Raw genomic sequence first — 222,998 nt, 5'->3', positions numbered from 1 at the left:
AGATGCCCCAGCGCCACGCGGCCCCCGGCTGCGCCGAAGACGCGCAAGACCTGCCGACGCGCGCGCTCTACGGCCAATGGCAGGCGCGCATCGACGGCCAGATCGAACCCGCGCGCGTCGAACTCAGGCGTCACCCGGAATACGACGGCGTGCGCGGCACCATCACGCGACCTGGCAAGGCACCCGCACTGCTGGCCGGCGACGTCGACCCGGCCGACGGCAAGCTGACGCTGGATGAATCGCAGGATGGCCGCAGCATCAGCGCCAGCTGGATCGGCGCACTGCAGGCCGAATCGTGCGGCAGGAAATTCACAGGCACCTGGCACGACAACACCGCCGACAAGGACCACGCGTTCACCCTCGAACGGGCGAGCCCGAACCCACCAAAATGAGCAAATCCAACCCCGAACCGACAAGCCGCGCGATCGACATGCCGCGCTTTGCAACCCTGTCCACGCTGGCGCGCGTGGTCCTCCCTTCCCTCGGAGCGCTCGCTGGCGCCGGCGCCTGGGCGCAGAGCGCCGCGCCCGCCGCGCTGCCCCAGGCCGATTCGCAGCTCACATGGCAGCAATGCCAGGCCATTGCCGGCAACGACAAGGCGCGCCTGGCCTGCTTCGATCGCTGGTCGCAGCAGCAAAGCCTGCCCGCCGCGGCCGTCCCGCCCGCGCCTGCGGCGCTGACAGGCGCGCCGGCCAGCGCCGACGCCGCCCCCACCGAGCCGCCCGTCGACTCCAGCGTGCCCGTCACGCGCGTGGTCGAAGCTCCGAGCGGGCGCGGCTGCCGCAACCGCGAGTACTCCACGCTGTCGCGCTTCTGGGAGCTGGAGCCGGACAGCAGCTGCGGCATCTTCGGTCTGCGCGGCTACAAGCCGACCGATCTGACGGTGGCCCTCTCGCCGGAGAAGCCCCAGGCGCCCACTTCGCCGGCGCCCAATCACAACGGCACGCAGCAGGACTACCAGAACGCCGAGATGCAGATCAACCTGTCCTTGCGCAGCAAGTTGGCTCAGGGACTGCTCACCCGCAACGATCCGGCCCGCCAGGACTCGCTGTGGTTCGGCTACACCCAGCAGTCCAACTGGCAGTTGTTCAACAACGATCTCTCGCGGCCCTTCCGCAACACCGACTACCAGCCCGAGATGATGTACGTCTATCCCACCGACGTGCACCTGCCCGGCGGCTGGCGCTGGCGCTATGCGGGCGTGGGTCTGGTGCACCAGTCCAACGGCCAGAGCGAGCCGCTGTCGCGCAGCTGGAACCGCTACTACCTCATGGGCGGCATCGAGCTTGGCAACAGCTTCGCCGTGACGGCGCGGGTGTGGAAGCGCATCTCCGAAAGCGCGACGGACGACGACAACCCCGACATCACCGACTATCTGGGCCACGGCGAGATCTCCGGCTGGTGGTATCCGGACAGCCGCAATGCCTTCGGCCTGACGCTCGGCGGTTTCGGCACGGCTTCGCAGAAGCTCGAATACACCCGCGTGATCGGCGATCCGGGCAGCAGCGATCTGCGATTCCTGGTTCAGCTGTTCAACGGCTACGGCAACACGCTGCTGGACTACAACCGCAACCGCACCGTGCTCAACATCGGCCTGCGGCTGGTGGACTTCTAGGCCCGGTCAGCCGCCGGCGCCGCGCAGCGGCATCGGCGAGGTCGAGCCGCCGATCACTTCAGAGCCCGCGCCATTGGATGCCCGCGCCGACTCCAGCGCTCCCCGCGCCGCCAAGTCTGCGCCGACCCCACTGGTCAGCGGCAGCGACGTAGAACTGCCGATGGACTCCGTGCCCGCGCCATTGGATGTGCGCGCAGCGTCGCGCGCGCCTTGGGCCACCTCCGGCCGCTCGGACATGCTGACTGCCATCGGTCGATAGTCGCCGCCGTCGCTGACCATGGGTTGCTGCTGGGCCAGTGCGGCCCCGGTGGCAAGGGTGGCCGCCGCGCAGACCAGGCCGGCTGAGATAAACAAGTTGCGCATCATGTTCTCCTCGGATGAATGCTCGGTCGGGGCACTCCGCGGGATGCGGCGACGTCCCCGAGGCCACTCTAGGCAGGCTGAATGAGCGCTTGCTGAGCAAAGACTTAGCGCAGCATGAGCAAGGGCTCAGCGCTGCCCTGACGCCAGCACGTCGACGCGGGCGATCAAGCCGGGCGCATCCTCGCGGTTGCGCAGGCCGATGCGCAGGCCGCAGCGCCGCGCGGCGGCCTGCGCGATCGACAGCCCCAGGCCGCTGCCGCCAGCCGGCGCCCCCGGTACGCGGAAGAACCGGTCGAAGGCCCGTCCGATCGATTCGGGCGCGATGCCCGGGCCGCTGTCGATCACCTCCACCACCGGAGACCCCTTGTCCAGCCACAGGCGCACGTCGACAACGCCGCCCTCGGGCGTGTAGCGCACCGCGTTGTCGATCAGGTTGTCGAAGACCGTACGCAACTGCCCCTCCGGCGCGCCCACGCGCCGCAGCGCCGCGTCCTGGATCCGGCCTTCGAAGCCCACGTCGATCCGCCGGCGATCGGCCAGCGGCATCAGCTGACCCACGCTGTCGCGAAGCACCACCGCCAGATCGGCCTGGGGGACATCGTCTGGCGTCGCGTCCGACATGTCCTGGCGCGACGAGCGCAGCAGCTGCTCGACCATGTGCCGGGTTCGCACCACGCCAGCCTCCAGTTGCGCAAGGCGGTCCGCCGCTTCCGTGTCCGGCGGAATCGATGCGCGCAGGTTGTCGACCTGGATGCCGATCGCCGCGATCGGTGTGCGCAGCTCGTGCGCGGCGTCCTGGATGAACCGCCGTTGGCTTCCGAGCGCGTCGCGCAAGCGCGCCAGCAGCGTGTTGAAAGCGGCGACCAGCGGCCCGAATTCCTCGGGAACGCGATCGAGCGGGAGTTCGGTGGGCCTTTGAACGTCCTGCGCCGCCATCTCGCGCGCGGCGACGCGCAGCGTGCGCGACGCGGAGGAGACGATCAGCCAGAGCACGCCCAGCGACAGCGGAAGCAGCAGCACCAGCGGAAGACTTTCGATCCAGGCCCGATGCCTGGCGCGCTGCTGGCGGAACGCCACGCTTTGCAGGACCTGGACGCGCGAATGCGCCGGGTGGGCGTCGCCCGGGGCGGTGTAGACGCGCCAGCTTTCCTCCTCGCCCTGAGGACCGGCCTGCAGCACGGTGCGAAAGCCCGCGTCGCCGGACTGCAGCGGCACGACCGGCATCGGCCACGAACTCGCAAGCAAGACCGTGCCATCCGAATTCCACAACTGGACCAGGAAGGCGCCACTGTCCAGTGCTCGCACCGAAGGCAGCGGCGCGATGGCGCGCGGCTTGGCACCGGCATAGGAGTCGGCCACCACGCGCATCTGCTCATCCATGAAGGTGCCAATCAATCGCGTATAGGCCCGATAGGAATAGAAGGCCGTCAACGCCGATGCCGCGAGATGCAATGCCACCAGCGACCACCACAGCCGTCGGCCCAGGGCTTTCGGCCGGCGCACGATGCTCACGGATTCGCCGGGGCCTGAGCCGCCGGTACCCGCCATCCCAATCCGCGCACGTTGCGAATCACATCCGTTCCCAGCTTGCGGCGCATGCCATGGATCAGCACGTCGATGGCATTGCTGGTCACCTCCTCGCCCCAGCCGTAGATGCGGTTTTCGAGCTGTTCGCGCGAGAGGATGGCGCCGGGGCGTTCCAGCAGCGCATGCAGCAGCGCGAATTCGCGCGCCGTGAGCACCAGCGCCTCGTCGCGTCCGGCCAAAAAGGCTTCGCGCGTGCTCAGGTCCAGCCGCAGCGCATCACCGCCGATCAGCGAATGGGCGCTGCCGTCTCGCCGCCGCACCACCGCGCGCATGCGCGCCGCCAGTTCACGAAAGGCAAAGGGCTTGAGCAGGTAGTCGTCGGCACCCAGGTCGAGGCCCAGAACGCGGTCGTCGAGCCCGTCGCGCGCGGTCAGCACGATCACCGGCGTCTTGTCGCCACGCTGGCGGGCACGGCGCAGGACCTCGGTGCCGTCTTGTCCCGGCAGGCCCAGATCGAGCAGCATGCAGGTGTAGCCCCCGTCGGCCAGCGCGCTGCTGGCCAAGGCGCCGTCGCGTACCCAGTCCACCGACCAGCCGGCGCCCGCCAGCGCCTGGGCAAGGCCCCTGCCGAGCATCTCATCGTCTTCAGCCAAAAGTACCCGCACGGATCGCCCTTCTGCGCCGTATGACGCGGCACGGCGCGGCCGCGCGACAGCATAGAGGGGAATTCTTAGTGCTGCATGAGCGATGCAGCCGACGCTTCGCCTAGCGGGCGGGCCAGGTCGCGCCGCGCGTGTTCAGGTAGATCGCGTAGAGCGAGGTCGTGGCGCAGATGAACAGGCGGTTGCGCTTGGCGCCGCCGAAGCAGACGTTGGCCACCACCTCGGGCACCAACACCTTGCCCAGCAGCGTGCCGTCCGGTGCGATGCAGTGCACGCCATCGCCGGCGCTGCACCACAGGTGGCCCTTCGCATCGACGCGAAAGCCATCGAAGAGACCGGCCTCGCAGCGGGCCAGCACCTCGCCGCCGGACAGGCTGGCGCCATCGCTGCTCAGATCGAAGTGCCGGATGTGGCGCGGCCCGTCGGCCTGGTGCGTGGCGCCCGTGTCGGCGACGTAGAGGAGGCTTTCGTCGGGCGAGAAGGCCAGGCCGTTGGGCTGCACGAACCCGTCGGCCACGCAGCGCACGTCCGTGCCGTCCGGCGAGATCCGGTAGACGCGCGACGCACCGATCTCGCTGGGCGCGGCATCGCCTTCGTAGTCGCTGTCGATGCCGTAGGTCGGGTCGGTGAACCAGATGCTGCCGTCGGACTTCACCACCACGTCGTTCGGAGAGTTCAGGCGCCTGCCTTCGACGTGCGAGACCAGCACGCGGCGCGAACCGTCATGCTCGGTTCGCGAGATGCAGCGCCCGCGGTGCTCGCACGAAACCAGTCGACCTTCGCGGTCCACGGCATGCCCGTTGGTATTGAGCGCGGGCTGGCGGAACACCGAGACCGAGCCATCGGTTTCGTCCCAGCGCAGCATGCGGTCGTTCGGAATGTCCGACCACACCATGTAGCGGCCCGCCGCAAACCAGGCCGGCCCTTCGGACCAGCGGCAACCGGTGTGCAGTTTCTCGAGGTGCACGTTGCCCAGCGTCAACGCCATGAAACGCGGGTCGCGAATGTCGAACAAGGGGCCGCGATCGAGTGCCAAGACAAGGTCCTTTCGAGTGGTCTAGAAACGCTCTTGCGGCCCGAGATAGCGCCACTGCCCCTGCGGCAGGTTGCCCAGCATGACCCGACCGATGCGGATGCGCTTGAGGCCCACCACCTTCAGGCCCACCAGTTCGCACATGCGGCGGATCTGCCGCTTCTTGCCCTCGGTCAGGACGAAGCGCAGCTGTTCGGGGTTCTGCCAATCCACCACCGCGGGCTTGAGCGGCTGGCCGTCCAGGCTGAGGCCGTGGCGCAGGCGAGCCAGTTGCTCGCGCGGAAAGGACGCCTGCGGGTTGCTGGTGATCGGCCCGTAGGCCACCCGCACCAGGTATTCCTTCTCGACCTCGGAATCCTCGCCGATCAGTTGGCGCGCCACCCGGCCATCCTGCGTGAGCACCAGCAGGCCCACCGAATCGATGTCCAGCCGGCCGGCCGGGGCCAGACCGCGCAGTTGGGCCGGCGCGAAGCGGTGATGGCTCGTGTCGCCCTTCCAGTGGTTGCGCGGCTGCACCAGCGTTGCGGCCGGCTGGTGGCCGTCTTCCGCCTGGCCGCTGACGTAGCCGATGGGCTTGTGCAGCAGGATGGTGACCCGCGTCGCCTGCTCGCCGCGCGCGGCGCGGTCGACCTCGATCCGGTCCTGCGGCCCGACTTTCACGCCCATGGCCGCCGGAGCGCCGTTGACGCGCACCCAGCCGCGCTCGATCCAGTCGTCGGCCTCGCGGCGGGAGCAAAGGCCCAGCTCGGCCATGCGTTTGTTCAGGCGCACCAGGGAGGCATCTTCGGTCATCGGGCGATTGTCCATCAGCACGGGCGGCGGGCCCGGCGGGTCGAGGTCGGCACGGAACCTGCACAAAACGCAAACAATAGGCGTAACAATCGCGAGTTCCTGAAATCGGGTCCCTCATGAAAAGACGATGGCTGCGCGTCCTGCTGCTCGGCTCGGCGCTGCTTGCGCTGCTGCTGGGTGCGTGCGGCTGGCTGTTGATGCGCGGCATCGACGGCAATGCGGTGCTGGCCCGGGTCGAGCGCGAAGTCATGGCCGCGACCGGTCGCACTTTCGCCGTGGATGGGCCGCTGCGCCTGAAACTGCTACCGCGCATTGCGCTCGAGGCCACCGGTGTGCGGCTGGGCAATGCGCCGTGGGGCTCGCAGCCGGACATGGCCCGCATCGGCAGCCTGCGCATGGATGTGGCGCTCATGCCGCTCTTGCAGCGAAACGTAGAGATCGGCCGCATCGAGCTGTCCGACGCCGATCTGCTTCTGGAAACCGACGCTCAAGGACTGGGCAACTGGAACTTCGCCTCGGCCCAGTCGACCGGCGACGACCGTGCCCTTGCCCGCCCTGGCGAGCGAACGGCCGGCGCGATCCGACTCGGGCTGGCGGAGCTGACGATTCGCGACAGCCGCATCCGCCTGCGCAATGGCCGCTCAGCGCAAGCCGGGCCCGGCACCGTCATCGACATCGAAACGCTGGCCCTGTCGCAGACCGAAGCCTCCAGGCGCTGGCAGGTGACCACCAAGGGCAAGTGGCGCGAACAGGCGGTCGAGGCCACCGGGCAGGTCGGCATGGAGCGCGACGCCGTCACCCAGGCGCGCAGCATCCCGATCGACCTGGCCCTGGTGCTGGACGGCGCCAACATCGATGTGGAGGGCGCGCTCGACCTCGGCGACCGGGCTGGCCAGGGCCGGCTGAAGATCGATGCCGACTTGCGTCGCACCAACGCCCTGGAAGCCATCCTGGGTATGCGCCTGGCCGTGCCGATGCCCGCGCAGCTGAACGCGGAAGTCGACTGGCAAGGCCACCACCTGGTGGCCAAGCCGTTCGAACTGACGAGCCAGGGCCAGACGGTTGCCGGCCAGGTCGAGTGGAACCGCAACAACAAGCCAGCCACGCTGCAACTGAACCTGCATGCCGATGGGCTGGACCTCGCGCGGCTCTATCCATCGGCGCGCACCAACCCGGTCGTGCGGCAGCCGGTCGATGGCCGCTTGCTCTCCGATGCGCCGCTGCCCAGGCTTCATATTCCCGCGCTGGCCATCCAGGCCGACCTGCGCGCCGAGCGGCTCGTGCTGCCCAACGGACTGGAGTTGATCTCGGTGCATGCGTCCGGCAGCAGCCTGGCCGATCGCATCGACGTGGACCAACTGGCGTTCGGCCTGGCGCGCGGCAACTTCAAGCTGTCGGGTCGGTGGCAGCAGCCTGCCGGCAGCGTGGCGGTCGCCCCTCAGGCCACCATGAACCTGCAGGCGCGCGGCGTCGCGATGGATGCGCTGCTGGCCGTGCTGCGGCGCGAGGCACCGATCTCGGGCGGGCGCACCGACATCGATGCCCGCCTCACCGGCACCGGCCATTCGCTGCGTTCGCTGGCGGCGTCGCTCAATGGCGAAGTCCGCCTCAAGATGGGTTCGGCCAGCACGGCCGGCACGACCCTCGCCCACGGCCCGGGCGACCTCGTGGCGGCATTGCTTCACCTGCTCACGCCATTGCGCGATTCATCCGAGCGCGTGCAGATCCGCTGCGCGGCCGCGCGCCTGCCGGTGCGCCAGGGGCAGATCGTGGTCGACCGATCGATCGCGGTGGAAAGCGAGCGCGTGGACGTCGTCATGTCCGGCGTGATCGACCTGGGCACCGAGCAGCTCGAACTGGCGATGCGCCCCACCGTCCGCAAGGGCACCGGCCTCGACCCATCGGCCCTGGCCGGCGTGGCCAAGATCGGCGGCACCTTCGCCGCGCCCAAGGTCCAGGTGAACCTGGCGGGCACCGCGCGCGAGGCGCTGAGCATCGGCGCCGCGGTTGCCACCAGTGGCCTGTCGCTGCTCGGCGAGCGGCTGCTCGGTCGCGCGACCGATCCCAACCCCTGCGAGACCGCCTACGAAGGCGGTGCCGGTGCAGCCAACGCCCGGCCGCCGAGCAAGGCAGAAAACCCCGACGGGCCCTTGCGGCGGCTGTTCGGGCACTGAGCATGCCCCTCGGCCAAACGCGCGGTCGTCTCCGCGAAGCGGCGCATCGCCGCGTTATGCTGACGTGGCTGCCGCCCAGTCAGCGCGCCACACTTTTTTGCAGAACGCATTGCACATGGAACCATCGACCGCAGAAACCACCACCGCCAGCATCCAGACACAAGCCCCGATCGAAGCCTGCGATGTGCTCGTGATCGGCGGAGGCCCCGCCGGATCGACGATCGCCGCCCTGCTCGCGCAGCAAGGCCGCGAAGTGGTGCTGATCGAGAAGGACCATCACCCACGCTTTCACATCGGCGAATCGCTGCTGCCGGCCAACGTCGAACTGTTCCGCCGCCTTGGCGTGCATGACCAGATCGATGCCATCGGCATGAAGAAGTGGGGCATCGAGTTCGTCTCGCTGGAGCATGAGCATCGCAGCTACGTCGAGTTCGCCGATGCCTGGAACAAGAGCATGCCTTCGTCCTGGCAGGTTCGCCGCTCCGACATGGACGAGATCCTGTTTCGCAACGCCGCCGCGCGCGGTGCAACGACGCTCGAAGGCTGCCGCGTGCACGACGTGAAGTTCGACGCCGAGGGCGCCAATGTCGAGGCGCGTTCGGACGACGGCACGGTGCGCCGCTGGCGCGCCCGCTTCGTGGTCGATGCCAGCGGGCGCGACACCTACCTGGCCAACAAGCTGCGCAGCAAGAAGAAGAATCCCGACCACAACAGCACCGCCCTGTTCGGCCACTTCCGCAACGCGCGGCGGCTCGAAGGCAAGCGCGAGGGCAACATCAGCATCTGCTGGTTCCCGCATGGCTGGTTCTGGTTCATTCCGCTGGCCGACGGCACCACCAGCGTCGGCGCGGTCTGCTGGCCCTACTACCTGAAGGCGCGCGACAAGCCGCTCAAGGACTACTTCTTCGACACCCTGGCCATGTGCCCGGAGCTGTTCGACCGGCTCAAGGACGCCGAACTGGTCGAAGACAAGATCCACGCCACCGGCAACTTCTCGTACACGGGCACGCACGCCACCGGCGACCGGTACCTGATGCTGGGCGACGCGTTCACCTTCATCGATCCGATGTTCTCCTCGGGCGTGTACCTGGCCATGCACAGCGCCTTCGACGGCGCCGAGGTGGTGGCCACCGCGCTCGATCGGCCTGCTGCGCTGGCGCGCGCCCGGGCCGACTTCGAGACCACCATGCGCAAGGGGCCGCGCGAGTATTCGTGGTTCATCTACCGCGCCACCAGCCCGACCATCCGCGACATGTTCATGCACCCCAACAACGTGGGCCGCGTGAAGGAGGCATTGATGTCGCTGCTGGCCGGCGACATCTACGGCAACACCCCGATGTGGTGGGGGCTGCGCCGCTTCAAGATCCTGTATTACGTGATCGCCGTGTTCAACCCCAAGCGCACCTGGCGCGGCTGGCGCAAGCACCGCAACAACATCCGCGACGAGGGCAAGCTGCAGGGCGAGACGGTGATGGTGGAAGGGTCCTAGGCGGACCCGTCCTCTCTCTCTCCGCCGCGCCGCAGCGCGGCCAGGTCCAGCACACGCACACCGCCGTACTCCACTTCGATCGCGCCGCGCGCCTGCAAGGTGCGCAGCGCCTCGTTCACGCGCTGGCGCGACAGGCCCACCAGATAAGCCAATTCCTGCTGCGTGATGCGCAGCAGCTCACCGACGCCCGGAAACAGCACCGGGTTGAACAACTGGGCCAGGTTGCGGGCCACGCGCGCATCCGGGTTGTTCAGCCGGTCCGCTTCGCGCGCCGCGATGAACTGGCCCAGGCGCTCGTTGAGCTGGTTCATGACGAAGCGATTGAAGCCGATCGAGTGATCGAGCAGCCAATGAAAGTCGTCGATCGGCAAGCCGGCGACCACGCTGCGCCGCAGGGCCTGGATGTCGTAGCGGTAGGCCTCGCGCTTGAGCGCCGTGCCTTCGCCGAACCAGCCGCCCGACGACAGGCCGCTGTAGGTCATCGAGCTGCCGTCGGCGCTGTCCTTGCTCATCTTGAGCAGGCCCTCGACCACGCCGAACCAGTAGGTCGGCGGGCGGCCCACGCGGCACACCAGGTCGCCGGGCTCCGCGTCGCCCACGACGATCGCCGCCTGCGCACGTTCGCGCTCCGCTGGCGCCAGCGCGCGCAGCCAGGGCACGCCTTCGAGTTCTGACGGCTTGGCCGCACGCACACGCTCACGAAGCGACGCGCCGCCCGGCCCATGCGCGTTGCTCGCACGAGGGAAGGCGGGGATCGGATCGGCGACTGACTGCATCGGGAAACTCCGGGGAGTAGCTTCCCTAGGATTGTCGTTGGAACGACAACATGGCGTCAAAGCGCGGTTTTACATTCCGCCACGAACCTATGCCGTACATGGACCACGCCACCACCTTTCCACGCCTGCTGGCCGACCACGCGGCCCACCAGCCCGACGCGCCCGCCATGCGCGAAAAAGACCTTGGCATCTGGCAGACGTGGACCTGGAAACAGGCCGCCCTCGAAGTTCGGGAGATGGCCTGCGGCCTGGCCAGCCTGGGCTTCGAGGCCCACCACAACCTGGCGATCGTCGGCGCCAATCGCCCGCAGCTCTACCTGGCGATGATCGCTGCGCAAAGCCTGCGTGGCGTGCCGGTGCCGCTCTACCAGGACGCGGTGGCCGGCGAGATGGTGTTCATGCTGCAGGACGCGTCCGTCGAGTTCGTCATTGCCGAGGACCAGGAGCAGGTCGACAAGCTGCTGGAGTGCCGCGAACAGTGGCCCGGGCTGGCGCACATCATCTACGACGACCCGCGCGGCCTGCGCCACTATGACCAGCCCGGCCTGATGAGCCTGGAGCAGTTGCGCGAGCGCGGCCGCGCCTTCGACGCCCAGCACCCGGACCACTTCGAGCGGTGCGTGGCCAGCGTGCAGTCCGACGACGTGGGCGTGATCCTCTACACCTCGGGCACCACCGGCAGGCCCAAGGGCGTGTGCCAGACGCATGCCAGCTTCATCGCCGCCGGCCGCGGCGGCGTGCAGTCCGACCGCCTGGGCCCGGGCGACAACATCATGAGCTACCTGCCGATGGCCTGGGTAGGCGATCACCTGTTCTCGGTCGCGCAATGGCTGGCGGGCGGCTTCACGCTCAACTGCCCCGAGTCGGCGGAAACGGTGATGGGCGACATGCGCGAGATCGGCCCGAGCTACTACTTCGGCCCGCCGCGCACCTTCGAAGGCCTGCTCACCTCGGTGTCGATCCGCATGGAGGACGCCGCCGCGCCCAAGCGCTGGCTCTATGCCAAGTGCATGGCGCTGGCGCGCCGCGTTGGCGCCGACATCCTGGGCGGCGGCGACGTCTCGCTCAAGGACCGGCTGCTCTACAAGCTGGGCGACCTGCTCATCTACGGGCCGCTTCGCAACGTGCTGGGCATGAGCCGCATCCGCGTGGCCTACACGGCCGGCGCCGCGATCGGGCCGGACCTGTTCCGCTTCTACCGATCCATCGGCGTGAACCTCAAGCAGTTCTACGGCCAGACCGAGACCTGCGCCTACGTCTGCCTGCAGCAGGACGGCAAGGTCAAGCTCACGAGCGTCGGCACGGCGGCGCCCGGCATGGAACTGAAGATCGCGGACAACGGCGAAGTGCTGGTGCGTGGCGTGTCGGTGCTCAAGGAGTACTACAAGCGCCCCGATGCGACGGCCGAAGTGCTCGATGACCAGGGCTTCTTCCACACCGGCGACGCGGGCGTGATCGACAGCGAAGGCCACCTGCGCATCATCGACCGCGCGAAGGACGTGGGCCGCATGAACGGCGGCGCCATGTTCGCGCCCAACTACATCGAGAACAAGCTGAAGTTCTTCCCGCAGATCAAGGAAGCCGTGTGCTTCGGCCACCAGCGCGACGAGGTCTGCGCCTTCATCAACATCGACTACGAGGCCGTCGGCAACTGGGCCGAACGGCGCGGCATGCCCTATGGCGGCTACGTGGACCTGGCCGGCAAGCCCGAGGTGCTGAACCTGATTGCCGAGTGCATCGGCCAGGTCAACGCCGACCTGGCCGCCGAAGAAGGCATGGCCGACACGCAGATCGCGCGCTTCCTGGTGCTGCACAAGGAGCTGGACCCTGACGACGACGAGCTGACCCGCACGCGCAAGGTGCGGCGCGGCCACATCGCGCAGAAGTACGGCGTGCTGATCGACGCCTTGTACAGCGGCAAGAGCGAGCAGCACATCGAGACGCAGGTGAAGTTCGAGGACGGGCGCACCGGCTCGGTGAGCGCCACGCTCAAGATCGTGCCGGCGCAACGCTATCCCGCCGTGAGGGCCGCCGCATGAACGCCATGGATCTACCGCTGCAGGCCACCGCGCAGGACGAAGGTTCATCGCGCCCGGCGCGGCGCATCGGCGAACCCATCCTCGAGGTGAAGAACATCTCGCTGGGCTTCGGGGGCGTGAAGGCGCTGACCGACATCAGCTTCGACGTGCGCGAGCACGAGGTGCGCGCCATCATCGGCCCCAACGGCGCAGGCAAGAGCTCGATGCTCAACTGCATCAACGGCGTGTACTCGCCGCAGCAGGGCTCGATCACCTTCCGCGGCAAGACCTTCAAGCACATGAACTCGCGCCAGGTGGCCGAGATGGGTGTGGCACGCACATTCCAGAACCTGGCCCTGTTCAAGGGCATGAGCGTGCTCGACAACATCATGAGCGGGCGCAACCTGAAGATGAAGAGCGGCATCCTGGCGCAGGCGCTGCGCTGGGGCCCGGCCCAGCGCGAAGAACTGCGCCACCGCGAGTTCGTCGAGCACATCATCGACTTCCTGGAGATCCAGGCCTGGCGCAAGACGCCCGTCGGACGCCTGCCCTATGGCCTGCAAAAGCGCGTCGACCTCGGCCGCGCCCTGGCCATGGAGCCGCAGGTGCTGCTGCTGGACGAGCCGATGGCCGGCATGAACGTCGAAGAGAAGCAGGACATGAGCCGCTTCGTGCTCGACGTGAATGACGAGTTCGGCACCACCATCGTGCTGATCGAGCACGACATGGGCGTGGTGATGGACATCAGCGACCGCGTCGTGGTGCTCGACTACGGCAAGAAGATCGGCGACGGCACGCCGGACGAGGTCCGGAACAACCCCGAAGTGATTTCGGCATACCTGGGAGCGGAGCACTGATGGGCTTTTTCCTCGAAACCCTTTTCGGCGGCCTCATGGTGGGCATGCTGTATTCATTGATCGCACTGGGCTTCGTGCTGATCTACAAGGCGTCGGGCGTCTTCAATTTCGCGCAGGGCGCGATGGTGCTGCTGGCGGCACTGGCGATGGCGCGCTTTGCCGAGTGGTATCCCAAGTGGTTCGGCTTCGACAACCTGATCCTGGCCAACGTGCTGGCCTTCGCCACCGCGATGGTGCTGATGGTGGCGGTGGCCTGGATCATCGAGCGGCTGGTGCTGTCGCGGCTGGTCAACCAGGAAGGTATCACGCTGCTGATGGCCACGCTGGGCATCACCTACTTCCTCGACGGCGCAGGCCAGACGCTGTTCGGCAACGACATCTACACCATCAACGTCGGCATGCCGAAGGAGCCGTTGCTGGTGATGCAGGACACCTTCCAGGGCGGCCTGCTCCTGTCGCAGGAAGACTTGATTGCCGCGGTGGTGGCCGCCGCGCTGGTGCTGCTGCTGGCGCTGTTCTTCCAGAAGACGGCCACCGGCCGCGCGTTGCGCGCGGTGGCCGACGATCACCAGGCTGCGCAGTCGATCGGCATTCCGCTGTCGCGCATCTGGGTGATCGTGTGGTCGGTGGCGGGCTTCGTCGCGCTGGTGGCCGGAATCATCTGGGGATCGAAGCTCGGCGTGCAGTTCTCGCTGTCGCTGGTGGCCTTGAAGGCGCTGCCGGTGGTGATCCTGGGCGGCCTCACCTCGGTGCCGGGCGCCATCATCGGCGGCCTGCTCATCGGTGTGGGCGAGAAGCTGTCGGAGATCTACATCGGCCCGCTGCTCGGCGGCGGGATCGAGATCTGGTTCGCCTATGTCCTGGCGCTCTTGTTCCTCCTCGTGCGGCCACAGGGGCTGTTCGGCGAGAAGATCATCGATCGGGTCTGAGCATGCTGTACAGAGAAAACGGTCAGTTCAAGACGACGTACGCCGCAGACCTGCAGATCTTCCCGATCCTGCAGGACCGCATCGCCATCATCGCGCTGCTGGTGCTGGCCTTCGCCGTCGTGCCGGCGCTGTCGTCCGAATACTTCCTGCGCGCCATCCTCACGCCCTTCCTGATTCTTTCGCTGGCCGCCCTGGGCCTGAACGTGCTGGTGGGCTATTGCGGACAGATCTCGCTGGGCACCGGCGCCTTCATGGCGGTGGGCGCCTATGCGGCCTACAACTTCCATGTGCGCATCGACGGCATGCCGCTCATCCTGTCGCTGCTGCTCGGCGGCCTGATGGCCACGCTGGTGGGGGTTCTGTTCGGCATTCCGAGCCTGCGCATCAAGGGCCTGTACCTGGCGGTGGCGACGCTGGCGGCCCAGTTCTTCACCGACTGGGCTTTCCTTCGCATCAACTGGTTCACCAACAACTCCGCATCGGGCTCGGTCAGCGTGGCGGGCCTGTCCGTGCTCGGCATGCCGATCGAGACGCCGGTGCAGAAGTACCTGCTGTGCCTGAGTTTCCTCGCGGTGTTCGGCCTGCTGACCAAGAACCTGGTGCGCGGCGCGATCGGGCGCGAGTGGATGGCGATCCGGGACATGGACGTGGCCGCCGCGGTGATTGGCATCCGGCCGGTATACGCCAAGCTGTCGGCGTTCGCGGTCAGCAGCTTCATCGTCGGTGTGGCCGGCGCGCTGTGGGGCTTCATCCACCTGGGCGCATGGGAGCCGGCCGCCTTCAGCATCGACCGATCGTTCCAGCTGCTGTTCATGGTGATCATCGGCGGGCTGGGCTCGATCATGGGCAGCATCTTCGGGGCGGCCTTCATCGTGCTGCTGCCCATCTTCCTCAATCAGGTGCCGGGCTGGTTCGGCCTGTCGATCTCGACCGCGCTGGCCTCGCACCTGGAGTTCATGGTGTTCGGCGCGCTGATCGTGTTCTTCCTGATCGTGGAGCCGCACGGACTGGCGCGGCTGTGGTCGACATTCAAGGAGAAGCTGCGACTGTGGCCGTTCCCGCACTAGAGATGAACACCCCCAGGCTACCCTGCTTCGCAGGTCCGCCTACCCCCTCGAAGGGGGCACACCCTGCGGCCCGGCGAAGCCGGTTTCGCGGGTGTTCGCGAAGGGGCTTCGCTGCGCTCGCCGGGTGCAGCTGCAGTTTGGTTTCGTTGGCTGTTTGAGTGAAATCTATAAGGAGACAAACGTGAAGATGAAATCTCTCGCCATTGCTTTTGCCGCGGCCGCGGCGCTGGCCGGCACGCTGACGCCGGCGGTCGCGCAGGACACCAAGGAGCAGTTCTTCCCGCTGCTGGTCTATCGCACCGGCCCCTACGCACCGAACGGCACGCCCTGGGCCAACGGCAAGCAGGACTACATCAAGCTGGTCAACAGCCAGGGCGGCATCAACGGCGTGAAGATCGCGTTCGAGGAATGCGAGACGGGCTACGCGACGGACAAGGGCGTGGAGTGCTACGAGCGCCTCAAGAGCCGCCCCGGCGTGGCCGTCTTCGACCCCCAGTCCACCGGCATCACCTTCGCACTGACCGACAAGGCGCCGAGCGACAAGATCCCGCTGATCACGCTGGGCTACGGCCTGTCGGCCAGCCAGGACGGCAATGTGTTCAAGTGGAACTTCCCGCTCATGGGCAGCTACTGGACAGGCGCCGACATCCTCGTGCAGCACATCGCCAAGCGCGAAGGCGGCCTCGACAAGCTCAAGGGCAAGAAGATCGCGCTGGTCTATCACGATTCGCCTTTCGGCAAGGAGCCGATTCCGCTGCTGCAGGAACGCGCCAAGCTGCATGGCTTCGAGCTGTCGCTGATCCCGGTGACGGCGCCGGGCGTGGAGCAGAAGTCGGCCTGGCTGCAGGTGCGCCAGCAGCGTCCGGACTACGTGATGCTGTGGGGCTGGGGCGTGATGAACTCCACCGCCTTGAAGGAAGCCGTGGCCACGGGCTACCCGCGCGACAAGATGTATGGCGTGTGGTGGGCCGGCGCCGAGCCTGACGTGAAGGACGTGGGCGCCAACGCCAAGGGCTACCACGCACTGGCGCTCAACACCGCCGGCACGCAGCCCAAGGTGATCCAGGACATCCTGAAGAACGTGCACGACAAGGGCCAGGGCACCGGGCCGCGCGACGAGGTGGGCCAGGTGCTCTACACCCGCGGCGTCATCATCCAGATGCTGACGATCGAGGCCGTCAAGCGCGCCCAGGAGCGCTTCGGCAAGGGCAAGGTCATGACCGGCGAGCAGGTGCGCTGGGGCATGGAGAACCTCGCGCTCGACCAGAAGAAGCTCGACGCGCTGGGCTTCGCCGGCGTACTGCGCCCGATCAGCACCTCGTGCCAGGACCACATGGGCTCGACCTGGGCGCGCATCCACACCTGGGACGGCGCCAAGTGGGGCGAGATGTCCGACTGGTACCAGGCCGACGACTCGCTGCTCAAGCCGATGGTCAAGGCCGCGGCCGACAAGTACGCGGGCGAGAAGAAGATCACCCGCCGTTCGGCTGAAGACTGCGGGAGCTGAGGCACGGCCATGAGCAGCAGCCCCGACATCGTCCTGAACGTCAATGGCATCGAGGTCATCTACAACCACGTGATCCTCGTGCTCAAGGGCGTTTCGCTGCAGGTGCCCGAGGGCCGCATCGTCGCGCTCCTGGGCGGCAATGGCGCCGGCAAGACCACCACGCTGCGCGCCATTTCCAACCTGCTCAAGGGCGAGCGGGGCGAAGTCACCAAGGGCAGCATCGAGCTGCGCGGCGAGCGGATCGAGAACCTCTCGCCGGCCGATCTGGTGCGCCGCGGGGTGGTTCAGGTGATGGAGGGGCGTCACTGCTTCGCCCACCTGACCATCGAGGAAAACCTGATGACCGGTGCATACACCCGCAGCGATCGCGGCGAAGTGGCGGCCAACCTGGAGAAGGTCTACGCCTACTTCCCGCGATTGAAGACCCGGCGCACCAGCCAGGCCGCCTACACCTCGGGCGGCGAGCAGCAGATGTGCGCCATCGGCCGCGCCCTGATGGCCAATCCCAGCATGGTGCTGCTCGACGAGCCGTCGATGGGGCTGGCGCCGCAGATCGTCGACGAGGTCTTCGCCATCGTGAAGGACCTCAACGAGAAGGAGCGCGTCACCTTCCTGCTCGCCGAGCAGAACACCAGCATGGCGCTGCGCTATGCCGACTACGGCTACATCCTCGAAAACGGCCGCGTCGTGATGGACGGACCGGCCGAGGGCCTGCGCGAGAACGAGGACGTCAAGGAGTTCTACCTGGGCATGGGCGGTGGCGACCGCAAGAGCTTTCGCGACGTCAAGAGCTACAAGCGGCGCAAGCGCTGGCTGGCCTAGCGCCACTGGCCACCGTGCTTCACGCGAATGGTTGACCGGACTTTTCTTTTCTTGGGCATTTCATGAGCCTGTACTACGACGCATTGGAAACGCGGGAACCGCAGGAGCGGGAACGTGCGCAGGTGGCGCGGCTGGCGCTGCAGATCGCGCATGCGCAGCGCTCGGCGCCGGCGTTTGCCCGCATCTTCGACGGCGTGGACGCGGCGGCGATCACGTCGCGCGAGGCTCTCGCGCGACTGCCGGTCACGCGCAAGTCGGAACTGCTGGACTTGCAGAAGGCGACGCGCCCGGCCGACCCATTCGGCGGCTTCTCGGCCATCCGTTCTGGCGCGGCCATGCGGCGCGTGTTCGCAAGCCCGGGAACGATCTACGAGCCCGAAGGCATCGCGCCGGACTATTGGCGCACGGCACGCGCACTCTTCGCCGCCGGCATCCGCGCGGGCGAGATGGTGCACAACACCTTCAGCTATCACATGACGCCCGCCGGCTCGATCATGGAGACAGGCGCGCACGCATTGGGCTGCACCGTGTTCGCCGGCGGAACGGGCCAGACGGAGCAACAGCTCGACGCCATTGCCGAACTGCGGCCACAGGCCTATTCGGGCACGCCAAGCTTCCTCAAGATCCTGATCGAGAAGGCGGCCGAGAAGCAGATCGACATCTCGTGCATGAGCAAGGCGCTCGTCTCCGGCGAAGCCTTTCCGCCCAGCCTGCGAGATTGGCTCGCCGAACGCGGCGTGCAGGCGATGCAGTGCTACGCCACCGCGGACGTGGGCCTCATCGCCTACGAAACCGAGGCGCGTGAAGGCCTGGTCATCGATGAAGGCGTGCTGGTGGAAATCGTGCGCCCCGGCACCGGCGACCCGGTGCCCGAAGGCGAAGTGGGCGAAGTGGTGGTGACCACGCTCTTCAACCAGGACTATCCGCTGGTACGTTTCGGCACCGGCGACCTGTCGGCCATCCTGCCCGGCACCTGCCCCACCGGCCGCACCAATGCCCGCATCAAGGGATGGATGGGCCGCGCCGACCAGACCACCAAGGTTCGCGGCATGTTCGTGCACCCCGGCCAGGTCGCGCAGGTGGTTCGGCAGTTCCCCGACGTGCTTCGCGCACGCCTCGTGGTGGAAGGCGAGATGGCGCAGGACCGCATGACGCTCAAGCTCGAATGCGCGGGCGCGCCCGAGGGCTTGGCAGAACGTGCGGCGGACGCGATCCGCGAGGTGACCAAGCTGCGCGGCGAAGTCGTCATCGTCGAACCGGGCACGCTGCCCAACGATGGCAAGGTGATCGAGGACGCGCGCAGCTACAAGTAGCGGCGACGAACGGCCCGCCGCTAATAGCCGGTGGCTGTATCGATATGGTTGCCACTGCCATGCCGATGGTGGTGTACTGCCAATCCCGAAACCATGATGGAGGCGTCCCTTGTCACTGCGCATCAACGACATCACCCCGGACTTCAGCGCCAACACCACGCAGGGTCGCATCCAGTTCCATGACTGGATCGGCGACAAGTGGGTGGTGCTCTTCTCGCACCCCAAGGACTTCACGCCGGTCTGCACCACCGAACTCGGCTACATGGCGAAGATCGAGCCGGAGTTCACCCGCCGCAACACCAAGCTGATCGGCCTGTCGATCGACCCGGTCGACGCGCACGACCGCTGGGCCACCGACATCGAGGAGACGCAGGGCCATCGCCCCAAGTACCCCATGATCGGCGACACCGACCTGGTCGTGGCCAAGCTCTACAACATGCTGCCGGCCGATGAGCCGGGCACGTCGGATGGCCGCACCGCCGCCACCAACGCCACGGTGCGCACCGTGTTCATCATCGGGCCCGACAAGAAGATCAAGCTGATGATGACCTACCCGATGACCACCGGCCGCAACTTCGACGAGATCCTGCGGGCGCTCGATTCCATCCAGCTCACCGCATCGCACAAGGTGGCGACGCCTGCCAACTGGAAGCATGGGGACGATGTGATCATCGCCGGATCGGTGTCCGACGACGACGCAAAGGCGCTGTTCCCCGACGGCTGGAAGGCACCCAAGCCCTACCTGCGGGTGGTCAAGCAGCCCGGCTGATCGATCAGGCGCGCGCGGCCAGCACCCTCTGCAGCCAAGCGATCAGCACCGCGAAAACCTCGGCGCGGTTGGTCTCGTTGAGGGTTTCGTGCCGTGCGCCGCCGAAGACGTGGCTGGACACATCGGTCAGCCCGGCCTCGCGGTAGCGCCGCACCAGCGGCTCGAACCATTCGCCCTTGTTGCTCACCGGGTCCTGGTCGCCGATGAACAGGTACATGGGCAAGCCGGTCGGAATGCGTCCGCGCATCGCGTCGGGTGTGAGCGAAGCCAGCCCCGCGAACATCGAGCCCATGCCCTGCTCGTCGACCGTGAACCCGCACAGTGGATCGGCGATGTAGGCATCCACCTGGGCCGGATCGCGGCTGAGCCAGTCGAAGGGCGTGCGCACGTTCGGCAGCGCGGCGTTCATGTCTTCGAGCCGGAAGCCCGCCTGCAGCCCGGCGCCGAGCAGATCCAGCGCCGTGGTGCCCGACATGACCGCGCCAGACAGCAGCGATGCGTGCTCCACCAGGTAGTACTGCACCGCAAACGAGCCCATGCTGTGGCCCAGCAGGATCAGCGGAACGCCAGGCTGCTGGGCCTGCGCATGGCGGCTCAGCTGCGCCATGTCGTCCACCAGAGCGGCAAAGCCGCGAGGACCGAAGCGGCCCAGTTCTTCGCGCGCGGCGGCGCCCTCACCGTGACCCCGATGTTCGTTGGCGAAGACCACGCAGGCGCATTGGCTCACCAGCGCTTCGGCCAACTCGCGGTAGCGCAGCGAATGCTCGCCCATGCCGTGCGCGATCTGCACGATGGCGCGAGGCGGTGCCGCCGGCTCGGCCTGCCAGCGATGGGCCTCGATCTCATGGCCGTCTGGGGCGGTCAGCTTGAAGTCGGTGCGTGCGATGCCTGTCGTCATGTTCGTCCTTTGCCGGAATCTGGCCAGCCATCGTAGAGGCCGCGGCGCGCCGCTGCATCAGGGCCAGCACCATCACGCCCACGACCGCCAGGTTGACCAGCAGGATCGCTGCGCCCAACAGGGACGGATGCCGCAGCAGATGCAGCACATCGAAAGGCACATAGACGGCACCGCTCAACGCCGCCAGCCATTCGGCCCACGCCCGTTCGCGCAGCAAGCCATAGGCCTCGGTCAGCCGAACGGCGACGTAGGCGGCCGCGCCCGCAGCCAGCCAGAGCAGGTGGGCCTGCTGCTGGTAGTGCTCGGCCGCATCCAGGAAGATCTGCGGATAGTGCGACGCGGGGTTGAGGTGCATGTGGTCCACCAGCGCCGCCGCCACGTCATAGAGGTCCTGCCGGCGGATCAGCGACATGACGCCGGCGGCCGCCGCCAGCACGATCAAGCCCTTGATCGCCTCGACGAACGCGATGGTGCGGATCGCACGCCGTGAAGCGAGGGAGGGTTCGGGCTTGTTCATGCGGGGCGTGCTTGGACTCGAGATCGGGCGACAACGCATTCTGGACGCACGAAGGCCGGCGCGTCGAGCGACCGGCCATCGTGCGCGTTAAAGTTCGCCACTCGCTTGCAGCCCTCCCCCCATGAACGCCGCCACCCTTCCCCCCAGCCGACCGCCGCGCAGCGAACAACAGGTGCGCGTCGACCTGGCCGCCGCCTATCGCATGGCGGCCCAGAACGGGTGGGACGACACGATCTACACCCACCTGTCGGCCAGCGTGCCGGGGGAACCGGGTCACTACCTGATCAACCCCTTCGGCGCGACGTTCGACGAGATCACGGCATCGAGCCTGGTCAAGGTGAACGTGCAAGGCCGCGTGGTGGACGGCTCCGGCGCGCGCGTGAACCCGAGCGGCTTTGCCATCCATGGCGCCGTGCATGCCGCCCGGCCCGATGTGGAATGCGTCATCCACCTGCACACGCCGTGGGGCGTGGCGCTGTCGATGCTGCCGGGAGGCTTGCAGCCCACATCCCAATACGCGATGCGGCTGCATCGACGCCTGGGCCGCCATGCCTACGAAGGCCTGGCGCTTGGCGCCGAAGAACAGCAGCGCATGGTCGCGGCGCTGGGCCGGCTCGATGGCCTGATCCTGGAGAACCACGGCCCCCTGGTCGTCGGCCGCACCGTGGCCGAAGCCTGGATGCTCATGCACCTGCTCGAGCGCGCCGCCAAGGCGCAGCTGCGGGCCATGGCCGCCACCGGCGGAAGCGTTCACGCCGTCAGCGATGCGCTGGCCGAACGCACCTATGCCGAGTGGGTGGGCGACGGCAGCGAATGGGACGGCGACCTCGAATGGCCCGCCCTGCTGCGTCGCCTGGAGCGCACCGCGCCGGGCTTTCGCGACTGAATCGAATCAACCCAACCCAAAGGAGAAACCCACCCATGCCCACCATTCGCGTCGAGATGTTCGAAGGCCGCACCGTCGAGCAAAAGCGCGCCCTTGCGCAAGCACTGACCGAAGCCACCGTTCGCACCCTGGGCGGCTCGGCCGAAGCGGTCGACATCCTGTTCTACGACATCGCCCGGCAGGACTGGGCCACCGGCGGCAAGCTGTGGAGCGACACCGCGCCGGCCAAGCCGGCGGGATCTTGAGGCGCCCTGACTAGGGCCTGAAGCAGCCTGGGGCACGGAGTTGGGGTCGTGCCGCCGCATGCCTGACATCAGTGCGGCAGCGATCGACGTGCCAGCGATCCGTCAATACCCCATTTCGATCAGCTTGCCGCGCATCGCCTGCAGCGACTTGCGCACGCGCGCGAGGTCGCCAGGCGGGCAGACCGACATCGCTTCTTCCGTCAACTTGTCCACCGCCTGTTCGGCGCGGCGATAGACCTTTTCCCCTTTTGGGGCAATGCGCACCACGACGGCGCGCCCATCGCTGCTCGAATCCGTTCTGGCGACCCAGCCTCGCTCCTCCATACCGTGAAGCATGCGCGTGAGGCGCGTGCGCTCGTAGGCGGTCCATTGCGCCAGCTCCTGCATGGTCATGTCGCCCTTGCGCAGCAAGGTGCCCAGCGTGCGCCATTCGGTGGACAGCAGCCCCAGGGGCTTGAGCGCCTCGCCCAGCGCGCGGTCGCGCCGGTACACCACCTGTGTGCACAAAAAGAAGATGTGGTCTTCGAGCTCCATCGGATTCCGGCGCCTTCGTCGAATTTTGGATTTGCGTGCATTTTCACATACAGGCACGCTCCTTGCGTGAATCGTCAGCATGACACGTACCAACGACACGCAAGCGTTTCTCGGTCTGCTGGGCGACATCCCGGCCGACAACGACCCCGACATCGTGCGCCGCAAGAGCCGCGACATGACCGCGAATTTCAGTCCGGTCATGCGGCGCGACGCGCTCGAACGCGTGGCCGACTGCTACGTGCAGCCACGCAATCAGGACGACGTGCTGCGCATCGCCTCGGCCGCGGCGCGCACGCGCATGCCGCTCATGATGCGCGGCGGCGGCACCTGCAACTTCGGCCAGGGCATCCCGCTGGCCGGCGGCGCGGTGATCGACATGACCGCGCTGGACCAGGTGCTGTGGACGCGCGACCAGCGTGTGCGGGCGCAAGCCGGCGCGCGCCTGCTGGCCATCGACCAGGCCACGCGGCCCGAAGGCTGGGAACTGCGCATTCACTCGTCAACGCGCAAGGTGGCCACACTCGGCGGCTTTGTCGGCGGTGGCCATGCGGGCGTCGGCAGTTGCGTCTACGGCATCCTGCGCGATCGCGGCAACATCCTGGGCATGCAGGTGGTGAGCGTCGAGGATGAGCCGCGCATCGTCGAAGTGCGCGGCGACGACGTGAACCTGGTGCATCACGCGTACGGTGCCAACGGCATCATCACGGAACTGGAGATGCCATTGGCGCCGGCCTGGGCCTGGCGCGAAGTGGTGGTGGAGTTCGCCGAATTCATGACGGCGGTGAAGTTCGCCCATGCGCTGGCGACCAGCGATGGCATCGTCAAGAAGCTCGTCTCGGTCATCGGCGATCCCATCCCGCAGATGATGCGGCCGCTGCGGCCGCATGTGGCACCAGGCCGCTCGGCGGTGCTGTGCATGATCGCGCAGCCGCTGATGGAGCCCTTCGAAGCGTTGGTGCGCGACTTCAAGGGCTGCATCACCGTGGACGCGCCGGAGCTGCAGGGGCCTTATCGCATCCCCTTGTACGAGATGTCGTGGGGCCACACCCGCATGCACGTGAACCGCGAGCATCCGGAGATCGTCAGCAACGTGGGGCTGTACCTCGATCCGGACCTGGTGGGCGCCATCGAGCGCAGCCACAAGCGATTCGGCCACCTGAGCGGCATGCACTTCGAGGTCAAGCGCTTCGACGGCAAGCTCAGCTTTCAGGGTTCGCCGTTCTTCAAGTTCGAGAGCGACGCGCAGCTGGCGCAGATCATGGTCGGCATGGCCGAAGACGGCGCCATGGTGGCCAACAACCACACCTTCCTGGTCAAGGAAGGCGGCATGAAGTCGGTGGATGGTGCCGATGCGAAGTTCAAGCACACCATGGACCCGCATGACCTGATGAATCCTGGAAAGCTGCGCTTCGACACGCAGGCCCAGGAGGAAAGCGCGGGCGGCACGCTGCCCAGCGAAGGCTGGCGCTTTCGCCAGACGCGCGCCGAAGAAGACAGCGCCCTGCACGCCTGATTTCCCGTTCCTTCGACTGCCCGAGCACAAGGAGTTCTCGACCATGAATGCATCGCTCAACCGTCGCCATGTCCTGGGCGCGATCGGCGCCACCGCGCTGCTTGCCGCGCCGCCATTCCTGCGAAGCGGCCGCGCGCAATCGCTCACCAAGCTGAGCTACCAGACCGGCTGGCTGGCCCAGGCCGAGCACGGCGGGCTCTATCAGGCACAGGCCACCGGCATCTACCGCGACCACGGCATCGACCTCGACATCCGCATGGGCGGGCCGCAGTTGAACGGCGTCTCGCTGTTCGTTGCCGGCAAGTGCGACTTCACCGAGATCGACAGCTTTCGCATGCTCAGCATGGCGCAGGAGAAGCTGCCGGGCGTGGCCATCGCGTCCTTCTTCCAGAAGGATCCGCGCGTGCTGATGTCGCACCCAGGCGTGGGCAACGACACGCTGGAGGCACTCAAGGGCAAGCCCATCCTCGTGGCCACGGCGGGGCGGCAGACTTATTGGCAATGGCTCAAGGCCAAGTACGGATTCACCGACGAGCAGATCCGCCCCTACACCTTCAACATCGCGCCCTTCCTGGCCGACAAGAACGTGTCGATGCAGGGCTACATCACCAGCGAGCCTTTTGCGGCGCGCCAGTCCGGCGTGTCGCCGGTGATCCACCTGCTGGCCGACAGCGGCTTCGACAACTATTCGGGCCTGGTGGTCGCTTCGCCGAAGATGGTCCAGGAAAAGGCAGAACTGCTGCAGCGCTTCGTCGATGCGACGGCCAAGGGTTGGGCCAGCTATCTGGGCGGCGATCCTTCGCCGGCCAACAAGATGATCCGCACTCACAACCCGGACATGAGCGAAGAGAAGATCGCCTACGCCATCGGAGCCTTGAAGCAATGGGGCATCGTCGAAGGCGGCGACGCCAAGACCCTGGGCCTGGGCGCGATGACGGACGCACGCTGGAAGCGCTTCTACGACACCATGGTCGCGGCAGGCGCGCAGGCTGGCGGACTGGACGTCAAGAGCGCGTACACGCTGCAGTTCGTCGGCAAGCGCGGTTGAAGCACGCAGCGGAAGGCGTCTCCTTGCTTCGACCCGATCTTCCATCCCGCGCCGACCGGCCTGGCGGTGCGCCAGCTCCGTCGCAGCGTCCGCTGCTGCGTTGCAGCGGCGTTTCCAAGCGCTTCGCCAACGGCACGCTGGCGTTGAAGGACGTCGACCTCCAGGTGGGCCAGCATGAATTTCTCTCGCTGCTGGGCCCCTCGGGTTGCGGCAAGAGCACCCTGCTGCGGCTCATCTCCGGCCTGGGTCAGCCTTCGGCCGGCGAGATCGACTGGCCCACCAGCAACTACGACGCACGCGGACTGGCCCGGCCCGACCTGTCCTTCGTGTTTCAGGAACCCACGCTGCTGCCCTGGAAGAACGCACTGGCCAACGTGGCGCTGCCGCTCAAGCTCTCAGGCGTGGACAAGGACGAGCGCATGTCGCGCGCCGCCAAGGCGCTGGCGTCGGTGGGCCTGGCTGGCTTCGAGCGGTCGTATCCGCGCGAGTTGTCCGGCGGCATGAAGATGCGCGTCTCCATCGCCCGTGCGCTGGTGACCAAGCCGCGCATCCTGCTGATGGACGAGCCCTTCGCCGCTCTGGACGAGATTACCCGCGGACGCCTGAACCAGGACCTGCTGGCCCTTTGGGCGCGCGAGCGATTCACGGTCATCTTCGTCACGCACTCGGTGTACGAAAGCGTCTTTCTGTCGCAGCGCATCGTGGTGATGGCTGCTCGCCCTGGCCGCGTGTCGGCCGACATCACCGTCGATTCGCCCTACCCGCGCGAAGCCGGCTATCGCACCAGCCCGGCCTATGCGGCGCATTGCAACGCGGTCTCCGCAGCGTTGGAGCAGGCCATGAACGATGCGCGGAGGGCCGCATGACCGCGACACCGACACTTTCGGAAGTCGAAGACAAGGCGGCGGCCTCGACGGCGGCCCCGATGACAGCCTCACGCCCTGGCGATGCGTCGTTGGAAGCACAGACGCCCCTCTGGCGCGAGCGCCGCATCCTCGGGCTGCGCGCATCCATCTGGCCGCGCGTCCTGGCGCCGCTGGTGCTGGGCCTGGCCTTCCTGGCCTTGTGGACGGCGGTCGTGCGCATGCAGCACATTCCGCCTTACATCCTGCCCGACCCGATCCTGATCGCCCGCACGCTGGTGGCCGACTGGGCCACGCTGTCGGGTTCGCTGTGGATCACGCTGACGATCTCGATGGCCGCCTTGTCGGCGGCGGTGGCGATCGGGCTGGCGCTGGCGATCCTGTTCACGCAGTCCAAGTGGCTGGAGCTTTCGCTCTTTCCCTATGCCATCGTGCTGCAGGTGACGCCCATCGTCGCGATCGCGCCGCTCATCATCATCTGGGCCGACAACGTCAACATCTCGCTGCTCATCTGCGCCTGGCTCGTGGCGTTCTTTCCGATCCTGTCGAACACCACGCTGGGCCTGAACTCGGCCGACCACAACCTGGTCGACCTCTTCCAGCTCTACCGTGCCAGCCGCTGGCAGACGCTCACCCAGCTTCGGCTGCCCGCAGCCATGCCCTACTTTCTGGGCGGCTTGCGGATCTCCGGTGGGCTCTCGCTGATCGGTGCGGTGGTGGCGGAGTTCGTCGCCGGCACCGGCGGCACCGCCTCCGGCCTGGCCTACCGCATCCTGGAATCGGGCTATCAGTTGCAGATTCCGCGCATGTTTGCAGCGCTTGCGCTGGTGTCCTTGTGCGGCGTGGTGATCTTCGCGTGCCTGTCGCTCATCTCCCATCTCTCGCTGCGACACTGGCATGACAGTGCGCGCCGGCGCGAAAACTGACCCCGCTTTGCAGCCCTTCCAATGACCCACGCCTTCTTCCAGCCTCCCGAACAATCCCGCTATGCCCTGCGCAACCTGCGCGCTCCCGAGTGCCTGTTGGACAAGACGGGCCTGCCGCCCGGCAGCCCTGGCACCGTGGCGGTCGACCTTTTGATCGACGAAGGGCGCATCGCCGGCATCGAACCGGCAGGCAAGCTGCCGGCCGAACTCGGCCCTGACATGGATGCGTCGATGGTCCTGCCCGGCATGCTCGACCTGCACACCCACCTGGACAAGGGCCACATCTGGCCGCGCCAGCAGAACCCCACCGGCGACGGTGCCGGCGCCGGCATGGCGACCAAGCAGGACCGCGAGGCCAACTGGAACGCGCACGACGTGGCGCGACGCATGGAGTTCGGGCTGAAGACCGCGTACGCCAGGGGCGTGGTGGCCATCCGCACCCATCTCGATTCGCTGGCGCCGCAGGCGGCCATTTCGTTTCCGGTGTTTCGCGAGATGCGCGAGCGCTGGGCCGGGCGCATCGACCTCCAGGCCTCGTCCATCGCGCCGGTGGACGCCTTCATGAGCGACGAAGGCCGCCAGTTGGCCGACATCGTGGCCGAGAGCGGCGGCCGCCTGGGCTTCGTCACCAAGTCGATGGCCTATCCGCAAGAGCCGGTGCCGCCCATGATCGACGAGGCCATCGCCAACGCCATGAAGCTGGCGCGCGAGCGCGGGCTCGACCTCGACCTGCATGTGGACGAATCGACCGACCCGCGCGCACAGACCTTGATCCGCATTGCCCGCGGCGCCATCAAGCACGACTTCCCGGGCCGCATCCTGTGCGGGCATGTCACGGCGCTCGCTTTGCAAAGCGACGAGACGATCGACGAGACCCTGCGCGCCTGCGTCGAAGCGGGCATCGACATCGTCAGCCTGCCCACCGTCAACATGTACCTGCAGGACCGCAGCGGCGAGGCTCGCACGCCGCGCTGGCGGGGCGTGACCGTGCTGCACGAGATGAAGGCGCGGGGCCTGAGGGTGGCCGTGGCCGGCGACAACTGCCGCGACCCGTTCTATGCCTACGGCGACCACGACATGCTGGACACCTACACGCAGGCGGTGAAGATCGCGCACCTCGACCATCCGCTGTCGGACTGGATCCGCGCCGTCACCGAAACGCCGGCGGCCATCATGGGCCTGGATCGCGGCATGCTGCGCGCTGGCAGCGGCGCCGACCTGATCGTGCTCAAGGCACGCAGCTATTCCGAGATGCTGGCGCGCCACCAGTTCGACCGCTGCGTGATCCGCGCCGGACGTGCCATCGACACGCGAGCGCCGGACTACCGGGAACTCGACGATCTGATGGGCGTGGCGCCCTGAAGCCGAAGCCTTCGGCCGGCACCACGCTGGTGCTCACTTCATAGGGCTATCAGGGATGGGCAAACGGCGGCCTCTGGATAAGATCGCCGCTTACTTTTTCTTACCTGTACCCCCTGGAGACCTTATGAAGAAACTGTTCACCCTCGCGGTGATCGCCGCCGCCGCCTTCGGTGCACAGGCGCAGGACTACCCTGGCGACAAGGTCGTCACCATCGTGGTGCCCTTTGCCGCGGGCGGCCCCACCGACCGCGTGGCACGCGACCTGGCCGAAGCCATCCGCAAGCCCCTGGGCGCCACCAGCGTGGTGATCGACAACGCCGCCGGCGCCGGCAGCACCATCGGCAACGCCAAGGTCGCACGCGCCAAGCCCGACGGCTACACGCTGCTGCTCACCCACGTGGGCATGGCCACCACCCCGGTGCTGTACCGCAAGCTCAGCTACGACTACCAGAAGGACTTCGAGTACCTGGGCATGGTCAACGACGTGCCGATGACGCTGATCGGCAAGCCCGACCTGCCGGCCAACAACTTCAAGGAACTGCGCGAATGGATCGCCAAGTCCGGCGGCAAGGTCAACCTGGGCAACGCGGGCATCGGCTCGGCCTCGCACCTGTGCGGTCTGCTGTTCCAGAGCGAGCTCAAGGCGGAGATGACCACCGTGCCGTACAAGGGCACCGCGCCGGCCATTGCCGATCTGATCGGCGGGCAGATCGACCTGCTGTGCGACCAGACCACCAACACCACCGGCCAGATCGAGGGCAAGAAGGTCAAGGCCTATGCGGTCACGACGATGAAGCGGCTGACCACGCCGGCGCTCAAGGACCTGCCCACGCTGGACGAGTCGGGGCTGAAGAACTTCCAGGTGACGATCTGGCACGGCCTGTATGCGCCCAAGGGCACGCCCGAGGCGGTGACCAAGAAGATCAACGAGGCGCTGAAGGTGGCGCTGAAGGATCCGGACTTCGTGAAGAAGCAGGAAGGCCTGGGCGCCGTGGTGGTGAGCGACAAGCGCGTGGAGCCGGCCGAGCACAAGAAGTTCGTGGAAAGCGAAGTGGCACGCTTCGGCCCGGTGATCAAGGCCGCGGGCGTCTACGCCGACTGAGCGAGCCGCAACGATCGAGACTGCAGCCCCGCCGAGATCGCGCACGCGGGCGCTGCCAGGACGATCAAGCCGCCGGAGCCGAAGAGGCCCGGCGGTTTTTTTTCGTCTGCCGGGCCTGGCGCTCGTGGGCCGCCGGATGCAGTGGCCGCAGGTATTCATGCAACACGAAAGCCGACGCGCCGACGGCCGGCGCCAAGGCTCCGTAGCGCGCCGCCCGCACCTGGGGCATGGGCAAGCCGGCATCGCTGGCGTACTGGGCGACCGCATCGCACGCGCGGGCCAGCAGTTGCGGGTCGTTGGCGCAACTGGCGCCGCCGACGACGATGACGCGCGGGTTGAAGGTCACCCACAGGTTCTGGAGAAGAACGCCCAGGAAGCGGGCAGCCCTTTCCGGGTCGCTGCCGCTGCGAGATAGCGCGCGGGAGCCGAAGAAGGCCTCGGCGCAGCCGCGCCGCCCGCACGAGCACGCAGGGCCGTCGACTTCGAGGATGGTGTGGCCGATCTCGCCGGCCATGCCCTGCGCGCCGACGAACAGGCGGTCGTTGAGCACGATGCCCGCGCCCACGCCCACGTCGCAGTTCACGAAGATGAGCGGATCGGTGTCGCTGCCCGGGTGCGCGCCGCCCTCGCCCACGTCGAATTCGTATTCGCCCAGTGCGGCGGCATCGGCTTCGTTCTGCAGTTGCACAGGCACGTCGCCGACGCGCGCCGCCTGCAACGCGGCGCTGAGCGGGCTGAGCAGGTCGACGTCGCGCCAGCCAAGGTTGGGCGCGAAGCGCACGCGCCCGCTGTCCTGATCCACCGCACCGGGCACGCCGACACCGATGCCGGCCAGCCGCAACCCGCGCGCCGCCAACGCGCGCTGCGCCTGCGCGGCCAGCGCCGCCGATTGCCGGCTCACGCACTCGGGCGACGGATCTTCCAGAGCCTCTTCGTCGGAATGCAGCAGCGCGCCCTGCAAGGACACGCAGGCCAGCCGCATTCGCTCCACGCCCACCTCGATGCCGGCCAGCGCACGCACGCCGACGTCGATGGCCAGCGGCGTGGACGGGCGCCCCGCACCGTCGGCCACCGGCGCGCCGGACTCATGCAACCAGCCTTCTTGCAGCAGCTCGCGCACCAGCAGCGTGACAGTGGACTTGGTGAGCCCGCTTTCCTGCGCCAGCCGCGCCCTGGACAGGCCCGGCTGCGCGCGCGACAGCCGCAGCAGCACGCTGCGGTTGATGCGCTTGACCAGCTGCTGATCGCCGGTGGTTCTCATGCGGCGTCACGCACGCACTGCGGCTTTCCCTCCGGTCGCTTGCCCGCGATGATCATGCCCAGCACCTCGTCCTCGGTCACGTCGGGCGTGGCGTAGGTGCCCACCAGCCGGCCGTTCTTCATCACCGCGAGGCGGTCGCTCAGCCCGAACACATCGGGCATGTCGTGCGTGATCAGGAAGATGCCCACGCCATCGGCCTTGAGCTGGCGCACCAGGCCGCCGACCATCGCCGTTTCCTCGGGGCCGAGTGCCGCGCACGGCTCGTCCATGATCAGGATGCGGGCGTTGAAGTACAGGGCGCGCGAGATCGCCACCACCTGCCGCTGTCCGCCAGAAAGCCGCCGCACCGGCACGCGGATGTTGGTGAAGTTCTTGTTCAGCCGGGCGAAGACCTTGCGGGCCTCGACTTCCATGAAGTGATCGTCCAGCGTGCGCCAGCGGGTCAGCTTCTCGCGGCCCAGGAAGAGGTTGGCCACCGAATCGAGGTTGTCTGCCAGCGCCAGCGTCTGGTAGATGGTCTCGATGCCTTGCGATTGCGCGTCGGCCGGCGTGCGGATGCTGACCGGCTGGCCGGCGACGCGCACTTCGCCCGCGTCGATGGGATAGGCGCCCGCCAGCATCTTCATCAGCGTGGACTTGCCGGCGCCGTTGTGGCCCAGCAGCGCCACCACCTCGCCGGGATGCAGGTTGACGCTGACATCGTCGACCGCCTTGATGCCGCCGAATGATTTGTGGATGCCGCTCAGTTGAACCAGGGGTTGTGCGTTCGTCATTTCACGCCTCCCCGAACTTGCGGCGATACAGCACGTCGAACACCACCGCGACGATCAGCACCTGGCCGATGATGACCATGCGCTTGCCGATGGACACGTCGAGCAGCAGCATGCCGCTGTCGAGCGACTGCATGATCAGCGCACCCAGCACCGAGCCGAAGATGGAGCCCGCGCCGCCAGAAAGCGCAGTGCCGCCGATCACCGCAGCAGCGATCACGTACAGCTCCGCGCCGGTGCCCAGCGAGTTGGTGCCGGCATTCAGGCGCGCGATGGAAACGATGGCCGCCACCGTCACCAGCACACCCAGCAGCGCGAACAGCATCAGCGTGACGCGCCGGACCGGAATGCCGACCAGGGCCGCCGCATCCGGATTGCCGCCCATCGCGAAGACGTAGCGGCCGAAGCGGGTGCGGTGCACCAGGAACGAAAGCCCGACCGCGACCGCGGCCCAGATGAGCACCGGGATCGGCAGCCCCTGCGCGGTCTCCTTGTTGCCGATGCGATAGTCGTTCATCACTGCGGCAAAGGCGAGCACCACGAGAATGGGCGCCGCCGTGACCATCACGTCGAGCACGAGCGGTTGATTGGGCATGCCATGGCGTGCCCGCGCACTGCGCTTTTGCACCATGCGCGCCACCAGCACCACGGCGATCGCCGCGGCCACCAGCCAGGTCCAGGTCGTGCCGATGCCGCCGTCGTAGCCGCCGCCCAGCATCTGGAACACGGGGTCGTTGACCGGCTGCGTCTTGCCGTCGGCCACCAGGAAGGCGGCGCCGCGGAACGACATGAGTCCGCCCAGCGTGACGACGAAGGACGGCACGCCCAGCCCGGCCGTGAGCCAGCCTTGATAGAGCGAAACCAGCAGCGCCACCGCCAGGCCGGCCAGGCAGGCCGCGGGCCAGGGCCAGCCGGACGTGTATTGCAGATAGGCGATCAGCACACCGATGAAGCCCATGACCGAGCCGACCGACAGATCGATGTGGCGGGCAACGATGATCAGCACCATCACGGTCGACACGATGCCGACCACCGCCGTCTGCTGCGCCAGGTTGTAGAGGTTCTCCGGCGTCAGGAAGAGCCCGCCCGAAAAGATGTGGAAGCCCACGGCGAGCGCGATGAGCAGCACGCACATGAGCAAAAGGCGCAGGTCTACGCCGGTGCGCCGCCACAGCGGCAATTCTTTGGTTGTCATGTCGATCCTCCTTGGGTCTTCTTGTCGTGAAATGCCACGCTGGCTCGCTCGGGGCAGGACGCGCGCTCGCGCCCTTGCGGCTGCTCCGGGCCAAGGCAGGAACCGGCGCGGCGCCTGCCTTGGATGACGCCTACTTGCAGGCGGGCGGCGCCTTGTCGGCCGCCACGCCCTTGCAAAGGTCGGCCTTGCTGATCCAGCCCGCCTTGACGATGACGTCGAGGTTGTCGCGGGTGATCGGCACCGGGGTCAGGAAGCGCGAGTTCAGGGCCACCTTCTTTTCGCCGCCCGACCAGGTCGTCGAGTTCTCCACCGGCTTGCCGCTCGCCAGGGCGACGGCCGCGCTGGCCGCTTCCCGGCCAAGTTCGCGGGAGTCTTTCCACACTGAGACGGTCTGCGTGCCCAGTGCAATGCGGTTGAGCGCCGCATGGTCCGCGTCCTGCCCGGACACGGGGATGCCGCGGATGCCCTTGGCCGTGAGCGCGGCCACCGCGCCGCCGGCCGTGCCGTCGTTGGCCGCCACCACCGCGTCGACCTTGCCGGCGTTGCGCGTGAGGATCTGCTCCATGTTCTTCTGCGCGACCTCGGGCTTCCAGCCTTCGGTGTATTCGTCGCCCACGATCTTGATGTCGCCCTTCTTCACGGCGGCGTCGACGATCTCCTGCGCGCCGGCGCGAAGGAAGTTGGCGTTGGGATCGGTGGGCGAGCCCTTGATGAAGACATAGTTGCCCTTGGGCACCAGCTTGTAGACGGCGCGCGCCTGCATGCGGCCGACCTCGACGTTGTCGAAGGTGATGTAGAACACCCCGGGCGCCTCGATCAGCCGGTCGTAGGCCACCACCGGGATCTTGCGCTGCGTGGCCTTGTTGACCGCCGGCAGGATCGCGTCCTTGTCCATGGCCAGCACGATCAGCGCCTTCGCGCCCTTGGAGATCAGGCCCTCGACGTCCGCCAGTTGCTTCTCGGGCGATCCGCCCGCATCGGCGCTGACGTACTTGGCACCGAGCTTTTCCAGCTGCGCCTTGATGGCGGTCTCGTCGGTCTTCCAGCGCTCCTCCTGGAAATTGGACCAGCTCACGCCGACCACGGTCTGGGCAAAGGCACCGGCGGCGCACAGGCCGAGCGCAACGACGCCGAGCGCGCGCAGAGTCTTGTTGTTCATAGGTATGTCTCCGAAATGAGGGTTTTGGTCGCCCTGGCCGTTCAGCGGGTCGCGCCTTTTAGTTCGAGCAACGAACTAACTATGGCCGGCCTGCCGCGCGATGTCACCGGGGTAAGCACTGAATACTTTCGCGCGCCCAAGCGGCAGTTTGTGAGCAATCGAAACCGGCGGCGCGGTCAGGCACCGCCGGAGCGTCGCTCACTCAGGTCACTTGTCTACTTGGGTCGGATGGCATCCGCCGTGCCCTGGATGAAGGCCTTGATCTTCTCGACGTCCTCGGCGCTGAGCTTTCCGGTGAAGTCGGGCATGCCGCGGGCCATGGCCGGCCCCTTGAAGATGAACTTGTCGAGGTTCTCGATGTAGGCCGCATCCATGTAGCCCAGGTTCGGGATGTTGCCGCCGCGATCCACGCCGGGCACGCCGTGGCAGAACACGCAGTTGCTGACATAGAGCATCGTGCCCGGCGTGACCAGGGCCGGGTCGTACTTCACGCCGGCCACCAGCTTGCCCACCTTGGCGTCGACGAACGCGGGCATGGGCGCCTTGCCGCCGACGACGAAGGTGTAGACGGTGCCCGGCCCCTGGCGGTCGCTCGCGCGCTGCGCAAGGCCGTAGACGCCGCCCCAGCCGGCGGCGATCGAGACGTATTGCTTGCCGTCCATCATGAAGGTCATGGGCGCCGCAACCACACCGGTGCCGGTGGGCGTCTCCCACAGCTTTTCGCCGGTCTTGGCGTTGTAGGCCACCATGCGCCCGTCGGCCGTGCCCTGGAACACCAGGTTGCCGGCGGTGGTGAGCGTGCCGCCATTCCAGGGCGACACATGCTCCACGCCCCACGCCTCCTTCTGCGCCACCGGGTCCCAGGCCACCAGGCGGCCCATGGGCTTGCTCTTGGGCGGCTCTGCGTTGGCGAACATGGCGGTGTTCCAGCCCAGCGCGGCATGGGGACGGCCCGGCGCGTTCTCATTGAACTTCCAGGCCTTGTCGTCCATCAGGTTGAGCGGGATGTGCTGCGCCGGCAGGTAGGCCAACCCGGTTTGCGGATTGAAGGACATCGGATGCCAGTTGTGCGCGCCGAAGGGCCCAGGAACCGAATCGCCCGGCTTCTCGTTCGCGCGCGCCGCCGCCACCTCGATGGGGCGACCGTTCTTGTCGTAGCCGGTGGCCCAATTCACATCGACGAAGTTCTTGGCCGAGATGAACTTGCCGTCGGTGCGGTCGATGACGAAGAAGAAGCCGTTCTTGGGCGCATGCAGGATGGTCTTGCGCTTCTTGCCGTCGATGGTGAGGTCGGCCAGGATCATCGGCTGGGTGGAGGTGTAGTCCCAGTTGTCGCCCGGCGTTTCCTGGTAGTGCCACTTGTACTTGCCGGTGTCGGGGTCGAGCGCGACGATGGAGGCAAGGTAGAGGTTGTCGCCGCCCTTGGGGCTGCGCTTGCTGTGCGCCCAGGGCGAGCCGTTGCCGGTGCCGATGTACAGCAGGTTCAAGTCGGGGTCGAAGGCCATGGTGTCCCACACCGTGCCGCCGCCGCCCGCCTCCCAGTACTTGCCGGTCGGGTCCCAGGTCGCGGCCGCCTTCTTCATCGACTCGTCCTCGAAGGGCTTGGACGGGTCGCCCGGCACGGTGAACCAGCGCCACTTCTGCGCGCCCGTGGCGGCATCGTAGGCGGTGACGTAGCCGCGTACGCCGTATTCGGCGCCGCCATTGCCGATGATGACCTTGCCCTTGACCACGCGCGGCGCGCCGGTGATGGTGTAGGAGCGCGCGTGGTCGATCAGGGTGTCCTTCTCCCAGGCCACCTTGCCGGTGGCCGCGTCGAGGGCGATCAGCCGGCCGTCATACGCGCCGACGTACACCTTGCCCTGGTAGAGCGCCACGCCGCGGTTGACCACGTCGCAGCAACCCCTGTAGCCCTTGGACCGGTCGACCTTGGGATCGAAGCTCCACAGTCGCTTGCCGGTGCGCGCGTCGATGGCGTGCACGACGCTCCACGACGCAGTGACGTACATGATGCCGTCCACCACCAGCGGCGTGGCCTCGACGCCGCGCGTGGATTCCAGGTCGTAGCTCCATGCCAGGCCCAGTTCCTTGACGTTGCCGGTGTTGATCTGGTCGAGCCGGCTGTAGCGCGTCTCGGCATAGTCCAGCCCGTAGCTGGGCCAGTCGGGCGTCTTGGCGGCGTTGGAACGGATGAATGCGCCATCCACCTTGCCGGCCGCGGTCTTCGAAGGCTCGGCCGAACCCTTGCCCTGCGCGGCTGCGAGGCCCGCGGCTGCGAACAGCGCGAAGCCCAGCGTGAGCGCCGTCGAAAGTCTCTTCATCGTGCGTCTCCTGCTTGTTGTTTGCGGCTCGAAGAATGGTGCGATGCCCGTGCAGGCGGGCTTCGGGCTTTCCCGAAGGCCTGGTAACGCGATGCAAGCGGTGCCAAGCGGCTGGGGTTAGCCCGCTCTTGATGATTGGTCACGATCGATACGATCCAGCACGCAAATGCGCGCCGTCGTTCGCGCTGGAGTCCACATGAATTCCCCCCTTCCCGATCTGGGCGAGCGGCGCTCGCTCTATCGCACGATGCTGCGCATCCGCGCCTTCGAAGACGCGGCCGAAGCCGCCAGCCAAGGCGGCGTGAGCGCCTATGGCCAGCAGGCCGGCACGGCCGCCAAGGTGCGCGGCCCCCTGCATCTTTCCACCGGGCAAGAGGCGGTACCCGCCGGCGTCTGCGCGCACCTTCGGCGCGGCGACTACCTGACCTCGACCCATCGCGGCCATGGCCACACGCTGGCCAAGGGCGCCGACCTCACCCGCATGATGTGCGAGCTGTTCGGCAAGGCCACCGGCTTCAACGGCGGCAAGGGCGGGTCGATGCACATCGCGGACTTCTCGGTCGGCATGCTCGGCGCCAATGGCGTGGTAGCGGCCGGGCTGCCGATCGCGGTGGGCGCGGCGCACGCGCAGAAGCTGCGCAAGTCGAGCGCGGCGGGCGGCGCGGTGGACGGCGACGCCATCACCGCCTGCTTCTTCGGTGATGGCGCCATCAACCGGGGCCCGTTCCTGGAAGCGCTCAACTGGGCCAAGGTGTACCAGTTGCCCGTTCTCTTCGTGTGCGAGGACAACCGCTGGAGCGCCACCACGTCCAGCGGGCCGATGACTGCGGGGGACGGCGCCTCGGCGCGCGCTGCGTCGATGGACATCGAGTCGGTGCAGGTGGACGGCAACGACGTGTTTGCGGTGCACGGCGCCGCATCGGATCTGATCGCCCAGGTCCGCACCGGCCAGGGGCCGCGGCTGCTGCATGCGCTGACCTACCGTGTGAAGGGCCACGTGTCGGTCGACCCTGCCGCCTACCGCGATGCGGGCGAACTGGCGGCCGCCCTCGAGACCGACCCGATCGCACGGGCCCGCGCCGCGCTGCTCGCCAGCGGCGTGAGCGCCGCCGAACTCGACGCCCTGCAGGACGAAGCGCTGGCCGAAGTCCAGGACGCACTGGCTGCCGCCGACGCGGCGCCCTGGCCCGAAGCCACCGCGGCCTTCGAAGACGTGCAGGATGTGGGAGCCGGCCAATGGATCTGACACCGATGCAGGAACAGACGGCCGCAGCCGTCGAGACGCTCAGCTATGCCCAGGCGGGCGCACGCGCCCTGCAGCGCGAGATGGAGGCGGATGCGCGCGTGCTGGTGATCGGCGAAGACGTCGGTCGCGGCGGCATCTTCGGCCAGTACGCCGGGCTGCAGGGGCGCTTCGGTGCCAACCGCGTGATCGACACGCCCATCAGCGAGGCCGCGATCATGGGAGCCGGCGTCGGCATGGCACTGGCCGGCATGCGCCCGGTGGTCGAGATGCGCGTGGTCGACTTCGCGCTGTGCGGCATGGACGAGCTGGTCAACCAGGCCGCGAAGAACCGCTACATGTTCGGCGGTCAGGGCCGCGTGCCGATGGTGGCGCGCATGCCTGGCGGCATCTGGGATGCGTCGGCGGCGCAGCATTCGCAATCGCTGGAAGCCTGGTTCGCGCATTTGCCGGGCGTGGTCGTGGTGTGCCCGTCCACGCCGCAGGACAACTACAGCTTGCTGCGCGCGGCCGTGCAGTGCGACGACCCGGTGGTCTACATCGAACACAAGACGCTGTGGGGCCAGCAGGCCGCCGTGGACGAATCGCGGGTGGTGCCGCTCGGGCGTGCGCAGCGCGTGCGCGAGGGCGATGCGCTGACGCTGGTGAGCTGGAGCCGGCAGCTCCACGTCTGCCAGCAGGCTTGCGAGGCGCTGGCGGCGCAAGGCGTGGCGGTCGACCTGATCGATCTGCGCACATTGTGGCCCTGGGATCGCGAGACGGTGCTCGAGTCCTGCGCTCGCACGCGCCGGCTGCTGGTGGTGCACGAAGCGGTGCAGGCGGCAGGCTTCGGCGCCGAGATCGTCGCAACGGCCGCGCAAGAAACCGGCTGCCGCATCGGGCGCCTGGGCGCACCGCGCATTCCGGTGGGCTATTCGCCCATCCTCGAAGCGCAGTCGCGCATCGATGCCGCCCGCGTCGTTCAAGCGGCGCTGCATCTCGCCGAGGCGAGCGCCTGAACGCCTTGGATCGAGGCATCGACATGACCACCGAGCCCTCCACCGATTTCTCGTCTGGTGCCGCAGCCCACGCCGCGGCCGGTGCGAATGCCAGTTCGCAGGACGAACTGCTTCTGCTTCGCCTGGTGCGCGTCGTCAACATGGCGGCGCGCCCCTTCGCGCAGACGGTGGGTCGCGAATACCAGCTGTCCTTGCCCGAATGGCGCGTGATGGCCGTCGTCGCGCGCTATCCGGGAAGCACGGCCAGCCAGGTCTGCGACCTGTGCGGCATGGACAAGATGACGGTCAGCCGCGCCCTGGCGGGGCTGGAGCAATCGCAACGTCTCGAGCGCTGCGCCGACGAGACGGACCATCGCTGCACGCGTCTGTACCTGAGCGAAGCGGGCTCGACCCTGCATGGGATCGTTCACGAGAAGGCGCGCATGCGCGAGCTTCAACTGTTCGCGGGCACCACGCCCGCCGAACGCGAGCGCCTGTCCGCCACGCTGGACAAGGTGGTCGCGGCCATGGCGCGCCACGACGTTTGAGCGCCGCCGCATTTTTCGCAAGCCCCCAAGGAGACAAAGCATGAATCGATCGCCAAAGTTCACCTCCCGCCGCAGCGTGCTGGGCGCCTGCGCGCTGGCATGGCTGGCCGCCACGGGCGTGGCCTCGGCCCAGGACGCCTGGCCGAGCAAACCGGTGCGCATCGTCGTGCCGTTCGCGCCGGGCGGCACCACCGACATCCTGGCCCGCGCCATCGCGCCCGAGCTGTCTACGGCCTTCGGCCAGCAGTTCTTCGTCGACAACCGCCCCGGAGCCGGCGGCAACGTGGGCGCCGAGGTCGTCTCGCATGCGGCACCCGACGGCTACACGCTGCTGATGGGCACGGTGGGCACGCACGGCATCAACCGGGCGCTGTACCCCAAGCTGCCCTACGACCCCATCAAGGACTTTGCGCCCGTCACGCTGGTGGCCGCCGTGCCCAACGTGATGGAGATGAACGCACAGAAGGCGAAAGACCTGAACATCCGCAACGTGCAGGACTTCATCAAGTACGCCAAGGCGCACCCGGGCCAGTTCAACATGGCCTCCAGCGGCAGCGGCACCTCGATCCACCTGGCGGGCGAGTTGTTCAAGTCGATGACGGGCGTGTCGATGACCCACATCCCGTACAAGGGCTCCGGGCCGGCCCTGCTGGACATGGTCGGCGGCAATGCGGATGTGATGTTCGACAACCTGCCCTCGTCGATGGCGCAGATCAAGGGCGGCAAGCTGGTGGCGCTGGCGGTGACCAGTTCGAAGCGCTCGTCCGCCCTGCCCGACGTGCCCACGGTCGAAGAAGCGGGTGGGCCGGCGCTCAAGGGTTTCGAGGCCAGCTCATGGTTCGGTCTTCTCGCGCCTGCAGGCACGCCGGCGGACGTGGTCAACCGGGTCCAGCAGGCGGTGGCCAAGGCGCTCGACACACCCGCCATGAAGGAGAAGCTTCAGGCGCAGGGCGCCATCCCGAGCGGCAACACGCCCGCCGAGTTCGCCCAGCTGATCGACAGCGAGCACAAGAAGTGGGCCAAGGTCGTGAAGGACTCCGGCGCGAAGGTGGATTGAGGCGAAGAAGCGCCTTCTACCTGGGGCTCAAACGCCCCAGACGACGTCCTTGCCCGCCGCCAGCGATCGCTTGAGCATGTTCAGCAGGGGCGCAGCGCGCTGGTGAAGGCCGACATGCTGGCGCTCCGCGTCCTCGGCGTGATCCTCGGCGGCATAGGCGTCGTGGTTGTGGCGGTTGGAATCGGAATCGGAGCCGATGGCGCTTTCCAGCGCACTGATCGCCGCAGGCATCTGCTCGACGGTGATGATGCCCTTGCTGGATGACTTGCCGATGATGTCCAGCAGCGCACGGGCGTTGCTCTCCATCATGACGAAGGATTCGGTGGCTTGGGATTGGAATTTGTAGAGCATCGCTTTACCTGTACATGTAGTCGCGTGAGAAAGGATAGTCCGACTGTGCGCCACGAATGGCGCCAGTCGCCATGTCGCCGTCAGGTTTGGCGCACAGCATCTGGTGCAGCGAGATCCACCCTTGTTCGAAGGCCATGGCCGAGCCAGCGAGATATAGCCGGTAGGCCCGCATCACGCGTTCGGCCCGATCGGCATTGCCGGTTCCGCGCTCGAGCACCTGGCGTGCGGCGTCGAGTTGCGTCTCGAGCGCATCGGACCATGACCACAAGGTGCGCGCATAGTGCGGGCGCAGGTTCTCGGTATCGACCATCTCCAGTCCGGCCTCGGCGGTTTCACGCAGGATGCGCGAGACGTGCAGCAGTTCGCCGCCCGGGAAGATGTACTTCTCGATGAAGTCCCCCATGCCCGCGCCCAGTTGCTGGTAGTCCACCTGGCCTGAGGTGATGCCGTGGTTGAGCAGCAGGCCGCCCGGACGCAGCAGCCGCATGATGGTGTCGAAATACGCGCGCATGTTGGCGCTGCCCACATGCTCGAACATGCCCACCGATGAAATCTTGTCGAAAGGTTGGTCGGGCTTGAGCTGGCGGTAGTCCAGCAGTTCGACCTTGACGCGGCCGGCAAGCCCACGCTCTTCGATCAACCTGTTGACGTACGCGTACTGGTTCTTCGACAGCGTGATGCCGGTGCCGCGCACGCCGTAGTTCTCGGCGGCCCAGAGCAGCAATCCGCCCCAGCCCGAGCCGATGTCGAGGTGGCGCTCGCCCTCGCGCAGGTCAAGCTTTCGGCAGATGTGGTCGAGCTTGGCTTCCTGAGCCTGCGCGACCGTCATCGCGGCGTCCTTGAAATAGGCGCACGAATAGACGCGGCGCGGATCGAGCCAGAGTGCGTAGAAGTCGTCGGAGACGTCGTAGTGGAACTGGATCTGCTCGGCATCCTTGTGCAGCGAATGCAGACGGTGCGACTTGCGCCCGCGCAGGAAGTGCGTCCACCAGCCATGCTGGGTCTGCGCCGGGTTGTCCGGCAGCAGGCCGACGGCTGCGTCGGTCAGGTCGCGCATGGCGCCCTGGATCTGTACCTTGCCCTCCACATAAGCCTCGCCGATGGCGCCGATCTGCCGGCTGGCCAGCTTGGCCAGCGCAGACCAGTCCTTGAATGCCAGCGTGACGCGCGAATCCGGACTGGCCACACGACGCCCATCGGGCAGCTCCAGGGCGATGGGCACCCGAAGCGTTGCGAGCTGGGACTCAATCTTAGGTATCAGGCTCTGCATGGCCCGATTTTTGCCACGCACGTACACAAGCGTCAACAAATCTAATTGGCGACGGCATTGCGTCCTACAGTTGTTGAGAGATAAACTATTTATCAGTCAACCGCATTGTTCGGCTCGCCATTCGAGCGTCCGGTTCATTGGCGGTGCTTGCGGAGATTGCATGAATCCATCTTTCGACAGCTTCGTTGTGGACCGTCTGCCCCCAAGGTCGCAGTGGCCGCGCTTCAGCAACGACGCCGTGATTCCCGATGGTCAGCAGACGCTGAACCTGGTCGATGCGTTGTTCGACCGAGCCTTTGCCGCTGGCCATGCCGATCGGCCGATGCTGCGTGCGCCGGGCCGCACCCTGACTTACCGACAGGCGAGCGAAGAGGTCAATCGCATCGCCGAACTGTTGTCGGTCGACCTCGGCCTCGTGCCTGGCAACCGCGTGCTGCTTCGCGGCGGCAATTCGATCGCGATGGCCTTGGGCTGGCTGGGCGCGGTGAAGGCCGGCATGGTTGCGTTGGCCACGATGCCGCTGCTGCGCGCGCGCGAGCTCGGCGACATCCTGGAGAAGGCACAACCCTCCGCCGCCTTGTGCGATGCGCGCCTGCTCGACGAATTGAAGGCGGCCTGTGCGACACCGGCGGGTGCCTCGGTGCGTGAGATCGTGGCGTTCAATGCGCCGACGGACGCCGCCTCGATGGAGGCACGCGCCGCCGGCAAGAGCGGCCAGTTCGTGCCCGCCTATGCATCGAAGGCCGATGACATTGCGCTGATGGCCTTCACCTCCGGCACCACCGGCAAGCCCAAGGCGCCGGTGCACAGCCATCGCAACGTGCTGGCCGCCTGCACGGCGTGGCCCGATCACGTCTTGAAGCTCGGCCCCGGCGATGTGGTGATCGGCTCGCCGCCCCTGGCCTTCACCTTCGGCCTGGGCGGAGTGCTGCTGTTCCCGATGTGGGCGGGCGCATCGGTGTGGCTGCCCGACTCGGGCTACACGCCGGAATCGATGGTGCGCACCATCCGTGAACAAGGGGTCACGGTGTGCTTCACCGCCCCCACCTTCTATCGCCAGATGGCGCCGATCGCCAAGGCCGAAGGTGTGCCGACGTTGCGCAAGACAGTCAGCGCCGGCGAAGGCCTGCCGGATGCGACACGCCAGTTGTGGAAGGACGCCACGGGCATCGAGATGATCGACGGCATCGGCGCGACCGAGATGTTCCACATCTTCATCTCGTCGGCCGGTTCGGAGGTGCGACGCGGCGCCATCGGGAAGGTGGTCCCCGGCTATACGGCACGCGTGGTGGACGCCGATGGCCAGGAGGTGCCGCGCGGCACGGTCGGCAAGCTGGCGGTGCATGGCCCCACCGGCTGCCGCTACCTGGACGACGAGCGCCAGCTGAAGTACGTCAAGGACGGATGGAACTTCCCCGGCGATGCTTTCATGCAAGATGAAGATGGGTACTTCTTCTACCAGGCACGCGACGACGACATGATCATCACCGCCGGCTACAACGTCGGCGGCCCGGAGGTAGAAGACGCTTTGCTGCGGCATCCGGCCGTGGCCGAATGCGGCGTCGTCGGCGCGCCGGACGAGTTGCGCGGCATGATCGTGCAGGCTTGGTGCGTGCTCAAGCCCGGCCAGGTGGGCGATGCCGCCATGGTCAAGACGCTGCAGGAACACGTGAAGGCCAGCATCGCGCCTTACAAGTACCCGCGCTCGATCATGTTCGTCGAGGCGCTGCCGCGCACCGAGACGGGCAAGCTGCAGCGCTTCAGACTGCGGGAACTGCAGGGTCGTTGATGGCCCGCCATGCGGGCCATCTGACCGGCTAGGCGGGCTTGAGGTCGGCGTCGCGCTCGCGCTCGGCCAGGGCTTCGTCCTCTGTGCGGCCGTGTGCCAGCCGATAGAGCACGGGAAGCACCAGCAAGGTGAGCGCGGTGGAAGACAGGATGCCGCCGATCACCACGGTGGCGAGGGGCCTTTGCACCTCCGCTCCGGTCCCGGTGGCGATCGCCATCGGAACGAAGCCCAGCGACGCTACCAATGCGGTCATCAGCACCGGCCGCAGGCGCGTCAGCGCTCCTTCCCGAATCGCTGCGTCGAGGCCCATACCTTCCTCGCGCAGGTTGCGGATGAACGAGATCATGACCAGCCCGTTGAGTACCGCCACGCCCGACAGCGCGATGAAGCCGACAGCCGCCGTGATCGACAGCGGGATGTCGCGCAGCCAAAGCGCGAGGATGCCGCCGGTCAATGCAAAGGGGATGCCGGTGAAGACAATCAGTCCATCCTTGAGGTTGCCGAACATGGCGAACAACAAGGTGAAGACCAGCAGCAGCGCCACCGGAACCACGATCTGCAAGCGCTGCGTGGCCGACTGCAAGTTCTCGAACTGCCCACCCCAGGTCGTCCAGTACCCGGCTGGTATCTTCACGCGCGAGTCCAGCGCTGCGGATGCCTCCGTCACGAAGCCGCCGAGGTCGCGTCCACGGACGTTGGCGCTGATGACGATGCGGCGCTTGCCGTTCTCTCGACTGACCTGATTCGGCCCGGGCGCGAACTCCAGTGTGGCCACCTCCGCCAATGGAATGAAGTTGATCTTGCTGCCGGTGCCAGCACCCGGCAGAGCAATGGGCAGCCGACGAATGGCATCGACGTCGCCGCGCACGTCTTCAGGTAGGCGCACAACGATGGCGAAGCGCCGATCCCCTTCGAACATGGTGCCTGCTTCGCGCCCGCCGATGGCGGTGGCGAGGGTGTCCTGGACATCGGCAATGTTCAGTCCGTAGCGCGCCACCTTCTGTCGATCGATGGCCACGGTGAGCATGGGCAGGCCACTTGTCTGCTCGACCTTGACCTCCGACGCGCCCGGAATCGACTTGAGCACCGCCTCGACTTCGGCAGCGGTCTTGTTCAGGACGTCCATGTCGTCGCCGAACACCTTGACGGCCACATCGCTGCGAACCCCTGAGACCAGTTCGTTGAAACGAAGCTGGATGGGCTGCGAGAACTCGAAGCTGTTGCCGGGCACCCGGCTGGCCTCCTCCTGAACAGCGGCCAACAGTTCCTGCCGCGTGCGCTTGGGCTGCGGCCAGTCCTTCTCGGGCTTGAGCATGACGTAGCCGTCGGAGATGTTGGGCGGCATCGCATCGGAAGCAATTTCTGCCGTTCCGGTGCGGGCAAAGATGCGATCGATCTCGGGGAACTTCTCTTTGAGCCGTGTTTCCAGGCGCTGCTGCATCTGCACCGACTGGGTCAGGCTGGTGCCCGGAATGCGAAGTGCCTGGATGGCAAAGTCGCCTTCATTCAGGCTCGGCACGAATTCGCTGCCCAGGCGCGTGGCGATCAAGCCGCACAGGACCAGCGCGACCGCGACCGCCGTCAGGACCACGGCCTTGGCATTCAATGCATGCGCCAGCAGAGGCTCGTAGCCGCGACGCGCCCACTTCATCAGCGGGTTTTCCTTCTCCTGGACCTTGTTGCCGATGAACAAGGCGATCGCCGCAGGAATGAAAGTGACCGAAAGCACCATGGCCCCCAGCAATGCGATGACCACCGTCAGCGCCATGGGATGGAACATCTTGCCTTCCACACCGGTGAGCGCAAAGATCGGCAGGTACACGATCATGATGATCAGCTGGCCGAACAGGAGCGCGCGCCGCGCCTCCTTGGACGCTGCGAACACCTCGTGGAATCGTTCACTGCGCGTCAGGAGCCGCCCATGTCGCTCCTGCGCATGAGCAAGGCGCCGGATGCAGTTCTCGACGATCACCACCGCGCCATCGATGATGATCCCGAAGTCCAGGGCGCCCAGGCTCATCAGGTTCGCGCTGACCTTCTGGTTGACCATGCCGGTGAACGTGAAGAGCATGGACAGCGGAATCACCATGGCGGTGATCACTGCAGCGCGCAGGTTGCCCAGGAATGCGAACAGCACCGCGATCACCAACACGGCCCCTTCGAGCAGGTTCTTCTTGACCGTCGCGATGGCCTTGTCGACGAGCACCGTGCGGTCATAGACCGTGACCGCCTGGACACCTTCGGGGAGGTTCTTGTTGATCTCCTCCATCTTTCGGGCCACGGCCTGCGACACCGTGCGGCTGTTCTCACCGATGAGCATGAACACGGTGCCCAGCACGACCTCCCGGCCGTTGTCGGTGGCGGCGCCGGTACGCAGCTCTCGGCCCAGTTCCACCTGGGCCACGTCCCGCACGCGCACGGGCGTGCTGCCCGCACTCGAGACGATGACGTTGTTGATGTCTTCGACGCTGCGCACCTGGCCCGGTGCACGGATCAGATATTGCTCGCCACGCCGCTCGATGTAGCCGGCGCCTACGTTGGTGTTGTTGCGCTCCAGCGCCGTGACCACATTGGCCAGGGACAAGCCATAGGCTGCGAGTTTCTCGGGCAGCGGCGCGATCTGGTACTGCTTGGCATAGCCGCCGATCGTGTTGATCTCGGTCACGCCCGGCACGTTGCGCAATTGGGGCTTGATGATCCAGTCCTGGATTTCGCGCAGATCGGTGGCGGTGTAGGGTGAGCCGTCCGCCTTCTTGGCGCCCTCCTTGGCTTCCACCGTCCACAGGTAGATCTCCCCCAGGCCGGTGGAGATCGGCCCCTCGACGGGATGGACGCCGGTCGGCATCTGCCCGATGGTGGCTGCCAGCCTCTCGCCCACCATTTGTCGGGCGAAATAGACATCGGTGCCGTCACGGAAGATGACGGTGACTTGCGATAGACCATAGCGGGAGAGTGACCGCGTCTCTTGCAGCCCTGGCAGGCCCGCCATGGCCGTCTCGATAGGGAAGGTCACGCGCTGCTCGGTCTCCAGCGGCGAGTAGCCGGGTGCGGCCGTGTTGATCTGAACCTGGACATTGGTGATGTCCGGCACGGCATCGATGGGGAGCTTCTGATAGTTGTAGATGCCCAGTGCCGCCATGGCGAGCACCGCCAGCAGCACCAGCTTGTTCTGCTCTATCGCAAAGCGGATGATTCTTTCAAACATGTTGGAGCAGTCCGTGTCAGTGGGTGTGAGTTGCGGTGCCCTTGCCCTGCTCGGACTTGACGACGAAGCTGCCATCCGCTGCATATGAAGTGCCCGCCTTCATGCCTCCGACGATCTCGACACGCTGCCCATCCGAGCGCCCCACCCGCACGGGCTGCGGCAGGAACCCTCCCGGGATCTTGATGAACACGACGGACTTTCCCTCGATCGTCTGAATGGCTGACGAAGCCACCGTGACGGGCGCTGGCGCCTGCGCGGCCATCACCTCCACGTTGACGAACAAGCCCGGCCGCCAGGCCCCTTGGGGGTTGGGCAGCACCACGCGAGCCAGTGCCGTGCGGGTCTGCTCTCCGATGAGGGCGCCGACGTAGGCCACGGTCCCAGTCGCCTTGGCATCGAACGCACCGGACTTGATGGTGACCTTCTCGCCCACGCGCACGCGAGGGAGCTCGCGGGCAGGAACGCTCATTTCCGCCCACACCTCTGAGAGATCGGAAATGATGAAAGTCTGGGTGGATTCAGTCACGGCTTCGCCAAGGGCTGCGTGCTTTTCCACCACCACCCCATCGAAGGGTGCGCGCAGCTCGAATCGGCCCAATGCACGGCTGTTGGGGGTCGCGCCCATGGCCAGCAGCTTCTGGTTGGCATTGGCAACGGCGATCTCGACCTCGCGCAGGGTCTGGCGGGCTACGAGGACATCCTGTTCTGGAGAGATCCTTTCTTCGAAAAGGCGCTTCTCGCGCTCGTAGGTGGACTGGGCCAGACTGCGCCGCTGTGAAGCCGATTGGAGCTCGGCACGCGCATCTGAGACTGCAGTGCTCGAGATCACCGCCAGAACCTGCCCCTTCTTGACCTGCTGGCCAAGGTTGGCACTGACACTTTCCACAACGCCCGGGACACGGGCCACGACGTGCGCCGTCCGGTCCTCGTTGAAACGGATCTCACCCGGAAACTGCAATCCGCTTTCAATGGTGGCCGGCAAGGCTTCTTCCAGCGTGATGCCCGCCGCTTCGACCTGGGCGTCGCTCATGGACACCTTGCCTTCGTCCTTGCCGAAATTGAAGGAGTGCGCTTTCTGCGGGCCCTTCAATTCGATCGTCGCATCGAAGGCATGCGGCTCGGCCACGGTCTGCGTGCTGATGAGCGCACCGTCGGCACGCTTGAAGCGAATGACCTCTTCCTCGCCATTGGGGCGCACCAACTTCACAGCCAGCGACTCATCTGAGACGTTGAGTGGAACACTCTTGTCGAAGGCCCAAGCCTTCATGCGCAGTGCCCCGCTTTCCTCCGAGAAGAGGAGCTCGAGTGAGACGTCCCCATCGACGAACAGTGAACCGCCATTGGGGCCCTTTGCGGCCGGCACGTCACCGTGCGAAGCATCGCCGCCCTCGGGATGCCCATGGCCGTCGTCGCTCGCGGACGAGCGTTCCGGCTCCGAGCCATTGGCTGCAGGTGCCTTGGTATTGCCATTGAGGATCAGCACGCCAGCCAGGAGCCCGGCGACGAGGATTGCTGCGATCGCGACTGCGTGGCGACGACGTGGTGAATTCGATGGGTTGTTGCTCATTGAAGACTCTGCGAGGCGGGAATTGACTGGGCGGCACTGAGGCCGACGGGGCCCAGCAGGCGCTGGAGGTCGGCGGAAGATTTGTGGGCTTCGGCCAAGGCGTTGAGGTATTGGGATCGCGCTTCCAGCAGGGTTCGCTGCGCATCCAGTGCGTCGAGGTAGTTGAACTTGCCCAACTCGAAGCCCTTGGTGGCTGCGTCCAGCGCGAGCTGAGCGCCGGGGAGGATCTCGTCTTGAAGCGTGCCCACCAGCGACAGCGCAGTCTCCATGCGCTGCAGCGCCACAGACGCCTCTGTACGAACGCGCAGCTCCGTGGCCTTGGCCAGGTCCTCGGCCTTGTCCTGGCGACGCATGGCCTCTTGGATATTCCCGCGGTTGGTGTCGAAGATTGGCAACGGGATCGAGACACCCAGCACGGCTTGATTGCGGGCGATTTCGTTTGGCCGGGTGGCGCCGACCGTCACGGTCAGATCCGGAATCCTCTTAGCGCGCTCGAGGTCGGACAGGGCCTCGAGGCGTCGAACCTCAAGTCGCGCTTCGCGCACCGCCGGCGCGTCGTCGAGTCGGGCGGCCACCTCTGCCGGCGAAGGAAGGCGGGGGGTTTGCACGGCATTGCCGTCCACGCGCTCAATCGCCGGGCCAGAGCCAATTGCGGCGCGCAGTTGCGCCAGGCTGGTGCGCAAGTCTCCCTGCGCCTGAGCCAGCTCCAGACCAGCGCTGGACTGCGCCACCTTGGCCTTGGTCTCTTCGACTGGCGAAACCTTTCCCGCAGCCACTCGCTTGCCAGCGACTTCGGCACCTCGCCGGGCGATGTCCAGCGAGGCCTTCGCGAGGCTCACACGCTCCTGTGCAACGAGCGCGGCAAAGAAGGCCGCGGTCACATTGGCTTGGATGTCCAGGCGCTTGGCGTCGAGTTGAGTGCGGGCCACATCGATACCGCGTTCTGCCGACTCGATGCGGGCGGCTCTTTTCCCCCCAAGTTCGATGGGCTGGCTCAGTAGGACAGTGGTGGTGCGCGTTTTGGTGCGCTGATCCTCGAGCCCCACATCCAACGTCGGATTGGGAAAGGCGCCAGCCTGGATCCTCGCGCCTTCGGATGCAGCAATCTCGCTCCGTGCGGCAGCCAAGTCAGGGTTTCCATTCAAGGCCTGCTGCCAGGCCGACGCCAACGTCAAGGCAGTGGGCGCTTCTGCGAGGGGCAATGGCGATTCACCGAAGGTCGGCAGTCGCGCCGCGATCGGCTCAGCCCGAGCGCTGACAAAGGCAAGTGCCAGCATCGCAATCACGACGGGCACGACAGGTCTACGCATGGATGGGTCTCCGGAATATTGAGGTGATGTCGATCGGCAGGCGCCTGCTCCGCCCCGCAGGCTTACGCGGCGCGGGCACTGGCGGTCGCTGGTTCGTCGGCAATCTCAGAGACCACGTAAGTCGCGGTTAGCGCGAGCGCCATTTGCCAGGGGCTTCTGCCGCTGTTTGGGAAATGATTTGCAGACATCAGGTCAGGATTGAGCGCGTCAATCCAGACGACGCGGGGACTTGAATTGCCGCGATCACCCGAAAATCGACGCGCGTAATAGGTCGATCGGGCTGATGATATTTAGCCCGTGCGCGTACGATCTGACAGCCTCATTACATCGCTGCAATGTGCAAGATCCGGGACTTTTCCCATGGCCGATTTGGAATTGGAAATTTGCATTGTCGGCCATTGATGGCCTAACAATTTACATTGCATCTGGCCGCCAAGCTGCAGTTTCACAGGCATCAATGTGGCAACAATTAGCGAACATTTTTGTAATTTTGGCGTTCGAAAAGTGAGATTTGTGCTTCCTACACTTGCACATCGGCCTATCAAAAGTGAACAGGCCTTTTATTGGAGGATGCTCAAATGACCATTTCTATTCGCCACGTATTCGCTGCCACTGCCAGCGTCGCTGCACTCCTGATCGCACCCGCCGCTTTCGCAGCGGGCGCCTATCACCCCGAGCCCACTGAGGCTGGTGCATCGTTCAACCCAGATCACGTCGGCCAGAAGTCGCGCGACCAAGTCCGGGCAGAGCTCGCCGAAGCGAGCAAGCAGCCCGGCTGGGACCGAATCAGCCGCACCGGTGCTCCCTGGCCTGCCGGCAAGAATGGCAACGGCTTCACCCGAGGCGAGGTGAACGCAGATCTTCAAGCCGCGATGGCGAGCCCGTCGTGGGATCGCGTCAGCCGCATTGGGGCAGCATGGCCATCCGCTCGGGCAGCGGGCGCACAAGCCGCGGCCAAGTAAGCGGACTCGAGTCCATCGGCGCAGGCGAAAGCCTGCGTCTCCGGCGAATCACGCTGCAGACGCTACGCTCTCGTAAAGCGGCGCCCCCGCCTGCAGCGGTGCCAATGTGAATCGGCAGCGCCGACGTCAGGCGTCGGTAGGGGCCTCATAGGCCAGCGTCAGCCCGATGGTTGTCAACCCATGCTCGCATTCGGCAAAGGTCGTCCCGCCATGCATGCGGGCGATGGCCGCCACGATGGCGAGGCCAAGCCCATGATGAGTGGCAGATTCAGCTCGTGAGGCGTCCGCGCGGTAGAACCGTTCGAATAGTCTGGGCAAGGCCTCAGGCTGAATAGCCGTTCCGTGATTTTGAACGGCCAGGCGGATGGCGTCTCCTTGCCTTTCGATGATCACCTTGATGACACTGCCGCGCTCTGCATAGCGCTGTGCGTTGCTGATCAGATTGGAGACCGCTCGTCGCACCAGGCCGACGTCCATCGGAACACGCGCCTCGCCTTCGACGACAAGTGATATTCCCGCATCCTCGAGAACAGCTTCCTGAAACTCCGCTACTGCCAGCACCTGGTCCGCCAGACTTCTAGGGGCTGTCCTTCTCGCTTTCGCACCGCGGTCTGCCTGCGACATAAACAGCATATCGGTCACGATTCCCGTCAAACGACGCGCCTCCTCCAACTGCGACTCCAGGACCTCCTTCAGCTCGCTGCGATTTCGGTCGCGTCCCAGTTCAATTTCCGCTTGAGCGATCATGTTGGCCAGCGGTGTACGCAGTTCGTGCGCAACATCTGCATTGAAGGCCTCCAGTTGGGCGTAGGCCGCCTCAACGCGGCCGAGAAGGCCGTTGAACTGAACGATCCACGGTCGCAACTCCTTGGCATAGTGCAGGGCGTTGATCTGGAGACCAGGACGGTCGGGCCCCGCGGCACCCGTCTCCTCAGCCAAACGCTTCAACGGGCGCAGGCCCCTCTGAACGAGCAGCGCCCCCGTCAGTGACACGATGAATGATCCAAGCACGGCGGCGGCGGCCAGCGTCCATTTGAGTCGGCGCAGGATGGTCGTATCGCCCTCGACATCGAGCCACATCGTGAGTTGGATGGGCCGCCCATTCACTGCCGCACCAGCGATACTCGACGTTCTCTCTCGCCAGTTTGTTCGCTTGCTGCTGGCTTCCGATTCGTAGAGCAGTTGGTCATCGGCCTCCAAGGCAACTGCAACATTCGAATGCGACACGAAGTACTCAGCCAGCTTGTGCCTCAGCGCATCGATGTCCATCGGGTACGCGGTTTCGAGTGCCGCACGTTCAACGACAGCTTGGTGCCTGCCGAATTCTTGCTCCTGCTTGTGCTCAAAACTCCACTGAGTCGTCACATAGACGCCGGAACAGACCACGCTAAGTTGGACGAAGGCATGAAACGCAAACCAGCGTGAAAGTGTTGCCTGCAGGGACATAGTCAGCGCTCATCGACCCGCAGTTCCATGACATACCCCATGCCTCGAACTGTGTGGAGCAACTTCACATCGAACGGATCGTCGATCTTGCTGCGCAAGCGGCGCACTGCGACATCCACCACATTCGTTTCGCTGTCGAAGTTCATGCCCCAAACCTGATCGGCAAGCACGGCCCTCGAAAGGACTTGCCCCTGTCTTCTGAGCAGTAACGAGAGCAAGGCGAATTCTTTCGCGGTCAGATCCAAGCGCTTGCCGCCACGCGTCGTACGCCGTGTCGTGGTGTCCAGTTGCAAGTCACCGATCGTGAAACGGGTTGCCTCGTGCATGGGGCCGCGCCGCAGGAGCGCCCGGACGCGCGCGAGCAGTTCCATGAAGGCAAATGGCTTCGCCAGATAGTCATCTGCGCCAAGTTCAAGGCCGCGAACACGGTCCTCGACGTCGTCGCGGGCCGTGAGCACCAAGATCGGCATCTTGCTGGACCTGCGCACTTCCTGCAAAACCTCAAACCCGTTCAGCCCTGGAAGCATGACGTCCAGAATTAGGGCGTCGTAGTTGCCAGTCTGAGCAAATGCCAGCCCGGATTGCCCATCTCTGGCGACATCAACGCTGAAGCCGCTCTCCACCAAGCCTTTACGAAGGTAGTTGCCGAGCTTTTCTTCGTCTTCAACGATTAGAAGATGCATGCGCTTAACTGTACGCGCCCCCCAAGGGCAATGTGAATGAACATTGAGTTCAGATTGCGCTCACGGTCGTCTTCATGTCTCGCGACAATGGACACAACCACAGGGAGCGCGTGCAGGCGAAAAAAAACCGCCTTACTTTCGCAAGGCGGTTTTCTTGATTGGTTGCGCGAGCAAGATTTGAACTTGCGACCTTTGGGTTATGAGCCCAACGAGCTACCAGGCTGCTCCATCGCGCGGCAGATTTAAATTATAGCTTATTCTTCAGCCGCTTGCTCGTCAGCAGCTTCAGAAATTTCAGGGCGATCCACCAGTTCAACCAATGCCATAGGGGCGTTGTCGCCAACACGGAAGCCCATCTTCAAGATGCGGGTGTAGCCGCCCGGACGGGTCTGGTAGCGCGGACCGAGTTCATTGAACAGCTTGACGACGCTGTCGCGGTCGCGCAGTCGGTCGAAAGCCAGGCGCTTGTTGGCGACCGTGGGCTTCTTGGCCAACGTGATCATCGGTTCGACGACGCGGCGCAGTTCCTTGGCCTTGGGCACCGTGGTCTTGATCGCCTCATGAGCGATCAACGAGTTCATCATGTTGCGCAGCATCGCGAGGCGGTGCGAGCTGGTGCGATTGAGTTTGCGAAGGCCGTGACCGTGACGCATGATTTTTCCTTTCGAGGTTTTCTAATAAAGGCAGCCGTATCAGGTACTGCCCTTTGCGCTATCAGCGCTTGTCGAGGCCGGCCGGGGGCCAGCTTTCAAGCTTCATTCCAAGTGTGAGGCCGCGCGAAGCCAGCACTTCCTTGATTTCGTTGAGCGACTTGCGACCCAGATTCGGGGTCTTGAGCAACTCGTTTTCAGTGCGCTGGATCAGGTCACCGATGTAGTAGATGTTCTCAGCCTTGAGGCAGTTGGCAGAGCGGACCGTCAGTTCGAGTTCATCGACTGGACGCAGCAGGATCGGGTCGAACTGTTGAGCACTACGCGGCGCGGGGGCATCGAACGCAGCCAGTTCGCCGCCCTCGAGCTGCGCGAACACAGCGAGTTGCTCCACCAGGATCTTGGCGGAAGCGCGAACAGCATCTTCGGCGGTGATAGCACCATTCGTTTCAATCTCGACCAGCAGCTTGTCCAGATCGGTGCGCTGTTCGACTCGGGCGCTTTCAACCGTGTAGCTGACACGCTTTACCGGCGAAAACGATGCGTCCAGAACAATGCGGCCGATCGACTTGGTGGCCTCGTCGCCATAGCGGCGCATCGTACCGGGCACGTAGCCGCGGCCCTTCTCGACCTTGATCTGCATGTCGAGCTTGCCGCCTTGCGACAGGTGGGCGATCACGTGATCCGGATTGATGATCTCGACGTCATGCGGCGTCTGGATGTCAGAAGCTGTTACCGGGCCTTCGCCGTCCTTGCGCAGGCTAAGCGTGACCTCGTCACGGTTGTGCAGCTTGAACACCACGCCCTTCAGGTTGAGCAGGATGTTGACCACATCTTCCTGGACGCCATCGATCGAGGAGTACTCGTGGAGAACTCCAGCAATGGTGACTTCAGTCGCCGAATAACCGACCATCGAGGAGAGCAGCACGCGACGAAGCGCGTTGCCCAGAGTGTGGCCGTAGCCGCGCTCAAACGGTTCGAGCGTGACCTTGGCCTTGTTTGGCCCGAGTTGCTCAACTTGGATGGTCTTGGGTTTCAGCAGGGTTGTTTGCATTCAGACTTCCTCTCAATACCCCCGGCTCGTTACACCGGTAAGGCTGGTGAAGCGCCCGACAAGGATGCCTCCCCATCGGGTACCGAAACAAGACGAAGGAAGAGGCTGCAACGCAGCCTCGGTTCCTTGAATTAACGCGAGTAGAGTTCGACGATCAGCGATTCATTGATGTCGGCACCGAATTCATCACGATCGGGGGCCTTCTTGAAGACGCCTTCTGCCTTGTCAACGTTGACTTCGACCCAAGCCGGCATGCCAACCTGGGTAGCCAACTGAAGGGCTTCAACGACACGGTTTTGCTTCTTGGACTTTTCGCGCACGGCCACGACATCGCCCGCCTTGACCAGGTACGAAGGGATGTTCACCGATTGGCCATTGACAGTGATGGCCTTGTGCGAAACCAGCTGGCGCGCCTCGGCACGGGTCGAACCGAAGCCCATCCGGTACACGACGTTGTCCAGGCGGCACTCGAGCAGCGACAGCAGGTTCGCGCCCGTGTTGCCGCGGCGACGGTCAGCCTCAGCAAAATAGCGGCGGAATTGCTTCTCAAGAACGCCGTACATGCGCTTGACCTTCTGCTTCTCGCGCAGCTGCAAGCCGAAGTCAGAGGTGCGCTGGCCCGAGGTACGGCCATGCTGACCGGGCTTCGAATCAAACTTGGCCTTGTCCTGGATGGAGCGTCGGGCGCTCTTCAGAAAAAGGTCGGTGCCTTCACGGCGGGAGAGTTTGGCCTTGGGGCCCAGATAACGTGCCACGTGATCTTCCTTTGATGTCAACTAGCGCAAGGCGTCTCGCCTTGCGTGAGCCGTGCGGCACTTGACCGACGGCGGTGGGCTTCGATTGACTGAACAACCTAAAAACAAAACGGCGCAAGCTTGCCAAAGGCAGGCTGCGCCCAGCGTCGATCGCTTAGATGCGACGGCGCTTCTGCGGACGGCAGCCGTTGTGCGGCACCGGCGTTACGTCGGAAATCGAGTTGATGCGAATGCCCAGCGCGGCCAGAGCACGCACAGACGATTCGCGACCCGGGCCAGGACCCTTGATCTCAACGTCCAGATTCTTAATACCTTGTTCGACCGCGGCGCGGCCGGCGACTTCGGATGCGACCTGAGCAGCGAAAGGCGTCGATTTGCGCGAGCCCTTGAAGCCTTGGCCACCCGACGACGCCCACGACAGAGCGTTGCCCTGGCGGTCGGTGATCGTGATGATGGTGTTGTTGAACGAAGCGTGTACGTGCGCGATGCCGTCCGCAATGTTCTTGCGAACCTTCTTGCGCACGCGCTGTGCCGCGTTATTGGCAGGAGACTTAGCCATGCTGTTGGATCCTTACTTCTTCAGGGACTGCGCGGCCTTGCGCGGACCCTTGCGGGTGCGAGCATTGGTGCGCGTGCGCTGACCACGCATCGGCAGGCCACGGCGATGGCGGAAGCCACGGTAGCAGCCGATGTCCATCAAGCGCTTGATGTTCATCGTGGTTTCGCGGCGCAGGTCACCTTCGATGGTGAATGCGGCGATCTGGTCGCGGATCTTCTCGAGATCGCCGTCCGTCAGGTCTTTGATCTTCTTGGAGTACTCAATACCGCAGGCTTCGCAAATCTTGCGAGCCCGTGTACGACCGATGCCAAAGATGGCCGTCAGACCGATCTCAGCGTGCTTGTGCGGCGGAATGTTGATGCCAGCGATACGTGCCATGTGCGTCCTCTAACTGTCTAGCTGATCAACCCTGGCGCTGCTTGTGGCGCGGGTCGGTACAGATCACACGCACCACACCTTTGCGGCGGATGATCTTGCAATTGCGGCAGATGGTCTTGACCGAAGCCGAAACTCTCATGTTGTTACTCCTAAATCTCTTTAACGGGCTCGCGCTGGCTCAAGACGTCTTGAAATTGGCTTTCTTGAGCAGCGATTCATACTGCTGGGACATCATGTAGTTCTGCACCTGTGCCATGAAGTCCATGGTGACGACCACGATGATCAACAACGACGTCCCGCCGAAATAGAACGGCACGTTGTATTTCAGGATCAGGAACTCCGGCAGCAGGCAGACGAAGGTGATGTACACCGCGCCCGCCAGCGTGAGGCGAACCAAGATCTTGTCGATGTAGCGGGCGGTCTGATCACCGGGACGAATACCGGGGATGAACGCACCACTCTTCTTCAGGTTGTCTGCGGTCTCACGGCTGTTGAACACCAAGGCCGTGTAGAAGAAGCAGAAGAATACGATCGCCGCAGCATAGAGCAGTACGTAAATCGGCTCGCCAGGACGCAGCGCGCCCGCGATGTCCTTGACCCACGACCAACCGGTGTCGCCCGCGCCAAACCAACCCACCACCGTCGCAGGCAGCAAGATGATCGAAGAAGCGAAGATAGGTGGGATCACGCCGGCCATGTTCAGCTTCAATGGCAAGTGCGACGATTGACCGCCGTACACCTTGTTGCCAACCTGGCGCCGTGCGTAATTGACCAGAATCTTCCGCTGTCCGCGTTCAACGAACACCACGAAGTAGGTAACCAACACCACCACCGCGACGATGAACAATGCAATCAGCACATTCATTGACCCAGTGCGAACCAACTCCAGCAACCCGCCGACGGCATTAGGCAACCCAGCCGCGATACCGGCGAAGATCAGAATCGAGATGCCATTTCCCAAACCGCGCTCGGTGATTTGCTCACCCAACCACATCAGGAACATGGACCCAGCCGTCAGGCTGACCATGGCAGTGATGCGGAAACCGAATCCGGGAGAGATCACCAAGCCTGCGGACGACTCCAGTGCCACTGCAATGCTGAAGGACTGAAACAAGGCAAGCCCCAGCGCGCCGTAGCGCGTGTACTGGGTAATCTTGCGGCGTCCGCCTTCGCCCTCTTTCTTGAGCTGCTCGAACGTAGGCACGACGTAAGTCATCAACTGCATGATGATCGACGCCGAGATGTACGGCATGATGCCCAACGCGAACACAGTGAAGCGCGACAGCGCGCCCCCCGAGAACATGTTGAACAGGCTCAGAATGCCACCTTGCTGGCCCTGGAACAGCTGCGCCAACTGATCCGGATTGATCCCCGGAACAGGGATGTGCGCGCCGATGCGGTAGACCACCAGGGCGAGCAGCAGGAAGATCAAACGGCGACGCAGATCGCCGTACTTACCCGTTTTCGCCAGCGTAGCCGCGTTGGTTGCCACAAACGTCCTTTGTGCGTTCTTTATGCGACGCTGCCGCCAGCCGCTTCGATCGCGGCCTTGGCACCGGCAGTTGCTCCGACGCCCGTCAGCTTGACGGCGCGCGTCAGTTCGCCCGACTTCACAACCTTGACCACTTTAGCCAATTGGCCAACGAGACCAGCTTGCTTCAAGGCCAGTACATCGACTTCGCCGAGACCGAGCTTGTCCAGCGCGGCCAGGGTGACTTCGGCGTTGAACTTAAGCGACTGCGACTTGAAGCCACGCTTGGGCAAGCGGCGCTGCAAAGGCATTTGACCGCCTTCGAAGCCCACCTTGTGGAAGCCACCAGCGCGCGACTTCTGTCCCTTGTGACCGCGACCAGCCGTCTTGCCCAGGCCGGAGCCGATGCCACGGCCGACACGACGCTTCGCGTGCTTGGCGCCAGCGGCCGGCTTGATGCCATTGAGTTCCATATCGTCTCTCTCAGCAGCTCTGTTTAGAGCACTTTGACCAGGTAACTGATCTTGTTGATCATGCCGCGCACCGCGGGGGTGTCCTGCAACTCCGAAACGGAGTTGAGCTTGCGCAGGCCCAGGCCGCGAACGGTGTCGCGATGCGATTGCTTGGTGCCGATCGGGCTGCGAACCAGTTGCACCTTGATGGATTGTTGCGTCGTCATGTATCTACTCCGCTCACGCCGTGAACAACTGCTCAACGGTCAAGCCACGCTTGGCGGCAACTTGCGAAGCCGTCGTTGCGTTGCGCAGGCCATTCAGCGTTGCACGAACCATGTTGTAGGGGTTCGACGAGCCATGGCTCTTGGCCACGACGTCGGTGATGCCCATCACTTCGAAGACGGCACGCATCGGGCCGCCAGCGATGATGCCGGTACCCTTGGGGGCCGGGTACATCACAACGGACGAGGCGCCATGGTGACCCGTCACCTGGTGGTGCAGCGTACCGCTCTTGATCGATACCTTGAAGAGGTTGCGACGAGCTTCTTCCATTGCCTTCTGCACGGCGGCGGGCACTTCCTTGGACTTGCCCTTACCCATGCCAACGCGACCATCGCCATCACCGACCACGGTCAGCGCTGCGAAGCCCAGAATACGACCACCCTTGACCACCTTGGTCACGCGGTTGATCGAGATCATCTTCTCGCGCAGGCCGTCCTCGGGACCGTCGTTCTGCGCTCTTGCCTGAATCTTTGCCATTCTTGAATCTCGTGTTCGGTTAGAACTGCAGGCCAGCTTCGCGGGCCGCGTCAGCCAAGGCCTTCACGCGACCGTGGTAGGCAAAACCTGCACGATCGAATGCAACCTTCTCGACACCGGCAGCCTTGGCCTTTTCGGCGATGCGCTTGCCGATGATCGCGGCGGCGGCAACGTTGCCACCCTTGCCAGCAGCGCCGAGCGACGAACGCACTTCGGCTTCGGCGGTAGACGCGGTGGCCAACACACGGGCGCCGTCGTCGGAAATGACGCTGGCATAGATGTGCAGGTTCGTGCGATTTACAGTGAGACGGGCAACACCCTGGGTGGCGATGCGAATGCGGGTCTGACGCGCGCGGCGCAGACGCTGTTCCTTCTTGGTCAACATCATTTTGCTGCCCCTTACTTCTTCTTGGTCTCTTTGATCACGATCTTCTCGTCCGCATAGCGGATTCCCTTGCCCTTGTAAGGCTCGGGCGGACGAACAGCTCGGATCTCAGCGGCGATCTGACCGACGCGTTGACGATCAGCACCCTTCACCACGATCTCGGTCGGGGTCGGGGTGGCGACGGTGATGCCTTCCGGCATGACGATGTCAACAGGATGCGAGAAACCGATGGCCAGGTTGAGCTTGGCGCCTTGCGCGGCAGCCTTGAAGCCCACGCCAACCAGGTTCAGCTTCTTCTCGAAGCCCTTCGACACGCCGACAACCATGTTGTTGACGAGCTGGCGCATGGTGCCGCTCATCGCATTGGCTTCGCGCGAATCGTTGGCAGGGGCAAAGCTGAGCTTGCCGTCGCCATTGCTGACGGTGACCAGGGGATTCACTGCAAGCGACAGAGTACCGCCCGCACCTTTGACGCTGACTTGGTCTGCCTTGATCGATACATCCACGCCTTGCGGGATGGTGACTGGTGCTTTTCCTACTCGGGACATATTCCTTGCTCCTCGATCAAGCGACGTAGCAAAGGACTTCGCCGCCAACGCCGTCGGCGCGCGCCTTGCGATCCGTCATCACGCCCTTGGGCGTGGTCACGATGGCAACACCGAGTCCGTTCTGAACCTGCGGAATCGCCGCGCTACCGCGGTACACGCGCAAGCCAGGGCGGCTCACACGCTCGATGCGCTCGATCACGGGGCGACCAGCGTAGTACTTCAAGGCGATTTCAAGCTCGCTCTTGCCGGCTTCGGTCTTGACCTGGAAGCCGTCGATATAGCCCTCATCCTTCAGGACCTGGGCGATCGCGACCTTCACTTTGGAGGCCGGGACCGACACCGTGGGCTTGGCGACCATCTGCGCGTTGCGAATACGCGTCAGCAGGTCGGCAATGGGATCACTCATGCTCATGTTTCTTGCTCCTGCCTGGATTACCAGCTGGCCTTGGTGACACCGGGGATGTCGCCATTGAAAGCCAGCTCGCGGATCTTGGCGCGGCCCAGGCCAAATTGGCGGAACGTGCCACGCGGGCGGCCGGTGATCTCGCAGCGGTTGCGCTGGCGAGTCGGGTTGGCATTGCGCGGAAGCTTCTGCAGGCCCAGGCGGGCGACAGCTCGCTCCTCGTCGCTCTTCTTCGCGTCATTGGCGACAGCCTTCAGTTCAGCGTACTTGGCGGCGTACTTGGCGGCCAACTTGTCGCGCTTGAGTTCGCGCTGGATCAAAGCTACTTTAGCCACGGTTCACCTCAGTTCTTGAACGGGAAACGGAAGCCGGTCAGCAGTGCCTTGGCTTCTTCGTCGGTCTTGGCCGTCGTGGTGATGCTGATGTTCAAGCCACGCAGTGCATCCACCTTGTCGTATTCGATTTCAGGGAAGATGATCTGCTCTTTGACGCCGATGTTGTAGTTACCACGACCATCGAACGCGCGAGCCGAAATGCCCCGGAAGTCGCGAACGCGCGGCAGAGCCACGGTCACGAATCGATCAAGGAATTCATACATCTGGACGCCGCGCAGAGTGACCATGCACCCGATCGCTTGTCCTTCGCGGATCTTGAAGCCAGCAATGGCCTTGCGGGCCTTGGTGACAACGGGCTTTTGACCAGCGATCTTGGTGAGATCCGCCACAGCGTTCTCAAGCACCTTCTTGTCGGCCACAGCCTCACCCACGCCCATGTTGAGCGTGATCTTGGTCAGGCGAGGGACTTCCATCGTCGAGGTGTAGCCGAACTTGTCGGTCAATTCCTTGACGACCTTTTCGCGGTAGTGTTGTTGCAGTCGTGCCATCTCGGTACCCCTTACGCGGCCTTGATCTGTTCGCCGCTGGACTTGAAGACCCGCACGCGCTTGCCATCGACCACCTTCACACCCACGCGATCAGCCTTGCCGGTCGCGGCGTTGAAGATCGCCACATTGGATTGGTGAATCGGCATGGCCTTTTCAACGATGCCGCCCGTCGTACCCTTCATTGGGTTCGGCTTGGCGTGCTTCTTGACCATGTTGACGCCCTCGATGAGGAGGTGCGAATCGTCGGAGCGCAGCGTCACCGTGCCACGCTTGCCCTTGTCGCGACCGGCCAACACGATGACCTGGTCGCCCTTGCGAATCTTGTTCATGACTGTGTCGTCCTAATCAGAGAACTTCGGGAGCCAGCGACACGATCTTCATGAACTTCTCGGTGCGCAGTTCGCGCGTGACCGGTCCGAAGATGCGGGTGCCGATGGGCTCATGCTTGGCATTCAGAAGCACGGCGGCGTTGCCGTCGAACTTCACGAGCGACCCGTCCGTGCGGCGGATGCCCTTCGCAGTGCGCACGACGACGGCGTTGTAGATTTCGCCCTTCTTGACGCGCCCGCGCGGAGCAGCTTCCTTGACACTCACCTTGATGATGTCGCCCACGCTGGCGTAGCGACGCTTGGAGCCACCAAGAACCTTGATACACAGGACGGATTTCGCGCCCGTGTTGTCGGCCACTTCGAGCCTGGATTCAGTCTGGATCATTGTTCGTAGTTCCCAACTTGTACCGATTTGCCCAGCGCCGCGATTTGTGCACCACGGCAAACGGAAAATCAGTCAGTCTTGGGCCCGTCGATAACACCCCGAACCACTCGGGACGCCACCTTTGGGCAGATAGTCTTCGCGCAAAATCGCCTAGCGTCTTCATGGCGCACCCGAAAAGCGCGGCTTTTTTCTAGCGAAGCCGTATATTCTCGCACGTTCAATTGTTCGCGTCAACACCCCATGACCAAGCCATCAACTACCTTGACTCCCCCACTGCCGCCCATTGGCTTTGTCGGAGGGGGAAACATGGCCAGTGCGATTCTTGGAGGGCTGATCCGGCGCGGCCTGCCGGCCGAGGGGTTCGTGGTGGTCGAGCCATTCGAATCTACCCGGTCTAAATTGCTGAACGACTTGGGGGTTCAAGCCATCGCGGCAGCCACCGACGATTTGGCACGCTGCGCCGTCGTGGTCTGGGCAGTCAAGCCCCAGACTTTCGCCGAAGCGGCCGCTCCTGTGCGCGCCTTCGCAACCCACGCCCTGCACCTCAGCGTGGCGGCTGGGATCCCTTCAGACAGCATTGCCCACTGGACGGGGACGGGCCGGGTGGTCCGCGCCATGCCCAACACACCTGCCCTCGTCGGCCAGGGGATGACCGGACTATTCGCGCGGAAAGAGGTCAGTGACGCCGACCGGGCATTGATCGAGCAGATCCTGAATCCGACCGGGCAGCTGCTCTGGCTGGACGCTGAAGAGAAGCTGGACGCGGTCACGGCCGTCTCGGGGTCAGGGCCCGCATACATTTTCTACTTCATCGAAGCAATGACAGAGGCCGGCATGGAAATGGGCTTGAGCGAGGAGCAGGCGCATCGCTTGGCAGTCGGCACATTCACGGGCGCTTCCGCCCTGGCTGCCGGCTCCGATGAAAAGCCATTAGTGCTGCGAGAGCGTGTGACCTCCAAGGGCGGGACCACGCACGCGGCCATCACATCCATGGAATCGGCAGGCATGAAGGCCAGCTTCAAGGCCGCCATCCGCGCTGCGCAAGTGCGAGCCAAGGAACTGGCAGACGAATTCGCGCGCCGCTGAGAGAACGGCAGCCAGCAACAATGCCGGCACGCCGATGCTAGCGGGAGCTCAGCGCCAGGCGAACCCGGCCACAACGCCGGCGAAAACCGCGAAGCCCACCCAATGATTGAGGCGGAAGGCCCGGAAACAGCCCTCGCGGGTTCGCCCCCGGATAAGCCGCCAGTGCCAGATGGCCTGGGCCAGTGCGGCCGAGATCCCCAGATAGAACCATATGCCCAGCGAATGCTTGGCGCCAATGCTTATCCAAACGCCCAAATAGATGGCGTAGCTGAGCATCACCGCGACGACGTCGAACCTGCCAAAGGTGATGGCCGACGTCTTCATGCCAATCTTCAGGTCGTCGTCTCGATCGACCATCGCGTATTCCGTGTCGTAGGCCAGCACCCAGAACAGGTTGCCAACAAGCAGCAGCCAGGCTTGTGCCGGCACCTCACCCTGAACCGCTGCAAACGCCATCGGGATGCCGAAGCTGAAGGCCACACCAAGGACAGCTTGCGGCACGGAAACAAAGCGCTTGGCGTACGGGTAGATCAGTGTCACCGCCAAGGCCGCAAAGGACCAGAGGATCGTGGCCAAGTTCGTCGTCAGCACGAGGCCGAACGCGGCCAGCGTCAGCACTGCGCCGACGGCCAGCGCCTCGCGCACCGACACCTCTCCGCTTGTCACCGGTCGCTGGGCGGTCCGCTTGACGTGTCGGTCGAAATCGCGGTCGGCCACGTCGTTGACACAGCAACCGGCGCTGCGCATGAGGATGGTGCCCAGCACAAAGACGGCCAGCAGGTGCCAACCCGGCCAGCCATTGGATGCGAACCAAAGCGCCGAAAGCGAAGGCCACAGCAGCAACAACCAACCCGCTGGCCGGTTCCAGCGGATCAGATCCAGATAGGCGGCAAGGCGGCTGCGCGCCGGCGGCTGCGGCGCGGGAGAAGTCGATGCCCGCAGCGCAGGCGCCACCTCACTCATCTCACTCTTCCAGCAGCGAGCGCAGCATCCAAGCGGTCTGGTCGTGCACGGTGCAGCGCGCCGTCAACATGTCTGCGGTCGGATCGTCGCCGGCTTGCTCGGCCACTGGAATGAACTCGCGCGAGATCCGCGAAACAGTCTCGTGACCCTTGACCAGGATGCGCACCATCTCCATCGCCTTCGGGGGGTTCTGCGGCACGTCGGGAACGGTGGCGATCTTGCTGAATTCGGCATAGGAACCCGGCGCATAGTGGCCCAGCGCCCGGATGCGCTCAGCGATGATGTCCGTCGCGCCCCACAGCTCGGTGTACTGCTGCATGAACATGGCGTGCAGCGAATTGAAGTGAGGGCCCGTCACGTTCCAATGGAAGTTGTGGGTGGTCAGATACAAGGTGTAGGTATCGGCCAAGACCCGGCTCAGGCCCTCGGCGATGGCGGCGCGGTCGGCGCGATCGATCCCGATATTGATGCCGGGTGCGCCACTGCTGCCGGATTCACCCGCGACACGTGTTCCTCCCTTGACCGGGACTTTGCCAGCCGAGGCTGCCGGCGATGCGGCGATGGAGGACTTGGACTTCTTTGCGGCTTTGGCCATGGAGACGCTTTCCTTTTCAAGTTCAATGGAGTGACAGGCGACTTTAGGAGGCGGCGGTGTCTGCCGCAACAGTTTCAGACTATGGCATTCATTCGCCACCGGACAACGGCCTCTCAGGAAAGGCGCTTGACTCCCTGCAGCTCACACGCATAGATCGCATTTCGCAAGGCCGCGATGGCTTCGTAGCGCGTGAAGCTACGCCGCCAGGCCAGAACCACGCGCCGCGTGGGCGGCTCGCGCCCCTCGGTGTCGCGCACAGGCAGGTATCGCACCATGGGCTCGAGCTCTCGACGGGAACGCCCCTTGGGCTTGAGCGCATCCTGCGGCACGGACAGTCGAGGCACCAGCGTCACGCCCATACCAGATGCAACCATGTGTTTGATGGTCTCCAGAGAGGAGCCCTCGAAGCTCTTGCGGATGCCCTCGGCGCTGCTGGAAAAGCGCGCGAACTCCGGACACACCTCCAGCACGTGATCCCGAAAGCAATGCCCCGTGCCAAGCAGGAGCATGGTCTCGTTCTTCAACTCGTCCGACGTGACCGAGTCTCGCTGTGCCAATGCGTGACCAGCGGGAACAGCCGCAAGGAAAGGCTCGTCATAAAGCGGCGCAATGGCCAAGCCGGTATCCGGGAACGGCTCAGCCATGATGGCGCAATCGATCTCTCCGGCACGCAACATGTCCAGCAGTTTGACGGTGAAGTTTTCCTGCAGCATCAAGGGCATCTGCGGCGTGCGCGCGATGTTCTGGCGTACGAGATCGGGCAGTAGATAGGGCCCGATGGTGTAGATCACGCCAAGCCGCAACGGACCGGCCAGCGGATCCTTGCCACGCTTGGCAATCTCCTTGATGCTGGCCGCCTGGTCGAGCACGCTTTGCGCCTGCTGCACGATCTGCTCGCCCAGCGGCGTCACCGTCACCTCACCGGCACTGCGCTCGAAGAGTTTGACTTCCAGCTCATCTTCGAGCTTCTTGATCGCCACCGACAGGGTGGGCTGAGAAACGAAGCAAGCCTCGGCGGCTTTGCCAAAGTGCCGCTCCCTGGCGACCGCAACGATGTATTTCAGTTCGGTGAGAGTCATAGCCTGCGTCAATTATGCGCACGGAATCGCAACCCCAGCCATCGGCCGAGTCCGACCGCCCGATGAGGGCGCTCAGGCCCGCAAGTATTCCGAGCGTGTTCCGAGCCAGCGGTCGATGTGGCGTTGCGCCAATTCCGGATGCGCCTGCAGCATCCGCGGCGCCAGTTCCCGGGCCCAGTCGAGCAGGCGCGTGTCGGTCGCAAGATCGGCAAAGCGAAGCAACGGCGCACCGGACTGCCGCGCGCCCAGGAATTCGCCGGGACCGCGAATCTCGAGATCCCGTCGGGCGATCTCGAAACCGTCAGCGGTCTCAGCCATGGCACGCAGCCGCGCACGCGCCGCCTCGCCCACGCGACCGCTTTCGCCGGGCGCATAGAGCAGCACGCACGCGGATGCCGCCGCGCCACGACCGACGCGCCCACGCAGTTGGTGAAGCTGAGACAGGCCGAAGCGTTCGGCATGCTCGATCACCATCAACGAGGCATTGGGCACGTCCACACCCACCTCGATCACGGTGGTACTGACCAGCACATCCAGCCGGCCAGCACTGAATTGCGCCATCACGTCCTGCTTTTCCGCGGTGGGCATTCGCGAATGCAGCAGCCCCACTCCGACAGCGTCGCCCAGCGCGTCAGCCAGCTCGTCGCGCGTGGCTGTTGCGTTGCGAAGGTCGACGGCTTCGCTCTCCTCGATCAGGGGACAGACCCAGTACACCTGCCGCCCCTGGGACAACTGCGCCTGTATGCGATCGATGACCTCGTCGCGCCGGTGATCCGCCACCAGTTTCGTGACCACCGGTGTTCGCCCCGGCGGCAGTTCGTCCAGCGTGGAAACGTCCAGGTCGGCGTAGTAGCTCATCGCCAGCGTACGAGGAATCGGCGTGGCGCTCATCATCAGAAGATGCGGTTCCAGCGCGCCTTTCCCTTCCGGGTTCAGGCCACCTGCCTTGCCGCGCAATGCAAGACGCTGAGCCACGCCGAAGCGGTGCTGCTCATCGATGATGGCCAACGCCAACCGCGCGAAACGAACCTTCTCGGAGATGACGGCGTGGGTGCCGATGACGAGTGCCGCTTCGCCGCTTTCCACGGCGGCCGTCATCACCTCGCGCTCGCTCTTTTTCTGGCTGCCCGTCAGCCAGGCCACGCGCAATCCGCGCTCGGCGAGCAAGGGATCCAGCCACTGCACGAGCTTGCCGAAATGCTGAGCTGCGAGGATTTCGGTCGGCGCCATCAGCGCACACTGATGGCCTGCATCGATGGTCAGCGCCGCGGCCAGCGCAGCCACCACGGTCTTGCCGGATCCCACATCGCCCTGCAGCAGCCGGTGCATCGGCAACTCGCGGCCAAGGTCACGACCGATCTCTTCCACGGCCCGGCGCTGCGCCCCGGTCAGCGCGAACGGAAGGACCGCCAGCAACTGCTCCGAAAGCGACCCTGGCGACACATTCGGTCGCAGGGCAGGCGCGCGCTGCGAGGCACGCTCGTGGCGCGCCTGCTGCTGGGACAGCTGCTGCGCCAGAAGCTCTTCGGCCTTGACCCGCTGCCAAGCCGGATGGCTTCGATCTTCCAGCGTCGCCATCGCAACATCCGGCGTCGGATAGTGGAGGAAGTGCAGCGATTGCCGCAGGCTCCACTGCGGCTGCCAAGCGTCCAGCGGGATCGTCTCGTCCAATATCGACCGCGCCAGTCCGGCGCGCACCTCGCGCCGCAATGCCGGCTGCGCGAGGCCGGAGATGGTGGAATAGACCGGCGTCAGCGCTTCCGGCAGATCGGTGCCGGCCGCCTTGATGGTCGGATGCAGCATCTGCCGCCCAAGAAATCCACCCTTCAACTCTCCGCGGATTCGAACGCGTGAACCGGGTGCCAACTGCTTGTGCAGCGAGGGATAGAAATTGAAGAAGCGCAGCTGACAGGTGTCGCTCCCGTCATCCACGGTGGCGATGAGCTGGCGCCGTGGGCGGTAGACCACTTCGCAAGAACGCACCACCGCCTCGATCTGAGCCACGTCGCCATCATGCGCGTCAGCGAGCTTGACGATCTGGGTCTCATCTTCATAGCGCATCGGCAGATACAGCGCGAAATCGATGTCGCGCACCAGCCCCAACTTGCGCAAGGCCCGCTGCGTCGCACTCAAGCCAGAACCAGGCGCAGCCGGCGGACTGGCGCTGGAGGACTTTTGCTGGGGCGACGGCGAAGCGGCTGCGGGCATGGGACAATTCTGCCTCCCCCGCCGCTGCCACCGATGCGCGCGTCCAATGCGCGATTGCACCGGGTAGCGGCCTCCTCCCCCTTGGCATGGGTCCGTCCGGCCCTCAAGCGCGATGCAAACGTTCAGTCTTTCCGATTTCGATTTCGACCTGCCACCCGATCTGGTGGCTCAGCATCCCGCCAGCGAGCGCAGCAGCTCGCGCCTTCTCGACGGCACCGGCGCCTCGCCTGTAGACCGAATCTTTCGCGATCTGCCGAACTTGCTGCGGGCCGGGGACCTTCTTGTCTTCAACGATACGCAGGTCGTGAAGGCGCGCCTTTTCGGCAAGAAGCCGACTGGCGGCCGGCTCGAACTGCTGATCGAGCGCGTCCTTCAAGGTCAGGACGTCGTGGCTCACATGAAGGTCAGCAAGAAGCCCCCCATCGGCATGGCGCTCGAGATGGACGGCGGATTCACCGCCACCCTCCTCGGTCGCTGGCCCGATGCGCAAGGAGCGCTATTCCACCTGCGATTCGACAGTCCCGCTGGCGAAGATCCGTACGCGCTGATGGCGCGCTGTGGCCATGTGCCGCTGCCGCCCTACATCACGCATGCCGATTCCGCCGACGACGAGCGGCGCTACCAGACCGTCTTCGCTCGGGTTCCCGGCGCCGTTGCCGCGCCGACGGCGGCACTTCACTTCGACGAATCGGTCCTGGCGCAACTCGATGCCCGAGGCATCGAGCGTGCCAACGTCACCCTTCACGTGGGCGCGGGCACTTTCCAGCCGGTCAAGACCGAAAACATTGCCGAGCACACCATGCATGCCGAGCGCTATCAGGTGCCACTGACCACCCAGCAGGCCATCGCCGCCTGCAAGGCCCGCGGCGGGCGTGTGGTGGCGGTGGGAACGACCACAGTCCGCACCCTCGAATCCTGGGGGCAGACAGGCGAGGCAACGGGCGACACGAGCATCTTCATCACCCCCGGCTTCGACTTCCGCTACGTCGACCTGCTGATCACCAACTTTCACCTGCCCAAGAGCACGCTCATGATGCTGGTCAGCGCCCTGGCGGGCTATGAACGCGTCATGGCGCTGTACGCCCACGCCATCCGAGAGCGCTATCGCTTCTTCAGCTATGGCGACGCCATGCTGCTGGCCCGAGAGACATCCACATGCTGAACTTCGAACTTCTTGCCACGGATCCAGACAGCCACGCCCGGCGCGGCACCCTCACGCTCAATCATGGCGTGGTCCAGACTCCGATCTTCATGCCTGTCGGCACCTATGGCACCGTCAAGGGCGTGATGCCGCGTAGCCTGGAAGAAATGGGCGCGCAGATCATCCTGGGCAACACCTTCCACCTCTGGATGCGTCCGGGACTGGATGTGATGAGCGCATTCGGCGGCCTGCATGCATTCGAGAAGTGGGATCGTCCCATCCTGACCGACTCAGGCGGATTCCAGGTCTGGAGCCTGGGCGCGATGCGCAAGATCACGGAAGAAGGCGTCAAGTTCGCGTCGCCCGTCAACGGGGACAAGCTGTTCCTGACGCCCGAGGTGTCGATGCAGATCCAGACCATTCTCAACAGCGACATCGTCATGCAGTTCGACGAGTGCACGCCCTACGACACGGACGGGAAGATCACCTCCGAAGCGCAAGCGCGCAGTTCGATGGAACTCAGCCTACGCTGGGCGAAGCGCTGCAGGGCCGAGTTCGAGCGACTTGGCAACCCCAATGCGCTCTTCGGCATCGTCCAGGGCGGCATGTTCGAGAACCTGCGCGAAGAATCACTGTCGCAATTGGTCGACATGGACTTCCCGGGGTATGCGATCGGCGGCGTCAGCGTTGGCGAACCGAAGGAAGAGATGCTGCGAGTGATGGCCCACACGCCGCACCGCCTTCCCGCACACAAGCCGCGCTACCTGATGGGTGTGGGCACGCCCGAAGACCTGGTGCAAGGCGTCGCCGACGGGGTAGACATGTTCGACTGCGTCATGCCGACGCGCAACGCACGCAATGGCACGCTGTTCAGCCGCTACGGCGACCTGAAGATCCGCAATGCTCGCCACAAGTCGGACCCACAACCAATCGACACCAGTTGCACTTGCCACGCCTGCGCGGGCGCTTCGGGCGTGTCGTGGGAAAAGGGCGGGCGCGACGGCTTCTCGCGTGCCTACTTGCACCACCTCGAGCGTTGCGGCGAGATGCTGGCGCCCATGCTGACGACGGTGCACAACCTGCACTACTACCTGAACCTCATGCGCGAAATTCGCGAAGCGCTCGAGGGCGGGACTTTCAGTGCGTTCCGCGCATCGTTCAAGACCGATCGGGCACGCGGCGTATAGACGGCGCTAGGCCGCAGGAAAGGCACCGGCCGCGTCGGTTGCGAAGCTTGTTGCGCCGTCGCTCACCTTCCGGCCGGGCGTTCCGCACGCGTGGCAATACTTCGAGAACGCACTCTTGCGTGTCTGGCAGTGCCCGCAATGGTCGTGCAGGCCGATGCCGCAGTGCGGGCAGAAGTCAAGCGCGGTGCTTTTCAGATCCACCGGCCGCTCACAGCCTGGACAGGCCCCCTTGGCCAAGCGCGCCAGCGCGACGTCGTAGTCCAGCTCTTCGCGCCGAGCGCGTTCCGGCTGTGCTTCAGCCAACTTCTGCCGCTCCAGGTACCGGTTCAGTCCCACGATCGCGTATCGCCCAACCAACACCGTCACGATGACGCCGACCACATAGCGCACATAGCCGCCGTAGCTGGGCAGGTAGGGCACCAGCTCGAAGAAGAAGGCGAAGAGCGCAAAGAAGATGAAGCCCCAGACAAAAGGCCACCAGGTGCTTTTGCGCTTCTTGGCGAACAGCCACCCGGCCACCACGAGCAGCGGCAACGTCAGCGCCAACCGGTACCCGAAGACGCGCAGCTCCTGGCTGCGGGCCGCGACCTCCCACTTCTGCCGCGCCTCGTCGCCAAGTGCGTCGAGTTGGCGCTTGGCCGAAGCCTGGGCCTGCTGGGCATCGAGCGCAGTCTGCCGCGCCGCCTGCACCTTCTTCTGCGCGTCGTCCTCGGCGGCCTTCAGGCCGTCGAGTTGCCTCGTGCGAGCCACAAGCTCTGCATCCTGATCGGGCAGCTGGGTGGCTTGGCGCGTTGCCAGCCAGTTGGAAAAGCGTTCACGGGCATTGCGATTGGCCTGGCGGGCTGCCTCGAGTTTCAGCTGTGCTTGTTCAAGTTCGCCGCGCGCTTGTGTCTGCTGCTCTTCGTGCCGTTGCATGGCCTCGCGAAGGCCCGGCGCGGTGGGCCCCATGAAATCGTCGACCGACAGCGGCCGCTCGACCCGAGGCAAGTCGCCCACGAGCGTTCCACCCAGGCCGATGAGAAAAGAGGCAAACACCAGCGCCACCAACCACAGGCCGCGCCGATACCATTTTTCGGAAAGTCGCAATGCTTTGCTCATGGGGTCTCCCAGCTCAGATCGGAAACACCAAAAGGCCCGCAGCGACTGCGACAGCCGCCACGATCGCCAGCTGCACCACGCCAGAAGGCAGCGGGTTCACCCCGACCTTGTGCGCACGGCCCACTTGTTCGCCAGGCGCCAGATTCCTGTTCGTCTCGTTGCTGTTCACGAATGCTCCGTTTGAAGATTGAAGGGCGAGCGCATGATCGGAAGCGCTGCGCCCTTCACAGCGGATTGGCACCCAAAGCCTCGGGAATGGCCCTGTGAGGTAGCTGATAGCGATACCGATGCAGGGCCCGACCCCGCCGTGCTGTGCAAGTCGGCCCGCGTGAATGGTCGATCGATGCGCGCCAGATGCTGCGCGATCTGCTCCAGAAGTCCCTGGGTGGGCGCAGCATGCCCTGGAGGGAACAGGGCCAAGGGCATCAACAGGCTGACCAGCACCATGGGAGCGCGGGGATGCGCGTGCGGGTAGTGCCTTTGGGTGGCAAGGAATATCGCGCTGACAGCCGTCCCCAGGAGCAATCCGGCCGCCACCTCAGACGCCGAATGCGCGTACAAGGCCAGGCGCGAGACGCCGATGGTCCAGGCAAGCACCCAGCCGGCGACGGCCATGCCCACGTGCCAACGGTGTCCGGCACGCGCGCACAGCAACCACAGCGCCACCGGCCAGATGCTCGATGCCATCATGCTGTGCCCACTGATGCCGGTGAAGTTCAGGCGCGCACTTCCAACACCCCAACCCAGAAATGCCAACTTGGAGACGAGGACGAGAAGGCTGGCCGAGCCGAACAAGGTGAACCACAGCAGCGCAGTCGGCCAGGTGCGCCGCGACACCAGCAACCAGATGCCGATCAACACTGCCGCAGGCAAGAGCAGCCCACTGTCGCCCAGCCAAGTGACCCGTGCCCAGAATTCGACGGGTACCGCATGGATACCCTGCCACAGAAGGTCGCGCAAGGTCATCGTGTCGGCAGGGTCGCGAGCAATTCGCCGACGCGCAATTGCAGTCGTTCGAGGCCGGCTTCGGACGCAGACATGGCGCTGCCGACCGTCAAGCCGACCCGGCTGAACACGCCGCGCCGGAACGGGCGCACCATCGCCACGCGGTCGCCATCGCGCACTTCGATCCGGCTGAAGAACGAGCCCCACAGGTTCGAAAGCGCCATCGGCACGACCGGTACGTTCATGCCCTCGGCTTCGGCGATGTCCAGGATCTTGCGCGTGCCTGCCTTGAAGGGCTGAAGCTCGCCGTCGCGGGTGATCGCCCCCTCGGGGAAGATGGCAAGCAGGTCGCCGTCACGGAGTACCTGTACAGCCTCTTCGAAGGCCCGTTCGTATGCCGCCGCGTCTTCTTTCTGCGGCGCAATCGGAATCGCCTTGGCCAGCCTGAACAGCGTCCCCAGCACGGGCATGCGGAAGATGCGGTGGTCCATCAGGAACCGGATCGGGCGTGGACTCGCCGCCATCAACAGCACGGCGTCGACAAAGCTGACGTGGTTGCACACCAGCAGGGCTGCGCCTTCGTTCGGTATGTGCTGCGTGCCGCGAACATCGAATCGGTAGATCAGGTTCGAAAGAATCCACGCCACGAAGCGCAGCAGGTATTCGGGCACCAGCATGAAGATGCCGAACGCCACCACCGCATTGGCGATGCCCGTGATCAGGAACACCTGCGGGATCGAGCAGCCGAGATGGAGCAACAGGCCCACCAGCAAAGAACTGGCGATCATGAACAACGCGTTAAGGATGTTGTTGGCCGCGATGATCCGGGCCCGGTGCGTTGCCGGACTGCGCAACTGGATCAGCGCATACATCGGCACGCTGTAGAGCCCCGCGAACATCGCCATCAACGCCAGATCCGCCATGACGCGCCAATGCGCCGGCCGCGCAAGGAAGGCCTCCAACCCCAGCGGGGCCGACGACGGCAGGCCGCGCGAGGCAAAGTACAAGTCCACCGCAAACACGCTCATGCCGATCGCGCCGAGCGGCACCAGTCCGATTTCGACCTGCCGGCGGCTGAGCGTCTCGCACAGCAGCGATCCGATTCCGATGCCCACCGAGAACACGACGAGCAGCAGCGATGCCACCTGCGCGTCGGCGTGCAGCACCTCCTTGGCGAACGCAGGAAACTGCGCCAGGAACACGGCGCCGAAGAACCACATCCAGGAAATGCCCAGCAACGACCGGAAGACGACCGTGTTGCCATGTGCCAAGCGCAAGTTTCTCCACGTCTCGGTCAGGGGGTTCCAGTTGATGGTCAAACCCGGATCGGTGGCCGGCGCGGAGGGAATGGCCTGCGCCGTGGCCCGGCCGACCAGCGCCACCAGCAGGCAAGCTGCCGCCACGGTCGCATGTCCGATGCCAGGCAGCCCGATCAGCAGCCCCCCTGCAACCTGGCCGAGAAGAATCGCAACGAAGGTGCCCATCTCGACCATGCCGTTGCCGCCCGTCAGTTCATGCGGCTGGAGCACCTGGGGCAGGTAGGCGAACTTGACCGGCCCGAACATCGTGGAGTGCAGCCCCATCAGAAAGACGCAGGCCAGCAATATCACTGCGTCGGAGCTCGCGAAGCCCCAGGCAGCCAGCACCATGATGAGGATCTCGAGGTTCTTGACGAAGCGGATCACCCGCGTCTTGTCGTGCTTGTCGGTGATCTGGCCCGCCGTGGCGGAGAACAGCAAGAAGGGCAGGATGAAGACCGCCCCGATCACCAGGCCGGCCATGGTCGGCTTCATCCAGTCCAGCTGGAGCTGGTAGGTGACCATGACGGTGAAGGCGAACTTGAACAGGTTGTCGTTGGCAGCACCGGCAAACTGCGTCCAGAAGAACGGCGCGAAGCGGCGCTGGCGCAACAGGGCAAATTGGCCGTGTGGGGCGGCTGCCGACTCGCTGGTGTTCGGATGGCTGGGGTTGGCCACGTCCATGAAAGTTCCTCCCGGGTTGCCCGGCTTTGGTGGTTCGCAAGGGGCGATGTCGCGGACCGCCCGTTCGTGATTCAAGCGGGGACAACCGAACGGATTTGATTGTGCCCGAGGCGGCCCTGGTGCAATTCGCGCACCGCCCACAGCACTGGCAACGCGGCGAAGGCGGCGAGGACGTGCTTCAGCGAGTGGCCGGAGATGAGATGGCGCGTTGCTTCATAGACAGCCGCATCCGCCATTTCGCACGCCTTGGCCAGGGCGTACAAGGCGATCACCCACCCGAGCCGCAAACGCAAGCCCGGCGCGTGGCGGCAAGGCAGCGCAGACAGGAACGCCATCGCAAGCGTCATCGCCATGCCGCCGAACTGAATGACCGCCCAGGGCATGAGGTTGCCGCTGTCCTGCGAGATGGCGACCGACAGCAGCCCTGTTGCCAGAACCATCCAGGCCGTGGGCCAGCCGGCGCGCACGCTCACCCTGTTGCAGACCGCCAATCCCAGCAATCCCGCGAACGCCACCGCCATCGCCGCCCGGTCGCCCGCCAACCTGAGCGTGTCGTCGGGCTGCAGGTGATAGAAGGCCGAGGCGGCGGCGGTCAGAATCAACCCGCCGAAGAACAGCCACGCACAGTCCAGAGCATTGGCTGGCAGCTCCTCATGCAGTGCGAAGCCGGCAGGTCGACCGTTCGGCCGGATCTCGTGCGCTCGCTCCAGACGATGCAGCTGCTGCAGCCCCCGAACGCCAAGGATGAGAAACGGCAAGTTGCTCAGGACATCCAGCGCATTGGGCAGACTGGCCCAGGCGCGGCCGTCGGCGAAGTGGCTCGAAACTTGGTGCAGCTCACTCCAGGAAGAGGGCAGGATAAAAGCTGCGAGCAGCAAAACGGCACCACCCGCCGCCAGCGCGGCCTCTCGCCGAGTGAGGCTGCCCAGGTGGCGCGGCTTGCTGGAAGCGGGTGTCGAGGCGCTGGGATTCATGGTCAGATCCTTTGGGTTCGGCGATGGACGGCGAATCTAGGTCTGGCCTCCCTTTAAAGCATTCGATATCAATACGTTGGCACGCAGCTGGACTTTGAGTATTATTTTTCGATACCAACTTTCGAGGGAGACACATTTTGAGCACCACCGCCGATCTGATCCAAGCCCTGAAGAGCGAGCTCAAAACCGCTCACATGACCTATGCCGACCTGGCCCGCCAGCTCGGCATGGCCGAATCCAGCATCAAGCGCATGCTGGCCAAGGGTGACATGCCGCTGTCGCGAGTCGACGCGATCTGTCGCGCGCTAAAGATCGACTTCGCCGAACTGTCCCGGCGCGTGGCCGAGGCGCAGCCGCTGCTCAAGGAGCTGACACTCGAGCAGGAGCGCGCCGTGGTGCGCGACAAGAAGCTCCTGCTTTGCGCCATCTGCGTGCTCAGCCAATGGACGGTGGAGCAGATCACCGGCGCCTACCGCATCAGCGAACCCGAATGCATCGGCGCCATGGTTCAACTCGACCGCATCGGCATCATCGAATTGCGGCCGCTCAATCGATATCGACTCAAACTGGCCAAGACCTTTCGCTGGCGCCCGCATGGCCCGGTCATGGAGTTCTTCCGGGAACATGTGGTCCTGGACTACTACTCCGGCGGCTTCGACCGGCCGGCTGAAGGCCTCCTGCTGGTGCATGGCGAGATCAGCCGAGCGCTCGCGCCCTCTTTTCTGGAACGATTGCAGCGCGTCGCACAGGACTTCGCCCAACAACACCAGGCGGACCAGCGCCTCGCCCAGCGCGACCGAGAGGGCTACACCCTGCTGCTGGGCATGCGAAGCTGGGAATTCGAGGCATTCGCGCAGTTGCGCCGCGCCTGAAGGCGTCCTCCGAACGCGTGCGCGTCAATCGGACGCGAAGACCGTCAGAACACCCGTGTAGCCGTAGAGATGATGCCGGGCGATCTCGCCACCGGCGAAGAAGCCCACCAGCGGCACGTCGCCGAGCGCGTGCCGGACGATCTGAAGTTCAGCGCCAGGCGCCCCGAAATGGGCACCTCCGCGACCCGAACAACTCACATAGATGGCGCCGGCCATGCGTCGCGCGGGATGCATCCTCGCCTCGGCTTCGCCCGCGGCCATGGCAGTGGCCACTTCCAGCGACTGCTCTTCTGGCTCCAGCTCCTCGCGGATCTCGGCGCAGATGCGGGTCAGATCGGCCCGTGCAGCCTGCGGGTCGCGCCGCACGAAGGTCATGCGCATCCCGGCTTCGGGATGGTCGGCAATCGCCACCGCGCGGCGATTCGGGTCGAGGCCGATGATGTGCCGCACGCGCACGTCAGCCCCGAGGTCGCCGGTGCGTCGCAAGCCATCGGCGCCGGCACTGGCCAGGCCCACCAGGGTGGCGCGCACCGCATCGATGGCCTCCTGCGGATGGTCGAGGCTCACGCCCAGTTCGGACAGCAGCACGTCAAGGGCAGGCTCGCCATCCAGCGTGATCAGCAGGTTGTCCTCGGACTCGGTAATGGCGCGCTCCCGCGAAATGGGATGACAACCTTGAGTCACGCGCGACACCAGCCGAATGCTCTCGCCAAATGCAACGCCGGAGAGGCCTCCTGACAGCACGCCGCTAGAGCGCTCCACATCTTCGGCCGATCGGGCAGCCTGCCCGCCGATCGCGAACTGATAGGTCGCGCCGCGCCCGGAGGACAGGCCGCCAAACAGGTAGCCCGTCGTGGTCCGCGCGGCCAGGTCAGCCACGAGATCGGGCAGATCATGGGTCGACGGATCGGCGTGCACCAGCGCCGCATGCTGGTACTCGGTCGGCGCCCCCATGGCATCGACCGGCGGCAACGGAGCGAGGCCGGAAAACACGCGGTATTGGTCGGCGGGCAGGTCGCACAGCATGACGGCGATGGCGGGCTCGTCGAAGTATTCGGCGTTGTGCGCCGAGATGCCGATGCCTACCGTGCCTGACCAGTTGCTCACTGATGGCAGGGATTCGTTCAGGTAGTCGAGGATGCGGCCGCCGTCCTCGGCGAACAGATCGGTGACATACAACAAGCCCAAGCTGGGCGCAGACGCGTAATCGGGCTGCGCCATCTGCCCGCGCAATTGCGCCAGCACGAGGTCAGCCGCAGTCCGCCATTGCGGATGGGTGGCGTGGCCGGATGGAAAAAGCTTCATGTCGCAGGGCCGAAGAGGCAGCAGGCCTCAACAGCAACCCCGATTACAGCACTTGCGGCTATCTCGACGTCGAACGAGTCTTTGTCGACTTCGCCGGCTTCTTGCTCGCCGGCTTTTTGACCGACACGGTCCGCTTCTTTGCGGCCACGGCTTTTGGAGCCGCCGCTTTCGGCGCAGCAGATGTGTCCGGCATGCTGGGCATCTTGAGGTTCGAAGCCTCCTGCAATGCCGTGGCTGCGATCTGCTGGAACTGTTCGGCCAGCGCGCCCCATAGCTTCATGGGGTCGACGACGCCCGCACCCGTCGTGGGACGCTCCGCGCCCATGCCTTGGCCGTCGGTATCGGAAGCGCCCGGCGCCGACGGCCGGCGCGAGGCTTCGGCCTTCTTCTCCTGTGCCGTCTCTGCCGCGGCCGGCGAGGCCACGCCAGCGGTGAATGCCTTGGCAAGGTCGTCCATTTGCAGGTTCATTCCGCGCAGGGTGGACAACGTCATCTTCTGCACTTCCAACGCCTGGATGGTGGCCTTGAGCGCGTGAAGATTCTGTTCGAGCCAGAACTGGACCGCCTTCATCTCGTGGATGCGCTTTTCCACTTCCTCGACGCTGAGCGTGGGCGCCACCCAGCTCGACAAGCCCGGTGGCGTGGCGATGCCAGGCATGGCGGTCTTGACCCCCGGCATGCCAGCCGCCGCACCATTCGCCAGGTTCTTCAGAAAGTCGAAGCCGGGGACGAACTGGTCGAAAAAGAAGGATGGCTTCTCACTCATCATTCATCTCCCAAGTTGGATGTTGATGCCCCAGCTTATACCGGCCCCGCATCAGACCTTTCAGTGCTTGTGCGGATGCTGGTGCGCCTTGTCGTCCGCCATGCCCGACATCGCACCGGCCTGATCACCGTGCGCATGCGCCTGGCCCGCTGGCGCCAACGCCGCTGTCAGGTGCAAGCTGAGCACACTCGACTTGCCCTGAGCGTCTTCGAACTTCAATTGAAGCGGCACGCTGCTGCCGGCCGCAATCTCCTGCTTCAGGTCCATCAGCATGAGGTGATAGCCGCCCGGCTTGAGCTCCACCGACTGTCCCGCAGGAAGCTCCAGTCCCTTGTCGAGCTGGCGCATCTTCATCGTGTCGCCTTCCATCTTCATCTCATGCACCTCGGCAACGCCGGCCAGAGGCGTCGATGCGCCGACGAGCCGCAACGTGCTGTCGGACTTGAGCGTCATGAACGCGCCTGTGCCGCTTTGCCCCGGCACGGCACGGCGCACCCAGGCGCCGCTGACTTCCACCGGAGCGACGGCACCCGTCACGACATCCAGCCGGGCAGCCGGGAACTCGGGCTTGTCGGCATCGCTGGCAGGCACCATGGCCCAGTTTGCACTGCCGGCATCGCAGGTCTGCAGCACCTTGAACCACAACGTGCCGGGCTTCGCGCCGACGCGCCCGCGCAGGACGAACTGCGTCTTCTCGCTGGACGGCACGGCCTTGTCGGCACTGTCGGCCTTCCAGCTCACCTCGTTGCCGTTGGTGTTGACGCTCCAGCCGGCGCGCGGCTGGGGCGCCAGGACCGTGAACCCTTCTGGCACGCGAACGGTGACGCCTGTGGTGGCTGCGGCGCCCTTGCACGCATGGCCGACGCGAAAGGCCGCATCGAAATCCGAGCCGGCACTGGCCGTCTGACGGGCCAGGGTGACGTGTGCGCTGGCCCCGGCGGCGGCGCATACGAGCACGGTTGCGGCGCCCAGGCTTCGGGCGACGGGGACGAGGAAGGGTGAATGCTTGTTCATGTGTTGCTCCTGCAGAAGATGGGTTCAAAGGTCCACGCCCAGGCCCATGTAGGCCTCGGATTTCGATTGGGGGCGGGCGCGCTGTGCTCGAAGCCGGCATCCGCCGGCATGCACATCACGGGACTCGAAGTGAATCAGGCGAAGGCTGGGGGTCCGCGCGGCGGCAAGGGGGCAGCCGTTGCCGCCGGATGGTGCGCCGCGGGAATGGACTGCAGCACATGCCCAAGTGGCTGGGCATGTTCGACATGAACGACCGGCGCCGGGGGCGGCGGTGCGCCAGTCAGGGCACACAAGGGGCAGTCGATATGGCTGGCGCCGAGCTGGCGGGCGCCATCGTCGGTCTTGACCATGACCTTGATCGCGCCGGCGCTGGAACAGACGAGTTCCAGCGCTTGCGGATGGACCAGTGGCGACGCGACGGCCACGCCCAACGACAACGCAAACCACAGCAGCATCAGGCGGCCAAGCTGCGGGAGACGTCGAAGGGCATTCATCAAGGTCGATTATCCATCCCCAAGAAAGCGGAACGAGTACACAATATCCAGCAGACGACACGAATTCATACATGTTCAGCCGCTTCCTTCCCTCCCCTCTGCGACCCGCAGACAGGCAGGTTGCGATGGGCGGGGCGTGCCACGTGGCCGCTGGGATCATGGTCGTACTGGCCGGGTCGACAGCGCTTTTCGGGTCGACCGACGCCTCGGCGCAACCTACCTCCGCAGACCGCTGCGAACTCGAGGGAAAGCCGATCGACTCCACCTCGCCCGCGGCCATGCAAGGCACCAGTGGTCGGCTGCTGTGCCGCAACAGCGCCACCGGCAAGGTGACCCGCGACGCCAACTTCGACGGCGGCCATCAACTCGGTTTGTCGCGCCTTTTCTATCCGGACGGAGGCCTGCGCAGGGTGGCCTTCAGCACGGGTACCGGTGGCGACCGAGCCGTGGCCGAATTCACCGCTCGCGGCAGCCTTTCGATGCTGCGCTGCGCCGACAAGCCGCTGCTTCTGCCCGTCGTGGACGATGCGCGCCTTTGCGGGTTCAACAGCAGCGGCGCTGCCACGGTGGACCTGTTCGATGAACATGAAGTGCGCCGCTCGCGCATCACGCATCTCAACGGGCGGCGGCTGCGCTCGGAGAGCTTCTACGACAACGGCATCGTCGCCACGCAGGAAGACTTGATCGGCAACCAGCGCATCGAGCGCCAGTACGCCTCCGATGGCTCGCGCCGGAGCGAAACGGTCTACGTGGTCGAACGGGGTCGCTCCCAACGCATGAGCTTCCGGGAGTTCTCTTCCGGCGATCTGCTCGTGCGCGAGCAGGCTTGGAACGAGACCGGCGAACCCTTGCGCGATGACTTCTACTTTGCCGAAACCGGCGGGCCGCGCAAGACGACGCGCTATCAGCGGCAGGGAAGCGTGCGCACGGCGGAGGTGGTCGAGTACCTCCAGAGCGGCCAGGTGGCCTTTCGCGGGCACTACCTGGCGCCCCCGCAGGCACCGCTGCTGCCGACCGGTACGCACCAGCGCTTCGATGCCCAGGGCGCGGTGGTGGCCGAGTCGGTCTACAGCGTCAAGGGCAAGCTGCTGCGCGAGAGAGCCTGGGGCCCAGACGGGCAATTGCTGGTCGACGACAGCGTCGGCGACGCTGTGTCCCAGGGCGCCGCCGGCGGCGCAGCGCAAAAGCAATAGCGCGGCCGGCCGCGCGTCAGTCCAGCTTGACGCCAGCCGCCTTGATGATCGGCCCCCAGCGAGACGACTCGGCACGCGCCATCGAGAAGAATTGCTCCGGCGAGCCGGGCATGGGCTCCATCCCGAAGTCGTTGAAGCGCTTGGCCACATCCGGATTCGAGAAGGCCTTGTTGAGCTCGCGGTTGAGCCGCTGGACGATGGGCCCGGGCATGCCGGCCGGCCCGAGGACGCCCTGGAATGCGAAGACCTCCGCGTTGCTCACGCCGACCTCTGCCAGTGTCGGGACGTCCGGCAGGAGCTTCGAGCGCTGCGCCGAGCCAATGGCCAGCACACGCACCTTGCCCGATTGCATGATCGACAAGCCCGATGCCAGATCCAGGAACATGCACGGCACCTGCCCGCCCATCACGTCCGCCATGGCGGGTGCCGCGCCGCGGTAAGGCACATGCGTGAGCGAAGTGCCGGTGCGGTTCTTGAACAGCTCCATCGCCAGATGGTGCGGCGAGCCGTTGCCTGGCGAGGCGTAGTTCACGTCCCCCGGATGCGCCTTCACATACGCCAGGAACTCCTTGAAGTCCTTGGCCTGGAAGCTCGGATTGACGACCAGCGCCAGCGGGAACTTGCCGATCGCACCGATGTACGTGAAGTCCTTGGAGGGATCGAAGGGCAGCTTGCTGAACAGGTATTCGTTGAAGGCCAGCACCGCGTTGTCGGCGGACATGATGGTGTAGCCATCGGGCTTGGCGCGTGCGACCTGCTCGGCGCCGATGTTCGTGGCGGCGCCCGGCTTGTTGTCGACCACGAATTGCTGGCCCAGGCTCTGGCGCATCGCATCGGACAGGCTGCGTGCGATCACGTCGGTGCCGCCGCCGGCCGGATAGGGCACAACCCAGCGGATCGGCTGGTCGGGATAGTTGCCCTGGGCGCGCGCCCAAGGGGCGGCCATGGTGGCACCGGCTGCGGCCATGCCGGCCAGTAGTTGTCTGCGATCGATCAAGTCTTTGTCTCCTGTTGAATCTTGGGTTCTTGGCAACGGGCGCCTCGGCGCCTCAGGCGGAAAGCGATGGTACGGGCAGATCGCGCAAGGCGTCAGCCAATGCGGCGCGGCATCGGCCTTCGTCGGCCACCTGTTCGAACAGCAGCAGCGCCAGGCGTGCGAGAAGAAGCGACTCACGCTCCGGCCCCGCCTCGCTGATGGCGCGGGCGCATTCGGCGTAGATGCGGTCACGTGACTCGGGTGTGAACTGACTCATGGCTGTGCCTCCTGAACGGGGCTCGCGGGTGCCGTCGCGTGAAGCTTGCGAGCCGCGGCCCGGGCGAATGAATCGACCAGCGCCTGCGCCGTCGGCTGGCGCCAGCGCGCTGCCACATGGCCGTCCGGTCGCAGCAGGTACACCGCGCCCTCGTCGCCGGCGCCCAACGCCTCGAAGGTCGCTTGCGAACCCGGGCTGCGCGGCAGGTCGTGCATCTGCAGCGTCAATCCCTGCGCCACGGCCTGCTGTCGCGCCTGCGCGCAGATGGCGCGCTGCCGTGCGGATGATTCAGCTTCGGCGGCAGCAAGGACGATCAACGCAAAGCCGGGCTCTTGCAGCAAGTCGCTCAGATGTCCGCGTTCGAGCGGCAGGTCGGGCATGACCTGGCCGGGCATCGGGCCGCAGGGCCAGTGCTCCATGTCAGGCGTGGACAAGGGCGACGCGTCGTAGCGCACCGCCTCCGTCTGGCGTGGGTTGATGAGTCTCGCGATCTCCGGATGAGCCCCAGCGAGCGAGAGCGCCGCCTCGCGCAGCAGATCGAAGCCGCGCGAGGGTGGTGACATGAATTCGGTGCTGCGCATGGCGCTTTCGGCATTGACGTGGAAGGCCGCGATACGCTCATCGCTGTAGCTGTCGAGCAGCGACGCATCGGACAGACCCCTGGCCACCTGCGCCAGCTTCCAGGCCAGGTTGTCGGCATCGTCGAAGCCGGAATTGAGGCCACGCACGCCGAAGATCGGCATCGCGTGCGCGGCGTTGCCGGCGAAGAGGATGCGTCCACCGCGCCCATGCCGATAGCTTTCAAGGCTCATCGCGCCCGCTCGATAGATCGACGTCCACACGCACTTCCAGGGCAGATCGCCTTCGCCGATGGCCTGCAGGTGTCGCGTGACGAATTCGCGCACGGCGTCGGGCTCGAGGGCCGCCTGGCTGTCCTGACCCGGCCGCAACTGATAGTCGATGCGCCAGATGTCGTCCGGCTGGCGATGCATCAGCACCGTGGAGCCGGGGTTCCAGGGCGGATCGAACCAGGCCCGGCGCTCGGTCGGGTGCTTGCTGTGCAGTTCGATGTCGATGATGACGTAGCGGCCTTCGTAGGCCGTGCCGTCCAGGTTGAGTCCGAGCGCCTTGCGCACGAAGCTCTGGCCGCCGTCGCAGGCGACCATCCAGGCGGCCCGCAACTCGTACTCGCCCTGCGGGTTGCGCACCTGCAGGGTCAGTCCTTCATCCCCCTGCGTGAAGCCCGTCAGTTCAGTCGCCCAGCGGATGTCGATGAGGCCCGCCTGCCTCTCGTTGCGACGCACGATCTCGTCAAGCAGGTAGTGCTCGATGTAGTACTGCTCCAGGTTGATCATGGGTGGCAGCTTTTGCTGCGTGTCGTGCGGCATCTCGAAGCGAAAGACCTCCTCGGTCTTGTAGAAGCTGCGGCCTCCGGTCCACGCCAGGCCCTTTTCGATGAAAGCCGGCAGCGCCCCCAGGCGCTCGACGATCTGCAGGCTGCGGCGCGAGATGCAGGCAGCCCGGCTGCCCACGCAGACGGTGTCGTCAGCCTCCAGGATCATGCTGCGCAAGCCGTGATTGGCCAGCCCCAGCGCCAGCGACATGCCCACCGGCCCGCCGCCCACGATCACGACCGGATGCTGTCCCGGCTCGACACCCGACTCCAACGGCGGCGTCCAGGGCGCGAAGCGCGTGTAGTGAAAGTCGCCCACGGACGGCGGCAGTGCGCCGGGATCGAGCGTGGGCGGCAGCGTTGCGCCTGCCGCGCCTACGGCGCTCGCGGTCGGGTGTTCGGTAAGGGCGGCATTCATGCAACGGGATTGTCCGGATGCGTTTCGCACGCCGTTGTCCTAACTTCGTACGAAGTACTAACCCCATGAAACGCTGGCGACTTCCCAACTCCGACAACACCGAAAGTTATGCGTCGCCGGTGGTGCTCGACCTACTCGGCGGCGTCGGAACGCAGCACCTCGCGGCCAGCTTTCTGGGCGGCATGCACCGTCTGGTGCCGGTGACTTTCTGCACCGTTTTCGCAGTGGGCGCCGACGGTCGCATCGAGACGGTCTCCGCAGCCAGCAGCTACGGAACGACCGCCGAACGCACTGCAGAGCGCTACGTCGCGCAACGCTTCGACCTGCTCGACCCCAACATGGTCTGGCTGGCGGGGCGGCCCAAGCCGAAGCGCTCGCAGCTATGGCTGGGCCACCAGCATGCGCAGGAGGTGGCCGATCCCGCCTACCGCGCCGCCTGCTACGGCGATGTCGGAATCCGCGAAAGGGCGTCCGTGCTGATGGTTCTGCCGCAAGGCCAACGTGCAGCCATCAGCTTCTATCGAAGCCTGGCCCAGCCTGATTTCGGCGAAGCGGATTTCTCCTGCTTTGCCGCGCATGCGGCGCTGCTGGCCGCTGCCACCGCAGCGCACGGCCGCAGCGCTGGCGTCAACGACGCCCCTCGAACGCTCGACCTCGACGCTCAGCTCTTGGGCCTCAGCCTGCGCGAGCGAGAGGTCATCGCGCAATTGCGCAAGGGCCGCACCGCCAAGCAGGCTGCGCGCGAACTTGGCATCGAGCTGAGCACGGCGCGCACCCACCAGTACAGGGCGTTCCGGCGACTGGGCATTCGCAGCCTGAAGGAACTGCTGCGAGGTGGGTGAGCCGCGCGCCTACTCCGCGCTTTCGGAGGCATCGCCAGGCACTGCGTCCGGCGCGTCGGCTTGCGCTGCCTTGTCCGACGCCTTCGGCTGCGCCGTCGCAGGACGGGGGCTCGCGCCCAGTTGCAGCACCTCCTGGTCGATCGCGCCGAACAGCGAGCGGCCGTCCAGTCCCTTCATCTCGATGCGAATGGTGTCGCCAAAGCGCATGAACTCGGTGGTGGGCTTGCCGTCAAGGATGGTCTCGATGCAGCGCTTTTCCGCGATGCAGCTGTACCCCTTGGGCCAATCCATGCGGCCGTCCTTGCGCTCCACGCCTTTGTTGCTGACGGTGCCGCTGCCAACGATGGAGCCAGCTCGCACGTTGCGCGTCTTGGCGATGTGGGCGATGAGCTGCCCGAAGTGGAATGTCATCTCCGGTCCGGCATCGCACAACCCCACCTTGCGGCCGTTCCAGCTGCTTTGCAGGGCCAGGTGCACGCGTCCACCCTGCCAGGCATCGCCCAGCTCGTCGAGGGTCACCGCCACAGGGCTGAAGGCGGTGGCCGGCTTGCTCTGGAAGAAGCCGAAGCCCTTGGCCAGCTCGGCCGGAATCAGGTTGCGCAGGCTGACGTCGTTGGCGAGCATGACCAGGCGGATGCCCTCCAGGGCCTGCTCGGGGGTGGCCCCCATCTTGACGTCGCCGGTCACCACGGCGATCTCGGCTTCGAAATCGATGCCCATCGCTTCATTGGGCACGACGATCGGGTCGCACGGCCCGATGAAGTCATCGCTGCCACCTTGATACATCAAGGGATCGATGTAGAAGCTCTCCGGCACCTCGGCATTGCGCGCCTTGCGCACCAGCTCGACGTGATTGATGTAGGCCGATCCGTCGGCCCATTGGTAGGCACGCGGCAACGGTGCCATGCACTGTTGCGGGTCAAAGGGAAAAGTATGACGCGCGCGGCCGTGATTGAGCGCGGTGTACAGGTCTTGCAGCTGCGGGCTGAGAAAGCTCCAGTCATCCAGCACCTGCTGGAGGCGCGAAGCGATGCCGGTGGCGTAGTGGGCGGTACTCAGGTCGCGCGAGACGACGACCAACTGGCCGTCGCGCGATCCATCCCGGTAGGTGGCGAGTTTCATGGGTTTGCAGGAGGCCGCGCCACCGCGAAAGAGGGGCACGACTAAACTGGGCAATGACGGCCGGCAGTTTAGCGAGAGGCGCCTGCCGTGCCTGTTCGAACACGATGGCCTCCCACCCTTCGACTGCCAGCGGCGCGCCGATGACATCTCGGCGCCATCGACGCGAGACTGTGCCTTCCTGGCCTCGCGTGGCCGCGATCGGAGCGGTGGTGCTCCTGCTTCATGCCGCACTGTTGCTGGGCGCGCGCTGGCAGCCCGGGGGACATCTGGAAATAGCGCAGCGCCAGGTGGTCACCGAAGTCCGGCTGATCGACCCCGCCCCGCCGGCGCCTCGACCTGATCCGCCGCCGGCTCGGCCTTCGGCGGCACCACCGAAGCCGCCCGTGGCAAAGCCGGCGCCAGCGCGTACAGCGGCAGCAGCCGACGCCCCGAAGCGTGCGCGCCCCCAGCCGCGGCCGCCAGAAGCCCGGACCTCGCCCTCGCCCTCGCCTAACGCAACCACCGATGCGCCTGTGCTCGCAGCTGCGCCAGTCGCAGAGGGCTCCGGCGACGCTGCGGCAATGGTCGGCGCGGGGGCATCCGGCGCCCAGGGAATCGGCTTTGCAGCCGGCAATGCGGGCGCCAGTCACATCCATCCCTCCGCCCGGCTGAGCTTCGAAATGGTGGCCCTGCGCGGGGTGCAGCCCTGGAAAGGTGTGTTCGGACAACTGGATTGGCGCCACGACGGCGACCGATACGAAGCGCGCCTCGCGCTCAAGGTCCTGTTCAAGACGGTGCGCGCCCAGGTCAGCACGGGACGCATCTCGAACGGCGGTTTGGCGCCCGAGCGCTTTTCGGAAACCCGGCGCCAGGGCGAATCCTCCGAGCTGCGGCGGGCTGAATCCAAGGTCGTCTTCAGCAATGGTGCTCCCGAGGCGGCTCTCGAACCCGGAGCGCAGGACCGCCTGAGCGTCGTCCTGCAACTGGGCGCCATGCTGGCCGCGGACGACGAGCGCCATCCGCCTGGCAGCCGCATCCTCATGCAGGTCGTCGGCGTCAAGGACGCTGAAGACTGGACCTTCGAAGTGCTGGAGGACGCGACCGTTTCCGTGCCGGCCGGCCAATACCGCGCGCGCCACCTGATCCGCATCCCGCGACGGCCCGACGACTACCGCATGGACATCTGGCTGGCGCCAGACCTGGGCTATCTCCCCGTACAAATGCGGCAGACCCAACAGAACGGCGACGTCATCGACCTGTTGCTGCGCGACGTATCGCCGCTTTGACAAAGTCCAAAAGCCAGGCAATTGCGCACGCTGGCGCACTGGCCGTCGACGCGGAGGGGCACTTTCCTACAACGATTGCGTCTATCTTGAAACTGGCGCGCTCGTTGCTATCTAACCATCATGAATGACATCGACTTCCGGACGCTGGACAACATGCAAATGCTTTATGACTCGGAATCTTTCGTGGTCGTGCACATGCAGGCAAACGCCGATGACGCGCTGCCAAACCTGCCGACTCTGGTGCGTCACGGCTTCGAGATCGTCGACAAGCGCACCGGCAAGGAGATCTACCTCGACGGCTCCTGGGCTGAAATGTTTCACAAGCAGATTGCCGCATGGCAGCTGAACACCCCCACCGAGGAAGAAGTGGAAACCACCCTCGAGGGCTACGCCGAACTGGCGCAAAACCCTGTTCTCATGCACTGACCGCATGAAAGCCGAAAGTAAGTGGCCGCTCATGAGCGGCCATTTCTTTGTCCTGGCCACGCTGCTCGGCTTGCTGCTGTCGGCTTGCAGCACGCTGGCCCCTGCCCCGAGGGACGGACCGGCGCCGCCAAGCGAAGACATCGACGGAGTGCTGGCCAGGATGAGCCAGGTCGACTTCCTCCTGCTGGGCGAGCAACACGACGCACCCGAGCACCACCGGATCGAGCGGGCGACCGTAGAGTCGCTGGCCAGCCAGGGTCGCCTGGCGGCGCTGGCCCTGGAGATGGTGGAGCAGGGCCAAGACACACGCGGCCTTCCGCGCGATGCCGAACAGTCACAGGTTCGAGACAGTTTGAACTGGAACGACCGCGCCTGGCCCTGGACCGCCTACGGCCCAGTCGTCATGGCCGCCGTCCAGGCCGGGATCCCCGTGCTCGGTGCGAACCTGCCGCGCGCTCGCATGAAAGACGCCATGGCGGATGTCTCGCTCGACGTCCAACTGGAGCCACAGGCCCTGCAAGCCCAGCAGCAAGCGGTGCGCGATGGTCACTGCGGCCTGCTTCCGGACAGCCAGATCCAGCCCATGACCCGCATCCAGATCGCGCGCGACCGTGCCATGGCACGCACGCTGATCGAGGCGCGCGTGCCCGGCAAGACCGTCGTGCTGGTGGCCGGTGCCGGCCACGTCCCGCGCGGCATCGGCGTGCCCCAGCATTTGCCGACCGACATGAAGGTGCAGGTGCTGCGCTTGGCGGCCGGCGATGCGCCACAAGTTTCGCCGCCTGCCATTTACGACGCCACCTGGACGACGCCCGCTCTGCCCGAACGGGACTACTGCGCCGAGCTCCGCAAGCCCGCCCGTTGATCGCCCCGCTGCCAAAGGGCGACGGCACGGGCTCGGGTAACGATCAGGCGTGGCGCTTGATCGAATCAGCCAGCGTGTTGACGAGCGTGTCGATGTGCGACTTCTCGACAATGTAGGGCGGCGCAATGACCAGCACGTCGCCCGCAGGACGAACCAGCGCGCCGCGATGGAAGCAGTCCAGGAAGATGTCGTACGCACGCTTGCCCGGCAATCCTGCGATCGGCGCCAGTTCGACCGCTGCGGCCAGCCCCAGGCTGCGCACGCCGATCACATTCGGCAGGCCCTTGAACGTGCTGTGGAAAGCGTCGCCCAGCACCTTGCCCATCTCGCCCGCGCGGGAGAACAGGCCTTCCTTCTGGAACAGATCGAGCGTCGCGATGGCCGCGGCGCAAGCCACCGGATGGCCGGAATAGGTGTAGCCATGAAAGAACTCCACCACGTGCTCGGGCGCGCTGGTGTTCATCATCGCGTCGTAGAGCTTGTCGCGGCAGATCACGCCGCCCAGCGGAATGACGCCGTTGGTCACGCACTTGGCGAAGTTCAACATGTCCGGCACCACGCCGAAGTAGTCGGCGCCGAAATTGGTGCCCAGGCGGCCGAAGCCGGTGATCACCTCGTCGAAGATCAGCAGGATGCCGTGCTTGTCGCAGATCTCGCGCAGCCGCTGCAGGTAGCCCTGTGGCGGCAGGTACCACCCGGCCGAGCCCGCCACCGGTTCCACGATGATGGCCGCCACGTTGCTGGGATCATGCAGGGGCAGGATGCGCTGCTCGAGTTCGGCCAGCGCGTCTTCCTTCCACTGGGGCAGCTCGTTGTGGATGTAGGCGTGATTGACCGGGTCGTGGATGAACCGCATGTGGTCCACCCTCGGCAGCAGCGCCGCGCCAAACGCCTTGCGATTGGCCGGAATGCCGCCCACGGACATGCCGCCAAAGCCGACGCCGTGATAGCCCTTTTCGCGGCCGATGAAGATGTTGCGGTGACCCTCGCCACGGGCGCGGTGGTAGGCCAGCGCCACCTTCAGCGACGTGTCTGCCGCCTCGCTGCCCGAGTTGCAGAACAGAACCTTGTTCAGATCGCCCGGCGCCATGGCCGCGATCATCTCCGCGGCCTTGAAGGCCTTGTCGTTGCTGACCTGGAAGGCCGTCGCGTAGTCCAGCGTGTCCAGTTGCTTCTTGATCGCCTCGTTGATCGGCTTGCGGTTGTGTCCCGCTCCCACACACCACAGCGATGAAATGCCGTCGATCACCTTCTTGCCATCGTGCGTGGTGAACTCCATGCCGTCGGCCGCCACGAAGACGCGCGGGTCTTTCTGGAAATGGCGGTTGGGCGTGAATGGCAACCATTGGTTGTCCATGTTGAAGTCGTTGTAAGCCATATGAGATCTCTCCTTGGTGTATCGACGCCGCGCAATGCGAGCCAGGCATTTTGGCATCCGGCAAGCCCGCGCGCCCGCCCCGATGGCACGGGATTCGCCGCCCTGCGACAATAGCGCCCCTCTATGAATCCCGCGTACATCCTTACCCTTTCCTGTCCCGACCGCACGGGCATCGTGCATGCTGTGTCAGGCTTCCTGCTTGAGCGCGGGGCCAACATCGAAGAGGCGGCGCAGTACAACGACCACGACACCGGCCTTTTCTTCATGCGCGTGCGCTTCGCCTGTGTCGACCACGACGAAGCCGCCCTGCGCCAGCAACTCGAAGCCTTCACGCAAGGGTTCGCGATGACTTGGCAACTGCACGCGGCAGCGCAGCCGATGAAGACCGTGCTGCTGGTCAGTCGCGATGGTCACTGCCTGAACGACCTGCTATTCCGTTGGAAGAGCGGCCTGCTGGCCATCGACATCCGCGCCATCATTTCGAACCACCGCGACTTCTATCAACTGGCCGCGAGCTACAACGTCCCGTTTCACCACATCCCGGTGACGGCGGCCACCAAGGCCCAGGCCGAGGCGCGGCAGATGGAGATCATCGAGGCCGAAGGTGCCCAACTGGTGGTGCTGGCGCGCTACATGCAGATCCTGAGCAACGACCTGTGCACCAAGCTCGCCGGTCGCGCCATCAACATCCACCACTCTTTCCTGCCCAGCTTCAAGGGCGCCAAGCCCTACTACCAGGCGCATGACCGCGGTGTGAAGCTGATCGGCGCCACCGCGCACTACGTGACGGCCGACCTCGACGAAGGGCCGATCATCGAGCAGGACGTGGCCCGCGCCGACCACACCGACACCGTGGAAGACCTCACCGCCCGAGGTCGAGACACCGAGAGCCAGGTGCTCGCCCGCGCCGTGAAGTGGCACTCGGAACACCGCGTGCTGCTCAACGGGCACAAGACTGTCGTGTTTCGCTGACGGCCGGCTGCGGCCTGCTTGGTGGGCGGCCGCAGCTTGGTTACATTTTCTCGCATTTTTAAGAATGGAGAAGGTGTGAAGCGTTGGCATCTTTGGCTCGCGACGGCGTTGCTTGCCCTGCTCACCGGGTGCGCGTCAGGGCCCCGCTACTCAGACGTCTATCAAAACATTCCGCCGCCAGCCGAGGATCAGGGGCGCATCCTGTTCTATCGAAGTTCGGTTTTAGGCGCTGCAGTCCAGCCCGACCTGCGACTCGATGGGAACGTCGTCGGCAGCTTTTCACCGCGCGGCTTCTTCTATGTAGACCGTCCGTTGGGGCGCTACACAGCGCAGGCCCGCACCGAGGTGGAGGCAAGGCTCGACATCGACGTGATCCCGCAACGTACCAGCTACGTCGAGATGTCCATTGGCATCGGCTTTCTCGTTGGGCAGCCACGCCTGAAACTACGTACACCCGTCGAAGCCCTTCCTGAGCTGAACGATCTGGCGTATATCGGCAAGCAGGCACCGGTCTCGGCACCAATCTCGCCAGCTGCCTCGCCACCGGTCATGGCAGCCAGCACAAGTGCTCCTGTGTCGACTGCACAAGCAACCGTAACTTCGGCACCCGACCGAGTGCCAAATTCGGGCACCGCAGATGCAGTCCCAAGTCAAACGGCTGCGCCGGCGTCCAACTTCCCGACCGGCATTCCTCACGTCATCGAATACCGCCTCGACGACCGTATGGGCGGACCGCCCCGAAACGTCAGCTTCCGTTTTCTGGAACAGGTCGATGGACGAGTCAGCTTCAACAACGGCACTTGGATCGAGTCGCCCGACGGTGCCGTGATCGAAAGCAACTCTCAGATCGCCGGAGATTTCGACTCTGCGATGCCGCCTGGTGGCTGGGTGCCCAAAGCGAATGACCTGACCCCTGGCGCCAGTTGGTTGTCACGCTATTCGAGGAAGTCCGGAGGCGGTCGGACAGACATGGACGTGACGGCCGTTGTTGGCGGCAAAGAGACGCTGGTGATCGCAGGTCGCGCCCTGCCGGCTGTGCGCGTGGACTACCGCGGCTACACCACCCGCATCGGCAACAGCGTCGCGTCATCGCAGAACCAGACGGGCAAGTACGAGGCCACGGCTTGGTATTCGCCGGAACTGCGCCGCGTGGTTCGCTTTGCCGCCAAGACCCGAGGCGGCATTGGCGGCGGCACTTTCGTGGTTGACGAGGAATTGAACCTTGTGTCGATGCGCTGACGGCCTTGTACAATAGCCCCTCCAGCATCAGGGGCAAACGAGCCCCGGTGCACACAACAACATTCAGGAGGATTTTCATGAGCATCCAGTTCGTTTCGCGTACGGCGCCCGCCGCTTTCATTCTTTCCGCCGTGCTCAGCAGTGCCCTGTTGATGGCTACGCCCGCACTGGCGCAATACGCTGGTCCGAGCGGCGTGGCTGCCTCCACGGTATCCAGTCTGCTCAAGAGCGGCACCGACGATCAGCCCGTCATCCTGCGCGGTCGAATCACCAAGCGGCTGACAGACGACAAGTACGAATTCACCGACAGGACTGGAAGCATCCGCGTCGACATCGACAGCGACCGCTTCCCACCCGAGGTGATTGACGATAAAACGCTGGTAGAGATCCACGGGGAATTCGAGAAGGACTTCATGCAATCCCCGGAAATCGAAGTCAAATTGCTACGCCGCGTCAGCGGCTCCTGACCTACTTTCCCCTTGACCGCCTCGGACCTCGCCAACCCACCCCCCCCTGTCGGCCAAGCCGAGGTCGTACGCGCGTTGCAGGCCGTGCTGCCTGCACACGCACTGCTGTGGCAGTCCGAGGACACCACCCCCTATGAATGCGACGGCCTGACGGCCTACCGCGCGCGGCCGCTGGCCGTGGCCCTGCCGGAAAGCGAGGCGCAGGTGGCCGCCGTGCTCAAGGCCTGCCATGGCCTGGGCGTGCCGGTGGTGGCGCGCGGCGCGGGCACCGGCCTGTCGGGTGGCGCAATGCCGCACACCCAAGGGGTGACGCTCTCGCTCGCCAAGTTCAACAACATCGTCAAAGTCGACCCGGTCAGCCGCACCGCGGTCGTCCAATGCGGCGTGCGCAACCTCGCCATCAGCGAAGCCGCGGCGCCCTTCGGCCTCTACTACGCGCCCGATCCTTCGAGCCAGATCGCCTGCACCATCGGCGGCAACGTGGCCGAGAACTCGGGCGGCGTGCATTGCCTCAAGTACGGACTGACGCTTCACAACGTGCTGCGGGTACGTGGCTTCACGGCTCAAGGCGAGCCCGTCGAGTTCGGCTCCGAGGCGCTCGATGTGCCGGGGCTCGACCTGCTGCCGCTGATCGTCGGCAGCGAGGGCATGCTGGCGATCACCCTCGAAGTGACGGTCAAGCTGGTGCCCAAGCCGCAACTGGCGCGCTGCATCATGGCCAGCTTCGACGACGTTCGCAAAGCCGGTGACGCAGTGGCCGCGGTCATTGCGGCCGGCATCATCCCCGCCGGCCTCGAAATGATGGACAAGCCCATGACCGCGGCGGTCGAGGACTTCGTCCACGCCGGCTACGACCTCGAAGCTGCCGCCATCCTGCTCTGCGAATCCGACGGGACGCCGGAAGAAGTGGAAGAAGAAATCGGCCGGATGATCGACGTGCTGCGCGCCTGTGGCGCCACGGCGATTGCCGTCAGCCAGGACGAAGCCGAGCGCTTGCGCTTCTGGAGCGGCCGCAAGAACGCTTTTCCGGCATCGGGACGCATCAGCCCCGACTACATGTGCCTGGACTCCACCATCCCGCGCAAGCGGCTGGCCGACATCCTCCTCGCCATCCAGGAGATGGAAAGCAAGTACGCGCTGCGCTGCTGCAACGTCTTCCATGCCGGCGACGGCAACTTGCATCCGCTGGTGCTGTTCGACGCCAACGACCCGGACGAGCTGCATCGCTGCGAGCTGTTCGGCGCCGACATCCTCGAGACCAGCGTGGCGATGGGCGGCACCGTCTCGGGCGAACATGGCGTGGGCGTGGAAAAGCTCAACAGCATGTGCGTGCAGTTCACGGCCGAGGAACGTGCGCAGATGGAGGGGGTCAAGCGCGCCTTCGATCCCTCGGGCCTGCTCAATCCGGGCAAGGTCATTCCCACGCTTCAACGCTGCGCGGAATACGGCAAGCAAGTGATGCGCGGCGGACTGTTGCCGCACCCCGACCTTCCGCGCTTCTAGCGGCCCACGATGCAAGGTCTGCGCGGACTGGCCTGGCTGCTGGCTTTCCAAAGCATCGGCGAGGTGCTTTCGCGCGGCCTGTCGCTGCCCTTGCCAGGACCGGTGCTTGGCCTGGTCTTGCTGCTCGCCGGCCTGCGCTTTCCGCTGGTGCGCGAGCCGGTCGGCGCCTGTGCCGACTTCCTGCTCGCGCATCTGTCGCTGCTGTTCATCCCGGTGGGCGTCGGCGTGATGACGCACCTGACGCTGCTGGCCCAGTACGGCGGCCGCATGCTCTTCGTGATCGTGTTGTCGACCTGGATCGGGTTGGCCGTCACGGCGGCCGTGCTCTGGTGGCCGCGCCCCAAGCCGCGCGACTGAACTACGGATTCACCCAATGCCCCGCTTCGTCGAACTCTGGATCTACCTGTCGGCCCAGCCGCTGTTCGGCTTGACCGCGACGCTGGTGGTCTATCTGCTGGCGCAGGCGCTGTCGGCTCGGGTGGGCGGTGCGCCCTGGGCCAACCCGGTCCTGTGGTCGGTGGTGGTGCTGGCGAGCGCGCTGCTGGCGACGGGCGTTGACTACGGGATCTATTTCGCAGGTGCGCAGTTCATTCACTTCCTGCTGGGGCCTGCGGTGGTGGCGCTGGCGTGGCCACTTTGGCAGCGCCGTGCGGAACTGCGCGAGCGCTTTGGGCGCATCTTCCTGGCCGCCTTGCTTGGCGGCGCTGCGGCGGCGGGTTCGGCATTGCTGCTCGGCTGGGCGGTGGGGCTGCCACATGACGTGGTGCTGTCGCTGGCACCCAAGTCGGTCACTGCTCCGGTCGCGATGGGCATCTCGGAAAAGATCGGTGGCATCCCGGCACTGTCCGCAGTGTTCGCAGTGCTCACCGGCATGACCGGCGCGCTTTCAGGAAAGTATCTCTTCGACCTGATGCGCGTCGCCACCGACCCGCAAGGCTTTGCGGCGCGCGGCTTTGCGCTCGGTACCGCATCTCACGGCATCGGCGCCGCGCGCGCCCTTCAGGTGGATGCGCAAGCCGGCGCTTATGCGGGGCTTGCGCTGGGACTCCAGGTGGTCTTGGCGGCCCTGCTCATGCCGTTGGCATTCCGGCTGTTGGGCTTCTGAGGCTTTCGCCCTGTCACGCGTCCGCTTCAATAGCGGTAGGGATTGCCGGGGCGACGGTCATGACGATTCGGCACACCGTCGCCATCGCGATCCCAGCGGCGCGCGTTGTACTGGCGGTGATAGTGACCGCGGTCGCGGTAGTAGTACGCCGGCGGCGGGCCGTACACCGGTCGCGGCGCAACCACCATCGGGCGCGGCACGAAGACCGGGGGCGGTGGCACGACGGCCACGGGCGGCAGGGGAACGCCGATGTTGATCGAGCCATAGACCTGGGCATTGGCGCTTGCAGCGCCGAGTGCGGCGGCAGCGACGAGTCCGGCAGCAAGGACGATGCGGGCAGTGCGGATCATGAGGACTCCTTGGTAGTTCTGAGGCAACGCATGCGTTGGCATGGCGTCATCGTGCAGGGCTTGTGTAAAGGACTTGTCAAGGGCGGGCGAAGATCTTGTTCGAAGTTGCTTCAACCGCCCTCACGCCTCAACGGCGATGCGGATCGTCCGGTCGACGGTCGTAGGCATTGGCGACGCCGTCACGATCGCGGTCGTAGCGCACGCTGTCCGGTCGGTCGGGATGGCGGTCGTAGCGGTTGGGCTTTCCGTCACCGTCACGGTCGCGGTCGTGGCGGTTCGCCACGCCGTCGCCATCACGATCCCAGCGCGACTGCTGGTAGTACCAGCGGCCATTGCGTTGTTCCCAGCGCGGTGCATGGTAGGCATAGCCCGGACGCGCATTCATCCAGTGCCCCTTGTTCCACACATAGCGGCCATGCTTGTATTCGTAGTGACCGGGCTCCCAGACATGGCCCGGACGCGGCGCCGGCACGCGTTCATAGATCGGTGCGGGCGGGCCGAACTGGACCGAGACCGCGACATCGGCCAAGGCTGCAGTGGGAATGGCCAGCGCACCCAATGACAGCATGGTGGCGGCTCCGGTAGCGATGATCAGCTTCTTCATGTTGGACTCCTTGTTCAATCACTTGGAGCCTTCATGCTGCCGCGCTCAAGTCAACCGCGTGTAATCCGCAAGCGAAGTCTTGTGTAGAGGTGTTGCGCCCGTCTGCGTGAGTAGCACGTGTTTGCAGGACATCACCAGGTATCGACGTAGGCCTGCGCCGGCTCATGCATATCGGCGGCCGAAGCCAGCCCGCGCACGAGCCACTCGCGGGTGTGTGCAGGATCGATCACCGCATCGATCTCCAGGGTCTGCGCCATGTGCATGGCCTCGCCATTCGCATACTGCTGGGCCACCAGTTTCCTGAAGAGCGCGTCGCGCTCGGCACCTTCTGCCGCCGCCTCCAGTTCCTTGCGAAAGCCCAGGCGCACGGCGCCTTCGAGACCCATGGCGCCGAATTCCCCGGTCGGCCAGGACACCGTGAACACCGGCGCATCGAAGCCTCCCGCGGTCATGGCCTGCGCGCCCAGCCCGTATCCCTTGCGCAAGACCACCGCGAAGTACGGCACACGCAGGTGCGAGGCCACCATGAACATGCGGCACACATGGCGAACCTGGGCCTGGGCCTCGATGTCGGGCCCCACCATGAATCCCGGCGTGTCGCACAGCGCCACCAGCGCCAGGCCGTGCGCGTTGCACAACTGCATGAAGCGGGCGGCCTTGTCGGCAGCCTCGACGTCGATGGCGCCGCCCAGGTGATGCGGGTTGTTGGCCAGCACACCCACGGGCTTGCCTTCGATGCGCGCCAGCGCGGTGATCATGCCGGCGCCGAAGCCGCTGCGCAGTTCGAGCAGCGACCCGTTGTCGACCAGCCCGCGAATGGCCGCACGAACGTCGTACACGCGCAAGCGGTTCTCGGGCACGACGTGGCGGAGCTCGCGCTGGTCAGGGCATTGCCAGTCGGCCAGCGTCCCCTGGAAATACGACAGGTACTGGCGGGCCACCGCCACGGCCTGCACCTCGTCCTTGACGAGCACATCGATCACGCCGTTCTTGGTCTGCACGCTGCTCGGGCCGATCTGCTCCGGCGCGAAGGTGCCGAGGCCGCCGCCTTCGATCATGGCAGGGCCGCTCATGCCGATGTTGCTGCCTTCGGTGGCGATGATGACGTCGGCGCACCCCAGCAGCGCCGCGTTGCCAGCGAAGCAGCGGCCATGCGCGATGCCGACCACCGGCACCTTGCCCGACAGCGCGGCGAACTGGCTGAAGGTGTGATTGTTCAGACCCGCCACGATCGGCATGTCTGTGTCGCCGGGCCGTCCGCCGCCGCCTTCGGCGAAGAGCACGACCGGCAGCTTGAGCTGGTGGGCCACGCGCAGCATGCGATCGGTCTTCTGGTGATTGCGCATGCCCTGCGTGCCGGCCAGCACCGTGTAGTCGTAGGCCATGACGACGCAGCGAGACCGCTCGGGGCCGAACTGCCTTGCGTTCACGCTGCCTACTCCGGTGACCATGCCATCGGCCGGCGTGTTGGCGATGAGGTCTTCGAGCGAACGCCGGCGAGTCTGGGCGGCGACGGCCAGCGCGCCGTACTCGCTGAAGGCGTTCGGATCTTCCCCCAGCTCGCACAGGTCCGCGATGTTGGCGCGTGCGGTGCGGCCGCCCTGTGCATGGCGCTTGGCCACCGCCGCAGGGCGATTTGCATCGAGCGTGAATGCGTGACGATCGACCACCCGCTGCAGGTCGGCGCGGATGGCATCGGGATCGTGCATTTGCGCCGCCTGCGCCTGCACACCTGCGGCGTCCACGGGCTCCAGCCGCACCAGCGACTGCCCTTCGACCAGGTAGTCGCCAGGCTGCGCGAGCAGCGCCAGCACCCGGCCGGCAAAGGGCACGTGCAGCAGGTGCTCCATCTTCATGGCTTCGAGCACGCCGACCTGCGCGCCGGCCGGCAGCACGTCGCCGACTTCCACTTCGAACTGCACGAGCCGGGCAGCCATGGGCGCACGCAATGTCGGCGTGCCGTCGTCGTCCTGCGCTTCGGCTGCGCCGCCAGATGCTGACGCAGCCGGCCCCTGGCGCAGCGCAGCGCCGTCGGCAAGCGCGAGCCGTTGCGCCGCCGCCAGAAGATCGGCCAGGTGCGATTCGACAAAGCGGGTGTGCAGCGCTTGACGCGTGAACTCGGGACGCTCGCCAATGGCCCGCAGCAATGACAGGTTGGTGGGCACACCTTCGATGCGCACTTCTTCCAGGGCACGCGCGGATCGGCGCAGTGCGTCCGCGAAATCGGGCGAGGCGCTGTGGACGATGAGCTTGGCCAGCAGCGTGTCGTAATGCGGCGAAGGCGATAGGCCCAGGTAGCCATGCGTGTCGACGCGCACGCCTGGCCCCGATGGCATGTCGAAACGCGACAGCGTGCCGCTGGCCGGCAGCGCCAGCCCGTTGGCGTCCAGCGTTTCGGCGTTGATGCGCCACTGGATGGCAAAGCCGCGCTGCGGCGCCGTGTGTTGAGCGTCGACCCCCAACTGCGCCAACTTGCGCCCTGCCGCCACGCCGATCTGAAGCTGCACAAGGTCCAGACCAGTGACAGCCTCGGTGACGGTGTGCTCGACCTGCAGCCTCGGGTTGGCTTCGATGAAGACGAACGGCAGCGTTTGCGAGCCTTCGTCCACCAGGAACTCGAAGGTTCCCAACCCGCGATAGCCCACGTTCTGCGCCATGCGCAGCGCGGCCTGCGTAATGCGCTCGCGCAGCTCCGCGCCGAGCGTCGGGCTGGGCGCAATCTCGATCAGCTTCTGAAAGCGGCGTTGCACCGTGCATTCGCGTTCGCCCAGGCTCGCCACCTGATCGCCATCGCCCAGCACCTGGATCTCGATGTGCCTGGCGTTGAGCATCAGGCGCTCGACATACACACCTTCCACACCGAAGGCCGCCTTCGCCTCGGAGGTGCAGCGGGCATGCGCCGCGGCGAGGTCTTCGGCACGCAACACCGCGCGCATGCCTCGCCCGCCCCCGCCGCCGATCGCCTTGACCATGACGCCGGCCTGAGCGCCGTCCGCCTGCTGCCGTTCGAAGAAGGCTTGCGCCTGCGCCAGGTCCACCGCGCCGTCGCTGCCCGGCATGACGGGCACGTCGCACTGCAGAGCCAGGGCGCGGGCGCGGGCCTTATCGCCGAACAAGGCCAGTTGCTCGGGCGAGGGCCCGATGAAGACCAGCCCCGCATCCGCGCAGGCCTGGGCGAAGTCGGCCCGTTCGCTCAGGAAGCCATAGCCCGGATGCACCGCGTCGCAGCCGTGTCGGCGTGCGATGTCGATCCATAGTGCGATGTCGAGGTAGGCGGATGGGCCGGTGCGCTGCAGGTCCACTGCGGCGTCGGCCAACTGAACGTGCAGGGCGTGTGCATCGTCGCGCGCATGGCCGACCACGCTGGCGATGCCAAGGTCGCGCGCCGCGCGCACCAGGCGCACGGCGATCTCGCCGCGATTGGCAATGAGAATGCGCTTGAAGCTCATGCCGCGTCCTTGAGCAGGCGGCGCAGCACCTTGCCCGCGCCGGTGGTGGGCAATGCGTCGATGAAGCGCACCGAGCGGGGTGCCTTGTAGGGCGCCATGTTCTCGCGCGACCAGGCGATGAGCCCGGCCTCGTCCACCTCGGCACCAACCTTGCGCACGATGAATGCCTTGACCACCTCGCCCTTGTCCGCGTCGGGCTGCGCGATGACCGCCGCCTGCGCCACGGCGGGATGCTTGATGAGGATGGTCTCGACCTCTTCGGGGAACACGCTGTAGCCCGAGACCTTGATCATTTCCTTGAAGCGCCCGATGAAGGTCAGGTAGCCATCCGCATCCAGCTTGCCCATGTCGCCGGTATGCACCCAGCCGTCCCGCAAGGTGGCCGACGTGGCTTCGGGCTTGTTCCAGTAGCCCTTGAAGGTGCCGGGACTGGTAAGAATGATCTCGCCGATCTCGCCCGTGGGCATGTCTTGCAGCGTATCCGGATCGATGATGCGGATGGCGACGCCCGGCGCCGCCACGCCCTGAGTGCCCCAGCGCGGCGCATGCTGCGGTGTGTAGGTGTCGCAGGTATGGGTCTCGGACAGGCCGTAGGCGGCCTCGAACGAGGCGCAGTTGGCCGCAACGCCCTGCCACTGCCTGGCCAGCGGCTCGGTGAACGCAATGCCGAAGCTCGTGACCGGGTTGCGCTTCAGGCTCGACAGGTCGAAGTCGCGCAGGTCCGGCAACTGCATCACGGCCACGTTCATCGGCGCGATGCTGTACCACCATGTGACCCGGTGACGATCGATGGCCTGAGGCACCGCGTGCGCATCGAATCGATGCAACAGGATGCTGGTAGCGCCCGTGAGCACAGGCACGTTGACGCCCATCAGCATGCCAGCGATGTGATAGAGCGGTGCGATGGACAGCAGCACGTCGTCGGGCGTGACGCCATTGCAATCCGCCGCCGCCCGGGTCTTGAACAGCGCGTTGCCGTAGCTGAGCATGGCGCCTTTGGGCAGCCCGGTGGTGCCGGAGGTGTAGGTCATCAGCGCCACGTCGTCCATGTCGATGGCCACGGGCGAAGGCCTGGCGCCGCTGCGCATGACCTGCAGGAAGTCTTCGCAGTCCGGCGCCACGGCGCGCGGCGCCTGTCTCGCGGCTTGCAACTCGGGCGGCAGATCGATCACCGGCTCCTGCGGCAGCAGGTCCGCGTAGTGAACGGCGAAGACGTGCTTGAGCGAATCGACCTGCGCCTGCACCTTGCGCACCACCGGCAGCAGGTCGTTCGCCGCGACGATGGCGCGTGCGCGCAGGTCACCCACCTGGTAGGCCAGCTCATGCTCCTTGTTGAGCGGACCGCTGGGGCACACGATGGCCCCGACCTTCTGGATGCCGAAGTGCGCCACGAGGTATTGCGGGCAGTTGTTGAGAAAGAGCACCACCGGGTCGCCCTTGCCGATGCCGATGGCCTGGAGCCGCGCGGCGAACGCATCGCTTGCGGCGTCGAGCTCGCCGAAGCTCATCGCAGCGCCATACCAGATGCATGCGGGATGCTCGCCGCGTTCGCGCGCGTGCGTTCGAAGGTACTCGTGCAAAGGCTGCAGCGGGCGATCGGGCAGTGTTGTCACCATGGCGTCAATGTCTCAGGGTTATCGATAGCGCCGCGCTCGACGCCTTGCCTTGTCATCGAATGGATGTTGCAACAACAATCCTACCCATGGGTATAACTTCGGCGACACCGCAAAAACCCGCTCGCCGCAAGCGCGCTCCGAAACCGACCGGCAAGACGCCGCAGGCCGCAGGAACAGCGCCGCACATGCCGCCGGGCACGGGCCGCCAGCGCGTTGCCAACCAGAGTACCGACTTGCAACGCGAGCGGATCCTGCGCGCGGCAGCGCAACTGTTCGCCGACCAGGGCTATGCGAACACCACGATGGCCCAGATCGTGCGGGCGCTCGGGGCGACCAAGCCCTTCGTCTACTACTACTTCACAGACAAGCAGGAGATCTTCGAGACGCTGTCGTGGCGGCCCGCCGTCGAATGCCTGACGGCCATGGACTTCGCACCCGACGATGCGCGCTCGGCCTGCGAGAAGGTGCTGGAAGGCCTGCGCAGGCTCATCCACGCCACCATCGTCAATCAGCCTTGCGCCTTCTTCCCCTACCGCGAGCCGCAGGTGTATCGAGACGAGTACCGCGAAGCACAGCGCAAGCTGGCGCGGCATTTCTACAACCAGCTCTGCCCTCTGCTGGAGCGAGCGCGCAGCGACGGCGACCTCGATTTCGACGACGCCTCGATCACCGCCCTGGCCGCCTGCAGCCTCCCCGGCTTTCTCTACACCTGGTATCGAACCGACGGGCGCTATTCGCAGGACGAACTGACCGACAAGCTGTGCGTCCTTGCCTATCGCGTCATCGGCCTGCGCGAACGAAACATGCCTGCTCGCTGACTTTCCGCGCCGCCCTGGCGGCGGCATCCACAACCCACCGGAGACAACATGCCGAACATTCGACACCCGCGCTTTGCGCTGCGCGCAGCAGCCTTGGCAGCCATGCTGGCCGCGCCCCTGGCGCATGCCTCCGACACGTACAAGATCGCCTACATCGATCCGTTGTCCGGCCCGTTCGCCAACGTGGGCGAACTCATGCTGCTGCATGTGCGCTATGCGGTCGACGACATCAACGCGCATGGCGGGTTGCCCGGCGGCCAGAAGATGGAGGTACTCCAGTTCGACAGCAAGCTTTCGGCTCAGGAAAGCCAGAGCGCCCTGCAGGCGGCCATCGACCAGGGCGCGCGGGCCATCGTCACCGGCGGCTCGGGCTCTTCGGTGGTGGCGGCGCTGGTGCAGTCGGTCTCGCGCTGGAACCAGCGCAACCCGGGCAAGGAACTGCTGGTGCTCAACCATTCCTCCATCGACCCGGACATGACGGGCAAGAACTGCAGCTTCTGGCATTTCCAGACCGAAGCCAACACGGCGATGAAGATGAAGGCCATCGCCAACTACATCAAGAAGACGCCGCAGGTCCAGAAGGTCTATCTGCTCAACCAGGACTATGCGCACGGCCGGCAATGGGCCTCGTACGGTCGGCAACTGGTGGGCCTGGCACGCCCGGACGTCCAGTTCGTCGGCGAGACCCTGCACCCCATCGGACGCGTCAAGGACTTCGCGCCTTACGTGGCCAACATCCGTCAGTCGGGTGCCGATTCGGTCATCACCGGCAACTGGGGCCAGGACATGACCCTGCTGCTCAAGGCAGCAGGCGATGCGGGCTACGACTTGCGCTACTTCAACCACAGCGCCGGCGCCATACCGGGGACGGTGCTGGCCGTATCGCAATCGAAGGTGGGCCAGCTCACCTGGGTGGCGGAATGGCATCCGGGCGAAGAGGGCGTGCCCAAGGCCGAGGCATTGGCCCAGGCCTACAAGGCGCGCACCGGCAAGGACTTCCTGGCGCCGCGCATCGATATGACGCCCCGCCTGCTGGCCGCCGCCATCGCCAAGGCCAAGAGCACCGACACGGTGAAAGTGGCGTATGCGCTGGAGAACCTCCAATACGACTCCGTGGTCGGCCCTGTGACCATGCGCGGCGAAGACCATCAGTTGCTGCTGCCGCAAGTCGTCAACACCATCGCGCCCGTCGACGGCAAGACCGTGAAGGTCGGCTGGGAAGGTACGAACTACGGCTTTCGCACCGATGCCGTCTACACAGGCAACGAGCTGGCCCAGGGCACGCAGTGCAAGATGGAGCGGCCAGGCAACGCGTCCTGAGGAGGCGCTCTCCTCCATATCGAGGAGAGCCGCCAAAAGTGTCTCGAAAAGCGGGCCTGCAAGCGCTACACTCGCCCGCCATTGTCAAATGAATGTGTCGGCACTGATCGATACACGAGAACATGACGCTACTTGGCTGGGTTGGGGACTTGCTCCGCGCGCATCCTGAGATTGCCTTGTTCTTGGCGTTGGCCATCGGCTATGCCATCGGCCAGATCAAGTTCGGCCCCATTCAGCTCGGCGGCATCTGCGGCACGCTGATCGCCGCGCTCGTCATCGGGCAGCTTGGCGTCACGCTCGAGCCCAGCGTGAAGAACGTGTTCTTCATGCTCTTCATCTTCGCGCTGGGCTATGCGGGCGGGCCGCAGTTCTTCGCGAACCTCAATGCCAAGGGCTTGCGCATCGGGCTGCTTTGCCTGATCGAGGTCGTGGTCGTGCTCACGCTGGTGCTGCTGGCCACGCACTTCATGAAGCTCGATCCCGGCACCGCGGCCGGCATGATGGCCGGCGCGGCCACCGAGTCGGCCGTCGTCGGCACGGCCACGGACGCCATCTCAAAACTGGCGTTGCCACCCGAGCAGATCCATCAGTTGCAGGCCAACGTGGTCACGGCCTACTCGATCACGTACATCTTCGGCCTGATCACGATCGTGGTGGTCACGAGCCAGTTGTTCCCGCTGATCCTGCGGGTGAATCTTCGCGAGGAAGCCGATCGCCTCTGGAAGGCCATGGGCGGCGAGGTCGACGATGCCAATGCCACGGCGGCCGCGCCGGAACTCGTGGGACGCGTGTACGAGGTGCGCGCCGTCGGTGGCAGCGTCGCTCGACTGACCGAGCGGCTGGGCGGCTCCGGCAGCGTCCAGGGCCTGATCCGTCACGGCCGCCCATTGCCGGTGACGCAAGACACGGCGTTCGAGGTGGGTGACCGTGTGCTCGTCATCGGCCATCGTCGAACGCTGGTGGATGCCATCCAGAGCGTCGGCCCCGGCATGGCGGAGGAATCGGGCGATGTGGCCGCATTCGGCCTGGTGCTGCAGAGCGCGACGCTGGTCCTGCGCAACGAAGCGGTGCAGGGCCTGCGCCTGCGCGATCTGTCCCTGCCCGGCGCCAACGGGGCTGCGCCGCCGGTGGGCGACAGCGTGCTGGTGGGCAAGGTCTCGCGCGGCACGCAGAGCATGCCGCTGCTGCCCGATCTCAAGCTGCAGTTGGGCGACCGGCTCGAGGTCTTCGGCACGGCCGAGCAGATCGGCCCGGCGGTCAAGTCGCTGGGCGAGCCGGTGCTCAAGTCGGTCAAGAGCAACATCGCCCTCGCCTCCGCGGGCATCGTGCTGGGGGTGTTCATCGGCATGTTCAGCGTCAAGGTCGGCGGCGTGCCGCTGTCACTGGGAACGGGCGGCGGCGCGCTGCTCACCGGGCTGGTGTTCGGCTGGTTCCAGGCCCGGCACCCCAGCCGCCTGAGCCTGCCCGACGATGCATTGAACCTGCTCAAGGACATCGGGCTGGCCACCTTCATCGCATGCGTGGGCCTCGCTTCCGGGCCGCAGGCGCTCGAGCTGGTGCACAAGTACGGCGTTTCGCTGCCGCTGATGGGCGTGGTCATCGCCGTGCTGCCGGCGTTCTGCTCGCTGATGGTCGGCCACCACCTGCTCAAGATCGATGTGCCTGTGCTGTTCGGCGCCATCGCCGGCCAGCAGTGCAGCACGCCGGCGCTGAGCGCCATCCAGAGCGCGGCGGGCAACACCACGCCGCTTCTGGGCTACACGATCACCTATGCCATCTCGAACGTCATCCTGCCGCTGATGGGGCCGGTGATCGTCGCGCTGGCCGGACTGGCGAACCCGGGCTGACGCCGCCGCGCCCCGCCCATCGAAAGACCGGAAAGGAGCCCGACGCATGGATTGGCTGCACGACATCTTCAAGCGTTCTCCAGAGATCGCCCTGTTCCTCTCGCTCGCGCTGGGCTATCTGCTCGGCAAGGTGAAGTTCGGCAAGTTCCAGTTGGGCGGCGTGGCCGGCTCGCTGCTGGTGGCTTGCGTGGTCAGCCAGGTGGGCGTGGAGATCGATTCGGGCGTGAAATCGGTGCTGTTCGCCCTGTTCATCTACGCGGTGGGCTACGAAAGCGGGCCGGACTTCTTCAACTCGCTGGGGCGGCAGTCTCTGCGCGAGATCGCACTGGCCGTGATCCTGGCCATCACCGGTCTGGCGACGGTGGTGGTCATGGCCAAGCTGACGGGCCTGGACAAGGGCCTGGCCGCCGGCGTGGCGGCAGGGGGGCTCACGCAGTCGGCCATCATCGGCACCGCGGGCGACGCCATCGCCAAGCTCGGCCTCGCGCCGGACGAAACGCAACGCCTGCAAGCCAACGTGGCCATCGGCTATGCGGTGACCTATGTGTTCGGCTCCTTCGGTGCCATCATCGTGTGCGTCAACATCCTGCCCTGGCTGATGAAGCGCGGCATTCGCGACGATGCCATCAAGGCCGAGTCGCAGATGCAGTCCGGCGGCGTGCGGGTGCTCGGCGAAGGCCAGCGCGAAGCCGCGCCCGACCTGATCGGCCGCCTGTTCAAGGTGAGCGCGGGCAAGGCGCACACCGTCGCGCAGGTGGAAGCCGCCCTTGGCGAGCCGCCCATCACGATCGAACGGGTCAAGCGCGGCGACAAGTTCGTCGAAGTCACGCCCCAACTGCAGCTGGAGCAGGATGACGTGGTGCTGGTGGTGGGCCGGCGCGCGGCGGTGGTGTCCAGCGGCTCGCTGCTGGGCCGCGAGGTCTATGGCATCGACGGCATGGACCTCACCATGCTGCATCGCGACGTGGTCATCACCAGCAAGGAATTGACGGGCAAGACGGTGGACCAGATCCGTCTGGCGACCACCGGCGGCGTGCGCCACGGCGTTTATGTGGTGGGTCTGCGCCGCATGGGCAAGCCACTGGCGCTCGACCCTGACCTGGTGATCCTGCCCGGCGACACGGCCACGCTCTACGGCGCCGAGCACGACGTGCGCCGCGTGGCCAGCGTCCTGGGCGAGGTGGTGGTCACCGGCAGCAAGACCGATTTCGTCTACCTCGGTGCCGGCCTGGTGGTGGGCCTGCTGGTCGGCCTGCTGAGCGCGAAGATCGGCGGCATTCCGCTCACGCTCGGATCCGGCGGAGGCGCCCTGCTGTCGGGCCTGGTCTTTGGCTGGTACAGGGCGCGCCGCCAGACCTTCGGCGCCATGCCGCCCGGCGCGGTGCAGATCCTCAAGGACCTGGGCCTGGCCGGCTTCGTTGCCGTGGTCGGACTGCAGTCGGGCCTGCAGGCGGTCACCACCATCCGCGAGCACGGTCTGACGCTGTTCGTGGTGGGCGTCGTGGTGACGCTGGTGCCGCTGATCATCACGCTGCTCATCGGCCGCTACGTGCTGCGCTACGACAACGCCGCCATCCTGGCCGGGGCGCTCTCGGGATCGCGAAGCGCCAATCCGGCATTCGGCGAGGTGCTCGACAAGGCAGGCAATTCGATTCCCACTGTGCCCTTTGCCATCACCTACGCGCTGGCCAACGTTCTGCTCACCCTGCTCGGCCCGCTGATCGTGGCGCTCGCCTGACAACGAATCCGGCGCCGTCGCGCGACGCGGCGGCGCCTTCCCGTCTCAACCCAAGGAGAAGATGCATGGACTTCAGCGACGTCGAGAAACTGGCCAGCCTGAGCCCCTTCGAGCTCAAGGATGCGCTCATCCAGGTGGCCAAGGAGAGCGACCGGTCGATGCTCAATGCCGGTCGGGGCAACCCGAACTTCCTGGCGACGCTGCCGCGCCACGGCTTCTTCCAGTTCGGGCTGTTTGCCATGACGGAGTCCGAGCGTTCCTACCAGTACATGGAGAACGTGGGCGGCTTCCCGCAGCGCGAAGGCATCGAGGAGCGCTTTGCGATCTTCATCCACCGCAACCAGGACGTGGAAGGCGTGCGCTTCATCGCGGCTGCCGTCTCGTATGTGCGCGACCAGCTGGGCCTGTCGGCCGGCGACTTCCTTTACGAGATGTGCGAGGCCATCCTGGCGTGCAACTACCCCGTGCCGGACCGCTTCCTGCGCCTGTCCGAAATCGTCGTGGGCAAGTACATCCATCAGGAGATGATCGGCAAGCACCCGTTTGCCGGCCGGTTCGACATGTATGCGGTCGAAGGCGGAACCGCCGCCATGACCTACCTGTTCAACAGCCTGAAGGAAAACCACCTGATCAAGAAGGGTGACGCGATTGCGCTGGGCATGCCGATCTTCACGCCGTACATCGAGATCCCGCACCTCAACGACTACCAGCTGGTCGAAGTGGAGATCGACGCACCTCCGGAGAACAACTGGCAATTCACCAAGAAGGAGCTGGACAAGCTGCTCGATCCGAAGGTGAAGGCCTTCTTCCTGTGCAACCCGAGCAACCCGCCTTCGGTGAAGATGTCGGACGAAGTGCTCGAGCACCTGGCGGCCATCGTGAAGAAGCGGCCCGACCTGATCATCCTGACCGACGACGTCTACGGCACGTTCGCCGACGACTTCGTGTCGCTCTTCGCCATGTGCCCGTACAACACCATCCTGGTGTATTCGTATTCGAAGTACTTCGGCGCCACCGGCTGGCGCATGGGCGTGGTGGCCACGCACGAGCACAACGTGCTGGACGAGAAGATCGCCAAGCTGCCCGAGCCGTTGCGCAAGGAGCTGGACGAGCGCTACAGCTCCATCACCACCGAGCCGCGCAAGCTCAAGTTCATCGACCGGCTGGTGGCCGACAGCCGCACCGTCGCACTCAACCACACGGCCGGCCTGTCCACGCCGGTGCAGGTGCAGATGGTGCTGTTCTCGCTGTTCTGCCTCATGGACGAGCGCGACAACTACAAGAACGCGATGAAGCAGATCGTGCGCCGGCGCAAGGCGGCGCTCTATCGTGAGTTGGCGCTGCCCATGGCCGACGATCCGAACTCGGTCGACTACTACCACCTGATCGATGGCGAGGCCCTCGCCTCGCAGATGTACGGCCGCGACTTCGGCAAATGGATGGCATCCAGGTTCCGGCCCAACGAGCTGCTGTTCAGAATCGCCCAGAAGAGCGGCGTGGTGATGCTGCCTGGCAAGGGCTTCGGAACGCCGCACGCATCCGGGCGCGTGTCGCTGGCCAACCTCAACGAATACGACTACGCCAACATCGGCCGCGCGGTGCGCGAACTGGCCGCCGAGTACTACGACGTCTACACGCGGGAGAAAGGCGGCAAGTCCAAGCCATCCGTGGCCGCGCCGCCGGCGAAGAAGAAGGGCCGCAAGTAGTACGGCTGCAACAGACGCTCTCTGGCCGACGCGCCGATGCCCGCCGACGCGCCTACTGCGCCGATGGCGCGGCGGCGGTCGCGCCTGCCGCCTTGGCGGGCAGGGCCTGAGGCTCGCCCATCGGTTCCACGGTTCCGGAGACCGAGCGCGTGGGCGCCGCAGGCTTGGCGGGCGGTGCGGCGGGCGCCGGCGGCGTGAGCTGCAGATCCGCCTGGGCAGCAGGCGCCTGGGGCTCCAGTGGCGGCAGCGGCGCAAGCGGCGTCACCATCGCCAGTCCCGCCTGGGTGGCCGGTGGCGTGGCGCCCGGCGCGGCCTGCTCCGGAAACACGCGGGCCTGCGGCACCACCGGGAGGGACACCGGCGGCGCCGGCTCGGTCGAATCCAGGCTCAGGTAGCGATCGACGATCTTGAAGAAGCGGTCGTAGAACTTCTCGTCCGTCACGGTCTGGCTGGCCACCTTGACCAGCGAATCATCGGTCTGCGAATAAGGCAGCGAGACCGAGCCGATCACACTGACGCCGACGCTGGCGGAGTTGTTGATCTTCTTGAGGCTGTAGCGGTCCTGCAGCGCGCTCACGAAGGCAATCGTGCGGGGCTTGTCCGTATCCTGGCGCCCGCCGCTGTCCTTGGCGCACACCACGCGAAAGTCGATTTCCAGGTGCACGTCGGCATCGGGCTGGAAAGCCTTCTTGCCCGAAACAAGCGTGGGCTCGTTCGAGCCGATCAGGTAACCCTGGCTGAGCAGCGCGCGCCGCGCGGCCTCGCAGGTTTGCGCCTGCGTTGCGACAAAGGTACGCGTGTGGGTGTCGGTGGAGTTGAAGTCCTCCGTCTCGTAGTTGGCCCGGGCGGTGGATCCGGTGCTGGCGCACCCGGCAGCGAGCAGGCCCAGCGCGGCCGCTGCAATCAGCCGCGCCGAACAGGCGCCAATGCGGCCCTGGAAGCCGGAAACGAGGACGATCGGTGAATAACGCTGGAACATCGGACTCAAATGCTAACCCGGTCGGTACGACCGGCCTTGTGCTGTGAGTCCGGATCGGCGCGCGTGTTCCGCGGCAGCCGCGATTTCGCGTGCCGCTCGCGAGGCAGGAACGCTATGGGTCGTCGAACTGGCGAATTGCCGCTATGGCTTGCTTTGCGAACTCGCGCCCGCCTCCGCCGGCGCGCCACTCGCCGTTTCCTTGGCATTGGCGTCCGTGCGGGCTGCAAGCGGCTTGGGCGGCTCCGGATCGGGGCCTTCCACCGTGAGGTAGCGGTCCATCAGCGCGTAGAAACGGTCGTAGAACTGTTCGTCCGACACCGTTTCGCTGGCGAGTTTGACCATCGCGTCCTCGCTCGACGAGTACGGCAACGAGAACGATCCGAGCACGCCCACCCCCACGCTGGCCGAGTTGTTCACCTTCTTGATGCCGTAGCGGTCCTGCAGTGCGCTCACGAAGGCGGTGCTGGACTGCTTCTGATCGCTCGTGGCGGCCTTTGCGGCCTTGGCTTCGGGCGCGCAGACCACGCGCAGTTGCACCTCCATGTGCACCTCGGGATCGGGCTGGAAGCTCTTGTTGCCACTGACCTCCTCGCCGGTGGCTGCCTTGACCTGGTAGCCCTGGCTCAGCATGGCCCGCCGCGCGGCTTCGCACGTCTTTGCCTCGCTGGCGGGAAAGCTGCGCGAATGCGCATTGGTCGATGAGAACTTCTCGGGCTGATAGGCGGCAAGCCGCTCTTCCTTGCTGGTGCCGCAAGCGGCGAGCATGCCCAGCGCGGCGACGGCAGCCGCTGCTCGAAGGGCAACGGGGCTTCGGCGGGTCAGGTGTGTGGTCATCGAAGGATCTCTTTGGGGATCATCGTGCCCATTGCACCGTCAGAAGGCCGCGCGCGGCGTCGGCCTGCCGCAGCGACACGTGTCGGACAGCGGCCCGTTCGGGCCTTGGGGCGCCCAGTTGGACGGGGCTCAGCGGGCGCCGAAGATGGCCGTTCCCACCCGCACCATCGTGCTGCCGGCGGCAATGGCCGCTTCCAGGTCGGCGCTCATGCCCATCGACAGGGTATCCAGCGCCAGGCCGGCGTCTCGCAATTCGTCGTAGACGGCTCTGGCACGCAAAAAGAGTTGCTTTTGCGCATCGAAGCCTTCGGCCGGCTCGGGGATGGCCATCAGGCCTCGCAGGCGCAGGTTCGGCAGGGCAGCCACCGCGCGCGCCAGTTCCAGCGCCTCGGCCGGCGGAACGCCCGACTTGTTGGCCCCGCCATCCACGTTGATCTGCAGGCAGACTTGAAGGGGTGGCAGGCTGGGCGTGCGCTGGTCCGACAGCCGCTGGGCGATCTTGAGTCGGTCGACGCTGTGCACCCAGTCGAAATGCTCGGCCACCACGCGCGTCTTGTTGCTTTGCAGCGGGCCGATGCAATGCCATTCCAGTTGCGCGCGCAGATCGGTCAAGGCCAGGATCTTGGTTTCGGCCTCCTGCACGTAGTTCTCGCCGAAGGCGCTCTGGCCCGCAGCGTGGGCCGCACGCAACGCTTGCGCCGGAAACGTCTTGGAGACCGCCAACAGGCGCACACTCTGCGGATCGCGGCCTGCTGCCGTGCAGGCAGTCACGATCCTTTCGTGTACTTGCTGGAGATTGGACGCGATCGTCGTCATAATCGTTCAAATTCGTATCAAAACGTCACTAAGACTTTAGCCTGACGTCAATTCTTCGAGTCGAGGGGCTTCGTGGACATTACCCAACTGCTCGCTTTCAGCGTCAAGAACAAGGCATCGGACCTGCACCTTTCGGCCGGTCTTCCGCCCATGATCCGCGTGCACGGCGACGTGCGGCGCATCAACGTCGAGCCGCTCGATCACAAGGCGGTGCACGCCATGGTGTACGACATCATGAGCGACACCCACCGCAAGCACTACGAAGAGTTCCTCGAAGTCGACTTCTCCTTCGAGATCGACGGCCTGGCGCGCTTTCGCGTCAACGCGTTCAACCAGGCGCGCGGCGCTGCGGCCGTGTTCCGGACCATTCCGTCGAAGATCCTCACGCTGGAGCAGCTCAACGCCCCCAAGATCTTCGGCGATCTGGCCCTCAAGCCACGCGGCCTCGTGCTGGTGACCGGCCCGACCGGCTCGGGCAAGTCGACCACGCTGGCGGCGATGATCAACTACCTCAACGAGACCGAATACGGCCACATCCTCACGGTGGAGGATCCGATCGAGTTCGTGCATGACTCCAAGAAGTGCCTGATCAATCAGCGCGAGGTCGGGCCGATGACGCTGTCGTTCGCGAACGCGCTGCGCTCGGCGCTTCGCGAAGACCCGGACGCCATCCTGGTGGGCGAATTGCGCGACCTGGAAACCATCCGCCTGGCCATGACGGCCGCGGAAACCGGCCACTTGGTGTTCGGCACGCTGCACACGTCCAGCGCCGCCAAGACCATCGACCGGATCATCGACGTCTTCCCCGGCGAGGAGAAGGAAATGATCCGGGCCATGCTGTCGGAATCGCTGCAAGCGGTGATCTCGCAGACGCTGTGCAAGACCAAGGACGGCCAGGGCCGCGTGGCGGCGCACGAAATCATGCTGGGCACCCCTGCCATCCGCAACCTGATCCGCGAAGCGAAGGTCGCACAGATGTATTCGTCGATCCAGACCGGCAGCGGCCAGGGCATGCAGACGCTCGACCAGAACCTCACGGACCTGGTGCGTCGCAATGTGATCTCGGCGGCAGAAGCACGGTCGAAGGCCAAGATTCCGGAGAACTTCCCTGGATGACTGTTTGGTGAAGCCTTAAGTAACTAGGAGTTGTCATGGAACGCGATCAGGCCAGCCAGTTCATCAACGATTTGCTCAAGCTGATGGTCAGCCGCAAGGGCAGCGACTTGTTCATCACGGCGGACTTTCCGCCCGCCATCAAGGTCGACGGCAAGGTGACCAAGGTGTCGCAACAGCCGTTGGGCGCCCAGCACACGCTGGCCCTCACACGCTCGGTGATGAACGATCGCCAGATGGCGGAGTTCGAGCGCACCAAGGAGTGCAACTTCGCCATCTCGCCGACGGGCATCGGGCGCTTCCGGGTGAATGCCTTCGTGCAACAGGGCAAGGTGGGCATGGTCCTGCGTACGATTCCGGCCACGCTGCCGACCATCGACGCGCTGAACATGCCGCAGGTGCTCAAGGACGTGGCGATGACCAAGCGCGGCCTGTGCATCCTGGTGGGCGCCACCGGCTCGGGCAAGTCGACCACGCTGGCGGCCATGATCGACTGGCGCAACGAGAATTCGCAGGGCCACATCGTCACGGTCGAAGACCCCGTGGAATTCGTGCACCCGCACAAGAACTGCGTCGTCACGCAGCGCGAAGTGGGCATCGACACCGAAAGCTGGGAAGCGGCGCTGAAGAACACGCTGCGCCAGGCGCCCGACGTGATCCTGATGGGCGAGATCCGCGACCGCGAGACCATGGAGCATGCCGTCGCCTTCGCGGAAACCGGCCACCTGTGCATGGCCACCCTGCACGCCAACAGCGCCAACCAGGCGCTGGACCGGATCATCAACTTCTTCCCCGAAGAGCGGCGCGCGCAGTTGCTGATGGATTTGTCGCTCAACCTGCGTTCGCTGGTGTCGCAGCGCCTGGTACCGACCGAGGATGGTCGCGGGCGCGTGGCGGCGGTCGAGATTCTCTTGAACACCCCGCTGATCTCCGACCTCATCCTCAAGGGCGAGGTGGGCGAGATCAAGGAGATCATGAAGAAGAGCCGCAACCTGGGCATGCAGACCTTCGACCAGGCGCTTTACGATCTGTTCGAGAACCACGCGATCGGCTTCGAAGAAGCCATCCGCTACGCCGATTCGGCCAACGACCTGCGACTGCAGATCAAGCTCAACAGCCAGCGCGCCCGCCAGACCGACCTGTCGGCCGGGACCGAGCACTTCACCATCGTCTGACGCCGACGCGGCAACTGGGCCTGGCGCAACAAGCGATGGCGCGCCACATCCGCCGAACGGTGGCCCTGCTGGCCATTGGCTGGGCGCTCGGCCACGGCACTGCGTCGGCCGCGACGCCCGCCTGCCCGCCACTGCCCCAGACGGTGTTGACACCGGCTGTCGTGCAGGAAGCCACGCAACACCCGCAGGACCGCGGCTTTCTGTGGCGGATCGAGAAGGACGGCCACGCCTCCTGGCTCTACGGCACCCTGCACCTGGGCCGAGCGCCCTGGGTGGTGCCCGGCCCGAAAACCAGCAGTGCCCTTCAGCAAAGCGACACCCTGGCCCTGGAACTCGACGTGCTCGACAGCGAGTCCTTGCAGCCGCTGATGTCCAGCGGAGACCCCCAGCGCCGCGTCAAGGTGATGACGCCGGAGCGCTCGAAGCGGTTGGCGGCGCTGCGCAAGGCCGCTTGCGTCGACGGGCCGGACAACGGCATCCAGAAGCTGTCGCCGATTCTGCAGGCCACCACGCTGGCAGGCCTGTCGGCGCGCGCCGACGGCCTGTATGCGGACTTCGGCGCGGACGTCATCCTCGCGGTGACGGCCCGCAAGGCCCTCGTGCCCGTGGTGGCGCTGGAAACGGCCAGCCGCCAATACGCCGCGCTCGTTCCCGCCACGACCCGGGAAGAAGGCGAAATGCTCGACCAGTTCATGCAGCAACTGGAAAGCGGCGAGATGCGAAGCCAGATGCTCGAGTTGGCTCGCCTGTGGTCGGACAGCAACCTGCAGCGCCTCTCCAGCTACGAGCAATGGTGCGACTGCCTGAACACCGCGCTTGAGAAGGCGCAATGGAAAAGCCTGCTCGACGAGCGCAACCCGCACCTGGCCGACGGCATTGCCGCGCAGCATGAGAAGGGCCGGCGCGTGTTTGCGGCCGTCGGCGCACTGCACATGGTCGGACCTAACGGGCTGGTGAACCTGCTGGGTCAACGCGGCTTTGCCGTCACCCAGGTACTGCCGGCGCGCTAAGCTCGCGCGCATGAGCAACAGCATCCAAACCAAGAGCTACACACCGACTCCGAGCCGCAAGGTCGCCTTTCTCGGGCTGGGCGTGATGGGCTGGCCCATGGCGGGCCATCTGGCGCGCGCCGGGCATGGCGTCACGGTCTACAACCGCACGGCGGCCAAGGCTGCCGACTGGTGCGCCGAGTTCGCCGACGCGGCAACCTCGCCAGGCCGCGCCGCCACACCACGTGAAGCCGCAGCGGGCGCAGACATCGTGTTCTGCTGCGTCGGCAACGACGACGATCTGCGTTCCGTCACCTTGGGCAGCGACGGCGCCTTCGCGGGCATGAAGCCGGGCGCGATCTTCGTCGATCACACCACCGCCTCGGCCGAGGTGGCGCGCGAACTGGCCGCTGCCGCACAGCAGGCTGGCCTGCAGTTCATCGATGCCCCCGTGTCCGGCGGGCAGGCAGGCGCCCAGAACGGCGTGCTGACCGTCATGTGCGGCGGCGACGCCACCGCCTTTGCGACCATGAAGCCAGCGGCTGAATGCTTTGCGCGGGCCGTCACCCTGTTGGGCGCCAGCGGCAGTGGCCAGCTGGCCAAGATGGTCAACCAGATCGCGATCGCCGGGCTGGTGCAGGGCTTGTCGGAAGCAGTGGCCTTCGGCCAGAACGCCGGCCTGGACATGAACGCCGTGCTCGACGTGATCGGCAAGGGCGCCGCGCAAAGCTGGCAGATGGACAACCGTGGCAAGACGATGGTCGAAGGCAAGTTCGACTTCGGATTCGCCGTCGACTGGATGCGCAAGGACCTGGGCCTGTGCCTGGACGAAGCCCGCCGCAACGGCTCGGCCCTTCCGGTGACGGCCGTGGTCGACCAGTTCTACGGGGACGTCCAGCGCGCGGGCGGCCAGCGCTGGGACACGTCGAGCCTCATCACGCGCTTGCGCACCAAGCGCTGAGGGCCGGGCGGCACAGCCGCCCCGAGCCGGCGAGGGATCAGCGCACCGGCGACGTGGTGGCGCCGCCGCCAGCGGGCGTGCCGGCAGGCGGCAGCGGCGCCATCGGCGGCAGAGGAACGCTCGACGACGAGCTGCCAGCAGGCGCCGCACCGGTGCCACCGGTGGTCGTGCCCAGCTCCGACGCACTCACGATCTCGACGATCCGCACAACCTTCTGCACGCCGTCGACGCTGCGCGCGATCTCGGTGGCGCGATCGGTTTCGGCGCGGGTGGCGATGCCCATCAGGTAGACCACGCCGCGCTCGGTCACCACCTTGAAGTTGTTGGCGAAGATGTCGCTCTGGCTCACCAGTTGCGCCTTCACCTTGCTGGTGATGTAGGTGTCGTTGGATCGATCCATGATCGAGCTGCCCGTGCCGACCACCACCTCGTTGTAGACCTTGCGGACGTTGTCCACCTGGCTGACCACTTCCTCGGCGCGGCGACGGTCCGCCTCGCTGGCCACCGTGCCGGTCAGCAGCACCTGGCGGTTGAAGCTGATCACCGTCACGTTCATGTTGTCGTTGGCGATGTCGCGGATGCGGGCTGCGCCACGCACTTCGATGTTGGTGTCGTCCAGCTGGGCACCGGAGCTGCGCCTGTCCGTTGCCACCATGCCAGCGCCGACCGCCGCTCCGCCCACGACCAGCGGCACGCAGCCTCCGAGCGCCAGCGCGAGCGCTGCGCCAGCGGCAAGAGTGATGATCGAACGCTGCGCGACGAAAGCGGCTTTCTTCTTCATGAAGTTCCTTCCTGAAAGAACATGGCGCGAAAGTTTAGCCCACGGGTCAGGCGCGGGCCGGTAGGCGCACACGCCGTTGCGGCTCAGCTTTCCTGCTCGCCAAGCAATTGGGCGTCCACGCCATCGCAAAGGCAATGCAGCGCAAGAAGATGCACTTCGTGGATACGAGCGATTCGATCGTTCGGAACGAGCACCTGCACGTCCGTCTCGCGCAGCGCCTTGGCGAGCGCACCACCCTGCCCGCCCAACAAGGCCAGCACCGTCATCTCGCGTTCGTGGGCCGCCTGCGCGGCCGCCAGCACGGCAGCCGAGTCGCCGCTTGGGCTGATGGCCAGCAGCACGTCGCCGGCCTCGCCCAGGGCTCGCACCTGGCGCGCAAATCGTTCCGGGTTGGCTGCGTCGGCCTGATCGGCCTGCGGATCGTCGGCATCGCCAGGCAGCAGCAGGGCGGCCAGGCCGGGCCGCTCGCGTTCGAAGCGCCCGACGAAGTGAGCGACGAAGTGAGCAGCCAGCAGGCCAGAGGCGCCTGCGCCGCATGCGATGACCTTGCCGCCGCTGGTGACGCACGCGAGCAGTGCCTGCACCGCCTGCGTGATGGGCTTGCTCAGCGCCGGTCCAGCCTGGAACTCGAGGTCAGCGCTGTCGATGAAATGCTGCTGTATGCGTTGCTCGAGCATGATGGCCCGGCATGATAGCGGTGCCGCGAATGTTCATGCACCCTGACCGGCATCGAAAGCGGCGCGCAGCCATTCGATGCGCTCTTGCACCAGCACGACATCGAAGCGGCAAGGCGGCGGCGCGCGCATGCGCGAGATGAAATGCCGCGCCGCGAAGATGATGCGCCGCTGCTTGATTCCCGTGATGCTTGCCCCTGCCCCGCCATGCATGGCCCCGCTGCGCTGGCGCACCTCGACGAACACCAGCGTGCCGCTCGCAGGCTCGTGCATGACCAGATCGATTTCGCCGCCGCCGCGGCCCGGGGTCCGATAATTGCGCGCGACCGGCTCCAGGCCGTGCGCGCAGAGGTAATCCAGCGCGGCCTGTTCGGCAGCGTCGCCGCGCTGCTTGGTGGTGGTGCCGGCGATGGTCGTGCCCCGCTCGGTTTTGCTCCCTGTCTTCATCTCGTTGTCCCGTCCCTTCGGAGAACGCTCACCTTGATTCAACCCGCCGTCGTCTCCGCTTCGTTTCGCAGCGCACTGCAGGCCGCCCGCGAAGCCGCGGGCTCGCAGAATTATCCGCAGGGCACGCTCTATGTCGTGGCCACGCCGATCGGCAATCTGGCAGATGTCACGCTGCGCGCGCTGCATGTGCTCGAACTGGCAGACACGATTGCCTGCGAGGACACCCGCCATACGCAAGGCATGCTGCGGGCCTTCGGCGTCGAGCGGCGCGCAGGCGCGTCGTTGCTCGCCGTGCATCAGCACAACGAAGCCGAGGCTGCACAGGCCGTGATCCAGCGCCTGGCCGACGGCGAACGCGTGGCCTATGTGAGCGACGCCGGCACGCCCGGCGTCAGCGACCCTGGCGCACGCCTGGCCGATGCGGTGCGCGCGGCCGGGCACCGCGTGCTGCCATTGCCGGGCGCCAGCAGCATCACCTGCCTGCTCAGCGCGGCGGGACTGGTCGGCGGTGCATCGGGCGCCTTCGTCTTCGAGGGCTTCCTGCCGACCAAATCGGGCGAGCGGGCCTCGGCGGTCGACCGCCTGCGCACCGAGAAGCGGGCCGTGGTGCTGCTGGAAGCGCCGCATCGCATCGAGGCACTGGCCACGGCGTTGGCGGTGCTGGGCAGTCGCGGCCTGACGCTGGGCCGCGAGCTGACCAAGCAGTTCGAGGAGATTGTCACCCTGCCCGCGCAGGACCTGCCTGGCTGGCTCGCCGCCGATGGGCAACGGACGCGAGGCGAGTTCGCGCTGGTGCTGCACGCCCTGCCCACCGATGCGGAAGATGCTGGCCAGGGGGAAGCGGTGTTGAGCCTGTTGATGGACGAACTGCCGCTCAAGACCGCCGTGCGGCTGGCCGCCCAGATCAGCGGCGCGGGCCGCAACGAGCTCTATCAGCGTGCGCTGGCGATTCGCAAGGCGCAAGGCGATGCAGACGAAGATGACGTCGGCGACGCATAGCGGCACGTGGGCAGCCATGCCCGTCGCGTGACGGCGGGCCCAATCAGCTGAGCTTGGCCTGCGCCGTCAGTGCGTCGAGTCGGGCGCGCGTACGGCGGATCGCCGCCTCGTGCCGGCGGGTCTGCGCGCCCCGGCCATAGGTGGCGGCCAACAGGACCAGCCGAAGCTGATCGCGCTGCAGGCGGTGCTTGAGCCGCCGTGCCTGGGGGCCGAACTGGCGGCCCATCTCGCGACGCACGCGCATGCGCTCGAGCGGCGAGCCCAATCGCATCCACTCGTCGTCGCGCAGGAGATCGCGCTCGGGCACGAAGTACGACGCCATCGCATGCAGATAGCTGCCCTGCTCGCGCATGGCCGATCGCCACAGCACGCCGGCCGCCACCAGCACGGGCGCGCCCTTGACGACGAGCAACAGCGCCAGGCCCAGGTTGCTGTCGGTGAACGAATCCTCCAGCCAGGGCGAGTTCCAGACGAAGTGCATGGCCCACGCCAGCGCGAAGAAGAGCACGGCGATGCCCACACGTTCGGCGGCAGGCCGGGCCGTGCGAACGACGGCGTACGCCACGCCGTAGCTCGCGATGGTCGTGTAGGCGGCATGGCTCCAGAGGCCGCTCAGCAAGCCGCGGGTGACCAGGTTGAGCAGCACCGGCGTGACCTGGTCTTCCAGCGGGAAGTTGATCGCCGCGCGGACCGTGTAGCTGAAGTTCTCCACCACCTGGAAGCCCAGCCCCACCACGGCGCCGACGACCAGGATCGACAACTCCGTGCGGAACTGGTTGCGCGCGACCAGGATCAGCAGCACCACACCAACCAGCTTGAGAAGCTCCTCTGTGATCGGCCCGGCCAATGCCGGCCCCCAGGCGGCCGCGAACTCCGGCGAAACCAGCTTCGCCGCCAAGCTCTGGATGGCGATGTTGGGCAGCACGGCCAGATGCGCGGCGGCAAGCCCGCCCCAGGCAAATGCGAGCGCGAAGGCCGCCGGCGGACGCTGCTCCAGCAGTTCGAAGGTGCGAAACACCCACAGGAAGGCCCAGGTGTAGAGCGCCCACACCAGCAGGCCCAGCAGCGCCGTGACAGGCACCACCCGCAGTCCGTTGAAGAACAGCGGCGCCATGTAGATCAGCCCGTTGAAGATCAGGACGGCGAGCAGCCAGAACGCGGCACGCCTGGGCTGATAGAAAGAGTCCGCGCCATGCTGGGCGTCGGCATCGACGGGCGCCAGCGCCATGCTCGCCAACTCCGACACCGGCACCGCCGATGCGGACGAAGAGTCGGGCGTCACGATGCCTCCAGATCCATCGAGTCGACCATCTCGCGCGCTTGCGCCATGGCATCGGCCTGGCCTTCGTGAGGGCCGTAGAAGTCGACCTGCACCACCGACTTGCGCCCGGTGTCCACCGCCTGCCAGAAGCGTCCGGTTGCGTTGGCGCCGTAGTACGCGAACGAGACGCCGCGCAGGCCCCAGGCATTGTGGAAGTCCATCACGTCGCCATCCATGCGAACCCGCTCCACCCGCTCCATGAGCCGCTGCTGGCGCGACAGCGGGCCGGTCTGATCCCCAAGCCAACGGCTGCTGCGGACCGCGAAGGTGGCGCCTCCCTTGAACAGCACGATCGACTGCCCCGGCCGGGAGCGTGCGACATCCATCTGCCAGCCGCTCGCGGGGACGAAGCGCACGTGGCCGACCGCGACCGTCTCGCCCGGCGACAAGTTGCGTGCGCCGGGGACCCGTGCGTCCCACCACCGCAAGCCGCCGACATAGACGAGCAGCAGCGCCGCGATGGCCAGCGTGGCGGGCCAGGTGCGATAGCGATGGGAAGAGCGGCGCATGGGCTCGGGCATGCGGCGGATCGTGCCACAGGCTGCCTCGAGATCGCGCCTGTATCGACCTGCGGGCCAGGCTCCAACAAAAAAGCCGGAAGCATGTGGATGCTTCCGGCTATGTGTTTGGTCCCGCCGCCAGGAACCGAATTCGGGCCGGCAACCCGCATGGATAGGAGTTATCGTCGTTGTGAGTGCGAAATGTGCCCCGGAATGTGCCCCCATTCCCTTTTCGCCCACAAATCATGAAGCTCAACGACGCAAAACTTCGCACCCTCACCACCTCCGGAAAGCACGCCGACGGCGCCGGTCTCTACCTTGAAATCACGCCGGCAGGCGGACGGTACTGGCGCATGAAGTATCGCTTCGGCGGCAAAGAAAAACGACTAGCGTTTGGGGTTTACCCGACGGTGAGCCTGAAAGACGCCCGCGAACGACGCGAGGAAGCGCGCAAGGCACTCAGCAAAGGCGAGGACCCCGGCGCGCTGCGCAAGGCGGCTAAGGTCAAAGTCCTGCAGGAGGCCGCAAACACGTTCGAGGCGGTCACCAACGACTGGCTGGCCCACCAAGCCGGACGCTGGGAAGCCATCACGCTCGAGCGCACCAGGGCATCGTTGAACGCCGATGTCTTTCCGGCTCTGGGCTCCCGCCCCATGGCCACAGTCACGACCCGCGAGGTCATGGAGATCGTCAAGCGGATCGAGGCCCGTGGCGCCAGCGAAATGGCGACACGCGTGCTTCAGCGGATCAAGGCGGCTTTTCGCTACGCGGTGACGCACCATCGAATCGATCACAACCCGATGTTGGACCTCGTCCCTTCGGAAATCTTGAAGCCTCGCAAGGTTCAGCACAGACCCGCCTTGGCTAGCAAGGAGCTCCCCGCCTTCCTCGCCAAGCTTGATGCCTACGAAGGCGACGTCCATACGGTTTGTGCGTTGCGATTGCTGATGCTGACAGCGATGCGTCCAGGCGAAATTCGCGGCGCGAGATGGACCGAGTTCGATTTGGACAATGCCTTATGGCGTATCCCTGCTGAGCGCATGAAGATGCGTGCTGAACACGTTGTGCCGCTGTCGAAGCAGAGCGTCGAGGTCGTCCGCCGCATGTTGCCGCTGAGTGGCGATCGAGAACTCGTCTTTCCGAGCCCTTTCTATCCCAGCAAATCGCTCAGCGAGAACACGCTCAACAGCGCGCTTGCGCGAATGGGATACCGTGGTGAAGCTACTGCACACGGTTTTCGCGCGCTGTTTTCTACGATTGCCAACGAGGCCGGGTGGAACCCCGACGTGATCGAGCGCCAACTCGCGCACGCCGAGAGAAATCAAGTGCGCGCGGCCTACAACCGGTCAACCTATCTCGATGATCGGATCACGCTCATGCAGTGGTGGGCCGACCACCTGGATGCGCGCAAGCAGGGAAAGACATTGAAGAAGGGCAACAAAGCCTAACTCACACACGTCGTCGCATGGGTCGGTTTGTGCGTCCGGTCGTCGCCCGCCAGCAGCACTCAAGTTCCGCTTGATTTGAAGCAGTCAAGAGTGTTGCGCGCGACGCTGAAGTGCCCGAATAATTAGTCGAAGGTTCTAACTGTGCGGTCGTGATTTCGAGACCTCACAGAACAAAGTGATCTCTTCGCGTTTTCAAACACACAAACCGATGGCAATGCAATCAGAAATCAACCCACACCAAACACCCCCCGAGCGGCTGCTTCGACTTCCCGAAGTCGAGACCCGCGTCGGCCTTCGCAAGAGCTCAATCTATGAAGCCATCAGGCGAGGCGCCTTCCCGACGCCGGTAAGGCTTTCGCCTCGCGCCGTGTGTTGGCCAGCATCTGAGATTGACGCTTGGATTTCCGAGCGCATTGGTACTCGCGCGAGGGCATAGACCATGCCCCACTCGCCAGTCTCTTCGTCGAGCGAAGAGGTACGTGCTGAGGCAGCCGCCTGCTATGCACATCGCCCCGGCCTTCCGCAATCCAACGCACCGAATGGTGCCGAGCTCGCCGCCCTCTCCAGACACGCTCGTGCGATCCATCGCGAATACCCCCATCCATCGATCTGCGTTCGACGGGTCGGACTCTCTTTGCATGGGCGGGAGCGCCCGGGACTCGTGAACGCCCGGCGGCACCACATCAAACGTTGCGAGACCGTTGAATCTGATGTTGGATTTTGATATTTCTCCCGAGGTCATCCACTCGAGCGCAGGCGTAGCAGAGTCATCCAGTGAACTGCCGGCCTCCGCGGGTGCAGTGCAGTCAAAGAGGCCGATCGACTGGGGCCAGCTCAATCTGCTTCTAGATCGATTCACCCTCATCTACGGCACGGACAACGTATGGGACCAAGCCGAACACATGATGATGAAAGTCGGCGCGATGAGCCTGGCGCACGGCAACGATCTGGTGAACAGATGGAAGACGAACGACGAACGCCGCACGGTGCGGCCCGACCAGGTGGTGTTCGACCCGAGCCAGACTTGTGGCGACGAGTGTGTGAACCTGTTCGCCGGTATGGACCTGGCGCCCAAGGCCGGCGACGTCGAGCCGATCCTTGAACTGATCCGCTATCTCACCAGTCGCACGTCTGACAAGCCCGAAGAGTGCGCGGCGATCACGCACTGGCTACTGTGCTGGCTGGCGTATCCGCTCCAAAACATGGGCTCGAAGCAGCGCACTGCAGTCATCATGCACGGCGACGAAGGCACGGGAAAGAGCTTCCTTTTCGACCTGGTGGTAGACATCTACGGCAAGTACGGTGCCGTGGTGGGCCAGGACGAGTTGGAAGACAGGTTCAATGACTGGCGATCGGCCAAGCTTTTTGTCGTCGGTGACGAAATTTCAAGCCGCGCCGAGCTAGTCCACAACAAGAACAGGCTTAAGGCGTTGATCACCAGCCCGACAGTGCAGATCAACCCGAAGAACTTCGCGCGCCGTACCGAGAAGAACCACATGAATATCGTGTTCCTCTCCAACGAGAATCAGCCGCTTGCTCTGGACAATTCCGACCGCCGCTATCTAGTAGTGCACACGCCAGGCGCCAAGGACCCGGCCTACTACAGCGCTCTGGGCGCATGGAAGGCCGCCGGTGGCACGGCCGCCTTCTACGACTACCTCTTGCGCTACCCGGTGGGCGATTTCAGCATCTACGCGCCGCCTCCCTTCACGCAGGCCAAAGCCGACCTCATCGATATCAACCGCAAGAGTCCCGAGCGCTTTTGGGCCGACTGGTACGCCGGCCAGATCGACTTGCCCTACCACTCGTGCGAGGTGGACCAGGCATTCCAGGCGTACATCAAATTCGCCGCGCGCATCGGCGATCGCTTCCCGGTACAGCGCGAGCTGTTCTCGCGCATGGTCCTTCGCTTCAGCGACAGCATGGGCCACTCGATGCAGATCAAATCCATGCAGGTCCCGCAGGTCGGCGGCGGCCGCAAGGCCCGCCGGATGCTGCTGGTGTGCCCTATTCCAAAGGATGTAAAGGAGGGCGAATGGGCCGCCGAAACTTACAAGGTCTTCGCCGAACACCTGCGCAAGTACATCGGCGGCAATGGCGGTACATGGTCCCGCTCCCCCGGCGAGGAAGCGCAAACTGGAAGGGGCAACGAATGAAGCATGCAACGGCGCGCGTTGTCACACTGTTGCGAGGTAGTGTGACAGCAGAATCCAGCAACCGCGCGCCTTGTCACGGTGTTTCACTGTCACGCCTGCCTCCCGCGTGCATGTGCGCGCACACACATGCACGCGTGTGCAGGCGCGAGGCACGTAACACCGCAACAGCGTGACAACGCGCGCCAGTGCTTGCGTCACGCCGTCACACCTACGCGCGCAGGTGTGACAACCATTGGTCTTATAGAGAAGGAAGATGAAAGTGAAGAGGAAGGGAAGAGAAATGGAGGGCCTACGAGCCCTGGGGGCCGCTTCATGCGGTGGGTGTATCACCGGCGGCGCGTTTTCACGCCTGTCGCTCATTCTGGTGGCTTCCTACCGCAACAGTCGGTCGCTCCATGCGCGTGGACAGACCGCCCGCTGACTCCTCCCCCTTGTAGGTACTCCCGGCACTTGGAGCCCTCGGGGTAATTCGACCCCCGGCCGCCCGCTAGTTACAGGATGCTCGCATTGGTTAAGAAGCCGTACGTCGGTTAAACGATTCGCCCTCGTCGACTGGGCTGGCCTTCAGCGCAGGATCGACTGAGGCCGAACTTGTGTTCGATCACTTGTGAGCAACTGCATCAGCAGTTTGGGTACGCGTTGCTCGGTCTCCCGACCTTACGAGAAATGAGGCTGCGATACGAGGGCTCCTGGCGGGATGCACGCCAGTCGCTCGCAAACCCAGCCAAATCCAATGCGCTCCTGCTCCAGTCGAAGGCGGGACCGGTGGCGGTCGAATCTGAGTTCGTCATAGACGGCCGCCTCCTCGATCGTGAGACGCGGCAATTCGTGCCGCGCAGGCTGGGGCTCCTCGCCCCAGTGCAAGCGATGCGCGAGCAGCGTGTTTCGGTCCATCAGAAAAGACGCCGTGTGAGGAAAGTGGCCACGCAATTGGTCAAGGATGGCGAAACCGTGCGTATCAATGTCGCCCCAGTAGTGCAGCTGGCATCGATGCAGCCACGCGGCGCGCGCGAGCGCCTCCCAACCGTAGCCAGCGCCGAAGGCGACGATGGCGCCCGCCATCGTCGGAAAGGCGAGGAAGTTGGTCTCGTTCTCGGTGATGAAGACTCGCTCGACGGGCAACGCCAAAGCCGCGAAGCTCGCCGCGTCCAGCGTGATGTCGGGCAGCCCTTCGCAGCCCGGTAGGCCGGGCAGTGCCGGGTCAAGAAGACGAAACCGAATCCGGACGGGCTTGTCCAGGAACCCGAATCGGCGATTGAACTGCGCGACGCCATTCGCTCCGGGCTCGACAACCTCGGGCGGCAGCGCGAGGTCCAGCAGCTCGGCCAACACGCCTCTGTGGGCCTCGATGAACTTGCTGTCCACCCCAGGCACGTCGACCTGGCGCAGGTAGATTCCCGGCCGAGGATGGGCTTGCAGCCATGCGAGGACGGCCAACAGACGCTCCCAGCGGTCGGCCAGGTCCAGCGCCTGGATTGGCCGTCGGGACAGCCAAACCAGCAGCGCAGGCTGTACGGCCGCTGTCTGTCGCCACAGCACCTCGAAGCGTTGGGCCTGGCGTGCCTTGCCGATAAGGGCTAAGGCCTCGTGAACCGAGTCGACCCACACGGTTGCCGGAAGACGCTGGGCTCCCTGCACCCGGTGATTCCAATCCCGCCATTCGATCCGAACCTGCGGAGTTTCGGCAACGACGCGTACCCAGTCACGCACCGCCTCGAAGCGATCAGACAGGTCTGCGGCACTGGGGGGCTTCAGGTTCAGGCGTAGGGGCCATGCAACAGCATCCGTGACCGCCGCACGCAGCAAGTCACCACGGTCCCACAAGCGCTGGACTTGGGAGCGCAGGTCCGCTGGCGTGGTCCAGTTCATGGCGCCGCGCTGACTCCGGCGGCCCTCGATTCGGCCATCCCTTGGTCCTTCTGCGCCCGGTACTCCTCGATCGACAGACAGCGGAGCCGCGAGTCCCGCCCGCCCTCGTTGTGCACGAAGCCCACGCTGGCCACGAACGGCTCAATGATGTGGATCTTCTGCAGGGGCGTGACGATCAACAGTTGCAGATTGAGTTGCTGGAACAGGCGCAACCCATACTGCGCCGACTCGTCCGACCCGCGCCCGAAAGCCTCGTCGATGACCACGAAACGGAACGACCGCGAACGCACGGCACCCCATTCCAGCCCGAACTGATACGCCAGGCTCGCCGCAAGCACGGTGTAGGCCAGTTTCTCCTTCTGCCCACCTGACTTGCCGCCGGAGTCCGAGTAGTGCTCGTGTTCGGCACCGTCGGCGCGCCAGCGCTCGCTGGCCGAGAACAGGAACCAATTGCGCACGTCGGTGACCTTGGCGGTCCAGCGCCGATCGCCGTCCGACAATCCTTCACGGCCCCGGAAACGGTCGATGATGGTCTTGACCTGAAGGAACTTGGCTTCCGAATACTGCTCGTCGGCTGACCCTGTCAGCGCACCCTCGGTGCATGCCCGTAGATCCTGCTGGAAGTCGCGGATCTCGGCGTCCGGGCTGGGCTGCGCCACCAGCTTGATGTAGCGGCCGGGGTTGTAGTCGATGACCTGAAGCGACTGGTTGATGAAGTCGACACGCTCCTTGATGGTCTCCCGCTCGCGGGCAAGCTGGGCGTTGAAGTTGGCGATCTCGTTGATGGTGTTGACGTTGAGCAGCTCCTTGAAGCGCGCTTCAAACCGCGGCAGGTCGTCACCCTTCAAGGCAGTCAGCATCCGCTCGTATTCTGGCAGCGCCGCCAGGCTCACGTCCATCTCGACTGTCTCGGCTTTGAACTCCTCCTTGAAGCCTCGCATGGCATTGACGATCCGCTCGGTCAGACGGGCCAGGCGCTTGTCCTCCGCGTCAATACGCTCCTGCAGCCACTTGCGCACGTCCTGTTCGCGGTTGTCGCAGGACTCGACCGACAGCTGATGCTCGCCCAGCGCTTGTGAGCGCCAGCCATCCAGACGCTCGATCTGAGCATCTGTCAGCGGCGCGTCGTCCCAAATGCAAACTGTCAGATTCCGCAGGTCTTGCGCAGTCGCGTGCTTGGTTGCGATCTCTGCACGCTTGTCTCGGACCTCATCTCGCTTGTGTTCTGCTTCCGCAAGTCGGTCTTGCGCCGCCTTGAGCTGACGCCCCAGCTCCTGCAAGGTGTCGGATGCGGCTTCCAGCCGTGCGCGCTCCTCGGCGAGCGCAGCAATCTGGCGTGCCAGGCTCTTCCAGTCGATGTCGGCGAAGCGCGTGAACTCCTCCAGCTTGCTGAGGGCATCCAACCGGCCCCGAAGCTCATTGCGTGCCGTCTGGATCTCGCTGATGCGCTCGCCTAGCGTTGCAAGCCCTTCTTCCGATCGTTGCCGCTGGTCGCGCAAGGCGCGCAGCTTGTCGGCGTTGCTCCATCCGAGCACATAGTGGCTGCGATCGTCGATGCGGCTGCGGTCATCCTTCTCGTGGCGGCCGCTCGGGTCTTTGATCTGACCGGCACGCGTGATGGCGCGTGCCTCACGCCGAAACTGCTCCCCCGTGACACAGCAGGCCACGTCGAAGCGCTGGCGAAGCTGCTGCTCCAGCCACTCGTAGTGCGGCGAATCCGGCTTGATGACAAGTTTGCGCGCCAGCGACTGCGGATGCAGCGCCGAACCCTGCGTCGCCTTTCGCGGGCGCACATGGAAGTACACCAGTCGGGCGCCGAGATGCTGGCGGTCCACCCAGTCCGCAACGGCCTTGTAGTGCGCGTCCGGGACCAGCAGCGCGAGGCCGAAGCCGCGTAGCAGCCGCTCCGCGGCACCTTCCCAGTCGCGTTCGTCGTCACGCACCTGGATGAGCTCGCCCGCGAAGGGCAGTTCGCCCTCACCGATTGCCAGCGCTGCACATAGCGCATCGCGAATCCGGACCTGGACGGCGTCGATGTTGCTCTTGCGCCGCTGGAGACTTTCAATCTCTTCTGACAAGGCCGTGTGTTCTTCACGCCCCTTGCGGAAGGCAAAGTCCTCCTCGCGCTCGCGGTTGTCCAACTCGGCGATGCGCTCGCGCAAGCCATCAGCGCGCTGGGCAATGCTCTGCTGCTGAGCGAGGAAGCCTGCTTCGTCTGCCGGGGCGGACTCATCGATGCGAGCCAGCAGCTCTTGGAAGCGGTTGGACTTCTGCTGACGTTGTCCCTTGTCAGCCTCCAGGCGGCGAATCTCTGCCGCCAACTCCTCCAGGCGGTCACCACCATTGTCGCGCAGCGCCCGCTCCAAACGGCTGGCTTCCAGGCGCTCGATCTCGCGCTGAGCGTTCTGGCGCTCGATCTGCGCATCCAGCCGGGCAGCGTCCTCCGCCAGCAAGCCGAGGCGGCGGTCCAGCAACTCACCCTTGAGCCGGGCGAAGTAGGGCCGAAGCTGATCACGAGCATCTCGCCACCCCTGTATTTCGGACACCAGCGTCTGGTGGCGCTCGCCGTCCTCGACCAGGGGCGTCAGTGAGTCCACCTGTCGCTTGGCCTTGAGCACCGCCTGATGCGCCCGGTCCAGGTCATCGAAGTGGCGGATCAGGGCCTCGATGCGGTTGCCCACATCGAAGGGCTCCAGCATGTGGCTGCGCACGAAGTCCGTGAGGTTGCCCACCGACTTCATCGAGACGGTCTGGTGGAACAGCTCCAAGGCTTGCTCGTGCTCGATGCCGAAGCGACGTCGGAACCAGGCCCCGTAGGGCGGAAAGCTGTCGAACAGCTCGCAGCCTGCGCCGCGCAGCTTCTTGCGCAGGGCGGTGATGTCGCTGCCGAAGTCGCTGAAGTCATCGGCGATGGTGAGTTCCCGCTCGGCTGCCACGAACAAGCGTGCGGGCGCCCCCTGGGGGTCTTTCAGCCAGAAGGCCTGGGCCAGTGTCACGGCCTGGTCATAGCCCTCGTTGCGGAAGACGCCAAGGATGACCGAGTACCTCGACGCATCGCGCAGCGCCACAGGCCGGGCGCTGCCAGTGACCTCGTTGCGCTCGCTCTTGAAATGACCCAGCACATAGGAGCGCAAGGATCGTTCGCGGGCATCCGCCCCGGCCGCCTTGTTGTAGGCCACGCGATGCGCCGGTACCAGCAAGGTCGTGATGGCATCGACCAGCGTGGACTTGCCCGAACCGATGTCGCCCGTCAGCAGGCCGTTGCGGCCGTCTAGTTCGTAGCGCCAGACGCGCTTGTCAAAGGTGCCCCAATTCAGCACTTCCAGCCGCTGCAGGCGAAAGCCCACCCGGCTGTCGTCGGCCACAAAGTCCAAGGCAAGCGTCGGCGCCTCAAGCACCGGCCACTCCCGCCTTGTCGGTCGATCTGGCGAGCGCTGGGGACAACGCCGTACGATAGGCCTCCAAGCGCGCATCGAACTCGGCCAGCCATTGTGCGTCGACAAAGGCTTTCAGGATGCGCCGCAGCTCGTAGTGGCCTCGGTCTTGTGCAGTGCCTGCGGCGGGCTTGAGCCGTCGCAGGAACCCCAGGTCGACTACCTTGGTGATCGTCGAGTCCACCTGGTCGATAAGCCGCGCTTCATTCGTGCCATCGGGCAGAAACACCCGCATCAGCTCGGCAATCTCATCACGCGAGAGCACCAGCCGGGTGTCACCACCGCCGGCGTCGAACTCGGCCATGCGTTTGCGCAGCAGCGCCAGCATCAGGCTCACCGGGTAAGAGAGCGGTCGGCGAACGACGAGCCGAGGGGGGCGGGGCGCCCCCTCCGACTCGTCCGGATCAGGACGGCTCTTTAGGAAGGCGTGACCCTCGGACTCGTCCAACACCAGATCGAGCAGCAGCACGGCGGCCTGTTCGCGCACCCGCGCCTGCAAACGCAGCAGGCTGGCCCACAGGCGCTCGTCGTCGTCGCGGTAGAGCACGCCCTTGAGCAGATGCACCATCACCTGCGACAGTTCGGGCACCGCTGGCAGCGTATTGGGAGAGGTCTCCGCCGAATCGTCCTCGTGCAGCGTGTCGTTCAATTTCTTTTTCCCTTCACCCTAAGCCGTCAGCGTGTGAAGATCACGCGTGGCAAGCGCGCCTCGCGCGTCACCGCTTCCCCTGCTGCGTTGCTGGCCTGCCAACGGATCGGCTCTTCCACGGTTTCGTCGACGAGGGCTCGCACGCCGTCTAGGGCGTCGCTGGCGTCGCCGGCGTGGGCCAGCTCTAGGTACGCCACCAGTTCGGCCAGACCCTTATGCAGAGGCTCGGCGTCCAAAAGCTGGCGTAGCGTGACCTGCGGTTGGTGGCGCAACGCGCGTTGGACGGCCGAGCGCAGGCGTGACTTGTCCACGACGAACTGATCGAACAAGCGCGCGGTGTCGACGTCGTCCTCTCCCGCCACCAGCGACAGATCGGCGAGGCGCGGCTTCACGCTCAGCGTGAACAACGGCCGCTCCAGCGGCAGTTCAATATCCGCTCCCATCGCGCCGATTTGCGTCAGCGTGCCAGCCGGCGTCGCCTCGCGCAAGGTCAGCGCCTTGCTCTCGATGCCGTGCAGCAGGTCCAGGATGCGACGGTTCTCCACAAAGGTCCGGTCGTCCAGGAAGCGGCGCAACTGCTGCGATAGCTGGGCCACCGTGCGCTGTGTATGTTCGCCCGCTTCCAGCCAGTCGTGGTGCACGCGGCGGGTTCGCGGCTCGGGCTTCAGCGCCGCCACGGCGGGGAGCGCCAGTACCTGATCCAGCCGCCCGGAGAGTTCATCCTGCCGCCGGCTGGACATGAGAAAGTCCCAGAAGGCGCGGAAGCTGCGGCCCTGATCCGAGTCGCCAATCGCATCGCGCTCGCCCATGACCTCGTCGAGCAGCGTGCCCTTGGCGCCTTCCCATAACGCAATCTTCTCGCGCACCTTGCGGTCGAGCAGACGAAAGTTGTGCTCTACCTCGCGGAAGTCGGCCAGCAGCTCGCGCGCCAATTGCTGGAACTGCTGGAAGCGGTCCTTAACCGCCGTGTCGTCCAGCAACGACACGTCACCCGCGAGCACGCGAGCGATCTCAGCGTCCAGCTCGTCGCGCTTCCTGCGCAGCTCGTCCGCCCGCTTGATCGGATCGGCCTCGGTGCCGGCGCTGATCTGTTCCAGCAGGGCGAACAGCGTCAGCAGGCGAGACTCGGTGCCGACGAACGGTCGCTCGGTCAGCGATACCAGCCAGGCGATGGCCTTCTCGGTGGCGGGCGTCAGGTCGAACTGTGCCTCGTCAGTGCCCGGCTTGTAGAACTTGCGCAGCCAACCTTTGTCGTGTGCGGTCCAGTCGTTCAGGTACTCCGGCGCGCCCTTGGGGTAGGCATCTGCTCCCAACTGCTCGCGCTGGGTAAACAGCTCGTCTTCCAGCGCCTCGGCGAGATCTGCCTCGCTCATCACGCGTACGTTCGGCGTTACGAACACCCGGTGCAGGAAGCTGGCCACCAGCGGCGCGTGAGGCGAGGCCAGCAGCCGCCAAGCGGGGTGGCGGTCACGCAGGGTGGTGAGGACAGCGTGGTCCATCTCTTGGGGCTACACGGCGATTCGCGTCATGCGTTTGAGTCCGCTGGCACATCGGCTCTCAAAAGGGCACTGAGCCGCCCCAGCACCTGGGCCACGATGCGCCCCTGCTCCTCGATGCTGGCGATGATCTTCGCCGGCGTCCGATCGTCTACCGTGGCGATCGCGTTCGGGTTGACTGCCTTCAGATCAAACACAGCCGCATCGATGGCGGCGGCTTGTGCCTCCAGATCCCGGGCGGCCTTGTCCTTCTCACGGATCAAGGCGTCATGCGCTTTCAGCACATCGTCGGCCGCCTTCTCCTTCTTCAGACGCTTCAACTGTTCCTTCAGGTCCACCACCGCGGCTTTGAGCTCGGCCGCACTCTCCATCAGGGGCTGCATTTCCTCACGAGCCTTGGCGCGGCGGGCGGAAAAATCCACCGTCCACGACCACCGACTGTCTGCATCAGGCGTACCGCGTCGCGCCAACTGGCGGGCGTAGCTTGGAAAGGGCTTCCCCTCGTTATCCTCATCGGCTTGCCAGCCCGCCACCAGCGCGGCGGGCAACGCGACATCGTCCAGCACCGACCCATCCGCGGCGAAGCCAAAGTGCGCCAGCGTCAGTGGCGTCTTCTTGCCCACTTTCACCTGCGACAGGTCGTAGTACCAAATGCGCTCGGTCTTGCGGCCTTTGGTGAAGAACAGCAGGTTGGTCTTGACGCCGGCTCCCGCCGTAGAGAACACGCCGCCCGGCAGGCTGACGATGGCCCACAGATCGCACTCGTCCACCAGCTTGCGCTTGGTCTCGACGAAGGCGGTCTCATTGGTGCGGAACAGGAGTCCTTCGTCCAGCACGATCGCGCAGGCGCCACCCGGCGCCAGTTCATCCAGGATGTCCTGTACGAACAACACCTGGGTGGCGCTAGTTTTGAAGGCAAAGTTCTTTTGTGCGTCCGTGCCCTCCTTGCCGCCGAAGGGCGGATTGGTCAAGATCACATCGAATTGCTTGGGTGCGCCCGCAAAGAGCGCGCCGTAGGTGGCGCGGCGTGTCAGCGAGTTGCCGTGCCACAGATTGGGCTGGTCGATGCCGTGCAGCACTAAGTTGGCCAGCGCAATGGGGAACACCAGGTTCTCCTTCTCGCGGCCAAAGAAGGTGTCGTGCTTGAGCGTGTCGATGTCCGTGCTCGGTGGCTGGTTCCCCATCTTGCGGGCGATGTGCTCGTAGGCGATGGCCAGAAAGCCGCCCGTGCCGCAGCAAGGGTCGTACACCGTCTGGCCGAGCTTGGGGCTCACCGTGTGAACCATGGCGCGGATCACCTCGCGTGGCGTGAAGAACTGGCCGCCGTCGGAGTTTTTCTCGCCCATCTTCAACAGCAGGTCCTCGTACACCTGCGACAGGGTGAAGAAGTGCGTGTCGTCGACGTGATCGATGCTGATCTCGTGGACCTTGTCGAGGATGTCGCGAAGGTTGGTCTCGGAGTCCACCCGCACTCGCTCCACCGCCGTCATCGTGCGGCCGATGATACGCTGCTTGGGTGTGGCGTCGGGCATCGGCAGGTTGGTGCGTGGGTCCACGTCCAAGCTGTGCAGGTGAGGCAGTAGCTCCTTGTTGATGAAGTCGAACAGCCTGTTGTCGCCAGCGGCAAACAGTTCCTGGCGTTTCCAGCCGAACAGTTGGCCTTCCGCAGTCCGCGGGTGACTGGTCTTGTCAGCGTCAGTCTTCGGCGGCGGTGCCGCCCAGTCCTGCCAGCGGTACGGGGCGCGCAGCGCTGGCGTGAAGGTCGCGCCCACGGCTTCGGCCTTCTCCTGGTCGCGCGCCTCCTGCGCATCGAGTATGCGCAGGAACAAGATCCAGGTCAGCTCCGGCACGTACTGCAACGCGCTCGCACAATTCGAGCGGCGCATCACGTCGCAGATGCTCTTGACGAAAGAGGAGAGAGATTGGGTGCTGGCGATGGCCTTGGGGGCCTTGTCGGTCTTCTTGGGTCGGGGCATGTTCAGTTCTCGAAGGCTTGGGCGAGCAGGCGTTGGGGCAACATCGCCAGTTCTGCCTGCTGTGCATCCAGCGCTGCCCGTAGAGATGACGCCGCTGCCAAGCGCTGCTTGAGCTCGCGGATGATGCGTCGCTGGGCGTCAATTTCGGGCGCACAGACGTGGAAGGATTCCAGCGTCGGCATGTAGATCGTCTTGTGCGTGGCACCAATGGCCAGGTCACGCAGTTCCTTGCGCGCGCGGATCAGCGCGTGCATCAAGAATTCTGGGTCGAGTGCATCCCCGCACACCCAGTTCGCGAAGTCCTGACTCGTCGCCATGGGCGCGCCCATGATGGCCACGAAACCCACTGAGGCCGTGCGCGAGTAGCAGACCGTTCCGCGCGGCAAAATTCGCGCGGCCGAGTTGGCGATGCCCGCTGCGTTCGTTCGTAGCTGCGTACTGTCGACCCACTGCCCATCCAGGGCACGAATCTCGGTCAACGAGATCCACGACACGTCGCCGCCCCACCAGTCCGGACGCGACCGGCTCGGGGTGTGGCCGCTTTCGAGTCGTGCCACTTCGGTGAGTTTGCTCCACTGCCAGCCCGGTGGCGGGTCGTCAAAGGTCGGTGGCACGGCGACCGGTACCACTTTCGCGAAGGCTTCGCGGTAGATGGCGGCCAGGAGCGCATCGGCGCCATCGCGTTGCGCGATCGCAGCCTGCCGGGCGCACTCCACCTCGGTGAGTTGGGCTTTCAAGCGGGCGGCGGTGCGACACTGATCAGGCAATGTCGGTAAGTCGATCGGTACAGACGAGATCACTCCTTGTGCGATGTTTCGCATGGAATCGCTAGTACCGGTCGCGTAGTGCTCGATGTGCCGACGAGCCTTCGGGGCACGCAAGGCAAACAGCAGGTACTCCTTGGACGCGCGACCCTCGTCAATCACCAGACGCAGCGTCTTGTCGGAAAGCAAACGAAACGGGTAGTCGCGATCAACCAGAACCACCGCCCCAACGAACTCCTTGGTGTTCGCTCGGGAAATCAGCAGGTCACCTTTCTGCACGCGGTGGCTCACGTCTGGTATGTACTCGCCGTGCAGCGCCTTGGCTTCGTCTGGCTGGAAGTCAGACCACGTAACTGCGCTCACCTTCAGCACACCGAGTTCATCCGGCCGCGCGAGGACCTCAGCGGTTTGAAAGCTCTTTCCCGCTTGGATGTCGAGCAGCACATCACCCAGCGTGAGTTGATCGCTCATACCCCGAACAACCTTCCCTTGGCTTCGCGCATGACGTCCGTGGGCTTCCCAAGAGCGCGCAGCGCATCCAATCCTCCAGCCAGCTTGATCTCCGGCACGTCCCACAACGCCGGCGTTTCCAGCGCATCGGTGCCATCCGCCGCGAACTGATGCCCCAGGCCCTTGAGAACAATGGCGGCCTTGGAGTCCATGGCGTCGAACCATGGCCGGTGGCTGCTGATAAACAGCTCCCCGCGCTCGGGGCGCCGCAGGGCGCGGGCGTGGTAGCCGTGGTGGCCGAAGAAGTCGTAGAGGTCGAAGTCGGTCATTTGGTCGATTTCACGGATCACTTCGGGGCTGAAGTTGTCGCCCAGCAGGTGGTCGATGAGGCTGCGGCGTTTCTGCGCCTCGATCCACAGCGCGCGGAAGTCATTGAGGTTATGCGCTTCGGCGATCACACGCTGGATCACTTCGCGCCGGTATTCGTCCACCGGAATCGGCGTATCGCGCCCGTCGCGGCGGCTGAGGATGAAGTGGCCCTGCGCATTGATGCTCACGCGCTGCCCGCCAATCTCGCCCACAGCCGGGCCGTCATCCCCGCCGCCTCCGCCGCCGCCGTCATCGCCCCCGCCGCCCTTGCCGCCGCCACCCGGGCGCGGCGGCTTCGTGATGAAGTCGGTGCCGAACAGGCTCGTGACGTCGGTGTAGTCGTAGAGCCAGAACTTGTACTTGCCAGTCTCCTCGTGGATACGAGTGCCGCGCCCGACCATCTGGTAGAACTTGATCGGCGACTGGAGGTAACGGAAGAACACCACGGCGTTAAGCCGCTCAATGTCCACGCCGGCTTCCAACAGGTCCACTGTGCAAGCAATAAAGGCACGCTCGCCGGAACCCCGCATGGGCTCGATCATGTCCGCACCGTTGTTGGCGCCGCCCATGCACTTGAAAGCGTAGTGGTCCTTGGGCGTGTGTTCGTGCTTCTTGCACCAGCGCACGTACAGGTTGTTCATGTGCTGGGCAACGCGGTCGGCATGGATCTCGCGGGTGCAGAAGATGATGACCTTCTGCTCCGGACCGCCGTTTTCGCACAGCAGCTCGAACAGGTCGGCACACATCTTGGGCGTGCGCAACTCGATGAACAACTCGTCGTCGAAGTCTTTGCCGGTGTACTCGTCCTTAGTCAGGTCTTCTTCGGTGAGGGGCTTACCGGTCTTGATGTCCCTGACTCCGGCGGCGAGGATTTCCTTCTTCGTGAAGGTGGCGCTGTCGATGCTGGCCTTGCGCTTGACGATCTCGCAGGCGGCCAAGTAGCCGTCTTCCTGCGCCTGGATCAGCGTGTATTCGTATACCGGCTCGCCGAAGTATTGGCGGTTGTTGGCCGTGATTTCCTGGTCTTCTTTCGAGGCCTTATCGGACTCTTCCAGCTTGCGGGGCGTGGCGGTCAGGCCGATGTGGATTGCGTTGGGGTTGCGCCGCAGCACCTCAGACCAGCGACCCCAGGCCGACCGATGGCACTCGTCGATGATGATGACGCTGAAGGCGTCCTCGCCGTAGTGTTCGGTCAAGAAACTGGCAAAGCCTTCGTCATCGTCCAGGCCCAGGGTTTGGTACGTGGCGATGTGAATGCGGGCGTTCGCTGCCGCGTTGCTGCCGCGCTCCGTTTTGACGATGCGAGCGTTGTCGCCAAACGCAGCCTTGAGCTTCGTGTAGGCTTGCTCGCGCAGTTCGTCGCGGTCGCACAGGAACAAGGCTGGCTTGGGTAGCTGCCCGGCCTGCGATAGGCGCCACAGCAGGTTGGTGGCAATGATGGTCTTGCCAGCGCCGGTGGCCAGCGTCAGCAGCACGCGCGGCGGCTTGCCGGCCTGGCGGTCTAGCAGGATCTTCTCGAAGGCAGCGCGGATGGCGGCGTCCTGGTAGTAGCGGCTCTGCGACCAAGCGGCGCTATCCGCCTGGAACAGCATGGCCGACTCGGGCTTGGTGAGGTCGATGCCGGTGTCTTTGCAATAGCGCGCCGTCAGATCTGGGTGCGAAGGAAAACCGCCGAAGGGGGAAGGACCGTTGATCAGCTCGGTGAAGCGGTCGTACTCGCCGTACAGGTGACCATTGGTTGAGAAGACGTACTTCACATCGAACCGCAGCGTGTCCGCATACCCGCGGGCCTGCTGCATGCCCTTTAGCGGATCCTCGGCCTCCTTCTTGGCTTCTAGAACAGCCACTGGCATAGCCTTAGGGCCATTGGGTGCCTGCACACAAAGCAGGTAGTCTGTCCGGCCGGGGCCTTTGCGTCTGCGGCCTTTAGGTCCACTGGGCTCCACAGGCGGTGGCGTGAGCACGGTTTCGAGAGTGATGTGGTCGCGGCTGACGTATCCCTTGCCTCGTAGGACCGGGTCGATCAGGTGATAGCGAGTGTCCGCCTCATTCATGCTCATGCAGCCCCTCCGGATTGTTGGTCTTTGCCTTCGTCGGCGCCCCCGGCGCGCACCCATTCGTCTACTTCGGACAGCTTGAACTTCCATAGGCGACCCACGCGGTGAGCAGTTAGCCCCCGGTGCTCTCGCCAGCGGTATACGGTGTCCTTGGCCACCCCCAGATGCTGGGCGACCTGCTCGACGGAAACCCAGGGTTCAGCAGTCATGGCGCATCGGCTGTCAAATAGAGTTGTTTAAAGTGGACTAAACCGAAGAAGAGTCTATCAACGTAGGACGCGCGCCCAAAGCTTTGCTCAAGAGCGGAACAGCAAAATCTAGGATATCCATCCAGAGCCACCAAGCCCGAGCGTCGTGACAGCCCCGATCACGACGACAAATTAACAGTTTGCGAATTTGTGCAAGTTGCGCATAATCGCAAACATGGATGAAGCGGAAGAGTTTCGAACCCCCGGGCAACTGCTTGCCCACCTCCTCGAAGAACGCGGGTGGTCAAACCGCGTCCTCGCTGTCGTCCTAGAGGCGGAAGAGACGGGCATTAGCAAGCTTGTGGCTGACAAGAAGGCAGTAACGCCCGAGATAGCCATCTCGCTTGAGGAAGTATTCGATGTCCCGGCAGACCGCTTTCTCGCACTGCAGCGAGGGTTCGATCTCGCAAAAGCGCGCCTTGTGGTCCGACCCAACCCCAAGCGAGCGACGCGAGCGCAGCTATTTGGCGGACTCCCGGTTGCAGAGATGATCAAGCGAGGATGGCTTAACGCATCCGACGTACGGGACCTGCCAGTTGTTGAACGAGAGCTCGCCCGCTTCTTCGGCGTCGATGCAATCGACGATATCGAGATTCTGCCCCACGCAGCAAAGCGTACTGTGATTTCGGAGGATGCCACACCTACCCAGCTTGCGTGGCTTTATCGCGTGAGACAAATAGCGTCCGAGATGATCGTTGCGAAGTACTCTGCTGCGAGCGGGCGGCGCGCTATAGAAATGCTCAGACCGCTCACGTCGGCCGCAGAAGAAGCTCGCAAGGTCCCGCGGATCTTGGCCGAGTGCGGAATCAGGTTTTTGATTGTGGAGTCTCTGCCCTCCGCAAAGATCGATGGTGTGTGCTTTTGGCTCGGCGAGACCGCACCAGTGATCGGCATGACACTTCGCTTTGATCGGATCGACAATTTTTGGTTCGTTCTTCGTCACGAACTTGAGCACGTTCTCCAAGAACACGGGAAAAGCGCGATCACTATTGACGCTGAACTGGAGGGTGTTCGCGCGGGAGTCGGTGACGCCATCTCCGAAGAGGAGCGAGTCGCAAACGCAGCCGCGTCCGAGTTCTGCGTTCCGAAAAAGACGATGGATAGCTTTATTGCCAGAAAGGCCCCGACGTTCGCCGATCGAGACATCCTGGGGGTTGCTGCGACCTTGCGCGTGCACCCCGGGCTCGTGGCGGGGCAGCTCAGGTTTCGCACGGGACAGTACACCCGCTTTGCTTCGCATCTGGCAAAAATCCGTTCAATTGTCACCCGCAGTGCCGTCGTCGATGGCTGGGGAGACGTCGCTCAGGTAGGTCACTAAGGAGGGTCAAATGGCCAAGAAATCCCAAGAGATGCAAATCATCATCAAACGGTACAAGGACGAAAGCGGCAAGGCGTCGGTGGATATGCACGACGTCGCCAAGTACGCGGTGTCAATGGGTTGGCCGCTCCCGAAGCCGAAGACCGCCATTGAAAGATTGGCAGAGCAATTTTCGGTCGCAGCTCGCGAAGAGATCCGGCGCGACCCTGTCACGGGCAAACCCTACCGAGGAAACTTGGCGGTGACGACCTGGCAGGGCAACCAGCAGACCACGCTCTGGCACGACATCGATGACGCTCCACGTCATATCGCGCATCGATCATTCCAGCAGCGTCGCGAACAGATGGTCGGCGACGCTGTACAGCTCACCTTCGACGTTATGCACTGGAATCGAATAAATGAAGGGCAAGAGCCGATCGTCATGGAAATGGATTTCAATGACGACGTGAATTGGCGTCTCAATGCGCCGGACGACAATGAAAAGGCCGCATAGATTTGCCGATCTCGACATCGCCGGAGCAATAGTGCCTGGTGACGCACAACGCCAATAGGCGGTGGGCTGCCTGACGCAATGGCATCAAGGACGTTCGAACAAGGTAAACGGCTGCCATCGCCTACACAAGTACTGCCACTGCAATGGACCCTCGAGTCACCGAACTGCAATGCATCATGCCGACCGCGAACATCGCGTCTGTAATGGGGCACGGAATACTGTCTTACGAGGAGTCTGCGAAGCTTGCACATCACAGCGTTGCAATGCAAGCGGTACAGGACCTCCGTGACGCGAAGACAGTACCCGGCGGCCTGCGGCTACACCAGTACGCAAACCTCTACTTTCACGCCCGCAATCCAATGCTATCGGTAAGGAGAGACCACGACGTTTGCGTCCTCAGAGTGTCAACCCAGGTTCTGGCTCTGAATGGAACGGTAATCACTGATCAGAATGCGGCTAGCAAATATGTGCGCTTCTACGCGCCCAGCCAGTGGCAGCTTTTGGACTTTGATGACATTTTTGCGCGAACTTGGACTCATCCGGACGATCAGATTCGAGAATGGCGGCATAGCTCCCGCAAGTGCGCCGAAGTGCTTGTCCCTCACCGCGTCTTGCCTAACATGATCGTAGGAGCATATGCTCGCGACGCGGGCGCAGCAGAGCGCATGACTCAACAAGGCTTTGTGCGTCCGATCGAGATTAACCCAGATTTTTTCTTCAAGTAGTCCGTAGGTATGTTCAAAGCGCTCATCGGTGACATGTTCAAGAGCGATGCACAAACCTTGGTGAACACGGTCAACTGCGTCGGGGTCATGGGCAAAGGTGTCGCCCTTAAGTTCAAAGAGCACTTCCCCGCAATGTTCGACGACTATGTACGTCGTTGCGCGCGGAAGGAGGTCAAGCTGGGCGAACCTTACGTCTACGAAGATCTAAGTGGCGCAAAGATCGTCAACTTCCCCACTAAGGACCACTGGCGATCCGCCTCGCGCCTAGTCGATATTGACAGAGGCCTGACCTACTTGGCGCGGCACTATGAGCAGTGGGGCATCAAGAGCTTGGCCATGCCGCCGCTTGGCTGCGGGAATGGAGGTCTTGAGTGGGCCGAGGTTGGGCCTTTGATCTACCAGAAGCTCCATCGATTGCCCCTAGACATAGAAGTCTTCGCTCCCTATGGCACGCCGAGTACTGAGCTGACAACGGAATTTCTCGGCGCGCCGACGCAGCTGTCTTTGGAAGGCAAGGGGCGACGACTTGAGAAGATGCAGCCTGGATGGGTGACTCTGGTCGAAGTTCTGAAGGAACTAGAAGACCAACCCTATGCGCCGCCGGTTGGCCGAACGATTTTTCAGAAGATTTGCTACGTCGTCACCGAGCTTGGCGTTCCAACCGGGTTCGACTTTGGGAAAGGCAGTTATGGGCCCTTCTCGGCAGATGTCAAACCTGCCTTGCATGATTTTGCCAATCGCAACTGGATCCAGGAGAAGCCGCTTGGACGGATGGTCGCACTGCAAGTGAGTGACCAGTTTACAAAGGAGCGAAGTAAGTTCTCGACTGAGATCGAGCGCTACCGTAAGTCCATCGACAAGACGGTTGATCTCTTCAGTCGAATCAAAGACACAGAGCAGGCTGAAGAAGTCCTCACAGTGTTGTTTGCGAGTCGCCAAGTCAAGAAAGGCGACAGGAACGCTGAAGTGGATGAACAGCAAATCTACGACTACATCCTGGATTGGAAAAAAACTTGGCAGCAGCCGACAAAGCAACGCGCGGTCGCCGAGGCCGTTCGTAACCTCGCGTTGTTGGGCTGGATAAGGGTGAAGCCCAGTCGTTCGTTGATGGAGAGCGTAGGCGCTTGAGCCTAGGCACGTCGCACACAGGGCCTGGGCAGCTTTCGTCGACTCAGGCTGCCAAGCCCTCCCCATCGAAGCGACAGTCCTCCAGTTCGCTGGGGATGCGCCCTCGGCCGCTAGATCTCGACGCTCCGCACGGACCTCCTCCGCGCGAGAGCCTCCAATCTCTTTCGGTGCGCAAATTCGTTGGGGCCAGCTGCGACGCCATTTGCTCTAGCCGGCGAACGTCTCGACCTCGCGACCTTAACTCGTGGCGCGCAGTCGCGGAGTTTGTCTAGTTTGAGATGAGTTCCATCAAACTGGAAGACCGACCCGACAAACAAGCGATCTACCTTGCCTCTAGTCCTCCTCGGCCAGCATCGAGTGGTAGCGCTTCAGAGTGGAACGGTCAATCTGCAGACCTCGCCCGTTCAAGCCGGGCAGCCGGGACGTCAAGAGTGAATCCAATGCTTGCGCTTTTTCATCGCCGCGCCCATGGTGCAAAAGTCGATGGCAAGTTGGACAAAGCGGCACGATGTTCTCCTCAACATCCAAGCTGAAGGCGAAGTCATCCTGCCTGCTCATGGGGATCAAGTGATGCGCCTCCATGTAGGGCCGGCCGCTTCGTTTCGAAATAAACGTCGCATGAGCGGCACTTTCAGTCTTCAGTGCACAGGTGTTTCCTCCCATCGCAAGAGCTCGAGCTGCAACGTCCGCATTTCTCGCGTAGACACTCCGCCCCTGGCGCAGGCTCGTAGCGGGTCTCGGCTGGGGTCCCGTCGACGTGGGAGTGGCTAAGTCGCCGTGCGTCGAAATGATGGATTGAATGGCGCCCTGGAACTCCTCATCGCGATCTGCAGGCAGCAAGGATAGAAGTGTGCTTCCCGCTATACGGTGCAGCTCGTCGTACGCATCCAGCAGCGTCGCAAGATCGACGAGCAGCTGCTCCTCAGAAAGCGACTCGCGACGCAGATAGACCTTTGAAAGAATCGCAGCTTGCTCGTATCCCTTTCCGAGATCGCCAGTTGCTTTCAGATTGATCACGCCCCTACTGAATCCCGGGGGAGTGGTAAGGACGGCACCGGCTAGATCCGCAGACGCGCGCACTTTTTGCGCAGCATCTCCTTTAAATTCCTTTTGAAACTCAAAGTACCCCTGATTGAGAGACAGAACCGCCTCGTTTCCATCCTCTGAGAACAAGAGGACTACGTAGAAACCTCTGCGCGCTCCGGACGTGACTTCGCCCCGAAACACAGCGACCCACGGTATCGTGGCCATGTTCAATGGAAACTCACCAACCGAGCCGACCACCTTATATTTGGCCGCCTCTTGGCGCATATCAATGGCGCTCTTGAATATTGACGGCAGGTCCACACGAACTGCGGCAACAGCGGCGTCCTCATTCCCCTTCGGCACACGCGAAAGACGGCGCCTAGCCGGGACATAGTCTCGGAATATCAGGTCAAAGCTGCCCGATCCACCCCCATTCATCGAGCGCGCCGCATCGGCGAATTCCGGTCGGGCGGCTCGACAGTTAGCGCAAAATGCCAGCTGTCTAAATCCCTCGCGTTCGCTCGCGTCTTTCGTCGCATCATAGATGGACACGTGACGCAGCCAGCCGCCGTCCCGACCGAATAGACCAATCGGTTTGTATTCTCCGCGGCCCTTGTTTCGAACATCACTACATGCTTCGTCCACATGAAGCATTTGCGTCCCCATCGGACGATCGACGTTCAACCAGTATTCCTGCATGCGTCGCTCCTCTTTGTCAGCGAATTGTGTCCTGACACTACTGGAGCACTGAATGCAAGCCACCTCATTGAGAATGGCTCGGCGGCGGAACCGATGAATCTTTCACGCACATTGCGTGTTCCCGTTTGGCCCCGGGAGCCATGCGTCTGTTTCCTGGCGACAAGAACCCACTGTCAACGCACGGCTCACCGTACACTGGCCGGCGCGAAGGAGGCCCAAACGATGAGCCCTGTGTACAGCGAGGCGGCTAGCTCCACCGACCTCTATCGACAAGCCTACGAAACGGCTGAAGGCTATCTTGTGAAGGCGCAACGCCGAATTGATAAAGTCTTTGGCGAGGGCTATGCGGCCAACAATCCGGCCCTTGTAGCCGCCTTCATGCAGGTGTGTGCCACTGAGATGGGTACGGCACTCAGTGGGAAAGTGATGGGCGCTGCGCTGCGGGAGATCGCAAACAGCCTAGATGAGATCGCAGGCGCACTCCGCGACAGCTAAGTACCTGACGCGACGCCACCCGCACCGGGTGCTTGCGGCGACGCCCGTACTACCCCCCCCCTGCTGGCTTACAAACTCCGCCCAGGGTCTTGCGCGCCCGGCCGGTGAACGAATTTACATGCTTGCGTTCGAGGCCCGTCATGTCGAAAGCCTGCATTCTCGAGTGGCTTGTTCTAAAGCTTCGTGGCCGTGTGGGGGTACAAATCGGAAGATGCCCCCAATCCTCGCGAGCGTGCCCCCAGAAGTGCCCCCGGATACCCCCGGATTGATGCACACTTCCATGCACGCACTCGCACGATCGGCAAGGCATTTCAGAGGGGAAAACGAAAAAGGCCGGAAGCTCGTGGAAGCTTCCGGCCTTTGAATTGGTCCCGCCGCCAGGAATCGAACCTGGATCTCAGCCTTCGGAGGGCCGAATTCTATCCGTTGAAATACAGCGAGATTGCCACGCGACAGCGCATGGCAGTCGGCTATTTTAGCGTCGATCCGGGGAGGCCGCCCCGCCCTGCACAGTGCGTGGCCGATTTCGCCGGTTGGATCCACTGCGGGCCGAAGCCAAGCCCGGTCAGATAGACGAGCAGCACACGCTCGCCGGCTTCGACCAGATCGAAGGCCTCGGGCTCCAGCAGCCAGTCCTGGACGAGCCCGCCGATGATCGAGTGCAGGCCTTGCGCCGCCATCGCGACTGGCAACGGCAGTCGATGCCCCGCCAGGCGCGCCGCACTGCGCAGCGCGTCCTCGAAGTCGTTGAGGAAGAGCCGACGCGATTCGATGTGCCGCCGCTGCACGGCCTGCATCTCGTCGGTGTATTCGATCTTTCGGGTGGCGATGTCGACCACACGCCGGACCGCTGGGTCGGTGGCGATCACGCGCAGCACCGTCACCAGCGTGGTCCGGGCCGCGAACAGTGGCTGCTCGGCGCCCGCTTCCATGCCCGCGCGGTTGGCTGCCTCCAATGGCAGCGTGACGCGATCCATCATGGCGTTGAACAGGTCGGCCTTGTCCTTGAAGTGCCAGTACACCGCGCCTCGTGTGGCGCCGCATGCCTGCGCAATCTGCTGCAGCGTGGTGCGCGAGACGCCCTGCTCCTGAAACAGAACCTCGGCAGCATCGAGCAGCCGCTCGCGCGTGGCGAGTGCCTCTTCCTTTGTTCGACGTGCCATGTTCCGGTTGCCTCCTGAATTGCTTGTTGTGAATCCGCATTGCCCGGGCCGAAGACCCTACAACGCCACTATACATACACGGATGTATGTATACTAGCGTCACATCAAAAAGCCTCACCGAATCTGTCGCCCATCCGCGCAACGCGCCGGGCGCCCGGTGGGCTCTTGTCGTTTTTTTGTTTCTGACTTCTTCCCCAAAGGACTCGCATGCCTGCACTGCATGAAGTTTCCCGCCCGTTCCCGGCCCGAGTTGCATTAGGGGTCGTCACCCTGGCTGCGGCCGCTTTGCTTTCAGCCTGCGGCAAGAGCGAGGCGCCCAAGGCGGCGGGAGGCGGCGGCCAGATGCCGGCGCCCGAGGTCGGCGTCGTGGTCGCCACGCCCGGCGACGTGGGCCTGCTGGTCGAACTGCCGGGCCGGCTCGAAGCCTCGCGCGTGTCGCAAGTGCGGGCCCGTGCCGCCGGAATCCTGCAAAAGCGCCTGTTCCGCGAAGGCAGCGACGTCAAGGCCGGCCAACCGCTGTTCCAGATCGACTCCGCTCCCTACAAGGCCACGGCCATGAGCGCGCAGGCGAGCCTCGCGCGCGCCGAGGCCAACGCAGTGCAGGCCAAGGCGCTGGCCGAACGCTACAAGCCGCTGGTCGAGGCCAACGCGGTGAGCAAGCAGGAATACGCCAAGGCCGTGGCCGACTGGAAGGCGGCCGAGGCGGACGTGGGCGTGGCCCGCGCCGCGTTGGAAACCGCGAAGATCAACCTGGGCTATGCCATGGTCACGGCGCCGATCTCCGGCCGCATCGGGCGCGCCCTGGTGACCGAAGGCGCCCTCGTGGGCCAAGGCGAGGCGACGCAACTGGCGGTGATCCAGCAGATCGATCCGATGTACGTGAACTTCACGCAATCGGCCACCGACGTGCTCAAGCTGCGACGCGCCATGGATGCGGGCCTGTTCAAGCGCACGGGCGACCAGTCGGGCGCCGAAGTGCGCGTGCTGCTCGAAGACGGCACCGAGTACCCGCAAAAGGGCAAGCTGCTCTTTTCCGATCTGACGGTGGACGCGACGACGGGGCAGATCACCCTTCGCGCCGAGCTGCCCAACACCAAGGGGACGCTGCTGCCGGGCCTGTACGTGCGCGTCCAGCTTGAGCAGGCGCAAGCCACCAACGCCATCACCGTGCCGCAGCAGGCCGTGACCCGCACGCAGGAAGGCGACTCCCTGATGGTGGTGGGCGACGACGGCAAGGTCAGCCCGCGCAAGGTGAAGATCAGTGCCGGACAGGACAACCGCTGGGTGGTGCTCGAAGGCCTGAAGGCCGGCGAGAAGGTGATGGTCGACGGCTTCCAGAAGCTGCAGATGCTGCCGCCGGGCACGCCGGTCAAGCCGGTGCCCTGGACGCCGCCGTCGGCGCAGGCCGCCGCCATGCCAGCCGCGGGCGCGGCCCAGCCGCCGGCCGAGGCCGCCAAGCCCGCCACCGGCGCCGCCAAGTAAGGAGCTCGCCTGATGGCCAAGTTCTTCATCGACCGTCCGATCTTCGCCTGGGTGATCGCGCTGTTCATCCTGGTGGGCGGCGGCGTGGCGATCACGCAGTTGCCGATCGCCCAATATCCACCGGTGGCGCCTCCTGCCATCGTCGTCAATGCCGTGTACCCCGGCGCCTCGGCCCAGACGCTGGAAGACAGCGTGCTGGCCGTGATCGAGCGGGAAATGAACGGCTCGCCCGGCCTGATGTACATGGAGTCCGTCGCGCAGGCCGACGGCACGGGCACGATCACGCTGAGCTTCGAGCCGGGCACCAACCCCGACCTGGCCCAGGTGGACGTGCAGAACCGGCTGTCGCGCGCCTCGCCGCGCCTGCCGTCGGCGGTGACGCAGCAGGGTGTGCGCGTGGACAAGTCGCGCACCAACTTCCTGCTGTTCACGATGCTGTCGTCGACCAATCCGGCCTACGACCCGACGGCTCTGGGCGACTACGCCGCGCGCAACATCCAGCCCGAACTGCAGCGCCTGCCGGGCATCGGCCAGGTGCAACTGTTCGGCACCGAAGCGGCCATGCGCATCTGGATCGACCCGGCCAAGCTCAACGGCTACAGCCTGTCGTCGGCCGAGGTCATCGCGGCGATCCGGGCGCAGAACGCGCAAGTGTCGTCCGGCTCCATCGGAGATCTGCCCAACATTTCCGGGCAGGGCATCACCGCCACCGTGGTGGTCAAGGGCCAGCTGAGCACGCCCGAGCAGTTCGGCAACATCGTGCTGCGCGCCAACACCGACGGCTCGACCGTGCGGTTGAAGGACGTGGCACGCATCGAGATCGGCGGGCAGGCCTACGCGACCTCGGCGCGCCTGAATGGCAAGGCGGCCGTCGGCATGGGCGTGCAGCTTTCGCCCAGCGGCAACGCGCTGGCCGCGGCCGAAGCGGTTCGCAAGAAGCTCGACGAGCTGCAGCGCTACTACCCCGAGGGCGTGAGTTCCACCATTCCCTACGACAGCTCGCGCTTCATCAAGATCTCCATCTCGCAGGTGGTGGAGACGCTGGTCGAGGCCGTGGTGCTCGTGTTCCTGGTCATGTTCCTGTTCCTGCAGAACTGGCGCTACACGATCATCCCGACCATCGTCGTTCCGATCGCGCTGCTAGGCACCTTTGCCACTTTGCTGGCGCTGGGCTTCTCGATCAACGTGCTGACCATGTTCGGCATGGTGCTGGTGATCGGCATCGTGGTGGACGACGCCATCGTGGTGGTGGAAAACGTCGAGCGCATCATGAGCGAGGAAGGGCTGCCGCCACTCGAGGCGACGCGCAAGGCCATGAAGCAGATCTCCGGCGCCATCGTGGGCGTGACGGTGGTGCTGATCTCGGTGTTCGTGCCGCTGGCCTTCTTCGCGGGGTCGACCGGCAACATCTATCGCCAGTTCTCGGCGGTGATGGTGGCGTCGATCGCTTTCTCGGCCTTCATGGCGCTGTCGCTCACGCCGGCGCTGTGCGCCACGCTGCTCAAGCCGGTCGAAGCCGGCCACCATCACGAGAAGCGCGGCTTCTTCGGCTGGTTCAACCGGGGCTTCTCGCGCACGGCCAAGGGCTACGAAAGCGTGGTGGCCCGCATTCTGAAGAAAGCGGCGCGCTACCTGATCATCTATGCGGCGATCGTCGCCGCCGTGGCTGTCTTCTACACGCGCCTGCCCACCTCCTTCCTGCCCCAGGAAGACCAGGGCAACATGCTGGTCAACGTCCAGCTGCCGCCTGGCGCCACGCAGGAACGCACGCTGGCGGTCATGCAGCAGGTCGAAGGCTTCATCCTCAAGCAACCCGAGGTGGAGAGCATGGTTTCGGTGCTGGGCTTCAGCTTCTCGGGCCAGGGCCAGAACGCAGCCATCGGATTCGTCACGCTCAAGGACTGGGACGAGCGGGAAGGCGCGGAGCATTCCGCCGATGCGCTGGCCAAGCGCTCCTTCGGCGCGCTGATGGGCATCCGCGATGCGTTCATCTATCCGCTCAGCCCGCCGCCGATTCCTGAACTGGGTGTGTCCTCGGGCGTCACCTTCCGCCTTCAGGACCGCGCCGGCCAAGGCCACCAGGCCCTGGTCAACGCCCGCAACCAGTTGCTGGGCATGGCGAGCAAGAGCCCGGTGCTGACGCAGGTGCGGCCGGACGGCCTGGAAGATGCGCCGCAGCTTCAGATCGACATCGACCGCGACAAGGCCAGCGCACTGGGCGTGAGCTTCGATGCGATCAACTCGGCGCTGTCGACGTCGCTGGGTTCGACCTACGTCAACGACTTCCCCAACCGCAGCCGTCTTCAGCGCGTGGTCGTGCAGGCCGATGCGCCGGCGCGCATGCAGCCGGACGACCTGCTGCAGATCAACGCCACCAACGCGCAAGGCAAGCCGGTGCCGCTGTCGGCCTTCGCGACCACGCGCTGGGTGACGGGACCGATGCAGACCGTGCGCTACAACGGCTATCCGTCGATGCGCATCTCGGGCAGTGCCGCGCCCGGCTACAGCACCGGCGATGCGATGGCCGAGATGGAAAAGCTGGCGGCCCAGTTGCCGGCAGGCTTCGGCTACGAATGGACGGGCCAGTCGCGCGAGGAAAAGCTCGCCGGCTCGCAGGCGCTCATCCTGTACGGCTTTGCCATCCTGGCGGTGTTCCTGTGCCTGGCTGCGCTGTACGAGAGCTGGTCGATCCCGCTGGCGGTGATTCTGGTGGTGCCGCTGGGGGTGCTCGGCGTGCTGCTCGCCACCTTCCTTCGCGCCTATTCCAACGACGTGTACTTCCAGGTGGGCCTGATCACCATCATCGGCCTGTCCGCGAAGAACGCGATTCTGATCATCGAGTTCGCCAAGGACCTGCAGGCACAGGGGCGCGGCGTCGTCGAATCCGCACTGGCCGCCGCGCACTTGCGCTTCCGCCCCATCGTCATGACCTCGCTGGCATTCGGACTGGGCGTGCTGCCGCTGTTCCTGGCCAGCGGCGCCGGCTCCGCCAGCCAGCGCGCCATCGGCACCGGTGTGCTGGGCGGCATGATGACCGGCACGGCCTTGGCGGTGTTTTTCGTGCCGGTGTTCTTCGTGGTCGTGCGTTCGCTGTTCAAGGGCAGCGCGCGCCAGCACGAGGCTGACCGGCGCCACGCCGAAGCGGCGGGCATCGAGGAATCTCATGGCTGACAAGTACCTTTCCCTTCCCTCGCGCCGGGCGGCAAGCTCTGCCGCGCTCGCCGCCGCGCTGGTGCTGGCCGGCTGCTCGATGGCACCGACCTACGAGCGGCCCGCCGCACCGGTCCCCGCCACCTTTCCGGACACGCCGGTGGTGGATGTCACGCCAACGCCCGCGCCCACCGGCGCGGCCGCGGTCGACGTCGCCTGGCAGGACTTCTTCACCGACCCGCGCCTGGCCGGCCTCATCAACGTCGCGCTGGAGAACAACCGCGACCTGCGCGTGGCGATCAAGAACATCGAGGTCGCGCAGGCCCAGTTCCGCATCACCCGCTCGGCGCAGTTGCCCAACCTGGGCCTGAGCGCCGGCGGACAGCGCGCACGCCCGGCGCCGCTGGTGGGCGGCGTCTACGAGAGCGACTACGTCAACGTCGGCATCTCCGCCTGGGAGCTCGATTTCTTCGGCCGGATCCAGAGCCTCAAGGACGCCGCGCTGGCCCAGTACCTGGCCACCGAAGAGGCACGCAAGACGGTGCAGACCAGCCTGATCGCTTCGGTCGCCAACGGCTGGCTGAAGATCATTGCCGACGAAGAAATCCTCGACATCACGCGCCAGACCCTCGCCACCCGCGAAGAAGGTCTGAAGCTGATGAAGATGCGCTTCGACAACGGCGTGATCTCGGAGGTCGACCTTCGGCTGTCCGAGTCGCTGACTGAAAGCGCCAGGGCTTCCTTCGCGCAGGCGCAGCGCCTGCGCATGCAGGATGAAAACGCGCTCGCCCTGCTGCTTGGCGCCCCCGTGCCGGAAAGCGCCATCAAGGGCGGTGCGCGCGGGCTCGACGCGACGGCGCCGATGCCCGACGTGCCGGCCGGCCTGCCGTCGGACCTGCTGGCCAATCGCCCCGACGTGCGCTCGGCCGAGCAGCAACTGCTCGCGGCCAACGCCAACATCGGCGCGGCACGCGCCAACTTCTTCCCGCGCATCTCGCTCACCGCTTACCTCGGCACGGCGAGCGGCGAGTTGTCGGGCCTGTTCGAAAGCGGCTCCAAGGCATGGTCCTTCGCGCCTTCGCTGGTGATGCCGATCTTCGACGCCGGCGCCAACCAGGCCCGGCTCGACACGGCATGGGCCAACAGGGACATCGCGGTCGCGCAATACGAGAAGTCCGTGCAGTCGGCCTTCCGCGAAGTGGCCGATGCGCTGGCTGCGCGCGCCACGCTGGGCGAGCAGCTTCGCGCCCTGCGCGCGACGGCCAATGCCGAGCAGAAGCGCTTCGACCTGTCGGTGCTCCGCTATCGCAACGGCGTCGAAAACGCGCTGGACCTGCAGGACGCGCAGCGCTCGCTTTTCACTGCGCAGCTCGCGGCCACCCAGACGCGCCTGGACCAGCTCCAGAGCCAGGTCCTGCTCTACAAGGCGCTGGGCGGCGGATGGGCCAGCCGTTGAACACCTGAGGCGCACTTGAACAGAGGGGCATCCCTGCCCTGTGGTGTCTGCCCCTCACGGGCGGACACCACGCGAACGGGTGGGCAAAGGGCTCTTCTATAATCCCCGGTTGATTTGAAGGTCCCTTTTTTGCAGCCCCACGACATTTGAGGACTCCATGAGCGACGCCGCGCACTCCGAAGAAGCCCACACCGGCCCCATCAAGAGCCCCAAGCAGCTTCTGCTGGCTGTGTTCTTTTCGTTCGTGGCGCCGATCCTGATCATCGTGGGCCTCGTGTCCTACGTGGTTTCCGGTTACAAGCCATCGGGCGCCGCCACTGGCGAAGGCATGGGCCTGTACGGCGTGACGCAGGACGCACGCGACAAGGAAATCGCAGCTCGTCTGCAGCGCGTCGGTTCGGTCGAAGTGCGCGACGCCAACCGGCCCCTGGCCACGGGCGACGCCGTCTTCAAGGCCCAGTGCGTGACGTGCCACGGCGCCCCCGGCATTCCCGGTGCCCCCCATCTGAACGACAAGAGCGCCTGGGCGCCTCGCATCGGCCAGGGCTACGACACCCTGCTCGAGCATGCGCTCAAGGGCAAGGGCGCCATGCCTGCCCAGGGCGGCGGCGATTTCGAAGACGTGGAGATCGGCCGCGCGGTCGTTTACCTGGCCAATGCTGGCGGCGCGAACTTCCCGGTTCCGGACCGTCCTGCGGCAGCCAAGACTTCTGAAGCTGCAGCCGACGCGCCTGCCAAGCAGTAAGCGTCCGCAGGTTCATGAAAAAGGCCGGCAATGCCGGCCTTTTTCATGCGTGCGCCGCCGACGGACTGACCACGAAACCGAAGCGCGCCGGCAGATCCGCCGCCTTCACTTCTTCCGGCGTCCAGCGTCCCGCCTCGATCTGATCGGCAGCCGCCGCCACGTCCAGGCTGTGCACCAGCCCCAAGCCCAGCTCTGAAACGAGGTAGACGCGCCCTTCTTCGTCCGTGAGGCAAGCCGTGGGGTCGACTTGCGACCCCGTGTGCGTCGTGACACGGCCATCGTCGGCGATCCTGCAGACCCACGGCGTGAGTTCCAGCTCCACGTACACGCGCTGCGGCCCGTTCTGGAAGAACCACTGGCCCGCTTCGTCGTGCTCGTAGTTGCGGCCGATGAACTCGATGAGCTTCTCGTGTTCGAGCCGCGCTCCCCGGGATTGCGCAAACGCGCCTTCGGCCTGGGCCTGCGCATCACGCAAATACCATTGGCCGCGCGCGTCCAGGCCGAGCCAACCGTAGCAATGAGGCACGTTGGGCCACTTGGCCAAGGCCTGCTTGACGATGTCATCCATGCGCGCATTGTGCGCCGCCGATCGCACGCGGCGATGCAGGAGAACTGCGCCGGAACCCGTCAGCGGCGGGTCGGCGGGCCTCAGATCCTGCTGTGCAGCCAGCCGCCCACGGCTTGGGGCATTTGGCTCACGTCGCCGGGCAGCGAGCCCGATGCGAACCCAACATGGCCGCCGTGCTCGGGCTGCCACAGCGTCACGTTCGGCCCCACGTCTTCCTGCCTGGGCAGGCTGCGCGCCGGCACGAAGGGGTCGTTGCGCGCATTGAGGACCAGGGCCGGAATGCGAATGGCATCGAGATGTGGCTTGGCCGATCCGCGCGTCCAATAGTCGTCGGTATCGCGAAAGCCGTGCAGAGGTGCGGTGAAGATGTTGTCGAAGGCGTAGAGGTCACGTGCGGCCAGCAGCGCATCGCGATCGAACAGGCCCGGATGCTGCTGCAGCTTGGCCAGCGCCTTGGGCTTCATCGTGTTCAGGAACATGCGCGTGTACGCCAGCCGGTTGAAGCCGCGCCCGATGGCCATGCCGCCCGCCGCCAGATCGAGCGGTGCGCATACCGAGGCCACCGCCGACACCGTTTCGCCTGCGCTGCGGCCGGCTTCCTCGGCCCAACGCAGCAGCGCATTGCCGCCAAGCGAGACACCAGCCGCAATGACGGCGCCGCCACCCGCTGCCGTGTGGCGCGCCTTCAGCCGGGCCAGGATCCAGCCGATCTCTTCGTAGTCGCCAGAGTGGTAGGCGCGCGGCGCCAGGTTGAGCTCGCCGCTGCAGCCACGAAAGTGCGGCACGGCGTAGTCCATGCCGCGCGATTGCGCGAAATCGGCGAACGCTCGGGCGTAGTGGCTCTGGGACGAGCCCTCCAGCCCATGAAAGAGCACCAGCAGCGGCCTCGAAGGCAGCGGCGCGGGCGCGTCGCGGAAGTCGACGTCGATGAAGTCCCCGTCGGGCGTGGTCCATCGCTCGCGCCGGAACGCCATCGGCGCCCCCTTCGGCGGCCGGCCCGAAACCATCGCCGCCCAGATGGTCTGCAGGTTGCCACCGGGCAGCCAGCGCGGGGAAACAAAGGCGAAATCGCTCATTCCAGTCACCACACCCGGTCAGTGGAGCATCTGCGGCGGGTCGTGCGCCTCCACCGGCTCGTGCGAGACGCCGGGACTGGCATGGTGCGCCACCATGCGCCAGCCCTGGCTGGTCTGGTGATAGATGTTGGTGGCCAGCACGAAGGCATGACGCGGGCCCTCGGCCGTCAGGACCTCGATGCGTTCGAGCACGTTGTGCACCGCGCTGCTCAGGGTCTCGACCTTGCGCACCTTGCCCGGCGTCGCCAGGATGGCCCCATTGCCGAACATCTGCTCGAAGGCCGCGCGGATGGCGGCCGTGCCCACGAGCCGTGGGCCACCCGGGTGCACGCAGAACACCTCGTCGTCATCCGCCCAGCAGGCCATGAGCGCATCGATATCGCCCTGCTGCAATGCCTCGTAGAAAGCGGCTTCGACCTCGTCGGCCGTGCCGCCGAGTACCGCGCGTTGTCGCGACTTGACCATGCCCCGATTCTGCCGCGCCTTCAGACGGTGCCGTGCGCTGCGCCGTCGGGGTGCGGCACAGCGAGCCAGTCTCGCACCACCTGCTCCAGCCGAGCGCCCTGCGCCGCCTGCCAGACGCATTCGGGCGCCGCCACGTGGGTGCCGGTCGGGGCGAGGCGCAAAGCGGTGTCGACGAACCGCGCAACCACCGCCGCGCGCACCGGCTGCTCGCTGGAAGGCACCATGTAGCGGGCGGTGGAGATCATCCAGTTGGCCAGGCGCTGGGGCGCACTGGCCAGCCTTGGCGGGCCGGGCTTGCGCGCGGTGCGCACCAGCAGCAGGCGATCGAATCCCAGCGCGGCCACGGCCTGCTCGTCCAAGTCGGCCAAGCCGCGCTTGAGCGCCTCCGGCAGGCGGCCCTGGTCGTGCGGCTGCACCACCGCCAGTGTGTGGACGCCAGCCGACTTCAACCAGTGCGCCAGCGAAGGCAATTGCAGGGGCGACGGCGTCCACAGCGCACGCTCGCGGTCGTGATAGAGCCGCGGCGGATCGAAGCAGACGATGGCCACGTCCGCCTTCGCGGGCGGCCAGGCCGTTCCATCGAACCCGGGCGGCACCACCATCGTCTCTACGCCGGCAAGCCCGTCCTTCAAAGGCTCGCGCGCCAGCACGACCGTGTGGCCAAAGCGGTGGCGCCCGGCCATGCGGCGCACGAGCTCGTTGCCCAGGGCGCCCGTGGCGCCGGCGATCAGCAGCGTGCCTGCGGCAGCGGCGGGCGAATGCCCACGCGCAGCGACTGGACGATGCGCCGCCTGCAGCGCCTGAAGGGGGTCGACAGACATGGGTTCTATGCTACCTTCGCGCACATCAATGCAACGGGAGCACGCAAGATGGCATGGTTGAAGCGCTGGCTGATGACAATCGCACTGGGCCTGTCCGCCCTCACCCTGACAGGCTGCGGCTACAACGACTTCCAACGCCTGGACGAAGCCACCAAGTCCGCCTGGAGCGAGGTGCTCAACCAGTACCAGCGTCGCGCCGACCTGGTGCCCAACATCGTCGCCACCGTCAAGGGCCAGGCGAACTTCGAGCAAGAGACGCTCACCCGCGTGGTCGAGGCGCGCGCCAAGGCCACCTCGATCCAGGTGACGCCCGAGACGATCAACAACCCCGAGGCGTTCAATCGCTTCCAGCAGGCGCAGGGCGAACTGTCGGGCGCGCTGTCGCGCCTGATGGCGGTGTCGGAGCGCTATCCGGAACTGCAGGCGAATCAGGCCTTCCGTGACCTGCGCGTCACGCTCGAAGGCACCGAGAACCGCATCACCGTCGCGCGCAACCGCTACATCCAGACGGTGCAGGAGTACAACGTGCTCGCCCGCAGCTTCCCCACCAATCTGACGGCCATGGTGTTCAGCTACGACCCCAAGCCCAACTTCACCGTGCAGAACGAGGCCGAGATCTCCAAGCCGCCGACCGTGGACTTCGGCGCGCCCAAGAAGTAGGCGGTGCAAATGACCAGCGCCGCGCGCGCCATGGCGACCGGCGTGCTGGGCCTCTTGCTGTCGTGGCTGTTGTGGGTGCCGGCGGCGTTCGCGCAGCAGCTGTTGCCGGTACCGCCGCTGCAATCGCGCGTGATCGACCAGACCGGCACGCTGAGCGCGGATGAGCAGCAGCGCCTCGAAGCCAAGCTCGCCGCGCTGGAGGCCGACAAGGGATCTCAGGTCGTCGTGCTGATGGTGCCGACCACCGCGCCCGAAGACATCGCCAGCTACGCCAACCGCATCGCCAACACCTGGAAGATCGGGCGCAAGGATGTCGGCGACGGCGTGATCGTCATCGTCGCCAAGAACGACCGGCGCATGCGCATCGAGGTGGCCAAGACGCTCGAGGGCGCCATTCCCGACCTGATGGCCGCGCGCATCATCGACGATGCGATGAAGCCCCGCTTCCGGGCCAACGACTTCGCCGGCGGGCTGGACGCGGCAGTCGATCAACTTTCGGCCCTGATTCGTGGCGAGGCCCTGCCGCCGGTGCAACGCTGGGACGAGTCCGGCGGTGGCGACACCGGCTTCGACTGGGGCCAGCTGGCCATCTTCCTTTTCTTCGGTGTTCTCGTGGTGGGGCGCATGTTGCGCCTGGCCCTGGGCAACAAACTGGGCGCGTTGGCCACCGGCCTGGGAACCGGCGCGATCGCCTGGGTGATCGGCACCGGCCTGCTGCTGGCGGTGGCGGCGGGCGTGGTGGCGCTGGTGTTCACATTGATCTCGAGCGCCTTCACCGCCGTGCCAAGCCTGGGCCGCGGACGCATCCATCGCGGCGGTCCCTACAACGGCGGATTTGGCGGCGGCTTCGGCGGGGGCGGCTTCGGAGGCGGCGGTGGTGGCGGCGGCTTCAGCTCCGGCGGCGGCGGCGATTTCGGTGGCGGTGGCGCCTCGGGAGACTGGTGATGGTGCAACAGCAGCCTCAAGGCTTCATGGCCAAGCTCGGCCGGGTTTGGCGCCATCGATGGACCGACGTCGGCGACGTGCGCCGCGTCCTCCCGGACGACATGCTCAAGCGGCTGGAAGACAGAGTCGGCGCAAGCGAACGGCGGCACAGCGGCGAGATCCGAATCTGCGTCGAAGCCGGTCTTCCGTCTTCCTACCTGTGGCGCGGCGCCGCCGCGCGCGAGCGGGCCATCTCCATGTTCGGCAAGCTGCGCGTCTGGGACACCGAGGACAACAACGGCGTGCTCATCTACCTCCTGCTGGCCGAGCATGCGATCGAGATCGTGGCCGATCGCGGCATCGCCAACCGGGTGAGCGCCGAGGAGTGGGCCGCGATGACACAGCGCATGGGCAGCGCCTTTCGCGAGGGGCGCTTCGAAGACGGGCTGACGCAGGCGCTGTCCGAAGTGTCGGCGCTGCTGGTGGCGCACTTTCCGCTGTCGCCGGACGATGCGGACGCCAATCAATTGCCGGACGCGCCGGTGCTGATCTGACGCCGGTTCAGCCAGCGACCGAAGGCAGGGCCCAGACCGCATCCGCGCCCACCGCATAGCGGCGGCGCCCCGGCGCGGCAGGCACATGCAGCCCGCCCGTGAACTCGCCGAACGCGGGCAGCACGGCTTGCCCGCCTTCCTGCAGGAAGCACGGCATGCGCAGGCTGTCCCTCCCCCGCCCATGCAGGCTGCACGCCGGATGAAGATGCCCGGCCAGCACGAAGTGCGTGGCATGCGTCTGCGGATGGTGGCAGCAAGCAAAGGGGCCGAGCAGCCAGGGTTCGTCGACGATGGCGACGTTCAAGTCGGAGGGCGGGTCGCCGGCATGGCTGTCGTGGTTCCCCCGCACCAGTGTGCAGGTCAGCTGCGCATGGCGCTCGCGCCACTCGGCCAGCGCCGCCAAAAGCGACGGCGTGCGCGCCGCGGCCGCATGCAGAAAGTCGCCAAGGAACACCATTTGCGTCGCGCCATGGCGGGCGACGAGCTCGCTCAGTCGCGCCAGGTTGATGGCGGTGGTGCCGCCGGGCACCGGCTGGCCCAGCGCGCGAAAGCTCGCCGCCTTGCCCAGATGCAGATCGGCCACGAACAGCACGCCGCCGCGCGGCCACCACAAGGCGCGCTCGGGCAGCAGGTGAACGCGCTCACCGCCCCAATCGGTTTCGAATGCGGTGCTGACAGCGTTGTGTTGCGGATCGCCGCCTTGCACGAAGTGGGTCGTCATCGATTCGAGTTTGCCGCATCGGCGCCGAAGGCCAGCGTGGCCTTGACCGCACCTGCGTCCATGGCTTGGGATGCGCCTCCGGCATCGCGTTCGAGCTGCGCCACCATGCGCGCGATGCGGTCGGCCAGCCGCTCGTTGGACAGCTGCTCGCGAAACAGCTCGACCATCAGCGGAAACGAAAAAGGCGTGGGCCGCTCCAGGGTCACCAGGTTCAGCTGCATGCCGCGCATGCGCCGCAGGCTTTGCGCCAGGCGGCCCACTTCGAGTTCCTGCGCCAGCAGTTCGCCTTGTGCCTGGTCCAGCAGCAGATTGCCCGCGTCGTACTTGCGAAAGACTTCGTAGAACAGCGAGGACGAGGCTTGCAGCTGGCGGCTGCTGCGCCGTTCTCCGGGGTAGGACTGGAAGATCAGGCCCGATACCCGCGCGATCTCGCGAAAGCGGCGGCGCGTGAGTTCGCTGGCATTGAGGCTGGCCAAAACTTCGCCCAGCAGCGCCTGTTCCTCGCTCTGATGCGCACCGGGCGGCTCGGGATCCAGCGCACGCGGCAGCAGCACGGCCCAATCGACCTCTTGCGCGCAAAGCAGTTCGAAGCCGTAGTCGTTGAACGCGAGCGAAAAGGTGTTCGGCGCGTGCTGCGCCATGCGCCATGCCAGCAGGTTGGCCAGCCCCAGGTGCACCGGCCGGCCCGCGAAGGGATAGACGAACAGGTGCCAGCCTTCGCGCGTGCGCAGGGTTTCGGCCAGCAGACGCTGCGTCGTGGGCAGCGCCGACCACTTCTGCTGCAGTTCGAGCAACGGACGCAGGCTCTGCATTTCCGGCGACTCCCAGCACCCCTGCGCGGCGAGCGCCAACTGCTCGAGCATGGCATCGCCGAGCGTGCTGGTGAGCGCCATGCGGCCGCCGCCCCAGCGCGGCACGGCTGGCCGCTTGCCTTGCGCGCGCCGCACCAACGCGGTCATGTCGTGAATGCGCACCAGCTCCAGAAGCCGGCCACCGAAGAGAAAGCAGTCGCCCGGCTTGAGCCTGGCGACGAAGCTTTCTTCCACGCTGCCGATGCGCCCACCCGAGAGGTACTGCACCGAGATGCTCGCGTCGCTCACGATCGTGCCGATGTTGGCCCGATGACGCCGCGCCAGTCGCGCATCCGGCACGCGCCAGATGCCGTGCTCGTCCGGCACCACGCGGTGGTAGTCGGGATAGGCGGCCAGCGAAGGGCCGCCCTGTCGAACGAAGTCCAGGCACCACTGCCACGCCTGGCGCGACAGATCTGCATAGGCTGCCGTGCTGCGCACCTCCTGGTAGAGCGCTTCCGGCTCGAAGCCACCGCCCAGCGCCACGGTGACGAGGTGCTGCACCAGCACGTCCAGCGGCTGGGTCGGGCTTTCTCGTGCCTCGATGTGGCCGGCGGCGATGGCCGTGCGCGCTGCAGCGCCCTCCGCGATCTCCAAGCTGTGGGTGGGCACCAGCGTGATGCGCGAAGGGCGCCCTGGCGCATGGCCGGAGCGGCCGGCGCGCTGCAGCAGGCGCGCCACGCCCTTGGCAGAGCCGATCTGCAGCACGCGCTCCACCGGCAGGAAGTCCACGCCCAGGTCCAGGCTGGATGTGCAGACCACCGCCTTGACGCGCCCCTCCTTCAGCGCCAGCTCCACCCAGTCGCGCACCGACCGGTCCAGCGAACCATGGTGTAGCGCCACCAGTCCGGCCCAATCCGGCCGCGCCTCGATCAACGCGGCATACCAGATCTCGGCCTGCGATCGCGTGTTGGTGAACACCAGCGTGCTGCCGCTCGACTCGATCTCGCCCACCACCTGCGCCAGCATGGTCAGGCCCAGGTGGCCGCCCCATGGGAATCGTTCCGCGCGCGGCGGCAGCAGCGTGTCGATCAGCAATGTCTTGGGCGTCTCGCCCTGCACCAGCACGCCATCGGCATGGCCGAGCAATGTGCGCATCGCATCGTTCAGATTGCCCAGCGTGGCCGACATGCCCCAGGTCATCAACGCCGGCTGCCATTGCCTCAGTCGGGCAAGCGCCAGCTGCACCTGCACGCCGCGCTTGTTGCCCATGAGCTCGTGCCACTCGTCCACCACCACCAGTTGCACGCGGCCCAGCCGGTCGCGCGCGTCGGCACGCGCCAGCAGCAGCGAGAGGCTTTCGGGCGTGGTGACGAGCGCGCTGGGCAGGCGCCGGTCCTGCGCGCTTCGTTCGCCGGAGCTGGTGTCGCCGCTGCGCGAGGCGGCGGTCCATTGCGGCGCCAGCTCTGCCAGCGGCTCCTGCAAGGCGCGCAGCGTGTCGGAGGCCAGCGCCCGCATCGGCGTGATCCACAGCACCGTGAGCGGCGCGGCCGCATCCTTGCGCCGCGTCGATGGCGTTCGGCCCGCCAGGGCCAGCAGCGCGCCCATCCACACCGCATACGTCTTGCCGGCGCCGGTGGTGGCATGCAGCATGCCGGAGCGGCCGTCGGCGATGGCCTGCCACACGCGGCGCTGGAAGTCGAAGGGCTTCCAGCCGCGCGCGGCGAACCACGATTGCAGACCACGCGCACTCGTCATGACCCGGGCGGCAGCAGCGCGGCCAGCGTCTGCAACGTGTCGGCTTCTTCCACCGGCTTGTCCTGGCGCCAGCGCAGCATGCGCGGAAAGCGCACCGCGATGCCGCTCTTGTGACGGCCGCTGCGCGAGATGCCCTCGAAGCCAAGCTCGAAGACCATCGTCGGTGCGACGCTGCGCACCGGCCCGAAGCTCTCGATCGTGCTGCGACGGATGCGCGCATCGACCTGGGCCATCTCGGCATCCGACAGGCCGGAGTAGGCCTTGGCGAAGGGCACCAGTTGCCGGGCCGGATCTTCGGGCGGTGCATTCCAGACGGCGAAGGTGTAGTCGCTGTAGAGGCTGGCGCGGCGGCCGTGGCCGCGCTGCGCATAGATCAGGACTGCGTCCACGCTCATCGGGTCGATCTTCCACTTCCACCACAGGCCCGCGTCGCGGGTGCGGCCGACGCCGTAGCGCGAGGCCCGCTCCTTGAGCATCAAGCCTTCGACGCCACGTGCGCGGGCCTCGTCGCGCAGACGAGCCAGTTCGGACCACGCCGGCTCGTCGAGCAAGGGGCTGGTGATGAGCGAGGGATGCTGCAGGCGCTCCACCAGCGTGTCGAGCATGGCTCGCCGTTGCGAAAGCGGCTGCTCGCGCTGGTCCTGCCCCTGCCATTCCAGCAGGTCGTAGGCGACGAGCGCGGCGGGGGTGTCGCGCAGCATGCGCGGGCCCAGCGTCTTGCGGCCGATGCGCTTTTGCAGTTGCGCGAAAGGCTGGACCTGGTCGTCCCTCCAGACCACGATCTCGCCGTCGAGCACCGTCCCGTCGGGCAGCGCCTCGCCCAGCGTGGCGATCTCCGGAAAGCGCTCGGTGATCAATTCCTCGCCGCGCGACCAGAGCCAGCTTTGGTCCGCACGCCGTACCAGTTGGGCGCGGATGCCATCCCACTTCCATTCGACCAGCCATCGGCCGGGTGGGCCCAGATCGGCATCGAACTGTTCGACGGGCAAGGCCAAGGGCTGCGCCAGGAAGAAGGGATAGGGTTGCCCACCCTGCGCCGCCGCGGGTGCCTGCGGATCGTGCGGCGCCACGAGTGCCGCATAGGCCGAGGCATCAGGCCGTGCGCCCGGGTGCGTGTAGCCCATGAGCCGTTGCGCCACTTGCGTGGCTGGCACGCCGCCGACCGCCGCCAGCGCCTGCGTGACGGCCAGCTTCGATACCCCCACGCGGAAGGCGCCGGTGATGAGCTTGAAATAGACCAGCCGCTCTTCCGGCGCAAGCTGGCGCCACTGGGCACGCAGCCGCTCGGTCAATTCCTGCGGCGGCGCGCCGCGCAGCGGCAGCAGGTGCTGCTCCACCCAATCGGCCAGGCCCTGATCGTGCGACTGGTCAGGCTCGGGCAGCAGCAGCGCGATGGTCTCGGCCAGATCGCCCACGGCCTGGTAGCTTTCTTCGAAGAGCCATTCGGGCAGTTCGGCGGCTTCCTGTGCCAGCAGGCGCAGCAGCTTGGCGGGCACGAGTTGACGCGGCTTGCCGCCGGCCAGGAAGTAGACGGCCCAGGCGGCGTCGCGCGGCGGCGCCTCGTTGAAGTAGCGCCGCAATGCGGCTTGCTTGGCCAGGTTGGAGGTGCTGGCGTCGAGATCGCGGTACAGGGCGGCAAAGTCCTTCATTCGCTTGCCGAGGCTTCCGTGGTGTCCGCCTCGCCTGCGGGGGCAGCAGCGACCGCCTCGGCGCCGTCCTCCTCCTGCCCGTACTCGGTGCGGAAGGCCTGCGCGTCCAAGCCCACTTCGCGCAGCCAGCGCACCAGCACCGCCACACTGCCGTGGGTGACGCGCACGCGCTCGGCACCCGTGGCGGCAACGGCTTGCTGCAGGCCGGGCCAATCCGCATGGTCGCTCATGACAAAGCCTCGGTCCACGCCGCGACGTCGGCGCGTGCCACGCAGCAGCATCCAGCCGCTGGCGAAAGCGTCCGAATGGCCGCTGCCGAAACGGCGCAGCCAAGGCGTGCCCTGGGCTGACGGCGGCGCCAGCACCAAGGCTCGGCGCAGGGCCTGCGCATCGATGCCGGGATCGGTCACGCGCGCGGTGGGTGGCAGCGCCACGCCGGCAGCGCGATAGACCGCGTTCAGAGGCTCGATCGCACCATGCACCACGATCGGGCCGATACCCGCATCCACGCCATGCAGGATGCGCTGCGCCTTCCCGAAGGCATAGCAGAAGAGGACGCTGGCGCGGCCTTCCTCGGCATTGCGGCGCCACCACGCATCGATCTGGGCGAACAACTGCGCCTGCGTGGGCCAGCGGTAGATGGGCAGGCCGAAGGTGGATTCGGTGATGAAGCAATCGCAGCGCACCGGCTCGAAGGGCGTGCAGGTGCCGTCGGCCTGGGTCTTGTAGTCGCCCGAGGCCACCCAGACCTGACCGCCGTGCTCGAGGCGGACCTGGGCCGAGCCCAGCACATGGCCGGCGGGATGAAGCGAGATGCGCACCCCGCGATGCTCGATGGCTTCGCCATACGGCAAGGTCTGCAACGGGATGTCGGCCCCCAGTCGGGCGCGCAGGGTGCCGGCGCTGTCCTGGTGGGCCAGATAGTGGCCGTGCCCGACCCGAGCGTGGTCGGAATGCCCATGGGTGATGACGGCGCGGTCCACCGGCCGCCAGGGGTCGATGAAGAAGTCGCCGGCAGGGCAATACAGACCCTCGGGCCGCGCGATCACGAGGTCGTCGGTGCGACCGGCCAAGTCTTGTGGGGCTGCCGACATCATGCGAGCCACATCGTAGGCGCTGCAGGCGTCCGGCGCGCTGGCCCGATGGCGCAACCGCGTGTGCGCCGCTGCCTACGGCTGCAGCGGGCCGGGCGGGCAAAATGACGGCGTCCATGCTTCATCCGCCACGCCATTTCGTCTACCTCGATGCAGTCGCGCGCGCCGGGTCGATCCGCAAGGCGGCCGAGAACCTGCATGTCGCGTCGACGGCGCTGAACCGAAAGATTCTCGAGATCGAGGACGAGATCGGCACTCCCCTTTTCGAACGGCTGCCCCGGGGCGTGCGCCTGACGGCCGCCGGTGAGGTGCTGCTCGCGACGGTCCGCCGCACGCTGGGCGATCTGCGGCTGGCCGCTTCGCAGATCGAGCAACTGCGCGGCATGGTGCGCGGCGTGGTGCGGATCGGCTGCGCGGAGTCGGTATCGGGCGACCTGATGCCCGACGTGATCAGCCAGTACCAGGGCGCGCATCCGGGAGTTCGCTTTCAGGTGGTGTCGGGCGTCACCGCGCGGCTGGTGCAGTTGCTGCTGTCCGATGACGTGGACCTGGTGCTGGTGCACGATCCGCAGCCCTCGGAAAGCCTGCGCGTGATCAGCGCGATCGACCAGCCGTTGTGCGCCATGTTGCGCCCGGACCATCCACTGGCCGACCGCGCAAGCCTGCGCCTGGCCGATTGCGAAGGCCATCCGGTGGCGCTGGGCGATCACTCCTTCGGCAGCCGTCGGCTGCTCGACGCGTTGATGGTGCGCTCGCGGCTTCAACTGGACGTGGTGCTGGAAGCCAGTTCGGTCCAGACGCTCAAGGAGTTCACCCGCCAGACCGGCGCCATCAGCTTCCAGTTCCAGATCGGCACGCTGCGCGAGCATCGCCAGGGCGAACTGGTTTCGGTTCCGCTGTCGGATCGCGGCTTGGCCGGCAGCGTGCTGGTGCTGGGCAGCCGGGAAGGCCGCATGTTGCCGATCGCCGCGCTCGCTTTCCAGGAAGCGCTGGTCAACCGGCTTGCCGACCTGACGCCCTGATCGCCGCCCGGCTCGGTGCAGCCGGACCTCACGCGCCGGCTTACTGCACACATTTTGTGCTCGCTGCGAGCGAAACATTGCGCTGGAAGTGTGCGCAGATGCATTCCATACTGACCTGGAATTGTTGCAGCGCATCATGCATTCCTCTCCTTCTCTCAAATCCGACAACCTGCGCGAGCGCCTGGTGGTTCGTCGCCTGACCATGGCGCATCCCGGCGATCTGTCGGCGCTCGCCGCCTTGCTGGACGCCGGCGAAATGGCCGCCAACGACATCGTGGCAGTGATCGGCAAGACCGAAGGCAACGGGGGCGTGAACGACTTCACCCGCGGCTACTTCACGCAGTCGCTGATGGCGCTGCTGGCGCGGCACACGGGCAAGCCTGCCGAAGCGCTGCTGCGCCAGGTGCCGTGCGTACTTTCCGGCGGCACGGAAGGCGTGCTGAGCCCGCACTACGTGGTCTTCGCCCGCACGAGCGAGCCCGCTTCGGGCTCCGGTGGTGCGCTGGCGATCGGCACCGCCATCAGCGCGCCCTTGCCGGCGCATGACATCGGCCGCTGGGCGCATGTCCGGTCTGCTGCGGCCGCTGTGCGCGCGGCGATGGATCAGGCGGGCATCGAGCGGCCGGAAGACGTGCGCTTCGTGCAGTTGAAGTGCCCTTGCGTGACCTCGGCGCGTGCCCAACAGGCGGCCGCGATCGGACAGACCGTGCGCACGGCCGATCCGGGTCGCTCGATGGCGTATGCCCGTGCGGCAGGCGCATTCGGGACGGCAGTGGCGCTGGGCGAAATGCCCGACGACCCGAGGCTTGAAGGTGCAATGCTCGAAGACTTCAGCCTGGGATCGTTTCGGGCGAGCATCTCCTCGGGCGTGGAGGTGGACGCCATCGAAGCGATCGTGCTCGGCCACAGCGAGCGCTGGCAGGGCCCGCTGCGCATGGGCTGCGCGCCGATGCAGGACGCACTGGACATCGCCGGCGTGACCGAGGCCGTTCGCGAGATCGGACTGCTGGCGTCACCGCAACTGGCGCCGCCGGATGCCGCGCGTGTGGCGGCCGTGTTCGTCAAGTGCGAGCCGGACCGGCGCGGACTGGTGCGCGGGATGCGGCACACGATGCTGGACGACACCGACATCAACGCCCAGCGCCACATCCGCGGTGCGGTGGGCGGCTTGGTTGCCGGTGTGTTGGGCGAGACGCAGATCTTCGTCTCCGGCGGCGCGGAGCATCAGGGCCCCGACGGCGGAGGTTTGGTCGCGGTGATTGCACATGTCGTCGACTGAATTCCCGCTCTGGCAGATGAACGCCGACGCATTGGTGCAGGCCTATGCGCGTGGCGATCTGTCGCCGGTAGAGGTGCTGCTCAGCGTGCGCTCGCGCCAGCAGCAGTGCGGCTCGCTGCTCGGCGCGGTGCTGATCGCGCAGGACGATGCCGCCGCCGATGCGCAGGCGCGGGCCAGCGAAGCGCGCTGGCGCCGGGGCACACCGCTGTCCGCGCTGGACGGCGTGCCGGTCTCGGTCAAGGACAACATCGCGCAACACGGCCTGCCCTGCAGATGGGGAAGCCGGGCCTTCTCGGACCACTGGCCGACGCATGACGAACAGCCGGTCGCACGCCTGCGCAATGCAGGTGCCGTGCTGCTGGGCAAGACCAACGTCCCTGAGTTCACCCTGCAGGGCTACACCGACAACGCCCTGTTCGGCCCCACCCGCAATCCATGGAACCGGGCGCTGACGCCCGGTGGCTCCAGCGGCGGCGCGGTGGCAGCGGTGGCGTCCGGCATCGGGCCCTTGGCATTGGCCACCGACGGCGGCGGTTCGATCCGACGCCCCTGTGCCTACACCGGCCTGTTCGGCTTCAAGCCTGGTCGCGGGGTGGTGCCTCGGGCCGACGGACTGCCAGCCCTGCTGCCCGGCCTGGAGGAGATCGGGCCGATCGCCCGCAACATCGCCGACCTGGCCCGCATCCTGCTGGTGATCGCACCAGAAATGTCCGGTTCCTTGCTCCCCACGCCGTTGCCCTCGGCCCCGCTTCGCATCGCCTATTGGCGCAGCATCGGCACGAGCCCGGTGGACCCGGTCATCCGAGACCGTGTCGACGAGGCGGCAGAGCAGTTGCGCGATCTGGGCCACGTGGTGGTCGCACAGCCGGCGCCGGTCGAAGTCGAGCAGTTCAACACGCGGGCCTGGCCGGTGATCTCCGGCGCGGGACTGGCCGCCGTGATGGCAACGCTGCCGCCCGGCGCGGACGCGGGACTCGGCGCGGCGTTGGCGCATCTGTTGGCCGCCGGCCGCAGCCTGAGCGCTGTCGATCTGCATCGAGCGCAAGGCGTTCAACGCGCGCTGACGGAGGCGATGGCGCAAGTCTTCTCCACACATGACCTGGTCCTTTCGCCCGCCTGCGCGGCCATGCCCTGGTCGGCAGAACGCAGCCACCCCGAGCGCATCGACGGCCAGGCCGTGGATGGGCGCGGCCACGCCGTCTTTACCGCCTTTGCCAATGGCGCCGGGCTGCCGGCCTTGGCCTTGCCCTGCCGTCCTGGCGACGACGGCCTGCCGATCGGCATGCAGGTCGTCGGCCCGCGCGGCAGCGATGCCCTGCTGCTTGGGCTGGGTGCTCAATGGGAGCGCGAGGCCGCACCGGTCTGGCGCTGGCCTGAACTGATCGAGGAAGCTGCCGTATGAAGATCGTGATCGTCGGCGCCGGTGTGGCCGGCGCCATCCTGGCCAGGAGACTGGCCCTGCTGCCGGATGTGGAACTGCATTGCCTGGAGAAGGTGGGTCCGGACGACCATTCCGAGGCCGGAACCGGCCTGAACGTCGGCCCCAACGCCCTCAAGGCCTTGCGCCACGTGGACCCGCAACTGGCCGACGATGTCGAACGCGCCAGCCTGCCGTGGACGCGCTGGGACATCGCCCTGACCGACGGCACGCCGCTGATGGCTTTGCCACTCGCGCAGGTGGCCGATAACCCCGGCATCCGCATCCGCTGGTCGGAGCTTTACCGCGTGCTGCGCGAAGGTGCGGGCAAGACGATCCACTACGGCTGCACGCTCGAGTCGGTCGCGCGCAGCGCAACGGGCGAAGGCCGATCCCTCGTGCGCTACACGCAGGGCGGGCAGTCCAAGGAAATCGACGGCATCGACCTGCTGGTGGGCGCCGACGGCCGGTATTCGAAAGTGCGGCAGATGTTCTCTGGCGCTCCCGAAGCCCGGCACATCGGCGTGGCGATCCTGCGCGTGCTGGTGCCCGACACCAGCGCCGGCCTGATCGACGACTATGGCCAGTGGTTCAACGGCTGCCATCGCCTGCTGGCCTTTCGCGTGCCGCCCGGCCATGTGTATATCGCAGCCACCTACCCGGTCGAACCCGGCGCGCCGCTTCGCGACGAATGGAAGACGGAGTCGGTGATGCGCGCCACCTACCAGCCTGCGCATCAAGCGCCGAGCGCGCAGGTGCAATGGCTGCTCGACGCCTTGTGCGCGAATCTGGACGATGCCCATTGGGCCCGCATGCAGGAGTCGCCCATCCGCTACGCAGAGCCGGATGTCGACGTGCTCTATGTGGGCGACAGCGCGCATGGCATGGCCCCGACGCTGGGTCAGGGCGCGACACAGGCGATGGAAGACGCGTGCGCTGCCGCGCTGATCATCGAGCGGGCGGTCGAGGCCGGCTCGCGCGACGTGCGCCAATGGCTCGGCCGCATCGGCAAGGCTCGCGAAGCGCGGATGCGCTTCGTGATGGACCTGTCGGTGCGCGCGACGGACACGATGCTCGAAGGCGGTGACCCCGTGGCCGGAACGCATTGGAAGACCCAGCCGCCATTCCTGGCCGAGCTCTCGAGCCTGTTCCGCGAGGTCGCGCTGGGCGACGACGTTGCGCAAGCCACCTGAGTCGACATGGACAACGCCATCATTCACGGCCTGTTCCATCTGGCCATCAAAACCGCCGACCTGGACCGCACGCGCGCCTTCTGGTGCGGCGTGATCGGCCTGCGTGAAGTGGCCCGGCCCGACTTCGGCTATCCCGGTGCCTGGCTCGCCTGCGGGCAGCCCGGAGGGCAGGCGATCATCCACGTCTATGCCGGCGGGCCCGCTCTGGGTGGCGCTGCCTCGGTGCCCACGGGCAGCGCTGCCATCGACCACGTCTCGCTGTCATGCACCGGCTACCAGGCCTACTTGGCACGCTTTCGCGACGCCGGACTGGACTGGCGCGAGTTCGTCGTGCCGGGCACCAGCCTCTGGCAACTGTTCGTCTACGACCCCAGCGGCGTTCAGCTCGAGTTGACCTTCGAGGGCTCGCAGGAAATCGGCATGGCGCCCGACCTCGGCCCTTCTCGCATCTACCGCGCGGGCGAGTCTTTCTTCGATCCCGACCGCTATCCCCCACTGAAACTGAAACCCGGAGCCCCCGACCATGCGACGCACTGACTTCCTTCGCCTTGCCATCCGCGCCACCGCTGCCCTGGCGCTGGCATTGCCCTTCGCCGCGGCCCATGCGGCGGACAAGATCAAGTTCGGCGTGTTCCCGTCGAGTGCCGCCCTGCCCTTCTACATCGCCCAGAACCGCGGCTGGTTCAAGGAAGCCGGACTCGAAGTGGAAGAGGTGCCGATGACCAGCCACCCACTGACGGTGCAGGCGATCGTGGCCGGCAGCATCGACGGCGCCGCCAACCTGGTGACGCTGGAAGGCGCCAACATGGAAGCGCGCCGTCGCGGCACGCTCAAGTACATCTCGCTCAACGGGCAGAACAGCCAGCACGTGATCGAGCAATTCGTGGTCAAGGCCAGCAGCCCGGCCAAGTCGCTGAAGGACTTCAAGGGCGGCTTCAAGCTGTTCTCCGCGCCCGGCCCGGCCAACATCGGCGCGGCGCGTGCGGTGCTCAGGAAGGTGGGCCTGGTCGAGAACAAGGACTTCACCATCCAGGAGCAGCAGATCGGCGTGCACCTCGGCGCCCTGCAGTCTGGCAACTTCGACGGCGGCTACACGCTGGAGCCCGCCGCCACGATCATGGTCGCGCAAAACATCGGCCGCCGCGTGGAAACCGGCGTGATCGCCACCTACCTCTTGGGCCGCAAGGACGCGTCGGCATTTGCGGCCGGCGCGGTCCTGTCGGACAAGTTCATCGCCGAGCGGCCCGACGTGGCCAAGCGCTTCGCGGCCGTCTGGGCCCGTGGCGTCAAGGCCGCCCAGACCGATTCGAGCACCCGCGGCTACCTGGTGCAGGGCATGAAGGTGCCGCCCGAGCTGGCCGCCACCGTGCCGCTGCCGCGCATCGTGCCGGTGAGCGAGCTGTCGGCGGCCGACGTGGCCGATTTCCAGAAGTTCCTGGACATCGGCACGGAGCTGGGCGTGATCAAGGAACAGATCGACGGCAAGTCGGTGGTCAAGGCAATGTGATGCGACACATGGCTTCCGATTCTTCTCAGGCCAGCGGCGGCGGTCGGGTTGCCGGCAAGGCTGGCGGCGCCACCGATGGCGTGCAGCGCTGGTTTGCGCCAGGCACGCACATCACGATCCGCGGGCTTTCCAAGCGCTTCGGCGATGCCCAGGTCTACGACAACTTCGACCTGGACATCCCGCACGGCAAGGTCACTTCGGTCTTCGGTCCGAACGGCTGCGGCAAGAGCACGCTGATCAACATGATCGCGGGCATCCTGCCCTTCGACAGCGGCGAGATCCTGTTCGAGGGCAAGACGGCGCGCGAAACGCGCATCGGCTACGTGTTCCAGAACTACCGGGAGGCGGTCTTCCCGTGGATGAAGGCGATCGACAACATCCGCTATCCGCTGCAGTACCTGGGCCTGGACAAAGGCGAGCGCGAGGCGCGCATGGATCGCCTGATGGAGGCCTTCGACGTCAAGCTCGACCTGTCGCGCTATCCCTACCAGATGTCCGGCGGCCAGCAGCAACTGGTCTCCATCATGCGGGCGCTGGTGGTGGAGCCCGAGGTGCTCTTTCTGGACGAGCCCTTTTCCGCGCTGGATTACGAGATGGTGATGTTCCTTCGCGATCGTTTGCAGAAGGTGCTGGTCGAGCGCGGCGTGACCACGCTGCTGGTGTCGCACGACCTCGACGAAGCCGTGTTGCTGGCCGACCACGTGCTGCTGCTGACCAAGCGGCCGACGCGGGTGGCCGACAACCTTCGCTTCGACGCTCCGCGCCCGCGCACCGCGGCGACCACGGTCACGCCGGAGTTCATCGAGTTGAAGTCCGAGGCGCTGGAGATCTTTCAACGCGAGGTGCGGCGATGAAGACCAATCTGTCTGCCCGTTTGCGGCCGTTGTGGGGCATGGCGGCGCTGGTGGCCCTGTGGGCCGGTGTGCACGCGACCAAGGCGATCGACCCCGTGCTGCTGCCATCCCCCCTGGAGGCGCTGCAGGCGTTCTGGAACGGCCTGGCCAGTGGTTCGCTCTGGGGCGACTTCGAAAAGACCATCGTTCGCACGGTGCTCTCGTTCCTCATTGCGCTGGCGGTGGCCGTGCCCTTGGGCGTCATCCTCGGGGCCAACGAGAAGATCTACGAGGGCATCGAGTTCGCGATCGACTTCTTCCGGTCGACGCCAGCGTCGGCGATGTTCCCGCTCTTCCTCGTGCTGTTCGGTGTGGGCGAGCGCACCAAGATCGCGGTGGCCGCATTCGGCGCCGCCCTGGCGATCCTGTTCAACGTGGCCTACGGCGTGATGAGCGCCCGCAAGCAACGGCAACTGGCGGCGCGGGTGATGGGCGCCCCCCGTTGGCGCGTGCTGACGGACGTGACGCTGCTGGAGTCGATGCCGCAGGTCTTCGTCGGGATGCGGTCGGGTGTGTCCATTGCACTGGTGATCGTGATCGTTGCCGAGATGTTCATCGGCTCCACCGATGGCCTGGGACAGCGCATCATGAATGCCCAGACGATCTTCGACATGCCGGACATGTACGCGTCGATCTTTGCGGCGGGCCTGCTGGGCTATGTGATGAACCTGGTGTTCCTGATGGCCGAGCGGCGCTTCGTGCACTGGGGCGGCAAGTAGCCGGTCCCCTGCGGGCCGGCGCGGCGCCGCGCGCGGATGCAGGCTACTGGCGCGGCATGCCTGGCGCGCCAGGCATCCGGCCGGCCTGCATGTCCTGGACGTTGATCTTCATGCCGCCGGGCATGATCATGTCGCCCGGCTTCTGGTCGGCCTTGCAAGGGCCCGACCACTTGGCGTGAATCACGGCCTTGCCTTCGGCGCGGCCACGCAAGGGGGGGCTGTAGGTGGTCTGCGTCTCCATCCGATAGTCGGTGCCGAAGTCCCCGCTGATCTCGGCATGGCTGGTGGCCGTCGTCTTGCCCATCTGGCAGACCGAGTCGATCACGATCTTGGCGCCTTCCTTGCGAACATCCTTCTTCGTGCATTTGGCATCGCCGCGCTGCTCGCCCATTTCGCGCAGCATCGCGTCCGTCCGGGCGTCGATGCATTGCTGAACGACATGCTCCCTGCCGCGAGCGCCTTCGATGCTCATCTCCCAAAGGCCCGGTTTTCGCGGCGGGTAGTCCATGGCGGACGCTGTGTGCCAAGCGCCTAGGCAAAGCATCGCCAGCGCGGCGAGACGAAAGGCGGCAGCTTCTCGTTGAGACATGGCCGGGCTCTCCAAGGATGACCGTGTGACGGTGCGCTCTTTGTACTGACCACAAGGCGCCAAGCCAATAGTTCGATCGGCCTAGCGTCACGCGCAAGGCGGGCGCACAAAGAAAAAGCCGCCCAGGGGCGGCTTGCTCTTTGCGGCTGGCGGCCCGTGGGGCCGCATCTGCCTTACCTCTTGGGACGGAACTTGCGCAGTGCGGCAATCTGTGCAGCCATCACGGCCAGTTCGGATTGCGCCATCGCGATGTCAATGTCGCTCTTGGCATTGCGCAACGCCTCTTCCGCCGCTGCCTTGGCCTGCTTCGCCTTTTCCTCGTCCAGATCCTTGCCGCGGATGGCGGTGTCGGACAGGACGGTGACGGTGTCGGGCTGCACCTCGAGGATGCCGCCTGCCACGAAGACGAACTCCTCGCTGCCGTCGGTCCTCTCGATGCGCACGGCACCGGGGCGGATGCGGGTGATCAGCGGAGTGTGGCGGGGATAGATGCCGAGCTCGCCGGCTTCACCCGGCAGCGCGACGAACTTGGCCTCGCCGGAGAAGATCGACTCCTCCGCGCTGACCACGTCCACATGAATGGTGCCTGCCATGGTGATTCCTTCTTAAGCGACCTTCTTGGCCTTCTCGAAAGCCTCGTCGATGGTGCCGACCATGTAGAAGGCCTGCTCAGGCAGGTGGTCGCACTCGCCAGCAACGATCATCTTGAAGCCGCGGATCGTCTCGGCCAGCGGCACGTACTTGCCAGGCGAGCCGGTGAACACTTCGGCAACGTGGAACGGCTGCGACAGGAAACGCTGGATCTTCCGGGCGCGAGCCACGGCCAGCTTGTCTTCCGGCGCCAGTTCGTCCATGCCCAGAATGGCGATGATGTCGCGCAATTCCTTGTAGCGCTGCAGCGTGCCTTGGACGGAGCGGGCGACACCGTAGTGCTCTTCGCCGACCACGTGGGGGTCGAGCTGGCGCGAGGTCGAATCCAGCGGATCCACGGCAGGGTAGATACCCAGCGAAGCGATGTCACGCGACAGCACCACGGTCGAATCCAAGTGGGCGAAGGTGGTGGCAGGCGACGGGTCGGTCAAGTCATCGGCAGGCACGTACACGGCCTGGATGGAAGTGATCGAGCCCACCTTGGTCGAGGTGATCCGCTCTTGCAGGCGACCCATTTCCTCGGCCAGCGTTGGCTGGTAGCCCACGGCGGAAGGCATACGACCCAGCAGAGCGGACACTTCGGTGCCGGCCAGGGTGTAGCGGTAGATGTTGTCCACGAAGAACAGCACGTCACGGCCTTCGTCGCGGAACGACTCGGCAATGGTCAGGCCGGTCAGTGCCACGCGCAGGCGGTTGCCCGGCGGCTCGTTCATCTGGCCGTAGACCATGGCTACCTTGGACTCGGACAGGTTCTCCTGAACGACGACCTTGGAGTCCGACATTTCGTGATAGAAGTCGTTGCCCTCGCGGGTACGCTCGCCCACACCAGCGAACACCGACAGACCCGAGTGAGCCTTGGCGATGTTGTTGATGAGTTCCATCATGTTCACGGTCTTGCCCACGCCGGCGCCGCCGAACAGGCCCACCTTGCCGCCCTTGGCGAACGGGCAGACCAGGTCGATCACCTTGATGCCGGTTTCCAGCAGTTCGGTGGAAGGCGACAGCTCGTCATAGGCTGGCGGCTTGCGGTGGATGGAAGCGGTGAGTTCCTGGCTCACGGGGCCGCGCTCGTCGATGGGGTTGCCCAGCACGTCCATGATGCGGCCGAGGGTTGCCTTGCCGACCGGCACGGTGATGGGTGCTCCGGTGTTGGCCACGGTCAGACCGCGGCGCAGGCCGTCGGACGAACCCAGCGCGATGGTACGCACCACGCCGTCGCCCAGCTGCTGCTGGACTTCCAGCGTCAGGCCACCGCCCTGGAACTTCAAGGCGTCGTACACCTTGGGCATCTGGTCGCGCGGGAACTCCACGTCCACCACGGCGCCGATGACCTGCACGATCTTGCCTTCAACTGCGTTTTGTTGAGCCATGTTCTGCTCCGATAAGTATTTGATTCTGTAAGAGGACGGTCGCCTTGGACGTGACCGTCACTCCCCGGTGGCCGCGGCGGCGCCCGCCACGATTTCCGACAATTCGGTCGTGATGCCTGCCTGACGGGTCTTGTTGTAGACCAGCTTCAGCTCGTTGATCACGTTGCCCGCGTTGTCGGTAGCAGCCTTCATGGCCACCATGCGCGCGGAATGCTCGGACGCCATGTTCTCGGCCACCGATTGGTACACCAGCGACTCGACGTAGCGAACCAGAAGTTCGTCGATCACGCTTTGCGCATCCGGCTCGTAGATGTAGTCCCACGAATGGTGACCCTTCTCTACCTTGAGCGCGTCTGCCGCCAGGGGAAGCAACTGCTCCACCACCGGCTCCTGCTTGATCGTGTTGACGAACTTCGTGTAGCACACGTGCACGGCCGAAAGCTTGCCGTCCGCGTAAGCGTCCAGGAGCGTCTTGACCGGGCCGATGAGCTTGTCGAGATGCGGCGTGTCGCCCAGCTGGGTGACGTGTGCCACCACGCGGGCGCCAACCCGGTTGAGAAAACCAAGGCCCTTGCTGCCGATCGCGACGGTCTCGACCGCAACGCCGGCGCTCTGCGCCTCGCGCATCTTGGCCGTCAGGGCACGCAGAACGTTGGTGTTCAAGCCACCAGCCAAACCCTTGTCGCTCGTCACCACGATGAAGCCGACGGCCTTGGCCTCGTTCGTCTTCATGAAGGCGTGCGTGTACTCGGGGTTTGCCTGGCCCAGGTTTGCCGCAATGGCGCGGATCCGCTCGCTGTACGGGCGGGCCGCACGCATGCGGTCCTGCGCCTTGCGCATCTTGGAGACCGAGACCATCTCCATGGCCTTGGTGATCTTCTTGGTGTTCTCCACCGATTTGATCTTGCCGCGAATTTCCTTGCCAGCTGCCATAGAGACTCCTTGCCCGCTGGCGGTTTAGGCGAACGACTTCTTGAACGCCGTGATCGCAGCCAGCAGCTCGGCTTCCGCGTCCTTGTCCAGGGCCTTGGCCTGGTCGATCTTCTCGATCAGAGCGCCGTGGCTGGTCTTCAGGAACTGGTGCAGGCCGTGCTCGAAGGGCAGCACTTGCTTGACTTCCAGGTCATCCATGAAGCCCTTGTTCACCGCGAACAGAGAAGAGGCCATCAGCGAGATGGGCAGCGGGCTGTACTGGGCCTGCTTGAGCAGTTCGGTCACGCGGGCACCGCGGTCGAGCTGCTTGCGGGTGGCTTCATCCAGGTCGGAAGCGAACTGCGCGAATGCAGCCAGCTCACGGTACTGCGCCAGGTCAGTACGGATACCGCCCGACAAGCCCTTGATGACCTTGGTCTGCGCCGACGAACCCACGCGCGACACCGAGATACCGGCGTTGATGGCGGGGCGGATGCCGGCGTTGAACAGGTTGGTTTCCAGGAAGATCTGGCCGTCGGTGATCGAGATCACGTTGGTCGGAACGAAGGCGGACACGTCGCCGGCTTGCGTTTCGATGATCGGCAGTGCCGTCAGCGAACCGGTCTTGCCCTTGACTTCACCCTTGGTGAAGGCTTCGACGTAGTCGGCGTTCACGCGGGCAGCGCGCTCGAGCAGACGGCTGTGTAGGTAGAACACGTCGCCCGGATAGGCTTCGCGACCTGGCGGACGGCGCAGCAGCAGCGAGACCTGGCGGTAGGCAACAGCCTGCTTCGACAGATCGTCATAGATGATCAGGGCGTCTTGGCCGCGGTCGCGGAAGTACTCGCCCATCGTGCAGCCGGAGTAGGCCGACACATACTGCATGGCGGCGGAATCGGAAGCAGCAGCGGCCACGACGATGGTGTATTCCATCGCGCCGGCTTGCTCCAGGGCTCGCACCACGTTCTTGATCGACGACGCCTTCTGGCCGATGGCGACGTAGACGCAGGTCATGTTCTGACCCTTCTGGTTGATGATCGTGTCGATCGCCACGGCGGTCTTGCCGGTCTGGCGGTCACCGATGATCAGTTCGCGCTGGCCGCGGCCAACGGGCACCATCGAGTCGATGGACTTCAGGCCCGTTTGCATCGGCTGGTCCACGCTCTGACGCGCGATCACGCCTGGAGCAACCTTCTCGATCACGTCGGTCATCTTGGCGTTGATCGGGCCCTTGCCGTCGATGGGCTGACCCAGCGCGTTCACGACGCGCCCGATCAGCTCGGGGCCGACTGGCACTTCCAGAATGCGGCCGGTGCACTTGACCGTGTCGCCTTCGGAGATGTGCTCATACTCACCCAGAATCACGGCGCCGACGGAGTCGCGCTCGAGGTTGAGTGCCAGGCCGAAGGTGGCCGTGCCATCCGCGGTGGGAGGGAACTCCAGCATTTCGCCTTGCATGGCGTCCGACAGGCCGTGCACGCGCACGATACCGTCGGTCACCGACACCACGGTGCCTTCGTTGCGGATGTTGGCGCTGACGCCCAAGCCCTCGATGCGGCTCTTGATCAGCTCGGAAATCTCTGCGGGATTGAGTTGCATGACTCTTTCCTTTGCTTTCTTTTGAAGGTGCTGCCGGCCTCAGGCCGTCAGCGCGACTTTCATTTGTTCGAGGCGCGCCTTGACGGAGGTGTCGAGCACCTCGTCACCCACGACCACGCGGACGCCGCCGATGAGCGACGAATCCTGCTCGACCGACAGTTTGAGCTTGCGGCCGAAGCGCTTCTCCAGCGTTACACCCAACTGAGCCAGCTCGGCGTCGCCAATCGGGAAGGCGCTTTGCACCAGAGCGTCGGAGACGCCACCTTGCGCATTGGCCAGAACCCGGAATTGGCGAGCAATCTCTGACACGGCCGCGAATCGGCCGTTGTCCAGGACCGTGGCAAGGAAGTTGGTCGCCGTCGGAGGAAGCGGCATGCCCGCCGCGCCGGAGATCACGCCCATCACCTGTTCGGCCGTGACCTTCGGGTTGTCGGCAAGCTCCTTGAGCTGCGGGTCGGCGGCGATCGCCGCGACGCGATCGAGCCAGGCGGCCGTGCCGTTCAGGTCCGACCGGGACGCATCGAACAACGCTTCCGCGTATGGGCGCGCAATGGTGGCGATTTCTGCCATGGGGATCCTTCTGCCTCGGGGACTTCTTACAGCTCAGTCTGCAGGCGGGAAAGCAGGTCGGCGTGGACGCCGGCGTTGACTTCCTTGCGCAGGATCTGCTCCGCACCCTTGACGGCCAAGGCAGCCACTTGCTCGCGCAGCACTTCGCGGGCCTTCACGGCCTGTTGCTCGGCTTCGGCACGTGCGGCGGCAATGATCTTGTTGCCCTCTTCCGTGGCGCGATTCTTGGCGTCCTCGATGATCGACTGCGCATGGCGCTCGGCGTCGGCCAGGCGTTGCGCGGAGTCGTTGCGCGCCTGGCTCAGTTCAGCCTCGACGCGCTGGTTGGCAGCGCTCAGATCAGCCTTCGCCTTGTCGGCCGCAGCCAGACCATCGGCGATTTTCTGCGCGCGCTGGTCCAGCGCCTGCGCGATCGGCGGCCAGACGAACTTCATCGTGAACCAGACCAGGATCAGGAACACGATCATCTGAACGATCAGGGTACCGGTAATGCTCACTTTTCACCCTCTCTTTGGGAATGGATCCGAAGATGCTGTTCCCGAAGGTTTGACACAGGTCGACAGCGGAAAAGGCCGGCCGATTACTTGGCGACGGCAGCGATCTGCGCCAGGAACGGGTTGGCGGTGGCGAACCACAGGGCCACACCGGTACCGATGATGAACGATGCGTCGATCAGGCCGACCAGCAGGAACATCTTGGTTTGCAGTTCACCCATCAGCTCGGGCTGGCGTGCTGCCGACTCAAGGTACTTGCTGCCCATGATGCCGATGCCGACGCAAGCGCCGAAAGCGCCGAGACCGATGATCAGGCCGGCGGCCAGGGCAACAAAGCTGATAACTTCCATGATGACTCCTAAGGGACTTTGGTTGACGAGAAAGGAAAAACGAAAAACTGATCAGTGCGCGTCGTGAGCTTGGCCGATGTACACCAGCGTCAGCATCATGAACACGAAGGCCTGCAGCGTGATGATCAGGATGTGGAAGATCGACCACACGGTACCGGCAATGATGTGGCCGATGGCCAGCATGATGCCCGTGCCGGAAAGCGACCAGGCACCACCCATCAATGCGATGAGCAGGAAGATGAGTTCACCGGCATACATGTTGCCGAACAGTCGCATGCCGTGCGAGATCGTCTTGGCAACGAACTCGATGATCTGCATCGCGAAATTGAAGGGGTAGAGCGCCCAGTGATTGCCGAAAGGCGCGGTGAACAACTCATGGATCCAGCCGCCCAGGCCCTTGATCTTGACGTTGTAGTACAGGCAGATCAGCAGGACGGAAACCGACAGGCCCATCGTGACGGAAAGGTCGGCGGTCGGCACGACGCGCAGGTAGGCATGCTCCGGATCGTGACCGGCCAGACCGTAGATCTTGGCCCACAGGAAAGGCAGCAGATCGACGGGCAGCAGATCCATCGCATTGAGCATGAAGATCCAGACGAAGACCGTCAGCGCGAGCGGGGCCACCAACTTGCGGCTTGTGGCGCTGTGGACGATGCCCTTGGCTTGCTGGTCGACCATCTCGACCAGCACCTCGACCGCCGCCTGGAAGCGCCCGGGAACGCCCGAAGTCGCCTTGCGGGCACCGAGCCAAAGCAGCCAGCACCCGATCACGCCCAGGGCGATCGAAAAGAAGATGGAGTCGAAATTGAAGACAGTGAAGTCGGCGATGCTCGAAGGCTTGGCGGTCTGGTAATGCGTCAAGTGGTGAATGATGTATTCACCCGCGCTTTGCCCTTGTTCTGCAGCGTTTTCAGCAGCCATCTTTCACTCGTTCCAAAAGTTACCCGCGTTGCTTGCGCCCGGGAGCCAAAATGACCGCCAGCCAGTACGCCTGCATCGCAACCACCAAGCCCACCAGCATCGCCGGCCAGCTCAGCGCCGTGACCAGCCTTGGAGCAGCGAACAACATCGCCACCGTCAAGGCCAACTTGACCATTTCCCACACAAAGAATCCGAGCATCGCCGTGCTTGGATTCAAGGACGCCAGGCGCCCAGTCAGTCCGCGAGCAAAAACGGCCGCGGGGATGACCACCGACAGCGCGCCATAACCGGCCGACCAACCTATGTTCTTTTGTCCCGTCAGGCCCCAGGCGGCCAAAGCCACCAGAATGCCCACAATGATTTGTCCCACGATCACCCGCCAGGGCGAGACCTGTGGGCTGCGTTTGCGCAACTCGCGCGCCTCCTCGGCGCTCAGTCGCTTGAAACCTGCGTCAGGATCCGGCCGGTCTTGCCAGTCTTCCCACTCCTTCTCCGGAATGGGCTTGGGCAGAACCTTGGTCTCCTTGGCGTCCGGGGCATTTCTTGTCATTGGAGTTGTGCCCGCGTTCGTGCCTGCAAAATTTCACAAAGCCATTGATTATAGGTACAAACCCATGACGCCAAGAATGATGATGATCAAGCGTGCTTGGAATGTCGTTTTGCGTCCCCATCTGCCATCGTTTGACTGACGCGAGAACCTCCATCATGAGCACCACCACACCCCCCGGCGCCGACGGCGATCCGCGCAAGGATTCGCTCATCGAATACCCCTCCAAGTTTCCCATCAAGGTGATGGGCGCGAACGTGGAGGGCTTCGTGACTGCCGTGACCCACATCGCCCGCCAGTACGACCCGGAGTTCGATGCCGCCAGCGTCGAGTTGCGCGACAGCAAGGCCGGCAACTATCTGGGCGTGACTGTGACCGTCACTGCGACAAGCCGCGAGCAGCTCGACGATCTTTACCGCGCACTGTCCTCTCATCCGATGGTGAAGGTCGTGCTCTGACCATGATCGCCGAGGCCAGCCCTGGCGCCGTGCAAGTCCGACGACTCGACCGCGTCGACTATCAAGCGACGTGGAGCGCCATGCGCACGTTCACGCTTGGCCGCGGCGCCGACGAGCCCGACCAGATATGGCTCTGCGAACATGCCCCGGTGTTCACCCAAGGTCTGGCCGGGAAGGCCGGGCACCTTCTTGCCCCAGGCGATATTCCCGTCGTCCAGACCGACCGCGGCGGCCAGGTGACCTACCATGGACCCGGGCAAGTGGTGGCGTACCCGCTCATCGACCTGCGACGCGCCGGCTATTTCGTCAAGGAGTACGTCTACCGCATCGAGGAATCGGTGATCCGTACGCTGGACCATTTCGGCGTGACCGGCCACCGCGTCGCAGGCGCACCCGGCATTTACGTGCGCCTGGAAGATCCTTTCTCTCATGCGGCGCTGGCTGGCCCGGCCCGTCCGGACGACCCGTTCCAGGGTCTTGGCAAGATTGCCGCGCTGGGCATCAAGGTCAGCCGCCACTGCACTTACCACGGCGTCGCGCTCAACGTGGCGATGGACCTTGAACCCTTCGGCCGGATCAACCCTTGCGGTTACAGCGGGCTGAAAACGGTCGACCTTTCTACAATCGGGGTTCGGGTTGACCCGGAGGAGGCAGCGCTGGTCATGTGCCGCAAGCTGCTGGCCTACCTGGCACCGTGAATCCCCTCACCAGCCCGAGTCCGGCTGCTTGCAGCCTGTTTGAAGGAAGCTCGCAGCGCACTGCGAAGCACGAAGGCCATTCATCATGAGCACGTCCGAAGTCGTCCGCGAAGCGCAAAGCGCCGAAAGCTACAACCCGCTGGCCAAGCAGAAGGCCGCGGCCAAGCTGTCGCGCATTCCGATCAAGGTCGAGCAAGGAGAAGTGCTCAAGAAGCCCGAATGGATCCGCGTGCGGGCGGGCAGCCCCACCACCCGCTTCTACGAGATCAAGAAGATCCTGCGCGAGAGCAACCTGCACACCGTGTGCGAGGAAGCGTCTTGCCCGAACATCGGCGAATGCTTCGGCAAGGGCACTGCGACCTTCATGATCATGGGTGACAAGTGCACGCGGCGCTGCCCGTTCTGCGACGTGGGGCACGGCCGCCCTGATCCCCTGGACAAGGATGAACCGCTCAACCTGGCTCGTACCATTGCGGCGCTGCGACTGAAGTACGTGGTCATCACCAGCGTGGACCGCGACGATCTGCGCGACGGTGGCAGCGGACACTTCGTCGATTGCATCCGCCATGTGCGCGAGCTGTCGCCGACCACGCAGATCGAGATCCTCGTGCCCGATTTCCGGGGCCGCGACGATCGCGCGCTCGAGATCCTCAAGGCCGCTCCGCCGGATGTGATGAACCACAACCTCGAGACCATCCCGCGCCTGTACAAGGAAGCGCGGCCAGGTTCGGACTACCAGTTCAGCCTGAACCTGCTCAAGAAGTTCAAGGCCCTGCATCCGAACGTGCCCACGAAGAGCGGCATCATGGTCGGCCTTGGCGAGACGGACGAAGAGATCCTGCAGGTCATGCGCGAGATGCGCGCCCACGACATCGACATGCTGACCATCGGCCAATATCTGGCACCCAGCAACAGCCATCTGCCGGTGCGCCGCTACGTTCATCCGGACACGTTCAAGATGTTCGAGGAAGAGGCCTACAAGATGGGCTTCTCGCACGCAGCAGTGGGCGCGATGGTGCGATCGAGCTATCACGCCGACGAGCAGGCGCACGCCGCAGGCGTCTGACCTGCACTCGGCGCACGCTGGGGCGTGCGATATATTCAAATGCGGCATCTGTATTGATAGGGAGGCTTGCCGCAATGACCGATTCCGCTTCGCAACTCATCGCGCAAGACTTTGGCCTTGTGGCCGATCTGGTGAAGCTGCACGCCCGCCAACGCCCCGATGCGCTGGCATTCCGCGACGAACAGCAAAGCTTGACCTGGGCCGAACTCGATCGCCGCATGGATCAGGTCGCGTGCGGATTGCAGAAAGCCGGTCTTGTCGTTGGCGATTCCATCGCGATCTGCGCGGCATCTTCCGTCGCCTACGCCAGCGTTTTTCTGGGCGCATTGCGCGCAGGTGTGGCGGTGGCACCCCTGGCGCCCGGGTCGACGCCCGCCAGCCTCAGACGCATGGTCGAGGATGCCGGAGCACGGCTCCTGTTCACCGACGCATCAACGCGCGCCTTGTTGAGCGAAGTGCCTGGCGAGATCGCTCGCATTGGGCTGGATGGATCGACCGAAGCCGGCACCGTTGCGCTTGCCGACGGGCTGGCGCCCGAAGGCGAATGCCCGGACTCACCGCAGATCACGCCGACCACGGCGTTCAACATCATCTATTCCTCCGGCACGACCGGTGAGCCCAAAGGCGTCGTCCAGGGCCATGGCATGCGCTGGGCGCACATCAAGCGAGGCGCCAAGTATGGCTATGGCCCCGAATCGGTGACGCTGCTGTCGACGCCCCTGTACTCCAACACAACGCTGGTCGTGTTCTTCCCCACCGTGGCTTTCGGCGGCTGCGTGGTGCTCATGCCCAAGTTCGATGCCGGCCGCTATCTGCAATTGGCGCAGGACCTGCGAGTCACCCACACGATGCTGGTGCCGGTGCAATACCAGCGCCTCATGTCACATCCGCAGTTCGATCAGTTCGACCTGTCGTCCTTTCAGGCCAAGTTTTGCACCAGCGCCCCTTTCTCTGCCGCACTGAAAGCGGACGTGCTGGCACGCTGGCCTGGCGGCCTCACCGAGTTCTACGGCATGACTGAAGGTGGCGGTAGCTGCATCCTCGATGCGCACCTTCATCCGGACAAGCTGCACACAGTCGGCAAGCCCGCCGAGGGCAGCGACGTGCGGCTGATCGACGAGGCCGGTCGTGAGGTCGCGGCCGGCGAATCGGGCGAAGTGGTGGGCCATTCGGCCGGCATGATGGTGGGCTACAACAAGCAGCCCGAGAAGACACGCGAGGCCGAGTGGTTCGACGCCGCTGGCAAGCGCTTCATCCGCACCGGCGACATCGCCCGATTCGACGCCGACGGCTTTCTCAGCCTGTTCGACCGCCGCAAAGACATGATCATCAGCGGCGGCTTCAACATCTATCCGAGCGACCTGGAAAGCGTGTTGCGCGAGCATGCCGCTGTGGCAGACGCTTCGGTGGTTGGCGTGCCCAGCGCCGAATGGGGTGAAACGCCAGCCGCATTCGTGGTGCTCAAGCCAGGCGCCGCCATCGAAACCGAGGCGCTGCGGGAATGGGTCAATGCGCGAGTGGGTAAGACCCAGCGGATCACTCGACTGGTCTTCACCGACGAACTGCCGCGCAGCGCCATCGGCAAGGTGCTCAAGCGAGAGCTGCGCGATCGCTTGACCGCCGCTTCAAGTTGAGCGCGCCCTCTGCCTTGGCGAGCGCCGATGCTCGCGCCTCCACGCTCTACGCCCTAGGCGCCATCGCGCTATGGGCAACGCTGGCCTCGCTGGGCACGGCGCTGGCGCATCTGCCGCCCTTCCTGCTGACGGGTGCCTCACTGGTTGTTGGCAGCGTGCTGAGTTGGCCACTGGTACTGCGCGATCGCTCTGCCTGGAAGGTTCCTGCCCGCACGCTGGCGCTGGGTGTGTATGGCCTTTTTGGATTTCACTTCCTGCTCTTCATCGCGCTGCGTATTGCGCCGCCCGTGGAAGCCAATCTGGTGAACTACCTCTGGCCGCTGTTCATCGTGGTGCTCGCCCCATGGTTGCTGCCCGGTGTTCGCTTGCGTCCCGCACACATCCTGGCCGCCCTGCTCGGCTTTGCCGGCGCAGCGATCGCCATCCTGTCGGCGCGCGGCGGCGGCGCCATCGAGGCCGGGCAGTCGCTTTGGGGGTTTGCGCCCGCGCTGGGCTCCGCTTTCATCTGGGCGAGCTATTCACTGTGGACGAAGCGGGTGCCCCACTTTCCGACGGCTGCGATCGGCCTGTTCGGCCTCGTTTCCGGGCTTCTCTCGCTCGTCTGCCATGTGCTGGTGGAACCCAGGGTGCAGCTTGGCGGCCAAGACGCTGCGCTGCTCGTCTTGTGTGGCTTGGGCCCGCTGGGCGCGGCGTTCTACCTTTGGGACAAGGCGCTCAAGGGCGGCGACGCGAGGCAGATCGGCATCTTGAGCTACATCACGCCGCTGGCATCAACCGCCATGCTGTTGCTGGTCACGGGAAGGCCGCTTAGCGCCTCCATCGGCATCGCGGCGGCGCTGATCATCTTCGCCGCCGTGCTCGGAACCCGGGCGCGCTGACCCGAAGAAGCGCACCGGGGCGGCTTGCCGTTCCGTTCAGTCGGCAACCTTGAGGATCAGCTTGCCGAAGTTCTTGCCCTCGAACAGACGCAGCAATGCGTCCGGGAAGGCGGCCACGCCGCCGTCGACCACATCCTCGCGGCTGGTCATGCGCCCATCGCGCAAATAGCCGGACAACTCGGCCACGGCTTGCGGATAGCGGTCCGCATAGTCGAAGACCACCATGCCCTTCATGCTCGCACGATGGACCAGCAGGCTCAGGTAGTTCTTCGGACCCTGGACCGGCGTCGTGTTGTTGTACTGGCTGATCGCACCGCAGATGATGATGCGTGCTCCGCGGGCCAGGCGCGCAAGCACCGCATCGAGGATGTCGCCGCCGACGTTGTCGAAGTAGATGTCCACGCCTTGCGGGCAATGCGCCTTGAGCCCTTCGCGCACCGCGGCCTCGCCGGCCTTGTAGTCGATGCAGGCGTCGAAGCCGAGCTCCTTGACGACCCAGTCGCACTTGGCAGCGCCGCCGGCAATGCCGACCACCCTGCAGCCCTTGATCTTGGCCAGCTGCCCGACGGTCTGCCCCACAGCGCCCGCCGCGCCAGACACCACCAGCGTCTGGCCTGGGAGCGGCAGTCCGATGTCCATCAGCCCGAAATAGGCCGTCATGCCCGGCATGCCCAACACGTTGAGCCATTGACCGACACTGCCGGCCGCGAGGTCGATCTTTGCCAGCCCCGAACGCGCCACGGCTTCCTTGGGGATGAGCGCATATTCCTGAACGCCCAGAGTGCCGTAGACCATGTCGCCAACGGCAAACGCAGGATGCGCGGACGCGGCCACGCGCCCGACGCCGCCGGCGCGCATGACCTCGCCCAAGCCGACCGGCGGGATGTAGCTCTTGCCCTCGTTCATCCAGCCGCGCATGGCAGGGTCGAGCGAGAGCGACAAGGTCTGTACCAGCACACCGCCATCGGCGACCGAGCTCACGGGTTCCTCGGTGAAGGACCAGTCCTCGGCCACGGGCATGCCCTTGGGCCTGCGGGCCAAGCGGACCTGATGGTTGACGGATGCAATGTTGGCGGTGCTCATGTCGGTGTCTCCTGTCGCTTGACGTTCGCTGGTGGGAATCCAACGCGCATCGTAGGCGCCGATGGCATTCCCGCCGGTTGCGCAAGCGACAGCCTGACCACGACCGAAAGGCCTGGGTGGGCATTGCGCAGCGTGAAGCTGCCGCCGTGCGCCTGCGCCACCAAGGAGCAAAGGTACATGCCGAGCCCGACGCCACCGGTCGCCCGCGCCCGCGCTGCGTCGCTGCGATAGAAGGGCTCGGCCAGACGGGCGATCTGCGCCTCTTCGACGCCTGGCCCGTAGTCGCGAACCTCGATCTCCAGCATGTCTTGCCCAGGGTCGCCCGCAGACGGGGAAACGCGCCGGAGCGTCACCTCTGGCGGCTGCGCAGCGCCTGCGGCCAATCCGCCGTGGCGCAGCGCGTTGTCAATCATGTTGCGCAGCAGAAGACGCATCCGCGTACGGTCCACCGAAACGGCGGGCAGATCGATGGCGAGCCGCAGGCGCACGGTGTCGCCCTGGGGAAGGCCCGCCACCGCCTCGCGAACCACCGCCGCCATGTCCAAGGGCTCGCGGACCAATGCCGCATGCGGACTGGACAGACGTTCGCTTTCCAGCAGGTCGCTGATCAGGTCGCGCATCAGGTTGAGGTCGCGCAGCAGTGCAGCACGCTCGGCTTCGCCCTCTGCGTTGGCCGGCAGCAATTCGGCATTGAGTCTCGCGCGCGTGAGCGGCGAACGAAGCTCATGGGACAGCGCCAGCAACAGCCCGCGCTTGGCGTCCAGCATGGCGTGGATGTCGCGCGCCATGGTATTGATGCGCTCGCCAAGGTCGCCCAGCTCGTCGTTGCGCCGGATCGGGATCGGCTCGTCGAACTGGCCGCGGCCGAATCGTTCGGCGCCGGCGCCGATGTCGTCGAGCGGGCGCAGCAGGCGCCGCACGATGGCATAGGCGGCAAGCTCGAACAGGAGCAACATGCCGAGCGTCAGCCACACCACGCGGCCAGGACCGCGCTCCCAAGGCATGGGGCCAAGGCCGAAGCGAATCCGGTGACCATCCGATGTGGTGCGGGTGAGCAGGTCGCGCTTGTTGCGCTCCCAGCCATCGTCCATGCCAATGGGCTCGGGGTGCGAGTCCCAATTGATCCGCGGTCCGGTGATGCGCACCGAAATCGGCAGACGCTCGGAGAGCGCCCGGGCGCGCTCGATGCTCGGCGGATCGCCCACCTCGGCGGCCAGCCGGCTCACGTAGTCGCCCACCAGCGGAATGCCGACGTCACGCCAGCCGCTGGCGAACACGCCGCGCATGCCCATCACGAAGGCGGCCGCCATCGCCAGTGCAAGGATGAGAAACAGCGTCACCAGCCGCAGGCGCAATGAATGCCGCCAGCGCCGGCGCCATGCGAGCTGGCGCGCCCGCTGGTGCACCATGTGGGCGACGCATCGCTGGCGCCAGTCCTTGATCACGCCGATTCGCTCCGGCCCAGCGCCAGCGTGTAGCCGGCGTTGCGCAACGTCTTGATGCAGTCGAGCGGCTCGAGCTTGCGGCGCAACCGGCTGACGACAATGTCGACCGCGCGCGAATACAGCTCGGCCTCGTGGCCCCGCAGGCGATTGAGGATGTCATCGCGGCTGAACACCTTGCCTGGTTCAGCTGCCAGCATCGCCAGCAACTCGAATTCCGTGCCGGTGAGCTCCACGCGCGCGCCATGCCGAAGCACCTCGCGGCGGTCGAGGTCGATGCACAGGCCGTCGAACTCCGCGCGCCGCGCGCTTGCCACCACGACCGGCGTCGCCGGCACGATGCGCTGGCGGCGCAGGATGGTCTGGACCCGCGCCACCAATTCCCGGGGCTCGAAGGGCTTTGGCAGATAGTCGTCGGCGCCCAGTTCGAGACCGACCACCCGGTCCATGACTTCGCCGCGTGCGGTCAGCATGATGATGGGGATGTCGCTGGTGCGACGAATCTCGCGGCACAGGGCAAAGCCGTCCATCTCGGGCAGCATGACGTCCAGGATGGCTGCGTCGTAGTGCGTGGCGTGCAGGCGAGCCAAACCTTCGCTGGGGCGCACAGCCGCTTCGAGCTGGCAGTCGAAACGCGCAAAGTAGGCCGCAAGCGGCGGCGCAAGTTCCTCGTCGTCGTCGATCAGCAGGATGCGGGGCATGCCGCGATTCTCGGTCAGCGGCGGCCCGTCGTCTCGTCGAGTCATCACCAAGGGTCTGGCCTTCCGATCTGGCCGAGATGGGTGCTTGCAAAGCCTCGCCAGTATTTCAGGCCGAAGCCCAACGCCCGATCCAGCCCCACGTGCGCCGCCCAGACCAGGCCAGCCGCAACAAGCACGGGCGACGCCGTCAGCGCGCCCGCGGCGGCACAAGCCAGCGGTCCGAGCGTGCTGTGGGTGGCGTTGTAGGCCATCGCCCCAATGCGAGGCCCCGCCAGATAGGCCAGCAGCGCGAGGTCAGGCAACAAGAACGCGGCGGCAAAGACGCCCCACCCCGCCCCGAACTGCGCATAGAGCGCCAGCGCGCCAATCAGAAGTGCGAGGCCTTCTGCGCGAAGCAGCATGCGCACACCTGCGCTCGTGGCGCCCAGCGCAGCCGGCTCTGCCGGGCGGCGCGTCGTGATGAGGCGAGGCCCCCCGGTTCGCGTCGCGCCCGTCCCCGCGCGCCAGTCGGCGGCTTCAGCCATGTCGGCTCCAGCGCCCGTGTCCACGCCGCTCGATGAACTCGCGCACCTTCTGCTGCTGCGCGGGGTTCAGGCTGTCATAGAACGCTGCGGTTGCCGCGATCACCTCGGTACTGCCGACGCGCACGGCCTGGGTCTTTTCGTCGACCAGTCGCTGGGCGGCCGCCTGGTCGAAACGGGCGCCGGCCAGCAAGGCTTCGACCTGGGCGCGAGGCTCGCCGCTGCCGCCCGCTGCGCGCACGGCCATGCGTTGCGCCTGCAGCTTCTGGGCCAGCGCTTCGAGTTTGTCGCGCTGCGTGGCGTCCAGATCGAGCCGATCGGCCACCTTTTCCACGATGCGGGCGCGCCATTGGGCGCGATCTTCTTCGCTGTGGCGAGCCATGGAACAGCCCGCCAGGCTGCCCATGACGACGGCCGAGCCGGCCACTGCGAGAACGCTTTTGCGCAACCAGCGACGCATAGGGCCTCCGCTCACAGCTGGTTGCTCGAAGCCGAGCGGTTGGAATAGGCGGCCGGTGTGCCGCCGGCAGACGGGTCGACCTCGCCACTGCGGAACTCCGCTGCCGCGCGCACCGCTTCTGCCTGCACGATGGAACGGCTGGTGGGATTGGGCATGGCCGGAGCGACGCGCGAAGCCGAAGGCACGTTCCACATCGGGTCATGCGCCGCGGCGACAGCCTGCGCCTGCACGTCGGCACGCGAGACGGCGCCGGAAATGGAATGGACACCTTCGTAGGTTTCAGCCTGCGCAGCGGCGGCGCCCAACAGGAACAGAGCGCTCACGCCGAGCATGCGACGAACGGAATTGGAGCGGATGGAACCGGTCATGATGAAGTCCTTTGGAACGAGTTGAAGAGGACTTCATGGTGCCGATCTACCGGCTCTGGATGGTTTCGGCGACGTCGCGCCTTGTATCGTTTTTGCACGCCTGACGCGCGGCGTGTTTCGTTTCTTTTCAGCGCCTTTCGCTGACGACGCCGCCAGCGCTCGATCAGGCCGCGTCGGCCAGCTTCTGAGCCGGTTCGTCCGACTCGATCACCGTGTTCGCCCAGGGCACAAGCTTGCCCGTGTCGGCACGCAGCACTTCCTGCTTGACCGCGGGAATCTGCGAAGGATGCATCGAAAAGCTGCGCAGGCCCAGGCCCAGCAGCAGCCGCGTGAAAGCCACGTCCCCGGCCATCTCGCCGCAGACGCTCACAGGCTTGTTCTGGCGCCTGCATTCCGCAATGGTGTCGGCCACCAGGCGCAGGACTGCAGGATGCGCCGGGTCGTACAGATGCGCGACCGACTCGTCCGCGCGGTCGATCGCCAGGGTGTACTGGATGAGATCGTTCGTGCCGATGGACAGGAAGTCGAAATAGCGCAGGAAGGTGCGCACCATGAGTGCCGCAGCCGGAATCTCGATCATCGCGCCGACCTTCAGTGGACCGTAGGCGACGCCGCGGTTGTCCAACTCGGCCCTGGCAAAGTCGAGCAGCGAGAGCGTCTGACGAATCTCGCTGCTGTGGGCAAGCATGGGGATCAACAGGTGGATCTCGCCATGCGCCGCCGCGCGCAGGATGGCGCGCAACTGAGTCAGGAACATCGCCGGCTCCGACAGGCTCCAGCGTATGGCGCGCAGGCCCAGCGCGGGATTCAGGTGCAGGTCGTCACGCCTGCCTTCAAGCGGCTTGTCGGCACCGACATCGATGGTGCGGATAGTGACCGGCATGCCCTGCATGCCTTCCACGGCCCGCTTGTACGCTTCGAATTGCTCTTCCTCGTTCGGCAGGCTTGCAAGGTCGGTCGCATCACGCCCCATGAAGAGAAACTCGCTTCGAAAGAGCCCGACACCGACGGCCCCCGCCTTGACGGCGCCCGCGGTGTCTTCGGGCAACTCGATGTTGGCAAGCAATTCCACGCGCTGTCCGTCCAGCGTCACGGCGGGCTTGTGGCGAAGACGCGCCAGACGGCTGCGGTCGAGGTCGTCCTGACGCTGCTTGAAACCGTACTCGGCCAGGATGATCGGAGAGGGATCGACGATCACCATCCCCGCGTCGCCGTCGATGATCACCCAGTCGTCCTGCCGCACCAGTTGGCTGGCGCTGCGAGCGCCCACAACGGCCGGGATATCCATGCTGCGGGCCACGATGGCGGTGTGCGAGGTGCGACCACCCGCGTCGGTGACAAAGCCGGCAAACACGCTCTTCTTGAACTGAAGCATGTCGGCCGGCGAGAGATCGTGGGCGATCAGTACCAGAGGCGCATCGATTGCATCGGCCGCCATGGGCGTATCGTCATCCTCCTGGCGCTTCTGGCGGCGCGGGGGTGGCGGCGCCAGTACGGCGGCACTGCCCTTCATCTGGTGGAGCATCCGTTCGACCACTTGCTCGAGGTCGCTCTTGCGCTCGCGCAGATATTCGTCCTCCATCTCGTCGAACTGGCGCGCGATGACTTCCAACTGGGTGGTGAGCGCCCACTCGGCGTTGTAGAGGCGCTCGGTGATCCAATGACGCACGCCTTCGGCCAGAACCTCGTCCTGCAGCAGCATGAGGTGTACGTCGAGCAACGCTGCCAGTTCCTGCGGCGTGTCGTTCGGGCCCAACTGAGCCACGTTTTCATGGAGTCGATGCAGTTCCGCCGTGACCGCGTCGCGAGCAATGCGCACGCGCTCGATCTCGCTTTCGATCTGCTCCGGCTTGATGAAATAGTGGGCGACGTCGATGCGGCTCGAAACCACCATCACGGCGCGCCCGATGGCAACGCCACGCGCAACGGGGAGACCGTGAATGGACAAGGTCATGCTTGACGCCTCCGGCTATTCGCCTTCGCCGAACTTGTCGTTGATCAAGGCAAGCAGCGCTTGCATGGCTTCATCCGCCCGCTCGCCCTCGGTCTCGAGTTCCACCGTCGAGCCAAGCCCGGCTGCAAGCATCATCACGCCCATGATGCTCTTCGCATTGACTCGGCGGTCGCCGCGGGAGATCCACACCTCGCAAGGGAAACTGCCGGCCAACTTGGTCAGCTTGGCAGACGCGCGAGCGTGCAGGCCCAGCTTATTGCTGATGATCACGGATGTCTTGTTCACTGTATTTTCTTCTTGCCTGATTTTGTGGCGCCGCCACCGCCACCTGCATGACGCCCGAGGTACCGCCGGCGATGGCGCGCTGGACCTGTGCCTCCAGAGACTCGTGACGGTATGTCATTGCCCGCAACAGCATCGGCAGGTTCACGCCTGCCACAAGCCTCGAGCGCTGGCCATCGACCAATTTCTGCGCGACGTTGCACGGGGTCGCTCCGAAAACGTCGGCCAGAACCAGCACTTTTGACGAAGGCGCGCGGCTCAACAACTGCGTCAACGCGATCCGCGCCGCTCCCAGCGTCTCTTCTGGGGACACGTTGGGTTGGACGTCGATGCCGACGACGTCCTGCTCGCTGTCGGGAAATACATGCAGTGCGCAAAGGCGCAGCGCATGTGCCAATGGAGCGTGAGCGATGAGAAGGATGCTGTTCATGCAATGCGACCGCGCCGGATGATCTGCCGGTCCCTCGCGGATGATGGGGCGGTGTACGCACCGGGTCGCGTGCGCTTTTCACACTTTAGTGCAATAGCGGGTGCTGTGACGAACCGTGGCACTCACGGCGACAGATGAAGGCCGGCAAAGAAGGTCTCGGCCGCCTCTTGCGACTCGGGCTTGCCGAGGATGGTGGCCTGATAGAGAGAAAACGTGCCGTCGCGGTGACGGCGTCCGAACCAGACGAGGCTGGACCGTTCCCCTCCGCTGCCGGACTGCGCTTGCGGTCTGGAAGCATCGAATCGGAGTGGCTCGATTTCGGCGGCGGCGTTTATCACCTTGACTTGGCTCTCCTCGACGCGGGCACCCGCCCACTGGGCATAGGCCTGTTTGCGCCAGGCGCTCATCCAATCCTGTGCCTGAGCAAGGTCGGGTGCATTGGCCTGCGCCACGGCAAAGGTCGCACCCCCGGCCTCGCAGCCTGCCATGTTCACGAGAACGGCTTGATTGCCGAGGGGAAGCTGGCGCTCCGCCCGGTCAGGCTTGCAGGGCAGCAAGGCCAGGAGTTGCCCGTCTGGCATGGGCACCTCTCGCCAGTTGAAGACAGGACTGCAGGCTGCTGCGAGACCACAGGCCACGCCGAACAATGGCGAGGCGCGCTTTCGGAGCTCGACGAAGCTTGGCATAGGGCCGCCATTATGGAAGCCTGGGCGGCGGCGGCCGTCGCCAGTCAGCGCTGCAGAGCTTGGGAGCGCGCCCTAGAATGGCAGCATGCCAGCCAACTCCTTGTAATGAAGAAGCACATTGCCATCGCCGTCACCGCTGCCGCCCTGCTGGCCGCTGGCGTGGGGGTCTATCTGGGCAGCAGCACGACGTCGGCTCCGGCGTCGACCTTTGTTCTGCTCGACGGCAGCAAGACAAGCACCGAGGCGCTCAAGGGCAAGGTGACGCTGGTGAACTTCTGGGCGACGAGTTGCACGACGTGCGTGGCCGAGATGCCGCATATCGCGTCGACCTACGAGAAATACCGTTCGCGCGGCTACGACACGCTCGCCGTTGCCATGAGCTACGACCCGCCTGCATACGTGGTCAACTTCACCCAGTCGCGCCAATTGCCCTTCAAGGTCGCGATCGACAACACGGGCGTTGTGGCAAAAAGCTGGGGCGACGTACAGCTGACACCCACCAGCTATTTGGTGAATAAGCGCGGCGAAATCGTCAAAACCTACGTCGGCCAGCCGGATTTCGACGAACTGCACAAGCTCATCGAGAAGCTGCTCGCCGAAGCCTGATCACCTTGTCCGGCTCCCGCAGGATGGTCAGCGCTTGCGGAAATCGTCGTGGCAAGCTTTACAGCTGGCGCCGACGCGGCCCACCTGGGCCTTGATCGCTTCCAGTTGGCCGCCGGCCGCCACTTCGGCCAATTTGGCGGTTTCCGCCTCCATCTTGGCTCCAAGATCCTTGAACTTGGCTTGTTCCTTCCATATCTCGTCCTTCGCCTTGCCGCCATCAAAGCCTTCCGCGAACGCTGGCCACGGCAGCTTGGCAAGTTGAGCCACGAGTTGCGCATTGCTTGCAGCCGCGACGGCGTCGAATGGCACCCTACCGTTGGCCATCGCTGCCACGCGACCGAAGTGCGTGTTCATTAGGAACATTGCAGATTCGCGGTATTGGACGGCGTCGTCCTTCTTCGCGAACTGCGCTGCTGCGGGCAAAGCCGTCAGCGCAGCAGCAACAAGCACAAGGTGAGCTCCGATTGGGTGCATCGTGGTTTCCTTGGTAAGTGACATGCCAGCCACAAGATGCTTGCGCATGTTGGGCGACGCAGTCTAGTGTCCCCCGGGCCGGATTCGCATAGAAACAATCACTAGCGCCGTAGCAGCGCCGCCTTTGCTAATCTGCGCGTTGCGTCGGCTACCGGCGCACGAACGCGTTCCCGCCCATGCCAGAACCATCCGCCCTATCCACCGGCTTTGCTGAACTCGAAGCCGGTCCGACAGTGCGCGTGAGAGTCTGGGATCTCCCAACCCGCTTGTTCCATTGGGCGCTTGCAGTCGCCGTTTTGGTTCAGGTGGCGACCGGCTTGAACGGGGCGATGGAATGGCACTTTCGCTGTGGCTACGTGGTCCTGGCGCTGCTTTGCTTTCGTTTGATCTGGGGATTCGTGGGGGGACATTGGTCGCGCTTCGGGCGTCTGTTCCATCCGCCAAGTGCCTATCGTGCATACCTGCGCGGCGAATCGCCCGCGGATCACCGCGTCGGCCACTCGCCGCTCGGGTCGCTTTCCGTGGCGGCGATGTTGCTCATGCTCGTGCTGCAGGTGGTCTCGGGACTCATTTCCGACGATGAGATCGCCGCGGCAGGGCCACTCACGCGGTTTGTGTCCAACGACACCGTCAGCCTCGCGAGCGCGTGGCATGCCGCTGCGGGGGCCTGGGTCATCCCAGCACTCTTGTTGATGCACCTGGTCGCCATCGTTTTCTACCTGCTGCGCCGGCAGGTGCTCGTGCGTCCGATGTTGACGGGAGACAAGCTGCTGAGCTTCCTGGCGATGCCCAGCCGCGACACCATTGCTACGCGGCTACTGGCGCTCTTCATCTTTGCCGGCTGCGCCGGCTTTGCCTACTGGATTTCCACTCTGCGCGCATGAGCTTCTCAGCCTCCCGCCCTCTACCTCTGACCGAGACCCCCGACATGGTCATCGTGACCGCCGAAGACAGCGTGCAGATCGACGCCATCCGGGTGATCTTCCGCGAGTATGCGGACTCGCTCGGCATCGATCTGGCGTTTCAAGACTTCGAACATGAACTGCTCAACCTCCCGGGCGAGTACGCGGAGCCGCGCGGTGCACTGCTTCTTGCGCTGATCGACGTTGTACCCGGCTCACCAGCGCCGCAGCCTGCACCGACGCTTCTTCAACGCAAAGAAGGCCACTGGTCGCATGTTGCCGCGTGCTGCGCGTTGCGCCCATTGGATGCGGCCGACTACCCCAATGCGGCGGAAATGAAGCGGCTGTATGTCCGACCGGCGTTCCGGGGTCGCGGACTAGGTCGCCAGTTGACCGAGGCGGTCTTGGACGCGGCCCGCGGAGTCGGCTACAGCTGTGTATTGCTCGACACCTTCGATGACATGGAAGCGGCCCGTGCCCTCTACGAGGACCTGGGCTTTGTGGAAGTGCCGCCCTACTACCACAACCCCCTTCCGGGGGCGCACTACCTGATGTGCGAGCTGACCTGAGCCCTGTCGAGCTTCAGCTCGTTGCCTGTGCCAGTAGCGTTGCAGCGTCGCTGACTTCGAACTTGCCGGGCGCCTCAACGTTCAGCGAAGCGACCTTTCCATCTTTGACGAGCATGGAATAGCGATTGCTGCGCAGCCCCATGCCACGCGAGGTCAAATCCAAGGTCAGGCCCGTCGCCCTTGCGAAGTCTGCACTGCCGTCGGCGAGCATGCGCACCTTGCCCTCCGTCTTCTGGTCGCGTGCCCATGCGCCCATGACGAACGCGTCATTGACGCTCACGCACCAGATTTCATCGACGCCGGCAGCCTTCAGCGCATCGAACTTCTCGACATATCCTGGGACGTGCTTCGCCGAGCAAGTGGGCGTGAAGGCACCTGGCAAGGCGAAGACTGCGATGGTCTTGCCAGCGGAGGCCTTGCTCACGTCGACTGGATTCGGGCCGATGCTGCAGCCCTCACCTTCGACCTCGGAATACTCTTGCAACGTGCAGGCTGGCAGGGTGTCTCCGACCTTGATCATCGTGATCGCTCCTAGATGTGATGGACAAAAAACAAAAACGGCCCACATTGTGGGCCGTTTTCAAGGGTGCTGTGCAACAGCGGTCAGAAAGCTCAGACCGCGGCGGCCTTCTCGAGCAAGCGGGTTGCGACCCAGTTCTTGGTCTTCGAGATCGGGCGGCTTTCAGTGATTTCGATGAGATCGCCGGTGTGGAACTGGCCTTCTTCATCGTGTGCATGGTACTTGCTCGAGCGAATCACGATCTTGTTGTAGATCGGGTGCTTCACCCGGCGCTCCACCAGCACGGTCACGGTCTTGGCGCGCTTGTCGCTGACGACTTTGCCGACCAGGGTGCGCTTGAGGGATTTCTTTTCTTCCGTCATGTTCACTCCTTAGTTGGCGGCTTGCTTTTGAGCAAGGATGGTCTTGGCGCGCGCGATGTCGCGACGCGTGACGCGCAGCTGAGCCAAATTGCCCAGTTGCTGCGTCGCCTTCTGCATACGAAGGCCAAAGTGCGCCTTCTGCAGATCCTTGATTTCAGCTTGCAGGCCAGCCACGTCTTTTTCACGCAGCGTTGCGGCCTTGCTCACCTTGGTGGTGCTCTTCTTGCGGGATCCGGTTGCCATGTTCATGTCCTCCTGGATCAAGCGCCGAGCTGGCGGGCGACGAAGGTGGTGCGCAGCGGCAGCTTGGCTGCGGCCAGGCGGAACGCTTCGCGAGCGAGTTGCTCAGGCACGCCGACGATCTCATAGATCACCTTGCCCGGTTGAATCTCAGCCACGTAGTACTCGGGGTTGCCCTTGCCGTTACCCATCCGCACTTCTGCGGGCTTGGTAGAGATTGGCTTGTCGGGAAACACACGAATCCAGATGCGGCCGCCGCGCTTGACGTGGCGCGAGATCGCACGACGAGCGGCTTCGATCTGACGGGCCGTCAGGCGGCCACGGTCCATCGACTTGAGGCCGAAGTCTCCGAAGGAGACGGCATTACCGCGCGTAGCGACGCCGGTGTTACGGCCCTTCTGCTCTTTGCGGTATTTTCTGCGTGAAGGTTGCAGCATGATTTTTTACTCCGTAGGTCTAAGACCGATTACTCGGTCTTTGCACCGTCCGCTGCTGCAGCGGGCGCGGACTTTCTCACGCGCTTAACGGCGGGTTTCGGATCTGCACCGCCGGCTTCGGCGGGCTTGTCGCTGCCATCGGCCGGAGCGGTGTTGCCACCCATCGGGCCACGGGCACCGGTACGCGGACCACGACGGTCCGAGCCAGGACGATCGCCGCCAGGACGGCCATCACGGCGCGGGCCACGGGGGCGACGCTCTTCCTCAGGACGCGGCGTCTCCACGGCGGGCAGGTCGTTACGGCCCAGCGTGTCACCCTTGTACACCCAGACCTTGACGCCGATAACGCCATACGTGGTCTTGGCTTCCGAGGTGCCGTAGTCGATGTCGGCGCGAAGCGTGTGCAGCGGCACACGGCCTTCGCGATACCACTCGGTACGCGCGATTTCGATGCCGTTCAGACGGCCAGCAGACATGATCTTGATGCCCTGGGCACCCAGACGCATGGCGTTCTGCATGGCACGCTTCATGGCACGGCGGAACATGATGCGCTTCTCGAGCTGCTGCGTGATGCTGTCGGCAATCAGCTGAGCATCGATCTCGGGCTTGCGCACTTCTTCGATGTTCACTGCAACCGGCACGCCCAACTGCTTGCCAAGCTCGCGCTTCAGGTTCTCGATGTCCTCACCCTTCTTGCCGATCACCACGCCCGGACGAGCCGAGTAAATGGTAATGCGGGCATTCTTGGCGGGGCGCTCGATCAGCACGCGAGAAACCGACGCGTTCTTGAGCTTCTTCTTGAGGTACTCGCGCACCTTGATGTCTTCGGCCAGCATGCCGGCGAAGTCACGATCGGATGCGTACCAACGGCTGGACCAGTTGCGGCTGACCGCGAGGCGGAAGCCGGTCGGATGGATTTTCTGTCCCATAGTCTTCCAGCCTTTTAGTTGCCAACCGTCACGTACACATGGCACGTGGGCTTGCTGATACGGTTGCCGCGGCCCTTGGCGCGAGCGGTGAAGCGCTTGAGCGTGGCGCCTTGTTCGACGTAGATGGTCTTGACCTTCAGTTCGTCGATATCGGCACCGTCGTTGTGCTCGGCGTTGGCAATGGCCGACTCGAGCACCTTCTTGATGATCACAGCGGCCTTCTTCTGCGTGAACTGCAGAATGTTGAGCGCTTGATCGACCTTCTTGCCGCGGATGAGGTCGGCAACCAGTCGGCCCTTGTCGACCGACAGGCGCACGCCGCGGAGGACTGCACGTGTTTCAGACATGGTCGTTCCTTATCGCTTCTGGACTTTCTTGTCCGCGGGATGGCCCTTGAACGTACGCGTGAGCGCAAATTCGCCGAGCTTGTGGCCGACCATTTGGTCGGTGATATAGACAGGCACGTGCTGCTTGCCATTGTGCACAGCAATAGTCAGTCCGATGAAATCGGGCAAAACCATCGAGCGACGCGACCAGGTCTTGATCGGCTTCTTGTCCTTCTGGGCCACTGCCTTGTCGACCTTGGCCAACAGGTGATGGTCGACGAAAGGACCCTTCTTGAGAGAGCGAGTCATAAACGTGCCCCTTACTTCTTGCGACGCGACACGATGAAGACCTGCGTGCGCTTGTTGTTGCGGGTGCGGTAGCCCTTGGTGAGGTTGCCCCACGGATCCACCGGATGGCGGCCTTCGCCGGTCTTGCCTTCACCACCACCGTGCGGGTGATCGACCGGGTTCATGACGACGCCACGCACAGTCGGGCGGATGCCCATGTGACGCTTGACGCCGGCCTTGCCCAGTTGACGCAGGCTGTGTTCTTCGTTGGCCACTTCACCGATGGTGGCACGGCACTCGATGTGGATGCGGCGCACTTCACCCGAACGCATACGCACTTGGGCGTAAACGCCTTCGCGTGCCAGGAGCGTTGCCGACGTACCAGCCGAACGCGCAATCTGCGCGCCCTTGCCAGGCTGCAGTTCGATGCAGTGGATGGTGGAACCCACAGGAATATTGCGGATCGGCAACGTGTTGCCAGCGCGGATAGGCGCTTCGGAACCCGACATCAGCGTCGCGCCAGCCTCGAGGCCACGCGGAGCGATGATGTAGCGGCGCTCGCCGTCGGCGTAGCAAACCAGCGCAATGTGGGCGGACCGGTTCGGGTCGTACTCGATCCGTTCGACCTTGGCGGCGATACCGTCCTTGTTGCGCTTGAAGTCGACCACGCGATAGTGGTGCTTGTGACCACCACCCTTGTGACGGGTAGTGATGTGGCCGTTGTTGTTGCGGCCGGCCTTCTGGAACTGGGGCTCCAGCAGGGGCGCGTAGGCCTCACCCTTGTGCAGGTGGGCACGCGAGATCTTCACCGCGCCACGCTGGCCCGGGGAAGTCGGTTTCATCTTGATGACGGCCATGGTTTATGCCCCCTCAGCTGCGAGGTTGAGCTCTTGACCAGGCTTGAGCGTCACGTAAGCCTTGCGAACGTTGTCGCGACGACCCACGCCACGGCCAAAACGCTTGGTCTTGCCCTTGATGTTGGCGACGGAGACGCCCTTGACCTCAACCTTGAACATCAGTTCAACAGCGGCCTTGATCTCGAGCTTGGTGGCATCCTGCAGCACTTTGAAGGTGACGGCATTGGACTTCTCGCCAACCAGCGTGGCCTTTTCGGACACGATCGGGGCGACCAGCACCTGCATCAGGCGGCCTTCTTCGAATGTACGTTGTGCGGGAGTAGGGTTGACGCGGCTCATGCGAACATCTCCTTGAGCTTGTCGACAGCACCCTTGGTGACAAGCACCTTCTTGAAGTGCACCAGCGACACCGGATCCGCATAACGCGGCTCGACGACCAGCACATTGACCAGATTGCGCGACGCCAGGTACAGGTTCTCGTCGACTTCCTCGGCGATCACCAGAACCGATTCGAGGTTCATGGCCTTGAGCTTGGCTGCCAGCGGCTTGGTCTTGGGCGAATCAACCTTGATCGAATCAACGACAGCCAGACGACCTTCGCGGGCCAACTGCGAGAAGATGGAGGCCATGCCGGCGCGGTACATCTTCTTGTTGATCTTCTGGGTGAAATTCTCGTCCGGCATGTTCGGGAAGGTGCGGCCACCCCCACGCCACAGAGGCGAGGAAGTCATACCGGCGCGTGCGCGGCCGGTGCCCTTCTGCTTGAACGGCTTCTTGGTCGAGTGCTTGACCTGCTCGCGGTCCTTCTGGGCACGCGTGCCTTGGCGAGCATTGGCCTGGTAGGCCACCACGATCTGGTGGACCAAGGCCTCGTTGTAGTCGCGGCCGAACACGGTCTCCGGCGCATCGAACTTCGACGCAGCCTGGCCTTGTTCATTCAGGAGTTCGAGTTCCATTACTTCGCTCCTTGCGCGGCGTTCTTGGCCTTAACGGCCGGACGAACGGTCACGAAGCCGCCCTTGGCGCCGGGGATGGCACCCTTGATCAGCAGCAATTGACGCGCTTCGTCGACACGGACGACGTCCAGATTCTGGGTGGTGACGGTCACGTCGCCCATGTGGCCGGTCATCTTCTTACCCGGGAACACACGCCCCGGGTCCTGCGCCATCGAGATTGAGCCAGGCACATTGTGTGAACGGCTGTTACCGTGCGATGCGCGCTGCGATGCGAAGTTGTGGCGCTTGATCGTGCCCGCAAAGCCCTTGCCGATGGAAGTACCCTGCACATCCACCTTCTGACCCACGGCAAAAATGCTGGCCACGGCGATCGAACCGCCAGCCTGGTGCTGGGCAGCAGTCTCGGCGGTGACGCGGAATTCACGGGTGATTTCACCGGCTTCGACGCCAGCCTTGGCCAGATGACCCGCTTGCGGCTTGACAACGCGCGACGCCTTGCGCTTGCCGAACGTCACTTGCAGAGAGACGTAGCCGTCGTTCTCTTGGGTTTTGACCTGGGTCACACGGTTGTCAGACACGTCGATCACCGTGACAGGAACTGCATCCCCGTCATCGGTGAACAAGCGCATCATGCCCACCTTGCGCCCCAGCAACCCGAGGGAGTTGCTCAGACTCATGTTTTTTCTCCAAGACCTCCGCCGCTGCCACTTCAATTGGCGACAGCGTTTGGTATGCGAAAGAAGGGTTGATAAATCTCTGCTGCCGAGCTGCTGGCTCGGGGAAGTACCCCAACCACGCCCAACTCACTGCATGCATCTCGGCCACAGAGCCGGGATGCAAAATGCGCAGAGCCTTCCATTGTATGCGAGATTGAGGCCAACCCGCAAGTGCGGCTAGCGGACGGGCTGCGATAGCACGCGCTCTCCGTCAGGAGCTGTCTTCAAATTACCGCCAGAGCCTCGTGGCGGAGGTTTTCCCGCCGGGATTGCGATCGACCTGGAGGCCATCGCGCCATTTTGCGAGGTGAATACGTTCACATACCGCAATCCCACAGCTTCGGGCACCACGGTGAGCCTGATAGTGGTCGAGCCCGATGCCTCGAGCGGTACCTCCCCCATCGGCGCGCCTTTCAACTGCAGGCCTGCATCTGCTGAAAAACGCGCCGTGGCAGGCCCTCCGCCAGCAACCGGTGTCAGCACGATGACCAAAGCGGTTTCAGCACCTGTTGCAGGCTCACCTTCCAAGCGGAATTCCACCTTGACCGCCGCCGCGTTAACTTTGCTTGCGATTCGATTCGCCGTTTTGTCTGCCGCAGTCTCGGCAAGTGAAGGCGAAGCGATAGACATGGCAGTTACAAAGCATGCCACGAGGTTTCGCAACGCAAACGCAGGCCTCGCGACCTTTGACTGGTCAAAGGCCAAGATTGAGCATGGGTGCCGCTCGCGCATTTTCTTCATTCAAGCACAACCTGGAAGCAGTTCGCGCCGGCGCCGTTCGCATCGTTGAGCGCAAGGACGACCTCGCCTGGCGCCAAGTTTGCGCTGAGCGCTTCGGTATTGCCATAGCCTATGGCCGACGCGATTTGGCCGGCCCTTGTGAAAATGCCTATGTCTGGATCGGTGCCCGAAGGGCCTGACACTGAAGCACGATACCCGCGGCTGGCAGGTATCGCATAACGCAAATAGACGTAGTTGCCCATCTTGTTCGGTTCGCCCGCCGCGTCGCTAACGCAAGCCGTGGTCGGCACTCCAAGCGATGCAGCACGGTACAGAGGCAGAGTGCCCGATATGCCGCCTGAGTTGGATTCGAATTCAGCCCATGCAGAATTGGTCGCGCCACTGATGCCCTGGCTGACAAGGGCCGAACTCAGTTCGGACTGCGACGAAGGGGAAGCCGCGGCAAAAGCCGCAGCAAACGCGTGAATCGTGACGAGTGCGGGCGTCTGACGCAGCCCTTCAACAAAGGCCCGGTGAATGGGGCCGAGCCCGTACTGTATGTAGAGGCGCCAAATGACCGAATGCACAGACGTTTCGCTGAACCATCCGGGCGTCGCGCCCCCATCGACCAAGCTCAGCACAGTTGCCATCGACTGCGCAGGCCCCAGGGAGTCCGTGTAGCGGTCTCGGCCCGTCGCGATTCCCGACCAAGCATTGCCCCACCCTTCAGAAAAGGCGAGCCTCATGTCGAGGCGATCGTCCACACTATGCGGGCCGCCCGGCGAGTCATCACGGCTAAAGGCGCTTTGGTAGTAGTGTCCCCATTCGTGCGCAATCACCGAAACGTCGTACTCGTCAGTGTCGACATTCTCCTTACCCAAGAGATAGATGGCAGCTATGCCATTGCCGTCGCGCGTAAAGGAGGTGGTCCCGATCTGCCCCAGCGACACCAGCCCCACCGCGGGTGCATTCTCAGTACTCCAGTACACGCGAAGTGGTGGGAAATCCGAGCCCGGCGCAACGCCCAGGACCTTCTTCGTGGCGGAGTAGATGGCATCCAGCACCGCAAATGGCGCAGCGACGCGGGCTGTGTCGTACGTCGTCTTACCCCAGCCCGAAGGCGCATGTAAGTCACGGGTGGGTACCTGAGCGCCAGTTGTGAAGGCCGGCGACTCCATCGAATAAATTGAATCGCCTTGCGTGTTGTCACGCACGCTCATGTCCCACTGGCCATCCGCACCCGCATGCGTGGCTTGAGCGCGCACCCGCACGATCACCTGGGCGCCACTCGGGACAGCCACCGAGTAGCGCCCAGCATCGTCCGTTGTCGAACTCGTGACCAGATTGCCGGTGTCTGGCGAAATGACCTCGAGGACCGCCCCCCGGACTGGCTTGGCCACGGTGGATTCGTAGTCGAGCGCACCGTCCGGGCCGGATGGCACGGAGTCGTAGCTAACCCGCCCTCCCAATTGAACCTGCGCCGAGTTGGACGCAGACACCGGTGCGCCCCCTCCACCACCGCCACCGCATCCGCCCAACAACAAAGCAGATAGGACGAGGATTGGAAGCCGTCTGGCGCGCAACGTTGAAGGCGTCGTCCACCGATTGATCATCTGGCTGCGCGCATCGGCACGCGTCTTGGGTCGATGCGGCAAGCATGCCACACGTCGCCCAAAAGGAAAGCCCGTTCACATCATTGTGAACGGGCTTCATTTGCAACAATCGTTGTCGCTTTCGGATCAGGCTTCCTGCAGCTTGATCACCACATCCACGCCGGCGGGCAGATCGAGCTTCATCAGTGCGTCGACCGTCTTGTCGGTGGGATCAACGATGTCCATCAGACGCTGGTGCGTGCGGATCTCGAACTGGTCGCGACTCGTCTTGTTGACGTGGGGCGAGCGCAGGATGTCGAAACGCTTCATGCGCGTCGGCAGGGGCACCGGGCCCTTGACGATGGCGCCGGTGCGCTTGGCGGTATCAACGATCTCGGCAGCCGACTGGTCGATCAACTTGTAGTCGAAAGCCTTCAGGCGGATGCGGATGCCTTGCTTGGCGAGAGTGCTCATGATCCGTCCTTAGTCGATGATCTTGGCCACGACGCCCGAACCCACGGTGCGGCCGCCTTCGCGGATGGCGAAGCGCAGACCCTCTTCCATGGCGATCGGAGCAATCAGCTTGACGGTGATCGACACGTTGTCGCCAGGCATCACCATTTCCTTGTCCTTGGGCAGCTCGATCGAGCCCGTGACGTCGGTGGTGCGGAAGTAGAACTGCGGACGATAGTTGTTGAAGAACGGCGTGTGACGGCCACCCTCGTCCTTGGACAGCACATACACCTCGGCGGTGAAGTGCGTGTGCGGCTTGATCGAACCGGGCTTGCACAGCACTTGGCCGCGCTCGACTTCTTCACGCTTGGTGCCGCGCAGCAGCACGCCAACGTTGTCGCCAGCCTGGCCTTGATCCAGCAGCTTGCGGAACATTTCCACGCCGGTGCAGGTGGTCTTGAGCGTGGGCTTCAGACCCACGATCTCGATTTCGTCGCCCACCTTGATGATGCCGCGCTCGACAGCGCCAGTCACCACCGTGCCACGGCCAGAGATCGAGAAGACGTCTTCCACAGGCATCAGGAAGGCGCCGTCCACCGCGCGGTCAGGCGTGGGGATGTAGCTGTCCAGCGCTTCAGCCAGCTTCATGATGGCCTCTTCGCCCAGCTTGCCCTTGTCGCCTTCCAGGGCGAGCTTGGCCGAGCCATGGATGATCGGAGTGGCATCGCCAGGGAACTCGTACTTGTCGAGCAGTTCGCGAACTTCCATCTCGACCAGCTCGAGCAGTTCGGCGTCGTCCACCATGTCGCACTTGTTCAGGAAGACGATGATGTAGCCCACGCCCACCTGGCGAGCCAGCAGGATGTGCTCACGCGTCTGGGGCATCGGGCCGTCAGCGGCCGAGCACACCAGGATGGCGCCGTCCATCTGGGCGGCGCCGGTGATCATGTTCTTGACGTAGTCAGCGTGGCCGGGGCAATCAACGTGCGCGTAGTGGCGGTTGGCCGTCTCGTACTCGACGTGCGCGGTGTTGATGGTGATGCCGCGCGCCTTCTCTTCGGGCGCCGCGTCGATTTCGTCGTACTTCTTGGCCATGCCGCCGAACTTGGACGACAGCACCGTGGCGATCGCCGCCGTCAGCGTGGTCTTGCCATGGTCAACGTGACCGATCGTGCCCACGTTCACGTGCGGCTTGGTGCGCTGGAATTTATCTTTTGCCATTTTGGAGAACTCCGAAAACTAAAGAGCAATGCCCGTGTATGTGTTTTAGGTCTGCACCGTGTTGCTTGATTCCCCCGCCACGGGACGGAACGGAGGGCACACGATCGCAGACCGAACAAAGCTCGGAGCGGGGCAGCGCTGCCGCCTTGCTCCGAACACTTTACTTGGCGCGCGCGGCGACGATGGCTTCGGACACGTTGCGCGGGGCTTCCGCGTAGTGCTTGAATTCCATCGTGTACGTGGCGCGGCCTTGGGTGGCCGAGCGCAGCGAGGTCGAGTAACCGAACATTTCCGACAGCGGAACCTCGGCCTTGATGGCCTTGCCACCGCCGACGATGTCGTCCATGCCCTGAACCATGCCGCGACGCGACGAGAGGTCACCCATGACGGTACCTGCGTAGTCCTCAGGCGTCTCGACTTCCACGGACATCATCGGCTCGAGGATGACCGGGCTGGCCTTGCGGCAGCCTTCCTTGAAGCCGAAGATCGCAGCCATCTTGAAGGCCAGTTCGTTCGAGTCCACGTCGTGGTACGAACCGAAGTGCAGCGTGACCTTGACGTCAACGACCGGATAGCCGGCCAGCACGCCCTGGTTGACGGCTTCGTTGATGCCCTTTTCGACCGCGGGAATGAATTCGCGCGGCACCACGCCACCCTTGATCGCATCGACGAACTCGACGCCCTTGCCGGCTTCGTTCGGTTCGATCTTGAGAACGACGTGACCGTACTGGCCCTTGCCGCCGGACTGACGCACGAACTTGCCTTCGGCGTCTTCTACCGTCTTGCGGATCGTTTCGCGGTAGGCCACTTGCGGCTTGCCCACGTTGGCTTCCACGCCGAACTCGCGCTTCATGCGGTCCACGATGATTTCGAGGTGAAGCTCACCCATGCCCGAGATGATGGTCTGGCCCGATTCCTCGTCGGTCTTCACGCGGAAGGACGGATCTTCTGCAGCCAGGCGCGACAGCGCGATGCCCATCTTTTCCTGGTCGGTCTTGGTCTTGGGCTCGACGGCCTGCGCGATCACAGGCTCGGGGAACACCATGCGCTCCAGCGTCACGATGGCATCGGGATCGCACAGGGTTTCACCCGTGGTCACATCCTTCAGACCCACGCAGGCAGCGATGTCGCCAGCACGGATTTCGTCGACTTCCAGGCGTTCGTTGGCGTGCATCTGCACGATACGGCCGATACGCTCCTTCTTGCCCTTGACGGGGTTGTACACCGTGTCGCCCTTGGACAGAACGCCAGAGTACACGCGCACAAAGGTCAACTGGCCCACGAACGGGTCGGTCATCAGCTTGAAGGCCAGCGACGAGAACTTCTCGCCGTCGTCCGCCTTGCGAGTGGTTTCCTGCTCGTCTTCATCCGTGCCGGCAACCGGGGGAATGTCCACCGGCGACGGGAGGAAGTCGATGACGGCGTCGAGCATGCGCTGAACACCCTTGTTCTTGAACGCGGTTCCGCACAGCATCGGCTGGATTTCCGTGGCGATCGTGCGCGTGCGCAGGCCAAGCTTGATCTCTTCCTCGGTGAGGTCGCCCTCTTCGAGGTACTTGTTCATCAGCTCTTCGCTGGCCTCGGCAGCCGCCTCGACCATCTTCTCGCGCCATTCCTTGGCCGACTCGGAGAGTTCAGCAGGAATATCCTGGTAGTCGAACTTCATGCCTTGCGACGCTTCGTCCCAGATGATGGCTTTCATCTTGAGAAGGTCGACAACACCCTTGAAGTTGTCCTCTGCCCCGATCGGAATCACGATCGGCACAGGGCTGGCCTTCAGGCGCAGGCGCATCTGGTCATAGACCTTGAAGAAGTTCGCGCCGGTGCGGTCCATCTTGTTGACGAACGCGAGACGCGGCACCTTGTATTTGTTGGCTTGACGCCAGACGGTTTCCGACTGGGGCTGAACGCCACCCACAGCGCAGTACACCATGCAAGCACCATCCAGCACCCGCATGGAACGCTCCACCTCGATGGTGAAGTCCACGTGGCCGGGGGTATCGATGATGTTGAAGCGGTGCTCGGGATAGGACAGGTCCATTCCCTTCCAGAAGCAGGTCGTGGCAGCCGAGGTGATCGTGATGCCACGCTCTTGCTCCTGCTCCATCCAGTCCATCGTGGCAGCGCCATCGTGCACTTCACCGATCTTGTGGTTCACACCGGTGTAGAACAGGATGCGTTCCGTGGTGGTGGTCTTGCCGGCGTCGATGTGCGCGGAAATACCGATGTTGCGGTAGCGCTCGATGGGGGTTTTGCGGGACATGGTTTACTCCGTTAACGGCTGAAAGCCCGCCCACCACATGGCGGGTCGGGCTCTCGGCCAATTCCTGATATGAGGGCGGTTCTTAGAATCGGAAGTGGCTGAAGGCCTTGTTGGCTTCAGCCATGCGATGGACTTCATCGCGCTTCTTCATCGCGCCACCGCGGCCTTCGGTGGCTTCCATCAATTCGTTCGCGAGGCGCAGGGCCATCGACTTTTCACCGCGCTTGCGGGCGGCTTCCTTGATCCAGCGCATCGACAGAGCCAGGCGGCGGACCGGACGCACCTCGACGGGCACCTGGTAGTTCGCACCGCCGACGCGGCGGGACTTGACTTCCACCATCGGCTTGACGTTATTGATGGCGATGATGAAAGCCTCGAGCGGATCCTTGCCCGGGTTCTTCTGCTCGATGAAGTCAAGCGCGCCATAGATGATGCGCTCGGCAACAGCCTTCTTGCCGCCTTCCATGATCACGTTCATGAATTTGGACAGCTCGACATTGCCGAATTTTGGATCCGGCAGGATTTCACGTTTGGGAACTTCGCGACGACGTGGCATTTTCTAACCTCTTTGCTTCAGTTGGCGCCCGTTTCGGTGGCGCCGCGAGAGCCATGCGGACCCTCACTTACTCGACCCGATCGGCGGGTCACTTCGCCCAGATTCGCCCGCCAAGGCGATTGGACACCGAAATAAATTTCTTGTTGACGACAGAAGACCGATCAGGCCTTCTTGGGACGCTTGGCACCGTACTTGGAGCGCGATTGCTTGCGATCCTTGACGCCTTGCAGGTCGAGCGAACCGCGAACGATGTGGTAACGCACACCGGGCAGATCCTTCACACGGCCGCCGCGCACGAGCACAACGCTGTGCTCTTGCAGGTTATGGCCTTCGCCGCCGATGTAGGAGATGACCTCGAAACCGTTGGTCAGGCGCACCTTGGCAACCTTACGCAGAGCGGAGTTCGGCTTTTTAGGCGTCGTGGTGTAGACGCGAGTGCAGACACCGCGGCGTTGCGGGGAGTTCTGCATGGCAGGGCTCTTCGACTTGGTCTTTTCGACCTCGCGACCCTGACGCACCAGTTGATTGATGGTAGGCATTAAAACTTGTTCCCAAATTGAGACTCGCCACCGCGCCGCCCAAGCAGACCGCAGCAATTGCGAACCCGCCCCGTGACAGGCATGCGACAGATGACGAAAACGTGAAACCCTTCGGATTTTTCCGAAAAGCCCTCGATTGTAGCACTGGGCTTCAGCGAGGGCAACGCACCGTCCTACTTGATCCAAAGACGCAGCGCGTCCCAGGTTCGACCGAGGACGCCAGCCTGTTCGACCGGCTCGAGCGCCACCAGGGGCAACTCGGTGATCAGCTGGTCTCCCATCTTGATCTTCAGGGAGCCGACGGGCTGGTTCTTCGCGAAGGGCGCCACCAAGGGCTCGGGACGCGCGACTTCGGTCGTCACCTTGCTGGCGGCCCCACTGGGCACCGACACCACGATCGGCTCGGTCCTGCCGAGTTTCAATGCGTCGGTCTTGCCCTTCCAGACGCGTGGCGTGGCCACCGGCTGGTTCGCGTCGAACAGGCGAACATCGTCGTAGGCGGTAAAGCCCCAGTTGAGCAGCTTCTGCGATTCGTTGGCACGTACGTTCTCGCTACTGGCGCCCAGGACGATGGACAGAAGACGCCGGCCGCCTGCCAGGTTCGGGAAGTCGCGCTTTGCCGTGGCGATCAGGCAATAGCCGGCGGAATCCGTATGACCCGTCTTGAGTCCGTCGACCGTGGGATCGCGGAACAGCAAGGTGTTGCGATTCGTGTCGTTCGATGCCGGCGTGCCCGGGTAGCGATATTTCTTGATCGAATAGATGCGCACCTCCTCGGGGAACTCGCGCATCAGGCGCGTCGCAAGGATGCTCAGGTCGCGCGCCGTCGTCAGGTGGCCGGGCGCCGGCAGACCTTCCGGATTCTTGAACGTGGTGTTGTTCATGCCGAGCGCCTTGGCCTGCTCGTTCATCATTTCCACGAAGTGCTCGACCGTGCCGCCCACCCCCTCTGCCAAAGCGACGGTGGCGTCATTGCCCGACTGGACGATCAAGCCCTTGATCAGATCTTCCACGGGCACTTGCATCTTCGGGTCGATGAACATGCGTGAACCCGGCATCTTCCAGGCGCGCTCGCTCACGGGCAGTTTCTGGTCCATCGTCAGCTTCTTGCTGCGCAGTGCGTCGAAGACCAGATAGGCGCTCATGAGCTTGGTCAGAGACGCCGGCTCGATCTGGGCGTCGATGTCCTTTTGCGCCAGCACCTGCCCGGACGTGACATCGAGCAGCATGTAATTGCGGGCGGCGATTTCCGGCGGCGCGGGCACCTGCGCGCGGGCGGCGCCAGCGATGAACAGCAACGGGGAGATGAGGGACAGCAATAGCGCGCGCAGCGCCCGGGGGGACAGGATCATGAGGGAAGTTTGCCTAAAAGGGGGAAAGATCAGCCAACGCGACGCTCGTCGGCGCGCAAATGGCGCACGACGAGGTTCTTCAGAAGTGGCAATTGTCCGTGAAAGAAATGGCCGCCCCCGGGCACCACCGTAACAGGAAGTGTCTGAGGTCGCGCCCAGTCCATCACCGCTGAAAGCGGTACGGTGTCGTCCTGCTCGCCATGGACGACCAGCGTCCGCTCGTGGGCTTCTGGCGGAAGGGCAGGAACCTCGAAGCGCGCCGCGGCCGTTCCCACCAACACCAACTGCTGCGGCTGCCGCTGCGCCCATAAGCGAGCGAGCGCAGCAACGGTCACAAACGACCCGAAAGAGAATCCAGCCATGGCCAGCGGCCCTTGCGCCGCCACCTGTTCGACGACCGCCAGCAGGTCATCGGTCTCGCCGCGGCCTTCGTCATGGGCTCCGGCGCTATCGCCGACACCCCGAAAATTGAAACGCACGCAAGTCCAGCCGCACGCCACGAACGCGCGCGCCAGGGTCTGGACGACCTTGTTGTCCATGGTGCCGCCAAACAGCGGATGCGGATGCGCAATGACCGCCACGCCTTGCGCGGCTACTCCATCAGCCGGCTGGTCGCGAAGCGCCTCGATGTTGCCCGCAGCCCCTTGGAGCACGAGCCTTTCGGTACGCGAGTTCATCCGCTCAGCGTCCGACGTCGGGCGCCAGAACCAGCCGTTCGACCACCTGGCCGTTCTTGAGGTGCGAATCGATGATTTCGTCGATGTCTGCCGTGTCGACGTAGCTGTACCAGACGCCTTCGGGATAGACGACGGCCACAGGCCCGCCCGCGCAGCGATCGAGGCATCCAGCCTTGTTCACGCGCACCTTGCCTTGACCGGCCAGGCCTTCCTTCTTGACACGCATCTTGCAGTGCTCGAAGCCGGCCTGCGCGTTGAACTGGGCGCAGGATTGTTCGCCGTTCTGGCGCTCGTTCAGGCAGAAGAAGATATGGTGGGCGTAATAGCCGGGAGTCTGTGCTCGAGCAGTCATCCGGGCATTCTAGGAGTCGCGCCGGTCGCGCGACAGCACCAGCAGAAGGTAGCCCAGCGTGGCAAAGGGCCACATCCAGCCCAGCCACTGCACCACGCCGTGAAAGCGGATGAAGCGCCCCTGCTCCCAGGTGGCAAGCGTCTGGGCGAAATATGCGCTTTGCGGCGCCTGGTTCAGCAGGCTCAACTGGATCACGATCGCCATCAGCGCCAAGGCAGCGCACAGGCGCCGGGGAGCCGGGATCAGAAGCGCTCCGAGCACCGCGGCGCACGCCACACCGAGTTGAACCGGCGCGTCCAGCCATGCCCAGGCATGCTCCGGCCCCCAACTCAATCCGGCCGACAGCGCACTGGCGGCCACGCCGAGCAACAGGATCGCTGGCAGCAGCAACGCCCTGCGCTGAGTCGAGCGCGCGACCACGAAGGCCAGCAGGCACGGCACCAGCGCGCCAAGCGTCACACACACCAGTTCGGCGCCAGCCACCAGTGGCTCCAGTTCGAACTGGCGCACCGGCAACCAATCGATGAAGGGGGTGTCGGTCAAGAGCTCGGAAACCGCATCTTCAAAGCGCTCGAAGACCTGGCCAAGCCCGAAAGACACCGCCGCAGGAAAAAGCAATGCGACCGGCCAAAGCGCCAACAGCACCAGCGCGCCACGGGCTTCATCCACGAACCACGCGCTGCGGGCGCGTTGCCAATGCGCGATGGCACCAAGGCGCTCCAGCGCCGAGGCCAACAGCGCGCCGAGCAGCGCGCCCAGACTGTTGAGGGCCCAATCTACGTTGGACGAAATACGCACCGGCAAATAGCTTTGCAGCGCTTCCATCGCGAAGGAGAGCACAGCGCCCGCCATCGCCGCCCCCAGGACCGCGTACAGGATCGATCCTTCCGGCCGGCGGCGGAGCATCCCCAAACCCAGCAGGAAACCCAGCGGCACGTAGCCGGCGATATTGATCCCGACGTCGAAGCCCGTCCAATACCGCGGCAGCGGCGCGGTGACGAACGCCCACGGCACGATGCCCTGGTCGCGCCAATCGCCGAAGGGATAGAGACTCGCGTAGACGATCAGCGCCGCATAGGCCAAGGCCAGCGGCAACGCCGCGGTGCGATGGGCATTCACTGCGTCAGAAGGGCTTGACCACGACCAGCACCACGATGGCCACCAGCAAGATGACCGGCAACTCGTTGAACCAGCGGTACCACCGGTGGCTGCGCCGATTTGTGCCGGCGACGAACCGCCGCAGAAGCACAGCGCAACCATGGTGATAACCGATCACGACGAGCACGAGCGCCAGCTTGGCGTGCATCCAACCCGCGCCACGTCCGAAGCCCCAGCCCAACCAGAGCCACAAGCCGAAGCCGACGGCGGGAACGGCCAGCATGGTCGTGAAGCGAAGCAGCTTGCGCGCCATCAGCAGCAGTCGGGCGCGTTCGGCCTCGGACCCCGGCGGCACCATGGCCAGATTGACGAATATCCGTGGCAGATAGAACAAGCCAGCGAACCAACTGACCACGAAGACGATGTGCAGCGACTTGACCCAGAGCATTGGAACGAGTGTAGGGCGCCGGGCGCACGAGTGTCTGGACTCACGCCAGCTGCCATATGCCGGCCTGGACGTCCGGCGAGCGGGCAAAAAAAAGCCCGACGTTCGCACGTCGGGCGGGAAGCCCTTTTGCTGTCACACATCAAGGCACCCGCTCAGGGAGGAAAAGCGGGGGACGGCAAGCCGTCCAACCTCAAATTTAACAAAATATCCAAACTCATTCAAGAAGTTGGCTCAGCCTTGGAGCGTCGGGAATGCTTATGAAACAGAACTTCCCTGGTGGTTTCGGGGTTTCCACGGACGAACGATCGTGCGAAAAAGCAACACGCTGGAGGCTTCAGGCACAATTTTGGCCAATGACCACCACTTTCGCGCCTTTTCCTGCCGGTCGGCCCCGGCGCCTTCGCCGAGACGATTTCACCCGCAATCTGGTGCGTGAGCACGCCTTGTCCTGCCACGACCTGATCTACCCGGTTTTCGTGCAAGAAGGCAGCAAGAAGCGCGACGCTGTCGCCTCGATGCCTGGCGTGGAACGGCTGAGCCTGGATTTGCTCCTCCCCTTGGCCGAACAGTGCGTCGAGTTCGGCATCCCCGCCCTGGCCCTCTTCCCGGTCATCGATCCTGGCCTGAAGACGCCCGGCGGCGACGAAGCGTTCAATCCGGACGGACTCATTCCCCGCGTCGTGGCGGCGCTGAAGAAGAACTTCCCGCAACTTGGCGTGATGACGGATGTGGCATTGGACCCGTACACCAGCCACGGCCAGGACGGCGTGCTGGACGACTCCGGCTACATCCTGAACGATCCCACGGTGGAAATTCTGGTGCGCCAGGCGCTCGCGCAGGCAGAAGCGGGCGTGGACATCGTCGCGCCGAGCGACATGATGGATGGCCGCATCGGGGCCATCCGGCAGGCGCTGGAAGGCGCCGGGCACGTGCACACGCGGATCATGGCCTACAGCGCCAAGTACGCGAGTGCCTTCTATGGCCCCTTCCGGGATGCCGTGGGCTCAAGTGCCAACCTGGGCAAGAGCAACAAGAAGGTCTACCAGATGGACCCCGGCAACGGCGACGAGGCGCTGCGCGAAGTGGCGATGGACATTGCCGAAGGGGCGGACATGGTGATGGTCAAGCCCGGCATGCCTTATTTGGACATCGTTCGACGTGTGAAGGACGAGTTCCGCGTGCCCACCTTCGCCTATCAGGTCAGCGGCGAATACGCCATGCTCAAGGCAGCGGCGGCCAACGGCTGGCTGGACCACGATGCCGTCGTCATGGAAAGCCTGTTGGCCTTCAAGCGGGCGGGCTGCGATGGCGTGCTGACCTATTTCGCGCTGGACGCTGCGCGGCTGCTGCGCCAGCAAGGCTGAAGCGCCCAGGCCCATGCGAATCTTCCAGATCGACCGTAGCCGGGTGGTCGAACTGCCCACCCTGGTGCCGTCGGCCGACGCGCTCCATCGGGCCCAGCCAGAGGCTGCTTCGGATCGTCCGCAGGCCTACTGGTGGATTTCGCTGACCCGCGCCGAGTTTCGCGAGAGCCAGGCAGAAGTCCAGGCTGCGTTGCAGGCCCTGTGCGGTCGTCAACTGGTCGATCTGCATGTGAGTGACCTGCTCAACGAGCAATTGCCCTCGCATCACGACTACACCTCCGACTACGACGTGCTGGTGTTTCGCCGCCTGGTGGGTGACGGCGTCAAGTCCAACATGGCGCCGGCGCCCTCCCCGACCGGAGGCGGCGCACCCGGGGTAACCAACCCGCCGGCGTCCCGCGCGGGATTGACCGCCTTGCACAACATCGAGACCCTTCCGGTCGGTTTCGCGGTGTTCGATCGAGTGCTCCTGTCCGTGCATCCCGACGACGGCAGCATTCGCAACCAGTTCGCAAGCAGGTTGAGCGACGCGAACGACGTGGCGGCTGCGCCAGCGCTGGACGAACGGGCCCTGACCGCCCGCCTGCCGACCGGGCCCGCCGACCTGATGCTGCGGGTGATCAACCAGATCGTCGACGGCTATCTTGAGTTGCGGCGCGAACTTTCGCGGCAGCTCGATCGTTGGCAGGCCGAGCTGCTGGACACGCACAGCCGCTTCACGCGCTGGGGCGCCCTCATGCAGACGCGCCAGACGCTTCGCCATCTGAACGAGGTTTGCGAGGACCAGCGCGATGCCATTCAGGATTGGCTGGACGAACTCGAGACGCTGGAGCCGGACGAGGTGGTCGCCGTGCGCGATCACGAACTGCTTCAGGTGCGAAGCCGCGATGTGCTCGAACACATCGAGCGGGTGACGCACCACGTGCGCCGGCTCGAACAGGATGCCGAGACCGCGGTGCAGATGCACTTCAACATCCAGAGCCACCGCACCAACGACATCATGCGCGTGCTGACGGTGCTGACCGCGGTGTTCCTGCCCCTGAACCTGATCGCCGGCATCTTCGGCATGAACTTCGAATACGTCCCGCTGCTGCACAAAGCGGACGGCTTCTGGATCGCGATGGGCTCCATGACGATCATCGCGGCGGTGCTGATCGCGGTCTTCTGGCGCAAGCGCTACCTGTCGCGCACCGCCGGCTGACGTCGAAGACCGGTCCGCCGAGCTCAACCCAAAGAAGAAAAGGCCGGCCGGCGCGTTGCGCACCGACCGGCCGATGACGGCGATCCGTCTTCAGGCGCCGGCAGTTGCCGACGACCTGAATGGCAATTACATGCGGGTGCCGTTGGCGGGACCCGACTGGGCGCGCTCGACCGGAGCCGGCATGGTCGAGATGACCTTGCTGTTGTAGCGCGAGCCGGGCACCACGTTCTGGTCGGGGCGCGAAGCAGCGCTCACAGCCTCTGCACGCACTTCGGCGCGATCACGCGACACGGCCACCGTCTCGGCACCGCGCGAACCGCGGGGCACGTTCTGGTCCTTGGCGCTGGCGGCTGCGACGCCAGTGGCTTGCACGTCGGCGCGGCTCAACGCCGAAGTGGCGGAATGCACGCCCTCGTAGGTTTCAGCCTGGGCAGCGCCAGCGGCTGCAAACAGTGCGACGGCGGCGGCGGCGAAAAACTTCGACTTGGTCATGATCGTTCCTTGATGGGTGATGAGGTCAGATTGAAAAGTGAGCGATTGCTGCGTCAGTTCGATTTACAGGCCTGCTTGGCGCTGTTCCTGGCGACGCACGGCCAGGGAGCCTTGGGTGTAGGCAGCCGGGATCTGGCTGTTCACGAAAGCCTTGCTGTCGAGGTTTTGCAGCGGGTTGTGCGCGGCAGCGACGGCTTGTTGGTAGACGACGGCGCGGTCCACGGCGCCACCGGGCAGGGCGGTCACACCGGCGAACTGGGCGTCGGCGTAGGGGTTGCCCACCACGGCGCGGGCTTCGGCCTGCACTTCGGCGCGGGTGCGCTCGCCGGTCAGGGCATGCACGCCTTCGTAGGTTTCGGCTTGGGCACCGGCGGCGGCCAGCAGGGCGACGGCGGTAGCGGCGATGATCTTGGCGGTGTTCATTTTCAGGTTCCTTTTTCGAGGGTGTTTCAACAAATCGAACGGGGTCTGGGGCAGTCGTCGTCTTGAAAGTGGTTGTCGACTACAGCGCTCGGGCCTTGTTCACCCAGGCTTGCTGAATTGCTTGCCTGTGCAACGAATTTTGAACCTGTTTGGTAGGTAAAAACCCGTGCAAAAAGAATCGTCGCGTTCATGAATCGGAAACAATCGCGGCCGTTCTCCGAGAGACGAGTAGGATTCGCCTCAAAATAGAAACAATCTATTCCGAAAAAATGGACAGTCTCGAGCTGATCAAGACCTTCCGGGAGGTGGCCCAGCAGGGCAACTTCTCCCGCGCCGCCACGCGCCTGAACATGTCCAAGGGCACGGTCAGCAAGTACATCGCGGAATTGGAGACGCGCTTCGGCGTCCGTCTTCTCAATCGGTCGACCCGGTCTGTCAGCCTGACGGACGCGGGTGCCCTGCTGCTCGAGCGCAGCACGCCGGTGCTGGAGATGGTTGAACTCACGCAGTCCGAACTGCAGGAACGGGCCAGGCAGCCATCGGGACGGGTCCGGATCTCGGCGCCCCAGGGCATGGGCCAGGGTGCCTTGCCCGACTTGCTGGGCCAGTTCATGGGCGTCTATCCGGATGTGGACATCAGCCTGCAACTCACCAGCCGACCGGTCGACCTGGCTGAAGAGGGCATCGACATCGCCTTGCGCCTCGGGCCGATCCAGGACCAGAACCTGATCGTGCGGCGCCTCGTGCCAGTCAAGTTGGTCCTTTGCGCGTCACCCAGATATTGGCGGCGCTACGGCATTCCCAAAAAACCGGCAGACCTGGCCGAGCATGTGGGACTGACCCATGCCGCCGCCAACACGGGCAACGGCACGCATTGGCGTTTCGAAGAAGAAGGGCGTCCCGTCGACGTGCCGATCAGGAGCCGCGTCGATTCCACGGAGAACGCCGTCCTCGTGCAACTCGCGCTGCAAGGCTTCGGCGCGATCTACCTGCCGGCCCTGGTGGTGCAGTCGCACCTCGACAACGGCGAGCTGCAAGCGCACCTGCAGGACTATGTGCGCAAGGACATGTGGCTTTACGCCGCCTATCTGCAGCGGCGCCACAACAGCGCCGCGGTACGCGCCCTGCTCGAATTCCTGGAAGAGCGCGTGAGCGCACAGGGCAAGCGCACGTCGAGCCCTGCCCGCTGAGCCAGGCGCACGCTCTATTGCAGCCCGAACAGCGCCGCCGCGTTGCCCCAGGCCACGCGCTGCGCCAATTCCTGCGGCAGGCCACCCAGCCAGACACGGTAGTCGCGCATGAGATCGTCGTAGCTGGCCCAGCGCTGGTTGATCCAGGTGTCCGAGCCGATCATGAAGCGATCCGGAAAGCGCTCGATGAGCGCACGCCATTCAGGACAGAGTTGAGCATCGCTACAAACCAGGCCCGGCCGGTAGGAGAGCTCGCCCATCAGTCGCGGATAGCGCTCCATCAGGTCGCGCACGCGTTCCACCGGCGCGCCGCCAATTCCGGTGTGCGCCCAGATCAGCCGCAACTGCTTGCCGCCGGAGGGTGAAGCTTCCATCAGCAGTTCGACGGCACGGTCATCCACGTGGCCGAGCAGCGCCAGCCCCTCTTGTTCGGCCAGAGCAACGATCTGCTTGGCCACCGGCCCGCGCGCATTGGCGCTGTCGTAGAGATGGAACTCGCCAATGCCCTTGAAGGGCCCGGCCGCGGTGCCGCGCTTGAGCTCGGCTTGCACCATTTCATAGATGCTCGGGTCGCGGAACCAGTTGGTGTAGTCGGCGCGGTTGCGATAGACGCGCACAAATGGCACCACCGTGACGGCTGCGGCCTTGGCTTCGGACGAGCCCGCCAAGGTGTGGGTCCCGTCGTTGGGTCGCGAATTCGACAAGATCCCACGCACGCCGTTGCGCTGCATGCGCGCCACAGCCTCCGATGGCGGATAGGGGCCGGTTCGGCCGTCCCAGGCCTCGACGTTGTAGTGAAGGTGCGCGTCGAACAGCGCGCCGGAATACTCCGCCGCAAGGGCGAGGCCGGTCTGCGCAAGCAAGCCCAGGCCAAGCACCGACCGCAGCAACAGCGCCTTCATCACGATCCGCCTCAGGCGAGATGCTGGCCAAAGAACGCCAGCGTGCGCTCCCGCGCCAGCTTGGCGGCCGCGGCATCGTAGGAGGCGCGATGGTCGCAGTTGAACCCGTGGTCGGCCGCGTAGACGTACACCGCCACGTCCGGATGCGCCTTGGCAAAGGCCTGCACCGAATCCAGCGGGATGTAGTGGTCCTTCTCGCCGAAGTGCGCCATCACCGGCACCCGAGGCTGGCGGGCGATCTCTGCCGGCGTGGTCACACCGCCGCCGTAGTAAGGCGCGGCTGCAGAAATACCGTCGAGCAGGCTGGCGGCACGCCAGCTCAGCAGCCCGCCCCAGCAGTAGCCCACGACGCCGACCTTGCCTGCGCGCGATGCGTAGTCCACGGCCGCCTGCAGGTCGATCATCACGCCCGGCGCCGGCAGTGCTTCGACTTGGGACTTGAGGGCGGCGCCTGCCTTGCGGTCCTCTTCCTCGTAGCCCAGTTCCACGCCACGCTGGACACGCTCGAAGGTGGCGGGCGCCACCGCGAGATAGCCTTCGGCCGCGTAGCCATCGGCCACCGAGCGGATGTGCGCATTCACGCCGAAGATTTCCTGAATCACCACGACGGCGCCCTTGGGCGTCCCGGCGGGCTCGGCCACATAGGCGGGAAAGGCGAATCCGTCCTTGGCCGTGAGTTCGATGAATTGACCCATGTCTGAATGCTCCTCAAGAAAATGAAATGCTCGGAGTCGGGCGCCCGATCAACGCGAGCCCGCGTTGTCGCGCAGCGCGCGCTCCACGAAGTCGAGGCGGTCCTGCCCCCAGTACATGTCGCCGCCGATGACGTAGCTCGGCGCACCGAAGACGCCGGCGTCGATCGCCTCGCGGGTGTAGCGCTGGTAGACCTCGTTCACGTCATCCGTCTGCGAATGCGCCAGCCGTTCCTCGGGAAAACCGCATTCGGCCAGCAACTGCCCGAGCACCGCAGCATCGGCGATGTCCCGCTCCTGTGCCCACACGGCGGCAAACACGGCGCCGGCCAGCTTCATCGCCGCCGAAGTCCCGTCGCCCAGGTCGACGGCAATGATCAGGCGCGACGCCGGATCGCCAGCGACCGGGAAGAAGCGCGGCTGCAGGTTCATCGGCATGCCCAGGTGCTGCGAGAAGCGCGCCATCTCGGCCAGTCGGTAGGTCTGCCGCTGTGGCGCACGCTTGCCCAGAGGCAGTCCGCCCGACACGGGAAACACCTGACCCAGGTCGACCGGGCGGATGCGCACCGTGGCGCCGTGCCGCGCCACCATCTCGGCGAAGCGCGGGTGGCCCAGGTAGGTCCACGGACTCTGCGGGGCGAAGTAGTAGTCGACGACGCTGTTCAATGTGTCTCCTTGAGTTCGGTGGCCAGGATGCTGATGTAATCGGCAATCGCGCGGTTGTACCCGAGGCACGAGACTCATGCAGGAGCAAGGACACATGCAAGCCAACAGCGTCGTTCTCATCACCGGCGGCAGCCGCGGCATCGGCGCCGCCGCCGCCCTCCTCGCGGCCGAGCAAGGCTGGGCCGTGGCGATCAACTATGCGAGCAACGCACAAGCCGCGCAACAGGTCGCCGACAAGATCCGGGCGCGGGGCGGCCGCGCCATCACCGTGCAGGCGGACGTCGGGGACGAAGCGCAGGTGATGGCCATGTTCGAGCAGGTCGACGCGCACTTCGGCAGGCTCGACGGGCTCGTCAACAACGCCGGCGTGGTGGACGTGAAGGCGCGGGTGGACGAACTGAGCGTGGCCCGGCTGGAACGCATGATGCGCATCAACATCATCGGCAGCTTCGTCTGCGCCCGCGAAGCGGTGCGGCGCATGAGCACGCGGCATGGCGGACGGGGTGGCGCCATCGTCAACGTCTCCAGCGCCGCGGCGCGCTTGGGCTCGCCCGCGCAATACGTCGACTACGCAGCCAGCAAGGGCGCCATCGAAACGCTCACGGTCGGCCTGGCGAAGGAGATCGCCGAAGAGGGCATCCGCGTGAATGCCGTCCGTCCAGGGCTGATCGATACCGAGATCCACGCTTCCGGCGGCATGCCCGACCGCGCCTTCGAGCTGGCCGGCACCGTGCCGATGAAGCGCGTGGGCACCGCGCAAGAAGTGGCGCAGGCCATCGTGTGGCTGCTCTCGCCCGACACGGCCAGCTATGTGACAGGCACCTTCATCGACGTCTCCGGCGGGCGCTGAGACGGGCCGCAGCGGGCGCTCAGTCCAGGCAGCCCAGCCGCCGCAGGGCGCCGAGGACGTCCGCGGGCGACTTCACGTGCACGACCTGCAGGCCGCAGGCCGCGGCGCCGCGCACGTTCTCTTCTAGGTCGTCGAAAAACAGCACCGACTTTGCGGGTTGGCCGATTGCGCGGCACACATGCGCGAAGGCCGCGGCCTCGGGTTTGCGCATGCCGATGTCCGACGAGGCGAACACGCGATCGAAGCTGTGGTCGATGCGCGGATAGGCGCATCGAAAAGCCGCGTGGTGCGTCGTGTTGGTGTTGCTGAACGCAAAGCAGGGAAAGAAAGCCCGCGCCGCCTGCACCGCATCCAGCGTCTGCACGATCTCGCTGCGGAAGATGGCGTTCCAACCAACCCGGATCTGCTCGTCCGTCGCGTCGAGCGCCAGCTTGCGGCGCAAGGTGTCGAAATACGCCGAGGCATCGAGCTCGCCGCGCTCGTGGCGGCAATAGTCCTCGTCGTGCGAGAACGCCTCGCGCAGTTCCTGCTCGGACAGGCGCGACAGCGGCGCCCAATGGGCCAGGGCGTGCGCAAAGTCGAACTCGAACACGACGCCGCCAAGGTCGAACAACAGGGCGCGAACGACAGCAGGATCGAACTCTTGCAGCGACGCGGGGCTGCGGCCAGGCTCGGGATTCATGGGGTAGGAATGTCGAAATGCTCGATGCGCGCGCTCACGTTCTTGCCGTCGACGATCAACTCGCCGGCGCAGATGGGCAGCCGGAAGCGACGCGGCCCGGCGCTGCCGGGGTTGACGAACAGCACGCCGCCGCGCTGCTCGATCAAGGGTTGATGCGTGTGGCCCGACATGACGACCTGCACACCCGCCCCGGCAGGGTCGATGTCGATCAACGCCAAATCGTGGATGGCATAGAGGAAGACGTCGCCGATCTGCAGGTATTCGGTTTCCGGGATGTGAGTCGCCCAGTCGGCGCGATCGTTGTTGCCACGCACTGCCGTCACGGGGGCGATTTCCTCGAGCTGCGCGAGCACCTCCGGCGTTCCGATGTCGCCGCCGTGGACGATGTGCGCGCAGCCACGCAGGAAGTCGATGGCCTGCGGGCGCAGCAATCCATGCGTGTCGGAGATGAGGCCGATGCGGGTGGTTGTCATGTCGTCACGTTGTTGCGGCGATCAGCGCGCCGGCTGCGCCTGGATCGAGTCGACCCATTGCGCCACCTGACTCACCAATTGGTCGCTGGCGGTGGCAAGGGCCTTCACACCGCCGGGCGCGTCCGCCGTCGGCGCTGGTTGCCGGACGTTGAAGTAGCGCTGGCCCAGCACCCTGTCGCCCGACGTGCTGCTCGACAGCAAGGTGGCGCGCACACGCACCAATCCGAAGCTGCTGGTGGTCGATTCGAAGTACTGCGAGAACTCGTCGAGCGTCAGGTAGAGCGTGTTCGGCGACCGTCCGTCGACGCGCGCGACGTTCGCACCCTCGTCGGAGCCGAGCACCACGCGACGCCGCGACAGCACATCACGCAGGCGATCACCCAGCAGCTGCGTCGGGGCGACGCTCCAGCGCGCGTTGGCGTAGGGGCGCAATTCGTTGGCATCGCCATAGCCCAGCCGATACAGCACCTGCGTGCCGTCAAGCCGTGGCTGCGCGTTCACACCGGCGAGCAGCAGCGGCGGCAAAGTGGGCGCGGCGACCGGCTCGGGCGAGGTGGTGGACGCCTGCGCCAAAGGGCCGGCGCCGAAGTCGTAGAGCGTGGCGCGCGCAGGCTTGTCGGGCAGCGCACCACAGCCGCTCATGAGCAGCGCTGCGAGCACGGCCAGCGCAGCGGTTCCGGCGTGAACGCCACGAGTTTGCATGTGCGAAAGAAGACGCATGCGTGAATACTCCCTCAGGGCCGCGTTGCGGCGGCTGGCGGTGGCTCGAATCCCGACTCGCCCGGACCGGGCTGCACTTCGCCGCTGCCGAACAGCAGCGACTGCGGATTCTGGTTGATGTTGTCGGCCGCGCGTCCGAGCCGGCGTACCGCCTGGGCGGTGTCGTCGGCCATGCGGTTCACGCGCGGCAGGGTGGTGGTGCTGAAACTGTCGAGCGCGTGGGCCAGGCCTTCGGTGCCGGTGGTCAGCCTTTCGATGGCACCGCCTTGTGCGTTCAGGCGCGTCACGGTGGTGTTGAGGTTGTTGGCCACCCGCGAGACGTCTCCGGCAGCCTTCCTCACGCCGCTCAAGGTCGTCGTGGCGTTCTGCGCCAGCGCTGGCACCGACTTCAGGGCAGGCGTGAGTCCGTTCTTGACGGCGTCGTCCAGATTCTTCGTCAGGCTGTTCGCGCTGGCCGAGGCCTGGGCAATGTTTTCAAGCGCCTGGCTCACGCGCTGCCGGTTGTCGTCGCCCATCAGCGCGTGCAATTCGTCGACGGTGCGCTCTACCTTCTCGAGAATGGCCTCGCCGCGCTCCTGCAGTTTGGCAAACGCGGACGGCCGAAGCGGGATGCGCGGCGGATCGCCGTTGTCTGGCTCGACCGGCACCTGCGAAGTTCCGTCGTCGTCGATGGCGATGGAGGCCAGCCCGGTCACACCCTGGTAGCTGAGCGCGGCGTAGCTCGACTTGGTCAGCGGCACGCGCTGATCCACCGAGATGCGGACGAGCACGTTGCCACGCACCTTGGGATCGAAGTCGATGGCCGTCACGCGGCCCACCGAAATGCCGCGATAGCGCACCTGCGCCTGCGGCTGCAGGCCGCTGACCGATTCACTGGTGGTGAGCTCGTAGACATTGCGCACCGTGTTGTCGCGGGTGAACCAGAGCACCAGCGCGATGATTGCGCCAATCAGCGCAATGACGAACGCGCCAGCGGCCAGGGCATGGGCTTTGTTTTCCATGGTTGTTACTTCGCTTCCTCCGGCGGCGAAACGGGCCGCTCGGCATGCAGGGCCAACGCGGCACGCTGGCCACGTCCGCCCAGAAAATACTTCTGGATGAAGGGATGCGGATGGGCCATCACCGTCTGCGCATCGCCGGTGACGATGACCTTCTGGTCGGCCAGCACGGCAATGCGGGTGGACAACTCGAACAGGGTGTCCAGGTCATGCGTGACCATGATGACCGTCAGGCCCAGTTCGCGATGAAGATTGCGCAGCAGGTCACAGAATTCGTCCGCGCCCTCCGGGTCCAGGCCGGCGGTGGGTTCGTCGAGCAGCAGCAGCGGCGGGTCCATGACCAGCGCGCGCGCCAGCGCCACCCGCTTGATCATGCCGCCTGACAGGTCCGAAGGCATCTTGTGCGCATGCTCGGGCGCGAGGCCCACCATCTGCAAGCGGACCATCGCCGTGTCGCGGATGAGTTCATCAGGCAGCACGCGCAACTCCCGCAAAGCGAAGGCGATGTTGTCCAGCACGTTGAAGGCGGAAAACAGCGCGCCGCGCTGGAAGAGCATGCCCACACGGGCTGCCCCGGCCGCGCTCAGCTCGCTGGGCTGGGCGCCGAAGACCGTCACCTCGCCGCGTGCCGGCTTTTCCAGGCCCAGGATCTGGCGCAGCAGCACGGTCTTGCCCGTCCCCGAGCCGCCGACCAGGGAAAGCACCTCGCCGCGGCGGATCGTCAGATCCAGGTCGCGGTGAACCACCTGCTCGCGCCCGGGGGACTTGAAGACCGTCCAGAGCTTGCGCACCTCGACGGCGTTGTCGCTGTCCGTGGCCGTCGGGTTGGCGGGCATGACCGTCGGGTTTGCTTGCGGCGCCATCAGCGGAACCCCACGCTGCGAAAGAGGATGGCGAACAAGGCGTCGACCAGGATCACCATCGTGATCGAGATGACGACCGAACTGGTGGTGCGCCGCCCCAGGCTCTCGGTGTTGGGCAGCACGCGCAGGCCGTGGTAGCAGGCGATCAGCGCGATCAGGATGCCAAACACGGCCGACTTGCCCAGCGCCAGCCAGATGTTGCCCAGGGGTACGGCGCGCGGCAGCGCCTGCATGAAGTACGCCGGCGAGATGCCCAGCGTGAGGTCGGCCGCCATCATGCCGCCCACCAGTGCGGCCGCGGACGTCCACATGCTGATCAGCGGCATGGCCACGGCCAGTGCCAGCACGCGCGGCAGCACCAGCCGAAGGCCGCGGGGGATGCCCATGACGCGCATGGCATCGAGTTCCTCGGTGACGCGCATCACGCCGATCTGCGCCGTCATCGCCGAGCCGGACCGGCCGGCAATCAGCACCGCCGCCAGCACCGGCCCCAATTCGCGGATGAGGGCCAGCCCGAGGATATTGACGATGAAGGTCTCGCCACCGTACTGGCGCAACTGCTGCGAGGTCAGGTAGGCCAGCACCACGCCGATCAACAGCCCGACCAGGGCGGTGATCGGCAGTGCGGTAGCCCCGGTGCTGTAGAGATGGCCCGAGATGTCGCGCCACGGCGCGCGGTGCGGTGCGCGCAGCACCTTGCCCAGGTCGAGCACGAACTGGCCGATCAACTGCAGGAAGCGCTGTCCGGTTTCCAGCGTCTGCCAGCCGATGCTGGCAAAGCGCTTGAAGCGATCCAGCAGCGTTGGCGAAGGCGCCTGCGGCTCGGCAACGGTGAACTGGGCCACATGCTCGAGCACGGCACGCTGCGGCGCACTCGCCTCCAGCCCCTGCGGCCAGCGCCGTTGCCAGTGGGTCCACAGCAATTGCGCGCCCACATGGTCGAGTTGCAGCACAGGCCGCAGGTCCCAGTTGCCGACCGTGGCGGGCACGCCCGAAAGCTGGGCAGACAGGCTCTTCCAGGCCCGCGTCGACGACAGCGCCAGGACTGTCCAACGGCCGTGAACGATCACCTCGTCGCCTTGCTCCTGGCCGCCGGCGGACGCGGCGGCGCGGCGCATTTCCAGGCGCGGCATCTCGGCTTGCAGCTCGGCGGCATCGCTGGCGGTGTTGGTGTCGTGCAAAGTGTCCGGTTCAGTCAAGAAGGCATGGCGCGGCGCGAAGGCCTAGGGCGCAATGCAGGTGGGCTGCCATCAGGGAGTGCCACATCGTACCGCCGCAATGCGTCTGGCAGGCTGTAAGACCATACCGCAGCCCCATGCCCGGCGCAGGCGAAAACACGCCGGACGGCTTGGCGTCGCCCGCAGGCGCGGAAGACGAGCAAAATCGACGGTTCGCCCTTCCCGGCGCCCTCCCCCGGAGATCCATCCATGAGCATTGCCAACATCGACCACTTCATTGCCGGCCAGGTGGCCGCCAACAGCAGCGCCCGCACGCAGGACGTGACCAACCCGGCCAGCGGCCGCGTCACCGCCAAGG

General features: G+C 65.1%; 227 protein-coding genes and 2 tRNA genes (1 of these 229 running past the window's edge). 86 read left to right on the top strand and 143 right to left on the bottom strand.

Annotated features, from left to right (window positions below; translation table 11 throughout):
* Together QTH91_RS21400 and QTH91_RS21395 are read left to right on the top strand one after the other, a co-directional pair.
* Positions 1-392 carry the 3' portion of a hypothetical protein gene (locus QTH91_RS21400; RefSeq protein ID WP_286662167.1) on the top strand. Its footprint begins 79 nt before the window's first position, so the window shows 392 of its 471 coding nt (coding positions 80-471); the start codon falls outside the window, past its left edge; it ends in the stop codon at positions 390-392.
* On the top strand, positions 389-1,615 hold the full coding sequence (locus tag QTH91_RS21395) for a phospholipase A (RefSeq protein WP_286662166.1): 1,227 nt from the start codon (positions 389-391) through the stop codon (positions 1,613-1,615). Before QTH91_RS21400 ends, QTH91_RS21395 begins: the two co-directional genes overlap by 4 nt.
* A 6-nt stretch (positions 1,616-1,621) precedes the next feature.
* On the opposite strand, the gene QTH91_RS21390 is transcribed toward QTH91_RS21395, so the two are convergent.
* From QTH91_RS21390 to QTH91_RS21370, 5 genes are all read right to left on the bottom strand, one after another.
* The gene (locus QTH91_RS21390; protein ID WP_286662165.1) at positions 1,622-1,978 is read right to left on the bottom strand and encodes a hypothetical protein; all 357 of its coding nucleotides are present in this window, start codon (positions 1,976-1,978) and stop codon (positions 1,622-1,624) included.
* 126 nt (positions 1,979-2,104) lie between these two features.
* The gene (locus QTH91_RS21385; protein ID WP_286662164.1) at positions 2,105-3,490 is read right to left on the bottom strand and encodes an ATP-binding protein; all 1,386 of its coding nucleotides are present in this window, start codon (positions 3,488-3,490) and stop codon (positions 2,105-2,107) included.
* Positions 3,487-4,170, bottom strand: a complete 684-nt coding sequence (locus tag QTH91_RS21380; protein WP_286662163.1) for a response regulator — start codon at positions 4,168-4,170, stop codon at positions 3,487-3,489. Before QTH91_RS21380 ends, QTH91_RS21385 begins: the two co-directional genes overlap by 4 nt.
* A gap of 100 nt (positions 4,171-4,270) precedes the next feature.
* Positions 4,271-5,155: an SMP-30/gluconolactonase/LRE family protein gene (locus tag QTH91_RS21375; protein WP_286662207.1), complete on the bottom strand. Its 885-nt coding sequence runs from the start codon at positions 5,153-5,155 to the stop codon at positions 4,271-4,273.
* A gap of 69 nt (positions 5,156-5,224) precedes the next feature.
* On the bottom strand, positions 5,225-5,992 hold the full coding sequence (locus tag QTH91_RS21370; protein ID WP_286662162.1) for a pseudouridine synthase: 768 nt from the start codon (positions 5,990-5,992) through the stop codon (positions 5,225-5,227).
* A 116-nt stretch (positions 5,993-6,108) separates the two neighbouring features.
* Here QTH91_RS21370 and QTH91_RS21365 point away from each other — a divergent pair, with 116 nt between their 5' ends.
* Complete coding sequence (locus tag QTH91_RS21365) at positions 6,109-8,166, top strand: AsmA family protein (protein WP_286662161.1); 2,058 nt, start codon at positions 6,109-6,111, stop codon at positions 8,164-8,166.
* A gap of 115 nt (positions 8,167-8,281) precedes the next feature.
* On the top strand, positions 8,282-9,655 hold the full coding sequence (locus tag QTH91_RS21360; RefSeq protein WP_286662160.1) for an NAD(P)/FAD-dependent oxidoreductase: 1,374 nt from the start codon (positions 8,282-8,284) through the stop codon (positions 9,653-9,655).
* Here QTH91_RS21360 and QTH91_RS21355 read toward each other — a convergent pair.
* The gene (locus QTH91_RS21355) at positions 9,652-10,431 is read right to left on the bottom strand and encodes a Crp/Fnr family transcriptional regulator (protein ID WP_286662159.1); all 780 of its coding nucleotides are present in this window, start codon (positions 10,429-10,431) and stop codon (positions 9,652-9,654) included. The genes QTH91_RS21360 and QTH91_RS21355 overlap by 4 nt on opposite strands.
* A gap of 98 nt (positions 10,432-10,529) precedes the next feature.
* Between QTH91_RS21355 and QTH91_RS21350 the strand changes: the two genes are divergently transcribed.
* From QTH91_RS21350 to QTH91_RS21315, 8 genes are all read left to right on the top strand, one after another.
* Positions 10,530-12,470, top strand: coding sequence for an AMP-dependent synthetase/ligase (locus QTH91_RS21350; RefSeq protein WP_286662158.1), 1,941 nt, complete (start codon positions 10,530-10,532; stop codon positions 12,468-12,470).
* Between the two features lie 5 nt (positions 12,471-12,475).
* Positions 12,476-13,306: an ABC transporter ATP-binding protein gene (locus QTH91_RS21345; protein ID WP_286662206.1), complete on the top strand. Its 831-nt coding sequence runs from the start codon at positions 12,476-12,478 to the stop codon at positions 13,304-13,306.
* Positions 13,306-14,235: a branched-chain amino acid ABC transporter permease gene (locus QTH91_RS21340; protein WP_286662157.1), complete on the top strand. Its 930-nt coding sequence runs from the start codon at positions 13,306-13,308 to the stop codon at positions 14,233-14,235. Before QTH91_RS21345 ends, QTH91_RS21340 begins: the two co-directional genes overlap by 1 nt.
* A 2-nt stretch (positions 14,236-14,237) precedes the next feature.
* Positions 14,238-15,302 carry a branched-chain amino acid ABC transporter permease gene (locus QTH91_RS21335; RefSeq protein WP_286662156.1) on the top strand — a complete coding sequence of 355 codons (1,065 nt, stop codon included), beginning with the start codon at positions 14,238-14,240 and terminating at the stop codon, positions 15,300-15,302.
* A 187-nt stretch (positions 15,303-15,489) separates the two neighbouring features.
* The gene (locus tag QTH91_RS21330; RefSeq protein ID WP_301334719.1) at positions 15,490-16,809 is read left to right on the top strand and encodes an ABC transporter substrate-binding protein; all 1,320 of its coding nucleotides are present in this window, start codon (positions 15,490-15,492) and stop codon (positions 16,807-16,809) included.
* A gap of 9 nt (positions 16,810-16,818) precedes the next feature.
* Positions 16,819-17,631 carry an ABC transporter ATP-binding protein gene (locus tag QTH91_RS21325; protein ID WP_286662154.1) on the top strand — a complete coding sequence of 271 codons (813 nt, stop codon included), beginning with the start codon at positions 16,819-16,821 and terminating at the stop codon, positions 17,629-17,631.
* A 62-nt stretch (positions 17,632-17,693) separates the two neighbouring features.
* Complete coding sequence (locus tag QTH91_RS21320; protein WP_286662153.1) at positions 17,694-18,944, top strand: phenylacetate--CoA ligase family protein; 1,251 nt, start codon at positions 17,694-17,696, stop codon at positions 18,942-18,944.
* A 109-nt stretch (positions 18,945-19,053) separates the two neighbouring features.
* The gene (locus QTH91_RS21315) at positions 19,054-19,713 is read left to right on the top strand and encodes a peroxiredoxin (RefSeq protein WP_286662152.1); all 660 of its coding nucleotides are present in this window, start codon (positions 19,054-19,056) and stop codon (positions 19,711-19,713) included.
* 4 nt (positions 19,714-19,717) lie between these two features.
* On the opposite strand, the gene QTH91_RS21310 is transcribed toward QTH91_RS21315, so the two are convergent.
* Both QTH91_RS21310 and QTH91_RS21305 read right to left on the bottom strand, forming a co-directional pair.
* A complete protein-coding gene (locus QTH91_RS21310) occupies positions 19,718-20,611 on the bottom strand; it encodes an alpha/beta fold hydrolase (RefSeq protein ID WP_286662151.1) in 894 nt (297 codons plus the stop codon).
* Entirely contained in the window at positions 20,556-21,128 is a 573-nt protein-coding gene (locus QTH91_RS21305; protein ID WP_286662150.1) for a DUF2127 domain-containing protein, read from the bottom strand. The genes QTH91_RS21310 and QTH91_RS21305 overlap by 56 nt, the downstream gene beginning before the upstream one ends.
* A gap of 121 nt (positions 21,129-21,249) precedes the next feature.
* Between QTH91_RS21305 and QTH91_RS21300 the strand changes: the two genes are divergently transcribed.
* Entirely contained in the window at positions 21,250-22,014 is a 765-nt protein-coding gene (locus QTH91_RS21300) for a class II aldolase/adducin family protein (protein WP_286662149.1), read from the top strand.
* Positions 21,942-22,259, top strand: a complete 318-nt coding sequence (locus QTH91_RS21295; RefSeq protein ID WP_368389480.1) for a 4-oxalocrotonate tautomerase — start codon at positions 21,942-21,944, stop codon at positions 22,257-22,259. The genes QTH91_RS21300 and QTH91_RS21295 overlap by 73 nt, the downstream gene beginning before the upstream one ends.
* A gap of 102 nt (positions 22,260-22,361) precedes the next feature.
* Here the strand turns inward: QTH91_RS21295 and QTH91_RS21290 are convergent, their stop codons facing one another.
* Positions 22,362-22,793, bottom strand: coding sequence for a MarR family winged helix-turn-helix transcriptional regulator (locus tag QTH91_RS21290; RefSeq protein ID WP_286662147.1), 432 nt, complete (start codon positions 22,791-22,793; stop codon positions 22,362-22,364).
* Positions 22,794-22,872: 79 nt separating this feature from the next.
* On the opposite strand from QTH91_RS21290, the gene QTH91_RS21285 reads away from it, so the two are divergent.
* The 6 genes from QTH91_RS21285 (at position 22,873) to QTH91_RS21260 (ending at position 29,607) form a co-directional block, all read left to right on the top strand.
* The gene (locus tag QTH91_RS21285; protein WP_286662146.1) at positions 22,873-24,306 is read left to right on the top strand and encodes an FAD-binding oxidoreductase; all 1,434 of its coding nucleotides are present in this window, start codon (positions 22,873-22,875) and stop codon (positions 24,304-24,306) included.
* Between the two features lie 43 nt (positions 24,307-24,349).
* Entirely contained in the window at positions 24,350-25,354 is a 1,005-nt protein-coding gene (locus QTH91_RS21280; protein ID WP_286662145.1) for an ABC transporter substrate-binding protein, read from the top strand.
* Positions 25,355-25,377: 23 nt separating this feature from the next.
* A complete protein-coding gene (locus tag QTH91_RS21275; RefSeq protein WP_368389479.1) occupies positions 25,378-26,220 on the top strand; it encodes an ABC transporter ATP-binding protein in 843 nt (280 codons plus the stop codon).
* Positions 26,221-26,279: 59 nt separating this feature from the next.
* On the top strand, positions 26,280-27,143 hold the full coding sequence (locus QTH91_RS21270; RefSeq protein WP_286662144.1) for an ABC transporter permease: 864 nt from the start codon (positions 26,280-26,282) through the stop codon (positions 27,141-27,143).
* A 21-nt stretch (positions 27,144-27,164) separates the two neighbouring features.
* Positions 27,165-28,505: a cytosine deaminase gene (locus tag QTH91_RS21265; protein WP_286662143.1), complete on the top strand. Its 1,341-nt coding sequence runs from the start codon at positions 27,165-27,167 to the stop codon at positions 28,503-28,505.
* 124 nt (positions 28,506-28,629) lie between these two features.
* Entirely contained in the window at positions 28,630-29,607 is a 978-nt protein-coding gene (locus tag QTH91_RS21260; protein ID WP_286662142.1) for a tripartite tricarboxylate transporter substrate-binding protein, read from the top strand.
* Between the two features lie 64 nt (positions 29,608-29,671).
* Here QTH91_RS21260 and QTH91_RS21255 read toward each other — a convergent pair whose 3' ends face one another.
* The 5 genes from QTH91_RS21255 to QTH91_RS21235 all read right to left on the bottom strand — a co-directional run bounded on the left by QTH91_RS21255 (position 29,672) and on the right by QTH91_RS21235 (position 36,313).
* Positions 29,672-30,868, bottom strand: coding sequence for an ROK family transcriptional regulator (locus QTH91_RS21255; protein WP_286662141.1), 1,197 nt, complete (start codon positions 30,866-30,868; stop codon positions 29,672-29,674).
* Complete coding sequence (locus QTH91_RS21250) at positions 30,865-31,641, bottom strand: ATP-binding cassette domain-containing protein (protein ID WP_286662140.1); 777 nt, start codon at positions 31,639-31,641, stop codon at positions 30,865-30,867. Before QTH91_RS21250 ends, QTH91_RS21255 begins: the two co-directional genes overlap by 4 nt.
* Position 31,642: 1 nt before the next feature.
* A complete protein-coding gene (locus tag QTH91_RS21245; protein ID WP_286662139.1) occupies positions 31,643-32,833 on the bottom strand; it encodes a sugar ABC transporter permease in 1,191 nt (396 codons plus the stop codon).
* Positions 32,834-32,963: 130 nt separating this feature from the next.
* Positions 32,964-33,992, bottom strand: a complete 1,029-nt coding sequence (gene xylF / locus QTH91_RS21240) for a D-xylose ABC transporter substrate-binding protein (protein WP_286662138.1) — start codon at positions 33,990-33,992, stop codon at positions 32,964-32,966.
* Between the two features lie 215 nt (positions 33,993-34,207).
* A complete protein-coding gene (locus QTH91_RS21235) occupies positions 34,208-36,313 on the bottom strand; it encodes a PQQ-dependent dehydrogenase, methanol/ethanol family (RefSeq protein ID WP_286662137.1) in 2,106 nt (701 codons plus the stop codon).
* A gap of 196 nt (positions 36,314-36,509) precedes the next feature.
* On the opposite strand from QTH91_RS21235, the gene QTH91_RS21230 reads away from it, so the two are divergent.
* The 4 genes from QTH91_RS21230 to QTH91_RS21215 are packed head-to-tail and all read left to right on the top strand — an operon-like array spanning position 36,510 to position 40,138.
* Positions 36,510-37,559 (top strand): thiamine pyrophosphate-dependent dehydrogenase E1 component subunit alpha, encoded by a 1,050-nt coding sequence (locus QTH91_RS21230; protein ID WP_286662136.1) that lies wholly within the window; start codon positions 36,510-36,512, stop codon positions 37,557-37,559.
* Positions 37,550-38,554, top strand: a complete 1,005-nt coding sequence (locus tag QTH91_RS21225) for an alpha-ketoacid dehydrogenase subunit beta (RefSeq protein WP_286662135.1) — start codon at positions 37,550-37,552, stop codon at positions 38,552-38,554. Before QTH91_RS21230 ends, QTH91_RS21225 begins: the two co-directional genes overlap by 10 nt.
* Before the next feature lie 23 nt (positions 38,555-38,577).
* On the top strand, positions 38,578-39,081 hold the full coding sequence (locus tag QTH91_RS21220; protein ID WP_286662134.1) for a MarR family winged helix-turn-helix transcriptional regulator: 504 nt from the start codon (positions 38,578-38,580) through the stop codon (positions 39,079-39,081).
* A 40-nt stretch (positions 39,082-39,121) separates the two neighbouring features.
* Positions 39,122-40,138 (top strand): Bug family tripartite tricarboxylate transporter substrate binding protein, encoded by a 1,017-nt coding sequence (locus QTH91_RS21215; RefSeq protein ID WP_286662133.1) that lies wholly within the window; start codon positions 39,122-39,124, stop codon positions 40,136-40,138.
* A gap of 27 nt (positions 40,139-40,165) precedes the next feature.
* On the opposite strand, the gene QTH91_RS21210 is transcribed toward QTH91_RS21215, so the two are convergent.
* Positions 40,166-40,489, bottom strand: a complete 324-nt coding sequence (locus QTH91_RS21210) for a DUF1840 domain-containing protein (RefSeq protein WP_286662132.1) — start codon at positions 40,487-40,489, stop codon at positions 40,166-40,168.
* A 4-nt stretch (positions 40,490-40,493) separates the two neighbouring features.
* A complete protein-coding gene (locus QTH91_RS21205; RefSeq protein ID WP_286662131.1) occupies positions 40,494-41,759 on the bottom strand; it encodes a class I SAM-dependent methyltransferase in 1,266 nt (421 codons plus the stop codon).
* A 160-nt stretch (positions 41,760-41,919) separates the two neighbouring features.
* On the opposite strand from QTH91_RS21205, the gene QTH91_RS21200 reads away from it, so the two are divergent.
* Complete coding sequence (locus QTH91_RS21200; RefSeq protein WP_286662130.1) at positions 41,920-43,548, top strand: AMP-binding protein; 1,629 nt, start codon at positions 41,920-41,922, stop codon at positions 43,546-43,548.
* Positions 43,549-43,576: 28 nt separating this feature from the next.
* On the opposite strand, the gene QTH91_RS21195 is transcribed toward QTH91_RS21200, so the two are convergent.
* From QTH91_RS21195 to QTH91_RS21185, 3 genes are read right to left on the bottom strand one after another with little or no spacing between them, the layout of a single operon-like run.
* Positions 43,577-46,753 (bottom strand): CusA/CzcA family heavy metal efflux RND transporter, encoded by a 3,177-nt coding sequence (locus tag QTH91_RS21195; RefSeq protein ID WP_286662129.1) that lies wholly within the window; start codon positions 46,751-46,753, stop codon positions 43,577-43,579.
* A gap of 16 nt (positions 46,754-46,769) precedes the next feature.
* Positions 46,770-48,320 (bottom strand): efflux RND transporter periplasmic adaptor subunit, encoded by a 1,551-nt coding sequence (locus QTH91_RS21190; RefSeq protein ID WP_286662128.1) that lies wholly within the window; start codon positions 48,318-48,320, stop codon positions 46,770-46,772.
* A complete protein-coding gene (locus QTH91_RS21185; RefSeq protein ID WP_286662127.1) occupies positions 48,317-49,630 on the bottom strand; it encodes a TolC family protein in 1,314 nt (437 codons plus the stop codon). Before QTH91_RS21185 ends, QTH91_RS21190 begins: the two co-directional genes overlap by 4 nt.
* A gap of 578 nt (positions 49,631-50,208) precedes the next feature.
* Here QTH91_RS21185 and QTH91_RS21180 point away from each other — a divergent pair.
* Entirely contained in the window at positions 50,209-50,592 is a 384-nt protein-coding gene (locus tag QTH91_RS21180; protein WP_286662126.1) for a DUF4148 domain-containing protein, read from the top strand.
* Between the two features lie 126 nt (positions 50,593-50,718).
* Here the strand turns inward: QTH91_RS21180 and QTH91_RS21175 are convergent, their stop codons facing one another.
* The 20 genes from QTH91_RS21175 to rplN form a co-directional block, all read right to left on the bottom strand.
* Positions 50,719-52,038, bottom strand: a complete 1,320-nt coding sequence (locus tag QTH91_RS21175) for a heavy metal sensor histidine kinase (protein ID WP_286662125.1) — start codon at positions 52,036-52,038, stop codon at positions 50,719-50,721.
* 2 nt (positions 52,039-52,040) lie between these two features.
* On the bottom strand, positions 52,041-52,721 hold the full coding sequence (locus QTH91_RS21170) for a heavy metal response regulator transcription factor (protein ID WP_286662124.1): 681 nt from the start codon (positions 52,719-52,721) through the stop codon (positions 52,041-52,043).
* A gap of 159 nt (positions 52,722-52,880) precedes the next feature.
* Positions 52,881-52,957, bottom strand: a tRNA-Met gene (locus QTH91_RS21165).
* An 18-nt stretch (positions 52,958-52,975) separates the two neighbouring features.
* Positions 52,976-53,374 carry a 50S ribosomal protein L17 gene (rplQ, locus tag QTH91_RS21160; protein ID WP_286662123.1) on the bottom strand — a complete coding sequence of 133 codons (399 nt, stop codon included), beginning with the start codon at positions 53,372-53,374 and terminating at the stop codon, positions 52,976-52,978.
* A gap of 61 nt (positions 53,375-53,435) precedes the next feature.
* A complete protein-coding gene (locus QTH91_RS21155; protein ID WP_286662122.1) occupies positions 53,436-54,425 on the bottom strand; it encodes a DNA-directed RNA polymerase subunit alpha in 990 nt (329 codons plus the stop codon).
* A 131-nt stretch (positions 54,426-54,556) separates the two neighbouring features.
* Entirely contained in the window at positions 54,557-55,180 is a 624-nt protein-coding gene (rpsD, locus tag QTH91_RS21150; protein WP_286662121.1) for a 30S ribosomal protein S4, read from the bottom strand.
* Positions 55,181-55,334: 154 nt separating this feature from the next.
* Positions 55,335-55,739, bottom strand: a complete 405-nt coding sequence (gene rpsK, locus QTH91_RS21145; protein WP_286662120.1) for a 30S ribosomal protein S11 — start codon at positions 55,737-55,739, stop codon at positions 55,335-55,337.
* A 12-nt stretch (positions 55,740-55,751) separates the two neighbouring features.
* On the bottom strand, positions 55,752-56,117 hold the full coding sequence (rpsM, locus tag QTH91_RS21140; protein ID WP_286662119.1) for a 30S ribosomal protein S13: 366 nt from the start codon (positions 56,115-56,117) through the stop codon (positions 55,752-55,754).
* Between the two features lie 25 nt (positions 56,118-56,142).
* A complete protein-coding gene (rpmJ, locus tag QTH91_RS21135; protein ID WP_038201958.1) occupies positions 56,143-56,256 on the bottom strand; it encodes a 50S ribosomal protein L36 in 114 nt (37 codons plus the stop codon).
* A gap of 39 nt (positions 56,257-56,295) precedes the next feature.
* Entirely contained in the window at positions 56,296-57,609 is a 1,314-nt protein-coding gene (secY, locus tag QTH91_RS21130; RefSeq protein WP_286662118.1) for a preprotein translocase subunit SecY, read from the bottom strand.
* A gap of 20 nt (positions 57,610-57,629) precedes the next feature.
* The gene (gene rplO / locus QTH91_RS21125) at positions 57,630-58,061 is read right to left on the bottom strand and encodes a 50S ribosomal protein L15 (RefSeq protein WP_286662117.1); all 432 of its coding nucleotides are present in this window, start codon (positions 58,059-58,061) and stop codon (positions 57,630-57,632) included.
* Positions 58,062-58,084: 23 nt separating this feature from the next.
* Entirely contained in the window at positions 58,085-58,267 is a 183-nt protein-coding gene (rpmD, locus tag QTH91_RS21120; RefSeq protein ID WP_286662116.1) for a 50S ribosomal protein L30, read from the bottom strand.
* 13 nt (positions 58,268-58,280) lie between these two features.
* A complete protein-coding gene (gene rpsE / locus QTH91_RS21115) occupies positions 58,281-58,802 on the bottom strand; it encodes a 30S ribosomal protein S5 (RefSeq protein WP_286662115.1) in 522 nt (173 codons plus the stop codon).
* A gap of 19 nt (positions 58,803-58,821) precedes the next feature.
* Positions 58,822-59,187: a 50S ribosomal protein L18 gene (gene rplR / locus QTH91_RS21110; RefSeq protein ID WP_286662204.1), complete on the bottom strand. Its 366-nt coding sequence runs from the start codon at positions 59,185-59,187 to the stop codon at positions 58,822-58,824.
* A 14-nt stretch (positions 59,188-59,201) separates the two neighbouring features.
* A complete protein-coding gene (rplF, locus tag QTH91_RS21105) occupies positions 59,202-59,735 on the bottom strand; it encodes a 50S ribosomal protein L6 (protein WP_286662203.1) in 534 nt (177 codons plus the stop codon).
* Positions 59,736-59,751: 16 nt separating this feature from the next.
* The gene (gene rpsH, locus QTH91_RS21100; RefSeq protein WP_286662114.1) at positions 59,752-60,147 is read right to left on the bottom strand and encodes a 30S ribosomal protein S8; all 396 of its coding nucleotides are present in this window, start codon (positions 60,145-60,147) and stop codon (positions 59,752-59,754) included.
* A gap of 20 nt (positions 60,148-60,167) precedes the next feature.
* Entirely contained in the window at positions 60,168-60,473 is a 306-nt protein-coding gene (gene rpsN, locus QTH91_RS21095; RefSeq protein WP_286662113.1) for a 30S ribosomal protein S14, read from the bottom strand.
* Between the two features lie 8 nt (positions 60,474-60,481).
* On the bottom strand, positions 60,482-61,021 hold the full coding sequence (gene rplE, locus QTH91_RS21090; RefSeq protein ID WP_286662112.1) for a 50S ribosomal protein L5: 540 nt from the start codon (positions 61,019-61,021) through the stop codon (positions 60,482-60,484).
* An 11-nt stretch (positions 61,022-61,032) separates the two neighbouring features.
* Positions 61,033-61,350, bottom strand: a complete 318-nt coding sequence (gene rplX / locus QTH91_RS21085) for a 50S ribosomal protein L24 (protein ID WP_286662111.1) — start codon at positions 61,348-61,350, stop codon at positions 61,033-61,035.
* Positions 61,351-61,366: 16 nt separating this feature from the next.
* Positions 61,367-61,735: a 50S ribosomal protein L14 gene (gene rplN, locus QTH91_RS21080; protein ID WP_286662110.1), complete on the bottom strand. Its 369-nt coding sequence runs from the start codon at positions 61,733-61,735 to the stop codon at positions 61,367-61,369.
* 240 nt (positions 61,736-61,975) lie between these two features.
* On the opposite strand from rplN, the gene proC reads away from it, so the two are divergent.
* A complete protein-coding gene (gene proC / locus QTH91_RS21075) occupies positions 61,976-62,821 on the top strand; it encodes a pyrroline-5-carboxylate reductase (protein ID WP_286662109.1) in 846 nt (281 codons plus the stop codon).
* A 48-nt stretch (positions 62,822-62,869) separates the two neighbouring features.
* On the opposite strand, the gene ubiA is transcribed toward proC, so the two are convergent.
* The 4 genes from ubiA to recG form a co-directional block, all read right to left on the bottom strand.
* Positions 62,870-63,784 carry a 4-hydroxybenzoate octaprenyltransferase gene (ubiA, locus tag QTH91_RS21070; protein ID WP_286662108.1) on the bottom strand — a complete coding sequence of 305 codons (915 nt, stop codon included), beginning with the start codon at positions 63,782-63,784 and terminating at the stop codon, positions 62,870-62,872.
* Between the two features lies 1 nt (position 63,785).
* A complete protein-coding gene (locus QTH91_RS21065) occupies positions 63,786-64,379 on the bottom strand; it encodes a Dps family protein (protein ID WP_286662107.1) in 594 nt (197 codons plus the stop codon).
* Positions 64,380-64,492: 113 nt separating this feature from the next.
* Positions 64,493-65,458 carry a LysR substrate-binding domain-containing protein gene (locus QTH91_RS21060; RefSeq protein ID WP_286662106.1) on the bottom strand — a complete coding sequence of 322 codons (966 nt, stop codon included), beginning with the start codon at positions 65,456-65,458 and terminating at the stop codon, positions 64,493-64,495.
* Between the two features lie 72 nt (positions 65,459-65,530).
* Entirely contained in the window at positions 65,531-67,666 is a 2,136-nt protein-coding gene (recG, locus tag QTH91_RS21055) for an ATP-dependent DNA helicase RecG (RefSeq protein WP_286662105.1), read from the bottom strand.
* A 112-nt stretch (positions 67,667-67,778) separates the two neighbouring features.
* Between recG and queA the strand changes: the two genes are divergently transcribed.
* Together queA and tgt are read left to right on the top strand one after the other, a co-directional pair.
* Positions 67,779-68,828: a tRNA preQ1(34) S-adenosylmethionine ribosyltransferase-isomerase QueA gene (queA, locus tag QTH91_RS21050; protein WP_286662104.1), complete on the top strand. Its 1,050-nt coding sequence runs from the start codon at positions 67,779-67,781 to the stop codon at positions 68,826-68,828.
* The gene (gene tgt / locus QTH91_RS21045; RefSeq protein WP_286662103.1) at positions 68,822-69,994 is read left to right on the top strand and encodes a tRNA guanosine(34) transglycosylase Tgt; all 1,173 of its coding nucleotides are present in this window, start codon (positions 68,822-68,824) and stop codon (positions 69,992-69,994) included. The genes queA and tgt overlap by 7 nt, the downstream gene beginning before the upstream one ends.
* A gap of 6 nt (positions 69,995-70,000) precedes the next feature.
* On the opposite strand, the gene QTH91_RS21040 is transcribed toward tgt, so the two are convergent.
* From QTH91_RS21040 to QTH91_RS21020, 5 genes are all read right to left on the bottom strand, one after another.
* The gene (locus QTH91_RS21040; RefSeq protein WP_286662102.1) at positions 70,001-71,092 is read right to left on the bottom strand and encodes a zinc ribbon domain-containing protein; all 1,092 of its coding nucleotides are present in this window, start codon (positions 71,090-71,092) and stop codon (positions 70,001-70,003) included.
* 13 nt (positions 71,093-71,105) lie between these two features.
* Positions 71,106-71,261 (bottom strand): hypothetical protein, encoded by a 156-nt coding sequence (locus QTH91_RS21035; RefSeq protein ID WP_286662101.1) that lies wholly within the window; start codon positions 71,259-71,261, stop codon positions 71,106-71,108.
* Positions 71,258-72,058, bottom strand: a complete 801-nt coding sequence (locus QTH91_RS21030; protein ID WP_286662100.1) for a phosphatase PAP2 family protein — start codon at positions 72,056-72,058, stop codon at positions 71,258-71,260. Before QTH91_RS21030 ends, QTH91_RS21035 begins: the two co-directional genes overlap by 4 nt.
* Complete coding sequence (locus tag QTH91_RS21025; protein ID WP_286662099.1) at positions 72,055-74,019, bottom strand: MFS transporter; 1,965 nt, start codon at positions 74,017-74,019, stop codon at positions 72,055-72,057. The genes QTH91_RS21030 and QTH91_RS21025 overlap by 4 nt, the downstream gene beginning before the upstream one ends.
* A gap of 71 nt (positions 74,020-74,090) precedes the next feature.
* Positions 74,091-74,993, bottom strand: a complete 903-nt coding sequence (locus tag QTH91_RS21020; RefSeq protein ID WP_286662098.1) for a hypothetical protein — start codon at positions 74,991-74,993, stop codon at positions 74,091-74,093.
* 137 nt (positions 74,994-75,130) lie between these two features.
* Between QTH91_RS21020 and QTH91_RS21015 the strand changes: the two genes are divergently transcribed.
* Complete coding sequence (locus tag QTH91_RS21015) at positions 75,131-75,865, top strand: helix-turn-helix domain-containing protein (protein WP_286662097.1); 735 nt, start codon at positions 75,131-75,133, stop codon at positions 75,863-75,865.
* Positions 75,866-75,889: 24 nt separating this feature from the next.
* Here the strand turns inward: QTH91_RS21015 and QTH91_RS21010 are convergent, their stop codons facing one another.
* From QTH91_RS21010 to QTH91_RS20995, 4 genes are all read right to left on the bottom strand, one after another.
* Positions 75,890-77,170, bottom strand: a complete 1,281-nt coding sequence (locus QTH91_RS21010) for an FIST signal transduction protein (RefSeq protein WP_286662096.1) — start codon at positions 77,168-77,170, stop codon at positions 75,890-75,892.
* Between the two features lie 58 nt (positions 77,171-77,228).
* The gene (locus QTH91_RS21005) at positions 77,229-77,936 is read right to left on the bottom strand and encodes a PhaM family polyhydroxyalkanoate granule multifunctional regulatory protein (RefSeq protein WP_286662095.1); all 708 of its coding nucleotides are present in this window, start codon (positions 77,934-77,936) and stop codon (positions 77,229-77,231) included.
* Positions 77,937-77,996: 60 nt separating this feature from the next.
* Complete coding sequence (locus tag QTH91_RS21000; protein ID WP_286662094.1) at positions 77,997-78,950, bottom strand: copper chaperone PCu(A)C domain-containing protein; 954 nt, start codon at positions 78,948-78,950, stop codon at positions 77,997-77,999.
* 134 nt (positions 78,951-79,084) lie between these two features.
* On the bottom strand, positions 79,085-79,444 hold the full coding sequence (locus QTH91_RS20995) for a DUF2946 family protein (RefSeq protein WP_286662093.1): 360 nt from the start codon (positions 79,442-79,444) through the stop codon (positions 79,085-79,087).
* A 278-nt stretch (positions 79,445-79,722) separates the two neighbouring features.
* Between QTH91_RS20995 and QTH91_RS20990 the strand changes: the two genes are divergently transcribed.
* Positions 79,723-80,637, top strand: a complete 915-nt coding sequence (locus QTH91_RS20990) for a hypothetical protein (protein ID WP_286662092.1) — start codon at positions 79,723-79,725, stop codon at positions 80,635-80,637.
* A 16-nt stretch (positions 80,638-80,653) separates the two neighbouring features.
* Here QTH91_RS20990 and QTH91_RS20985 read toward each other — a convergent pair whose 3' ends face one another.
* The 3 genes from QTH91_RS20985 to QTH91_RS20975 are packed head-to-tail and all read right to left on the bottom strand — an operon-like array spanning position 80,654 to position 83,701.
* Positions 80,654-81,631: a Bug family tripartite tricarboxylate transporter substrate binding protein gene (locus QTH91_RS20985; protein WP_286662202.1), complete on the bottom strand. Its 978-nt coding sequence runs from the start codon at positions 81,629-81,631 to the stop codon at positions 80,654-80,656.
* Between the two features lie 55 nt (positions 81,632-81,686).
* Positions 81,687-81,890, bottom strand: a complete 204-nt coding sequence (locus tag QTH91_RS20980; protein ID WP_286662091.1) for a hypothetical protein — start codon at positions 81,888-81,890, stop codon at positions 81,687-81,689.
* Positions 81,887-83,701 (bottom strand): FAD-dependent monooxygenase, encoded by a 1,815-nt coding sequence (locus tag QTH91_RS20975; RefSeq protein ID WP_286662090.1) that lies wholly within the window; start codon positions 83,699-83,701, stop codon positions 81,887-81,889. Before QTH91_RS20975 ends, QTH91_RS20980 begins: the two co-directional genes overlap by 4 nt.
* A 65-nt stretch (positions 83,702-83,766) precedes the next feature.
* On the opposite strand from QTH91_RS20975, the gene QTH91_RS20970 reads away from it, so the two are divergent.
* Positions 83,767-84,543, top strand: coding sequence for a helix-turn-helix domain-containing protein (locus QTH91_RS20970; protein ID WP_286662089.1), 777 nt, complete (start codon positions 83,767-83,769; stop codon positions 84,541-84,543).
* A gap of 9 nt (positions 84,544-84,552) precedes the next feature.
* On the opposite strand, the gene QTH91_RS20965 is transcribed toward QTH91_RS20970, so the two are convergent.
* Positions 84,553-85,665: a fumarylacetoacetate hydrolase family protein gene (locus QTH91_RS20965; RefSeq protein ID WP_286662088.1), complete on the bottom strand. Its 1,113-nt coding sequence runs from the start codon at positions 85,663-85,665 to the stop codon at positions 84,553-84,555.
* A 170-nt stretch (positions 85,666-85,835) separates the two neighbouring features.
* Between QTH91_RS20965 and QTH91_RS23120 the strand changes: the two genes are divergently transcribed.
* The 3 genes from QTH91_RS23120 (at position 85,836) to QTH91_RS20950 (ending at position 88,221) form a co-directional block, all read left to right on the top strand.
* Entirely contained in the window at positions 85,836-86,930 is a 1,095-nt protein-coding gene (locus tag QTH91_RS23120) for a DUF3108 domain-containing protein (protein ID WP_286662087.1), read from the top strand.
* Positions 86,931-87,083: 153 nt separating this feature from the next.
* Entirely contained in the window at positions 87,084-87,356 is a 273-nt protein-coding gene (locus QTH91_RS20955) for a BTH_I0359 family protein (protein WP_286662201.1), read from the top strand.
* A 4-nt stretch (positions 87,357-87,360) separates the two neighbouring features.
* Positions 87,361-88,221 carry a ChaN family lipoprotein gene (locus QTH91_RS20950; protein WP_286662086.1) on the top strand — a complete coding sequence of 287 codons (861 nt, stop codon included), beginning with the start codon at positions 87,361-87,363 and terminating at the stop codon, positions 88,219-88,221.
* 43 nt (positions 88,222-88,264) lie between these two features.
* Here the strand turns inward: QTH91_RS20950 and aptA are convergent, their stop codons facing one another.
* Positions 88,265-89,599 carry an omega-aminotransferase AptA gene (aptA, locus tag QTH91_RS20945; protein ID WP_286662085.1) on the bottom strand — a complete coding sequence of 445 codons (1,335 nt, stop codon included), beginning with the start codon at positions 89,597-89,599 and terminating at the stop codon, positions 88,265-88,267.
* A gap of 123 nt (positions 89,600-89,722) precedes the next feature.
* Between aptA and purU the strand changes: the two genes are divergently transcribed.
* The 6 genes from purU to QTH91_RS20915 all read left to right on the top strand — a co-directional run bounded on the left by purU (position 89,723) and on the right by QTH91_RS20915 (position 94,885).
* Positions 89,723-90,571 carry a formyltetrahydrofolate deformylase gene (purU, locus tag QTH91_RS20940; RefSeq protein WP_286662084.1) on the top strand — a complete coding sequence of 283 codons (849 nt, stop codon included), beginning with the start codon at positions 89,723-89,725 and terminating at the stop codon, positions 90,569-90,571.
* A gap of 75 nt (positions 90,572-90,646) precedes the next feature.
* Positions 90,647-91,810: a hypothetical protein gene (locus QTH91_RS20935; RefSeq protein ID WP_286662083.1), complete on the top strand. Its 1,164-nt coding sequence runs from the start codon at positions 90,647-90,649 to the stop codon at positions 91,808-91,810.
* A gap of 77 nt (positions 91,811-91,887) precedes the next feature.
* Positions 91,888-92,277 carry a NirD/YgiW/YdeI family stress tolerance protein gene (locus QTH91_RS20930; RefSeq protein ID WP_286662082.1) on the top strand — a complete coding sequence of 130 codons (390 nt, stop codon included), beginning with the start codon at positions 91,888-91,890 and terminating at the stop codon, positions 92,275-92,277.
* A 12-nt stretch (positions 92,278-92,289) separates the two neighbouring features.
* On the top strand, positions 92,290-93,780 hold the full coding sequence (locus QTH91_RS20925; RefSeq protein ID WP_286662081.1) for an FAD-linked oxidase C-terminal domain-containing protein: 1,491 nt from the start codon (positions 92,290-92,292) through the stop codon (positions 93,778-93,780).
* A 9-nt stretch (positions 93,781-93,789) separates the two neighbouring features.
* Positions 93,790-94,137, top strand: coding sequence for a CidA/LrgA family protein (locus QTH91_RS20920; protein ID WP_286662080.1), 348 nt, complete (start codon positions 93,790-93,792; stop codon positions 94,135-94,137).
* Positions 94,138-94,153: 16 nt separating this feature from the next.
* On the top strand, positions 94,154-94,885 hold the full coding sequence (locus QTH91_RS20915) for an LrgB family protein (protein WP_286662079.1): 732 nt from the start codon (positions 94,154-94,156) through the stop codon (positions 94,883-94,885).
* Between the two features lie 26 nt (positions 94,886-94,911).
* Here the strand turns inward: QTH91_RS20915 and QTH91_RS20910 are convergent, their stop codons facing one another.
* The 4 genes from QTH91_RS20910 to QTH91_RS20895 form a co-directional block, all read right to left on the bottom strand.
* Positions 94,912-95,235 (bottom strand): hypothetical protein, encoded by a 324-nt coding sequence (locus QTH91_RS20910; protein WP_286662078.1) that lies wholly within the window; start codon positions 95,233-95,235, stop codon positions 94,912-94,914.
* A 127-nt stretch (positions 95,236-95,362) separates the two neighbouring features.
* A complete protein-coding gene (locus QTH91_RS20905) occupies positions 95,363-95,839 on the bottom strand; it encodes a YXWGXW repeat-containing protein (RefSeq protein WP_286662077.1) in 477 nt (158 codons plus the stop codon).
* A gap of 131 nt (positions 95,840-95,970) precedes the next feature.
* Positions 95,971-99,288, bottom strand: coding sequence for a carboxyl transferase domain-containing protein (locus QTH91_RS20900; protein WP_286662076.1), 3,318 nt, complete (start codon positions 99,286-99,288; stop codon positions 95,971-95,973).
* Positions 99,285-100,901, bottom strand: coding sequence for an AMP-binding protein (locus QTH91_RS20895; RefSeq protein WP_286662200.1), 1,617 nt, complete (start codon positions 100,899-100,901; stop codon positions 99,285-99,287). Before QTH91_RS20895 ends, QTH91_RS20900 begins: the two co-directional genes overlap by 4 nt.
* 89 nt (positions 100,902-100,990) lie before the next feature.
* On the opposite strand from QTH91_RS20895, the gene QTH91_RS20890 reads away from it, so the two are divergent.
* From QTH91_RS20890 to QTH91_RS20870, 5 genes are all read left to right on the top strand, one after another.
* Positions 100,991-101,722: a TetR/AcrR family transcriptional regulator gene (locus QTH91_RS20890; RefSeq protein ID WP_286662075.1), complete on the top strand. Its 732-nt coding sequence runs from the start codon at positions 100,991-100,993 to the stop codon at positions 101,720-101,722.
* Between the two features lie 48 nt (positions 101,723-101,770).
* Positions 101,771-103,042 (top strand): branched-chain amino acid ABC transporter substrate-binding protein, encoded by a 1,272-nt coding sequence (locus QTH91_RS20885; RefSeq protein ID WP_390368041.1) that lies wholly within the window; start codon positions 101,771-101,773, stop codon positions 103,040-103,042.
* A 122-nt stretch (positions 103,043-103,164) separates the two neighbouring features.
* A complete protein-coding gene (gene aspT / locus QTH91_RS20880) occupies positions 103,165-104,889 on the top strand; it encodes an aspartate-alanine antiporter (RefSeq protein WP_286662074.1) in 1,725 nt (574 codons plus the stop codon).
* Positions 104,890-104,935: 46 nt separating this feature from the next.
* Positions 104,936-106,627 (top strand): aspartate-alanine antiporter, encoded by a 1,692-nt coding sequence (gene aspT / locus QTH91_RS20875; protein WP_286662073.1) that lies wholly within the window; start codon positions 104,936-104,938, stop codon positions 106,625-106,627.
* 65 nt (positions 106,628-106,692) lie between these two features.
* On the top strand, positions 106,693-108,333 hold the full coding sequence (locus QTH91_RS20870; RefSeq protein WP_286662072.1) for a bifunctional aspartate transaminase/aspartate 4-decarboxylase: 1,641 nt from the start codon (positions 106,693-106,695) through the stop codon (positions 108,331-108,333).
* Between the two features lie 52 nt (positions 108,334-108,385).
* On the opposite strand, the gene QTH91_RS20865 is transcribed toward QTH91_RS20870, so the two are convergent.
* From QTH91_RS20865 to QTH91_RS20855, 3 genes are all read right to left on the bottom strand, one after another.
* Positions 108,386-109,312 carry a DUF2242 domain-containing protein gene (locus QTH91_RS20865; protein WP_286662071.1) on the bottom strand — a complete coding sequence of 309 codons (927 nt, stop codon included), beginning with the start codon at positions 109,310-109,312 and terminating at the stop codon, positions 108,386-108,388.
* A 141-nt stretch (positions 109,313-109,453) separates the two neighbouring features.
* A complete protein-coding gene (locus QTH91_RS20860) occupies positions 109,454-110,146 on the bottom strand; it encodes a DUF2242 domain-containing protein (RefSeq protein WP_286662070.1) in 693 nt (230 codons plus the stop codon).
* Positions 110,147-110,275: 129 nt separating this feature from the next.
* Positions 110,276-110,962 carry a YggS family pyridoxal phosphate-dependent enzyme gene (locus tag QTH91_RS20855; protein WP_286662069.1) on the bottom strand — a complete coding sequence of 229 codons (687 nt, stop codon included), beginning with the start codon at positions 110,960-110,962 and terminating at the stop codon, positions 110,276-110,278.
* Positions 110,963-111,034: 72 nt separating this feature from the next.
* Between QTH91_RS20855 and QTH91_RS20850 the strand changes: the two genes are divergently transcribed.
* From QTH91_RS20850 to QTH91_RS20835, 4 genes are read left to right on the top strand one after another with little or no spacing between them, the layout of a single operon-like run.
* On the top strand, positions 111,035-112,078 hold the full coding sequence (locus tag QTH91_RS20850) for a type IV pilus twitching motility protein PilT (RefSeq protein WP_286662068.1): 1,044 nt from the start codon (positions 111,035-111,037) through the stop codon (positions 112,076-112,078).
* 35 nt (positions 112,079-112,113) lie between these two features.
* Positions 112,114-113,250: a PilT/PilU family type 4a pilus ATPase gene (locus QTH91_RS20845; RefSeq protein WP_286662067.1), complete on the top strand. Its 1,137-nt coding sequence runs from the start codon at positions 112,114-112,116 to the stop codon at positions 113,248-113,250.
* A 35-nt stretch (positions 113,251-113,285) separates the two neighbouring features.
* Positions 113,286-114,260: a TraB/GumN family protein gene (locus QTH91_RS20840; RefSeq protein ID WP_286662066.1), complete on the top strand. Its 975-nt coding sequence runs from the start codon at positions 113,286-113,288 to the stop codon at positions 114,258-114,260.
* A gap of 10 nt (positions 114,261-114,270) precedes the next feature.
* Positions 114,271-115,200, top strand: a complete 930-nt coding sequence (locus QTH91_RS20835) for an NAD(P)-dependent oxidoreductase (protein WP_286662065.1) — start codon at positions 114,271-114,273, stop codon at positions 115,198-115,200.
* A 37-nt stretch (positions 115,201-115,237) separates the two neighbouring features.
* On the opposite strand, the gene QTH91_RS20830 is transcribed toward QTH91_RS20835, so the two are convergent.
* The 3 genes from QTH91_RS20830 to QTH91_RS20820 form a co-directional block, all read right to left on the bottom strand.
* The gene (locus QTH91_RS20830) at positions 115,238-115,981 is read right to left on the bottom strand and encodes a BON domain-containing protein (protein ID WP_286662064.1); all 744 of its coding nucleotides are present in this window, start codon (positions 115,979-115,981) and stop codon (positions 115,238-115,240) included.
* Between the two features lie 83 nt (positions 115,982-116,064).
* Complete coding sequence (locus QTH91_RS20825; protein WP_286662063.1) at positions 116,065-116,658, bottom strand: SIS domain-containing protein; 594 nt, start codon at positions 116,656-116,658, stop codon at positions 116,065-116,067.
* Between the two features lie 33 nt (positions 116,659-116,691).
* Entirely contained in the window at positions 116,692-117,102 is a 411-nt protein-coding gene (locus QTH91_RS20820) for a YraN family protein (protein WP_286662062.1), read from the bottom strand.
* A 33-nt stretch (positions 117,103-117,135) separates the two neighbouring features.
* On the opposite strand from QTH91_RS20820, the gene rsmI reads away from it, so the two are divergent.
* Positions 117,136-118,101, top strand: a complete 966-nt coding sequence (rsmI, locus tag QTH91_RS20815; protein WP_286662061.1) for a 16S rRNA (cytidine(1402)-2'-O)-methyltransferase — start codon at positions 117,136-117,138, stop codon at positions 118,099-118,101.
* A gap of 43 nt (positions 118,102-118,144) precedes the next feature.
* Here the strand turns inward: rsmI and QTH91_RS20810 are convergent, their stop codons facing one another.
* Together QTH91_RS20810 and QTH91_RS20805 are read right to left on the bottom strand one after the other, a co-directional pair.
* The gene (locus tag QTH91_RS20810; RefSeq protein WP_286662060.1) at positions 118,145-119,383 is read right to left on the bottom strand and encodes a PrsW family intramembrane metalloprotease; all 1,239 of its coding nucleotides are present in this window, start codon (positions 119,381-119,383) and stop codon (positions 118,145-118,147) included.
* Positions 119,380-119,943, bottom strand: a complete 564-nt coding sequence (locus QTH91_RS20805) for a hypothetical protein (protein ID WP_286662059.1) — start codon at positions 119,941-119,943, stop codon at positions 119,380-119,382. The genes QTH91_RS20810 and QTH91_RS20805 overlap by 4 nt, the downstream gene beginning before the upstream one ends.
* A gap of 224 nt (positions 119,944-120,167) precedes the next feature.
* Here QTH91_RS20805 and QTH91_RS20800 point away from each other — a divergent pair, with 224 nt between their 5' ends.
* From QTH91_RS20800 to QTH91_RS20790, 3 genes are all read left to right on the top strand, one after another.
* Positions 120,168-121,370, top strand: coding sequence for a tyrosine-type recombinase/integrase (locus QTH91_RS20800; protein WP_286662058.1), 1,203 nt, complete (start codon positions 120,168-120,170; stop codon positions 121,368-121,370).
* A 208-nt stretch (positions 121,371-121,578) separates the two neighbouring features.
* Entirely contained in the window at positions 121,579-121,806 is a 228-nt protein-coding gene (locus QTH91_RS23115; protein ID WP_368389478.1) for a helix-turn-helix transcriptional regulator, read from the top strand.
* Between the two features lie 274 nt (positions 121,807-122,080).
* Positions 122,081-123,526 (top strand): primase-helicase family protein, encoded by a 1,446-nt coding sequence (locus QTH91_RS20790; protein ID WP_286662197.1) that lies wholly within the window; start codon positions 122,081-122,083, stop codon positions 123,524-123,526.
* A 657-nt stretch (positions 123,527-124,183) separates the two neighbouring features.
* Here the strand turns inward: QTH91_RS20790 and QTH91_RS20785 are convergent.
* From QTH91_RS20785 to QTH91_RS20750, 8 genes are all read right to left on the bottom strand, one after another.
* Positions 124,184-125,395, bottom strand: coding sequence for a DUF3322 domain-containing protein (locus QTH91_RS20785; protein WP_286662057.1), 1,212 nt, complete (start codon positions 125,393-125,395; stop codon positions 124,184-124,186).
* The gene (locus QTH91_RS20780; RefSeq protein ID WP_286662056.1) at positions 125,392-128,793 is read right to left on the bottom strand and encodes an ATP-binding protein; all 3,402 of its coding nucleotides are present in this window, start codon (positions 128,791-128,793) and stop codon (positions 125,392-125,394) included. The genes QTH91_RS20785 and QTH91_RS20780 overlap by 4 nt, the downstream gene beginning before the upstream one ends.
* A complete protein-coding gene (locus tag QTH91_RS20775) occupies positions 128,786-129,478 on the bottom strand; it encodes a DUF4194 domain-containing protein (RefSeq protein WP_286662055.1) in 693 nt (230 codons plus the stop codon). The genes QTH91_RS20780 and QTH91_RS20775 overlap by 8 nt, the downstream gene beginning before the upstream one ends.
* Positions 129,479-129,504: 26 nt before the next feature.
* Positions 129,505-130,977 (bottom strand): DUF3375 domain-containing protein, encoded by a 1,473-nt coding sequence (locus QTH91_RS20770; RefSeq protein WP_286662054.1) that lies wholly within the window; start codon positions 130,975-130,977, stop codon positions 129,505-129,507.
* A gap of 26 nt (positions 130,978-131,003) precedes the next feature.
* On the bottom strand, positions 131,004-132,950 hold the full coding sequence (locus QTH91_RS20765) for an N-6 DNA methylase (RefSeq protein ID WP_286662053.1): 1,947 nt from the start codon (positions 132,948-132,950) through the stop codon (positions 131,004-131,006).
* 2 nt (positions 132,951-132,952) lie between these two features.
* Positions 132,953-134,185, bottom strand: coding sequence for a restriction endonuclease subunit S (locus QTH91_RS20760; RefSeq protein WP_286662052.1), 1,233 nt, complete (start codon positions 134,183-134,185; stop codon positions 132,953-132,955).
* Positions 134,182-136,380, bottom strand: a complete 2,199-nt coding sequence (locus tag QTH91_RS20755; RefSeq protein WP_286662051.1) for a DEAD/DEAH box helicase family protein — start codon at positions 136,378-136,380, stop codon at positions 134,182-134,184. The genes QTH91_RS20760 and QTH91_RS20755 overlap by 4 nt, the downstream gene beginning before the upstream one ends.
* A 209-nt stretch (positions 136,381-136,589) precedes the next feature.
* On the bottom strand, positions 136,590-136,799 hold the full coding sequence (locus QTH91_RS20750; RefSeq protein WP_286662050.1) for a helix-turn-helix domain-containing protein: 210 nt from the start codon (positions 136,797-136,799) through the stop codon (positions 136,590-136,592).
* A 214-nt stretch (positions 136,800-137,013) separates the two neighbouring features.
* On the opposite strand from QTH91_RS20750, the gene QTH91_RS20745 reads away from it, so the two are divergent.
* The 4 genes from QTH91_RS20745 (at position 137,014) to darG (ending at position 140,502) form a co-directional block, all read left to right on the top strand.
* Entirely contained in the window at positions 137,014-138,156 is a 1,143-nt protein-coding gene (locus QTH91_RS20745; RefSeq protein WP_286662049.1) for an ImmA/IrrE family metallo-endopeptidase, read from the top strand.
* Positions 138,157-138,166: 10 nt separating this feature from the next.
* Positions 138,167-138,649 (top strand): hypothetical protein, encoded by a 483-nt coding sequence (locus QTH91_RS20740; RefSeq protein WP_286662048.1) that lies wholly within the window; start codon positions 138,167-138,169, stop codon positions 138,647-138,649.
* A 143-nt stretch (positions 138,650-138,792) separates the two neighbouring features.
* On the top strand, positions 138,793-139,374 hold the full coding sequence (locus tag QTH91_RS23110) for a DUF4433 domain-containing protein (RefSeq protein ID WP_368389477.1): 582 nt from the start codon (positions 138,793-138,795) through the stop codon (positions 139,372-139,374).
* Between the two features lie 9 nt (positions 139,375-139,383).
* Positions 139,384-140,502, top strand: a complete 1,119-nt coding sequence (darG, locus tag QTH91_RS20735) for a type II toxin-antitoxin system antitoxin DNA ADP-ribosyl glycohydrolase DarG (RefSeq protein WP_286662047.1) — start codon at positions 139,384-139,386, stop codon at positions 140,500-140,502.
* A 333-nt stretch (positions 140,503-140,835) separates the two neighbouring features.
* On the opposite strand, the gene QTH91_RS20730 is transcribed toward darG, so the two are convergent.
* The gene (locus QTH91_RS20730; protein ID WP_286662046.1) at positions 140,836-142,227 is read right to left on the bottom strand and encodes an MrcB family domain-containing protein; all 1,392 of its coding nucleotides are present in this window, start codon (positions 142,225-142,227) and stop codon (positions 140,836-140,838) included.
* A gap of 222 nt (positions 142,228-142,449) precedes the next feature.
* Here QTH91_RS20730 and QTH91_RS20725 point away from each other — a divergent pair, with 222 nt between their 5' ends.
* Entirely contained in the window at positions 142,450-142,722 is a 273-nt protein-coding gene (locus QTH91_RS20725) for a hypothetical protein (protein WP_286662045.1), read from the top strand.
* 366 nt (positions 142,723-143,088) lie between these two features.
* Here QTH91_RS20725 and QTH91_RS20720 read toward each other — a convergent pair.
* A tRNA-Arg gene (locus QTH91_RS20720) sits at positions 143,089-143,163 on the bottom strand.
* A 29-nt stretch (positions 143,164-143,192) separates the two neighbouring features.
* On the bottom strand, positions 143,193-143,885 hold the full coding sequence (locus QTH91_RS20715; protein ID WP_286662044.1) for a TetR family transcriptional regulator: 693 nt from the start codon (positions 143,883-143,885) through the stop codon (positions 143,193-143,195).
* A gap of 207 nt (positions 143,886-144,092) precedes the next feature.
* On the opposite strand from QTH91_RS20715, the gene QTH91_RS20710 reads away from it, so the two are divergent.
* The 4 genes from QTH91_RS20710 (at position 144,093) to QTH91_RS20695 (ending at position 150,718) form a co-directional block, all read left to right on the top strand.
* On the top strand, positions 144,093-145,367 hold the full coding sequence (locus QTH91_RS20710) for an efflux RND transporter periplasmic adaptor subunit (protein WP_286662043.1): 1,275 nt from the start codon (positions 144,093-144,095) through the stop codon (positions 145,365-145,367).
* 12 nt (positions 145,368-145,379) lie between these two features.
* Complete coding sequence (locus QTH91_RS20705; RefSeq protein WP_286662042.1) at positions 145,380-148,538, top strand: efflux RND transporter permease subunit; 3,159 nt, start codon at positions 145,380-145,382, stop codon at positions 148,536-148,538.
* Positions 148,531-149,973 carry an efflux transporter outer membrane subunit gene (locus QTH91_RS20700; RefSeq protein ID WP_286662041.1) on the top strand — a complete coding sequence of 481 codons (1,443 nt, stop codon included), beginning with the start codon at positions 148,531-148,533 and terminating at the stop codon, positions 149,971-149,973. The genes QTH91_RS20705 and QTH91_RS20700 overlap by 8 nt, the downstream gene beginning before the upstream one ends.
* Before the next feature lie 157 nt (positions 149,974-150,130).
* Entirely contained in the window at positions 150,131-150,718 is a 588-nt protein-coding gene (locus tag QTH91_RS20695) for a c-type cytochrome (protein ID WP_286662040.1), read from the top strand.
* A gap of 43 nt (positions 150,719-150,761) precedes the next feature.
* On the opposite strand, the gene QTH91_RS20690 is transcribed toward QTH91_RS20695, so the two are convergent.
* The 4 genes from QTH91_RS20690 to QTH91_RS20675 form a co-directional block, all read right to left on the bottom strand.
* Complete coding sequence (locus QTH91_RS20690) at positions 150,762-151,286, bottom strand: DUF2946 family protein (RefSeq protein ID WP_286662039.1); 525 nt, start codon at positions 151,284-151,286, stop codon at positions 150,762-150,764.
* Positions 151,287-151,366: 80 nt separating this feature from the next.
* The gene (locus tag QTH91_RS20685; RefSeq protein ID WP_286662038.1) at positions 151,367-152,362 is read right to left on the bottom strand and encodes a YheT family hydrolase; all 996 of its coding nucleotides are present in this window, start codon (positions 152,360-152,362) and stop codon (positions 151,367-151,369) included.
* Positions 152,363-152,380: 18 nt separating this feature from the next.
* Positions 152,381-152,827, bottom strand: coding sequence for a YybH family protein (locus QTH91_RS20680; protein ID WP_286662037.1), 447 nt, complete (start codon positions 152,825-152,827; stop codon positions 152,381-152,383).
* 20 nt (positions 152,828-152,847) lie between these two features.
* Positions 152,848-153,648 (bottom strand): hypothetical protein, encoded by an 801-nt coding sequence (locus tag QTH91_RS20675; RefSeq protein WP_286662036.1) that lies wholly within the window; start codon positions 153,646-153,648, stop codon positions 152,848-152,850.
* 48 nt (positions 153,649-153,696) lie between these two features.
* Here QTH91_RS20675 and QTH91_RS20670 point away from each other — a divergent pair, with 48 nt between their 5' ends.
* The 3 genes from QTH91_RS20670 to QTH91_RS20660 are packed head-to-tail and all read left to right on the top strand — an operon-like array spanning position 153,697 to position 155,786.
* The gene (locus QTH91_RS20670) at positions 153,697-154,308 is read left to right on the top strand and encodes a LemA family protein (RefSeq protein WP_286662035.1); all 612 of its coding nucleotides are present in this window, start codon (positions 153,697-153,699) and stop codon (positions 154,306-154,308) included.
* Positions 154,309-154,317: 9 nt separating this feature from the next.
* Positions 154,318-155,253 (top strand): TPM domain-containing protein, encoded by a 936-nt coding sequence (locus tag QTH91_RS20665; RefSeq protein ID WP_286662034.1) that lies wholly within the window; start codon positions 154,318-154,320, stop codon positions 155,251-155,253.
* Positions 155,253-155,786, top strand: a complete 534-nt coding sequence (locus QTH91_RS20660) for a TPM domain-containing protein (protein ID WP_286662033.1) — start codon at positions 155,253-155,255, stop codon at positions 155,784-155,786. The genes QTH91_RS20665 and QTH91_RS20660 overlap by 1 nt, the downstream gene beginning before the upstream one ends.
* A gap of 7 nt (positions 155,787-155,793) precedes the next feature.
* Here the strand turns inward: QTH91_RS20660 and pdeM are convergent, their stop codons facing one another.
* The 4 genes from pdeM to QTH91_RS20640 are packed head-to-tail and all read right to left on the bottom strand — an operon-like array spanning position 155,794 to position 161,799.
* Positions 155,794-156,507, bottom strand: a complete 714-nt coding sequence (pdeM, locus tag QTH91_RS20655) for a ligase-associated DNA damage response endonuclease PdeM (protein WP_286662032.1) — start codon at positions 156,505-156,507, stop codon at positions 155,794-155,796.
* On the bottom strand, positions 156,504-159,056 hold the full coding sequence (locus QTH91_RS20650; protein ID WP_286662031.1) for a ligase-associated DNA damage response DEXH box helicase: 2,553 nt from the start codon (positions 159,054-159,056) through the stop codon (positions 156,504-156,506). Before QTH91_RS20650 ends, pdeM begins: the two co-directional genes overlap by 4 nt.
* Positions 159,053-160,705, bottom strand: coding sequence for an ATP-dependent DNA ligase (locus QTH91_RS20645; protein WP_286662030.1), 1,653 nt, complete (start codon positions 160,703-160,705; stop codon positions 159,053-159,055). The genes QTH91_RS20650 and QTH91_RS20645 overlap by 4 nt, the downstream gene beginning before the upstream one ends.
* Positions 160,702-161,799 (bottom strand): ligase-associated DNA damage response exonuclease, encoded by a 1,098-nt coding sequence (locus QTH91_RS20640; RefSeq protein ID WP_390368089.1) that lies wholly within the window; start codon positions 161,797-161,799, stop codon positions 160,702-160,704. The genes QTH91_RS20645 and QTH91_RS20640 overlap by 4 nt, the downstream gene beginning before the upstream one ends.
* 116 nt (positions 161,800-161,915) lie before the next feature.
* Between QTH91_RS20640 and QTH91_RS20635 the strand changes: the two genes are divergently transcribed.
* The 8 genes from QTH91_RS20635 to QTH91_RS20600 all read left to right on the top strand — a co-directional run bounded on the left by QTH91_RS20635 (position 161,916) and on the right by QTH91_RS20600 (position 169,829).
* Positions 161,916-162,821 (top strand): LysR family transcriptional regulator, encoded by a 906-nt coding sequence (locus QTH91_RS20635; protein ID WP_286662028.1) that lies wholly within the window; start codon positions 161,916-161,918, stop codon positions 162,819-162,821.
* 136 nt (positions 162,822-162,957) lie between these two features.
* Positions 162,958-164,100, top strand: a complete 1,143-nt coding sequence (atzD, locus tag QTH91_RS20630; protein ID WP_286662027.1) for a cyanuric acid amidohydrolase — start codon at positions 162,958-162,960, stop codon at positions 164,098-164,100.
* Positions 164,087-165,502, top strand: coding sequence for an amidase (locus QTH91_RS20625; protein WP_286662026.1), 1,416 nt, complete (start codon positions 164,087-164,089; stop codon positions 165,500-165,502). The genes atzD and QTH91_RS20625 overlap by 14 nt, the downstream gene beginning before the upstream one ends.
* Complete coding sequence (locus QTH91_RS20620) at positions 165,499-166,710, top strand: FAD-dependent monooxygenase (RefSeq protein ID WP_286662025.1); 1,212 nt, start codon at positions 165,499-165,501, stop codon at positions 166,708-166,710. The genes QTH91_RS20625 and QTH91_RS20620 overlap by 4 nt, the downstream gene beginning before the upstream one ends.
* A gap of 6 nt (positions 166,711-166,716) precedes the next feature.
* Positions 166,717-167,247 carry a VOC family protein gene (locus QTH91_RS20615; protein ID WP_286662024.1) on the top strand — a complete coding sequence of 177 codons (531 nt, stop codon included), beginning with the start codon at positions 166,717-166,719 and terminating at the stop codon, positions 167,245-167,247.
* Positions 167,234-168,217, top strand: a complete 984-nt coding sequence (locus QTH91_RS20610) for an ABC transporter substrate-binding protein (protein ID WP_286662023.1) — start codon at positions 167,234-167,236, stop codon at positions 168,215-168,217. The genes QTH91_RS20615 and QTH91_RS20610 overlap by 14 nt, the downstream gene beginning before the upstream one ends.
* A gap of 8 nt (positions 168,218-168,225) precedes the next feature.
* Entirely contained in the window at positions 168,226-169,071 is an 846-nt protein-coding gene (locus tag QTH91_RS20605; RefSeq protein ID WP_286662022.1) for an ABC transporter ATP-binding protein, read from the top strand.
* Positions 169,068-169,829 (top strand): ABC transporter permease, encoded by a 762-nt coding sequence (locus tag QTH91_RS20600; protein ID WP_286662021.1) that lies wholly within the window; start codon positions 169,068-169,070, stop codon positions 169,827-169,829. The genes QTH91_RS20605 and QTH91_RS20600 overlap by 4 nt, the downstream gene beginning before the upstream one ends.
* A 43-nt stretch (positions 169,830-169,872) precedes the next feature.
* Here the strand turns inward: QTH91_RS20600 and QTH91_RS20595 are convergent, their stop codons facing one another.
* From QTH91_RS20595 to QTH91_RS20550, 10 genes are all read right to left on the bottom strand, one after another.
* Positions 169,873-170,418 (bottom strand): DUF3617 domain-containing protein, encoded by a 546-nt coding sequence (locus tag QTH91_RS20595; RefSeq protein ID WP_286662020.1) that lies wholly within the window; start codon positions 170,416-170,418, stop codon positions 169,873-169,875.
* A 173-nt stretch (positions 170,419-170,591) separates the two neighbouring features.
* A complete protein-coding gene (locus tag QTH91_RS20590) occupies positions 170,592-171,011 on the bottom strand; it encodes a F0F1 ATP synthase subunit epsilon (RefSeq protein WP_286662019.1) in 420 nt (139 codons plus the stop codon).
* A 12-nt stretch (positions 171,012-171,023) separates the two neighbouring features.
* Positions 171,024-172,439, bottom strand: a complete 1,416-nt coding sequence (gene atpD / locus QTH91_RS20585) for a F0F1 ATP synthase subunit beta (protein ID WP_286662018.1) — start codon at positions 172,437-172,439, stop codon at positions 171,024-171,026.
* Positions 172,440-172,496: 57 nt separating this feature from the next.
* The gene (atpG, locus tag QTH91_RS20580) at positions 172,497-173,372 is read right to left on the bottom strand and encodes a F0F1 ATP synthase subunit gamma (RefSeq protein ID WP_286662017.1); all 876 of its coding nucleotides are present in this window, start codon (positions 173,370-173,372) and stop codon (positions 172,497-172,499) included.
* A 24-nt stretch (positions 173,373-173,396) separates the two neighbouring features.
* On the bottom strand, positions 173,397-174,950 hold the full coding sequence (gene atpA, locus QTH91_RS20575; RefSeq protein WP_286662016.1) for a F0F1 ATP synthase subunit alpha: 1,554 nt from the start codon (positions 174,948-174,950) through the stop codon (positions 173,397-173,399).
* Between the two features lie 39 nt (positions 174,951-174,989).
* Positions 174,990-175,520, bottom strand: a complete 531-nt coding sequence (locus tag QTH91_RS20570; RefSeq protein ID WP_286662015.1) for a F0F1 ATP synthase subunit delta — start codon at positions 175,518-175,520, stop codon at positions 174,990-174,992.
* 26 nt (positions 175,521-175,546) lie between these two features.
* Positions 175,547-176,017 (bottom strand): F0F1 ATP synthase subunit B, encoded by a 471-nt coding sequence (locus QTH91_RS20565; protein ID WP_286662014.1) that lies wholly within the window; start codon positions 176,015-176,017, stop codon positions 175,547-175,549.
* A gap of 83 nt (positions 176,018-176,100) precedes the next feature.
* Positions 176,101-176,364: a F0F1 ATP synthase subunit C gene (atpE, locus tag QTH91_RS20560; RefSeq protein ID WP_165402373.1), complete on the bottom strand. Its 264-nt coding sequence runs from the start codon at positions 176,362-176,364 to the stop codon at positions 176,101-176,103.
* Between the two features lie 51 nt (positions 176,365-176,415).
* Entirely contained in the window at positions 176,416-177,285 is an 870-nt protein-coding gene (atpB, locus tag QTH91_RS20555; protein ID WP_286662013.1) for a F0F1 ATP synthase subunit A, read from the bottom strand.
* A 19-nt stretch (positions 177,286-177,304) separates the two neighbouring features.
* Complete coding sequence (locus QTH91_RS20550) at positions 177,305-177,835, bottom strand: ATP synthase subunit I (RefSeq protein ID WP_286662012.1); 531 nt, start codon at positions 177,833-177,835, stop codon at positions 177,305-177,307.
* Between the two features lie 155 nt (positions 177,836-177,990).
* Between QTH91_RS20550 and QTH91_RS20545 the strand changes: the two genes are divergently transcribed.
* The 5 genes from QTH91_RS20545 to QTH91_RS20525 all read left to right on the top strand — a co-directional run bounded on the left by QTH91_RS20545 (position 177,991) and on the right by QTH91_RS20525 (position 182,566).
* Positions 177,991-178,290, top strand: coding sequence for a YbeD family protein (locus QTH91_RS20545; protein ID WP_286662011.1), 300 nt, complete (start codon positions 177,991-177,993; stop codon positions 178,288-178,290).
* 2 nt (positions 178,291-178,292) lie between these two features.
* A complete protein-coding gene (gene lipB / locus QTH91_RS20540; RefSeq protein ID WP_286662010.1) occupies positions 178,293-178,988 on the top strand; it encodes a lipoyl(octanoyl) transferase LipB in 696 nt (231 codons plus the stop codon).
* An 85-nt stretch (positions 178,989-179,073) separates the two neighbouring features.
* Positions 179,074-180,054: a lipoyl synthase gene (gene lipA / locus QTH91_RS20535; RefSeq protein ID WP_286662009.1), complete on the top strand. Its 981-nt coding sequence runs from the start codon at positions 179,074-179,076 to the stop codon at positions 180,052-180,054.
* Between the two features lie 74 nt (positions 180,055-180,128).
* Positions 180,129-181,688: a class I adenylate-forming enzyme family protein gene (locus tag QTH91_RS20530; RefSeq protein ID WP_286662008.1), complete on the top strand. Its 1,560-nt coding sequence runs from the start codon at positions 180,129-180,131 to the stop codon at positions 181,686-181,688.
* Positions 181,685-182,566, top strand: a complete 882-nt coding sequence (locus QTH91_RS20525; RefSeq protein WP_286662007.1) for a DMT family transporter — start codon at positions 181,685-181,687, stop codon at positions 182,564-182,566. Before QTH91_RS20530 ends, QTH91_RS20525 begins: the two co-directional genes overlap by 4 nt.
* Positions 182,567-182,602: 36 nt before the next feature.
* Here the strand turns inward: QTH91_RS20525 and QTH91_RS20520 are convergent, their stop codons facing one another.
* The 10 genes from QTH91_RS20520 to QTH91_RS20475 all read right to left on the bottom strand — a co-directional run bounded on the left by QTH91_RS20520 (position 182,603) and on the right by QTH91_RS20475 (position 190,493).
* Entirely contained in the window at positions 182,603-183,649 is a 1,047-nt protein-coding gene (locus QTH91_RS20520; protein WP_286662006.1) for an NADP-dependent oxidoreductase, read from the bottom strand.
* Positions 183,646-185,058: a HAMP domain-containing sensor histidine kinase gene (locus QTH91_RS20515; RefSeq protein WP_286662196.1), complete on the bottom strand. Its 1,413-nt coding sequence runs from the start codon at positions 185,056-185,058 to the stop codon at positions 183,646-183,648. Before QTH91_RS20515 ends, QTH91_RS20520 begins: the two co-directional genes overlap by 4 nt.
* A 32-nt stretch (positions 185,059-185,090) precedes the next feature.
* On the bottom strand, positions 185,091-185,792 hold the full coding sequence (locus tag QTH91_RS20510; protein ID WP_286662005.1) for a response regulator transcription factor: 702 nt from the start codon (positions 185,790-185,792) through the stop codon (positions 185,091-185,093).
* Between the two features lie 44 nt (positions 185,793-185,836).
* Positions 185,837-186,316: a DUF4260 domain-containing protein gene (locus tag QTH91_RS20505; protein ID WP_286662004.1), complete on the bottom strand. Its 480-nt coding sequence runs from the start codon at positions 186,314-186,316 to the stop codon at positions 185,837-185,839.
* Complete coding sequence (locus tag QTH91_RS20500) at positions 186,309-186,761, bottom strand: Spy/CpxP family protein refolding chaperone (RefSeq protein ID WP_286662003.1); 453 nt, start codon at positions 186,759-186,761, stop codon at positions 186,309-186,311. The genes QTH91_RS20505 and QTH91_RS20500 overlap by 8 nt, the downstream gene beginning before the upstream one ends.
* Positions 186,762-186,784: 23 nt before the next feature.
* Positions 186,785-187,141 (bottom strand): helicase SNF2, encoded by a 357-nt coding sequence (locus QTH91_RS20495; protein WP_286662002.1) that lies wholly within the window; start codon positions 187,139-187,141, stop codon positions 186,785-186,787.
* Positions 187,142-187,304: 163 nt separating this feature from the next.
* Positions 187,305-189,095, bottom strand: a complete 1,791-nt coding sequence (ptsP, locus tag QTH91_RS20490; protein ID WP_286662001.1) for a phosphoenolpyruvate--protein phosphotransferase — start codon at positions 189,093-189,095, stop codon at positions 187,305-187,307.
* 15 nt (positions 189,096-189,110) lie between these two features.
* Complete coding sequence (locus tag QTH91_RS20485; protein ID WP_286662000.1) at positions 189,111-189,380, bottom strand: HPr family phosphocarrier protein; 270 nt, start codon at positions 189,378-189,380, stop codon at positions 189,111-189,113.
* Positions 189,349-189,807: a PTS sugar transporter subunit IIA gene (locus QTH91_RS20480; protein WP_286661999.1), complete on the bottom strand. Its 459-nt coding sequence runs from the start codon at positions 189,805-189,807 to the stop codon at positions 189,349-189,351. The genes QTH91_RS20485 and QTH91_RS20480 overlap by 32 nt, the downstream gene beginning before the upstream one ends.
* A gap of 122 nt (positions 189,808-189,929) precedes the next feature.
* On the bottom strand, positions 189,930-190,493 hold the full coding sequence (locus QTH91_RS20475; RefSeq protein ID WP_286661998.1) for a hypothetical protein: 564 nt from the start codon (positions 190,491-190,493) through the stop codon (positions 189,930-189,932).
* A 105-nt stretch (positions 190,494-190,598) separates the two neighbouring features.
* On the opposite strand from QTH91_RS20475, the gene QTH91_RS20470 reads away from it, so the two are divergent.
* Positions 190,599-191,099, top strand: a complete 501-nt coding sequence (locus QTH91_RS20470; RefSeq protein WP_286662195.1) for a TlpA disulfide reductase family protein — start codon at positions 190,599-190,601, stop codon at positions 191,097-191,099.
* A gap of 27 nt (positions 191,100-191,126) precedes the next feature.
* Here the strand turns inward: QTH91_RS20470 and QTH91_RS20465 are convergent, their stop codons facing one another.
* A complete protein-coding gene (locus tag QTH91_RS20465; protein ID WP_286662194.1) occupies positions 191,127-191,573 on the bottom strand; it encodes a c-type cytochrome in 447 nt (148 codons plus the stop codon).
* A 176-nt stretch (positions 191,574-191,749) separates the two neighbouring features.
* On the opposite strand from QTH91_RS20465, the gene QTH91_RS20460 reads away from it, so the two are divergent.
* Both QTH91_RS20460 and QTH91_RS20455 read left to right on the top strand, forming a co-directional pair.
* Positions 191,750-192,457 carry a cytochrome b/b6 domain-containing protein gene (locus QTH91_RS20460; protein ID WP_286661997.1) on the top strand — a complete coding sequence of 236 codons (708 nt, stop codon included), beginning with the start codon at positions 191,750-191,752 and terminating at the stop codon, positions 192,455-192,457.
* Positions 192,458-192,501: 44 nt separating this feature from the next.
* Positions 192,502-193,044, top strand: coding sequence for a GNAT family N-acetyltransferase (locus QTH91_RS20455; protein ID WP_286661996.1), 543 nt, complete (start codon positions 192,502-192,504; stop codon positions 193,042-193,044).
* Between the two features lie 13 nt (positions 193,045-193,057).
* Here QTH91_RS20455 and QTH91_RS20450 read toward each other — a convergent pair whose 3' ends face one another.
* The 23 genes from QTH91_RS20450 to QTH91_RS20340 form a co-directional block, all read right to left on the bottom strand.
* Positions 193,058-193,564, bottom strand: a complete 507-nt coding sequence (locus tag QTH91_RS20450; RefSeq protein WP_286662193.1) for a peroxiredoxin — start codon at positions 193,562-193,564, stop codon at positions 193,058-193,060.
* A 92-nt stretch (positions 193,565-193,656) separates the two neighbouring features.
* The gene (rpsQ, locus tag QTH91_RS20445) at positions 193,657-193,926 is read right to left on the bottom strand and encodes a 30S ribosomal protein S17 (RefSeq protein ID WP_286661995.1); all 270 of its coding nucleotides are present in this window, start codon (positions 193,924-193,926) and stop codon (positions 193,657-193,659) included.
* Positions 193,927-193,935: 9 nt separating this feature from the next.
* Complete coding sequence (rpmC, locus tag QTH91_RS20440; protein ID WP_286662192.1) at positions 193,936-194,133, bottom strand: 50S ribosomal protein L29; 198 nt, start codon at positions 194,131-194,133, stop codon at positions 193,936-193,938.
* Between the two features lie 53 nt (positions 194,134-194,186).
* Entirely contained in the window at positions 194,187-194,603 is a 417-nt protein-coding gene (gene rplP / locus QTH91_RS20435) for a 50S ribosomal protein L16 (protein ID WP_286661994.1), read from the bottom strand.
* 29 nt (positions 194,604-194,632) lie between these two features.
* The gene (rpsC, locus tag QTH91_RS20430) at positions 194,633-195,532 is read right to left on the bottom strand and encodes a 30S ribosomal protein S3 (RefSeq protein ID WP_286661993.1); all 900 of its coding nucleotides are present in this window, start codon (positions 195,530-195,532) and stop codon (positions 194,633-194,635) included.
* A 14-nt stretch (positions 195,533-195,546) separates the two neighbouring features.
* Positions 195,547-195,879: a 50S ribosomal protein L22 gene (gene rplV, locus QTH91_RS20425; RefSeq protein ID WP_286661992.1), complete on the bottom strand. Its 333-nt coding sequence runs from the start codon at positions 195,877-195,879 to the stop codon at positions 195,547-195,549.
* A 9-nt stretch (positions 195,880-195,888) separates the two neighbouring features.
* Positions 195,889-196,167, bottom strand: a complete 279-nt coding sequence (rpsS, locus tag QTH91_RS20420; RefSeq protein ID WP_286661991.1) for a 30S ribosomal protein S19 — start codon at positions 196,165-196,167, stop codon at positions 195,889-195,891.
* 11 nt (positions 196,168-196,178) lie between these two features.
* Positions 196,179-197,003, bottom strand: coding sequence for a 50S ribosomal protein L2 (gene rplB, locus QTH91_RS20415; RefSeq protein ID WP_286661990.1), 825 nt, complete (start codon positions 197,001-197,003; stop codon positions 196,179-196,181).
* 3 nt (positions 197,004-197,006) lie between these two features.
* On the bottom strand, positions 197,007-197,342 hold the full coding sequence (gene rplW / locus QTH91_RS20410; protein ID WP_286661989.1) for a 50S ribosomal protein L23: 336 nt from the start codon (positions 197,340-197,342) through the stop codon (positions 197,007-197,009).
* Positions 197,339-197,959, bottom strand: a complete 621-nt coding sequence (gene rplD, locus QTH91_RS20405) for a 50S ribosomal protein L4 (protein WP_286661988.1) — start codon at positions 197,957-197,959, stop codon at positions 197,339-197,341. The genes rplW and rplD overlap by 4 nt, the downstream gene beginning before the upstream one ends.
* Positions 197,959-198,636 (bottom strand): 50S ribosomal protein L3, encoded by a 678-nt coding sequence (gene rplC, locus QTH91_RS20400; protein ID WP_286661987.1) that lies wholly within the window; start codon positions 198,634-198,636, stop codon positions 197,959-197,961. The genes rplD and rplC overlap by 1 nt, the downstream gene beginning before the upstream one ends.
* Before the next feature lie 216 nt (positions 198,637-198,852).
* The gene (locus QTH91_RS20395; RefSeq protein ID WP_286661986.1) at positions 198,853-199,416 is read right to left on the bottom strand and encodes a hypothetical protein; all 564 of its coding nucleotides are present in this window, start codon (positions 199,414-199,416) and stop codon (positions 198,853-198,855) included.
* Entirely contained in the window at positions 199,413-200,894 is a 1,482-nt protein-coding gene (locus tag QTH91_RS20390; protein WP_286661985.1) for a hypothetical protein, read from the bottom strand. The genes QTH91_RS20395 and QTH91_RS20390 overlap by 4 nt, the downstream gene beginning before the upstream one ends.
* 240 nt (positions 200,895-201,134) lie before the next feature.
* On the bottom strand, positions 201,135-201,461 hold the full coding sequence (rpsJ, locus tag QTH91_RS20385; protein WP_286661984.1) for a 30S ribosomal protein S10: 327 nt from the start codon (positions 201,459-201,461) through the stop codon (positions 201,135-201,137).
* A 9-nt stretch (positions 201,462-201,470) separates the two neighbouring features.
* Positions 201,471-202,661, bottom strand: a complete 1,191-nt coding sequence (gene tuf, locus QTH91_RS20380; RefSeq protein WP_286661983.1) for an elongation factor Tu — start codon at positions 202,659-202,661, stop codon at positions 201,471-201,473.
* 160 nt (positions 202,662-202,821) lie between these two features.
* Entirely contained in the window at positions 202,822-204,924 is a 2,103-nt protein-coding gene (gene fusA / locus QTH91_RS20375) for an elongation factor G (RefSeq protein ID WP_286661982.1), read from the bottom strand.
* Between the two features lie 82 nt (positions 204,925-205,006).
* Positions 205,007-205,480, bottom strand: coding sequence for a 30S ribosomal protein S7 (rpsG, locus tag QTH91_RS20370; protein WP_286661981.1), 474 nt, complete (start codon positions 205,478-205,480; stop codon positions 205,007-205,009).
* 161 nt (positions 205,481-205,641) lie between these two features.
* Positions 205,642-206,019, bottom strand: coding sequence for a 30S ribosomal protein S12 (gene rpsL, locus QTH91_RS20365; RefSeq protein ID WP_017759704.1), 378 nt, complete (start codon positions 206,017-206,019; stop codon positions 205,642-205,644).
* A gap of 173 nt (positions 206,020-206,192) precedes the next feature.
* Positions 206,193-207,371 carry a D-alanyl-D-alanine carboxypeptidase family protein gene (locus QTH91_RS20360; RefSeq protein WP_286661980.1) on the bottom strand — a complete coding sequence of 393 codons (1,179 nt, stop codon included), beginning with the start codon at positions 207,369-207,371 and terminating at the stop codon, positions 206,193-206,195.
* Positions 207,372-207,400: 29 nt separating this feature from the next.
* The gene (locus QTH91_RS20355) at positions 207,401-208,048 is read right to left on the bottom strand and encodes an alpha/beta hydrolase (RefSeq protein WP_286661979.1); all 648 of its coding nucleotides are present in this window, start codon (positions 208,046-208,048) and stop codon (positions 207,401-207,403) included.
* Positions 208,049-208,052: 4 nt separating this feature from the next.
* Entirely contained in the window at positions 208,053-208,400 is a 348-nt protein-coding gene (locus QTH91_RS20350) for a (2Fe-2S) ferredoxin domain-containing protein (protein WP_286661978.1), read from the bottom strand.
* 9 nt (positions 208,401-208,409) lie between these two features.
* Positions 208,410-209,519, bottom strand: coding sequence for a VanZ family protein (locus tag QTH91_RS20345; protein ID WP_286661977.1), 1,110 nt, complete (start codon positions 209,517-209,519; stop codon positions 208,410-208,412).
* Positions 209,520-209,523: 4 nt separating this feature from the next.
* Positions 209,524-209,946 carry a CopD family protein gene (locus QTH91_RS20340; RefSeq protein ID WP_286661976.1) on the bottom strand — a complete coding sequence of 141 codons (423 nt, stop codon included), beginning with the start codon at positions 209,944-209,946 and terminating at the stop codon, positions 209,524-209,526.
* 353 nt (positions 209,947-210,299) lie between these two features.
* Between QTH91_RS20340 and hemB the strand changes: the two genes are divergently transcribed.
* Positions 210,300-211,310, top strand: a complete 1,011-nt coding sequence (gene hemB, locus QTH91_RS20335) for a porphobilinogen synthase (RefSeq protein ID WP_286661975.1) — start codon at positions 210,300-210,302, stop codon at positions 211,308-211,310.
* A gap of 13 nt (positions 211,311-211,323) precedes the next feature.
* A complete protein-coding gene (locus tag QTH91_RS20330; protein WP_286661974.1) occupies positions 211,324-212,511 on the top strand; it encodes a magnesium transporter CorA family protein in 1,188 nt (395 codons plus the stop codon).
* Positions 212,512-212,637: 126 nt separating this feature from the next.
* On the opposite strand, the gene QTH91_RS20325 is transcribed toward QTH91_RS20330, so the two are convergent.
* Entirely contained in the window at positions 212,638-213,003 is a 366-nt protein-coding gene (locus QTH91_RS20325) for a DUF4148 domain-containing protein (protein ID WP_286661973.1), read from the bottom strand.
* Between the two features lie 63 nt (positions 213,004-213,066).
* A complete protein-coding gene (locus QTH91_RS20320) occupies positions 213,067-213,426 on the bottom strand; it encodes an alpha/beta hydrolase (protein ID WP_286659906.1) in 360 nt (119 codons plus the stop codon).
* Between the two features lie 269 nt (positions 213,427-213,695).
* On the opposite strand from QTH91_RS20320, the gene QTH91_RS20315 reads away from it, so the two are divergent.
* Positions 213,696-214,616 carry a LysR family transcriptional regulator gene (locus QTH91_RS20315; protein ID WP_286661972.1) on the top strand — a complete coding sequence of 307 codons (921 nt, stop codon included), beginning with the start codon at positions 213,696-213,698 and terminating at the stop codon, positions 214,614-214,616.
* Between the two features lie 14 nt (positions 214,617-214,630).
* Here the strand turns inward: QTH91_RS20315 and QTH91_RS20310 are convergent, their stop codons facing one another.
* From QTH91_RS20310 to QTH91_RS20300, 3 genes are read right to left on the bottom strand one after another with little or no spacing between them, the layout of a single operon-like run.
* Positions 214,631-215,518 (bottom strand): amidohydrolase family protein, encoded by an 888-nt coding sequence (locus tag QTH91_RS20310; protein ID WP_286661971.1) that lies wholly within the window; start codon positions 215,516-215,518, stop codon positions 214,631-214,633.
* Between the two features lie 11 nt (positions 215,519-215,529).
* On the bottom strand, positions 215,530-216,213 hold the full coding sequence (locus QTH91_RS20305; RefSeq protein WP_286661970.1) for a dienelactone hydrolase family protein: 684 nt from the start codon (positions 216,211-216,213) through the stop codon (positions 215,530-215,532).
* Positions 216,214-216,261: 48 nt separating this feature from the next.
* A complete protein-coding gene (locus tag QTH91_RS20300) occupies positions 216,262-216,876 on the bottom strand; it encodes a 2-hydroxychromene-2-carboxylate isomerase (RefSeq protein WP_286661969.1) in 615 nt (204 codons plus the stop codon).
* 94 nt (positions 216,877-216,970) lie between these two features.
* On the opposite strand from QTH91_RS20300, the gene QTH91_RS20295 reads away from it, so the two are divergent.
* Positions 216,971-217,726, top strand: coding sequence for an SDR family oxidoreductase (locus QTH91_RS20295; protein WP_286661968.1), 756 nt, complete (start codon positions 216,971-216,973; stop codon positions 217,724-217,726).
* A 19-nt stretch (positions 217,727-217,745) separates the two neighbouring features.
* Here QTH91_RS20295 and QTH91_RS20290 read toward each other — a convergent pair whose 3' ends face one another.
* Genes QTH91_RS20290 through QTH91_RS20265 form a run of 6 tightly spaced genes read right to left on the bottom strand, consistent with a single transcriptional unit; the run spans position 217,746 to position 222,580 of the window.
* On the bottom strand, positions 217,746-218,408 hold the full coding sequence (locus QTH91_RS20290) for an HAD family hydrolase (RefSeq protein ID WP_286661967.1): 663 nt from the start codon (positions 218,406-218,408) through the stop codon (positions 217,746-217,748).
* The gene (locus QTH91_RS20285; RefSeq protein ID WP_286661966.1) at positions 218,405-218,881 is read right to left on the bottom strand and encodes a metallophosphoesterase family protein; all 477 of its coding nucleotides are present in this window, start codon (positions 218,879-218,881) and stop codon (positions 218,405-218,407) included. Before QTH91_RS20285 ends, QTH91_RS20290 begins: the two co-directional genes overlap by 4 nt.
* 21 nt (positions 218,882-218,902) lie before the next feature.
* Entirely contained in the window at positions 218,903-219,601 is a 699-nt protein-coding gene (locus QTH91_RS20280) for an ABC-type transport auxiliary lipoprotein family protein (RefSeq protein WP_286661965.1), read from the bottom strand.
* Between the two features lie 14 nt (positions 219,602-219,615).
* On the bottom strand, positions 219,616-220,602 hold the full coding sequence (locus QTH91_RS20275) for an MlaD family protein (protein WP_286661964.1): 987 nt from the start codon (positions 220,600-220,602) through the stop codon (positions 219,616-219,618).
* Positions 220,603-220,607: 5 nt separating this feature from the next.
* Entirely contained in the window at positions 220,608-221,435 is an 828-nt protein-coding gene (locus QTH91_RS20270) for an ABC transporter ATP-binding protein (RefSeq protein WP_286661963.1), read from the bottom strand.
* Between the two features lie 26 nt (positions 221,436-221,461).
* Positions 221,462-222,580, bottom strand: a complete 1,119-nt coding sequence (locus tag QTH91_RS20265; RefSeq protein WP_286662191.1) for an MlaE family ABC transporter permease — start codon at positions 222,578-222,580, stop codon at positions 221,462-221,464.
* Positions 222,581-222,998 lie beyond the last annotated feature (418 nt).

This window comes from Variovorax dokdonensis (assembly GCF_030316895.1).
Taxonomy (GTDB): Bacteria; Pseudomonadota; Gammaproteobacteria; order Burkholderiales; family Burkholderiaceae_C; genus Variovorax; species Variovorax dokdonensis.
This window is presented reverse-complemented; position numbering and strand designations above follow the sequence as displayed.

Bases quoted from the DNA above. Each gene is read 5' to 3' on its own strand.
- QTH91_RS21395 (WP_286662166.1), top strand. From the start codon at position 389: ATGAGCAAATCCAACCCCGAACCGACAAGCCGCGCGATCGACATGCCG.
- QTH91_RS21390 (WP_286662165.1), bottom strand. From the start codon at position 1,978: ATGCGCAACTTGTTTATCTCAGCCGGCCTGGTCTGCGCGGCGGCCACC.
- QTH91_RS21375 (WP_286662207.1), bottom strand. From the start codon at position 5,155: ATGGCGTTGACGCTGGGCAACGTGCACCTCGAGAAACTGCACACCGGT.
- QTH91_RS21370 (WP_286662162.1), bottom strand. From the start codon at position 5,992: ATGACCGAAGATGCCTCCCTGGTGCGCCTGAACAAACGCATGGCCGAG.
- QTH91_RS21365 (WP_286662161.1), top strand. From the start codon at position 6,109: ATGAAAAGACGATGGCTGCGCGTCCTGCTGCTCGGCTCGGCGCTGCTT.
- QTH91_RS21360 (WP_286662160.1), top strand. From the start codon at position 8,282: ATGGAACCATCGACCGCAGAAACCACCACCGCCAGCATCCAGACACAA.
- QTH91_RS21355 (WP_286662159.1), bottom strand. From the start codon at position 10,431: ATGCAGTCAGTCGCCGATCCGATCCCCGCCTTCCCTCGTGCGAGCAAC.
- QTH91_RS21350 (WP_286662158.1), top strand. From the start codon at position 10,530: ATGGACCACGCCACCACCTTTCCACGCCTGCTGGCCGACCACGCGGCC.
- QTH91_RS21345 (WP_286662206.1), top strand. From the start codon at position 12,476: ATGGATCTACCGCTGCAGGCCACCGCGCAGGACGAAGGTTCATCGCGC.
- QTH91_RS21340 (WP_286662157.1), top strand. From the start codon at position 13,306: ATGGGCTTTTTCCTCGAAACCCTTTTCGGCGGCCTCATGGTGGGCATG.
- QTH91_RS21335 (WP_286662156.1), top strand. From the start codon at position 14,238: ATGCTGTACAGAGAAAACGGTCAGTTCAAGACGACGTACGCCGCAGAC.
- QTH91_RS21330 (WP_301334719.1), top strand. From the start codon at position 15,490: ATGAAATCTCTCGCCATTGCTTTTGCCGCGGCCGCGGCGCTGGCCGGC.
- QTH91_RS21325 (WP_286662154.1), top strand. From the start codon at position 16,819: ATGAGCAGCAGCCCCGACATCGTCCTGAACGTCAATGGCATCGAGGTC.
- QTH91_RS21320 (WP_286662153.1), top strand. From the start codon at position 17,694: ATGAGCCTGTACTACGACGCATTGGAAACGCGGGAACCGCAGGAGCGG.
- QTH91_RS21310 (WP_286662151.1), bottom strand. From the start codon at position 20,611: ATGACGACAGGCATCGCACGCACCGACTTCAAGCTGACCGCCCCAGAC.
- QTH91_RS21305 (WP_286662150.1), bottom strand. From the start codon at position 21,128: ATGAACAAGCCCGAACCCTCCCTCGCTTCACGGCGTGCGATCCGCACC.
- QTH91_RS21300 (WP_286662149.1), top strand. From the start codon at position 21,250: ATGAACGCCGCCACCCTTCCCCCCAGCCGACCGCCGCGCAGCGAACAA.
- QTH91_RS21295 (WP_368389480.1), top strand. From the start codon at position 21,942: ATGGGACGGCGACCTCGAATGGCCCGCCCTGCTGCGTCGCCTGGAGCG.
- QTH91_RS21290 (WP_286662147.1), bottom strand. From the start codon at position 22,793: ATGGAGCTCGAAGACCACATCTTCTTTTTGTGCACACAGGTGGTGTAC.
- QTH91_RS21285 (WP_286662146.1), top strand. From the start codon at position 22,873: ATGACACGTACCAACGACACGCAAGCGTTTCTCGGTCTGCTGGGCGAC.
- QTH91_RS21280 (WP_286662145.1), top strand. From the start codon at position 24,350: ATGAATGCATCGCTCAACCGTCGCCATGTCCTGGGCGCGATCGGCGCC.
- QTH91_RS21270 (WP_286662144.1), top strand. From the start codon at position 26,280: ATGACAGCCTCACGCCCTGGCGATGCGTCGTTGGAAGCACAGACGCCC.
- QTH91_RS21265 (WP_286662143.1), top strand. From the start codon at position 27,165: ATGACCCACGCCTTCTTCCAGCCTCCCGAACAATCCCGCTATGCCCTG.
- QTH91_RS21260 (WP_286662142.1), top strand. From the start codon at position 28,630: ATGAAGAAACTGTTCACCCTCGCGGTGATCGCCGCCGCCGCCTTCGGT.
- QTH91_RS21255 (WP_286662141.1), bottom strand. From the start codon at position 30,868: ATGAGAACCACCGGCGATCAGCAGCTGGTCAAGCGCATCAACCGCAGC.
- QTH91_RS21250 (WP_286662140.1), bottom strand. From the start codon at position 31,641: ATGACGAACGCACAACCCCTGGTTCAACTGAGCGGCATCCACAAATCA.
- QTH91_RS21245 (WP_286662139.1), bottom strand. From the start codon at position 32,833: ATGACAACCAAAGAATTGCCGCTGTGGCGGCGCACCGGCGTAGACCTG.
- xylF (WP_286662138.1), bottom strand. From the start codon at position 33,992: ATGAACAACAAGACTCTGCGCGCGCTCGGCGTCGTTGCGCTCGGCCTG.
- QTH91_RS21235 (WP_286662137.1), bottom strand. From the start codon at position 36,313: ATGAAGAGACTTTCGACGGCGCTCACGCTGGGCTTCGCGCTGTTCGCA.
- QTH91_RS21230 (WP_286662136.1), top strand. From the start codon at position 36,510: ATGAATTCCCCCCTTCCCGATCTGGGCGAGCGGCGCTCGCTCTATCGC.
- QTH91_RS21225 (WP_286662135.1), top strand. From the start codon at position 37,550: ATGGATCTGACACCGATGCAGGAACAGACGGCCGCAGCCGTCGAGACG.
- QTH91_RS21220 (WP_286662134.1), top strand. From the start codon at position 38,578: ATGACCACCGAGCCCTCCACCGATTTCTCGTCTGGTGCCGCAGCCCAC.
- QTH91_RS21215 (WP_286662133.1), top strand. From the start codon at position 39,122: ATGAATCGATCGCCAAAGTTCACCTCCCGCCGCAGCGTGCTGGGCGCC.
- QTH91_RS21210 (WP_286662132.1), bottom strand. From the start codon at position 40,489: ATGCTCTACAAATTCCAATCCCAAGCCACCGAATCCTTCGTCATGATG.
- QTH91_RS21205 (WP_286662131.1), bottom strand. From the start codon at position 41,759: ATGCAGAGCCTGATACCTAAGATTGAGTCCCAGCTCGCAACGCTTCGG.
- QTH91_RS21200 (WP_286662130.1), top strand. From the start codon at position 41,920: ATGAATCCATCTTTCGACAGCTTCGTTGTGGACCGTCTGCCCCCAAGG.
- QTH91_RS21195 (WP_286662129.1), bottom strand. From the start codon at position 46,753: ATGTTTGAAAGAATCATCCGCTTTGCGATAGAGCAGAACAAGCTGGTG.
- QTH91_RS21190 (WP_286662128.1), bottom strand. From the start codon at position 48,320: ATGAGCAACAACCCATCGAATTCACCACGTCGTCGCCACGCAGTCGCG.
- QTH91_RS21185 (WP_286662127.1), bottom strand. From the start codon at position 49,630: ATGCGTAGACCTGTCGTGCCCGTCGTGATTGCGATGCTGGCACTTGCC.
- QTH91_RS21180 (WP_286662126.1), top strand. From the start codon at position 50,209: ATGACCATTTCTATTCGCCACGTATTCGCTGCCACTGCCAGCGTCGCT.
- QTH91_RS21175 (WP_286662125.1), bottom strand. From the start codon at position 52,038: ATGTCCCTGCAGGCAACACTTTCACGCTGGTTTGCGTTTCATGCCTTC.
- QTH91_RS21170 (WP_286662124.1), bottom strand. From the start codon at position 52,721: ATGCATCTTCTAATCGTTGAAGACGAAGAAAAGCTCGGCAACTACCTT.
- rplQ (WP_286662123.1), bottom strand. From the start codon at position 53,374: ATGCGTCACGGTCACGGCCTTCGCAAACTCAATCGCACCAGCTCGCAC.
- QTH91_RS21155 (WP_286662122.1), bottom strand. From the start codon at position 54,425: ATGCAAACAACCCTGCTGAAACCCAAGACCATCCAAGTTGAGCAACTC.
- rpsK (WP_286662120.1), bottom strand. From the start codon at position 55,739: ATGGCTAAGTCTCCTGCCAATAACGCGGCACAGCGCGTGCGCAAGAAG.
- rpsM (WP_286662119.1), bottom strand. From the start codon at position 56,117: ATGGCACGTATCGCTGGCATCAACATTCCGCCGCACAAGCACGCTGAG.
- rpmJ (WP_038201958.1), bottom strand. From the start codon at position 56,256: ATGAGAGTTTCGGCTTCGGTCAAGACCATCTGCCGCAATTGCAAGATC.
- rplO (WP_286662117.1), bottom strand. From the start codon at position 58,061: ATGGAACTCAATGGCATCAAGCCGGCCGCTGGCGCCAAGCACGCGAAG.
- rpmD (WP_286662116.1), bottom strand. From the start codon at position 58,267: ATGACGACGCAACAATCCATCAAGGTGCAACTGGTTCGCAGCCCGATC.
- rpsE (WP_286662115.1), bottom strand. From the start codon at position 58,802: ATGGCAAAGATTCAGGCAAGAGCGCAGAACGACGGTCCCGAGGACGGC.
- rplR (WP_286662204.1), bottom strand. From the start codon at position 59,187: ATGTTGACCAAGAAGGAACAGCGTCTGCGCCGCGCGCGTCAGACCCGC.
- rplF (WP_286662203.1), bottom strand. From the start codon at position 59,735: ATGTCCCGAGTAGGAAAAGCACCAGTCACCATCCCGCAAGGCGTGGAT.
- rpsH (WP_286662114.1), bottom strand. From the start codon at position 60,147: ATGAGCATGAGTGATCCCATTGCCGACCTGCTGACGCGTATTCGCAAC.
- rplE (WP_286662112.1), bottom strand. From the start codon at position 61,021: ATGGCACGACTGCAACAACACTACCGCGAAAAGGTCGTCAAGGAATTG.
- rplX (WP_286662111.1), bottom strand. From the start codon at position 61,350: ATGAACAAGATTCGCAAGGGCGACCAGGTCATCGTGTTGGCCGGTCGC.
- rplN (WP_286662110.1), bottom strand. From the start codon at position 61,735: ATGATCCAGACTGAATCCAGGCTCGAAGTGGCCGACAACACGGGCGCG.
- proC (WP_286662109.1), top strand. From the start codon at position 61,976: ATGACCAAGCCATCAACTACCTTGACTCCCCCACTGCCGCCCATTGGC.
- ubiA (WP_286662108.1), bottom strand. From the start codon at position 63,784: ATGAGTGAGGTGGCGCCTGCGCTGCGGGCATCGACTTCTCCCGCGCCG.
- QTH91_RS21065 (WP_286662107.1), bottom strand. From the start codon at position 64,379: ATGGCCAAAGCCGCAAAGAAGTCCAAGTCCTCCATCGCCGCATCGCCG.
- QTH91_RS21060 (WP_286662106.1), bottom strand. From the start codon at position 65,458: ATGACTCTCACCGAACTGAAATACATCGTTGCGGTCGCCAGGGAGCGG.
- recG (WP_286662105.1), bottom strand. From the start codon at position 67,666: ATGCCCGCAGCCGCTTCGCCGTCGCCCCAGCAAAAGTCCTCCAGCGCC.
- queA (WP_286662104.1), top strand. From the start codon at position 67,779: ATGCAAACGTTCAGTCTTTCCGATTTCGATTTCGACCTGCCACCCGAT.
- tgt (WP_286662103.1), top strand. From the start codon at position 68,822: ATGCTGAACTTCGAACTTCTTGCCACGGATCCAGACAGCCACGCCCGG.
- QTH91_RS21040 (WP_286662102.1), bottom strand. From the start codon at position 71,092: ATGAGCAAAGCATTGCGACTTTCCGAAAAATGGTATCGGCGCGGCCTG.
- QTH91_RS21030 (WP_286662100.1), bottom strand. From the start codon at position 72,058: ATGACCTTGCGCGACCTTCTGTGGCAGGGTATCCATGCGGTACCCGTC.
- QTH91_RS21025 (WP_286662099.1), bottom strand. From the start codon at position 74,019: ATGGACGTGGCCAACCCCAGCCATCCGAACACCAGCGAGTCGGCAGCC.
- QTH91_RS21020 (WP_286662098.1), bottom strand. From the start codon at position 74,993: ATGAATCCCAGCGCCTCGACACCCGCTTCCAGCAAGCCGCGCCACCTG.
- QTH91_RS21010 (WP_286662096.1), bottom strand. From the start codon at position 77,170: ATGAAGCTTTTTCCATCCGGCCACGCCACCCATCCGCAATGGCGGACT.
- QTH91_RS21005 (WP_286662095.1), bottom strand. From the start codon at position 77,936: ATGAGTGAGAAGCCATCCTTCTTTTTCGACCAGTTCGTCCCCGGCTTC.
- QTH91_RS21000 (WP_286662094.1), bottom strand. From the start codon at position 78,950: ATGAACAAGCATTCACCCTTCCTCGTCCCCGTCGCCCGAAGCCTGGGC.
- QTH91_RS20995 (WP_286662093.1), bottom strand. From the start codon at position 79,444: ATGAATGCCCTTCGACGTCTCCCGCAGCTTGGCCGCCTGATGCTGCTG.
- QTH91_RS20990 (WP_286662092.1), top strand. From the start codon at position 79,723: ATGCAAGGCACCAGTGGTCGGCTGCTGTGCCGCAACAGCGCCACCGGC.
- QTH91_RS20980 (WP_286662091.1), bottom strand. From the start codon at position 81,890: ATGAGTCAGTTCACACCCGAGTCACGTGACCGCATCTACGCCGAATGC.
- QTH91_RS20975 (WP_286662090.1), bottom strand. From the start codon at position 83,701: ATGAATGCCGCCCTTACCGAACACCCGACCGCGAGCGCCGTAGGCGCG.
- QTH91_RS20970 (WP_286662089.1), top strand. From the start codon at position 83,767: ATGAAACGCTGGCGACTTCCCAACTCCGACAACACCGAAAGTTATGCG.
- QTH91_RS20965 (WP_286662088.1), bottom strand. From the start codon at position 85,665: ATGAAACTCGCCACCTACCGGGATGGATCGCGCGACGGCCAGTTGGTC.
- QTH91_RS20955 (WP_286662201.1), top strand. From the start codon at position 87,084: ATGCAAATGCTTTATGACTCGGAATCTTTCGTGGTCGTGCACATGCAG.
- QTH91_RS20950 (WP_286662086.1), top strand. From the start codon at position 87,361: ATGAAAGCCGAAAGTAAGTGGCCGCTCATGAGCGGCCATTTCTTTGTC.
- aptA (WP_286662085.1), bottom strand. From the start codon at position 89,599: ATGGCTTACAACGACTTCAACATGGACAACCAATGGTTGCCATTCACG.
- purU (WP_286662084.1), top strand. From the start codon at position 89,723: ATGAATCCCGCGTACATCCTTACCCTTTCCTGTCCCGACCGCACGGGC.
- QTH91_RS20930 (WP_286662082.1), top strand. From the start codon at position 91,888: ATGAGCATCCAGTTCGTTTCGCGTACGGCGCCCGCCGCTTTCATTCTT.
- QTH91_RS20920 (WP_286662080.1), top strand. From the start codon at position 93,790: ATGCAAGGTCTGCGCGGACTGGCCTGGCTGCTGGCTTTCCAAAGCATC.
- QTH91_RS20915 (WP_286662079.1), top strand. From the start codon at position 94,154: ATGCCCCGCTTCGTCGAACTCTGGATCTACCTGTCGGCCCAGCCGCTG.
- QTH91_RS20910 (WP_286662078.1), bottom strand. From the start codon at position 95,235: ATGATCCGCACTGCCCGCATCGTCCTTGCTGCCGGACTCGTCGCTGCC.
- QTH91_RS20905 (WP_286662077.1), bottom strand. From the start codon at position 95,839: ATGAAGAAGCTGATCATCGCTACCGGAGCCGCCACCATGCTGTCATTG.
- QTH91_RS20900 (WP_286662076.1), bottom strand. From the start codon at position 99,288: ATGAGCTTCAAGCGCATTCTCATTGCCAATCGCGGCGAGATCGCCGTG.
- QTH91_RS20890 (WP_286662075.1), top strand. From the start codon at position 100,991: ATGGGTATAACTTCGGCGACACCGCAAAAACCCGCTCGCCGCAAGCGC.
- QTH91_RS20885 (WP_390368041.1), top strand. From the start codon at position 101,771: ATGCCGAACATTCGACACCCGCGCTTTGCGCTGCGCGCAGCAGCCTTG.
- aspT (WP_286662074.1), top strand. From the start codon at position 103,165: ATGACGCTACTTGGCTGGGTTGGGGACTTGCTCCGCGCGCATCCTGAG.
- aspT (WP_286662073.1), top strand. From the start codon at position 104,936: ATGGATTGGCTGCACGACATCTTCAAGCGTTCTCCAGAGATCGCCCTG.
- QTH91_RS20870 (WP_286662072.1), top strand. From the start codon at position 106,693: ATGGACTTCAGCGACGTCGAGAAACTGGCCAGCCTGAGCCCCTTCGAG.
- QTH91_RS20865 (WP_286662071.1), bottom strand. From the start codon at position 109,312: ATGTTCCAGCGTTATTCACCGATCGTCCTCGTTTCCGGCTTCCAGGGC.
- QTH91_RS20860 (WP_286662070.1), bottom strand. From the start codon at position 110,146: ATGACCACACACCTGACCCGCCGAAGCCCCGTTGCCCTTCGAGCAGCG.
- QTH91_RS20855 (WP_286662069.1), bottom strand. From the start codon at position 110,962: ATGACGACGATCGCGTCCAATCTCCAGCAAGTACACGAAAGGATCGTG.
- QTH91_RS20845 (WP_286662067.1), top strand. From the start codon at position 112,114: ATGGAACGCGATCAGGCCAGCCAGTTCATCAACGATTTGCTCAAGCTG.
- QTH91_RS20840 (WP_286662066.1), top strand. From the start codon at position 113,286: ATGGCGCGCCACATCCGCCGAACGGTGGCCCTGCTGGCCATTGGCTGG.
- QTH91_RS20835 (WP_286662065.1), top strand. From the start codon at position 114,271: ATGAGCAACAGCATCCAAACCAAGAGCTACACACCGACTCCGAGCCGC.
- QTH91_RS20830 (WP_286662064.1), bottom strand. From the start codon at position 115,981: ATGAAGAAGAAAGCCGCTTTCGTCGCGCAGCGTTCGATCATCACTCTT.
- QTH91_RS20825 (WP_286662063.1), bottom strand. From the start codon at position 116,658: ATGCTCGAGCAACGCATACAGCAGCATTTCATCGACAGCGCTGACCTC.
- QTH91_RS20820 (WP_286662062.1), bottom strand. From the start codon at position 117,102: ATGAAGACAGGGAGCAAAACCGAGCGGGGCACGACCATCGCCGGCACC.
- QTH91_RS20805 (WP_286662059.1), bottom strand. From the start codon at position 119,943: ATGCCCGAGCCCATGCGCCGCTCTTCCCATCGCTATCGCACCTGGCCC.
- QTH91_RS20800 (WP_286662058.1), top strand. From the start codon at position 120,168: ATGAAGCTCAACGACGCAAAACTTCGCACCCTCACCACCTCCGGAAAG.
- QTH91_RS23115 (WP_368389478.1), top strand. From the start codon at position 121,579: ATGGCAATGCAATCAGAAATCAACCCACACCAAACACCCCCCGAGCGG.
- QTH91_RS20790 (WP_286662197.1), top strand. From the start codon at position 122,081: ATGTTGGATTTTGATATTTCTCCCGAGGTCATCCACTCGAGCGCAGGC.
- QTH91_RS20785 (WP_286662057.1), bottom strand. From the start codon at position 125,395: ATGAACTGGACCACGCCAGCGGACCTGCGCTCCCAAGTCCAGCGCTTG.
- QTH91_RS20770 (WP_286662054.1), bottom strand. From the start codon at position 130,977: ATGGACCACGCTGTCCTCACCACCCTGCGTGACCGCCACCCCGCTTGG.
- QTH91_RS20765 (WP_286662053.1), bottom strand. From the start codon at position 132,950: ATGCCCCGACCCAAGAAGACCGACAAGGCCCCCAAGGCCATCGCCAGC.
- QTH91_RS20760 (WP_286662052.1), bottom strand. From the start codon at position 134,185: ATGAGCGATCAACTCACGCTGGGTGATGTGCTGCTCGACATCCAAGCG.
- QTH91_RS20750 (WP_286662050.1), bottom strand. From the start codon at position 136,799: ATGACTGCTGAACCCTGGGTTTCCGTCGAGCAGGTCGCCCAGCATCTG.
- QTH91_RS20745 (WP_286662049.1), top strand. From the start codon at position 137,014: ATGGATGAAGCGGAAGAGTTTCGAACCCCCGGGCAACTGCTTGCCCAC.
- QTH91_RS20740 (WP_286662048.1), top strand. From the start codon at position 138,167: ATGGCCAAGAAATCCCAAGAGATGCAAATCATCATCAAACGGTACAAG.
- QTH91_RS23110 (WP_368389477.1), top strand. From the start codon at position 138,793: ATGGACCCTCGAGTCACCGAACTGCAATGCATCATGCCGACCGCGAAC.
- darG (WP_286662047.1), top strand. From the start codon at position 139,384: ATGTTCAAAGCGCTCATCGGTGACATGTTCAAGAGCGATGCACAAACC.
- QTH91_RS20730 (WP_286662046.1), bottom strand. From the start codon at position 142,227: ATGCAGGAATACTGGTTGAACGTCGATCGTCCGATGGGGACGCAAATG.
- QTH91_RS20725 (WP_286662045.1), top strand. From the start codon at position 142,450: ATGAGCCCTGTGTACAGCGAGGCGGCTAGCTCCACCGACCTCTATCGA.
- QTH91_RS20715 (WP_286662044.1), bottom strand. From the start codon at position 143,885: ATGGCACGTCGAACAAAGGAAGAGGCACTCGCCACGCGCGAGCGGCTG.
- QTH91_RS20710 (WP_286662043.1), top strand. From the start codon at position 144,093: ATGCCTGCACTGCATGAAGTTTCCCGCCCGTTCCCGGCCCGAGTTGCA.
- QTH91_RS20705 (WP_286662042.1), top strand. From the start codon at position 145,380: ATGGCCAAGTTCTTCATCGACCGTCCGATCTTCGCCTGGGTGATCGCG.
- QTH91_RS20700 (WP_286662041.1), top strand. From the start codon at position 148,531: ATGGCTGACAAGTACCTTTCCCTTCCCTCGCGCCGGGCGGCAAGCTCT.
- QTH91_RS20695 (WP_286662040.1), top strand. From the start codon at position 150,131: ATGAGCGACGCCGCGCACTCCGAAGAAGCCCACACCGGCCCCATCAAG.
- QTH91_RS20690 (WP_286662039.1), bottom strand. From the start codon at position 151,286: ATGGATGACATCGTCAAGCAGGCCTTGGCCAAGTGGCCCAACGTGCCT.
- QTH91_RS20685 (WP_286662038.1), bottom strand. From the start codon at position 152,362: ATGAGCGATTTCGCCTTTGTTTCCCCGCGCTGGCTGCCCGGTGGCAAC.
- QTH91_RS20680 (WP_286662037.1), bottom strand. From the start codon at position 152,827: ATGGTCAAGTCGCGACAACGCGCGGTACTCGGCGGCACGGCCGACGAG.
- QTH91_RS20675 (WP_286662036.1), bottom strand. From the start codon at position 153,648: ATGTCTGTCGACCCCCTTCAGGCGCTGCAGGCGGCGCATCGTCCAGTC.
- QTH91_RS20670 (WP_286662035.1), top strand. From the start codon at position 153,697: ATGGCATGGTTGAAGCGCTGGCTGATGACAATCGCACTGGGCCTGTCC.
- QTH91_RS20665 (WP_286662034.1), top strand. From the start codon at position 154,318: ATGACCAGCGCCGCGCGCGCCATGGCGACCGGCGTGCTGGGCCTCTTG.
- QTH91_RS20660 (WP_286662033.1), top strand. From the start codon at position 155,253: ATGGTGCAACAGCAGCCTCAAGGCTTCATGGCCAAGCTCGGCCGGGTT.
- pdeM (WP_286662032.1), bottom strand. From the start codon at position 156,507: ATGACGACCCACTTCGTGCAAGGCGGCGATCCGCAACACAACGCTGTC.
- QTH91_RS20650 (WP_286662031.1), bottom strand. From the start codon at position 159,056: ATGACGAGTGCGCGTGGTCTGCAATCGTGGTTCGCCGCGCGCGGCTGG.
- QTH91_RS20645 (WP_286662030.1), bottom strand. From the start codon at position 160,705: ATGAAGGACTTTGCCGCCCTGTACCGCGATCTCGACGCCAGCACCTCC.
- QTH91_RS20640 (WP_390368089.1), bottom strand. From the start codon at position 161,799: ATGTCGGCAGCCCCACAAGACTTGGCCGGTCGCACCGACGACCTCGTG.
- QTH91_RS20635 (WP_286662028.1), top strand. From the start codon at position 161,916: ATGCTTCATCCGCCACGCCATTTCGTCTACCTCGATGCAGTCGCGCGC.
- atzD (WP_286662027.1), top strand. From the start codon at position 162,958: ATGCATTCCTCTCCTTCTCTCAAATCCGACAACCTGCGCGAGCGCCTG.
- QTH91_RS20625 (WP_286662026.1), top strand. From the start codon at position 164,087: ATGTCGTCGACTGAATTCCCGCTCTGGCAGATGAACGCCGACGCATTG.
- QTH91_RS20620 (WP_286662025.1), top strand. From the start codon at position 165,499: ATGAAGATCGTGATCGTCGGCGCCGGTGTGGCCGGCGCCATCCTGGCC.
- QTH91_RS20615 (WP_286662024.1), top strand. From the start codon at position 166,717: ATGGACAACGCCATCATTCACGGCCTGTTCCATCTGGCCATCAAAACC.
- QTH91_RS20610 (WP_286662023.1), top strand. From the start codon at position 167,234: ATGCGACGCACTGACTTCCTTCGCCTTGCCATCCGCGCCACCGCTGCC.
- QTH91_RS20605 (WP_286662022.1), top strand. From the start codon at position 168,226: ATGGCTTCCGATTCTTCTCAGGCCAGCGGCGGCGGTCGGGTTGCCGGC.
- QTH91_RS20600 (WP_286662021.1), top strand. From the start codon at position 169,068: ATGAAGACCAATCTGTCTGCCCGTTTGCGGCCGTTGTGGGGCATGGCG.
- QTH91_RS20595 (WP_286662020.1), bottom strand. From the start codon at position 170,418: ATGTCTCAACGAGAAGCTGCCGCCTTTCGTCTCGCCGCGCTGGCGATG.
- QTH91_RS20590 (WP_286662019.1), bottom strand. From the start codon at position 171,011: ATGGCAGGCACCATTCATGTGGACGTGGTCAGCGCGGAGGAGTCGATC.
- atpD (WP_286662018.1), bottom strand. From the start codon at position 172,439: ATGGCTCAACAAAACGCAGTTGAAGGCAAGATCGTGCAGGTCATCGGC.
- atpG (WP_286662017.1), bottom strand. From the start codon at position 173,372: ATGGCAGCTGGCAAGGAAATTCGCGGCAAGATCAAATCGGTGGAGAAC.
- atpA (WP_286662016.1), bottom strand. From the start codon at position 174,950: ATGCAACTCAATCCCGCAGAGATTTCCGAGCTGATCAAGAGCCGCATC.
- QTH91_RS20570 (WP_286662015.1), bottom strand. From the start codon at position 175,520: ATGGCAGAAATCGCCACCATTGCGCGCCCATACGCGGAAGCGTTGTTC.
- atpE (WP_165402373.1), bottom strand. From the start codon at position 176,364: ATGGAAGTTATCAGCTTTGTTGCCCTGGCCGCCGGCCTGATCATCGGT.
- atpB (WP_286662013.1), bottom strand. From the start codon at position 177,285: ATGGCTGCTGAAAACGCTGCAGAACAAGGGCAAAGCGCGGGTGAATAC.
- QTH91_RS20550 (WP_286662012.1), bottom strand. From the start codon at position 177,835: ATGACAAGAAATGCCCCGGACGCCAAGGAGACCAAGGTTCTGCCCAAG.
- QTH91_RS20545 (WP_286662011.1), top strand. From the start codon at position 177,991: ATGAGCACCACCACACCCCCCGGCGCCGACGGCGATCCGCGCAAGGAT.
- lipB (WP_286662010.1), top strand. From the start codon at position 178,293: ATGATCGCCGAGGCCAGCCCTGGCGCCGTGCAAGTCCGACGACTCGAC.
- lipA (WP_286662009.1), top strand. From the start codon at position 179,074: ATGAGCACGTCCGAAGTCGTCCGCGAAGCGCAAAGCGCCGAAAGCTAC.
- QTH91_RS20530 (WP_286662008.1), top strand. From the start codon at position 180,129: ATGACCGATTCCGCTTCGCAACTCATCGCGCAAGACTTTGGCCTTGTG.
- QTH91_RS20520 (WP_286662006.1), bottom strand. From the start codon at position 183,649: ATGAGCACCGCCAACATTGCATCCGTCAACCATCAGGTCCGCTTGGCC.
- QTH91_RS20515 (WP_286662196.1), bottom strand. From the start codon at position 185,058: ATGGTGCACCAGCGGGCGCGCCAGCTCGCATGGCGCCGGCGCTGGCGG.
- QTH91_RS20510 (WP_286662005.1), bottom strand. From the start codon at position 185,792: ATGCCCCGCATCCTGCTGATCGACGACGACGAGGAACTTGCGCCGCCG.
- QTH91_RS20505 (WP_286662004.1), bottom strand. From the start codon at position 186,316: ATGGCTGAAGCCGCCGACTGGCGCGCGGGGACGGGCGCGACGCGAACC.
- QTH91_RS20495 (WP_286662002.1), bottom strand. From the start codon at position 187,141: ATGACCGGTTCCATCCGCTCCAATTCCGTTCGTCGCATGCTCGGCGTG.
- ptsP (WP_286662001.1), bottom strand. From the start codon at position 189,095: ATGACCTTGTCCATTCACGGTCTCCCCGTTGCGCGTGGCGTTGCCATC.
- QTH91_RS20480 (WP_286661999.1), bottom strand. From the start codon at position 189,807: ATGAACAGCATCCTTCTCATCGCTCACGCTCCATTGGCACATGCGCTG.
- QTH91_RS20475 (WP_286661998.1), bottom strand. From the start codon at position 190,493: ATGCCAAGCTTCGTCGAGCTCCGAAAGCGCGCCTCGCCATTGTTCGGC.
- QTH91_RS20470 (WP_286662195.1), top strand. From the start codon at position 190,599: ATGAAGAAGCACATTGCCATCGCCGTCACCGCTGCCGCCCTGCTGGCC.
- QTH91_RS20465 (WP_286662194.1), bottom strand. From the start codon at position 191,573: ATGCACCCAATCGGAGCTCACCTTGTGCTTGTTGCTGCTGCGCTGACG.
- QTH91_RS20460 (WP_286661997.1), top strand. From the start codon at position 191,750: ATGCCAGAACCATCCGCCCTATCCACCGGCTTTGCTGAACTCGAAGCC.
- QTH91_RS20455 (WP_286661996.1), top strand. From the start codon at position 192,502: ATGGTCATCGTGACCGCCGAAGACAGCGTGCAGATCGACGCCATCCGG.
- QTH91_RS20450 (WP_286662193.1), bottom strand. From the start codon at position 193,564: ATGATCAAGGTCGGAGACACCCTGCCAGCCTGCACGTTGCAAGAGTAT.
- rpsQ (WP_286661995.1), bottom strand. From the start codon at position 193,926: ATGACGGAAGAAAAGAAATCCCTCAAGCGCACCCTGGTCGGCAAAGTC.
- rplP (WP_286661994.1), bottom strand. From the start codon at position 194,603: ATGCTGCAACCTTCACGCAGAAAATACCGCAAAGAGCAGAAGGGCCGT.
- rpsC (WP_286661993.1), bottom strand. From the start codon at position 195,532: ATGGGACAGAAAATCCATCCGACCGGCTTCCGCCTCGCGGTCAGCCGC.
- rplV (WP_286661992.1), bottom strand. From the start codon at position 195,879: ATGTCTGAAACACGTGCAGTCCTCCGCGGCGTGCGCCTGTCGGTCGAC.
- rpsS (WP_286661991.1), bottom strand. From the start codon at position 196,167: ATGACTCGCTCTCTCAAGAAGGGTCCTTTCGTCGACCATCACCTGTTG.
- rplB (WP_286661990.1), bottom strand. From the start codon at position 197,003: ATGGCCGTCATCAAGATGAAACCGACTTCCCCGGGCCAGCGTGGCGCG.
- rplW (WP_286661989.1), bottom strand. From the start codon at position 197,342: ATGAGCCGCGTCAACCCTACTCCCGCACAACGTACATTCGAAGAAGGC.
- rplD (WP_286661988.1), bottom strand. From the start codon at position 197,959: ATGGAACTCGAACTCCTGAATGAACAAGGCCAGGCTGCGTCGAAGTTC.
- rplC (WP_286661987.1), bottom strand. From the start codon at position 198,636: ATGAGTCTGAGCAACTCCCTCGGGTTGCTGGGGCGCAAGGTGGGCATG.
- QTH91_RS20395 (WP_286661986.1), bottom strand. From the start codon at position 199,416: ATGAAGAAAATGCGCGAGCGGCACCCATGCTCAATCTTGGCCTTTGAC.
- rpsJ (WP_286661984.1), bottom strand. From the start codon at position 201,461: ATGAGCACTCTCGCCAAGCAAGGCATCCGCATCCGCCTGAAGGCTTTC.
- tuf (WP_286661983.1), bottom strand. From the start codon at position 202,661: ATGGCAAAAGATAAATTCCAGCGCACCAAGCCGCACGTGAACGTGGGC.
- fusA (WP_286661982.1), bottom strand. From the start codon at position 204,924: ATGTCCCGCAAAACCCCCATCGAGCGCTACCGCAACATCGGTATTTCC.
- rpsG (WP_286661981.1), bottom strand. From the start codon at position 205,480: ATGCCACGTCGTCGCGAAGTTCCCAAACGTGAAATCCTGCCGGATCCA.
- rpsL (WP_017759704.1), bottom strand. From the start codon at position 206,019: ATGCCTACCATCAATCAACTGGTGCGTCAGGGTCGCGAGGTCGAAAAG.
- QTH91_RS20360 (WP_286661980.1), bottom strand. From the start codon at position 207,371: ATGATCCTGTCCCCCCGGGCGCTGCGCGCGCTATTGCTGTCCCTCATC.
- QTH91_RS20355 (WP_286661979.1), bottom strand. From the start codon at position 208,048: ATGAACTCGCGTACCGAAAGGCTCGTGCTCCAAGGGGCTGCGGGCAAC.
- QTH91_RS20350 (WP_286661978.1), bottom strand. From the start codon at position 208,400: ATGACTGCTCGAGCACAGACTCCCGGCTATTACGCCCACCATATCTTC.
- QTH91_RS20340 (WP_286661976.1), bottom strand. From the start codon at position 209,946: ATGCTCTGGGTCAAGTCGCTGCACATCGTCTTCGTGGTCAGTTGGTTC.
- hemB (WP_286661975.1), top strand. From the start codon at position 210,300: ATGACCACCACTTTCGCGCCTTTTCCTGCCGGTCGGCCCCGGCGCCTT.
- QTH91_RS20330 (WP_286661974.1), top strand. From the start codon at position 211,324: ATGCGAATCTTCCAGATCGACCGTAGCCGGGTGGTCGAACTGCCCACC.
- QTH91_RS20325 (WP_286661973.1), bottom strand. From the start codon at position 213,003: ATGACCAAGTCGAAGTTTTTCGCCGCCGCCGCCGTCGCACTGTTTGCA.
- QTH91_RS20320 (WP_286659906.1), bottom strand. From the start codon at position 213,426: ATGAACACCGCCAAGATCATCGCCGCTACCGCCGTCGCCCTGCTGGCC.
- QTH91_RS20315 (WP_286661972.1), top strand. From the start codon at position 213,696: ATGGACAGTCTCGAGCTGATCAAGACCTTCCGGGAGGTGGCCCAGCAG.
- QTH91_RS20310 (WP_286661971.1), bottom strand. From the start codon at position 215,518: ATGAAGGCGCTGTTGCTGCGGTCGGTGCTTGGCCTGGGCTTGCTTGCG.
- QTH91_RS20305 (WP_286661970.1), bottom strand. From the start codon at position 216,213: ATGGGTCAATTCATCGAACTCACGGCCAAGGACGGATTCGCCTTTCCC.
- QTH91_RS20295 (WP_286661968.1), top strand. From the start codon at position 216,971: ATGCAAGCCAACAGCGTCGTTCTCATCACCGGCGGCAGCCGCGGCATC.
- QTH91_RS20290 (WP_286661967.1), bottom strand. From the start codon at position 218,408: ATGAATCCCGAGCCTGGCCGCAGCCCCGCGTCGCTGCAAGAGTTCGAT.
- QTH91_RS20285 (WP_286661966.1), bottom strand. From the start codon at position 218,881: ATGACAACCACCCGCATCGGCCTCATCTCCGACACGCATGGATTGCTG.
- QTH91_RS20280 (WP_286661965.1), bottom strand. From the start codon at position 219,601: ATGCGTCTTCTTTCGCACATGCAAACTCGTGGCGTTCACGCCGGAACC.
- QTH91_RS20275 (WP_286661964.1), bottom strand. From the start codon at position 220,602: ATGGAAAACAAAGCCCATGCCCTGGCCGCTGGCGCGTTCGTCATTGCG.
- QTH91_RS20270 (WP_286661963.1), bottom strand. From the start codon at position 221,435: ATGCCCGCCAACCCGACGGCCACGGACAGCGACAACGCCGTCGAGGTG.
- QTH91_RS20265 (WP_286662191.1), bottom strand. From the start codon at position 222,580: ATGCGCCGCGCCGCCGCGTCCGCCGGCGGCCAGGAGCAAGGCGACGAG.